This window comes from Mycobacteroides franklinii (assembly GCF_001853795.1).
GTDB lineage: Bacteria > Actinomycetota > Actinomycetes > Mycobacteriales > Mycobacteriaceae > Mycobacterium > Mycobacterium franklinii.
Map to the genome: position 1 here is coordinate 398,910 of NZ_MLIK01000024.1, position 230,686 is coordinate 629,595.

Consider the following 230,686-nt stretch of genomic DNA (forward strand, 5'->3'; position numbering starts at 1 on the left):
GAACGCGGCCGGCTGTCGGCATCGCAAGGCCGGTTATCGCGTGCAGCGCGGTGGACTTCCCCGCACCGTTGTCACCGGTCAGCACCGTCACGGTGCCGGGCCGAATGGTTGCCGTCAATTCCCAAGGCGCATAGCCGCTTCGGTCCGTGACGCTGATGGCGTCCAACTGAATGGTTGGCCGAGGGTGCGGAGCCTTCGTATCCCCGACCGCGGGCAAGGGGGCCTGCGGTGTGAGGGTGTCGAGCAGTTCGAAGGTTTTGTCCGCCGCCGCCTTTCCATCGGCGGCACTGTGGAACTGGATTCCGACCCGCCGCAGGGGCCAATACACCTCCGGGGCAAGGATCAAGACGGTGAGCGCGGTAGTGAGATCCAGATGGCCGAAGACGAGTCGCATCCCGATGCTCACCGCGATGAGGGCGACACTCAGGGTCGCGATCATTTCCAGCACCATCGCCGACAGGAAGGCAACCCGCAACGTTGCCATCACCGAACGTCGCTGAGCGGCACCGAGTTCGGTGATTCGGCGCAACGGTGTCGCGGTGCGGCCCAGTGCGCGTAACGTCGGGATGCCCGCGATCAAATCGAGAATCTGACTCGTGACCGCCGTCGATGCGTTCAGTGCCGTCTCGGCGCGATCCCGGGTGAGCAGGCCGATGAGGATCATGAACACCGGGATCAGCGGCAGGGTCACCGCGACGATGATGGCCGATCGGATATCGGAGAACGCGATCACCACCGCGGCGGCGGGCGTGACGATCGCGGCGCTGAGCACGGCGGGCAGGTATCCCGCGAAATAGGGCCGCAGGTCGTCCAATCCGCGGGTCAGTACCTCGGTAGCCGAGTCTCGATGTTGCTCCAGATCGCGCGGTTGTGCCTGTGCGAGTGTCGACAGCAGCTGATCGTCGAGGTCGGCGATGACAGCTGTCGCGCCCCGCTCGCTGAAGCGAACCTGCACACCATGTGCTGCGGCCCGAAGGATCCAGAGCACCGCCAGGAGCGCCAGCGGTTGTCCCATATGAGCGATATCGCGCGCGACCGGATCGGTGATCAGTCGGGCGAGGGCGTACGCCAGCACTATCGCGATCAGGAGCGTGCACGCGGTCATCACCAGTTCGCACAGCACCGTCAGAATCAGGTACCGGCGAACAGGAGCGCTGCGGCGCCACAGTCGGAGATCAACCGGGCCGCTGCGCGATGTCGTCATCGCACAGGCAGCCCGACCGGATCGGGAATCTGCTCGGCCGAGATGCGCTGTCGGAATACCCAGTACGTCCAGCCCTGGTAGATCAACACCACCGGCGCGGTGATCGCCGCCGCCCAGCTCATTACCCTGAGGGTGTAGGGGCTGGAAGAGGCGTTGACGACGGTCAAGTTGTAGGCCGGATCAAGGCTGGACACAATGAGATTGGGGTAGAGGGAGCCGAACAGCAAGACGACGACCGCGATGACTGTCAGGCATGTGCAGGCGAAGGCCCAGCCGTCCCGCGAGACCCGTGACGCGGCGGCCGCACCGATCAACGACAGCGCGGCAATCGCGAGGGCGATCCACGTCCAACTCTTGCCGTAGGCAAGCTGTGTCCATAATCCGTATCCACCGGCGGCAGCGATCACCGGGATCGCCAGCGTGCGCGCCCAGGAGACGGCATCTTCGCGGACCACTCCCGCGGTCTTCAGGGAGATGAAGAGCGCACCGTGAAAGGCAAAGAGCCCCACGAAAACCACGCCGCCGAGGAGGACATACGGCCGGAGCACGTCGCCGACGGTCAGCGTGAGCTGTTTGGCGCCGTCCACCGGAAGCCCGGCGAGCATGGAGGAGAAGGCCACACCCCACAGCAGTGCGGGTATCCACGAACCGATGGCTATCCCGAGGTCGCAGCGGGCACGCCAGCGAGGGTCATCGATCTTTCCGCGCCATTCGATCGCGACGATTCGGACAATCATGGCCACGAGAATCAGCAACAGGGGGATGTACAGGCCGGAGAACACGGTCGCATACCAGTGGGGGAAGGCGGCGAACATCGCGCCGCCCGCGGTGATCAGCCACACCTCATTGCCGTCCCATACCGGCCCGATCGTGTTGAGAACGGCCCGTCGCCGGCGGTCGTCGCCCCGGCCGAGCGGGTGCATCAGCATTCCGACACCGAAGTCGAAACCCTCCAGCACCAGGAACCCAAGGAACAGCGCCGCCACGACGATGAACCAGAACTGCTGCAATGCCGTCGGATTCATGTTCGGAACCTCCTTACGTAACTGGTCGGATCAGTAGGCGAAGGACAGCGGTTTGGGGCTGTCATCGTCGGTAACGGGCGGTGTTGGTTCGGTGTCGTGTTCGAGCGGTCCTTCGACGGTGTATCGGCGGATGAGCCAGAACCACACCACGCCGAGCGCGCCGTACAGCAGCGTGAAGGTGACCAGCGACAGCCATACCGTCGCCGCCGAATGGTGGGACACCGCCAGGTCCACGGTGAGTCGAATCTGTTCGACGCCTGTGGGATTGGGGGCTACCACCCAGGGCTGCCGACCCATCTCGGTGAACACCCATCCGGCGCTGTTCGCCAGGAAGGGGGTGGGGATGGCCAGGATCGAAAGCCAGGCGAACCAGCGCTGTTGGGGGATTCGTCCTCTGCGGGTGACCCATAGCCCGGCTAACGCCAGCAGGGCCGACCCGGCGGCGAGTCCGATCATCGCGCGGAAGGACCAGTAGGTCACAAATAGATTGGGCCGATAGTTTCGCGGACCAAACTTCTGCTCGTACTCCTTCTGCAGGTTCTCTACACCCTTGAGGGTGACGTCGGTGAACTTGCCCTCCGCCAGGAATGGCAGGACATACGGCAGCTCGATGGCGTGCGTCACGCTGGCACAGTTGTTGTGGGTTCCCACCGTCAACACCGAAAACTTGGGGTCTTTTTCGGTGTAACACAAGGATTCTGCGGACGCCATCTTCATGGGCTGCTGCTGGAACATCAGCTTGCCCTGGACGTCGCCGGTGGCGGCCAGTGCGACCCCGGACAAGATCATCACCGCGCACGCGCCAATGGCGGCGGGCCGGTACATCGTGCGGGCGTCTTCCAGTGTGCCGAGCTTGTGTGAACGCACCATCCACCAGCCGCAGATGCCGGCAACGAAAGTGCCCGCCGTGAGGAGGGATCCGGCGACGGTATGCGGGAATGCGGCCAATGCCGTGTTGTTGGTGAGGAGTTCGGTGATGCTGGTCAGCTCCGCGCGACCGGTTTCCGGGTTGTAGATGGCACCGACGGGATGCTGCATGAAGGAGTTGGCGGCGATAATGAAGAAGGCCGAGGCATTGACCCCGATGGCCACCATCCAGATGCACGCCAAGTGGACCAGTTTGGGAAGCCGGGTCCACCCAAATATCCACAAACCCAGGAAGGTTGATTCCAGGAAGAAGGCCACGAGGCCTTCGAGCGCCAGGGGAGCACCGAATACATCACCGACGAATCGTGAGTACTCGCTCCAGTTCATGCCGAACTGGAACTCCTGCACGATTCCGGTGGCGACACCCAGCGCGAAGTTGATGAGAAACAGCTTGCCGAAGAACCGGGTGAGCCGATACCAGGAGTTGTCCCCGGTCACGACCCACACCGTCTGCATGATGGCGATGAGGGGCGCGAGCCCAATGGTCAACGGCACCAAGATGAAGTGGTACACGGTGGTGATACCGAACTGCCATCGGGATACGTCCAGGGCGTTCATCGCCACCTCCTACGACACAGCGTAGTAGTAGTAGTAATCCAAGATCAACGCGATACGGGCCACATTTACTAATACGCCAACGAGACGAACGTGGGGCGGTAAACGCGTGAACCCGCCCGGTGCGCGCGGTTAGGAGATCCGTCGGGGCGCGGCCAGTGACCGCAGGGCCGGCGCGACCGGCGGGCCCAGTAGGAATCCATCGGTGGTGCCGGCCTCGAGTGCGCGTCGATAGACGTCGGCCGCCCCGCGCACCGCATCCACGGTCACCTCGATATCGACGGGGGTGTGTGCGGCGGAGATGACGAACGACTGCCCCAATACGCCACGACGCAGGAGTTCCTGGAGCAGCAGTGCACGATAGGCCTGCGAGGGATTCCCTTCGGGATCGAGGCTGGTGAAGGTGAGACAGGACGGCCTGCCAATGGTCCGGATATGTTCGCTTACACCGAGTTCCGTGGTGACCTCGGCGACACCGGCCGCGAGATCGCGCCCCGCGGCCTCCATGGCACGTATCGGGGCGTCATCGCGATACGCCTGCACGACCGCACGAAAGGCGGCCAGCCCCACCGCCTCCGGACCATTGGTGGTGGACAGCAGAAAGGTTCGCGGATCTTCGGTGCGCAGGCCACCACGTTCCATGTAGTCGCGCCTGCCGGCCAGCGCGGCGATCGCGAAACCGTTGCCCATCGCCTTGCCCCAACAGGACAGATCGGGGGTGACGCCGTACACCGCTTGGGCACCCGCACGGGACCAGCGAAAGCCGGTGATGATTTCGTCAAAGACGAGTAGTGCACCATGCTGCGTGCACAGCGTCCGCACGGAGTCCAAAAAGCCCGGCTCGGGTTCCGCTGCGGCGCTGGCAGCCTCCATGATGACGCAGGCGATCTGGCCGGGGTGCCCTTCGAAAAGCTTTGTCAGCGAGTCAAGATCGTTGTAGTCGAACCTGATCACATCGTCTGTCGCGGTTTTCGGGATTCCGGCGTTCATCTCGGTGGTACCGATGAACCAGTCATCGGTGGAGAAGAACGGCTGCCGGCAGGCCGCGACCTTCGGGCGGCCGGTCACGGCGCGGGCCAGGCGAAGGGCCGCGGTGGTGACATCGGATCCGTTTTTGGCGAACTTCACCATCTCGGCGGTGGGTACGGTGCGCAGGAAGTCCTCGGCGGCCTCTGCCTCGAACACCGTTGGCCGACTGAAACTCACTCCCCGGTCCAGGGTTTCGCGAACGGCCGCGACGACGGGCGCGTACGCGTGGCCCAGGGTTATCGCGCGCAATCCCATGCCGTATTCCACGTAGGTGTTGTCGTCGACGTCCCACACGCGTGCGCCCAACCCGTGGGTCAGCACTGGGGCCATGCCCAACGGATACTGGTCGGCGCCGCGCGCGTAAGTGTGCGCACCGCCCGGCACTGCGTCGTGGAGCCGGGCCTGCCACGCGTTCGATTGGTCGAAGCCTTTGTGCGTCACGTCCGTGCTTCCTCGACTTCCTCGCTACGTTTGACCAATGCCCATGCCGCACCGGCCAGTACGATCAAGAGGTACCGGACCATGGAAACCTGCTGGAAAGCAGATACATCCAGCACCGTACTGACGACAGTGAGTGCGACGAGTGCGCCGAGAACGCCGTTGATCAGTTCCGTCGTGGCCACGTCCTCGCAGCGATTACGCGCCTTGGCGGCGTACCCGACCGCAGTGATCATCAGGAAGATCAGCGCGAGCAGGCCCAGGATCCCACCTTCGATGAGTCGGCTGAGGTACTCGTTGTCGAGAACTGGTTGCTCGGGACCCAGCGGATAGGTGAATGATCCTTGTCCCAGCCAGAAGTGTTCGGTCCAGTGCGCCGTCACATAGTCGATTCCGCGTGCGCGAGACTGCAGCGACGGATCGTCGGCGCTGCCCATGAAGGTGCTGATGATTGCGTCGAAGACACCGAGTCCGCTCACCGCGGCGAGCGCTGCCGCGCCGCATGCTGCGCCGAGCAGCCCGGCAAGGCGACGCACCGGCCAGCGCCACGACATCACCAGGACCGCGGCGGCCAGTCCGACGAATGCCGATCGGGAAACAGTCACCACGGAACCGGCGATCACCATGGCGGTCAGGAACGCCCACGGCCACGTCTTTCTGCCGCGTGCCTTCGCGCTGTATACGAGCGCCAACCCAATGGGCGCGATGGTCGTCAACACCGCACTGAGTTCCAGGGCGTGCCCCGCGGCGCCCTGCGCGCGAACGACGCCCTCACGGACGATGTCGTGTGCGACACCGGTATCGCGAAACTTCATGATCCCGGGGATGCGAATCAATGCCGCGATATCGAAGCCGGTCGCGAACTGAATCAAAGCAAAGGCGGCCGTGGTGGCGCCGCCGATCAGAAGCGCCTTCAACAAGATCTCGATGATGCGCGCGGAGTCATCGGGATGGGCGGCGAACAGGAAGACGAATCCTATGAGCACCACCGCCGTCACTGCGAAAGCGGCGATGCCCTGCCCGGCTTGGATCAACGCGACGTGTGGCAGCACACGGGTGGTCACCACGTTGAAGGACACCACGGTGGTGAGTAGCGAGGCGAGGATCGCGATGGACAGCCACCGCGCACCGAGAGTGAGTCTGTGCCCCGACAGCACCCAGTAGATGCCGAGCGCTCCGATCAGGATCAACGCGACCTGCGCAGGACTCAGTCCCTTCAGCGCGTATATCGCGTAGGCCTGTCGCGTACTCAGCAGCACGATCAATGCCAGCGCGGCGAAGGTGACGATATCCGGGCCGCGGCCGGACACCGCTGCGCGTGAGCTACCGGTCCGGGGAAGGCTTGTCGTCACGCCAGTTACGAAAATCGGTGAGTCGGGGTGGGGTCCAGTTCAGCACCGCCTGAGCCAGTGCCTCGTCGTCAATCTCGACATTGTCCAGGTCATCGTCGATGGTCATGGGCTTCTGGATGTTTGCTGCTGCTTGATCTTCGTCCTCCGCTCCGTCTACCACCGGCTCTTCGGCGAGCGCGGCCTGCGTGGGGGACTCGGCTGGACTTGATAGCGTCGCAGTCTTCGCTTGGACCTTGTCCTTGTCCTTCTTGGTGGCGGACTTTTCTTTGCGGTGACGCACCGCGAGGGCGTCGTATATCAACACCAGGATGAGTCCGGCCAGCAGTGCCGCGACCGCCATGGAGCCTGCTGATTTCATCGCGCTGGTCGACGTGACAACGGGTGCGGTGGGTTCTTGTAGGACCGTGAGGCTGGCCCAGTTCTCGGGGGAGACGGAGGCGCCCACCTGCAGCTTGATCAGGTTGTCACGTGCGACGTCCAGCAGTGCTGACGCGCCTGCCTGGCAATCCGATGTCGCGCTGCACAACACGAGAATCGACACCTGGGGCGACGGCTGTTGGTTGTTGGGCCCCAGGTCAATGGTGTTGGAGACCTTGTAGTCCACGCCGGGAGCGACTGCCGCGATGGCGGCCTGCGCGGGCTGGCTGGACAGAGAGGTGGCCAGGATGCCGGCGAGCTGTGCTTTCTCCGGGGATAGATTCAGCATCGGGTTGGCGCCGAGCGTGTCGCCGGTCGAGGAGTAGGTGGGCGGTGGCACCACCACGGCCGAAGCCGTGGATGCCCGCACCGTGACGCCGGTGCTGTAACCATATGCGCCCGCACCGCAGGCCAGCAGGACCACGAGAAACAGCGCGATGCGCCGGTTCAAGATCCGCTTGACCAGGTCGTTGACGTTCACGCGCGCTCCGACTCTCGCTATCGTCCGGACTATCCGCGGTAGGCGCACTGTCCCATAACCAGCGTTATTGGTCACGAGCATAACCCACACTTGCCAAGCCCTCGGAATCGCGGGACTAGGCTGTCCGCCGTGTCGACAGAATCGCAGGGGCCGCCGGCCCGAGTGATGATCTCAGGGGTGAAGGTAGATCTTTGCTCCGTGCGGGACGTGCTTGCCGCGGCGGCACGGTATGCCGCGGTGCGGGGCGATAACCCGCTGGTGATCGGCTCGGTGAACCTGGATCACCTGCATCACTTCGGCGCGGGGCGTGCCAACCCGGACTGTGCGGAACTCGGACCGCGGCTGCGTTGGTTGATGCTGGCCGACGGTGCACCGATTGTGGCGCGAGCGCGACTCCGGACACGGCAGAACTGGCCGCGGATTACCGGAGCCGACTTGCTGCCTCTCGTGCTCGAACAGGCGATGCACGCAGGTCAGCGGGTTGGTTTCCTGGGAGGGCTGCCACAGACTCATGACCAGTTGCGCGGAGTGATCATAGATCGCTATCCGAGTCTTCAGGTCACGGATTTCTGGGCGCCTGATCGTAACGATCTCACCGATCCGGCTCGTAGCGATGCCCTTGCCCGCGACATCGCCGCCACGGATACCCACGTTCTGGTGGTAGGTCTTGGAAAACCTTTGCAGGAGTTGTGGATTGCGCGTCACGGTGTTGCTACCGGTGCCGCGGTCATGTTGGCCTTCGGCGCGTCCGCGGACTTTCTGGCAGGCGCCGCCGTGCGCGCGCCGGAATGGATGCGGCGCTGCGGCCTGGAATGGTCCTACCGGTTGGGGCGCGAACCGCGGCGGATGGCGCGAAGATACCTGGTACAGGGGCCCGCATCCGTGATGCGGTTGCGGAGGGCGAACGTCGAGCCCCCGCAGCCTTGGCACGCGTCGTAGCTAAACCGCATGCATAATGCTCGCGAAATGTTCAGCCATTCGTTCGGAACTGAAGTCCGTCCGCGCCCGCTGCGCTCCGGCCTGCCCGAGCGCGCGTGCTCGGTCGGGATCGTGCGCCAGGTCGGAGATCGCTCGGGCAAAGGCGTCAGGGTCGCCGGGGGGAACCAACACCCCATCGACATCGTGGCGGACGTAATGAGATATCCCCGGGTTGTTGGTCATCACAACTGGACGCCCACTGGCCATCGCCTCCAATGCGACGGTGAGACCCGAACCCGTAACTACATTGGGGCGCACAGCAATCGCCACGATCGCGGAGCGCCGGTACAGGTCACGCATTCGTCCGTAAAGACGCTCGGTACGCAGCGTGACAACCTCGGACGGAGCGTTGACTGGCAGCGCGGTGGCCAGTTCCAGCGTGAGGCCGGGGCAGTACTCGCGGGCGGTCAACACCGCCTGGACGAGCAGCGCGTGATCCCGGTGAACGTCCTCACCCGCACTCACTACCAGGGGAGTGCTCGTGTTCTCCCACGGTTGCACCCGATAGAAATCGGTGTCGATGCCCACCGGCGCGAAATGCAGCCGCGAATCCTCGACGCCCCAGGCGCGGGACAGCAGTTCGACCTGGGGAGGGGATTGGGAAAACACCGCCGCACTGTGGGCCAATGCGTACCGTGCGAGTGTGCGATGAAGCGGCGCAGAGTCCGCCGGCTCGGTCAGCCACCCCACCCCGGTCACCACGGGTGGGCTCATGCCAATGGCCGTGGCGGCAGCGGCCGGCACCCCGGTGCGCTCGTCGTAGCAGAACACGATATCGCTCTCGCGTCGCGCCGACCGGTCTGCGACGGTCTCCAAGATTTCCAGATTTCCACTGCGATACCGAATTTGCCCGGCGATCCGCTCGAAGCGGCGGGCCATCGAGAACTCGCTGAAGGTGGGCGTCACACCGTAGTTCGACAGCCGATGCAGTCCATAGGGCGCGCGATCCGGCACCTCGTCGGCAACGTTCCGTGCCTCCCACTGCGAAGCCGAAACGCCGTGCGACAAAGCCACATACGCGCGCAAGTGTTGGTTCGGTTGCATTGTTCCCATCCCGTACCGGCGCAAGGTATCACATGACTCCCGAACGCACCCAGGGTTCCCCGGTGAGCGAGCCGGCGTCCGGGCGCCGCATCGCCAGCGCAGTCGCATGGCAGCTGGGCGGTCGCATGTTGGGGACGGTTGCTTCCATCGCGGCCATCGCCCTGACCACCCGTGCGCTGGGCCCGGTGTCCTATGGGCATCTGAATACCGCGATCTTCTTCATCGGATTGTGGACAAGTCTGACCGAGTTGGGCATCGGTGTCGTGATCGTGCGACGTGTCTCGGCAAGTGAGGGCGACCTGCAACGATTGGTCGGGATCAATCTTGCTTTCTCACTGAGCTATTGCCTGCCCCTCGCCGCGCTGGCTGCCGTATCGGGCTGGCTGGTCTACTCCGACCAGCCGGAGGTGCAGTCGATGTTGTTGATACTCAGCGCCAGCCTCACCTTGACGACACTGTCGAGCTGCCTCAACCCCATATTCATGTCCGCGGTGCGGTTCTCGGCGGTGGCACTTGCCGACACGCTGTCCCGTGTCGTGATGTTGGTGGTCACCATTGTTCTGGTCACGGTTCGTGCCGACCATGTGTGGTACGTGCTGCCCCAGGTCGCAGCCCCGGCCACGCTGTTGTTGGTGCAGGGCATTGCCGCACATCGCATCATTCCGTTGCGAATCGTCATGTCCGTCAAAGAGACCTGGGGACTGGTGCGCGAGAGTCTGCCGCAGACCATGGTGCTCATCATCGGCGTGCTCTATTGGCGCATCGACGGTGTGATCCTCAGCTTGCTGAGCACTCCCGCCGAGGTCGGTCGATACGGCCTGGCTTATCAGACCGCGTTCACTTTGTCGCTCATGGGGAACTTCTTTTTGGGTGCAACCCTTTCCACGATGACGGGGCTGTTCGCGTCGTCGCGGGAGAGGTTCGCGATCTTCATCGAACGGTCGATGGGTTTGATGATGGCCGTTGCGGTCCCCATCGCGGTGGTCGGATTCTTCGTCGGCCGCGATCTGGTGGCGCTGCTGGGCTCGGAACAGTTCGTCGACAAGTCGAATCTGGTGATGCCGTTGCTCCTTGTCGCCGTCGGTTTGACCTTCCTCACCGGGACGGTGAGTCAGGCGCTCTTTGCCGCGCATCATCAGGCATTTCTGTTGCGTCTCAATGTTTTCAATCTCGCCTGCAATATCCTTCTCAACGTGGTGCTGATCCCGCATCTGGGTTCGCTGGGTGCGGCGATCGCGTTGGTAACCAGCGAGGTGGTCGGTCTGGTTGTCGCCACCATCAGGCTGGCCACCTGTAGTGGCTATCGCACGCCGTGGATGTTTCTGCTCCGGTTGGCCATACCGACACTGGCGGCAGTGGCTGGGCTTGTCCTTGCCGCACAGTGGTTGCCGCCGTTGATCGCGGCGGTCATAGCCGCCGCCGTGTACGTAGGAATGAACCTTTGGGTAGGCCCAGTACACCTGCGCGATGTCCGGGAAATTCTCCGCAAGGAGGCCTCAGATGGGTGATGGACATGGGTAGGAACAGGAACAAGGAACTCAACCGGGCCTACCTGCCATCGCCCCGGACAAGTGGGGTGCATGGCGGCACCGTCGTCTGCATTGTGGCCTATCGCCGCCCCGACCTACTCGATGACTGTCTGCGGTCCTGTCGCGAACACCTCGTTGATCTGCCGGTACACGTGTGGGACAACTCCGAATCGGAATTCCCCGGCATGGCGGCAATCCGCGCGGCCTACCCGGAAGTGAGTTGGCACGGCACGGGTAAGAACCTGGGATTCGCCGCGGCCGTCAACACGTTGGCCGATCTGGCGCCTGGTGCGCATCTGTTGTTGCTGAATCCCGATGCCGTTGTGAAGAGTCCACTCTCCCAAACACGCGCTCAACTGACGACGGATGTCCGGGTGGGAGCGGCGGCACCGCAGATCGATTCCGTCACCGCACACCCCGGCGAGCGTCCGTGGGACAACGGGCATCGGGCCCCCAGCCTGATGAGAGCACTCGTCTCGCGCACGGGCTACGCGCCCGCGTTGCGCGGCCGCGCGATCTCCGATCTGTATCGGACACCACCGCCAGATGTTGACGGATACCTCACCGGTGCTTGTCTTTTGATCAACCGTCACGCCTGGAATGAGATAGGTGGATTTGACGAAGAGTTCTTCTTGTACGGCGAGGAAGCCGATTGGCAACAACGGGCACGGTTCGCGGGTTGGCGACTGGTCCTCGTCGACGAGCCGGGTGTCACGCATAGCGCCAAGGGGACAGTCGCGGGAGATCACCGGCGCAGCATGCGGTCTGACGATCTGCTGCGGGCCAACATCGCGTTGACACTCGAGCATGCGAAGGGCGTACGGACTGCCGATCTCTACCTGGCCGGCACATCAGTGCTGGACCGAGTGCAGCCCGCAGCACGGCGCGCCCGGGCGGCCCGTATCGCCTCGTTCCAAGGACGCCCGCAGGTGGTGCTGACCACCAATCGGTTGGTCTATGGGGGAGCAGAACGCCAACACGTGCTGCTGGCAACTGAGTTGGATCGGCGCGGCTACTCCGTGACCATCGCGTGCATGCAGCGATTCGGCCCATTGGTATCCGAAGTTCCTGCGACGGTGCGGGTCGTGCGCCAGCCCTGGTGGTGTCCGACCTTTGAGGTGGGCGACGGGCCCGCGATCCTGGTCTCGGGGGATACCAATACCGAAACCGGGTGTGCGACCTTGTGGCGCGCAGCCGGGCGCGACCGTAGATGGCTTGTCGCGGCGCACATTCCACCCGTGCTCAATACGGGGACCTACTCGGCGCCGCTGGCGGCGGCCATGAGCAGGGCCGATGGGTTCATCGCGCTGTCGCGGCGGCACTGGGACGAGGTGTCCGCGCATCAACGCGTGGGCAACCGATTCTTCACCGCCCCCAATGGGGTGATGAGCCGCGCCGACCTGCCGGAGACCGCACCGAACCGAACGGAACCCCGTGGCTCCGTGCATTTCGTGATGCTGTCACGCATTGTGGAACACAAGAACCCGCATCTCTTGGTGGAAGCATTGAGCGGATTGCCCGAATATGACTGGAAACTCTCTATTTTCGGTGACGGACCTGATCGTGAACGGTTGGAAGCACTCACCCCCGATGCGGTACGCGACCGGGTGCACTGGCGCGGTTGGTCGCCCGGGCCGGAGCATGCGCTGGCCGACTGCGATGTGCTCTGCGTGCCGAGTCGCAGTGAGGCGTTTCCGTTGGTGATCCTGGAGGCAATGGCGCGAGCGGTCCCGGTCATCGGCTCCGCGGTCTGTTCGGTGCCCGATATGCTCGGCAACGACAGCGGCGTGGTGGTGGATCCGATTGACGTACAGCACTGGCGTACCGCGCTCGAGGGAGTGCTGACCGACCCCGACAGCCTCACCGCGTTGGGGCGGCGCGGTTTTGACCGAATGCGTGATCTCTACACGATTGAGACCATGGCGGACTCCTATGAGGAGGCCTTTACCGCGGTGCTGAAGGGCTGACGTCGACGATGCGGATTCTCTGGTTATCGCCCTGGATGCGCCCACTGGCGCGCGTACAGGCGGAGGCCCTGCAGGAGCGGGGCGCGTCCGTGTTGTTGGTGACCACCGACGATCATCCGGAGTCCGGGCCGGCACGCGATTACGAGTTGGTCTTGAAGACCGCGCTCGCTCAACCGGCGAGTTGGGCCTCGTGGGCGCGCGCGGTACCGAAAGTCCGCGCGTTCCAGCCTGATGTGGTGATCAGTGAGCTGGTGCGTGACCCGCGATGGCAGGCATTCGGCCAGGGCCGTCCACGGGTGCTGCTCATCCACGATGATCGACCACACGATGTCGTCGAAGAGCGCCCCCGCTGGAAGGATGTGGCGTTCCGCCGGTGGGAGGCGGGCGCGGTTCAGCGCGTGGCCTTCAGCGACTACGTTTCACGTTCGATCGCCGCGCACGCGTCATCGGTGGTCGACGTGGTCCCGTTGACGAGTGATCTTGATCCGGTGCGCGTGCCTCTTCTCGTCCCCGCGGCAGGGCGGCGTGACTTCGTCGTGGTCGGACGGCTCTACGGCTACAAGAACGTCGATGTCATCCTGCAGGCATGGCAGGCGCATAGTGCCGGACCGGCCTGGCGCGGAGACCAGCTGGTGATCATCGGCGACGGAACCATCACCGGCCCGCTACCGGAATCGGTGCGATGGATTCGCGGACGGTACAGCTATAGCGAGGTACTGCAACGGCTTTCCGCTGCCAAGGCGTCGGTCGTGCATTACCGACAGGCCTCACAGAGCGGTGTGCAAACACTGTCGATGCAACTCGGCGTGAACGTCATCGTTTCCTCCGAGGGAGCGTTGCCGGAGTTCCAACCGCCCGGGGAGCTCCCGCTGGGCCGTGATGACGTGCCGGGGCTCACTGCGGCATTCGACCGCCACGCCGATCCCGTTGTCGCGGCGGCCCTCGGCGCGGCGGCGCACGAGCACTACACGCAAAATTTCTCCGCGGATCACGCCGCGGCGAGGCTGCTAGCGATCTGCGAGCGACTTCCACGTCCGCACTAGCTGAGCCTCCCAGTCCGCGATATCGAGACCGCGCACCGTCTCTCGCGCGGCCCGCGCCAATGCGCGGCGCTCCTCCGGATCGGTGGTCAGCCGGGTGAGAGCCGCCGCCAGGGCATCGATGTCGCCCGGTGTAACGAGGATGCCGTTCTCGTTGTTGTGCACAACCTCGGCGATAGACCCGACCGGTGTAGTGATGACGGCGAGGGCCGCGGCCATCGCCTCCAGCAGCGCCATGGGTAGGCCCTCGGCATAGCTGGGCAGCACGAAAATATCTGCACCGCTGAGAAGTTCAGCGCCCGCACCAGCATCCAGCCAGCCGTGCACGGTGATCACGTCGGCGACATCGGCCGAGGTGACCGCGTCACACACCTGCTCGACCTCGCCATCGCCCGCAAGGTGGATGCGCAGCAACGCACGAACATCGGTCGGTAGCGTGGCTACCGCTCTGACGATGTCGTACGTGCCCTTGCGGTGCCCCAACCTGCCCAGGCTCACCGCGGTCACGATGGCTGCTGCGGAGAATGCGGGTTGTTCGGGAATTCGTACCGGGTTCTGCAATACGGCAACATGATTCGGATCGAGCTGCAGGCAGGCGGTGTACTCGTCAGCGAGGCCGCGCCCCAAGATGATCCACCGATCGGCACGTAATCCCCACCGCACGCCGTACTGCACCGCGACGGGTTGCTGCCGATACCACCCGGCGAAATCAAAGCTGTGGGCATGGACGAGGGAAGGTACCCGCCTGATCCGGGCGGCCCAGAGCGGGAGTGCCTTGCGCGCGACACTTCCGCCGTGGCCCAGGTGAACGTGCAGGACGTCAACCTGTCCGGTGAGGACCAGCCACGATGACACCAGCATTCCGCGCACACCGACCCACAGCCAACGCCACCGTCCGGCGTCGACGTAGGTGGGCACGACCCGCACGGTGACATCCGGATCAGTCAACGCCGCCATATGCGACATGACGGTTGCCATACCTCCGCGGCTCTCCGGACCCGCCGGGGCCGGTCCGATGGCCAGCACACGTACGGGTGCGGGCGTTGAGCGGGCATTGGACACGCGCCAAGTGTAAAGCTCAGCGGCTAGGTATCGTTCCTCGCTGTGACCTCGGACCGGACCGGGCGAGACCGCCATCCCTCGGTGGCCGGTGCCGTGCTGTTGACGGTGCTGGCTCTGATAGCTGCGGTGGTGCTGACACGTGACTCCAGCAAGTTCGTGCACCAGCGCGCCGCCGAGACTGTCATGCACCGGCTCGAGACCGGCCCGCTGGTACCGAATTCTCTTGACGTCGTGTGGTGGGTACGTGACCACCCGGACGACCCCCGCGCGTTGGCCATTCGAGAGCGGATCGCACGCTACCCGATCGCCATGTGGGCCACCGGAAATGATGAGGACGACGACCGCAACATCGGCGACATCGTCAGGCGGGCGCGGCGCGGCGCGGGTACCGCACAATTGGTGCTGTACAACATCCCGGACCGCGATGACGGATTCTCCGGCCCGCACCACGCCGTGACCCCGACGGTGTACCGGGACTGGGTCGACAGAGTGTCGGCGTTGGTGGGAGACGCCCGGATGGTGTTGATCGTTGAACCGGATGCACTATGGTTCGCCGATCGACAATCCCTGCAGGGCACTGATTTCGACGGTCGTATCCGTTCGCTGCGATATGCGGTTGACACCTTCTCGGCGCGGAATCTGAACACACGGGTGTATGTCGACGCCGGCACCTCATCCGGTTCGGTGACACCCGAAAGGATGGCGGCACTGCTCGCTATAGTCGGTGTTTCCGATCACGTGGGCTATGCCGTCAACGTCTCTTCCTTTGCACCTCCCCACGAGATATCCCGCTACGCCCAACGCATCAGGGCCGCCTTGCAGCAGTGGTTCGGCGTGCGCGATCCTCGCTACGTCGTCGACACATCTCAAAACGGCAATCCGGAATGGAACTTCGATTGGTGCAACCCGTCCGGCCGCACGCTCGGCGCGCCGCCGGCCGTAGTGGGGTCCCCCGACGGTCTCGACATGAACCTCTGGATACTGGCGCCGGGCAGCTCCAACGGGCCCTGCGGTGCCGCCCCCGATGCACCTGGGGGAGCGTTCAGCCCGACGTTGGCCGCGGCGCTACTGCGTTAGCACAGTCCGGTCATCCACCGACCGTCCAGTTCCGGAAAGCGCCGGTGCACTTCGGTGTAAAGGTCGGGCAGGGTAAGCAGGACCTGATCGGGACGTGCGGCCACCAAGTCGGCCGGCGACACGATCGGGATATCGGTGCCGGGCATGCGGCGGCCCTGTTTGGCCGCAGAAGCATCGGCGACCGCGACCACGGATTCCGTCGTCAGCCCCGCCCGGTGGAAGAGCGCCACGGCGCGAGACGGCGCGCCGTACGCGTAGACCGCGCGCCCGGCCGAGTGCATTCCACCCAGCCACTCGGCAAGGCGCCGCACCTGTTCGTCGACGGCCTGCTGCAGCCCCACGAACCCGGCGGGATCGGTAGCGCCGATTGCCTTCTCACGTGCCAGTGCCTGCCGCACCGACGGCGCAGCCGGATGCTCGCCGTGCCGCGCTGCGACCAACAGGGTGCCGCCGTATAGGTCGAACTCCCATACCGCCACCGCGGACATACCGACATCGGCGAGCATTCGGGACACCACGGTCAGCGAGTAGTAGGCGAAGTGGCCGTGCCGCAACGAGTTCCACTGGCCCAGTGTCAAAATGGTAGCGATCGAATGGAATTGCAGCAGCAGCACGCCGTCGGTACTGGTACGGCGGGCGCGTGCCCGGATGGCATCCGCTTGATTCGGATCGTGCATCATGCCGAAACTGTCCAACACCAGGTCCGCTGGCTCATCGGATGCGATGTCAAAACCCTTGGGAATGACGAGATCCAGCCAGCTGCCGCCGTGCGGACTGGTGAATTCGTGCACGGTGTCTCCGGTGAGGAGTCCGGCGGCTTGCACCGTACATACCGCGTCGGCTGCCTGGTCTCGGAGGGCTTGCGGCTCGACAGCCTTGGGCTCCTCGGTATGGGTGTCGTCGACCTCAAGCTGCGCCAGCCCGCAGTCCGCACACAGCATCATTGCCAGCGGGTATACCGCGTCATCGAAAGGCCCAGTGGCAGCGAGCGGGAAGAAGTCCGCGGCGGGAACGCTGCCCAAGTCCAGGACGCGGCTCAGCCGGTGACCGCGGCAATATCGGCAGGTGATCACCGTTGCCACCCCAATCCTGCCGCGGTACGGCAGGATGGCGTTGTGCGTATCCATACCACCGAGATTGACGGCGTGCTGCTGATGGAACCCACACCGCACCATGACGACCGTGGATTCTTCACCCGGACATTCGACGCCGCGGTATTCGATGAGTACCAAGAGGCGGCGGGCGCCGCGGTGCGCGCCGCCGGCTTTCTGCAGGACTCCCAATCACGTTCGCGCCAGGGTGTATTGCGTGGATTGCATGGACGGTCGGGCAGCGGTGAGAGCAAGTTGATTCGATGTGCCCGCGGCGCCGTCTTCGATGTGCTGGTGGACGCGCGGCCGGGCTCACCGACGTTCGGGTGCTGGCAGAGCTTCACTCTCGATGACCGCACGTTTGCTCACCTATTCGTCCCGGCCGGCATACTGCATGGCCATCAAGCGCTGACAGAGTGGGCCGACCTCTGCTACCGCATCGATCGGCCGCATGACCCGGCCGAGGACGTCTCGGTCGCTCATGACGACCCCGACCTCGGCATCGACTGGCCGCTGCCGGTCACCGTCGTGAGCGCCAAGGACGCCGCCGCGGGCAGCTGGGTGGCGCTCATCGGTCGGTGACCCGTTCACCGCGGGACCGGCCGCAGGCTGTCGTCGACCGCCCCGGATTCCCGAAGGCTCTTCAGCTGCGCGAGGCGGGTGAAGGACTGGCGGAACATCGATTCGGTGAGGTTTCCGGCAACGCACCGCTCGTAGAGCTCCTTGGCGCCGGCCGCAATAGACCATGTTGCGCGGTATCCGGGCAGTGCGGCGCGGATGGCCGAGAAGTCAACGCGGTAGGACCGGGGATCCGCGCCGGTCTCGCCGGTGATGGTCAGGGTCGAGTTCGGGACCGCGGCGACGGCGGCCTCCGCGATGTGGGCGACCGTCTGATTGTTCTCTTCGGTACCGACATTGAATGCCGCACAATGGATGACGTCCTGTGGGGCGGTGAGGCATTCGAGGAAGGCAGCCGCGATGTCTTGCGCATGCACGAGAGGGCGCCATGGTGTGCCATCGGAGAGCACCCGGACCTCCCCGGTGAGCACCGCGTTGCCGACGAGGTTGTTCAGCACGATATCGGCGCGAAGCCGGGGCGAGTATCCAAATGCGGTGGCGTTGCGCAGGAATACCGGCGAGAAGTCGGAATCGGCGATGGCGGCAACGTCATCCTCGACCCGAACCTTGCTCTCCGCGTAGGGGGTCAGTGGTTTGAGCGGAGCACTCTCGTTCACCAAATCCTCGCCGGCGGAGCCGTACACCGAGCAGGTCGAGGCGTACAGATACCGGCTCACACCGGCATCCTTGGACAGCCGCGCCAGCCGCACCGACGCGTGATGGTTGATGTCGTAGGTGAGATCGGGAGCCAACGCCCCCAACGGATCGTTCGAGAGGGCGGCCAGGTGAATCACGGCGTCGAAACCGGCCAGCTGATCGGACGTCACGTCTCGCAGATCGACGGCGATGGACGGGGGATCTACGACGGGCGGGCCCAGCACGCTGTCGGCGAAAAGGCCCGAGTCCAAACCGACAACCTCGTGACCGGCCCCAGCGACCATCTGCGCCATCACGGTACCGAGATAGCCCTGATGGCCGGTGATCAGAACCTTCACTGCGTTGCTCCTAACGAGATCGTGGCCTTCTCCAGTACAAACCCCTCCGCGTACCGATGGCGGCATTGCACACCGCGTACGCGCGCCAACGCCAGAAAGGTCTCGTGGTCGAACCAGTCATGCGGCCGTTGCGACGGGTAGTGCGTGTAGATGAGGTCGGCCTTGCTGGTGGCGATTTCATCGCTGAGTGGCTGAAACACCGTCGGTGTCGGGGTGTCGGTTTCCCACTTGATGATCTCGTAGCCGAGGATCAAGTGGTCGCGGAACTCGGTGGGCGCCAAGGACGCCAGCAGCCGGTGGTCCTGGTGGGCGTCATGGCGCTGCGGGGTGAACACCAGCGTGGCCGCCGACTGGCGGCGAAAGGCGGCTAGGGCGTCCTTGATCTCGTCCCAATGGGCGGGAGCTCGTCCATCGGGGAAGTCGAGCACATCGATGGTGACCTCGGCTCCGGGACACAGGGCAGCCAGTGCGGCGCGTTCCTCGGATTCCCGCTCGGTGTTGGCACCGGAGAGCACCAGGGCCCGCACGCGCAGGCCGGGATGACGACCTGTCATGGTCAACAGCGTGCCGCCCATGCCGATCGCGATGTCATCGCAATGCGCTGCCAGCAGCGCGATTTCGTCAACTGACCCGGTACCGAGTTCGATCACGCGGTGGCTTGCTCCTGCTCCCAGACCATCCACGGGCGCACGCCCTTGCGATACCCGTCGTCGAGCTCGGCGCGTTCCTTGAATGTGTCGGCGGGCTTCCAGAATCCATTGAACTTGTAGCCGAACATCCGGCCCTCCTTGGCCAGCGATCCGCAGGCATCTTCGACAAGGTCACCGCCTGCAGGCAGGTAGTCGAAAACGTCTTGGGAAAGCACGAAATAGCCGCCGTTCTCCCACATGTCAAGCTTGGAGACGGCCGTGATGTCGGTGATGGACCCGCCGTCGTTGACATCGACGGTGTGGAACGACGATTGAGGCGGAACCAGCAGCATGGACGCGGCCGCGCCGGAGTCCTGGAACTTGGCCACCAGGTCATCCAAGGGGGCGTTGGTGAGAACGTCTGCGTAGTTGGCCAGGAAATAGGGGTCGTCGCCGAGATGGTGACGGACGCGACGCAACCGTTCTCCGATGGGAGATTCGGCGCCGGTGTCGGCGAACGTGATGGTCCAGTCCGCGATATCGGATTTCAACAGTCGTACCTGGCCCTCAGCCAGGACGAAATCGTTGGACTGTGCCTCGTTGTAGCTCAAGAAGAAATCTTTGATGGCCTCGGCACCGTAGCCCAGACACAGAATGAATTCCTTATGCCCATGGTGCGCATAGTATTTCATGACATGCCAGATGAGCGGGCGTGGCCCGACCATCTGGAGGGGCTTGGGGATCACGTCGCCGGCCCCGTTGCGCATGCGCATTCCGAAACCGCCGCAGAAAAGCACGACCTTCATACCGATGCTCCTTCGGGCTCGACGTGGGGTTCGACAACATGCAGCCGGGGCAGGGGGTAGACGAGCCGCCCGCCCCACTCACCGATATGCCGCAACTGTCGGGTGATCTCGGTTTCCAGGTTCCATGGCAGCACCAGCACCACATCGGGTTTGTCCTCGTCGATGCGGTCGGGGGAGTGCACCGGGATGCGGGTGCCGGGGCTGAACATGCCCTGCTTGTAGGGGTTGCGATCGACGGTGTACTCGAGGAGGTCGGTGCGAATGCCGCAATAGTTCAGCAGCGTGTTGCCCTTACCGGGCGCGCCGTAGCCGACGACGGACTTGCCCTCGGCCTTGCAGGTAAGGAGGAACTGTAAGAGTTCCAAACGAATTCGTTCTGTCGTGGCGCGGAATCGCTCGTATCCGGACAATTCGTGCAGACCCGCACGCCGTTCCAGCTCCAAGACCTCGGCCACCGATGGCGCGATCTCGGGATTGCATTCGCGCGGGCGGGCCCAGACCCTGATCGAACCGCCGTGCGTATCAAGCAGTTCGACATCGACAACTTCCAGATTGCCTACCGCGAGGGCTCTTTGGGCCGCGAGCACGGTGTAGTACTGGAAATGTTCGTGGTAGATGGTGTCGAACTGGCCGAGTTCGATGAGGTTGAGCGCGTGATGCACCTCGATGCTCACCCAGCCGTCGTCGGCAACGAGTCCACGCAGGGCACGGGTGAACCCACGCAGGTCGGGGATGTGTGCGTAAACATTGTTCGCGGCGACCAAGCGTGCGGGACCGTGCTCGGCGCGGACCCGGGCGGCGGTGTCCTCGTCGAGGAAGGCCGTCAGGGTCGGCACACCCTTGTCGCGTGCGGCCTGTCCGACGTTGACCGAGGGCTCGATACCGAGGCAGCGAATCCCCTCGGCGACGGCATGCTGAAGGAGGTAGCCGTCGTTGCTGGCGACCTCGATGATGAAATCGTCGCGACGTTCGGGGGAGAGCGCCAGTCGGGCGATCGAGCCGGTGACATATGAGCGTGCGTGGTCAACCCAGCTGTCCGAATACGACGAGAAATAGGCGTATTCGGTGAAGTTCTCCTCGGGGCTAATCAGCGCGGGAATTTGCAGCAACATGCAATCCCGGCAGAGCCTCAGGTGCAAGGGGTAGGTGGGTTCCGGGAGGTCGAGCTGATCGGCATGCAGGAACTTCTGGCAGGGCGGGGTGGCGCCCAGATCGACGACGCTGAGCAGCTCCGTCGAGTCGCACAGACGGCAGCGCACCGGTTTCTCCTTCGCCAGCTATGTGGAGTACGGATGTCTCCAGACCCGGCGATAGGGTACCCGGTTATGGGTCCTACTGCGACCAGCGGTTCGCGATCAGGTTGAAACCGATGTCCTTGGTGTTCTGCACCGCCTCGTAGAGGCGGTAATAGGAGATGTGGCTGATCCGCCATGTCCCATCGGCGTCACGGCGGTACCGGTCCGTGTAGTACGAGGTGCCGGTGATCAGCACGCTGTGCGCCGGGACGATGACGACATCGCTCATGGCCCAGCTGCCTGTCGCGGTATCGCCGCTCACGTGGATCTCGGGATGCGTCATGGTGTGAACGCTGGTGATATCGGTCGTCAGTGAGGACCGCATGTATTCGACAACACCTGCGCGCGACGTGAACTCGAGGGGAGCTCCGTGTACCGCGGTGCCGTATGTCGCCTCAACATCCTCGGTGAGCGTGTCGGCGAACTCATCCCACAGCTTGTTGTCGAGGGTGCGGGCATAGCGGTACTTGAGCTCGGTGATCTCGTGGATGTCGACGAGAGTTTCGGGGGTCGGGCGTTCCATGCAGCCAGTCTTAGCACGCCCAGTCCCGCCCGGGGCCTGGTCTGCTCGCATCAAGATCATCCACACATCTCTGCTTGGGAATACATTTGTCGTACATGCATCGACCACCCCTGAAGAGGTGCCCCATGAACGCATTCACCCGTCTTGTCGTGGCGCCCGCGGCAGCTGTTGCTTTCCTCGGATTCGGTGCCGCCACGGCGTACGCCGAGCCGACCCCACCGCCGCCGGTACCCGGTTCACCGAACGCGCCGTCGCATGGGTCGTTGGTCGACCAGCCCAACGACTCCGGGGACACGGGCTGGGGCTACTTACCAAACGGCGCCGGCGCCCAATGTGAGAACGCCTGGGTGGTCTGCGGTTCGGACGAGAACCCACCCGCTTCCAACTTGGGACCAGGGCGCGATGACGCCGGTGGCTGGGTAAGTGCACCCGATCAAACCGGTCCCGACTGCGATAACCCCGGGGTGAACTGCACCGACGTCGGTTAGGGCCGCCGGCGAGCTGTGGTGCCCTCGGTGAGATTCGAACTCACACTGCACGGGTTTTGAATCCGTTTCCTCTGCCAGTTGGGATACGAGGGCCTGGCGTTTCTCGCGTTTTCGTGGCCGTCGGCCGGTCGCGCGATCTCCCACCTTAAAGGATGGGGAACGTCACTTTCACCACGGTATGGCCGTGCGCACGACCACATGCGTCACAATGGTCGCCATGACCGGCCCTCAGAACACCGAACCGGCGGCACCCGCGCGCCGCGTGCTCGTCGCCGAAGACGAAGCCCTCATCCGCCTCGACCTTGTCGAGATGCTCCACGAGGAGGGCTATGACGTGGTGGGGCAGGCAGGCGACGGGCAGGAAGCCGTCGACCTCGCCGTGGAGCTCAAACCCGATCTGGTGATCATGGACGTGAAAATGCCGCGCCGCGACGGGATCGATGCGGCCGCGGAGATCGCCACCAAGCGCATCGCTCCGATCGTGATCCTCACCGCGTTCAGTCAGCGCGACCTGGTCGAGAAGGCCCGAGATGCCGGTGCGATGGCATATCTGGTCAAACCGTTCTCCAAGACCGACCTCGTGCCCGCCATCGAGGTGGCAGTGAGCCGTTTCGGCGAGCTCACCGCGCTGGAGAAGGAAGTTCAGACCCTGGCCGACAGGCTGGAGACCCGCAAGCTCGTCGAGCGCGCCAAGGGCGTCCTGCAGTCCACCCAGGGCCTCACCGAACCCGAAGCGTTCAAGTGGATCCAACGCGCCGCGATGGACCGTCGCACCACCATGAAGCGCGTTGCCGAAGTGGTACTGGAAACACTCGACACCGACGCGCCGAGCTGAAACTCGGGTAAGCACTGCGCGGTGCCTCCCGGTTGGCTATGTTTTCTCATCAGCGTTTGGACCAGTCCGCCCCAGCGATTCGGAGGTAATCGTGCGTGCACGCGCGAGTGTGTTCATGCTGGGCGCGGTGGCCCTCGTCTTGACGGGATGTCACGCTGGCGGGCAGTCGGACGACTCCAATCAGAGCAACCTGAAGATCGTGCCGCTGGTGCAGATCGCTCAGGACGGGACCGAGGTGCCCGCGTCCAACACGCAGTCAGCCGCCGATCCCGCAGGAGACGGAAAAGCCCTGTGCACCAACGTTTCCCTGGCCATGGCCGGTGCGCTCAACGGCCCCGACGCGGCACTCGGAACCAATATCCGCAACGGTGCGCAGCTGGCTATCGACAAACACAACGCCGCTAATCCCGGATGCCAGGTCAAGCTCCGCGAATTCGACACCGAGGGCCTGCCGCAGAACGCAAGCAATATCGCTCCGCAAATCATCGGAGACCAGTCAGTTCTCGGGCTCATCGGGCCGGGTTTCTCCGGTGAGACCAAGTCGACGGGTCAGATCTTCAGCGAGGCGGGTCTGGTTTCCACTACCGCCTCGGCCACGAACGTGACGCTGACACAGCAGGGCTGGAAGACTTTTTTCCGCGGTCTGGCCAACGACGGCGTACAGGGGCCCGCGGTTGCCAACTACCTCAAGAAGACGCTCGGGTACAAGAAGATCTGCGTCGTGGACGACAGCACCGACTACGGCTCCGGACTGGCCAACGCGGTGCGCGGAACACTCGGAAATGACTGCAATGCCTCGGTGAAGAAGGGGGACAAGGACTTCTCCGCGGCCGTCACCCAGCTCAAGAACGCCTCTCCGGACGCGGTGTTCTTCGGTGGGTACTACGCCGAAGCGGCCCCCTTGGTGCAGCAGCTGCGCAATGGCGGAGTGGCCGCGACCTTCGTGTCCGCGGACGGCACCAAGGACGTGGAGTTCGTCAAACAAGCCGGCGACTCGGCCAAGGATGCGTTGCTCTCCTGCCCGTGCGGGCCGGCGTCGAATACGTTCGCCAAGGACTACACCGCCAAGTTCAATCAGGAGCCGGGGACATACAGCACCGAGGGGTATGACCTAGCGACGATCCTGATCAAGGGAATCGACGCGGGGAAGACCACTCGTGCGGGATTGCTTGACTGGGTCAGGAACTACCAGGGGCAGGGCGTGGCACGCGAATACAAGTGGAACGAAAATGGAGAGCTAACTTCCACACTTATCTGGGTGTATAAGGTCACGTAGGACAAACGAGGGGACTAGGCTCAGCCGCAAATGATTTCGGGGTGGATGGCACAGACGGGTGTGCAGACCAGCACAATTTCGTTCGATCTGCACGGATTGTGGAGCAGCATCGGACAGCTGACGATTGACGGTTTGGCGTGGGGCGCCATCTACGCGTTGGTCGCGGTGGGGTACACGTTGGTCTTCGGGGTGTTGCGGCTCATCAACTTCGCGCACTCCGAGGTCTTCATGCTCGGCATGTTCGGCGCGTACTTCGCCCTCGATGTCGTGCTCGGCTTCTCGCCCAGCGGCAATGCCTACAACAAGGGCGTATCTCTGACCGTGCTGTATCTCGGCGTCGCCATGCTCATCGCCATGGTCGTGTCGGCCACCACGGCAATAGGCCTGGAGACGGTCGCCTATCGCCCGCTGCGCCGCCGGGGTGCGCGCCCACTGACCTTCCTGATCACCGCCATCGGCATGTCCTTCGTCATCCAGGAGTTCGTGCACTGGGTGCTGCCGAAAATCGCCAAGGGCTACGGCGGGAGCAACGCTCAGCAGCCGATCATGCTGGTGACGCCCAGGCCGGTGTGGACATTCGGTCCGTTCGACGTGAGCGGTCACCACATCCCGTTCCAGGCCACGATCACCAATGTCACCGTCGTGGTGGTCGCGGCGGCGTTGGTGCTGGCCTTGCTGACCGATGTCGCGATCAACCACACCAAGTTCGGGCGCGGGATTCGGGCGGTGGCACAGGATCCCACGACGGCGACGCTCATGGGGGTGTCCCGCGAACGCATCATCATGACCACCTTCATCATCGGCGGCCTGCTGGCCGGCGCGGCGGCGCTGTTGTACACCCTGAAGGTGCCGCAAGGCATCATCTACTCCGGCGGATTCCTCTTGGGTATCAAGGCATTCTCGGCCGCAGTGCTCGGCGGGATCGGCAACCTGCGCGGTGCGCTGCTGGGCGGCTTGATTCTGGGCGTGATGGAGAACTACGGCCAGGCGGTCTTTGGCACCCAATGGCGCGACGTCGTGGCGTTCGTGCTGCTGGTGCTGGTACTCATGTTCCGCCCCACCGGCATTCTCGGTGAGAGCCTAGGGCGGGCGAAGGCATGAGTGCCCCACGTGCCCTGGCACCGGGCGACTCGATACGCCGGTGGTGGTCCGAGCTGGCCCGTCCCATGCAGTGGGTGTACGGAATCATCGGATTCGCACTCCTGGCGCTGCTACCGGTGTGGAAGATCCCCTACCTGGACACGCCCAACACCAGCTTCGGCGGGGTCATGGCCCAGTTCGCCATGGTGGCACTGATCGCTATAGGCCTCAATGTCGTTGTGGGACAAGCCGGCTTGCTCGACCTGGGATATGTCGGGTTCTATGCCATCGGCGCGTACACGGTCGCCTTGCTCACCAGTCCCGATAGTCCGTGGAATCGGATGGGCACTTCGGCATTTTTCAGTTCGGACTGGGCATGGCTGTCCTGCCTGCCCATCGCGGTGGCCATCACTGCCTGCTTCGGCCTGATCCTCGGTACCCCCACGCTTCGGCTTCGGGGTGACTATCTCGCCATCGTCACACTGGGATTCGGCGAGATCATTCGCTTGCTCGCCGACAACCTGGACGTCACGAACGGCCCACGCGGTCTGCACAAAGTCGCCTACCCGCACGTGGGGGAGCAGCACGTCCACGGTGGCGGTGTCTTCTCCAGCGCCAATTCGGGCGGCCATCTGAACTATGGCGTGTGGTGGTACTGGCTGGGGCTCTGCCTGATCGCGGTGGTGCTGGTGTTGATGGGCAATCTCGAGCGCAGCCGGGTTGGTCGCTCGTGGGTGGCCATCCGTGAGGACGAGGACGCCGCGGAGATGATGGGTGTTCCCACATTCCGGTTCAAGTTGTGGGCCTTCGTGATTGGGGCAAGCATCGGCGGACTTTCCGGCGCCCTGTACGCGGGCCAGGTCCAATACGTGGCGTCGCCGACCTTCAACATCATCAATTCAATGCTGTTCCTGTGCGCCGTTGTACTGGGCGGGCAGGGCAACAAACTTGGCGTGGTCTTTGGTGCGTTCATCATCGTCTACCTGCCGAACCGTCTTCTGGGCGTGCACGTGCAGGGAGTCGATCTGGGCAACCTGAAATATCTGTTCTTCGGGCTCGCTCTGGTTGTTCTGATGATCTTCCGCCCGCAGGGCCTGTTCCCCGCGCATCAGAAGTTGATGGCGTACTGGCGCACGACATCTGAGCGCTTGGGTGCCAAGAAGCCCGACGAAGCCGAGGCCGCGGCATGACCGAACACGACAACACCGTTCGCGAGGACGGCGCGGACGAGCCGCACGAGGCCGAGGCCGCGATCGACGTCGAGCAGGGGACCGACACCGAGGACACCGAAGCTGATCAGGACGAGGGCGAAGTCCTGCTCGAGGTCAAGGAACTGACACTCAAATTCGGGGGTCTGCAAGCACTCGATGGGGTGAGTTTCGACATCCGCCGCGGCGAGATCCTGGGTCTGGTCGGGCCGAACGGCGCGGGCAAGACCACCTGCTTCAACGCCATCACCGGGATATACAAACCGACGTCCGGCAGCATCGTATTCAACGGCAAACCGCTACGCCGACTGCGCCGCCATCAGATCACCCGCCGCGGTATCGCCCGGACGTTCCAAAACATTCGGCTGTTCGGCGAGATGACGGCACTGGAGAACGTCGCCGTGGGAACCGATGCCCGGCACAAGACCTCGGTCCTGGGCGCTCTGCTGCGCACACCGCGGCACCGCCGCGAGGAACACTATGCCGTCGATGTGGGGATGGGTCTGCTCGATTTCGTCGGCATCGCCGACGTCGCGGACGTCAAGGCCAAGAACCTTCCCTACGGCAGCCAGCGCAGACTCGAGATCGCGCGCGCGCTGGCCACCGAACCCAAACTGCTGTGCCTGGACGAGCCGGCGGCCGGCTTCACCCCCAGCGAGAAGGAATCGCTGATCGAGCTCATCCAGCGCATCCGGGACTACGGATACACCGTGCTGCTCATCGAGCACGACATGACGCTGGTCATGGGCGTGACCGACCGCATCGTCGTCCTCGAGTTCGGCAGGAAGATCGCCGACGGGGTACCCGCCGAGGTCAGAAATGACCCAGCCGTCATCGAGGCATACCTAGGAGTGGCCGATGAGGACCTCCACGGACCCGGATGGCTCGAGTCGACAAGTACCGGTCCCGCTGAACCCGATGCCGAAAGCGAGAGGTGAATGCCTCCCGTACAGCTGAAACTCAACAACGTCGGGGTCCACTACGGACCCATCCAGGCGGTGAACACGCTCTCGTTCGACGTGCGCGAGGGCGAACTGGTCACGCTGCTGGGTTCCAACGGTGCCGGTAAGTCAACCGCCATGCGCGCCATCTCCGGCCTGGTCCCGCTCAGCGCTGGCACCATCTTCTTCGAAGGCCAGGACATCTCGAAGATGAAGGCGCACAAACGCGTCAAGGCAGGAATCGTCCAGGCGCCGGAGGGGCGGGGCATCTTCCCAGGCATGACTGTCGCCGAGAACCTCGAAATGGGCTGTTACGGGCGAAGATTCAAATCCCGCTCGGAACGTCGGGAGCGTCTCGATTGGATCAACGCACTGTTCCCGCGACTGGCCGAACGCCGCCATCAACCCGGCGGCACCCTCTCCGGCGGTGAGCAACAGATGCTGTCCATCGGACGCGCCCTGATGGCCAGGCCCAAGATCCTGCTGCTCGACGAACCGTCGATGGGCCTGGCACCGTTGTTGATCACGAAGATCTTCAACATCATCGAGGAGATCAACGCCTCCGGAACCACCGTGGTGCTGGTCGAGCAGAACGCGCAGCAGGCACTGAGCCGTTCGGATCACGCCTACATTCTGGAGACCGGCTCGGTCGTCAGGTCCGGCCCTGGGCGAGAACTGTTGCAGGATGACAGCATTCGCTCGGCCTATCTCGGCGTGGTCTGAGGTTCTGCGGTTCGTTCCCACGGCCACGTCATCAGCGCCCAAACCGACAGCACCAGCACGGCGGCGGTCACCACGTACCACGGCCACGGGCCCATGACATCGAAAAGGCTTGCTGTGGAAGGTTTTCGGTTCAGGAATCCATAGTTGGATCTGGCTACGGCGTTGAATCCCATCGTGACGATCGCCCAGGTGATGCTGACGACGGTCACCATCCGATAGCTGCGCCAGGTCGGCCGCATGCCCAGCCCCCAGGTGAGGTAGATGGCGGCCCAGACGGCCAGTAGGTGAATCGACCAAAAGGCGAGAAACCCGACGCTGGGGAAGTCCGGCCCCGTCAGGACCGGGGAGATCAGCGCTTGGCTGCTGAGCACCAGTCCCCAGTAGTACGTCAACGCATACGCCCAATGTCGCTGGGACCACAGGGCATACGCGCAGACCATCGTCGCCAGGTCGGTCAGACGCAACGGCACGGATACATCGAGGCGCGGCGGATCGAGTCCGGCAACCAGTATCGCGATGTAGATCGCGGCGGTGGCGGCTCCGAGGACCCGTCCTAGTAGGCGGGCCTGGGATTCAGTTTGTCTGCGCCCCAACCACACCAGGATCACGGCGCCGCATACGAAAAGTGTTATCGCTGCGATATGGGACGGGCCGTACTGGTGGAACTCCCGTAGCGCCGCCGGTGCCATCGGTTGAGGCTATCCCCAGCAGATGACCGCCGGGCGCGGCTAGCGCGCGACGATGACCGACGAACCGTTGCCGAACAGACCCTGGTTGGCGGTGATACCGACCCGTGCGCCCTCGACCTGCCGTTCCCCGGCTTGCCCACGCAGCTGCCAGGTCAGCTCGCATACCTGCGCGATGGCCTGGGCCGGAATGGCTTCACCGAAACACGCCAGGCCGCCGGAGGCGTTCACCGGAACCCGGCCGCCGACCGTTGTGGCGCCACTGCGCAGCAGCTGCTCACCCTCACCCTTGGGGCACAGGCCCAGGTGCTCATACCAGTCCAGCTCGAGGGCCGTCGAAAGGTCGTATACCTCGGCGAGGCTTATGTCCTCGGGCCCGATACCGGCCTCGGCGTACGCGGCGTCGACGATCTGATCCTTGAACACCCGTTCCGGCGCCGGCACCACCGCGGTGGAATCGGTGGCGATGTCCGGCAATTCCGGAAGATGCTGTGGGTACTTCGGGGTAATAGTCGCGACCGCACGCACCGACGGGATGCCCTCGACCGAGCCGAGATGCTTCTTCGCGAAATCGGCGCTCGCCACGATCAGGGCCGCGGCACCGTCGCTGGTCGCGCAGATGTCCAGCAGCCGCAGCGGGTCGGACACGACCGGGCTCGCCAGTACGTCCTCGACGGAGGACTCCTTGCGGAACCGGGCATTCGGGTTGTTCAGGCCGTGCCGCGAGTTCTTGACCTTCACCTGGGCGAAGTCCTCGGCGGTCGCGCCGTAGAGGTCCATCCGGCGCCGCGCGAGCATCGCGAAGTACACCGGGTTGGTGGCCCCGATGAGGTGAAAGCGCTGCCAGTCGGGGTCGGCCTTGCGCTCGCCGCCGACAGGGGCGAAGAAGCCCTTCGGGGTGGTGTCGGCGCCGATGACGAGCGCCACATCACAGAACCCGGCGAGGATCTGGGCGCGGGCACTCTGCAGCGCCTGGGAGCCGCTGGCGCAGGCCGCGTAGGTGGAACTGATCGGCACACCGTTCCAGCCCAGCTTCTGGGCGAAGGTGGAGCCGGCGATGAAGCCCGGGTAGCCGTTGCGAATGGTGTCCGCTCCGGCAACGAATTGAATTTGGCGCCAATCCAATTCGGCATCCTGTAGCGCGGTCCGAGCGGCGGCGACACCATACTCGGTGAAGTCCCGTCCCCACTTGCCCCAGGGATGCATCCCCGCGCCAAGGATGTAGACCGGATCCGGAGTGCGGCTCATGCGGAGACCTTCTTCCATGCGTAGACCAGGCGCTCGACGCCCTCGTCGTCGGTGTAGAGCGGCTCCAGCGCGAGTTCCATCGCCTGACCCACCTTCAGGTCGGCAGCGCCGGTACCAGTCACCACCTTGCCGAGCACGATGATGCCTTCGGCGGCCAGCTCGACCGCCGCGATGGCGTAGGGCTCATACGGGTCGGACGCCGGGTACGGCGGGGGCGGCGCGTACTGGTTCTCCGTGTAGCTCCAGACCGCGCCACGCGAGGAGAGCGGCACCTGATCCAGGACGTCGCTGTCACAGGCCGGGTTGGGGCAGTTGTTGGCACGCGGCGGGAACACGATGGTGGCGCACTGTGTGCACTTGCCGCCGATCAAATGCGGCTGGCCGGATTCATCGGTATCGAACCAGCCGTTGACGGCGGGGGCTTGGTCTGTAGGCACCCGGTCAGATTACCCATGCTCGCCAGCGAATTGAAACGTGTGTCAGTTCAGTGGGACATGGAATGTCAGATGGTAGGCATACCCTGGACTTATGGGTATCGCGTTCAACCATACGATCGTTCATTCTCGGGACCGCGATGAGTCCGCGCGGTTCTTCACCGAGATCTTCGGGTTGTCCGACGCGGTGGACGTCGGCCCCTTTCTCAACGTGGAGCTGGAACACGGCGGCAATCTCGATTTTGCGACCATTGCGGCCGGCGATATCACCCCGCAGCACTATGCCTTCTTGGTCGACGAGGACGCCTTCGAGGCGATCTACGGCCGCATCACCGAACGGGGTCTGGAACATTGGGCCGATCCGCGCGCCCAACATCCGGGCGAGATCAATCACAACGACGGGGGCCGCGGGGTGTACTTCCAGGATCCCTCGGGGCACTACCTGGAGATCATCACCCGGCCGTACGGATCAGGGGAAGTGTCGGGGTCGTAAACGCTGTCGCACCGGTTGCCTAGGGTATGGAGTGTGACTGCGCCTGCGACGAAGACCGGAACCAAACAGCCGACCCTGCTGCTGCTCGACGGTAACTCGCTGGCCTTCCGTGCGTTTTACGCGCTCCCGGCCGAGAACTTCAAGACACAGTCCGGTCTGACCACCAACGCGGTGTACGGGTTCACCTCGATGTTGATCAATCTGCTGCGCGACGAGGCACCCACGCATGTGGCCGCCGCCTTCGATGTATCCCGCAAGACGTTCCGCTCCGAGCGCTACCCCGAGTACAAGGCCACGCGCTCGGCCACGCCCGACGAGTTTCGCGGACAGATCGACATCACCAAGGAAGTGCTCCAGGCCCTGGGTATCAAGGTGCTGGCGGAGGAGGGATTCGAGGCCGATGACATCATCGCCACCCTGGCAACCCAGGGGCAGGCTGATGGTTTCAAGGTCTTCGTGGTGACCGGTGACCGCGACTCACTACAACTCGTCAACGAGGACGTGACGGTGTTGTATCCGCGCAAGGGCGTCAGTGATCTCACCCGGTTCACCCCGGAAGCCGTGGTCGAGAAGTACGGCCTCACGCCGACCCAGTACCCGGATTTCGCGGCGCTGCGCGGCGACCCGAGCGACAACCTGCCGGGCATTCCCGGTGTGGGTGAGAAGACGGCGTCCAAGTGGATTCTCGAATACGGGTCGTTGCAAGAGCTGGTCGACAAGGCTGACACCGTGCGCGGAAAGGTCGGTGATTCACTCCGTGCCAACCTGGGCGCCGTGATCCTCAATCGCGAACTCACCGATCTGGTGCGCACGGTGCCGCTTCCGTATGTGCCCGGCCAGCTGGCTTTGGCACCGTGGGATCGCGACCAGATTCACCGCCTCTTCGACGACCTCGAGTTCCGGGTGCTGCGCGACCGGTTGTTCGAAACTCTCGAGGCCGTCGAACCCGAGGTGGACGAGGGATTCCAACTCGCCGGACAGGCGTTGGAGCCCGGCACCGTCGCCGAATGGCTGTCCCGGCACACCGGAGATGGCCGCCGCAGCGGCCTGGCGGTGGTCGGGACGTACACGCCGTACGACGGTGATGCCACTGCCGTGGCCGTCGCCTCCGCCGATGGGGACGGTGCGTACATCGACACCACCACGGTCACACCGGAGGACGAGGCCGCACTTGCCGAATGGCTCGCCGACGAGGCTCGTCCCAAGGCCTTGCATGAGGCCAAGCAGGCCATGCACGCGCTGACCGGGCGCGGCTGGCAGCTCAACGGCGTCACCTCGGACACCGCTCTCGCCGCGTATCTGGTGCGCCCCGGACAGCGCAGCTTCGCGCTCGACGACCTGTCGTTGCGGTATCTACGACGTGAGCTTCGCGCTGAAGATGATGGGGAACAACAGCTTTCGTTGCTTGACGAGGACGGCGCGGGTGACGCGAAGGCCGCACAGGCTCAGATGCTGCGTGCTCGGGCGGTCATCGACCTCGCCGATGCGCTCGATGTCGAGCTCGAACGGATCGAGTCGGCGACGCTGCTCGCCGATATGGAACTACCGGTCCAGCGGGTGCTCGCGGGCCTGGAATCGGTCGGTATCGCCGTCGACACCGACCACCTGACCTCACTGCAGAATCAATTCGCCACCGGCATCCGGGAGGCCGCCGATGCCGCGTACGCGGTAATCGGCAAGCAGATCAACCTGGGTTCACCCAAGCAGCTGCAGGTCGTGCTGTTCGACGAGCTGGGCATGCCCAAGACCAAGAAGACCAAGACCGGTTACACGACGGACGCGGACGCGCTGCAGACCTTGTTCGACAAGACCGGGCACCCTTTCTTAGAACATCTGCTCACACACCGCGATGTCACCAGGCTGAAGGTGACCGTCGACGGTCTGCTGAAATCCGTTGCCGCCGATGGTCGTATTCACACCACCTTCAACCAGACGATCGCGGCGACGGGCCGACTGTCATCCACCGAGCCGAACCTGCAGAACATCCCGGTGCGCACCGAAGCGGGTCGTGAAATCCGCGATGGCTTCGTTGTGGGTAAGGGTTACTCCGAGCTGATGACCGTCGACTACAGCCAGATCGAGATGCGCATCATGGCGCACCTGTCGGCCGACGAGGGCCTCATCGAGGCATTCAATACCGGCGAGGACCTACACTCGTTCGTGGCAGCACGCGCCTTCGGCGTACCCATCGACGAGGTCACCGCAGAGTTGCGTCGCCGGGTCAAGGCGATGTCCTACGGCTTGGCCTACGGTCTGTCGGCCTACGGTCTGGCCACCCAGCTCAAGATCTCCAACGACGAGGCCAAAGAGCAGATGGACCAGTACTTCTCGCGGTTCGGCGGTGTGCGTGACTATCTGCACGCCGTGGTCGATCAAGCACGCAAGGACGGATACACCTCGACGGTGCTCGGCCGTCGCCGATACCTGCCCGATTTGGATAGCGGCGACCGTCTGCGGCGGGAGGCCGCCGAACGCGCGGCGCTCAACGCGCCGATCCAGGGGAGTGCGGCCGACATCATCAAGGTCGCGATGATCACGACCGACAATGCCTTGCGCGACAAGGGCCTACAGTCGCGAATGCTCCTGCAGGTGCACGACGAACTTCTCTTCGAGGTGGCCGAGGGCGAGCGGGACAGCCTGGAAGCGCTGGTACGCGAAACCATGGGCTCGGCGTATCCGCTCGATGTGCCGCTTGAGGTTTCCGTAGGCTATGGCCGCAGCTGGGATGCCGCAGCCCACTGATCCTCGGCGTTAGTGCACGTTGGGGGTATGCACGCGTTCCGGTCGAAGGCCCCTGCCGACGGCAATCGGCGGGATGAACTTGAGCGGACCGCGCCCAACGAAGAAGGGCAGCTTGATAGGGGACAGGTCGCCGGTGAGGACCGGTTTGATCACGTTGTTCTGGACGAACACCTGAAACGCTTGAACCGCTTTGGTCGGTAGTTCACGTCGGCGCTGCACCTTGGCCAGATCTTCGTCCGTGACGTGTCCCGCACGCAGTGGTTCTACGAGGATGTTCGCGGCCGCTACCGCGTCGGCGACCGCCAGGTTGATGCCGACCCCACCGGCAGGTGACATGGCATGTGCGGCGTCGCCGATGCACAGCAGGCCGGGGCGCCACCAGGTCTTGAGTCGATCGACCCGGACGTCCAGATGGCTGGTGTCATCCCAGGACCGCAGATCATTCACGTGATCATGCAGCTGTGGGCGCGCCGTGACCAGGCGTTCCTTGAACGCTTCCAGCGAGCCGTTTTGCGGTCCCGCCCCCTTCGGTAAGAGGTGTGCGACCTGCCAGTAGTCGCCGCGGTGAATCATCGCCAACAACATGCCGCGGCGCAGGACCGCGAATGTCTCATCCGGGTCACCGGGGCGGCGATTCAGCCGGAACCACAGCACATCCATCGGCGAGCTCTCATTGGCCGTCTGTAAACCCGAGGCAGCGCGCACCGCCGATTTGCGCCCGTCGGCCGCGACAACCAAGTCCGCCCGCACTTCCAGATCCGGCGTACGCGCGCCGACCACCCGATCTCCGTCGACGATCGGATCGGTGACTTCCGCATTGCGAATGAGGGTGAATTCCGGGTACTTCTCAGCCTTTTCGGCAAGGAAGTCAAGGAAATCCCATTGCGGCATGAACGCGATATACGGCTGTTTGTAGCCCAGCCATTTCAGCACGCGGAAGTCGCCGAACGTACGCATCTGGCCGTCGCCGTCAAAGGCGATGTGGTCCACCTTCTGGTGAGGCAGCATGAGCAATTCATCGATAAGTCCGATGTCGTCCATGATCCGCAGCGTGGTGGGATGCACGGTGTCCCCGCGGAAGTCGCGCAAAAAATCGCCGTGTTTTTCCAGGACCACGACCTTGATCCCCGCCCTGGCAAGTAGTAGGGCATGCACCAAGCCTGCGGGACCTCCGCCCGCGACGCATACCTGAGTCTGAAGAACTTGCGTCATACCCGGACGCTACGCCCGAACCAGTTGTGGTGGGGGTATCCATTCGGTGGTGCCGTCTTTGCGTTTTCGGGTGGTCCAGCCGTGGCCTAGGAGGCGGTGGTGTGGTGCGCAGGCGAAGGTGAGGTTGTCGATGTTGGTGTGTCCGCCCTGGGCCCATTCGGTGAGGTGGTGGACCTCGCAGAGGTATCCGGGCACCGAACATCCGGGGTGGGTGCAGCCGCGATCCTGGGCGTGTAACACGATCCGCTGATCCGCCGACGCGATCCGCTTGGCACGACCGAGATACAGGGGACGCCCATCATCATCGACGATCGTCAGGTAGTGGTGAGCATGCGCGGCCATCCTGATCAGGTCCCGCATGGGCAGCCGGGTACCCGCGCCAGTTGTCGCGATCCCTGCCGCGTCTTCGAGCTCTTTGAGTGTAGTGGACACGATGACCGTCACGGGTAGGCCGTGGTGTGAACCCAATTCCCCGGACGCCAATGTGGATCGTAGGCACGCGCGCAGTGCGTCGTGGTTGCGTTGCGCGCTGCTGCGGGTGTCGTGCTCGACAGCGTCGGGTGACGGCTCACCATCCACCAGGGTGTTTGATCGGCCGGGTTGCACATGCCGGGGGCGGCCAGTTTCGTAAACACCGCATCCAGATAGGCGCGGGTCTCCGGATCGAGTAGTCCCGAGATGGGTGACATGCCATCGAAACCTTGTTGTCCGATGCCCCGACCCGCGGCGCCGGGCCCGATCCACATCGCTGAATTCCCCGTCCGGGTTCAGCAGCGCCATCATCCGGTCGGCACCGGTGCGCAACTGTTCGGGCCGAAACTGGGAAGCCATCGCCGCCAGCTGCGCCTCGGCGGCGTCGCGGGTCGGGGCATCGACCACCACCGGCAGCCGGTCAAAGAACTGCCGAATGACTCGGAGGTGTTCCTCGCCGATATCGCCGCGCTCCAACGCTTCGGCGGTGCACGGTAGTTGAGGTTCAAGCACCTCACCGGTGATCGCCCGCCGCGGGGCGAGATGCTCGGCATCGGCGATCCGCCGCCGGGCCACACCCCTGCTGATATGCAAGCGCCGGGACAACACATCCGGAAACGACGTGCCCCCAAGCTCTACCGGAGACGCCTCACCCGTCACCTTCGGAACCAAACACACACCGCGGGCAGACAATCGGCGCTGTACAACCTCCAGGCGCGCCAACACCGTCAACGCCTCAGCGGCGGTGAACTCATCGACCAAATCAGCGCAGAAGACGTCGACAGCCGCCTCCACCACTTCAATCGAACTCATGTTCGAATTGTAAAGACACCCGCCGACAAAACCGTCGAGTTTGTGACGGGTGAAACTACTGCGGCACAAGTGATTTAGCGCAACGAGCCACGATCGAACGCGTCATGCGCTCGTGCCGACAACGACGGCGAGCCTGTCCAACGTCTCTTGCATAGCTCGGCGATTCACCGAAGGAAATCGCGCCAACTCGAGCAGCCATGGCGCGATATTCGTTGAATAGTCAAAGGTTTCCCGCACCAAGGTGCGCGTAGGCGTCAGCGGTTCCAACTCGTACCGCCATGTATGCCGGCCGAAGTTCCGCCAGGCGATCCTGCGCGGTTCATCGAATTCTCGCACCACATTCGTGAGCCGACCGCGATGGGTAAGCGCAACAGCCACCTGTACCAGCGAGGAGAGAGCCAGGTTTGGCAGCCGGGTGCGCATGCGCATGGTGAACGTTGCGCCGAGATGGAGCCGCGTGGGCCCGGCGAGCACTGGATCGCGCACCGCCCCCGTGCCGTCTATGGCGGCATGGCTCGCCGGATTGGCCAGCACATCGAATATTTCTTGCGCGGTGCTGTCGATGACCCGCTCGACGACTACCACGCGACCCTCAGTCCGTATCATGCCGTTTATCGTATGCGCCTGCCTATCATTATACAATCAATACGATCGCGGACCATCGTCTATTCTGATGTCTGTGGCGCAACAGAATCTCGATGCCCGGCCGGATCTCGCAGCCCTGATGGTCCCGCTCGGCCGGTCCTTGATGCGAGCGGAACTACCGCTTCTGGAGGCGCACGGTGTGTCTATGTGGGCGTACGCCGTGCTTACGGCGCTGCGCGACAATGAGGCGAGCAGTCAGGCCAGTCTCGCTGACACCATCGGCGCCGACCGCACGCGCATCATCGCCGTCTTGGACGATCTCCAGGAGCGCAAGCTCATCAATCGGCAACCGGACCCGAGTGACCGGCGAAGCAATCTGCTGTCGCTAACCGCCGCCGGGCGCAAAACTGTTACGGCAGCACAGAAAGCGATTCAAGAGAACGAGAAGCGGATCCTCGCCGGCGTGCCCTCAACGGATCGCGATGCGTTCCTGCGGGTGCTCACGCACCTGGCAGACCTTGAGGATTCGGAGATCGCCCCCGGCGATTAGGCCGCCGAAGACACCGCGTTCGACTTGGCGGTACCGAACTGCATGTTCTCCTCAATTCGATCCCGGTGGAACGCAAGGAAATCCAGCAGATAGTTGTGCCGGATGGCCCATGGCCCCGATGTCCCGGAGCGCGGCATGTGGGCATCACCGCGGCTCACGTAACCGGACGAAAGATTGAAGAACGGCCGCGCCTCGAGTTCTTCGCCGTGTCGATCCGGATAGGCGTGGGTATATCCGCGCTGATCCATGTAGTCGAGGAGACGCACCACGGCCCGCGCGCTCAGGTCGGCACGCAGCGTCCATGACGCGTTGGTGTATCCCACGCTCCACGCGGCGTTCGGGACTCCCTCGATCAGGTATCCCTTGTAGATGAACCGGCTCGGGGAATCGACGGGGGAGCCGTCCACACTCAGTTCGATGCCGCCGAAAATCTGCAGATTCAGCCCGGTCGCCGTGATGACGACATCCGCGCGTAGCTCTTCACCGGATCCCAGCCGGATTCCGGTTGAGGTGAACGAGTCGATCGTGTCCGTGACCATGCGGACGCCGCCCGCGTTGATGGCCTCGAAGAGATCTCCGTCGGTATCGGCGCACACGCGTTGGTCCCATGGGTTGTACCGCGGCTTGAAGTGCACATCGACCGGATAGTCGGCGGGCAACAGCTTGGAGATTCGGCGCCTGATGAACCATTTGGCGAATGCGGGCGCCCGACGGCAGACGTGGTACATGATCCAGCTGAATCCGCCCAGCCAAATGCGGGCGAAATGCTGAACAATGTTGGCCGGAAGCACTTTTCGCACCAGGCCGATGATCGGATCGGCGCGAGAGATGGGGTAGACGTAACTCGGGGAGCGCTGCACCATGCTGACCTTCGCACCGGCACGCGCCAAGGAGGGCACCAAGGTGATCGCGGTGGCACCGCTGCCGATGACCGCCACCTCCTTGCCGGAGCAGTCCAGATCCTCCGGCCAGTGTTGCGGGTGGATCAGTTGCCCGGTGAAGTTCTCCACCCCCGGGAATTCGGGGGTGTAGCCGTCGTCGTAGTTGTAGTAGCCGGTGCACAGGTACAGAAACCGGGCGCGGTACGTCGTCCGCCCGGCCGGGGTATCGACGCCCACCGACCAGGTGTCGGTGTCGGTTCCGAAATCCGCGCCGGTGACCTTGGCGGAGAAGGTGATATGTCCGTCGATGTCGTAGTCCCGCGCGGCGTGCTCCAGGTAATCACGGATATCCGCACCGTCGGCGATGGTGTTGCGTTCATGCCAGGGGTGATAACCGAAGCTGAGGGTGTAGATATCGCTGTCGGAACGGATCCCCGGGTACCGGAACAGATCCCAGGTTCCACCGATCCGTTCTCGGCGCTCGACGATGTGGAAACTGCGGCCCGCGGCGCTCAATCGAATAGCGGCGTTGATGCCGGATATCCCGGCCCCCACGATGAGAACGTCTACGAGCTCGTCCTTCGACATGTCCGACATGATGCTCCTGATCGTCATTGATGAGACAACATCCGACTCATCACGCTACCTCGTAAGGGGCGCACGGTAACCCGAGAGTCCTTGCAAGACCGGAGCGGCGGCTCGCGCGGCCATCACCGCATACGCCTCCTCGGTCTGCATCGCGATATCGCGCGGGTCCCGGGAGCCCTGCTCGATGCGCTCTCGCACGAAGGCCAGTTCCACGACCTGTGCCGCGAAGTTCTTCACCGCGACACCACTCGGGGCCCCGCCAATTCGCCTGGCCTCCGCTATCGCGTGCTTGCGCTCCTTGAGCGAGCCCAACCAGGTGGACTCATTGGGCGTGACCAGCCCGGCCGCCACCATCCCCGGCAGCTTCTCTGCGACGACCTGCTGTTCTTTGCGCCGGCTGCGCACACCGACGACGATCATCAGCGCGAACATCGGCACCATCCAGAACGCGTATACGGCCAGGTAACCCTCTAACCCGAGGAATGACGAGCCATTCCACAAGCCGTGCATGAGCACCGCGGCCAGGTATCCGACCACGATGCAGAGAAATTTGGCGATGACGCTGCGTTGCCGCAAGGAGTAGTAGACACCGACACCGGTCATGCTCGTGAACAACGAGTGCGCGAACGGGCCAAGGCCCAGCCGGACGATCGCGGTCAGCACTGACTCGCCGACAGTGTTGCCACTACCGATATAGGCGATGTCTTCGAGCCAGGCGAATCCGGCGGCGGTGATACCCGCGTAGACGAGGCAATCGGTGAGCGAATTGAGCTCCAGGCGGCGGCGGCCCGTCAGCATCAGTAGCAGGAAAGCTCCTTTGGCGGCCTCTTCGATGAAGGGCGCGCGGATGGCTACTGACGAGAAGGAGGTACTGGAGTCCGGGCCGTACCCCGCACCAAAGGCCACTTCAAGAATGATCGACACGACGACCGCGAGCGACGCACCCCAGACAAATGCCAGTACAAGAAGCCGTGAGGGCTCCGGTTCCCATCGGTCCAGCCAGAGATAGCACAGGACCACAATCCCGATCGCGATGCTCGATAGGACCAAGCCGATCATCGCGCCAACCGGATTAGAGAGAAGTAGACCCGCGATGATCAATCCCGTCACCAGCGCAAGAGCAATGATGAGGCCGATCGGCGCCCCTACCTTCTTGATCCGCTGAGGGAATCCTGGCATCGGTGGCATGGGGGCAGGCGCGGGTGCGTAGGACACCACCGAAGAGTAGCTGTGAGCCCTCGGACGGGTGCGGCAACCGCCCGCTGACAGCACCCACCGAGCCGACCGGGTTTGTGCTGGTGGAGACCGGTCTAGTAAGGTGAAACACATCTCTGCCGCACGTGCGGAGGTATTAGCACGCCCGCAGCTGAAGCTAGCTGCACCAGCACTGTCCCTACTACACAACCTGTCCGGAGCAACCCCACACATGCCAAGTCCCACCGTGACCTCGCCGCAAGTAGCCGTTAACGACATCGGCTCGGCCGAGGATTTTCTCGCCGCTATCGATAAGACGATCAAGTACTTCAACGATGGCGACATCGTCGAAGGGACCATCGTCAAGGTTGACCGCGACGAAGTTCTTCTTGACATCGGTTACAAGACCGAAGGTGTCATCCCGTCCCGCGAACTCTCGATCAAGCACGATGTCGACCCCAACGAGGTCGTTTCCGTGGGCGACGAGGTCGAGGCCCTGGTTCTCACCAAGGAAGACAAAGAAGGCCGTCTGATCCTGTCCAAGAAGCGCGCTCAGTACGAGCGGGCGTGGGGCACGATCGAAGAGCTCAAGGAGAAGGACGAGGCCGTCAAGGGCACCGTCATCGAGGTCGTCAAGGGCGGCCTGATCCTGGACATCGGCCTGCGCGGCTTCCTGCCCGCATCGCTGGTCGAGATGCGTCGTGTCCGCGATCTGCAGCCGTACATCGGCAAGGAGATCGAGGCCAAGATCATCGAGCTCGACCGCAACCGCAACAACGTGGTGCTGTCGCGCCGGGCCTGGTTGGAGCAGACCCAGTCCGAGGTCCGCAGCGAGTTCTTGAACCAGCTCACCAAGGGCGCCATCCGCAAGGGTGTCGTGTCCTCGATCGTCAACTTCGGCGCCTTCGTCGATCTCGGTGGGGTTGACGGCCTGGTGCACGTGTCCGAGCTGTCCTGGAAGCACATCGATCACCCGTCCGAGGTGGTTCAGGTGGGCGACGAGGTCACCGTCGAGGTTCTCGACGTCGACATGGACCGCGAGCGGGTTTCGTTGTCGCTCAAGGCAACTCAGGAAGACCCGTGGCGTCACTTCGCCCGCACCCACGCCATCGGCCAGATCGTGCCCGGCAAGGTCACCAAGCTGGTGCCGTTCGGTGCGTTCGTCCGCGTCGAAGAGGGCATCGAGGGCCTGGTGCACATCTCCGAGCTCTCGGAGCGCCACGTCGAGGTGCCGGACCAGGTTGTGGGTGTCGGCGACGACGCGATGGTCAAGGTCATCGACATCGACCTGGAGCGTCGCCGGATCTCGCTGAGCCTCAAGCAGGCCAACGAGGACTACACCGAGGAGTTCGACCCCTCGAAGTACGGCATGGCCGACAGCTACGACGAGGCCGGGAACTACATCTTCCCGGAGGGCTTCGACGCCGAGACCAACGAGTGGCTCGAGGGCTTCGACAAGCAGCGTGAAGAGTGGGAGGCCCGGTACGCCGAGGCCGAGCGTCGTCACAAGATGCACACCGTGCAGATGGAGAAGTCCGCGGCGGCCGCCGAGGCAGAGGCCGCGGCCGCTTCCTCGAGCAGTTCCTCGCGGTCCGAGGATTCGGCTCCACAGGGTGGCTCGCTCGCCAATGACGAGCAGCTCGCCGCACTGCGCGAGAAGCTGGCAGGCAACGCCTAAGTACGCGTTCTCACGACGGAAGGCCCCGGTCCCTGCGGACCGGGGCCTTCCTCGTCTGCACAGCAGCTGTTGTGGCGCGTCGTCGCCGAATCAGGGCCTCGCCCAGGAGAATTCGGCGTCAACGCGGGTAGCGGGTTCCCCGGTGCTGGTGATCAGGCGGAGTCGGCTCTGTGACAGACTGCGGACATGTTGCGCATTGGCCTGACCGGAGGAATCGGCGCGGGAAAGTCCACGGTCTCGCGGACCCTCGCCGAATGTGGGGCCTTCATCGTGGACAGTGACGTCATTGCGCGCGAGGTAGTGGAACCCGGAACTCCCGGCCTGACCGCACTGGTCGAGGCCTTTGGGGAATCGATCCTGCGCCCCGACGGCGCCTTGGACCGTGCGGCGCTGGCGGCAATCGCGTTCCAGGACGATGCGCACCGCACCACCCTCAACGGGATCGTGCATCCCTTGGTCGGCGCCCGGCGGGCCGAATTGATGGCCGCCGCGGGCAAGGATGCCATTGTGGTGGAAGACATTCCATTGCTCACGGAGAACTCGCTGGCACCGTTTTACCATCTGGTGCTGGTTGTGCACGCCGATGTCGAAACCCGCGTCACGCGACTGGTCACGCATCGCGGGATGGATGAGCAGGACGCTCGTTCGCGCGTGGCCGCCCAGGCATCCGATGAGCAGCGCCGCGCCATCGCCGATGTGTGGCTGGATAATTCAGGTGATACCGAAGTACTCGCACAGACGGTTCGTGACCTGTGGGCCGAGCGGCTGCAGCCGTACGCGCATAATCTGCGCACTCGCCAACGGGCGCCATGGGCGCCAGAGCTCGTTCCCGCCGACCCGACGTGGCCGGTTCAAGCCCAGCGCATCGTCAACCGGCTGGCGGTGGCGTGCGGTTCGAAGGCGCTGCGGATCGACCACATCGGCTCCACCGCCATACCCGGACTGGACGCCAAGGATGTCATCGATATTCAGGTGACTGTCGAATCGCTCGATGTGGCCGACGCTTTGGCGGATCCCTTGGCCGATATCGGGCTACCTCAAATAGTGGGTATCACCGCCGATGACCCACATGACGCCGAGATTGCCACCTGGGGCAAGCGCATCCACGCGGCAGCGGACCCGGGGCGCGCCGCCCTGGTGCATGTGCGGGTGGACGGTTGGCCGGGTCAGCGATTCGCGCTGATCTTCCGCGATTGGCTGCGCTCGGTTCCACAGGCGCGCGCCGAATACCTTTCGATCAAGCAAGCGGCCGAGCGAGCAGCGGCGGAGGCCAACGGTGATCCCGGCACCTACGTCGACGCCAAGGAACCCTGGTTTGCATCGGCGTATCCACGCGCGCTCGCCTGGGCGGCCGAAACCGGATGGACTCCGTAAGACGCGCGCATCACCGCTGTTGCGTGACGATACCGATGCACGTCGCGGTCAACAGTCTGGTCAATGCCGGCTCAAAGTCCAGGCTCCAGTCGGGCGGGACGCCCGGCTCACTGCGGTAATCGTGTTCAAGCCCCTCCGGGGGATGTGCGATCTGCCAGAGCATGGCGGCGAGCGAGAACGCGGCGACAAGGATGTCGAGCGAGCCCTTGCGGCCGATCTCCGGCAGAGTGCGTTCGATCGACTCTGCGATCGACATGACGGCGACGTTGCTGATCTGCTTCACCTCGGCGACGCGTTCGACGTCGACTTCGTGCTCCAGGTGTAGATGCTGATTGGCCAACAGGTCGCAGAACAGGGGATCGTCGACCAAGCCGTGTACCAGCGACTCGGCCACGCGGGCGGGGGAGCCGGGGCCAGGTTCGGCCAGCGCTGCGCAGACCGCGGCCGACCACCGGGTCCAACCCTCGGCGGCCAGGTGCAACAAGACTTCTTTGTGGGAGCTGAAATAGCGCCGAACAGCCGAGTAGTGCACCCCGGCGCGATTCGCGACCGCGGTCAGCGTTACGGAGGTGACACCGGATTCCACAGCCAGCGACCGCGCAGCTTCCACGATTGCTGCGGCCCGTTGACGTTTCTTCTCGTCAGTGCGGGCGCGTTGAAATGTCAGTTGCGCCACGTGCCGAGGATAACGCACGGCGTGTGATTTGCGACGTAACGAACCACCCGGTAGCGTGCGTTACGCACGTGGTATGCGTTAAAGATCCTGATGAAACGCGCTGGAAGGGAGCCAACTGTTCCGACCTTAGGCATGGTTTACTTCGAGAAATGTGCGGGCATGCGTGCCCGGGCACCGCAGGCTTGAAGCAACCAGCACGCGGCGATTGCTGCGCCGCCCTTTCGAGTGGGGCGGTCGGGTGCGGAATCCGATCGGTAGTTGAGCCAGGTTCGAGCAAGCACGTGCTATCGGCTTGCGAAACGCCAAACGGGTGAAGGGGTTTTACGATTCTTAGCGCATTGAAGCGGGCTTGGATCCCCGTGGTGATGGTGCTCGTGTTGGCCATCGCGGGCTTCGCGGTATGGCGGATTCGCGGCATCTTCGGTTCGTCGCAGTTGCCCACCTACGCCGGCAGCATGACCGACGACAAGAACAACTCCAAGCCCAAGCATGTGCTCTACGAGATCTTCGGCCCTCCCGGCACCATCGCGGACATCAACTACATCGACAAAGAGGGTGAACCGCACCAGATCAACGGGGCGGTCTTGCCGTGGTCGATCGAGATCGTCACGACCGCACCGTCGATGACGGGAAACATCCTGGCCCAGACCCGCAACGCCGATGGACTCGGTTGCCGCATCACGGCCAACGATGAGAAAAAAGATGAAAGGTATACCAACGAGGTGAGCGCCTACGTCTACTGCTTTGTGAAGTCCGCATGAGCGGGGCGCACACAGGACGTGCGGCAGGGGAGCCCACCTTTTTGGCCAAATGGATTCGCCGCCTGTCGATCCCCATCGTCATCGGCTGGCTGGCCATCGTCTTCGCCCTCAATACGTTCGTCCCTCAGCTGGAGCAGGTCGGCAAGGAACACACCGTTTCGCTGAGCCCCCAGAGTGCGCCGTCGATGCAGGCGATGAAGCACATGGGCAAGATGTTCAAGGAGTCCGACTCCGACAGCGTCGTCATGATCGTGCTGGAGGGACAGGAACGACTGGGCCCCGGCTCACACAAGTTCTACGACGAAATGGTGGGCCGGCTGCGCGCCGACACCAAACACGTTCAGCACGTTCAAGACTTCTGGGGTGATCCCCTCACCGAGGCCGGTGCGCAGAGCACCGACGGCAAGGCCACCTACGTCCAGGTAAACCTGGCGGGAAACATGGGCGAGACGCTGTCGAACGAGTCCACCGAGGCGGCTCGCAACATCGTCAAACAGCTCGAGGCCGACTGGACCAAGAACGGCACCAAGCTGCCCGACGGGCTGACCGTGTATGTCACCGGCCCCGGCGCGTTGCAGACCGACATGAACCACGCCGGCGACGGCAGCCTCCAGCTCATCACCGGATTGACCTTCCTCGTCATCGTGGTGATGCTGCTGTTCTTCTATCGATCGATCTTCACCGTGATCATGGTGTTCATGCTGGTGGGCATCCAGCTGAGCGCCGCGCGTGGTGTCATCGCCTTCCTCGGTAATACCGAGATCATCGGGTTGTCGACCTTCGCCGTGAACCTGTTGGTGATGCTCTCCATCGCCGCGGGCACCGACTACGCCATCTTCCTGATCGGCCGCTACCAGGAAGCCCGAGCCATGGGCGCCGAAAAGGAAGCGGCGTACTACGAGATGTTCCACGGCACCGCGCACGTCATCCTGGGATCGGGTATGACCATCGCCGGTGCCATGTACTGCCTGAGCTTCACCCGCATGCCGTACTTCCAGACTCTGGGCGTGCCGTGCTCGGTGGGCCTGCTCGTGGGCGTGCTGGTATCCCTCACCTTGGGACCGGCCCTCATCACCATCGGTAGCCGCTTCGGACTGTTCGAACCGAAGCGCGCCATGCGGATTCGCTCCTGGCGCAAGATCGGGACGACGATCGTGCGCTGGCCGGGCCCGGTTCTTGCGGCCGCCTTGTCGATCGCCATCATCGGTCTTGCGGCGCTGCCCGGATACCGGACCAGCTACGACGACAAGAAGTACATCCCGAAGGACATTCCGGCCAACGCGGGCTTTCAAGCCGCCGACCGGCACTTCTCGCAGGCCCGGATGAATCCGGAGATGCTCCTCATCGAGTCCGATCACGACATGCGGAACTCGGCAGACTTCCTGGTCATCGACAAGGTCGCCAAGGCGGTATTCCGAGTGCCCGGAATCGCACGCGTGCAAGCGATTACGCGCCCACAGGGCACGCCGATCGAGCACAGCTCCATCCCGTTCCTCATCAGCATGCAGAGCGTGGGTCAGCTGCAGAATATGAAGCTGATGAAGGACCGCATGGCGGACATGAAGGTCCAGGCGGACAAGATGGGCGAGAACGTCGTCATCATGAAGCGCACGCTCGCCAACATGACCACCATGGCGGGCATTACGCATTCACTCGTCGGCGATATGCACACCCTGCAGGGCACCATCCACGATATGCGGGACAGCATCTCGAATTTCGACGACTGGTTCCGCCCGATTCGCAACTACTTGTACTGGGAAAAGCACTGCTTCGACATCCCCATGTGCTGGGCCATACGGTCGATTTTCGACGTTCTCGACAAGATCGACGAGATGACCGAAACCATGGACGGCATGGTCGTCAACATGGAGCGGATGGACCAGTTGATGCCCAAGATGGTCTCGGACATGTCGGCGATGGTCCCGATCATGGAAGACATGCAGCAGATGATGCTGACCCAACACAGCACCATGTCCGGTTTCTATAACCAGATGGACGAGATGAGCCAGAACTCGACCGCCATGGGTAAGGCGTTCGATGCTGCGAAGAACGACGACTCGTTCTATCTGCCACCGGAGATCTTCGACAACGCCGACTTCAAACGGGGAATGAAATCGTTCCTGTCACCGGACGGCAAGGCGGTCCGGATGATCATCTCGCACCGAGGTGATCCCGCGACACCTGAAGGCCTTTCGCATGTCGAGCCGATCAAGCAGGCCGCGATCGAGGCGGTCAAGGGCACGCCCCTGGAGAACGCCAAGATCGAACTGGGCGGCACCGCGGCCGTGTTCAAGGACATGTCCGACGGCGCCCGGTACGACTTGATGATCGCCGGTATCTCGGCCTTGTGCCTGATCTTCCTGATCATGCTGCTCATCACGCGAAGCTTCGTGGCCTCACTCGTCATCGTCGGCACGGTGGCGTTGTCACTGGGTGCTTCATTCGGTTTGTCGGTGATCATCTGGCAATACATCTTGGGTATCGAATTGCACTGGCTGGTCATGCAGATGGCAATCATCGTGCTGCTGGCGGTGGGCTCCGACTACAACCTCTTGTTGGTCTCCCGACTCAAGGAGGAGCTGCACGGCGGTCTGAAGACCGGCATCATCCGCTCGATGGGTGGTACCGGCAGCGTGGTGACCTCGGCTGGCCTGGTCTTCGCCTTCACGATGGCTGTGATGGTGGTCAGCGATCTGCGCATCATCGGCCAGGTCGGTACGACAATCGCGCTGGGCTTGCTCTTCGACACCCTCATCGTGCGGTCCTTCATGACACCGGCCATCGCGACCATCCTCGGTCGTTGGTTCTGGTGGCCGCTGAATGTGCGGACGCGGCCACTGCCTCCGCCCAGGACTCCGGCAGCCTCGCAGCCAGTGCCGCCCACGCCGGTGCCGGTAACTCCGGGACACGGAGATGAGCCCATCACCACGGAGTTCCCCCGGCCTTCGGTCTAACGTCGGTACACGCGCAGGTAGCCGCTCCCGATTTCCCGTCGGGTAAACAGTCCTGCGCCATTGGGGCACCGTTTCATGATGCCTTGGCAATATCCGAGGTGTTTCAGTCGCCGTCGGCACGTGAATTCCGCTGCGATGTGTTGGAGTAATGAGATCCAACATCGCAGCGGGGCTCCGAGAGCCGTCGAGAAATATTTGCTGGTTGCATGGGTGGCGGTGAGCCGTGGGCGGCACCACGTCCATCGGATGACGACTCACCGACGTTCGTGACGAACGACACGCCCGGCGACTGCGCTACTTGCGGGTCACTTTTTCGCCCCGCTGCGCGCGTACCGCCCACGGCCGCTGCGAGCATCAAAGCCGAGGGAACCAGCCCGGCAAAAAGTAGCATTGGCAAACACTCTGTGGGTCCGGTAGCTGGTGCGATTCTCAGATCAGTCACTAACTCCGATGTGCACGCAGGCGCTTTCGTTACATGGAGGAAAAGAAACAGGGAATAGATCCGTGTCACCGGTTGTTGACATCCGCTTGTAGCTAACTAAGCTATTGCGGGTACTCAGGGGAGTAAATGGGCAAGTTGTGACTGACAGCACATGTACAGTTCCCTGACAAACGTATGTAGTATCCCTTACGAATTACTAAGAAATCGGCATGAGCGGAGCCACGTGGGATGAACCGACGATATGAACGGGCGCCCCATCAGCTCACGGACTCCGCAAAACAACACGGTGTCGTACTGGCTGGTAACTGTTTGCGCGCGAATCGCGCCGCCGCATAGCCGGACGCGATAAGCAGAGTCGAGTTGTTGGCCCCCGGGCCACACGGGTGAAGGGGATTGGACCATTTTCAAGGTATTGAAGCGGGTATGGGTCCCGCTCGTCGTTCTGGTGGTGATCTCGGCCGCCGCGTTTGGTGTCTATCGGCTTCACGGCGTGTTTGGCTCGACCAACATCAATTCGGCGGTCGGCATCAAGGATGACTCCAAGAACATCATCCCGAAAGACATCGTCTACGAAATCTTCGGTCCCGCAGGGACAAGGGGCGAGGTCAACTATCTCGACGACCGGGCGCAACCGCAGCGCGCCCAGTTCACCACACTGCCGTGGACGTTAACCATCACGACGACGATGACTTCTGTCTTCGCCAATGTCGTCGCGATGGGGGATAGCGATGAAATTGGCTGCCGCATCCTGTCCAACGGCGAAGTAAAGGACGAACAGACCGTGTCCAACCACAACGCCCAAGTCTTCTGCATGGTGAAATCCGCATGAGCACACATAGCGCTCCCACGAATGACGCAACCCAAAAGCCTTCGCGCATAGCGCGTTTCATCCACACGTTCTCCGTACCGATCATTCTGGCCTGGCTGGTGTTGACGGTCATCGTCAACGTCGTCGTGCCGCAGCTCGAAGAGGTCGGTAAAGAACACTCGGTGTCGTTGGCATCGAAGGACGCACCGTCCTACCAGGCCATCAAGCGTCAAGGTGAGCTGTTCCAGCAGTTCAAGGACGACAGCATGGTGATGGTCCTGCTGGAGAGCGACACCAAGTTCTCCACCGATATGAACGACAAGGCGCACACGTTCTACCGCGAGTTGGTCAAACGACTGCGTGCCGATACCAAGCATGTGGAATACGCCCAGGACTTCTGGGGCGACCGCATCACGGCCGGTGGCGCGCAGAGTGTCGACGAAAAATCTGCATACGTTCAGCTGAATCTCCGTGGAGACCAAGGCACGACGGAAGGCAAGGAATCCGTCACGGCGGTCCAGGACATCGTCGCCAAGCTCATCGACGAGAGCAAGAAGAACAGTACGTATCCCGACGGGCTGAAGGTCTTCGTCACCGGCCAGGCCGCGCTGACAATGGACATGAACGACGCCGGCGACAAGAGCATGCTCAAGATGACGGGTATCACCTTCATCGTCATCGCCGTGATGCTGCTGCTCATCTACCGGTCCATCACGACGGTGCTGCTCATCCTGTTCATGGTGTTCGTCGAACTGGGTGCCGCTCGTGGCGTGGTCGCGATCCTCGGCAATGCCGAAATCATCGGCCTATCGACATTCGCGGTGAACCTGCTGACCTCTCTGGCCATCGCGGCCGGGACTGACTATGCGATCTTCCAAATCGGCCGTTATCACGAGCTACGGGCCGAGGGCAGGGACCGGCTCGAATCCTTCTACATCATGTATCACAGTGTCTCGCACGTGATCTTGGGTTCGGGCCTCACCATCGCGGGCGCCACGTTCTGCCTGAAATTCACTCGCCTGCCGTACTTCGAGTCGCTGGGTGTGCCCTGCGCGATCGGCATGCTGGTGGTGGTGGCCGCCTCGCTCACCATCGGTCCGGCGGTGATTCTGATAGCGACAAAGTTTGGGCTGCTGGAGTCCAAGCGCACCATCAAGAGCAGGGGATGGCGCAAGATCGGCACCGCCATTGTGCGCTGGCCGGGACCGATCTTGGCGGTCACGATGATCATCGCGATCGTCGGCTTGGGCATCCTGCCCACATACTCGGTCAACTACAACGACCGGTACTACATCCCGACTGGTCTGCCGTCGATTCAAGGCTTCCAGGCATCCGACCGGCACTTCTCGAAGGCGAGAATGAACCCGGACATCCTGATCGTCGAGGCGGACAAGGATCTGCGGACCCCGGCCAACATGTTGGTGCTGGACCGCATCGCCAAAAACGTCTTCCGCACGGAGGGCATCAACAAGGTGCAGAGCATGACCCGCCCAATGGGCGCTCCGATCGATCACAGCTCGGTGCCATTCCAGGTGAGTATGCAATCGGTATCGATGACCGAGAACATGAATTACCTCAAGAACAGCATGGCGGACATGTTGAAGATGGCCGACGATATGGGTTCGATGGTCGCCATCATGGAACGCATGTACAGCATCATGAAAGAGCTCGTCGGTGTAACACACCATATGGCGACAGTGACGGTGCCGGACATGATCAGTGTCACCAATGAAATGCGGGACAATATCGCCAATTTCGACGATCAATTCCGCCCGCTGCGCAACTATTTCTATTGGGAAAAGCATTGCTTCGATATTCCGATGTGCTGGTCCATGCGCTCGCTATTCGACACCATTGACGGGATCGATAAGTTAGCCGAGAGCATGCAGGGAATGCTCGGTGACATCACCAACATGGACAAGCTGATGCCGCAGATGGTGGAACAGCTGCCGCCCATGATCGCCATCACCAAGAACATGCGGAACACCATGCTGACCATGTACAGCACGATGAACGGCATGATCGGCCAGATGGACCGCATGACCGACACCGCAACGGTGATGGGTCAGGCGTTCGACGAGGCGAAGAATGACGACTTCTTCTACCTGCCGCCGGAGGCCTTCGACAACGAAGACTTCAAGAAGGGCGTCAAGCTGATGATGTCGCCGGACGGCAAGGCCGCGCAGTTCATCATCACGCATGAGGGCGACTACGCCAGCAAGGAGTCGCTCGCCAACACGGAGGTCGAACTCAAGGCCGCCAAGAACGCCATCAAGGGCACCCCGCTGGACGAGGCCAAGCTCTATCTCGGCGGTACGGCACCGACCTATCACGACATCGGCGAGATGGTGAAGTACGACCTGATGATCGCGGTCATCGCATCGCTATGCCTGATCTTCGTCATCATGTTGGTCATCACGCGAAGCATCGTGGCGGCGTTCACGATCGTCGGGACCATCGCGATATCGCTCGGGGCGTCCTTCGGCCTGTCGGTATTGCTGTGGCAGCACATTCTTGGCCTGCAGCTGCACTGGTTCGTGCTGCCGTTCACCGTCATCATCTTGTTGGCGGTCGGCTCGGACTACAACCTGCTACTGGTATCCAGATTCAAGGAAGAGCTACATGGTGGTCTGAACACCGCCATCCTGCGCGGTGTGGGCGGTTCAGGAAGTGTGGCCACCCAGGCCGGTCTGGTGTTCGCGTTCACCATGGGCTCGATGATCACCAGCGACCTGATCGCGATCGGCCAAGCCGGGTCGGCCATCTGCCTGGGTCTGCTGTTCGACACCTTCATCATCCGGGCGTTCATGACGCCGGCGATCGCCGCCCTGATGGGCCGATGGTTCTGGTGGCCCATGAAGGTGAGCAAGTACGCGACAGATCCGCCGCCTCCGCCGGTGCCCGTCGAGCAACAGGTTCCGCCACCACCGGCGCCTGTTCCCGTCGGGGCGGGTCCTGGACCTGCACATGATGACCCGGTCACCGCGGAGTTTCCACGACCTCAGGTCTGACGGTTAGTACAGTTCGGCCCCCGTGCTCATGGCATGGGGGCCGAACTCGTTTAAGGGATCGGCCGACTAAGCCTTTCCAGGTCTTTCCAACCGGCACAACGGTTTCCCGATAGTCCTCCCGGATAGAAAAACGCCCCGCGGTGTGATCACCACGGGGCGTTTTTCTGTGCGCTTGGTTAGGGGCCGTCCCATACCGACATGTCGGACGGGTACTTGCTGCAATTCTCGGTGCCCTTGGCGACGACACCCTTGTTGTTGAAGAAGATCTTGCCCCAGTTGGGCCACTGAGACGTCAAGGCCTCAGGCGGGTAGTTCACCGCGAAAACCTCGGACTCCGCGCGGCGACCCGTGTAGTCCTTCGAGAAGAACTCATGAATCCGGTCGATTGTGGCCTGCTGCACATAATCGGGCTTGTTGTTCTTATCGATCATGTACCGGGTGTAGTAAACCGGGTCATAATCGCGGACCGCGGCCAGATACTGTTCGGCCGTACACGTGGTCTTCAGCATTCGACGCGGAATTGGGTAGTCATCGGTCGAGTCTGCGGAGGCAATCGCGGGGATTGTGCTCGCGGCAATTCCTGCGGCGACTAACGCAATTCCCGCGCTGCGAGCAGGACCGCGCAAATGGGTACGAATAGAGTTCAGGCGCATGGCGCCATTGTAGCGGTTTTCGTACAGGTCCGGGGTGCGGAAGTGACTAATTTGACTGACGATTACGAGTTGAAGTGACCGCAGGTGACGGTGTCGTTAACGGGCCCGTTGAAGATCCCCAGGGCCGGGGGCACCGTCAGGTCCTGTGAATCGGTGACCACATCGTCGACCTGCACCTCACAGTGCAGTGCGACGCCGTACGGAGGCAGCACCCGAACGGTCATCCCCGCCTGCTGCGGATCATCCATCACCAGATTGACCTCCCAGTTCTCACCGGGTCCGAGACGAGGTTGCTCGGTACGCCGTTCCACCGGATCGGTTTTGAACGTCACGGAGATTCCGCGTCCCAGCCCATCGACACGGGCGATGTAGCTGATGTTGTGCAGCTCGGCTGCGGAGGCTGGTGCTGCCAGAAGAGCGAGAGTTGCCGCCGCTGTCCCGACAGCGCCAACCCCTCGATGGAGGCGACGCATACGGGGCATCCTACCGGGGCCCAAGAGACAGCGGCAACGTGATTAGTCCAGGTCAGCGTGGTCTTCGGAGTGATCAACCCCCAGTTGTTCGCAGGCCGTATTGAGCACCCGCTGTACCGCCAATGTGTCGGCCAACGGCATCACTGTGCTCTGCGCTCTGCCCTCACGCAGACACTCGGTCACCTCGGCGAGTTCGTGGCTGTAACCACCTCCGACGGGGGGCCGCACCATCGGCTCGGGGTCAGATCCCTTGCGGTGCACCACGATTTCGCGCGGGTGATGGAAGCGGGGGAGGATGTCGATCCAGCCCTCGGTGCCGAAGATGCGCGCCTGGCCAGGGGTGTATTGCCGAAGCGAGCACAGCAGAGTCGCGGTACGGCCGTCGTCGTAGCGCAACAGCAGCCCGGCCTCGGCGTCGACGCCCGTGGGAAACAACGAGCCGTGCGCCACGACCGCCGCCGGATCTCCGAGGAAGTACTGGGCCAGCGAGACGACGTAAACACCCAAATCCAGTAATGCGCCGCCGCCCAGCGCCGGATTGAACAATCGATCCTGGGGATCGAACGGGCGATCGACCCCCAGGTCCGCTTGAACCTGGCGCACCTCGCCGATGACCCCGTCGTCGACAAGCTGCTTGGCGGCGACGATCGCCGGCTGGAACCGGGTCCACATCGCCTCCATCGCAAAAACGCCTCGGGCTCTTGCGATATCGATAATCTCCTGTGCGCCTGGGACGGTCGCGGTGAACGTTTTCTCCACCAGAATCGCTTTCCCGGCGGTCAGTGCCGCGACAGCAGCCTGTCGATGCTGAGGATGCGGAGTGGCGATGTACACGGCGTCGACATCGGGGTCGGCGAGCATCTCACGATATGAACCGAAGGCCCGGTTGATTCCATGCGCCGCGGCGAAGTCCTGAGCGCGCTCGATAGACCGGGAGGCAACGGCCACGAGCTCGGCCCCCGGCGTCAGCGGAAAGTCACGGGCTACGTTGCCGGCGATACGGCCCGGCCCAATGATTCCCCAGCGAATGGCTTCAGGCATGTGCATCTCCGCATCTGTCGAGCCAGGTCACAGGCATGCCGGCATCGGCGAGCCAAGCGTTCAGATCATGTCCGCGCTCAGCGAGTCCGTCGATGGCGGCAACTGCCCGACGAATGGCGAGTTCTGTTGCAGTAGTGGATAACAACCCCAGCTTGTGCGCTTCGAGCAGCTCGTCGACGTCCGCCAGTTCGGTTTCTCGTCCGCTGCGCACCACTAGGTCAAGATAGTGGTCGGTGGCCACCCACTGCGATTCCCCGGCGATGAACTCACCAATATCGACGTAATAGTCCTGATCGCGCTCGTGACCCGGATTGAAGTGGAAAATGTTCGCCCGCAACCCCAGCGTCGGAAGCAACCACGACTCCAGATAGTGAAACTGCGCCCGGCCGGGCGTCGGGCGCGCCATGTAGAGCCCCCACGGCTGCACTCGGTACTGGTCCACCGACCGCACGATTCCCTTGGGGTCGGTGTTGGTCAGCGCATCGAGGTCGAAGATCTCGCGTTTGGGCGGGTGCACGCTGATTTCCTTCCGCCTTCCTCACTGGTACTGGAGGGCATGTCAGACCCTCGGCTTACTCTGGGCACATGGCTTTCGCAACAGAACACCCCATCGTTGCGCATTCCGAGTACCGCCCGGTGACGGACGTCCTGCGTGCCGACGGACAGTTCGAGGTCGTCAGTCAGTACGAGCCCGCGGGCGATCAGCCGGGTGCCATCGCCGAGCTCGAACGCCGGGTTCGGGCAGGGGAGAAGGACGTAGTACTGCTGGGTGCCACGGGTACCGGCAAGTCGGCGACGACGGCCTGGCTCATCGAGCGATTGCAGCGACCGACGCTTGTCATGGCGCCGAACAAGACCCTCGCCGCGCAGCTGGCCAATGAGCTTCGGGAGATGTTGCCGCACAACGCCGTCGAGTACTTCGTTTCGTACTACGACTACTACCAGCCGGAAGCATATATCGCGCAGACCGACACCTATATCGAAAAAGACAGCTCCATCAACGATGACGTGGAGCGCTTGCGGCACTCGGCGACATCCAATCTGCTGTCCCGCCGGGATGTTGTGGTGGTGGCCTCGGTCTCGTGCATCTACGGCCTGGGTACCCCGCAGTCCTATCTGGATCGTTCGGTGCAATTGGATGTGGGCCTGGAGGTGCCGCGGGATGCGCTCCTGCGGCTTTTGGTCGATATGCAGTACAACCGCAACGACATGTCCTTCACCCGCGGCACGTTCCGGGTGCGCGGCGATACCGTCGAGATCATTCCCTCCTACGAAGAGTTGGCGGTTCGCATCGAATTCTTCGGCGACGAGGTGGAGGCGCTCTACTACCTCCATCCGCTCACCGGAGACGTTGTGCGGCAGACTAATTCGTTGCGGATCTTCCCTGCCACGCATTACGTGGCAGGACCGGATCGGATGGAAAAGGCCCTTGTGAGTGTCGAGCAGGAGCTCGAGGAACGCCTGGCCGAGCTGGAGGGGCAAGGCAAGCTGCTGGAGGCCCAGCGCCTACGGATGCGCACCAACTACGACATCGAGATGATGCGCAATGTCGGCTTCTGCTCAGGCATCGAAAACTATTCACGACATATCGACGGCCGTGGTGCGGGGACACCGCCCGCCACCCTGCTGGACTATTTCCCGGACGACTTTCTGCTGGTCATCGACGAATCGCACGTGACGGTTCCCCAGATCGGTGCCATGTATGAGGGGGACATGTCGCGTAAACGGAATCTGGTGGACTTCGGATTCCGGCTCCCGTCCGCCGTCGACAACCGGCCCCTGACCTGGGAGGAGTTCGCCGAACGTATCGGCCAGACGGTGTATCTCTCCGCCACTCCCGGAAACTACGAACGCAGCGCGGCCGGCGGAGAGTTCGTGGAGCAGGTCATCAGGCCGACAGGGCTGGTGGACCCGAAGGTGGTCGTCAAGCCCACCAAGGGCCAGATCGACGATCTCATCGCCTCGATTCGGCAACGGACCGAGGTCGACGAACGGGTACTGGTGACGACGCTGACGAAGAAAATGGCCGAGGACCTCACCGACTACCTGCTCGAGATGGGTATCCGGGTGCGTTATCTGCATTCGGAGGTCGACACCCTGCGGCGAGTCGAACTGCTACGCCAGCTCCGGCTTGGCGAGTACGACGTCTTGGTCGGGATCAACCTCCTGCGGGAGGGGCTGGACCTGCCCGAGGTGTCCTTGGTCGCGATTCTCGACGCCGATAAGGAGGGGTTCCTGCGCTCCAGCAGAAGCCTGATTCAGACCATCGGTCGCGCCGCGCGCAATGTCTCGGGTGAGGTGCACATGTACGCCGACACCATGACGGACTCCATGAAGGAGGCCATTGACGAGACCGATCGTCGACGTGCCAAGCAGGTCGCCTACAACGAGGCGAACGGGATAGATCCACAACCGTTGCGCAAGAAGATCGCCGACATTCTCGACCAGGTGTATCGGGAAGCCTCCGATACAGAGAGCAGCGAGGCGATTCAGATCGGCGGCTCCGGCCGTAACGCCAGTCGCGGCCGCCGCGCTCAGGGTGAGCCCGGCCGCGCGGTCAGCGCCGGAGTCTTCGAGGGCCGCGATACCAAGAGCATGCCGCGGGCCGAACTGGCCGACCTGATCAAGGATATGACCGAGCAGATGATGTCCGCGGCACGTGATCTGCAGTTCGAGTTGGCGGCGAGGTTCCGTGACGAGATCGCCGACCTCAAAAAGGAACTGCGCGGTATGGACGCTGCGGGACTGAAGTAATCAGCCGGGATCCGCGAGCAACAGTGCACCGGTAGAACCGTCGTCGGCGAGGACGTCGCCGGGATTGAACAGCGTGCACTTCGTCATCGACAGACAGCCGCAACCGATGCATCCGGTGAGCTTCTCCTGCATATCGGCGATGGCGTTCTTGCGGGCCTCCAGATGCGCATGCCACTGGCGTGAGATTCGTTGCCAATCACGGGTACTCGGGGCCCGGTCATCGGGCAGGCTCGACAGCACCTCCGCGACTTCCGATAGCGGGATACCGAATCCGGTCGCCACCCGGATCAGCGAAATGCGCCGCAAGGCGTGACGGCGGAACACCCGAGCGTTCCCGGACGTGCGCTCGGACGGGACCAGACCGATATCGGCGTAGTAGCGCACCGCGGACACCGCGATTCCGCTTCGCCTGGCCACCTCACCGATCGGCAGCAGCTCGGCCTTGCCCTTCACCGGTCTCCTTGATGCAGTTCGCCATGCGGAGTTGATCTCAAGTGCACTTTAGCTCATACCGTGTCGGCATGACTCACGGACCGGATAACGGTAGTTGGCGGGATCTGTTGGGCGGGCGGCAGCTCGGGATCGTCACGGTGCTGGCCGGCGGGGTCGCGCTGTACGCCACCAACGTGTATCTCACCACCAGTCTGTTGCCTAGTGCGGTCGCCGATATCGGAGGGGAACGTTTCTACGCCTGGGTGACAACGGTGTACCTGATCGCCTCGGTGAGCGCCGCCACGGTGGTGAGCCCACTTCTCGGCTGGGCCGGGCCACGCCGCGCCTACCTGCTGGCCTTCGGCGCATTCGCGGCCGGCACGCTGGTGTGCGCGGCTGCCCCCGGGATGCAGGTCATGCTCGCCGGACGCGCCGTGCAGGGCGCAGCAGGCGGCCTACTGGCCGGTCTTGCCTATGCGGTCATCAATCTTGCTCTACCACAACGATTATGGGTACGTGCCTCGGCACTCACCTCGGCAATGTGGGGGGTCGGAACGTTTGTGGGACCCGCGGCCGGCGGGCTCTTCGCGCAATTCGGGCTCTGGCGGTGGGCGTTCGTAACATTGGCCCTGATAACCGTGGGCATCGCCGCGACGGTGCCCACGGTGTTGACGCGAACCGAGACCGCGAAGTCCGAGACCGCCCGGCGCCGAGTTCCGGTGCGGTCGCTGCTCGTGCTGACGACGGCAGCCAGCCTGATAGCCGTGGCCGGGCTGCAGTCGGCACTGCCTGCCATGGCCGGCCTCATCGTTGGCGCGGCCGCCTTGACGATCCTGTTCGTCATACTCGATCGCCGTTCAGGCGCGCCGGTATTGCCGAGGACGGTCTTCGCGCACAACCCGCTGAAGTGGATCTACCTGACGATCGCGGTGTTGGCGGTGGCCTCGATGGTCGAGACATACATTCCGTTCTTTGGCCAGCGCCTGGGGCACCTGATTCCGCTGACCGCCGGATTCCTCGGCGCCACCTTGGCATTCGGCTGGACCGTCGGCGAAATGATCAGCGCATCGGCGCACGCGCGCGCCGTCTCACGCGTGGTGACGCTCGCTCCCGCCGTAGTGGCGGCGGGGCTGATTCTCGCCGGAGCACTGCAGCGCGACGGCTCCTCCGCACCCGAGATGGCGTTGTGGGCGCTCGGTTTCGCTGTCACCGGCGCCGGTATCGGCATGGCGTGGCCGCATCTGGCGGCCGCCGCCATGTCGGTATCCATGGATGCAGCGGAGAGCGGTGCTGCCGCTGCGGCCATCAGTACTGTGCAGTTGATCGCCGGGGCATTCGGTGCTGGTTTCGCCGGTGTACTGGTCAATCTCGGCGGATCGCCCACGCGCGGAGCGCATCTACTGTTCCTGGGGTTCGCCGCGATTACGATTACCGGTGTTGCGGTGTCTTCCAGGGTATTTCGCGGAGGTTCCAGACTGGAGGTGACGGATAAGGCGGGGGAAGAAGCGGTTCAGGCCCCCCTATAGCCGTCACGGGTGTATGAACGGAACCATGCACCGGATTTTTGCGTTCACCGTCGCCGTGCTCACCCTCAGCTCCTGCGGGACGACGCAGGAGCTGAGTTCACCGGCAACCACTGCCCCTGTCACCAACGACGACCGTGGTGCGTTTCGGGACCTCTACCGGGAATTGATCGAAACCAATACGACGGCATCGCAGGGGAGTTGCACCGAGGCGGCACAAAAGATGGCCACTCGGCTCAAGACTGCCGGCTACGCCAACAAGGATCTGGTGTTGTTCAGCCCGCCCGATCACCCCAAGGACGGTGGCCTGGTCGCCACGCTTGCGGGATCCGATGATGCTGCCAAACCGATCCTACTGCTGGCACATATCGACGTCGTGGAGGCCAAACGCGAGGACTGGAAACGTGATCCATTCACGCTGGCCGAGGAGAACGGGTACTTCTACGCTCGCGGTGCCGAGGACGACAAGGCCATGGCAGCGATATTCGTGGATAGCCTCATTCGGTATCGCACGGAGAACTTCGTCCCCAAACGTCCGATCAGGGTGGCGCTCACCTGTGGTGAAGAGGGCGGCGGGCAGGTGAACGGCGCCGAGTGGCTCCATCAAAACCGGCCCGAGCTCGTCGATGCCGAGTTCGTCATCAACGAAGGCGCCGGTGGCGATCTCAACAAGGACAACAAGCCCATCCTGCTCGAAATCCAGGCGGGCCAGAAGATCTATCAAGACTTCACCCTCGAGGTCACCGACGAGGGCGGTCACAGCAGCCAGCCCGGGCCGTTCAACGCGATACAGGCCCTCGGGGCCGGGCTCAACCGGCTCGCCGCCGCGCCCTTTCCCGTCCAGCTCAACGACGTGACCCGGGCCTATTTCACGGCACAGGCCGCGCTGCAGCCGGGAGAGGTCGGTCAGGCCATGTCGACGATCGTTGTCAATCCACAGGATCCGGCCGCCACAGCGGTGCTATCGGCTAGTCCGCTGTACAACGCCATGCTGCGCACCACCTGTGTCCCCACGAAAATCGAAGGCGGACATGCAAATAACGCGCTGCCTCAACGCGCCACCGCCAATGTGAACTGCCGAATATTGCCCGGCATCGGGACCGTACAGCAGGGCGTTCACGACGCGATCGTCAAAGCAGTCAATGACCCGAAGGTCACCGTGAAGCCCGCCACGGCGTTCCGCACCAACGTCGCGACCGTGCCACCGTTATCTGCGCAGATCGTCGATCCCATCAGGGCCGTCGCCGGTTCAATGTGGCCGGGTGTGCCCTTGGTGCCGACCATGTCGACAGGAGCAACAGACGCCATCTACTTCGGAAAGACCCCGGTATATGGCCTCAGCGGGATATTCGCCCAGCCCGGCGAGACACACGCGCACGGCCTGGACGAACGTATCCAGGTGAAATCCCTCTATGACGGACGGGCATTCCTCTATCAAGTCGTCAAGCTGTATGCGAACGGAGCCTGACGCTCCTCACGCACGCTGCTCATCGCCGCGTGATCGTCCTCATATCCAGATTGAGGCGCAGGCCATATCGACACGCGGCCCCGACGAGGGAAAATCGCGCGCAGAGCGCGACACAATCGGCCAAATGACGCATGGCCGGGGCCCTTCCCGGCTAATCTCATCTGGCCTGGTCAAACGGAACTGGAGGACCTTTCATGAGTGCATACAGCACTGTCGTTGTCGGTACTGACGGATCAGATTCGTCGTACCGGGCGGTCGACCGCGCTGGAGCGATCGCGGGCGCCGCCGGCGCCAAGCTCATCGTCGCGACCGCGTACTTCCCGGAGAACAACCCCCACTCGGCCGATGTGCTCAAGGACGACGCGTACAAGGTCACCGGCAAGGCACCCGTCTACGACATCCTGCGCACCGCTCGCGAGCGCGCCGCCGCAGCCGGTGCGACGAGCGTCGAAGAGCGTTCCATCGAGGGCGCCCCGGTGGATGCGCTGCTCGACCTGGTGGTGGATTCCAAGGCAGACCTGCTGGTCGTCGGCAATGTCGGCCTCAACACCATCGCCGGACGCCTACTGGGATCGGTTCCCTCGGATGTCGCCCGTCGCTCCAGGTGCGACGTGCTGATCGTGCACACCACCTAGATTCGGTACGCGCGAACGGGGCGGGTTCACCAGCCTCGTTCGCGCCATTCTCCGAGCGATCCGCGCTCGGCACCCAAGGTGGTGTCGTCACCGTGTCCGGGGTACACAACGGTGGAATCTGGGTACGCGCCGAAAAGTCTGTCGCTGACATCGTCGAGCAGCTGGTTGAAGTCTTCGGAGCTGAATGTCTTTCCGATTCCGCCGGGAAATAGCGAATCTCCCGTGAACACGTGGGTCACACCGTCTGCGCTGAACGCCAGCGCCACCGAGCCCGGCGTGTGTCCGCGCAGGTGGATGACGTCGAAGTGCAGGTCACCAATATCGAAGCTGTCGCCCCCGACCAATAGCGTCGTCGGCGGGACGGGAAGCGGGCCGGTGTCCAAGTCATGTGCGGCACTGGGGGATTGGGTCTTGTCGACGATCGCCTCGAGAGCCTGCCAATGATCGAAGTGCTGATGTGTGGTCACAATGAGCTCGATGTTCGGCGCGTTCTCATCCAGCAGGGTTGCCAGGCGCTCGGCGTCGTTGGCGGCGTCGATCAGCAGCGATTTGCCGGTGTTCGTGCACGTGACGATGTAGGCGTTGTTGTCCATCGGACCCACCGAGGCCTTGATGATGGTCGCACCGCCCACGGTGCGACGTGCCACACCCGAGCCGGGTTCGATGTGTCCGGAGTAGTTGTCATCGACGGTGATCGAGGTCATACGTCAACGGTACTGACCTGTCTCGGCGCGAAGGTTGTCGGTGCCTCGCCCTAGCATGGAGTCGACGACTCGGTCGGCCTGGATTCCGCATGGGAACGCAGCGGCTGAGCTGTGCGAAAGACCTGCATGGGCAGTGTGAAGGGAGACAGGTGGCCGACCGTCTGATCGTGCGGGGCGCGCGTGAGCACAACCTGCGCGGTATCGACCTGGACCTACCCCGAGACAGCCTCATCGTCTTCACGGGTCTCTCCGGATCCGGAAAGTCCAGTCTGGCGTTCGACACCATCTTCGCCGAGGGGCAACGTCGGTACGTCGAATCACTGTCCGCGTACGCCCGCCAGTTCCTGGGGCAGATGGACAAGCCCGATGTCGATTTCATCGAGGGGCTCTCACCCGCGGTATCGATCGACCAGAAGTCCACGAACCGCAACCCCCGATCCACAGTCGGCACCATCACCGAGGTCTACGACTACCTGCGCCTGCTGTATGCGCGTGCCGGTACGCCGCATTGCCCGGTATGTGGGGAGAAGATCGCCAAGCAGACACCCCAGCAGATCGTCGATCAGGTGCTGGACATGGAAGAGGGCCTGCGCTTCCAGGTCCTCGCCCCCGTGGTGCGCACCCGCAAGGGTGAGTTCGTGGACCTGTTCGAGCAGCTGAACTCGCAGGGATACAGCCGCATTCGAGTCGATGGCGTGGTGCATTCGCTCACCGATCCGCCCAAGCTCAAGAAGCAAGAGAAGCACGATATCGAGGTGGTCATCGACCGCCTCAGCGTCAAGGCAAGTTCCAAGCAGCGCCTCACCGACTCGGTGGAGACCGCACTGCGCCTCGCCGACGGGATCGTGGTCCTGGAGTTCGTTGATGCGGACGAAGACTCCCCGCAGCGAGAGCGCAGATTCTCCGAGAAACTCGCCTGCCCCAACGGCCACCCGCTGGCCGTCGACGATCTTGAACCACGCTCGTTTTCGTTCAACTCGCCCTATGGCGCCTGCCCCGAGTGCACCGGTCTGGGCATCAAGAAGGAGGTCGACCCCGACCTGGTGGTCCCGGACCCGGACATGACACTCGCCGAGGGCGCGATCGCACCCTGGTCGATGGGACAGAACGCCGACTACTTCGTTCGGCTCATGTCCGGTCTCGGCGACGCGCTCGGATTCGACGTGGACACACCGTGGAAGAAGCTTCCCGCGGCAGCCAAGAAGGCGATCCTGGACGGCTCCACCGAGCAGGTCCATGTGAGATACAAGAACCGGTACGGGCGCACCCGCTCGTACTATGCGGAATTCGAAGGCGTGCTGGCCTTTCTGCAACGCAGGATGGAACAGACCGAGTCCGAATGGGCGAAGGAACGCTATGAGGGCTTCATGCGGGACATCCCGTGCCCCGAATGCAACGGAACCCGCCTCAAGCCCGAGATCCTCTCCGTCACGCTTACCGCGGGCCAGCACGGCACCAAATCCATCGCAGAGGTCTGTGAGCTGTCGATCGTCGACTGCGCACAGTTCCTCAACGCCTTGACTCTCGGGCACCGTGAGCAAGCCATCGCCGGTCAGGTTCTCAAGGAGGTCCAGTTCCGGCTGGGATTCCTGCTGGACGTCGGACTGCAGTATTTGTCGCTGTCGCGTGCGGCAGGCACATTGTCCGGCGGCGAGGCACAGCGAATCCGGCTGGCGACTCAGATCGGCTCCGGGTTGGTCGGTGTGCTCTATGTTCTCGACGAGCCCTCGATCGGCCTGCATCAGCGCGATAACCGACGCCTCATCGAAACACTCACGCGGCTAAGAGATCTCGGCAATACGCTCATCGTGGTCGAGCATGACGAGGACACCATCAAACATGCCGACTGGGTGGTGGACATCGGCCCGGCAGCGGGGGAGCACGGCGGCCAGGTGGTGCATAGCGGCACCTACGCCGAACTGCTGAAGAACAAGAACTCTGTCACCGGCTCCTATCTGTCGGGGGCAGAAAGCATTCCGCTGCCGCTGATGCGTCGCACGATCGACCCGAAACGTCAGGTCACCGTGGTCGGAGCACGCGAGCACAATCTCAAGGACATCGACGTCGCGTTCCCGCTCGGGGTACTGACCTCGGTCACCGGAGTGTCAGGCTCGGGGAAGTCGACCCTGGTCAACGACATCCTCGCCACCGTATTGGCCAACAAGCTCAACGGGGCACGCCAGGTGCCCGGCCGGCACACCCGGGTGACCGGACTGGATAAGGTCGACAAGCTGGTGCGCGTCGACCAGTCGCCGATCGGGCGCACACCGCGCTCCAATCCGGCCACCTACACCGGGGTTTTCGACAAGATCCGCACGCTGTTCGCGGCGACCACCGAGGCCAAGGTGCGCGGCTATCAACCGGGCCGGTTCTCGTTCAACGTCAAGGGCGGTCGGTGCGAGGCGTGCACGGGCGACGGCACCATCAAGATCGAGATGAACTTCCTTCCGGATGTTTACGTGCCCTGCGAGGTATGCCACGGCGCCCGCTACAACCGGGAAACGCTCGAGGTTCACTACAAGGGCAAGACCATCGCCCAAGTACTCGACATGCCCATCGAAGAGGCCGCCGAGTTCTTCGAGCCCATCACGTCCATCCATCGGTATCTGAACACCCTGGTGGAGGTCGGCCTGGGTTATGTGCGACTGGGGCAACCGGCACCAACCCTCTCCGGCGGCGAGGCACAGCGCGTCAAACTGGCCGCCGAACTCCAGAAACGGTCGACGGGCAAGACCATCTACATCCTCGACGAGCCCACCACCGGACTGCATTTCGAGGACATCCGCAAGCTACTCACGGTGATCAACGGTCTGGTGGACAAAGGCAACACCGTCATCGTCATCGAGCACAACCTCGATGTCGTCAAGACATCGGACTGGGTCATCGACATGGGGCCCGAGGGCGGATCCGGCGGTGGCACCGTGGTAGCGGAAGGGGCACCCGAGGCCGTCGCGCAGACACCGGGCAGCTACACCGGCGAGTTCCTGGTGGACCTGCTGCCCAAGCCCGTGCGCAATGGGAAGACCCCGACGAAGGCACCGGCCAAGACTGCCGCGAAGACACCCGCCAAACCACGGACCAGGAAGGTTGTCACTCCGGTCTAGGGTGGCACTCATGACTGACGCGGCCGTTGGTGAACCGTTCGTTCGTATCCTCGCCCACCTCGCGGATGCAGAACCCGACGCCCCGGCCATCACCTGCGGTACCGAATCAGTCACCCGGGCGGAACTGGAGCAGCGTGCCAGCGCCCTGGCACACGCGTACCAACGGCTTGGGGTACGGCAAGGGGATCTCGTCACCATCGGGTTACCCAACTCGGTGGAGTTCTTCGCCGCCCAAATCGCGGTATGGAAGCTGGGCGCCACCCCGCAACCGGTGTCATGGCGGCTGCCACTTGCCGAACGGCGGGCGATCGTCGAACTGGCCAACTCGGCACTCGTGGTTGGGGTAGACCCGGCCGATCATCCCGACCGGGTGTGCGTGCCAGCAGGATTCGAGCCCACTACCGAAGATCATGGCGCCGATCCACTGCCTGAGGTGGTGTCGCCCGCCTGGAAGGCACCCACATCCGGAGGCAGCACCGGACGGCCCAAGATCATCCTCGCGCCGAGCCCCGCGGTCATCACCGGACCCGCGGCGGGCGAGATGATGGGCATGCAGCCCTCGGACGCCCAACTCGTCGCCGGCCCGCTGTATCACAATGCCCCGCTGATGTTTTCGTCATATGGGCTGCTACTCGGTCATCATTTGATCGTGCAGCCGAAGTTCGACGCACTTGAGGCGCTCGAACTGATCGGCACACACAAGGTCACGTGGCTGCAAGTCGTGCCGACGATGATGTCGCGGATGCTGCGCGAGGTCCGTCAGCACCCCGGACGGTTCGATCTGTCCACCATCCGGGTCCTGTGGCATATGGCCGCCCCGTGTCCGGTATGGCTGAAGCAAGCATGGATCGACCTGCTGGGACCCGATGTCATCTGGGAGTTGTACGCGGGCACCGAGGCCATCGGCGGGACCATCATCACCGGACAGGAATGGCTGGCGCACCGCGGCTCCGTCGGCAGGCCTGCTCTCGGCGAGCTCGCCATTCTCGATGAGGCCGGAAACCCGTTGCCCGCCGGGGAGGTAGGGGAGATCTTCATGCGCCCATGGGAGGGCATGCCCAAGCCGTACAAGTACCTCGGCGCGGAGATCAAGCGGTTCGGAACCTGGGAATCCATCGGCGATCTCGGCTGGCTCGACGACGACGGCTATCTGTACATGAGCGATCGTCGTACCGACCTGATTGTCACGGGCGGTGCGAATGTGTTTCCCGCAGAGGTGGAATCGATCATGAACGGCTACCCGGGCGTAATCGACAGTGTCATCGTGGGACTACCCGATGACGACCTCGGGCAGATCGTGCACGCGGTCGTGCACGCCGAACGGAACGTCACCGAGGATCAGTTGCACGACTACCTGCTCGATCAGATCGTCCGATACAAGGTGCCGCGCACCATCGAATTCGTCACCGAACCGCTGCGGGAGGACTCCGGCAAGGTTCGGCGCAGCCTCATCCGTGAGGAGGCGATTGCCCGTCGGGCCGCTGGCGGCTAGCCTCATCGCGCATCGACTGACGGATTTCTTCCAGCCTCTCGGCGGCCGCACGGCTCCTGGCCTCGAACTGTTCCTCGATCGAACGGCCCTCGTCGCTCACCGCATCCAGCTCGGCGGCCCCGGCCGCCGTACCGGAACGAGTTTCGATCCTTTCGCGCACCGAATCGAATGTCGGTACACCGCTGTCGTCGTATCCGGGATCTGGTGTATCGGCCATACCGGTCGAGGCTACTCCGGGAAACTAGCGCGGCAGCGGCAGATCGGGCACCGTCGGCGTGCCGATCCGGCCCGCCATCCACGGCAGCGCCGAGGTAAACGCGGTCTGCGCGAACGGCCATTTATGCTCGCCGGGCTTGTGCTGCACCGTGCATGAGATCCCTTGCGCCGTAGCCACCTCGCACAGTCGGTGCGCGGCACGATCCTGATCGCTCAGCGGCGCGGGGGCTGCGGCCCCGGGGGCCGCTCCCGTGCTGGTGATCGCACCGGATCCGGCGCGGTGCAGGCCATTGACGTCGAACCAGCCCGCGGTATTCGCATAACGGCCGTGACGGCCCATCACGGTCGCCGGGTCAAACTGCTCCCAGGCTCCGGCGTCTCCACCGAACAGGCGGGAGATCGTCTGCGCCTTGTTTCCGGTGTTGGGCGACATATCGCCGGCGATATCCTCGAAGGCACTGAACAGCTCGGGATGTTTGGCAGCGAGCGTCACCGCACACGTGCCACCCATCGACCAGCCCACCAGGCCCCAGTTCTGCGGGCGGGGGCTGACCCCGAAACGCGACACCATAAACGGCACAACGTCTTTCGTCAGGTGATCGGCGGAGTTGCCGCGCGGACCGTTGACGCATTCGGTGTCGTTGTTGAACGAGCCGCCGGCGTCGACGAACACCATGACGGGCGCATTTCCGCCGTGCTGATTGGCGAAGGCATCTGCCACCTCGACCGCGTTCCCGCTGCGGATCCAGTCGCTTGGCGTGTTGAATTCGCCGCCGATCATCATGATCGTGGGCAACTCGGTACGCGTCGAGTCAAACCAGGCCGGGGGCAGGTAGACGATCTCCTTGCGGTGCCGGAATCCGCTGGCATCGGCCGGGATGTCGACCGGGACGAGCTTGCCCTTGGTCATGGTCGGCCCGCGACGCTCCTCGCGTGCAGCCGTCACGGTGGCCATATCTGCCTGATTGGGCAGCGGGCCCGCGGTTAACTGAGCCCAGCCGGACTGGACGCTGCGCACGTAGCCAACCCATTGGTTCAGCATCAGCGAGCCGGAAAGGATGGCCAGCGGTACCGCGGTGAACGCGACCGCGCGACGCCACCAGTGCGCCGTGCGCCAACCCACTACCAGGACTGTGGCGGCCACACCGGTGAGCGCGATCCAGACCCACAGCATCAGCGGAGCCGGATTGCCTCTGTCGGCCCAACCCTCGGATTGGATGTACCAGTAGGCCCACGCGGCGAGTGCCACGCCGATACCTACCGCAACCGGCACCCAGCGCCGAAACCACCTGCGGGTACGCAGCCCGATCGCGAAAACGAGCGCAAAGCCGGCGATGACCTGCATGGAGACGGGAAAGTTCCCATGTAACAGGGAGATGTCATGACCGGACACGGCACTCATGATGACCTAGGTTTCTGTGAATTGTCTGTCAGCTGTCCGACGAGTCCGGGTACGGAACGCCAACAATTCCAGACTACTCAGTGCCGCCCCGGCTACCGGGGTTTGGCCAACGGGAACGGCAACGTTTCGCGGATACTGCGCCCGGTGATCAGCATGACCACCCGGTCGACGCCCATTCCCATACCGCCGGTCGGCGCCATCGCGTACTCCATGGCGCGCAGGAAGTCCTCGTCGAGTTCCATCGCCTCGGCGTCTCCGCCCGCAGCCAGCAGTGATTGCTCATACAGGCGGCGACGCTGCTCCACCGGATCGGTCAACTCGGTATACGCGGTGCCGAGTTCGACGCCCCAGGCCACCAAATCCCACCGCTCGGCGAGCCCGGCGATGCTTCGGTGCGGGCGAGTGAGCGGGGAGACCGAGACCGGAAAGTCGCTATAGAACGTGGGTGTGGTGGTGTGCTTCTCGACAAGCCGTTCGTAGAGCTCCAGGACCAGGTGCCCGGCATCCCACCGCGGATTGAACTGCACCTCGACCGACTGGCAGAACTGTTGCAGCGTCGGTACCTCCGTGGTCGCGTCGACCTGTTCACCCAGTGCCCGCGAGACCGCCTCGTGCACCGGGATGATCGGCCATTCGCCACTGATATCGACCGGCGCCAGCTTCCCGTCATCTCCGCCGGGTCGCAGGACCACCTCGCTGCCGTGCGCGGCTTTCGCGGCATTCTGGATGAGTAGTTGGGTTGTCTTGGCCCAGGTCAAATAATCGGCGTGCGCCTGATAGGCCTCCAACAGCGTGAATTCGGGATTGTGGCTGAAATCCACACCCTCGTTGCGGAAAGCCCGGCCCAGTTCGAAGACCCTCTCCACACCACCGACGCAGAGCCGCTTGAGATAGAGCTCCGGGGCGATACGCAGATACAGGTCCATGTTGTACGCGTTGATATGCGTCAGGAAGGGACGTGCGTTCGCTCCGCCGTGCACCTGCTGCAGGATCGGTGTCTCCACCTCGAGGAACCCTTGGGACAACAGCGTATGGCGCAGCGATGTGATGATTGCGCTGCGCGCGGTGATCTGCTCGCGGGCCTCGGGGTTGATCGCCAAATCGAGGTATCGCGCGCGCACCCTGGCCTCGGGATCGGTGAGCCCCTTGCGCTTGTCCGGGAGCGGGTGCAAGCACTTGCCGATGATTCTCCACGAGCGCACCAGCACCGATCGAGTGCCGTTGTGTGATTGACCCATAGTGCCGGTGGCCTCGATCAGGTCTCCCAGGTCGACGGCCGCGGTGAAATCTTCATGCAGGCCCGGATCGTCGATGAGCAACTGCACCTCATCCGACCAGTCGCGCAACTGCGCGAACAACACGCCACCGTAGTCACGGATCCGCAGTAAACGACCGCTGATGACCACCACACTCCCGTCGGTCGCGGCCAGCGCCTCGGCGACGGTGTGAGACGGCGGCGATCCCACCGGATAGGCGTCTATTCCCTTGTCTTGCAAGGCTGCCAGCTTGCCAAGACGAACCTTGACCTGTTCGGGCACACGCTGCGGAGGTGTCGCCTGTGGCAGCAGGTCCGGGGTGCTGCCGTCATGATGCAGCAGGCCGGTGGCCACGATGGCCTGAGGAACCGCGCTGTACTGACCCGTGTGGCGCGGCTTGTCGCGGTTGCCGAAGGGCAGCACCAGGAACCCCTCCGCGATCACCGAAGCGATGCCGATCCGCGGAATCAGCCGGGCGTCCTCGTAGCAGGCGAACCGCGGCACCCACTCCGGCTGGTACTTCACGTTCGAGCGGTACAGCTGCTCGAACTGCCAGAATCGGGACGCGAACATCAATATCGAGCGCCACAGCCGCAGGACGGGGCCCGCTCCGATCCGAGAACCATCGGCGTACACCGAGCGGAACATCACAAAGTTCAAGGAGACCCGGGTGATTCCCATGCCCTCCGCCTGGGTGAGCAGCTCGGTAACCATGAATTCGATTGTGCCGTTGGGGGATTGACGTGAACGACGCATAAGTTCCAGGGAGACCCCGTTGGTTCCCCAGGGCACGAGCGACAGCATGGCGACCGGGTTGCCACTGGGGTCCACCGCCTCTACCAGCAGGCAGTCGCCGTCGGTGGAGTCACCCAACCGCCCCAGCGCCATCGAGAATCCGCGCTCGGTGTTTCCATCACGCCACAGGTCGGCGTTGGTGATGATCTGTTTCGCCTCTGCCGCACTCAGTTCGCGATGACGACGGATACGCACCGAGAGCCCCGATCGCCGGGCACGGTTGACCGCCTGCCGGACCGCCGCCATGTGCGGGCCCGATATCGAGAAGGAGCGCGGGTACAGGATGGCCTCGTCGCCGAGTTCCAGTGCGTTGAGGCCATGTTCGCGGTAGGCGAGCGCGCCTTCGGCGCTGGCACCCATCACCGCGGGAGCCCAGCCGTAGGCGTCGCATACCTGCAACCACGCGGCGATGGCCTGGCCCCAGGCCGATTTGTCCCCGATCGGATCGGCGCTGACCAGGCAGACACCAACCTCCACTCGATATGTCACGGCCGCGCGACCGTTGGGCGCGAAAATGACCGCCTTGTCGCGGCGAGTCGCGAAATACCCCAGAGAATCGTCCTGACCATAACGCTCCAGCAACCCGCGGATGAGTGACTCGTCGTCACCGGTCAGCGCGTTGACCGCGCGCTGGGAGCGGAACAGCACAATGGCCGCGGTGATCAGCGCCAGCGCGCCGAACAGACCAAAAAGCCAGTTCAGGAAGTGCGGCGGGAGACCGTCGAAATCACGATGGGAAGCGATCGAGAAGCCCGCAACACGGTTGAGCGCCCACCAGAAGCGATCGCCGGGGACGAGGGTGCGCGGGAAGAGCTCCAGCAGACCCCACGCGACGAGCGTTCCCGCTGCCATGCCCGCGATCAGCACCAGTGCGGCCTTGACCGTCGCGCCTCGCCGAACCTTCGCGTAGAACTCCTTGCGCGCCAGCAACAGCAGCAAGATGAACGCACCATGTACGACGAGACCGATCAGCTCGGTGGAGTCGCGGTGCTCGATGAAGCCGCCGACATTGAGCGCCGACCGTCCCACCAAGTCGATCAGCAGCACCCACCACGCGATGCTCTTGCGCACCGCGAGTGCGGCAGCCAGCAACGAAAGCACAAATGCCCAGGACAGGCTGCCGTCGGGCCAGCCGAACAGGTATTCGTCGACGAATTCCCGCGGCAGCCTCGTCACCATCCGGATGAATGGCGAGATGCTCGACAGGAAGTTCAGGATCGCCTGGATGCCGACGAACCAGCCGAAGAACGCCGGAACCCAGCGCCACAACGAGGTTATGGGCGGTCGTGCTGCTGGGCGTGCGCCGATTCCCGGGAGCGCCGTGACAGCGGGATGGTCCGGGGCGGGTGGTTCAACTGCCGGTTTGGTGGATGTCACCTTGCGAGAATAAGTGGCATGCCTTGGCATTCCCTGCGAGTTTGGGTTCCCGGCGTTTTACCGCAGGTACTTTTCGCCGGGACCCTGCCCGGGTTCGTCCGGCACGGCGCTGGCCTCACGAAACGCCTTCTGCAGGCTCTGCAATCCGTCGCGAATGGGAGCCGCGTGCGGACCTAGGTACTCCACCGAGGCGGCCACCAAGCCTGCGAGTGCGGTGATCAACCGGCGTGCCTCATCCAGGTCACGGTGCGGACTTTCGTCCGGATCGGGGGAGGACAGTCCCAATTTCTCGGCGCTGGAGCTCATCAACATCACAATGGCCTTGGTAATTACTTCGATGGCCGGGATGTCGGCGAGCTCGCGGACACTGTCGGCCGGGGACTCGTCGTACTGATCATTGTCAAGGTCATCGGTCACGGCTGCTAGACTGTCATGCACGACCGTTCCCGGCTCCGTCGGGGACATCAAGTGGAGTCCCGCTCCCACCGCTGGCCATAAGGTACAGCGGTCCGGTCCAGCCACCTTTGGGTGGGTGTTCTGCGCTATGCAGAATGGCGTGTTTTCGTCATGACCGGTCGGCTTCGGGCCCTGCCATGCGCAGGGCTTTCTTGCTGATGGGCCCCGCTTTTGTCCCCGTCGAACCGAGCTTCGGTCACGACAGTATGAGGACGAGCCAGGGAGGCCACATCAGCACTGAGACCCGCATCAACGAACGTATCCGCGTACCCGAAGTCCGCCTGATCGGCCCGAAAGGCGAGCAGGTCGGCATCGTGCGGATCGAAGATGCGCTTCGCGTCGCCGCAGACGCCGATCTCGACCTTGTCGAGGTAGCCCCAGACGCCAGGCCCCCGGTCTGCAAGATCATGGACTACGGCAAGTTCAAGTACGAGACGGCTCTGAAGGAGCGCGAGTCTCGCAAGAACCAGCAGCAGACCGTTGTCAAGGAACAAAAGCTTCGGCCGAAGATCGACGATCACGACTACGAAACCAAGAAGGGCCATGTGGTCCGTTTCTTGGAAGCCGGATCCAAGGTCAAGGTCACGATCATGTTCCGCGGACGCGAGCAGTCACGGCCCGAGCTGGGCTACCGGCTGTTGCAGCGGCTCGGCGCAGACGTGGCCGAGTATGGCTTCGTGGAAACTTCCGCGAAGCAGGACGGCCGCAATATGACGATGGTGCTGGCGCCGCACCGGGGCGCTAAGACCCGGGCCAAGGCGGCCCAGCAGGCGGAGGCTCCTGCGGGACCGGCCCCAGCCCAGGCGGCAGCGCCCGCCGAGCAAGCGCCCACCGAACAGACCTAGTACGGAAAACGAAGGACAGGGAACACCAAGATGCCTAAGGCCAAGACCCACAGCGGTGCGTCGAAGCGCTTCCGCACAACCGGCAGCGGAAAGATCGTGCGCCAGAAGGCGAACCGTCGCCACCTGCTGGAGCACAAGCCCACCAGCCGCACCCGCCGCCTCGACGGCCGCGTCGTGGTAGCGGAGAACGACGCCAAGCGCGTCAAGAAAATGCTGGCCGGCTAGCAGCCGACACCACGACCACCCCAACACTGCATCACTAGAAGGAACGAATTTTATGGCACGCGTGAAAAGGGCCGTCAACGCCCAGAAGAAGCGCCGGACAATCCTGAAGGCCTCCAAGGGCTACCGCGGCCAGCGGTCGCGCCTGTACCGCAAGGCCAAGGAGCAGCAGCTCCACTCGCTCACCTACGCCTACCGGGACCGTCGCGCCCGCAAGGGTGAGTTCCGCAAGCTGTGGATCGCGCGTATCAACGCCGCAGCTCGCGCCAACGACATCACCTACAACCGCTTCATCCAGGGCCTGAAGATCGCGGGCGTCGAGGTTGACCGCAAGAACCTTGCCGAGCTGGCCGTCAGCGATGCCGCTGCGTTCACCGCGCTGGTTGAGGTCGCCAAAGCTGCACTGCCTGAGGACGTCAATGCTCCGGCCGGGGAAGCCGCCTGAGCGTTCCGCCTGGCTCAATGGCACTGACTGAGCGATCACAAACCGTGATCGACGCGGTCAAACTGCACCGGCCCGCCGCCCGTCGGCGGGCCGGTCTTTTTCTCGCCGAAGGCCCCAATCTGGTCGAGGCCGCCCTGCGATCCCGGGCGGTCGAACACATCTTCGCGACCGAGGCCGCACTGGAACGATTCGCCGATCTGTTGGCCGATGCCCCCGTGCGCCTGGTGACCGAACGGGCCGCGAAAGCCTTGTCGGACACCGTCACTCCGGTCGGCCTGGTGGCCCAATGCCGTTCCATCGCGGCCACCTGGGCCCAAATAGTCGCCGACTCGCCTCGATTTGTCGTTGTTGCCGTTGATATTTCGGAACCAGGTAACGCGGGCACCCTCATTCGGGTTGCCGATGCGATGGGTGCCGATGCCGTCGTACTGGCCGGCAACAGCGTCGACCCGTTCAACGGCAAAAGCCTGCGCGCCTCGGCGGGAAGCATTTTCAACATTCCGGTGGTATCCGAGGGGGATGTCGCGGCGATCGTCGGTGACCTCTCAGCGCTGGGTGCAGCAGTACTGGCCACCACACTCGACGGTGACCGCTCACTCGACGAGGCAGACTCGATCCTTGCCGGACCCTGCGCCTGGATCTTCGGAAACGAGGCGCACGGACTCGACGATGCGACCGCTGCGCTGGCGACACATCGGATCAGCATCCCGATGCGCGGGGGAGCGGAGAGCCTGAACCTGGCCAGCGCTGCCTCGATTTGCCTGTACGCCACGGCGCGGATGCATCGCCGTCAATAGCCTCCAGTACTATCCGACGAAACCGTAACAACGAGTACTAGTAACTTCCACGGATTGAGGAACCTCATGCCCGCACCTCTGCAGATCAGGCATTTTCGCGAGTCGGACGTTCCCGACCAGACCGGCAAGACGCACGTCATCACCGGTGCGAACAACGGCCTCGGTCTAGTCGCCGCGGAGGCACTTGCGCGGGCCGGCGCCCGCGTGGTGCTCGCCTGCCGCAACCAGCAGACGGGCCGCGCGGCGCTGGACAAGGTGCGCGCACTGGGCCCGAACGCCGACCATGCGCTCGTCGAGCTGGACCTCACCAGCCTTGCCTCGGTGCGGTCCGCCGCGGACGCCATTCGTACCCAGGCGCCCACCATCGACGTGCTGCTGAACAACGCGGGGGTCATGGCGATCCCGTTGCAGCGCACCGCCGAAGGGTTTGAGATGCAGATCGGCGTGAACCACCTCGGTCACTTCGTGTTGACCGACGCGCTGCTGCCTTCACTGCTGGCCGCCAACGCACCACGAGTGATCTCGCTGGGTAGCGTCGCGCACGCACAGGGACGCAACAACCTGAAGGTCGATGACCTGAACTTCACTCAGCGTCGGTACAACCGGATGACCGCGTATCGCGCCTCGAAGCTGGCATGCATGCTGTTCGGCTCGGAACTGGCTCGCAAGTCTGCTGCCGCCGGATCCTCGCTGCTGTCAGTGAACGTGCACCCCGGGGTGGCCGCCACCAACCTGTTCGACTCCATGATCCCGAAGATCCCCGGGCTGCATAAGGCCTTCTACTTCGGCATGGGCCTGGTGCTCCAGGACGAGCGTCAGGGCGCCGAGGCCGAGCTGTACGCGGCATCGATGCCCGATGTTCAAGCCGACGACTACCTCGGCCCCACGCAGCTGACCGGGGCCCGCGGACCGGTGGCACGTGCGCCCCGAAACAACGAAGCGCGTGACCCCAAGCTGGCGGCACAGCTGTGGGAGAAGTCGGTGGAACTCACCGGAGCGGATTACTCGCGCCTCACCGGCTAGGCATCCTGAGATCACCCTGAGTCCAACACTCGTGTCGCGCACCGTAGTTCGGCATCATCGGTGCTCGACGCGGGTGTGGCTGAGAGGCTAGGCACCGGCCTGCAAAGCCGTTCACACGGGTTCGAGTCCCGTCACTCGCTCTATTTCGTCGTCGTCGGTTCGAAGCCGTGGGTTATCGGCGGGGCCCAGGAGTCACTTGGCCCCGCCCAACTCCGGGTTATTCGCCACCCCGGCCTCGGTTTTCGCCATCGCGTCAGCGGCTGCGGCAAGAGCTGACCCGAGTTTCGTCGCGGCCGCCACAAAAGCATCCGCCTTCATCTGCCAAGCCTTTTGTTCTTCACGGAATGCGTCGCCTGTCTCGCCGGTCCAATTCGCCGCAAGTTTGGCTATTTCGGCCTTCTGCTCGTCGAGCAACTGCTCCAGTTTGACTATCGAGGCTTGCCAGTCAGCAACCAGCGCGCTTATTTGTGCGAAGTCGTACACCAGCTCTGTCATGAGAGGTCCCTAACCATTCCGCGTTTGAGTAATTGCGGTGGCCCTCAGGCTTTCGCCGGAAGCGAAGGTCTTCGCAAAATCGCTGACCTTCTCTGCGATGCGTTGTTCCTCGGCACCTAACTCGGATAGCGCCGTCACGAATTCGCCCATGGCAGCTCGCGCCGCGTCACCAGCCTTGCCTTGCAGTAACCGCGGAAGCTCTCCGGCGAGCTGAGTCAGATGACCAGCAGTTGCATTGAACTCTGTCACTGTGCCGTTCAGGTGCTCGGCCAGTTTCTTGAGCTCTTCAGGATTTACGTTTAATCCAGGATTCATCCCCGCCCCCTTGTTCTTGGCCTGAAGCTATCAGCGATCGATTGGGCGTACAAGAAAACGGGATCACCCCTGTGGGGTGATCCCGTTTTCTTAAATCAGTCCTAGCCGCCGGCCGGCGCCTCGGCAGGCTTCGGTGGCTGACCGTCCGGCGATTCCAGCACTGGAGGTGTGGGCGCGCCGGGCATCACCGTCGGAGCGGTCGCCTCGATCGCGGCGATGCTCTGCGGCGCCTGACCGTGCGCATCCTCCAGTGCGGGATTCTCGTTGCCCGCACCGAACTGCACGCCAGTGGTGCTGGCTGGCGCAGCCGGAGTGGGGCCGCCCTGGATGCCATATCGGGTACTCGACGAAGTCAGCACGTTGGCCAGATGGGCACTGTTACCCAACTTGCTGCCCGGCAGACCGGCGGCACCTGCCGCCGGGTCGGCGTTGGCCGCGATCTTGACCCCGCGGGCGTCGACCGTGGCCGGCGCCACCGCCGGGAAGTTGTTGTAGATGTACGTGTAGCTACCCGGAGTGGCTGGCAGTGGCGCAGGCACGCCGGGCACAAACGGAATACCCGGCGGGTCGGCGGCTGCCGTGGGAGCGGCGAATCCTGCCAAAGCGAGAGCTCCGGCCACACCGGCCGCAGTGGCGGCGATCTTTCTCTTCGGCATAGGGATCTCCTCCTTAAATCTTCATCGGGTCGCCGTAGATGGCGAACTCAGTATGCGCTGAAGCGGTCGAGATTCGCAGGTAGACATACGAGCGGATGGTGACATCGCCACCGCAAGCATCCGCCTTGATGTGCAGATTGTCCACGTCCAACATGGCCTTTCCGCTATCACTGAGCGCCATATTGGCCAACGGCAGGTCCGTGATCACACCGGGCTGCAGGATGGTCTGCACGAAACCGGCGAGACCACCGGAACCTCCGACGCTCGCTCCACCGCTGTAACCCACCGACCCCGCAAGACCACCGGTACCACCGATCTGCAGACCGCTGGAGACGTCCGTCTGGCAGCCCAGCTGGTAGCCCGCGATGAAAAGACTGTCGGTGATCGGAGCCGCTCCGCCGGTGGCGATCGCTGTCGCGTCGAAGGTCACGAACGCCTCGCGTGAGTTGGAGGCCTCGGCCAGGTTGGGCACCGAGTTGATGGTCTCGTGGTCGATCCGGATCACCAGAGTCCAGCCGTCTCGAGTTACCTTCGTATATGTCTGAGGTGCCATCGTGACGGGATCGGCGTTCGCCGGTGCCGTTGCCAGAGTGCAGATCGCAGTGACCAGCGCCATGACGGCGCCGACGCGCTTACGTACTGCCATGTGGATGCCTCGTTTCCCCTTGCGGATGTGAAGAGTGGTGGACCTAAACCTGAAGTTTTGGGAGCTATGCAGCGTCGTCGATTACGTGTCGGTGTGATGAGTCCGTTATGTGAGCTGACGGAAAGATACGCCGACGCAATCGTCGCCGCAGATCAGTTTTCACAGGTTTTTCACAGAATTTGGCGACTGGGACCCGGAAGCTCACTTTCGGGTTTCGTTCAGTGTGAGTTGATGCCGCGTTGCTAGACGTAGCTAATTAACAAAGGTCAGGCTGTCCAAATATGTTCTTATGCTGGGCGGATCGCCTGATGAACGGAGTGTGTCGAACCGCCCACCGCGGAGTAAACCCATAGCCCGAATGACTGATTTCGTCTGTCAGACGACAGAAATGCTCCTTTCAAAAATGTGGCCTACGCCATAGTAAAGGCCTGTAAAAGCTGCGTAAACAGGTGTTACGGGACGTCGCGACCGCCTTGATTCGCCCATATCGGGCCAATCAGCGAGACGACGGAGTTGAATAACTCGACCATCCGGGGGAGCGAGATTGTCGGAACCGACGGCGGTAGGTAAAGCGTCGGAAGCCCGCGTCCGGCTGGGCGTGGCGGTGGTCTTTGGGGCTGAGCGGTCGTGCAAAAGCTGACGGCCGTCCGCACACCAGCTGCACCGCCTTCCCGAACAACCGAAGGACACTGCGCACCCGGGCTCCAGCGCATCCCCGCCTTCTCGCGTACAGGCGGAGCGAAAACGCGGCGGCGATCCAGTTCTGGTACGCCCTGCGGGCGCCCACATCGGGCGCCAAAGAAGGTGGGGGGATTAAAGGGATTAAGTCGTATCGCAGCCTCGGAATCTGGATGTGGAAGATATCGAGCGTCGCGCGGTTGATCTCCCACTCGTCGTCGCAGACGCGGTCCGCGGATTCGCGAAGTACTTCCACGTCAGCGAATCCGGGCCGACGGTGTCGGATGTCATCGTCGACCCTTATGTGTGGCGCCTATCACGCACGTTGCGGGTGATCACCAGCGCTCTCAACGGACACGTCGCTGGTGATGACAACCGTTTGCCAAACGTGTCCGAAGCTCCACGCTGCCGCTACCAGCGGCAATGGGCGATGAGCAGGAGATAACGCGCCGCGCGCGTACCTGGCGACACTGGCAACGACAAGATTGCCGCCACACACACCAGCACATAGGCTGACCCCGTGGATGTCGAGCCGTCAGGCCTCGATGCCGAACCGGACGGTGAGTACGACACTGGGATCCGTAAGCGCAGGCGAGGCCGCACCCGTGGAGCTGCGCGGCATGACCCCGCCCTGGAGCCAGACGCCGCCGCGAAGACCGAGGACGACATCGAGCCAATAGAGCCTGCCGCCCGCCACATCGGACGCGCGTCACGTACCGCCGGTAGCTGGTTTCGCAAGATGGATCGCGACCCTGCCGTCGTGGCCGCAGTGCGCCGTGCGCGACGGTCCCTACCGGGCGACCCCTACTTCGGTGACCCGTTGTCCACCAGTGGTTTTGGTGGAGCGAGCGCAGTGGCGCGCGCCGCTGACCGGTTGGTCACCGACAGAGATACCGCGGTCCGTGAATTCGGCTTCGGCGCATTGCAGATTTGGCAGGCCTTCACCGAGAAGGTCAGCAAGCAGCCGGCCAATCGTGAAGTCACCCTGGTCTTCACCGACCTTGTCGGCTTCTCCGGATGGGCACTTGAGGCCGGTGATGAGGCAACCCTGAAGCTGCTGCGCCGGGTGGCGTCCGTCTCCGAGCCACCGATGCTCAGTGCTGGGGGACAAGTCGTCAAGCGCATGGGCGATGGCATCATGGCGGTCTTCGATGACCCGGTAACCGCACTGCGCGCCGTCATTCCAGCCCGCGAGGCGTTGAAAAACGTTGAGATCCAGGGATACACGCCGGTGTTGCGGATTGGTATCCACACCGGCATGCCGCAACGGATCGGGTCGGATTGGCTCGGTGTCGATGTGAACATCGCGGCCCGCGTCATGGAGAGTGCCACGAAGGGGGGACTGGCTATCTCACAACCCGCGCTGGCGAAGGTGCCGCTGGTCTTTCTCGACCATATGGGTCTGACGCCCACCCCGGTGCGACGGCCCCTATTCTCCAGCCGGCCTGCCGGGGTTCCGGAGAATATGAAGATGTACCTGCTCGAAACTCGCAGAGAACTGCCAGCCTCGGGAGATGACGGTCGCATCTAGACGGTGCGATCATGGGTCATGCGGAGAGTGTGGGCCGCGCTAGTCCGGCTGCGCGTGACGATCGGTTATGCGGCGGCTCTGGTCGTGGTCGCCACCGTATTGGTGGCGGAGGGCCCGCGGATGCAAGACAGGGTCATCGCCCATACGAGCACCAACCTGCACAATCTCCACCAGGGACACCTGGGCACTCTCATTGGCAGCGCGTTCGTGACGGACGCCGGTCCGATCTACTTGTGGCTCCCTGGCCTCGTGAGCATCCTTGCGCTTGCGGAACTGCAATGGCGCAGCGGACGATTGGCGCTGACATTTGTCTTGGGACACATCGGGGCGACGCTCATCGTCAGTACAGGGCTCGCATTGGCCATCTGGCTCCATTGGGCCCCCGTATCCATTGCCCGCGCCAGCGATGTCGGCATGAGCTATGGCACCGCGGCCGTCCTCGGGGCGCTTACCTACTCGATCTCGCCGCGGTGGCGCGTGTCCTGGATATGGGGATGGGTCACCATTGGAGTTGTCTCCATCGTGTGCAACCAAACCTTCACCGAGGTTGGCCACCTGACGGCGTTATTCCTGGGCATGGTGGGCGGCCACCTGGCACCCCGTCATACGCCGCGTTGGTCGCCCCTTCGGCTGTCACTCCTGGCTTTTGGCGGTCTTTTTGCCCTGATGTTGTTCTCCGAAGATGGCCAGACTCTTATCGTCGCGCTGCCCGCCGGCGCCGCGGCAGTCCTGATCACTCATTGGGTCAGCGAACGCCGGCGGCCTCATGGTCAAGTAGCCATTGCTTGATCGGGAGGCCGTAGCGAAAGCCGCCCAGCGCACCTCCGATCCGAAAGACCCGGTGACACGGAACGAACAGCGCCGCCGCATTGCGCGCGCAGGCACTGGCGGCCGCGCGGATGGCGGCGGGCCGTCCCGCGCGGATGGCGAACTCGCTGTAGGTGATGGGAGCTTGCGGAGCCACCGTCCTCAGCACATCCCAGGCGTGCAGGATGAACTCTCCGGAGTGTTGGGCGACCGGTATCGAATCGATGCTGGTCAGATCGCCCGCGTGATAGTCAGTGACCGCCTCGGTGACTTTCCCGAGATCACGCTTGCGTGTCAGTGTCAACGGCCGCAATGACGGGTGAATCAACGCCCGTAGCAGTTCGGGCGAGTCGGTCCATCCCGACGCGAGAACGGCGCCGTCGGCGTCGACGATGGCGGTGAATGGCCCCACCGGGGTGGTGAGAGTCGCATGATCGGTCACGAGATTTCCTTCGATTTTCGAGTGTGCTGCCGGGGTTGTGCGGCGATTCCCTTGCGCCACAGGTGCATGGAGACATAGGACCGCCACGGTGAGCTGGCCCGGGCGGCCGCGAGGTCGATACCTTCGGCGGCCGCGCCACGCCGCAACACCAGGTCATGCTCAAGAAGGACGTCGGGATCCGCCAGTTGGCGCATCACCACGTAGTCTGCGGTCCAGGGTCCAATTCCCTTGATGTCCAGTAGCTGTCGACGTAGATCGGTGGCGGTCATACCGTGATGCAGCTCCAGCTTTCCGGTCGCAAGTCTGTCGGCGGCCCCGACGATTGCCGCGATCCGCGCTGCGGGGCCGGCCACCACTTCTCCGCCTGACGCGGCAACAGATTCGGCGGTCGGAAACAGGTGGGTCACCCGCCCCGTCGCATCGGTTATTTCCTCGCCGAGGGCGGCCACAAGGGATGCCGTCGCGGTATTGGCCGCAGCAACCGAGATCTGTTGACCGATCATGGTGCGCAACAAAAGTTCTGCCCCGTCGATGGTGCCGGGAACCCTGATCCCAGGGGCCTCGGCCACGAGAGGGGCCAGCGCGGGGTGAGAGAGCAAGGCGTCGTCGACAGCCGCAGGGTCGGCGTCCAGATCAAGGAGATGACGCAGACGTGCGACGGCGGGGGCCAAGTCGCGCATGTCTGTGAGCTGCAGGTCGGCCCGCACTTGGTCGGCGGCGACCGTCAAGGTCACGATGACTGGCCCGTGCGGCATCCGCAATGCCCGGGTATAGCGCCCGTCGGAAAAGTCCTCCACACCACGCGCACAGTGATGCTCAAGGAGCCAGGTTGACCATGCAACGTTATGAGGTTGTCGCAGAGGGAGTTTCAGGCTGACGGCGCCAGGGATTGGCGCCGTCGCAATGCTGCCTCTGCGGGGGAGTTCGGTACGCAACTTCGATGGAGTCGTCGCAAAGACCGCGGCGACTGTGTCGTTGAATTGCCGGATGCTGGAAAACCCTGCCGCAAAGGCGATATCGGACATGGGAAGGTCAGTACGCTGGATGAGCAGACGTGCAGTGGTGGCTCGATTGGCCCGTGCCAGGGCAAGTGGGCTCGCGCCGAGCTCGGCTAGCAGCACCCTATTGAGCTGGCGACTGGAATACCCGAGGGCGCGTGACAATCCGTCCACGCCCTCGCGCTCGACGACACCGTCGCCGATGAGGCGCATCGCGCGGACGGCCAAATCGGACTTGATATTCCACAGCGGAGAGCCGGGTGCCGCGTCGGGCAGACACCGCCGGCACGCCCGATATCCCGCGGCCTGCGCGGATGCCGCGGTGGGGTGGAAGGAAACGTTCTGAGGTTTCGGCGTGAGGGCCGGGCAGGACGGCCGGCAGTAGATCCCGGTGGTGCGCACCGCAGTGAAAAACTGTCCGTCGAATCGTGTGTCGCGGGACTGGACCGCTCGGTAGCAGGCCTCCACGTCAAGTTCCATGTGTTGAGCATGCCCCTGCCGTTGCGGCAGTGCTAGCGGAAATCGGACACTATCGTCCGGCTTCGATGGCCTCCCAGATTCGGGCGTACCGGCCCCAGGCCAGCAGTGTGATGGCCATCGAGATCACGGTTCCCGCCACCGCCCCGACCCACGAACGCCGCCACGAGGCGGTAAGTGCCGCGCTGCCGAGCAGGCTCAACGCGGTGATCGCGGGATCCGACGTGGGTCTGGTCATCCAAATCTCCTCACCGCGAATGGCCCGGGTCGCGAACGAGCTGTCGTCACTGGGCGGCGGCGTCATGATGGGATTGATCGCCAGCCAGACACCGAGGGGGATTGCCGAACGCCATCGTCTGGTCCAGACCGGGACGAGCAATAGCGGTATCGTCGCCCAACGTGACCATGCGCTCACCGGGTGGCAGTGCCTTTCGAAGATCCAGCGGCGTGCTGCGGCGCCCTTCACATGTTCGAGACTAGGCGCGTGCTGCGGCGCTGGTCCGACACGACGGGAAGTGGTTAGCCCGCTTTACCCTATGATCGGCTTCCGTGGCCGATCACACCCAGAATCCTTCGGTGGAGTCTTCAACGGAACCTTTGACCGCTGCCGTTGACGCTGCTCGTGCTGCATTCGACGCGGCCGCCAGCCTGGACGACCTGGCGCAGGCGAAGATCGACCATCTGGGGGAGAAGTCCCCACTGGCGCAGGCTCGACAGGCCCTGGGCTCACTGCCCAAGGATCAACGAGCCGAGGCCGGAAAAGTCGTCAACACCGTTCGCACGCAGGCGCAACAGGCATATGACGACCGGCTGGAAGCCTTGCGTGCCGAACGCGATGCGGCGGTACTCGTCGCGGAACGCGTCGACGTAACGCTGCCCTCGACCCGGCAGCCCCTCGGTGGGCGTCACCCCATCACGATTCTGTCCGAACACATCGCCGACACCTTCATCGCCATGGGGTGGGAGGTGGCTGACGGCCCCGAGGTCGAAACCGAGCATTTCAACTTCGATGCTCTGAACTTTCTGCCGGACCACCCGGCACGCAGCACACAGGACACCTTCTATATCGCTCCTGAAGACTCTCGGCAGGTGCTGCGCACGCACACGTCGCCGGTTCAGGTCCGGACCCTGCTGGCACGCGAACTGCCCGTCTACGTGATCTCCCTGGGGCGCGCCTTCCGCACCGACGAGATCGATGCGACCCACCTGCCGGCCTTCCATCAGGTCGAAGGCCTCGCCGTGGACCGCGGGCTGACCCTGGCCAATCTCAAGGGCACGCTCGACGCCTTTGCCCGGGCGATGTTCGGGGCTCAGGCACACACCCGGATGCGTCCACACTTCTTCCCCTTCACCGAGCCGTCTGCCGAGGTCGATGTCTGGTTCGAGAACAAGAAGGGCGGCGCGGGTTGGGTCGAATGGGGTGGTTGCGGCATGGTGAATCCAAATGTTCTGCGGGCCAGCGGCATTGACCCTGACGAGCACAGCGGTTTCGCGTTCGGCATGGGATTGGAGCGCACTCTGCAGTTCCGTAATGGGCTTCCGGATATGCGCGACATGATCGAGGGCGATGTGCGCTTCAGCCTTCCATTCGGAGTGAGTGTCTGATGCGTGTTCCCTACAGCTGGCTGATCGAGGTTCTGCGCGTCGGCGCACCGGAGTTCTCTGCCACCCCCGCCGATATCGAAGAAACCCTGATCCGCATCGGCCACGAGGTCGAAGAGGTGATGGTTCCGGGCCCGGTGAGCGGACCGCTCGTGGTGGGCCGGGTCGCTCAGATCACCGAACTCACCGAGTTCAAGAAGCCGATCCGCTTCTGCCTGGTCGATATCGGCGAGGCAGAGGCTCGTGAAATCGTCTGTGGCGCATCCAATTTTGCCGTCGGTGATCTGGTGGTGGTAGCGCTGCCGGGTGTCACCCTGCCCGGCGACTTCACCATCGCGAAGCGAAAGACATACGGGCACAACTCCGACGGGATGATCTGCTCGACCGCAGAATTGGGCCTCGGCGCTGAATCGTCGGGCATCTTGGTGCTGCCGCCGGGTACCGCGGCACCCGGCGGCGATGCCGCCGATGTTGTCGGGCTGGACGACGCGGTCTTCGATCTGTCCATCACCCCGGATCGCGGGTACTGCCTGTCCGTCCGTGGGCTGGCTCGCGATCTGGCCTGCGCCTACGACCTGAACTTCGTCGATCCCGCTGCGGTGCAGCCTCTCCCAGTAGACGGGCCGTCACTGCCCGTGCATATCGACACCGGCACCGGAGTCAAGCGCTTCGGGCTGCGTCCGGTGATCGGCATTGATCCGGCCGCTGTCTCGCCATGGTGGCTGCAGCGGCGCTTGATGCTGTGCGGAATCCGTGCGATCTCGCCGGCGGTGGACGCCACCAACTACGTGATGCTGGAGATCGGGCATCCCATGCACGCGCATGACAAAGCGCGTATCAGTGGCGATTTCCGGGTACGGTTCGCAACGCCGGGCGAGACAGTGGTCACGCTGGACGACCTGGAGCGCAAGCTGGAGCCCGGCGATGTCCTGATCGCCGACGATGCGGCCGTCACCGCCATCGGTGGTGTGATGGGCGCTGGCAGCACCGAGATGCGCGACGACTCCACCGATGTGCTGCTGGAAGCCGCGGTATGGGACCCGGCCGCGGTGTTGCGCACGCAACGCCGACTACACCTGCACAGCGAGGCGGGGCGTCGCTATGAGCGCTCCGTAGACCCCGCGATATCCGTTGCCGCACTTGATCGTTGCGCTTCCCTCTTGCGTGACATCGCTGGCGGGACCACACCCGCCGAGCTCACCGACTGGACCGCAGACAGCGAAATTCGGCCAGAGATCATCATGGCGGCCGATCTGCCGGCACGGATCGCCGGAATCGACTACGCCGACGGCGTGGTGGAACGCCGGCTCCGTCAGATCGGTGCCGAGGTTGTCGTCGAGGGTGACAAACTCCGCGTGGCGCCGCCGAGCTGGCGCCCGGACATCACCGAGGGCGCCGACCTGGTCGAAGAAGTGCTCCGACTCGAAGGTTTGGGTGACATCCCCTCGGTACTGCCCGCGGCGCCGCAGGGCGGCGGTCTCACCCCCAGGCAACGCCGTCGGCGCGCGGTGGGGAAGTCATTGGCGCTTAGCGGTTACACCGAGATCCTGCCAATGCCATTCCTGCCGGCCGGTGTATTCGACACGTGGGGCCTTGATGTCGACGATCCACGTCGCCGGACCACAAAGGTGCTCAACCCGCTGGAGTCTGATCGCCCAGAGTTGGCCAGTACCCTGCTTCCCGGCGTGCTGGAAGCGTTGTCCCGCAATATCTCCCGCGGAACCACCGACGTCGCCCTCTTCACCATCGGCCAGGTGGTCCGGCCAACGGAGGCCACCCGGGCGATCCCACTACTCGATGTGAGCGATCGGCCCTCCGAAGCCCAACTCAATGCGCTGCTCGAATCGCTACCGGCACAGCCGGTCCATGTCGCGCTCGTGTTGACCGGGGCTCGCGAGCCGAGTGGCCCCTGGGGACGTGGGCGCGCCGCCGATGTCACCGATGCCTTGGAGGCTGCCCGGATCATCGGACGTGCCGCATACGTCGATCTGACACTGCGCGCCGGCGAGGAATTGCCTTGGCATCCGGGGCGTTGCGCGCAGATTGTGGTCGACGATCAGGTCATCGGCCATGCCGGTGAGCTGCATCCCGCCGTCATCGAACGCCTCGGGTTACCCAAGCGCACCTGTGCGTTGGAGCTGAACCTCGATGCGCTTCCTGCCACCAATCCACTGCCGGCGCCAAGGATTTCGCCCTTCCCGGCGGTTCATCAGGATGTCTCACTGGTGGTCACCGACACGGTCCCGGCCGATGCCGTCACCAACGCCCTGCGTGACGGGGCGGGGGAGTTGATCGAGGATGTCCGGCTTGTGGAGGTCTATACCGGACCTCAAGTTGGCGAGGGTAATAAGTCGTTGAACTTCCGGTTGCGCTTCCGGGCAGCGGATCGAACCCTCACCGAAGACGAAGCCACCGCCGCCCGGATGGCAGCGGTGGCTTCTGCGGCCGAGCGCGTCGGGGCTACCCAACGCGCCTAGCAGGTCTTACTGTCCTCGACGCTGGTCAGCCTGCTCGCGGTGCTGCTCCTGACGCTGACGATCGGCACGATCCGACATGGAAGGCTCCCTTCTCGTACTCGTTCTCGCTCGTTATCAACTGCCGGCGCTATTCGCCAGCTACCTCACCGTAACTGTGGGCACCGGGCATTACACCGTTTAGCTCAAGTTGAGGTTGAGTCCGGGCCGACAAAACATATTGCGAATATATTTGCGCTCTTCTGCATAATGATTCAGAATTGATTCCATGACTACTGGGTTCTCGGTCGCGGTCGCCGGTGCCAGCGGATACGCAGGCGGGGAGATCTTGCGCTTGCTGCTGTCGCATCCGGCATATGCCGCAGGTCGCCTGCGCATTGGAGTACTTACCGCCGGTTCCAACGCCGGAAGTAACCTCATCGAGCATCACCCGAACCTCACGCCACTGGCTGACCACAAATTACAGCCCACCGATCCCAAGTTGTTGCGGGGTCATGACGTGGTGTTCCTCGCGTTACCCCATGGATCCTCGGCAAAGATCGCCGACGAATTGGGACCGCAGACCCTCATCATCGACTGTGGTGCAGACTTCCGGCTGACCGATGCCACGGCATGGGAGCGGTACTACGGGTCAAAACATGCGGGAAGTTGGCCATACGGACTGCCCGAACTTCCGGGCGGACGCGCTGCTCTGCATGCCGCAAGGCGCGTGGCAGTGCCCGGGTGCTACCCGACGGCGGCGCTGCTCGCGTTGTCGCCCGCGGTGGCGGCGGGTCTTGTGGAGCCGTCGGTCACCGTTGTGGCGGTGAGTGGCACCACGGGCGCGGGACGCGCCGCCAAGGCCGACCTGCTCGCCTCCGAGGTGATGGGGTCCGCGCGGGCCTACAACGTCGCTGGGGCTCACCGGCATACCCCCGAAATCGCTCAGGGGCTCAAGCATCCGTCTGGCAAGCCGGTGAGCGTGTCCTTCACTCCCGTGCTCGTCCCGATGCCTCGTGGCATTCTCGCCACCTGCACCGCACCGACCACGGCCACCCTGGCTGAGATCCGCGATGCGTACGAAGAGGCCTATCGCACCGAAGAGTTCATCCACGTGCTGCCCGAAGGGCACCTGCCGACCACGAAGGCGGTATCGGGGAGTAACGCGGCACACATCGGCCTCGCCGTCGATCCCGATGCCGGCGTGCTGGTAGCCATTGCGGCGATCGACAACTTGGTCAAGGGCACCGCCGGAGCTGCCGTCCAGTCCATGAACCTTGCGCTCGGCTGGCCCGAGGCCGACGGCCTTTCTATCGTGGGAGTAGCACCGTGACCACTGAATCCGTGACCTCACCTCTCGTGCGCACGCAGGGTGTGACCGCGCCCGCAGGTTTCAAGGCCGCCGGAATCAGCGCCGGTATCAAGGTTTCCGGAAGGCCGGACCTTGCGCTGGTGTTCAACGAGGGGCCCGATTACGCCGCGGCAGGGGTCTTTACCCGAAACAAGGTGAAGGCTGCTCCGGTGCTGTGGTCTCAGCAAGTGCTCACCACGGGCCGCCTGCGTGCGGTCATCCTCAACTCCGGTGGCGCCAACGCCTGCACCGGCCCGCAAGGATTTCAGGACAGCCACGCCACCGCGGAGGAGGTCGCCAAGACCCTCAGCGACTGGGGGACCGAGACCGGCGCCATCGAGGTTGCGGTGTGCTCCACCGGATTGATCGGCGACCGGTTGCCCATGGACAAGGTGCTGACCGGAGTGCAGGAGATCGTGCACGAACTGGCCGGGGGACTCGGAGGCGGAACCGACGCCGCGCATGCCATCATGACCACCGATACCGTGCCCAAAGAGGTTGCACTGCACCATAAAGCAGGTTGGACGGTAGGCGCCATGGGCAAGGGCGCGGGCATGCTCGCTCCGTCTCTGGCCACCATGCTGGTGGTCATCACGACCGATGCCGCGGTATCGGCCGAGCAGCTGGATTCGGCGCTGCGGGCCGCTACCGCACGTACCTTCGACCGGCTCGATGTCGACGGCAGCTGTTCCACCAACGACACGGTGCTTCTGTTGGCCTCAGGGGCCAGCGAGATTACCCCCGACCCAGCGGAATTCGCCGAGGCGGTAGCGCAGGTGTGCGACGATCTCGCCGCCCAGTTGCAGGCCGATGCCGAAGGCGTCACCAAACGGGTTCTGATCACCGTCGCCGGCGCCGCCAGCGAGGACGACGCGGTTGCCGCCGCGCGGACCGTCGCTCGGGACAGTCTGGTGAAAACAGCACTGTTCGGTTCCGACCCCAACTGGGGCCGGGTGCTGGCCGCGGTGGGTATGGCGCCGATAGATCTCGATCCGGATCGAGTTACGGTGTCGTTCAACGGAAACCTGGTGTGCGCCAATTGCACCGGACAGCCGGGCGCTCGCGATATCGATTTGTCCGGACCGGATGTCGAGGTACTCATCGACCTCGGCGCCGGGGATCACACGGCGACCATCCGGACCACCGATCTATCGCATGCCTACGTCGAAGAGAATTCGGCGTACAGCTCATGAAGGCCCCGAAGAAAGCGCGCGTACTGGCAGAGGCTCTGCCGTGGCTCAAGAAGCTGCACGGCACCATCGTCGTGATCAAATACGGCGGCAACGCCATGACCGACGATGACCTCAAGAACGCTTTTGCCGAAGACATGGTGTTCCTGCGTAACTGCGGTATCCATCCTGTCGTCGTGCACGGAGGCGGCCCGCAGATCACCTCGATGCTGAAAAAGCTTGGCGTGTCCGGCGAATTCAAGGGCGGCTTTCGGGTCACCACCCCGGAAGTGCTCGATATCGCACGCATGGTGCTGTTCGGCCAAGTGGGCCGCGAACTGGTCGGGTTGATCAACGGACACGGACCGTACGCCGTGGGAATCACGGGAGAGGACGCGCAACTCTTCACCGCCGTTCGGCGGACCGCGACGGTCGATGGCATCGAGACCGATATCGGTCTGGTGGGCGATGTGGCACAAGTGAATCCGGAAGCGATCCTCGATCTGATCGATGCCGGGCGCATCCCGGTGGTATCCACCCTCGCCCCCGATGCGGACGGCGTGGTGCACAACCTCAATGCCGACACCGCTGCCGGTGCGCTCGCCGAAGCCCTTGGCGCCGAACGGCTTCTGATGCTGACCGATATCGAGGGTCTGTACACCGACTGGCCCGATCGGGAATCGTTGGTCACGGAGATCGCGGCCGAAGATCTGCGCGCGCTCCTTCCCAGCCTGGAATCGGGCATGATTCCCAAGGTCGAAGCGTGTCTCCGTGCGGTGGACGGCGGAGTGCCCAGTGCCCACATCATCGACGGGCGCGTCGAACACTGTGTCTTGGTCGAGCTATTCACGGACGAGGGTGTCGGAACGATCGTCAGGAGCAGCCATGAATAGAGCGAGTATCAGCAGCACCAGCCAGACTCAGCAGCGCTGGGAACACGTCATGATGAACAACTACGGCACACCACCTGTCGTCCTTACCGAAGGCGACGGTGCCGTCGTCACCGATGCCGACGGCAAGCGGTATCTGGATCTATTGGGCGGTATCGCCGTCAATGTGTTGGGTCACCGTAACCAAGCGGTCATCGATGCCGTCACACAGCAGCTCTCCACGCTGGGGCACACGTCGAATCTGTACGCGACAGGGCCCGGCATCGAACTCTCCGAGGCGCTCATCGCGCGGCTGGGCGTTCCCGGCAAGGTCTTTCTCTGCAACTCCGGCACCGAAGCCAACGAGGCCGCATTCAAGCTGACTCGGCTTACCGGACGGACCAAAGTCGTAGCGGCCGAGGGCGCGTTCCACGGCCGCACGATGGGATCGCTCGCGCTCACCGGCCAGCCGACAAAGCAAGCGCCATTTGAGCCGCTACCCGCGGGAGTGGTCCATGTGCCGTACGGAGACCTGTCTGCCATTGCGGCCGTCGTGGATGGTGATACTGCCGCGGTCTTCCTGGAACCGATCATGGGCGAGGGTGGAGTGGTTGTCCCGCCGGAGGGCTACCTCGCCGGCGTACGTGAGATCACCGCCCGCCACGGTGCGCTACTGGTGCTCGACGAGGTGCAAACCGGAATCGGCCGCACGGGTACGTTTTTCGCACACCAACAGGTCGGTATCACCCCCGATGTCGTCACCTTGGCCAAGGGCCTCGGCGGTGGGCTACCCATCGGAGCCTGCATCGCGACCGGAGCCGCCGCCGACTTGCTGACCCCTGGTATGCACGGCAGCACGTTCGGAGGCAATCCGGTCTGTGCCGCAGCAGCACTGGCGGTGCTTCGGGTGCTCGACGAAGAGAACCTCATCGACCATGCTGCCGCTGCGGGGAAGTCGTTGAGTCACTCCATCGAAGAGCTCAACCATCCCTTGGTCGACCGTGTGCGCGGTGCGGGATTGCTCCTGGGCATCGTCTTGAACGAGCAACGAGCCAAGGCTGCCGAGTCGGCCGCACGCGAGGCCGGGTTCCTAGTCAACGCCGCCGCGCCCGACGTGCTGCGGCTGGCGCCTCCGCTGATCATCACCGACGAACAGATCGGGGAGTTCATCGCCGCATTGCCGGCAATCCTCGACACCGCTGCAGAACAGGAGCAGGCATGATTCAGCCGAAGTCACTTCGCCATTTTTTACGAGACGACGATCTCTCACCCGCGGAGCAGGCCGAAGTCCTCGCGCTGGCAGCTGAACTCAAGAAGGCGCCGTTCTCGCGGCGTCCGCTGGAGGGCCCGCGTGGCGTCGCCGTCATTTTCGAGAAGAATTCCACTCGAACCCGGTTCTCCTTCGAGATGGGTATCGCGCAGCTGGGCGGTCACGCGGTGGTCGTCGACAGCCGGACGACTCAACTCGGTCGCGAAGAGACGCTTGAGGACACCGGACAGGTGCTGTCCCGGTACGTCGAAGCCATTGTGTGGCGGACCTACGCGCAGGAACGCCTGACCGCCATGGCAAGCGGTGCCTCCGTCCCTATTGTCAATGCCCTGTCCGACGACTTTCACCCGTGCCAGGTGCTCGCCGATCTGCAGACGCTCGCCGAACGCAAGGGCTCGCTGGCCGGTCTGCGTCTGACGTATCTCGGGGACGGTGCGAACAACATGGCGCATTCGTTGATGGTCGGCGGTGTTACCGCCGGTATCCACGTGACGATCGCAGCACCCAATGGGTTTGCGCCGCACGTTAAGTACGTGACGGCCGCCGAGAAGATCGCCGCGAACACGGGAGCTTCGGTGACCGTGACGGCCGACCCGCGGGCCGCCGCGGCCGGCGCCGACGTCCTTGTCACCGATGCCTGGACGTCGATGGGGCAGGAGAATGACGGGCTCGACAGGGTCCGGCCGTTCCGGCCGTTCCAGGTAAACCACGAGCTACTTGGCCTGGCAGATTCCGAAGCCATTGTCCTACACTGCCTTCCCGCTCATCGCGGTGAGGAGATCACCGATGAGGTGATCGACGGGCCGCGCAGCGCCGTCTGGGACGAGGCCGAGAACCGGTTGCACGCCCAGAAGGCACTGCTGGCGTGGCTGTTGGAGCAGCGATGATCCGCCTCGAGTGGGCGGTACCCCCAGTCTGCGCGAAGAGCCAAGGGCACAGACGATGACGGCCGCGCACGCGGCCGATACCCGGGCCGGCCGGCAGGCCCGGATCGTGGCGCTGCTGTCCACTCAATCGGTGCGCAGCCAGGGCGAATTGGCCGCACTGTTGGCCGCCGAGGGCATCGAGACCACCCAGGCCACCTTGTCCCGGGATCTCGACGAGCTCGGGGCCGTCAAACTCCGCGCCGCCGACGGCGGAGTGGGGGTGTACGTGGTACCCGAGGACGGCAGTCCCGTTCGTGGGGTGTCCGGCGGCACCGACCGGCTATCCCGGTTGCTGGGGGAGCTGCTGGTATCCACCGACGCCAGCGGTAATCTCGCGGTGCTGCGTACACCGCCCGGTGCCGCTCACTATCTCGCCAGCGCGATCGATCGCGCCGCGTTACCCGACGTTGTCGGGACCATCGCGGGGGATGACACCATTGCGGTGATCGCCCGCGAACCCATGACCGGAGCCCAGCTCGCCGCACAGTTCGAACAGCTTGCTTAAGAGAGAGATGACATGACCACCCAATCGACAACGTCTGACCGCGTAATCCTGGCCTACTCGGGCGGTCTCGATACCTCCGTGGCGATCAGCTGGATCGGTAAGGAGACGGGCCGCGAGGTGGTGGCCGTCGCCATCGACCTCGGTCAGGGCGGCGAGGACATGGAAGTGGTGCGCCAGCGCGCCCTCGACTGCGGTGCGGTCGAAGCCGTTGTCGTCGATGCCCGCGACGAATTCGCCAATGAATACTGCCTGCCCACCATCCAGTCCAACGCGCTGTACATGGATCGGTACCCGCTGGTGTCGGCGATCAGCCGCCCGTTGATCGTCAAGCACCTGGTTGCCGCGGCGCGCGAGCACGGCGGTGGGATCGTCGCCCATGGCTGCACTGGCAAGGGTAACGACCAGGTGCGATTCGAGGTCGGCTTCGCCTCGCTGGCACCGGATTTGGAAGTGCTGGCACCGGTCCGTGACTACGCCTGGACCCGTGAGAAGGCCATCGCGTTCGCCGCGGAGAACGCGATACCGATCAACGTGACGAAGAAGTCGCCGTTCTCGATCGATCAGAACGTGTGGGGCCGTGCGGTCGAAACAGGCTTCCTGGAAGACCTTTGGAACGCGCCGACCAAGGACGTCTATGACTACACCGAAGATCCGACCCTCAATTGGGGTGCGCCCGACGAGCTGATCGTCAGCTTCGACAAGGGCGTTCCGACCGCGATCGACGGCAAGCCGGTCACCGTGCTGGAGGCCATCGTCGAGCTCAACCGGAGGGCGGGCGCACAGGGTGTGGGTCGCCTGGACGTCGTGGAAGACCGGCTGGTCGGCATCAAGAGCCGTGAGATCTACGAGGCCCCGGGGGCGATGGTCCTCATCACCGCGCACGAGGAACTCGAACACGTGACCCTGGAGCGTGAACTCGGCAGGTACAAGCGCGGCACCGATCGCAAGTGGTCGGAGTTGGTGTATGACGGCCTGTGGTACTCACCGCTGAAGCGCTCGCTCGAGGCATTCGTCGCCGACACCCAGCAGCATGTCTCGGGGGACATCCGGCTGGTGCTGCACGGTGGAAACATCGCGGTGAACGGTCGTCGCAGCGCCGAGTCTCTGTACGACTTCAACTTGGCCACCTACGACGAGGGCGACAGCTTCGATCAGACGAGCGCCAAGGGCTTCGTACACATTCACGGTTTGTCCTCGAAGATCTCCGCGCAACGGGACCTCGCGGGGAAGTGAGCACCAACGAAGGCTCCCTGTGGGGCGGCCGGTTCGCCGGCGGTCCGGCTCCCGCGCTGGCGGCGTTGAGCAAGTCCACCCATTTCGATTGGGTCCTGGCGCCCTACGACATTCGGGCATCGATCGCTCATGCCCGGGTGCTCCGGAAGGCGGACCTACTCACCGACGATCAGCTGTCCGCGCTGGTCGACGGTCTGCAACGGCTGGACCGCGACGTCGCGTCGGGGGCGTTTGCCCCGGCCGACACCGACGAAGATGTGCACGGTGCACTCGAACGCGGGCTGATCGAACGAGTGGGGCCCGATATCGGCGGCCGCTTGCGTGCCGGTAGGTCCCGAAATGATCAGGTGGCCACACTATTTCGAATGTGGCTGCGCGACGCGGCCGGACGCGTTTCCGACGGTGTGCTCGACGTTGTGCAGGCACTGGCCGATCAGGCCGGTGCGCATCCCGAGGCGATCATGCCGGGCAAGACCCATCTGCAGGCAGCTCAACCGGTACTGCTGGCGCATCATCTGCTGGCGCACGCGCAACCACTGCTGCGCGATGTGGATCGTCTCGTCGACTGGGACCGACGCACCGCCGTCTCACCCTACGGAGCCGGGGCACTGGCAGGGTCCTCATTGGGACTGGACCCGGATGCCATCGCCTTGGATCTGGGTTTCACCGCAGCCGCGGATAACTCGATCGACGCCACATCGGCACGTGATTTCGCAGCCGAGGCCGCCTTTGTTTTCGCCATGATCGCCATCAATTTGTCGCGGCTGTCGGAAGACATCATCTTGTGGGGCACCACTGAATTCGGATACGTCACCCTTGATGACTCATGGTCCACGGGTAGTTCGATCATGCCCCAGAAGAAGAACCCGGACATCGCGGAGCTGGCGCGCGGTAAGTCGGGACGACTGATCGGCAACCTCACCGGCCTGCTGGCTACCTTGAAGGCGCAGCCGTTGGCATACAACCGGGACCTGCAGGAAGACAAGGAGCCACTGTTTGACTCGGTGGCCCAGCTGGAGTTGCTCCTGCCCGCGATGGCGGGGTTGGTCGCCACGCTGCGATTCCACACCGATCGCATGGCACAGCTTGCTCCCGCGGGATTCACCCTGGCCACCGATCTGGCGGAATGGATGGTGCGTCAAGGCATCCCGTTCCGCATCGCGCACGAGGCAGCGGGGGAGGCGGTTCGTGTAGCCGAGGCCCGCGGCGTCGGTCTTGAAGACCTCACCGACGACGAGTTCGCGGCCATTCACCCGGAGCTGACGGGCGAGGTACGTGACGTACTGACCACCGCCGGGTCCGTCGCCTCACGCAGTGCGCGCGGCGGCACCGCCCCCGAGCGGGTTGCTGAGCAGCGTGAGCTGGTATCGGCGCGTCTGAACGTGCTGCGCGGTCCGAGCGGCAATCAACCAGGCTAATATCCAGCCATGGACGGTGAGCCGGACCCGACGTCATCGGGCCCCGGTCCGGGGGGTGGGGTACCGGACGACCCAAACGCAGTATGGCGCCGCCCCGGTGCCGCGGAACCGGTGGGGGCTGGCTCCATCGTCTCGGAAAACCCCACGCTGCCTGCGCCGCGAAGTGCTGTCGGCCGGTTGACCGCATGGGTCCGCTCGTGGTGGCACGACCTTGAGTTCGTTCAGATGTGGCATGTCGTGGCGGTGGCGGCGATTCTTGCTACCGCAGGCTTCGGTGGTCTTGACACCGTTGATAAAACAACGAAGTCGTTCACCGTGGGGCAGCCATTTGACAATAATCAGTTCGTCATCGTGGTGAAGAACGCCAGAATTGTTCCCGAGGTCGTTGGCGATGGCCGCGTGCTGGCTAAAGCAATGCCGGGGCGCGTCTACCTTGGCGTGACTGCCCAGATCATGAACAAGGCCGCGATGCCTGGCAGCGTGTCGGAAATGTTCTCCTTGCCGAAGGTTCCTGATGTATGGAGTGCCGACATGATTGCTAGAGACCAACCCAGCAGTTTCCGCGTGCACGACCAGTCACCGCTGTTCGTTCTGCAGCCTGGACTGACCGAAAACGCGGTGGTGATCTGGAATGTTCCCGCTGCTGCGGTAAAACAGGGATCAAATGTCGAGGTGCAGGTGCCCTTTCGCAAGTATGCGGCGTCAGGCTACGTAATCTACGGAGCCAGCTGGCGTGATACCGCCGATCACGCATCGGTTCTGGTCCCTGTCGAGGCTCCGAAATGAATCCGATGAAATGGGCAACGCCACGCATCGAATCAGCGCCCCTGCGGATCGGGATGACCATCTGCCTAGTGGTCGTGGCGCTGGCGGCCTCGGTGTATGTATGGCGGCGGCTGCCGTATGCCACAGACGTCGCCGCACCATTTGAGGTGCATGGTTCGGCCGGCACCGAGGTCACCGGACGGCTGTTTTCGGTGACCGTCACGAAAGCCGGAATAGCACCGGTGGTCAAACACACCGGTGTACTGCCCAAGGCGCGCAATCTGCAGGCTCAAGGGCAATGGATAGTGGTGAAGGCAACGGTCACCTCATTGATTGACGCTGATGGAGCCTCGGCTCGTCTGGTCCTTGATGACAAGGTGTTTTTGCCTGATGACCGTCTGCGTTACTCAACGTTGGACACCGCGCCGTTGAGTCCTCTTATACCGGTCACGGGCGTGTACGTATTCGAGGTACCAACCGACTCCGTCAACAGGTCCCCGGTCGCACAGCTCGGCCTCATCTATGAGAAGCCCAAAATAGTGGGCGAACCCGCGAAGTGGGATTCCGCGTTGCTGATCGATATTCCTCTCGATCCACAACATGCACCACGCGCAGCGGTGATCGCGTTGCCCGCCAACAAAGCAGGTACGCCGTGACTGAAACCTATGAGCCCTCTGCAGCCAAGCATCGACGTTCCAGCGTGCATAATCTGTTCTCGCGGCTGTGGTTTCGCAATACGGTCGCCGGAGCCGTCGCCGCCGTGACCATTGTCGCAATCGGGTTCCTATCATTTCGCGAACCGTGGAACACCTATCGGGCGAGCGTGACTCCGCAGCACACCGTGCCCGCGGGGCAGTCGCAAATCATCGACGGCCAGATGTGGGAATTGGGCCCTATCCGACATCTTGGCAAGTGGCCTCGTGCGTTCAGCTCAACCATTCCGAAGGGGACCGAGATTTCCGTGGTCACCATCAAACGTTCCGGGCCCGCGCCGCAAACCTATTGCCGCGCACGAATCACCGACGGCGCGCATGCATGGTTGGCCGAAAGCTACAGCGGAATTCCGTTCCCAGACGGCACCTCGGATATGTGCTCCAAACCGGGCTCTCTTCTGTTCGCCTTCGTTGTCCCTGAGCAGATACGTGCCACGTCCGTCGACATCATGGACGGGGACCGAATCTCGGTCAGGCTGAACATCCCTGATTAAGGGCCGGGCGGAGCCATTGAGCTTTGATTGGGCGACAGGGCTGGATCCGGGTAGTCGAGCACTTCTTCAGACTCGGCGACAGGTGCGGGTGTCAGTTGGTGCTCAGCGCGTTCCACGCAATGCGCGAAGACCGATGCGATGAGGCAAACGCGCAGCGTCGCAACCAAAATGCCCGAGAGCGCGGCAAGGATCGGTCCGACTCCGGTCCAGAAGTACTCAGGGTGGGGCCCGAGCAGCCAGGCGAACCCGCGGGTCAGATACCCACCAACTTGCATCTGCGGTCGATAGAAACTATCGGCCATGTCCAGCCACGACAAACATAAGTACAGCAGCACGTATGTGGCAATAACCACGAAGCCGCCATGCAGCACCAAGCGTGCCGAATCAGCGATGGGACGGAACTTTCCGAACTGGGACAGGGCAAGTTCGCGGGTCTTACTGCGTGCGCCGTCGGATACGCCCGACAAACGACTTTGCACGCGACCTGCGGTGGGTGCCAACCGGTCCGCCACCAGATCGCCCTGAGAGCCCACGACCGTCCGCAGCACGCCACGCCAACTGGCCTGATTCGATGAGCCGTAGATAATTCCGGCGATGGCGAGCCAGATCAACGGAACACCCGCTCCGCTAAAGGCGGTGCTCACCGCGTCGGTCAGTATGTTCCACACGACTTCCAGCGGACGGAAGTGAGAGAACAGTTCTGCGCGAGTCGTTTCTGCCCAAACCACAATCCTTCGTTCCTTGAACCATGTGGCCGGCTTGAGGAAGAAGGTCAGTCCCTTACTTGCGGAGAAGGTGAGTACGAGAAACACCCATAACGCATCCAAATACACCTGGATCAGCACAAACCATGTGGGCAGTCGTTCCTTGATGGGCTTGATCTTCAGGACGAATCGGAGCACAAAGGCTCCCACGATGAGGAACCAAACAATGTCGCTGACCGGCAGGTTAGACGGGTCGAACTGGTTGACTTCACCGGGCACATGTGCGGCCTCGCGGCGAAGCCCGACCTTTCCCTCGAAGGCGATCCAGTCGTCGGCAAACATCTGCCATGCCCAGTAAATGGCAAAGAACGGCAGCACAACATTTGCGAACAGATCGAGATTCTTCAATGACGCTCTCGGTGTCGCCGCCAGCGACGGGATCGCCGACCGCAGCACCAAGAACATGGCGACGATGGAACCAAGCCGGGCCAGACCCGCGAAAGGCATCAGGAGGTCGGCCCACAAATAGTTCTTCCAACCAAGCTGCGCCGCCAATTCGATCGCGATGTTGCGCCCCAGCAGGCCCAACAGATAGCACGCCGCAAGTTGCGGCAGGTACATCACCCAGAGGCGTAGCGGCCTCAGCAACAGATTCCCCACCGCGCCATCGTAGAGGCTCGCACCACACTGCCGCCTCCGATCAGGTGACAGGGATTTGGTCAGTCGGGTACGCCCATTGTGACAGGATGAGCGGGCCCTCACCTGGGCATCCCGGGTGGACGATCGGTATCTAAGGAGCAGCAGTGGCCTTCAATCTCTCCTCCTTGACCAAGCCTGTCGCACGCCTGGCAGCCACCGCGCAGAACGGGCTTGAGGTCCTGCGCCTCGGTGGCCTCGAGACCGGCAGCACCGCGTCATCGCACCAGATCGTCGAGAGCGTGCCCATGTACCGGTTGCGCCGCTACTTCGCGCCGGGCTCGGCCGGGGCAGAAGACGCCGGGCCGGTCGTCCTCATGGTTCATCCGATGATGATGGCCGCGGACATGTGGGACGTCACTCAGGACGGTGGCGCCGTTGGCATGCTGCATCGGGCCGGTATCGACCCGTGGGTCATCGACTTCGGCAGCCCCGACCGGATGGCCGGAGGTATGGAGCGCACTCTGTCCGATCACGTCGTTGCGATCAGTGACGCCATCGAGACGGTGCACCGTATCACCGGCCGCCAGATACACCTGGCCGGTTACTCCCAGGGTGGCATGTTCTGCTATCAGACTGCGGCACTGCGAAAGTCGCGCACCATTGCGAGCATCATCACCTTCGGCTCGCCGGTCGACGCCAACGCCGCGATGCCCATGGGTATGCCGGCCGGGCTTTCGGCCGATATTGCCGAATTCATGGCCGACCACGTATTCAGCCGATTCTCCATTCCGGCATGGTCAGCACGGCTCGGCTTCCAGATGCTGGATCCGGTCAAGACCATCAGGGGCCGCCTCGATTTCCTGCGGCAGCTGCACGACCGGGACGCGCTGCTCCCACGCGAGCAGCAGCGCAAATTCCTGGCCAATGAGGGCTGGATCGCATGGTCCGGTCCGGCGATCGCCGAGCTGCTGCGTCAGTTCGTGGTGCACAACCGCATGACCACCGGCGGCTTCACCGTCAACGACCGGGTGGTCACCCTCAGTGACATCACCTGCCCGGTTCTGGCGGTCGTCGGCGAGGTCGACGACATCGGACAACCCGCTTCGGTGCGTGGCATACTGCGCGCCGCTCCCAAGGCCGACGTCTACGAATACCTCATCCGCGCAGGTCATTTCGGTCTGGTGGTCGGCTCGACCGCCGTCGCTCAGACCTGGCCGACAGTCAGCCAATGGGTGCAATGGCGCGAAGGCGAAGCGTCGAAACCCCCGTCAGTGGATCTCATGTACGAGCACGAGGCCGGCCAACTCGACGGCGGCGGCGTCCCGCTCGCTTCCCGTGTGGCACATGGCCTGAGCACCACTACCGAGGTCGCCATCACGGCTGCCCGCACCGCGGGAGCAGCCGCGGCGGCCGCCAACAAGTCGGTGAAATCGATTGCCGTCGAGGCAGTTCGCACGCTTCCGCGGTTGACACGCTTGGGGCAGATTCACGATCACACCCGAATCTCGATGGGCCGGTTGATGACCGAACAGGCGCGTCGCACCCCGCACGGCGAGTGCTTCCTCTTCGACGGCCGCGTGCACACCTATGAGGCAGTCGATCGCCGCATCAATAACGTGGTCAAGGGCCTCATCGAGGTGGGAGTCCGTCAAGGCGTGCGGGTGGGCATTCTCATGGAGACCCGTCCCAGCGCCTTGGTCGCCATCGCCGCGTTGTCGCGTCTGGGTGCCGTCGCGGTCTTGCTGCCGCCGGATGCTGATCTCGAGGTCGCCGTCAAGTTGGGGGAGATCTCCGAACTACTCACCGACCCGCCGAACCTTCCTGTTGCACAGAGCCTTCCGGTCCATGTGTTGGTACTCGGCGGCGGTGAGTCGCGCGACCTGGCCATTCCCGATGACGGCTCAACCATCGACATGGAAAAGATCGATCCTGACGCCGTCCAACTACCCGGGTGGTACCGGCCGGATCCCGGTCAAGCCCGTGACCTGGCATTTGTGATGTTCAGTGGCACCGGCGCCAAGCTGCTGCCGAAACAGATCACCAATCATCGGTGGGCGCTGTCGGCGTTCGGCACCGCGTCGGCCGCCGCGCTCAGCTCCACCGACACCGTGTACTGCCTCACGCCGCTGCATCACCAGTCCGGGCTGCTGGTCAGCATCGGCGGAGCGGTGGCCGGCGGTGCGCGAATTGCCTTGTCGCGCGGGCTCGATCCCGATCGATTCGTCCAGGAGATCCATCAGTACGGCGTCAGCGTGGTGTCCTATACCTGGGCCATGATGCATGAGGTTATCGACGATCCGGCGCTGGCCCTCGGCGCGCATCATTCGGTCCGCCTGTTCATCGGATCGGGCATGCCCGCAGGTCTGTGGCGACGGGTCACCGAGAAGTTTGAGCCCGCTCATGTCGTCGAGTTCTTCGCGACAACCGACGGCGAGGCGGTGCTGGCCAACGTGTCCGGCACGAAGGTCGGCAGCAAGGGTCGCCCCCTACCCGGCGGCGGCAAGGTGCGGCTGGCCGCGTACGACCCCATCGAGGACGTGATCATCGAGGGGGAGGACGGCTTCGTGCAGATCGCCGAACCCGGGGAGGTCGGCCTGCTGTTGGCGAAGCCGCCGGGAGACGTTGACCCCACCGCTGCGGTGCGACGCGGCGTATTCGCGCCCGGCGACACCTGGGTGTCGTCTGAGTTCCTGTTCCGCCGGGATGAAGACGGTGATTTCTGGATGCTTGACGGTCGGGGAACCGCGATCCGAACGGCGCGGGGTGTTGTGTATGCCGAGGCCACCAGCAACGCGCTGGGCGCTCTGGGTGCCATCGATCTGGTCGCGACTTATCCGGTCGAATCGGGCGAAACCACGCTTGCGGTGACGGCAGTGGTGTTGCGGCCCGGCGAGGCGCTATCGCCCGCGGATCTGGCCGAAGCGTTTGCCGCGGTCCCGATCACCGAACGTCCGGACATCATCAAGGTGGTTCCGAATCTGCCGTTGAGTGCCTCCTACCGGCCGTCGACGACACACCTGCGGGATTTGGGCCTGCCGAAGCCGGGCCGGCAGACGTGGCACCTCGATCCGGAATCGGGCACCTACCACCGACTTACTGCCGCGACGGTTGAGGCGCTGCAGGGCGCGGCCCGCTAGGGCGCTGCAGGGCGGGCCCACCCACACGCCACCGCCTCGCCTTCTGCTGCTGATGTGGCGGGGTGTTGTTAGGCTGACGTCCGCGATACCGGAAGGAACTCGTCATGCCGACACGCCCACGTGCCCTCGCGGGTACCGCGCTGGCCACGGTTGGCCTCTGCGCCGCCTTGGCGTTCGGGCCCGGTGCCGGCACCGCCCGCGCCGACGTACTGGATGACATCGCGCACGAGTACTCGACGGGCACCAGTGGTGGTCAGGTCTCCAACCTGGTCCGCACCTCGCTGCAGCTGCGTGCAAAGGGCGCCCAGGTCAGTTCGGCACAGAACGATGCCCTCAAGGCCGCCCTGGACAAGCGTCCCAGCCAGATGCCGCTGATCAACACACTGAAGTCGGTCATCGCAGTGCAGACGCAGTTCCTCAAGGCCGCCCAGAAGCCGCAACAGCCTGTCCACATCGGCATCAGTGGCACCAACGGAACCAACAACCCGAACGGTGGGCCTCCCAACGTCAATCCCGGACCGGGTATCGGCGTCAGTGGGGGCGGCGGTCAGCAGATCTTCAACCAGAACATCCCGCTGGGCTGATCGCACCGATATGCCTCTTGACGCCGCACTCTTAGCCATCTTGGTCTGCCCGGTCGACCGCGGGACACTCCTGCTCATCGGCAGCGATACCGACGGCCTCCTCTACAACCCCCGCCTGCGCAAGGCCTATCGGATCGAGAATTCGATCCCTGTGCTGTTGCCGGACGAGGCACGCGAAGTGTCCGACGAGGAGCACCAGCGCTTCACTGCGTGATGCTGGGCAGCTCGCCGGTCAGATATCGCTGAATGTTCGGCCCCACGGTGAGGGCAATCTGCTCTGATGTCAGCGAGGCCAGCGGTTCGATCGCCAGGATGTACCGGCCCACCAAGATGCCGGCCATCTGTGTGATCGCGAACTCGGCCCGCAGCACGCCACTGCCGACGGGATTGTCGACGCGCTCGGCGATGATGTTGACCAAGACCTCGCGGAAGAAGACCCGCACCAACCCGTCGTCGGCACCCGCCAGCGCCGAGCGGAACACCGCCAGCACATTGGCGCCGAGGTCCGAGTCCCACAACGCGACGATCAGCCGGGGGATCGCGACCCCCAGTTCGTCGACCGGAACCTCGCGCAGGGGTTGCAACACCACACTCGGATCGACCGGCAGCTGCACCACCTCACGGAAAAGATCGAGCTTCGTCCCGAAGTAGTGGTGGATGAGCGCGGGGTCCACTCCCGCGTCGGCGGCAATGGAACGCATCGAAGTCTTGTCGATTCCGTTGACCGAGAATAGTTTTCGAGCACTCGCGAGAATGTCGTCACGGGTGTTGCTGGTACCCGGACGACGCCCGGGCCGCTTTGAACTCACCGACATCACGTTACTGAACTATCGCGCCCCCAGGTAGCGCCGCGCGGGGGCGGGCAGAGAGCCCGCGACGGTCAAGCACAATCGGGGAGTGAGCGCCGAGATTCTCAAGACCCACCCGGTAAAGGCCGCGCAGCGCCTGCTCGGCGCCACCATCGAGTCGCGTGGCGTACGGGCACTGATCGTTGAGGTGGAGGCGTACGGGGGCGTGCCGGACGGCCCGTGGCCCGATCCTGCCTCTCACTCGTTTCGCGGCCCGACGAACCGCAACCGGGTGATGTTCGGGCCTGCCGGCCACCTGTACGTGTACCGAAGCCACGGAATTCACCTGTGCGCCAATGTGGTGTGCGGCCCGGACGGTGTCGCCTGCGGTGTCTTGATGCGTGCCGCGGCGATAGTCGATGGTGTCCCGATCTGTTGGCAACGACGTCCGGCGGCGCGCAACGACGCGAGTTTGGCCCGCGGCCCCGGCAACTTGGGTGCCGCGCTCGCAATCACCCAGGAGGACAACGGCGTCGACGTCTTCTCCGCCGCCAGCCCGGTGCGCATCGTGTTGAGTCGTGCACGGAAGGCGCAGTCCGGGCCACGTGTGGGTGTCAGTCTGGCAGCGGATCGTCCGTGGCGGTTCTGGTTGCCCGAATATCCGGAGGTATCTGCGTACCGGCGCAGTCCCCGTGCACCACAACCGGGTACTGGTGAACATGGGTAGCGATAGTCGTTGCGGGAGCACTTGCGGTGATCGTCAATCGCTTGGCGGCCGATCTCATGCTGCCCGACGCTGTCCCGTCGGCGCTGGGTCTTCTCATCACGTATCCCCGGCATGAGGAGACCCACGACGCACCCAGGCATTGCCGCCGGATTGGCTGTCCGAGCTCGAATTGCGCGAACTCATCATGGCGATCTCCGACGACTTAGTCGGGCCGCCGGGACAGGACTGGGACGAGCGGTATCCGGCACGCTGAACCCGATAAGGGATGATCGTCTCCGTGGCTTCCCCGACTAACGATCCTCGCGCCAGCGGCTCATCCATCCTCGACGAGCTGACCTGGCGCGGCCTCATCGCGCAGACAACCGACCGCGACGCGCTCGCGGCCGATATCGCGAAGGGCCCGATCAGTGTCTATGGGGGCTTCGACCCCACCGCGGCGAGCCTGCACGCCGGGCATCTGGTTCCGCTGCTCACGCTGAGCCGATTCCAGCGGGCGGGGCACCGGCCGATCGTGTTGGCTGGGGGAGCGACGGGACTCATCGGAGACCCGCGGGACACCTCCGAACGCAGCCTGCACGGCGCCGACACCGTGGCCGAGTGGGCGGGCCGAATTCGTGGCCAGCTGGAGCGTTTTGTCGAATTCAGTGACAGCCCAACCGGAGCCATCGTCGCGAACAACCTTGACTGGACCGGCCAGCTCACCGCCCTGGAGTTCCTGCGCGATCTAGGCAAGCACTTCTCCGTTAACGTCATGCTCGACCGCGACACCATCCGCCGGCGGCTGGAGGGCGATGGCATCTCCTACACCGAGTTCTCGTACATGTTGCTGCAGGCCAACGACTACGTGCAGCTGCACCGAAAGTACGGCTGCTCGTTGCAGATCGGTGGCTCCGATCAGTGGGGCAACATCGTGGCCGGGGTGCGGCTCGCCCGCCAGCTCGATGGCGCCTCGGTGCATGCCTTGACCGTTCCGCTGGTGACCGCGGCCGATGGCACCAAGTTCGGTAAATCCACCGGAGGCGGCAACCTCTGGCTCGATCCGGAGATGACGAGCCCCTACGCCTGGTACCAGTACTTCATCAACACCGCCGACGCCGACGTGGTGCGGTACCTGCGCTGGTTCACGTTCCTGTCCGCCGACGAGGTCGACGAGCTGCAGACGGCGACGACGGAACGCGCGCATGAGCGCGCAGCGCAGCGCCGATTGGCCGCCGAGGTCACCACGCTGGTCCACGGTGAAAGCGCCACGCAGGCTGTCGAACACGCCAGCGGTGCGCTGTTCGGCCGTGGCGAGCTGGACCGCCTCGACGAGGGCACCCTGACTGCCGCCCTCACCGAGGCCGGAAACGGGGAGCCAGCCCGGCTCGCCGACGGCGAACCCGACACCATCGTGGATCTCCTGGTGAGCAGCGGACTTTCGGAAAGCAAGGGCGCCGCACGCCGCACCATCAAGGAGGGTGGCGTCTACGTCAACAACACGCGGGTCGACGCCGAGGACTGGGCGCCGAGTGATGGCGATTACCTCACCGGGGGCTGGTTGGTACTGCGCCGCGGCAAGCGGAATATCGCCGGGGTTCAGCGAGTCCGCTAGTTCTACGGCCCACTAGGTCCATTGGGGTTCAACAGATTCCTTCACCTTGCCGTCCTCACCGAAGATGAGGAAGCGGGTGAAGGTCCGCGCGAACCATCGATCGTGAGTGACCGCGATGACCGTGCCGTCGAAGGCCGTCAGCGCGTCCTCCAGCGCCTCCGCCGAGTGCAGGTCGAGGTTGTCGGTCGGCTCGTCGAGCAGCAGCAGGGTTGAACCCATCAGCTCCAGCAGCAGGATCTGAAAGCGGCCCTGTTGTCCGCCGGACAGCGAGCCGAAGGTCTGCTCGGCGGATGCTGCCAACCCATAGCGGTCCAGGATTCGTGACGCCTGCTCGCGCCCGTGTCCGGCGCGCCTCTCGTCCCCGTGATGCAGGATGTCCAGCAGTGTGCGGTCCATCAGTCCCACATGATGGTGCGTCTGCGCGAACCAGCCGGGACGTACCCGAGCACCCAACCGGAGTCGTCCGCCATGGCGCACCGGCTCGGGAATCATCTCGCCAACCGGCAGCTGATCCTGCTCCGGGTCGGTGCCGCCGCAGGCCAGCAGCCGCAGGAAATGTGACTTGCCGGTTCCGTTACCGCCCAATACCGCGACCCGGTCGCCGTACCACAGCTCGGCATCGAATGGGCTTGTGAGGCCGGTTAATTCGAGATTGTCCGCGATCACGGCACGTTTGGCGGTGCGTCCGCCCGCAAGACGCATGCGCACGTTCTGTCGCAACGGCACCGCTTCGGGCGGCCCCGCCTCGTCGAACCGGCGCAGCCGGGTCTCGGCGGCCTGCAGCCGGCTGGCCATATCGGAGTTATAGGCCGCCTTCTGCCGGTACATCAGCACCAGATCGCGCAGCGCCGCCCGCTGTTCATCCCAGCGGCGACGCAATTCGGCGAGTTTGGCATTGCGGTCCGCGCGGGCCTGGTGATACGTCGCAAACGAACCCGGATGCACCCACAAGGTCGATCCGGACCGTGTGGGTTCCAGCGTGGCGACCTGTCCGGCCGCGCGATTGATCAGCTCGCGGTCGTGGCTGACGAACAGGACGGTCTTCGGAGACTCGGCGAGCTTCTCCTCGAGCCAGCGCTTGGCCGGGACATCGAGATAGTTGTCGGGCTCGTCGAGTAGCAGCACGTGGTGGGGTCCGCGCAGCAGCGATTCGAGGACCAGCCGCTTCTGCTGACCTCCGGAGAGCGTGTTGACCCCGCGAAATCTGGCGAGCTCGTAGGGAATTCCGAGTGCGGCCATGGTGTGCACGTCACATTCGGTCTCGAACTCGTAGCCGCCCACATCGGCCCAGTCGGCCAGTGCTTGCGCGTATTTGAGCTGATCGGGCTCGCTGTCGCGCTCCATGAGCACCAGCTCCGCACGGTCCAGGCGCTCGGCGGCCAACCTGACGCGATCGGGTGCCACCGACAGCAGTAGCTCGCGGACCGTCGAATCGTCACGAACCGATCCGATGAACTGCCGCATCACTCCGAGCTGCCCGCCACGGGTTACGGCTCCGTCGTGTGGATCGGCATCACCGGCGATGATGCGCAACAGTGTCGTCTTGCCGGTCCCGTTGGGGCCGATCAACGCCGTTTTACTGCCCTCACCTACGCGCAGGCTGACATCGTGAAGTAGTGCTCTGCCGTCCGGGAGGTGGTAGCCGATGGCATCGAGCTGCACATGGCTCATGACGCCTAGTCTGCGGAACCGGTCACATACATCGCCACCGAATTTCCGGCGGAGGGCTCGCTACCGGCATACTCGCGCTATAGAAGGAGGTGCCCGTGGACCAGCGAGGACCCAGGCAGCAGGGCCCGAGAAGGCAAGGCCCGAGTCGGCCCGCACGCGATTCGGGTGCCCAACGCGACGACCGCGGCGGTGGCTCTGCACGTCCACACCGGTCGGATGAGCGCGGCGGCGAGCGCCGTCAGCGTTCCGACGAGCGCGGCGGTGACCGCCCGCGACGGGATCAGGGACCGCGCCCGCGGCGCACCGATGACCGACCGGCTCCACGAAACTTCGGCCCCGTCATTCCCGACGAGGTGGAGGCCAAGCAGCTCGCTCCGGATGTCCGCGCCGAATTGCTCAGTCTGGACAAGAACACCGCGGAGACGGTGGCCCGGCATCTGGTGACCGCCGGCAACCTGCTGGACGAGGACCCCGAGACCGCTCTTGCGCATGCGAAGGCCGCCAAGAGCCGCGCGGCCCGGATCGCGGCTGTCCGTGAGGCGCTCGGCATCGCCGCGTATCACTGCGGAGATTGGGCGCTGGCGTTGTCCGAACTGCGTGCGGCCAAGCGCATGGGCACCCGCTCACCGCTGCTGGCGCTGATAGCGGACTGCGAACGGGGTGTGGGGCGGCCCGAACGCGCTCTTGAGCTCGCTCGCGGAGATGAGGCCAAGGCCCTCACCGGCGACGCCGCCGACGAACTGCGCATCGTCACCGCCGGAGCGCGCGCCGATATGGGGCAGCTCGATCAGGCGCTGGCGGTGCTCTCCACTCCGGCACCGGATCCCAAGCGCGTCGGCGTGGTCGCGGCGCGGCTGTTCTACGCCTACGCGGACATCCTGTTGGCGCTGGATCGCAAACCCGAAGCAGTGCAATGGTTCCTGCACGCCGCCAATGCCGATGTCGAGGGCCACACGGACGCCGAGGATCGGGCCGCCGAACTTGCCTGACACACTCGCCGGCTCGTACGACTGCCTGCTCCTTGACCTTGACGGCACGGTGTTCCGGGGTGCCGAACCCACCCCCAATGCGATTGCGTCCCTGGCCGCCGCCGGCGATGCCCGGCAGCTGTACGTCACCAACAACGCCAGCCGTTCCGCACCCGAGGTGGCCGAACACCTGACCTCGCTGGGTTTCACCGCGGCCCCCGGCGACGTTGTTACGAGTGCGCAAAGCGCGGCCAGACTGCTCGCCGAGACCCTCGGGCGTGATGAGGCGGTACTCGTGGTCGGTACCGAGGCGCTGGCGGCGGAGGTGGCCGCCGTCGGCCTTACGCCGGTGCGCAGCTTCGACGAGGACCCACGCGCTGTCGTGCAGGGACATTCGCCGGACACCTGCTGGACGACCCTCGCTGAGGCCGCCCTGGCCATCCGGGCGGGTGCGTACTGGGTGGCGGCCAATGTCGACGCGACGCTGCCGACCGAGCGGGGCCTGCTACCCGGAAACGGGTCGATGGTCGCCGCGCTGCGCACCGCCACCGATGCCGATCCGGTAGTGGCCGGCAAGCCGGGGCGCGCACTCATCCAGGACGCGCTGGCGCGCGGCAGCTTCACCCGGCCCCTCGTGGTCGGGGATCGCCTCGATACCGACATCTCCGGGGCCAATGGTGCGGGCCTGCCCAGCCTCATGGTGCTTACCGGTGTGAACAGCGCCATCGACGCGATCTGGGCGGACACCACGCACCGGCCCACGTTCTTGGGAACGGATTTGAGCGCACTGCATCTCCCGCTGGCCGATGTGCGTATCGAATCGAAGCCGTCGTGGCAGGTCTCCGTGGGTGCAGATCAGGTGTCGGTCGGGTCCAACGACTCCACTGGATCACCCTTGTCGCTGGCCCAGGCGCTGGCGGCCGCGGTCTGGGGGACGGATCCAGCCCCTGCCATCAGGCCCATCGTCGCCACCGATGACCTAGCTGAACACGCCTTGCAGCAGCTTTCTGCCGGATAGTGTGTCGTCGGCCCGGCCACGTCGGGGAGATCCACTAGCCTTGAGCGCGATGACCACCCCGAACGATGTCGCGCGCCAGACCGCCGGACCTGACCCCGATGAGGTCAGGTCACAGGTAGAGGCGCTGCTGGGTCAGCTCGATCAGCACACCGGCGCGGGCGAAACCGAGGCCGAGGTGGACCTGGAGAACCAGGCTCAGGTCCTTGAGCAAGCCCATGAGGTGTTGGTCCGAGCACTGGAATCCGCGGAGCAAGGATAGCCATGGCGCGGCACGCCAGGGTCGACGCAGAGTTGGTGCGCCGCGGGCTCGCTCGTTCTCGTCAGCAGGCTGCTGAACTGATCGAGGCGGGCCGGGTCCGTATCGACGGCATACCTGCCGCCAAAGCTGCCACCGCGGTCCCCGCGACGGCTTCCCTTGTGGTGCAAGGGGAGTCCGAGGACCGCTGGGTGTCGCGCGGTGCCCACAAACTCCTCGGAGCTCTTGATGCCTTTGGGCCACAAGGACTTTCCGTCGACGACAAGCGATGCCTGGATGCCGGCGCCTCCACCGGCGGATTCACCGAGGTGCTGCTGCGGTCCGGCGCCCGCGAGGTGGTCGCGGCCGATGTCGGATATGGCCAACTGGCGTGGTCGCTGCAGTCCGACGACCGCGTCACCGTCCTCGATCGGACGAACGTCCGCACCCTGACGCCCGAATTGATCGGCGGCCCCGCGCAGGTAGTCGTCGCCGACCTGTCCTTCATCTCGCTCGCACTGGTGCTTGATGCCCTGATTTCTTGCGCCACATCCGATGCCGACATCCTGCCGATGGTCAAGCCTCAGTTCGAAGTGGGCAAGGAGCTCGTCGGTACCGGCGGCGTGGTGCGCGATCCGCAGTTGCGCGCCGATGCCGTCATCTCCGTCGCTCGTCGTGCCCAGTCTCAGGGCTGGTTCACCGCGGGTGTGACGGCCAGCCCGCTGCCGGGGCCGTCCGGAAACGTCGAGTACTTTCTGTGGCTGCGCACGAAAGATTCCGAGCTGGATGTCGAGGCAGCCGTCGCCGACGCCGTGTCTAGGGGACCTCAGTGAACGATCGTAAAATCCTTCTTGTCGCACACACCGGCCGCGATGAGGTGACTGAAACCGCCCGCCGTGTCGCGAAGATATTGGGGGAGAACGGCATAACGCTGCGGGTGCTCACCGCCGAGGCCATCGATCGCGGCCCCGTGCACTTGGACCCCGCCGAGTTCCGCTCCCTCGGTGTCGATGTGGAAGTCGTCGACGCCGATCAAGACGCCGCCACCGGCTGCGAACTGGTACTGGTCCTGGGCGGGGACGGCACCTTCCTGCGGGCCGCCGATCTCGCGCGCAGCGCTACCGCCCCCGTGCTCGGTATCAACTTGGGCCGCATCGGATTTCTTGCCGAGGTCGAGGCCGAGGCCATCGATGCGGTGCTCAATCACGTCGTGGAAGGCACCTACCGCGTCGAGACCCGGATGACGTTGGACGTTCAGGTCCGTATCGGCGGCGAGGTGAAAGAGCGCGGCTGGGCGCTCAACGAGGTCAGCATCGAAAAGGGTCCCCGGTTGGGCGTGCTCGGCGTGGTGCTGGAGGTGGACGCCCGCCCGGTCTCGGCGTTCGGATGCGACGGAGTACTCGTCTCGACGCCGACAGGATCAACCGCGTACGCGTTCTCGGCGGGCGGCCCGGTCGTCTGGCCTGATCTGGACGCGATCCTGGTGGTGCCCAACAATGCTCACGCCCTATTCGCGCGGCCCATGGTGATCAGTCCCGTGTCCACCGTCGCCGTCGAGATCGAAGCCGATGGGCACGACGCACTCCTGTTCTGTGATGGCCGCCGAGAAATCAGGGTGCCCCCAGGGGGACGCGTCGAAGTTGTGCGCGGCCATCAGCCGGTGCTGTGGGCACGCCTGGACAGCAAGCCTTTCGCGGACCGGATCGTCCGCAAGTTCCATTTGCCCGTCAAGGGCTGGCGGGGAAGGTAACCGTGCTCACCGAGATTCGCATCGAGTCCCTCGGCGCCATACCGGCCGCCACCGCGGAGTTCGACAGTGGGCTGACCGTGCTGACCGGCGAGACCGGCGCCGGCAAGACGATGGTGGTCACCAGCCTTCACCTGCTCGGCGGGGCGCGCGCCGACGCGAACCGGGTGCGGGCGGGCGCCGATCGTGCCGTGGTCGAGGGCCGATTCCTGACCGCCGATCCGCTGGGTGCCGAGCCTGCGGACGTCACCGAAGTGCTGGATTCCTCGGGGGCGCAACGCGACGACGACGGCAGCGTGATCGCCGCCCGGTCGGTGACCTCCGATGGCCGCTCGCGGGCATATCTTGGCGGGCGCAGCGTGCCCGCCAAGTCGCTGGCTAGCTTCACCGCGGGGCTGCTCACGGTGCACGGCCAGAACGACCAGCTGCGGCTGATGCGCCCAGAGCAGCAGCTCGCCGCCCTCGACAGGTTCGCGACGGAGAGCATCGAGGCGTTGCTCACCACCTACCGCAAACGGCGGGAGGAATGGCTCACCGCCCGGCGTGATCTGATCGATCGCACCAACCGTGCGCGTGAACTCGCCCAGGAGGCAGATCGCCTAGGGTTCGCGCTCAACGAGATCGATACGGTCGACCCCAAACCAGGGGAGGACGACCAGCTGACCGCCGACATACATCGGCTGTCCGAACTCGATGCCCTGCGTGATGCGGCGGCCTCGGCACATGGGGCGCTGGCCGGAGCCGACGAAGCCGACGGTGAATCGGATTCGGCAATCGATCGCATCGCGAAGGCCAAGGCGCTGCTGGATGCCACCGACGACGCGGCCCTGCAGGCGCTGGCGCCACAACTTGCCGAGGCGCTCGCGGTAGTCAGCGACGTCTCCCGCGAGCTGACCGCCTTCACCGACGAATTGCCCAGCGATGCGAGCACTCTCGAAGAGAAACTGGCCCGCCAGGGGCAGCTCCGCACGCTGACCCGTAAGTATGCCGCCGACCTCAACGGAGTGATCGCCTGGGCGCAGGAAGCACGCACCAGGCTCGCCGAGGTCGATACCTCCGAGGAAACGTTAGCCGCCCTCGCGCAACGCGTAGATCGGCTCGCCGGTGAACTGGCCACCGCGGCAACGGGTCTGACCAAGGCACGCACCAAGGCCGCCAAGGCATTGGGTAAGGCAGTCACCGCCGAGCTGGCCGGTCTGGCGATGGACCGCGCCGCGTTCACCATTGCCGTCGAGCCGATTCCAGCCCGGGCCGACGATTCGGCGCCGCTGACGCTGCCGTCCGGGCAGGCTGTGCACGCCGGATCATCGGGTATCGACGCCGTCGAGTTCGGGTTCGCGGCACATCGCGACAACCCCATGCTGCCGTTGGCCAAGAGCGCCTCCGGTGGCGAGCTGTCTCGCGTGATGCTGGCGCTGGAGGTGGTACTTGCCGCCTCGACGGCCGGCACCACCATGGTGTTCGACGAGGTCGATGCCGGTGTTGGCGGGCGCGCGGCCGTTCAGATCGGGCGACGATTGGCCAGGCTGGCTCATACCCACCAGGTGATCGTGGTGACCCATCTGCCGCAGGTGGCGGCATTTGCCGATATTCACCTCACCGTTGACCGTGTGAGCAGCAAAGGCAGCGGTGTCCGCCGCCTCGACGACGAGGACAGGGTCGCCGAGCTGGCCCGCATGCTTGCCGGTCTGGGCGACTCTGACACCGGCCGGGCGCACGCCCGCGAGCTGCTCGACGCCGCCCGCGCCGAGCGCGCCTAGTACTCACCCTCCGCACCCCACTCGAACAGGCAATATGCGCTATTCACGGCGATAAACCAGGGGTGCTGAAGTGACTAATGTGACAGGTGTTACGGCGCGCCTCCACAGGCTGGCCGGGGCTCGGCGTCATGATCACCCCTATGAACTTGACCACGATGCTCACTCGAAGCAGCAGCTCCCGGCCTGGCATCGTCGGAACGGTACGCACTGACAGGGACATCAACCGGCTGCTGCAGCGCCTCAACCCAGGCGATATTGCCGTCATCGACATCCTCGATCTGGACCGCATCACGGCGGACGCTCTGGTCGATGCGCGCGTCAGCGCGGTCGTGAACGTCTCACCGTCGATCTCGGGCCGCTACCCGAATCTCGGACCCGAGGTGCTCGTCGCCAACGGCATCACCCTCATCGACAGCATCGGGCCCGATGTCTTCAAGAAGGTCAAGGACGGCTCGACGGTCCGGGTGCACAACGGCGGCATCTACAACGGTGACCGCCGCCTCATCGCCGGAACCCCGCGCACCGACGCGGACGTCCACGATTTGATGACCGAGGCCAAAACCGGTCTCGTCGCCCACCTGGAAGCATTCTCGGGTAACACCATTGAGTTCATCCGTAGCGAAAGCCCGCTGCTGATCGACGGCATCGGCATCCCGGACGTGGATATCGATCTGCGCAACCGCCATGTTGTCGTCGTGTCCGATGGTGTTGGTGCCGCGCATGATTTGAAGAGCCTCAAGCCCTTCATCAAGGAGTACCAACCGGTTCTCATCGGCGTCGGGACCGGAGCTGACATCCTCCGCAAGGCCGGGTACCGGCCACTCATCGTGGTGGGGGACCCGCTGTTGATGAGTAACGACGTTCTGAAATCCGGTGCGCAGGTTGTTCTTCCCGCCGATGCCGACGGGCACGCCGCCGGCCTTGAGCGCATCCAGGACCTGGGGGTCGGTGCGGTGACCTTCCCGGCTGCCGGTTCAGCCGCCGACTTGGCGCTGCTACTGGCCGACCATCACGGGGCATCGCTGATCGTCACCGTGGGACATTCTGCATCGATCGAAGAGTTCTTCGATCGCGAACGCCAGCAGTCCAATCCGTCGACCTTCCTGACCCGGCTCAAGGTCGGCGCCAAGCTGGTCGATTCCAAAGCCGTTGCGACGCTGTACCGCAACCGGTTCTCCGGCGGGGCGATTGCCCTGTTGATCCTGGCGGTGCTGGTGGCGGTGATCACCATGCTGTGGGTCACCAGCGCGGGCGACAGCGCGGCCGAATGGCTGCTTGCCTACTGGAACCGGTTGACGATCTGGGTGCAGAACCTGGTCAGCTGAGCTACTCGTGATTACCCTACGTCAGCACGCGATATCTCTCGCTGCGGTTTTCCTTGCCCTTGCGGTGGGCGTCGTACTAGGTTCCGGTCTACTCAATGACACATTGCTTTCCGGTCTGCGCGAGGACAAACGCAGCCAGCAGCGGCAGATCGAAGACCTGAATCAGGCCAAGAACGCGCTCAACGAAAAGCTCAACGCGGCAAGTAATTTCGATTCCACCATGGCACCCCGCATGGTTAAGGATGCGCTGGTCGATCGCAAGGTGGTTCTGATCACCACGCCGGAGGCCGACCGCTCCGATGTCGACGGCATCGCCCAGCTCATCGCGACCGCCGGCGGCTCGGTATCGGGCCGGATCGGGCTGACCGATCAGTTCACCGACGCCAATCAGGGCGAACGGCTGCGCACCATCGTGAACTCGTCGATCTTGCCCGCCGGAACGCAGCTGCGCACCGATGCGGTCGACCAGGGATCGCAGGCCGGCGACCTGGTGGGCATCGTGCTGCAGGTGCCCTCGCATAAGCCAGACGAACCGGCACCTCCGGTGACCGATGAGCAGCGGAACACCGCGCTGTCGGCACTACGCCAGAGCGGATTCATCACCTACACCGATGGCCAGGTGACAGCGGGGAACCTCGCGGTGGTGGTGACCGGGGGAGCACTACCGGATGACGCCGGGAACAAGGGCTCCACCGTGGCGCGATTCGCCGCCGCATTGGATCGGCGAGGCTCGGGCACCGTGCTGACCGGGCGCAGCGGCTCCGCCAACGGCATCGCGGCGATCGCGGTGACCCGCGCCGACGGGTCCATGGCTTCCGCGGCGAGCACCGTCGACGATATCGAGATGGCCTCGGGCCGCATCACCGCCGTGCTGGCCCTGCGCGAACAGGCCGACGGGCACTCGGGCCGGTACGGACTTGGTCCGGGAGCTACTTCCATCACCGTCCCCTAAAAGGGATCTAGCCCACACCGCGCGGCGTGTTCGCCGCCGGTTGTCCGCGTATTTGTTAGGGTGAGGTTCCGTGGGTCAGCAGGGCCCCGAGCGAGTCAGAATTGCCCTGCAGCAGTCGTCACGGGAGCCTTCTTGCCAGGTCTACGCAAGCATCCTCAATCCGCCACTCGGCATCTGTTTGTCAGCGGCGGAGTCGCCTCCTCGCTCGGCAAGGGGCTAACCGCCTCCAGCCTCGGGCAACTTCTCACCTCGCGCGGTTTGCAGGTGACGATGCAGAAGCTCGACCCGTACCTCAACGTGGATCCGGGCACCATGAACCCGTTCCAGCACGGTGAGGTCTTCGTCACCGAGGACGGCGCGGAGACCGATCTCGATGTCGGACATTACGAGCGTTTCCTGGACCGCGACTTGTCCGGGTCGGCGAATGTCACTACCGGGCAGGTCTATTCGTCGGTGATCGCCAAGGAACGGCGCGGCGAGTACCTCGGCGACACCGTGCAGGTGATTCCGCACATCACCGACGAGATCAAGAGCCGCATCCTGGCCATGGCCGAGCCCAATGAAAAGGGAGAACGGCCCGACATCGTCATCACCGAGATCGGCGGCACTGTCGGCGATATCGAGTCGCAGCCGTTCCTTGAGGCGGCGCGGCAGATTCGCCATGACGTCGGCCGCGACAATGTGTTCTTCCTGCACGTCTCACTGGTGCCGTATTTGAAGCCGTCCGGCGAGCTCAAGACCAAGCCGACCCAGCACTCCGTCGCCGCACTGCGCAGCATCGGTATCACCCCCGACGCCTTGATCTTGCGCTGTGACCGGGAGGTGCCCGAACCACTCAAGAACAAGATCGCCCTGATGTGCGACGTCGACGTCGACGGTGTCATCTCCACGCCGGATGCGCCGTCGATCTACGACATCCCCAAGGTGCTGCATCGCGAGGAGCTCGACGCCTACGTGGTGCGTCGGCTGAACCTGCCCTTCCGCGACGTGGACTGGACCGAGTGGGGCGATCTGCTGCAGCGCGTCCACGAGCCCAGTGAGTCGGTGCGAATCGCCCTGGTGGGCAAGTACATCGACTTGCCCGATGCGTATCTTTCGGTCACCGAGGCGCTCCGCGCGGGCGGTTTCCGGCATCACACCAAGGTCGATATCAAGTGGGTGCCATCGGACGACTGTGAGACCGAGACCGGCGCGCAGACCGCGCTCGGAGATGTCGACGGGGTGCTGATTCCCGGCGGTTTCGGTATCCGGGGTATCGAGGGCAAGCTCGGCGCCATCCGGTACGCCCGCAAGCGGCGCATCCCGATACTCGGCCTGTGCCTTGGATTGCAGTGCATGGTGATCGAGGCGGCGCGGTCGGCGGGCCTCGCCGATGCCAACTCCGCCGAGTTCGATCCCGACACCCCCAGCCCGGTGATCGCCACCATGGCCGATCAGGTGCGGGCCGTCGCGGGCGAAGCGGACCTGGGCGGAACGATGCGCCTCGGCGCCTATCCCGCCGTCCTGGAGCCTGATTCCATCGTGGCCGAGGCGTACGGCAGCACCGAGGTTTCCGAGCGGCACCGCCATCGCTACGAGGTGAACAACCCTTACCGCGACAAGATTGCCGAGAGCGGCCTGCGGTTCTCCGGGACCTCGCCGGACGGGCACCTGGTGGAGTTCGTGGAATACCCGCGCGATGTCCACCCCTTCGCGGTGGCCACCCAGGCGCACCCGGAGCTCAAGAGCCGCCCCACCCGTCCGCACCCCTTGTTCAGCGCGTTTATTCGCGCTGCCATGGAATACAAAGCGGCCGAACGGCTTCCGCTAGGACCGGACACGGACCCTGACAGTGAGTAGCGGGACTTCCGGGGAGGGCGAACGCCACGAGTTCGTCACCCTGGAGTCCGAGCCCATCTATATGGGCGGCATTCTGGCGCTGCGCCGCGATCGGGTGGCCATGCCAGGGGGCGGTAGCGCCATCCGTGAGGTCATCGAGCACTACGGGGCGGTGGCGGTCGCCGCCATCGACGAGGTCGGCCGGGTCGCGCTGGTGTATCAGTACCGACACCCGCTCGGCCACCGTCTGTGGGAGCTACCCGCTGGACTGCTCGATATCGCGGGGGAGGACACCCAGCGGGCCGCCGCACGCGAACTGCTGGAGGAGACCGGCGTCGAGGCCACCACCTGGCGAGTGCTCGTGGATGCCGCCGCGTCACCCGGATTCACCGACGAGGTGGTCAGGGTGTTCCTGGCAACCGGGTTGTCGCACCCGGGCCGTGGGGAAAGCCATGACGAAGAGGCCGACATGACGGTGCACTGGGTGCCGCTGACCGAGGCGGTGTCCATGGTGCTCGCCGGCGAGGTGGTCAATGCCATTGCGGCGGCAGGCATTCTGGCCGCACACGTCGCGCTGCAGGGTCACCACACCCGCCCCGTGGACGCGCCGTGGCCGGACCGGCCCACGGCCTTCACCGAACGCAAGGAACGTAGTTGAACCGCGCGCTTGCCGCCGACTCTTCGCCTGAGGTGGGGGTACCTCCCGCTTGCGGGGGCCTCGTCGCGGGGCTCCTTGACGGCGAGATCCAGTCCTATCTGGATCACCTCGACGTGGAACGCGGCGTCGCCGCCAACACGCTCAGCTCGTACCGTCGGGACCTGCGCCGCTATCAACAGCATCTCGCCGATCGCAAGATCGGCCGGCTTGCCGACGTATCCGAACCCGATGTCAGCGACTTCGTGGTGACACTGCGGCGGGGTGACCCCGAGAACGGGGTACCGGAGCTGTCCGCCTCGTCGGCGGCCCGCGCGTTGATCGCCGTGCGGGGGCTGCACCGGTTTGCGGCCATCGAAGGGCTGGCACCGACCGATGTCGCTCGGGCCGTGAAACCGCCGACCCCCAATCGGCGGCTACCCAAGAGCCTGACCGTCGAGCAGGTGGAGGCGCTGCTGACCGCGGCGGGTGGCGGTATCGGCAGTGCCTCTGACGGGCCTCTCGATCTGCGCAACCGTGCGCTGCTCGAACTGCTGTATTCCACCGGTGCGCGCATTTCCGAGGCGGTGGGGCTCGATGTCGACGATGTGGATGTCCAGGCCCGTTCCGCGCTGCTCTGGGGCAAGGGCGGTAAGCAGCGGCTGGTGCCGGTGGGTCGGCCTGCTGTCGAAGCACTTCAGGCCTATCTGGTGCGGGGTCGTCCAGATCTGGCGCGCCGCGGACGTGGTGGTGTTCCCGCGCTGTTCCTGAACTCGCGGGGCGGGCGATTGTCCCGTCAGAGCGCGTGGCAGGTGTTGGCTGATGCCGCCGAGCGGGCCCAGATCAGCGCGGCGGTTTCCCCGCACACCCTGCGGCATTCCTTCGCGACACACCTCCTGGAGGGCGGTGCCGATGTCCGCGTGGTCCAGGAGTTGCTCGGCCACGCCTCGGTGACGACCACTCAGATCTACACGCTGGTCACGGTGAGCTCGCTGCGCGAAGTGTGGGCGGGTGCCCATCCCCGTGCCCGTTAGTGGCCGCCACATGGTCTTCACACAAGCTCCTCCGCGACCACATGCGCGGGTTGCCTCTACCGAAGGCCGCAACCCCACTAGACTTGCCCGAATGCCTTCGATAAGGCCCCCACAAGTGGGCGAGACCCCCAGCGTTCGCGCACAGGGTCGAGTAGATGACCGGGAGGTGACGTGACAGACGGCAGTCTCGACTCTGACTTCCCCGCCGAAGACGGCGACCTTGATCTGACCGGTCGTCCCCCCAAGGACATTCCCGAGCCGAAGCCGCTGACGACTCACGGGCCGGCGAAGGTCATCGCGATGTGCAACCAGAAGGGCGGGGTGGGTAAGACCACGTCGACCATCAATCTGGGTGCCGCGTTGGCCGGGTACGGCCGACGGGTACTGCTCGTTGACCTTGACCCGCAGGGCGCCCTGTCGGCGGGTTTGGGAATCGCCCACCACGAGTTGGAAACCACGGTGCACAACCTGCTCGTGGAGCCCAGGGTGTCGGTCGACGATGTGCTGATGCGCACCCGCGTCGAAGGGCTGGACCTGATTCCCAGCAACATCGACCTCTCTGCGGCCGAGATTCAGCTGGTCAACGAGGTCGGTCGGGAACACTCGCTGGCCCGGGCGCTGCACCCGGTACTGGACCGGTACGACTACGTGCTCATCGACTGCCAGCCGTCGCTGGGACTGTTGACGGTGAACGCGCTGGCCTGCTCCGAGGGTGTGGTCATCCCGATGGAATGCGCGTTCTTCTCGCTGCGCGGGCTGGCCTTGCTCACCGACACCGTGGCCAAGGTGCGTGACCGGCTCAACCCGAAACTGTCGGTGTCCGGCATCGTCATCACCATGTTCGATGCCCGAACTTTGCATGCGCGTGAGGTGATGGCCCGGGTCATCGAGGTGTTCGGCGACCAGGTCTTCCACACCGTCATCACCCGCACCGTCCGCTTCCCGGAGACGAGCGTGGCGGGGGAGCCGATCACCACGTGGGCACCTAAATCCTCCGGCGCACAGGCATACATCTCGTTGGCTCGCGAGGTAATCGACCGGTTCGAATCGTGACTGCTGGTGTGGACCAGGACCCGGATGTCGTCGAGACCGCTGCGGAGCCTGCGACGCCCGACGCCGCCCCGGTGCCGGCTGCCGCTGACGCGCGCGGTTTCCGAATTCGGCTCACGAACTTCGAGGGCCCGTTCGATCTGCTGTTGCAGCTGATCTCTCAGCATCGACTTGACGTCACCGAGGTGGCGTTGCACCAGGTGACCGACGAATTCATCGCGTATACCAAGACGCTGGGCGATACCTACAGCCTCGATGAGGTGACGGCCTTCCTCGTGGTGGCGGCCACACTGCTGGATCTCAAGGCGGCGCGGCTGCTGCCCTCGGGCCAGGTGGATGACAACGACGACCTGGCGCTTCTGGAAATCCGGGATCTGCTGTTCGCGCGGCTGCTGCAGTACCGGGCCTTCAAGCACGTGGCAGAGATGTTCGCCGAGTTGGAGGCTGCGGCCCTGCGCTCGTACCCCCGCGCGGTGGCGCTGGAGGAGCGCTTCAGCGAGCTGTTGCCGCCGGTGCACCTGGGGCTCGACGGGGATCAATTCGCCCAGCTCGCCGCCGGTGCGTTCAGCCCGCGACCGGTGCCGACGGTGGGACTGAGTCATCTGCATATTGCCCGTGTCTCGGTGCCCGAGCACGCCAAGCGGATGATCGAGCTGCTCGCCGAACGTGGCGCGGGACAATGGATGACGTTCACCGAGCTCGTGGCCGAATGCTCGGTGCCCCTCGAGATCGTGGCCCGCTTCCTGGGCGTGCTCGAGCTGTACCGCTCCAAGGCGGTACTATTCGAGCAATCCGAACCGCTTGGACCGCTCCAAGTTTCATGGACCGGTGAGCGCCCGGCGCAGGATGATCTAGAAAAGGCAGTGGACTACACATGAGCGAACAGACGATCGCTGTCGACGACCCGGAAGAGTCCACCGAACCCGACACCCCCGAGGAGTCCGGTCCACAGGAGTCCGTCGATGACGAATCGGGTGAGGTCGAATCAGCTGAGGACGAATTCGTCCCGATGGGCGAGGACGAGCTCATCAGCACCCTCGAGGCGCTGCTGCTGGTGGTCGACACACCCATCACCGCCGCATCCGTGGCCTCCGTCGTTGCCCAGCCGCTGGACCGCGTAGCCGAAGCGCTGCAACGGATTTCCGAGATTCTGACCGATCGCAGTAGCGGCATCGATCTGCGTGAAACCGCCGATGGCTGGCGCATGTACACGCGCGCCCGGTACGCCCCGTATGTCGAGAAGTTGCTACTCGACGGGACACGCTCCAAACTCACCCGCGCCGCGCTGGAAACCCTCGCTGTGGTGGCCTATCGGCAGCCGGTGACGCGATCACGTGTCAGCGCGGTCCGCGGTGTCAACGTCGACGCCGTCATGCGGACCCTGCTGATGCGCGGGCTGATTGCCGAGGCCGGTACCGACGACGACTCCGGTGCGGTGATGTTCCGCACCACCGAGCTGTTCCTGGAGCGGCTCGGGTTGACGTCGCTGTCCGACCTGCCCGATATCGCACCGCTCCTTCCCGATATCGATGTGATCGATGACCTATCCGAAAACCTCGGCGACGAGCCGCGGTTCGCGCGACTCAACCGGACGCCCGCCGACGGCGCTGGATCAGATGCCGCGCCCGCCTTTACCGTTGATCAGGACTGAAATCATGAGCGAAGAAGGTATTCGGCTTCAGAAGGTGTTGTCGCAAGCAGGAATTGCGTCACGCCGGGTGGCCGAGCGGATGATCTATGACGGTCGCGTCGAAGTCGACGGCGTGATCGTCACCGAGCAGGGCAAGCGAATCGATCCGGCTGTCAACGTCGTTCGGGTCGACGGAGCACGCGTGATCATGAACACCGACCTGGTGTATCTGGCGCTCAACAAGCCACTGGGCATGCTCTCGACCATGTCGGACGATCGCGGCCGCCCCTGCATCGGCAAGCTGATCGAGGAGCGTGTCCGGAGCAACCAGGGCGTCCGCAACGTGGGACGCCTCGACGCTGAAACCGTCGGACTGATCCTGCTCACCAATGACGGGGAGCTGACTCACCGGCTCATGCACCCGTCCTACGAGGTGCCCAAGACGTACATCGCGACCGTGGCAGGTTCGGTTCCGCGCGGCTTGGGCAGGCAGTTGCGCGACGGCGTCGAACTCGCCGACGGCCCGGCCAAGATCGACGAGTTCAAGTTCCTGGGCACCACCGACGGCCAGACCATGGTGCAGCTCACCCTGCATGAGGGCCGCAACCGCATTGTGCGCCGGATGATGGACGCCGTGGGCCACCCTGTGGTGGAGTTGGTGCGCATCAAGATTGGCGAGGTCACGCTAGGCAATCAGCGTCCCGGCAGCCTGCGCGCCCTGGGCCGCGATGAGATTGCCTCGCTCTACAAGATGGTGCGGCTGTGACGCGCCTCGTGGTGGCCATCGACGGCCCTTCCGGTACCGGAAAGTCTTCAGTGGCCAAGGAATTGGCGCGCCAGCTGGGAGCGTCCTATTTGGACACCGGGGCGATGTACCGGATCGTGACGCTGTGGGCGCTGCGGGCCGGGGTCGATCTCACCGATCCCGCGGCCATCTCCGCGGCCACCGCGCAGGTCCCCATGTCCGTGGGCTCCGATCCCGACGCACAGACAGCTCTGCTTGCGGGAGAAGATGTTTCGATCCCGATCAGAGGCACCGAGGTCACCGGCGCGGTCTCGGCAGTGTCCGCGGTACCGGCGGTCCGTGAACGATTGGTGCGGCGGCAGCGCGAGCTGGCCGAGGGTAGCGGCGCCGTGGTGGTTGAGGGCCGCGACATCGGCACCGTGGTGCTGCCAGATGCTGACGTGAAGATCTATCTCACCGCATCGGCACAGGCGCGGGCACAGCGCCGCAATGCCCAGAACGTCTCCGCCGGCGGCGCCGACGAGTACGAACAGGTGCTTGCCGATGTGCAGCGCCGGGACCATCTGGACTCCACCCGAGCCGTGTCGCCGCTGCGTCCGGCCGAGGATGCGGTGGAGGTCGATACCAGCGATATGACACAAGAACAGGTCGTGGCCCACCTGCTGGACCTGGTGCAGACTAGGGCAGGGGCGTCTCGATGACCGATGGCACGTGGGAAGACGAAAGTGAGTGGGAACTCACCGAATTCGACACAGACGAGGGAGTCGACGAATCCAGCGCCCCGCCTGCGGTAGTAGCGGTGGTCGGTCGACCGAACGTGGGCAAGTCGACGCTGGTGAACCGGATCATCGGCCGGCGCGAGGCCGTCGTCCAAGACATTCCCGGTGTGACCCGGGACCGCGTCTCGTATCCGGCCGAGTGGCTCGACCGCCGCTTCACGGTGCAGGACACCGGCGGCTGGGAGTCCGATGCAACCGGGCTACAACAGCTCGTCGCCGAACAGGCGCGCCATGCCATGGCCACCGCGGACCTGATCATCCTCGTGGTGGACGCCACGGTGGGTGCCACCTCTACCGACGAGGAGGCCGCCAAGCTGCTGCGCCGCTCCGGCAAGCCAGTCTTCCTGGCGGCCAACAAGGTTGACAGCGACCGCGCCGAGGCTGATGCCGCCGTGCTGTGGTCGCTGGGACTGGGGGAGCCGTCTCCGATCAGCGCCATGCACGGCCGCGGAGTGGCGGACCTGCTCGACCGCGTGGTCGCCGACCTGCCCGAGATTTCGTCACGCGGATCGGGGGAGGGCGGCCCGCGACGGGTCGCTCTGGTCGGAAAACCGAACGTGGGCAAGAGTTCTCTGCTGAACCGCCTCTCGGGCGATCAGCGGGCGGTGGTTCATGACACTGCGGGTACAACCGTCGATCCGGTAGATACCTTGATCGAACTCGGCGACAAGACATGGCGTTTCGTCGATACCGCGGGTTTGCGCCGCAAGGTCGGACAGGCCTCGGGGCACGAATACTACGCGTCGCTGCGTACTCATGGCGCCATCGAGGCGGCCGAGGTCGCCATCGTCCTTCTGGACGCGTCCCAGCCGATCACCGAACAGGACCAGCGCGTGCTGTCGATGGTGGTCGAAACGGGGCGGGCATTGGTACTGGCGTTCAACAAGTGGGATCTCGTGGATGAGGACCGTCGCGACCTCCTTGAACGTGAAGTAGACCTTCAGCTTTCGCAGCTCAATTGGGCGCAACGCGTGAACATTTCAGCCAAAAGCGGACGGGCCGTCCAGAAGCTTGTACCGGCGCTGGAGTCTGCGCTGGATTCCTGGGACAGGCGAATTTCCACCGGTCAGCTCAATACCTGGATCAAGGAAGTGGTTGCCGCTACACCACCTCCGGTGCGCGGAGGAAAGCAGCCGCGGGTATTGTTCGCCACTCAGGCCACTTCACGACCGCCTACATTCGTGTTGTTCACCACCGGCTTCCTCGAGGCGGGGTACCGCCGATTCCTGGAGCGCAGGTTGCGCGAGACCTTCGGCTTTGACGGAACCCCTATCCGGATCAATGTCCGAGTGCGCGAAAAGCGTGGCCCCAAGCGCTAACTGACGGTGAGATGGCAACGGGCACAAGCTAAAAGACCTCTTGCACATTGTCTTCTCAGGCTCCGTTCACCGAATATTCGCGCTCGTGTTGTGATCTACCCGATCCGAATCGCCCACTTTTTCGGTTTGCCGACCTAGGCTGGTTTCACCGTCTACCATCCTGCGGCGGTATCAAAACCACCTACCGAAAGGCGCAACACAGTGGCGGACACACTCACCCAGGGCCAGAAGCTGGACTCGGGACAGAGCCTCACCTCGAACAATGGCGCGTACACCCTGACTCTGCAGGATGACGGCAACCTCGTGCTGACCGACGGCGGGAGCCCCGTGTGGGCCTCCGACAGCAGCGGACACTCCGCGGGCCGCGCAGAGGTGCAGAGCGACGGCAACTTCGTCGTGTACGACAACGGTGGTGGCGCGCTGTGGAGCAGCAACACCGAGGGTCGCTCCGACGTGAAGCTGGTTCTGCAGGACGACCGCAACCTGGTGCTGTACTCGGGCGCCGACTCCGTGTGGTCCTCGGGCACCCAGACCGACACCCCGGTGGCCGCGGCCCCCGAGTCCGTCGAGGTCGCTCCTGCGGCCGTGGAGGAGCCTGCTCCTGCCCCGGAGCCCCGCACCTACACCGTTGAGTCCGGCGACACCCTATGGGCCATCGCCGAGCGCTTCTACGGCGACGGAAACCAGTACCAGAAGATCGCCGACGCAAGCGGCATCGACAACCCGGATCTGATTCAGCCGGGTCAGGTTCTGACCATTCCGGAGTAGTCTCGCCGGCTTGAGCGAGAAGCTCGATCTAAGCCTCTTGGCCCCATCGGCCCCGTCGGGTTAATCCCCGGCGGGGCCGATGTCGTTCACTGCCGCCGGTAGCTGTCCTGGTCGTGGAATCCGTTGATACGGGGGATACGGTCCGGATCCACACGCACCGCTCGACAGATTCAGCGATCAGCGCGCAAGTCCGGGCCGACTCCGCCACATCCCGTATGGGCCGTAACATGCCCCGCGGCAAGCTCATTGACGAATCCATGGGTGCCGCGGGAATGCGCCGGATGACGGGTCCGGATCACGCAGGGTGGCGAGGCGGCCGTAACGGCTAAGCGTGTGCACGTCGAGATCGGACCAGGCCGTAGACCGCAGCGGCGAGGTCCGCAAGGGTATGGCTCACATCGCCGTCCATCATCGAACTCATGTTCGAATTCTGTTCCGCCACTCCGAGAAGCAAAAGTCAAATGTCCTCGGTGATTCGTTTGTGACACAAGTGATTTCGAGAATCGCATGCAGCCAGAGGGAATCCGAGTTCAGAATCTGGCCAGACCTACGGTAGGCTTCCGTCTGCTGCTCATAGCGGCGGCGGGCTGTGGCGCAGCTTGGTAGCGCACTTGACTGGGGGTCAAGTGGTCGCAGGTTCAAATCCTGTCAGCCCGACAATAAAACCACCTGGTGACAGGTGGTTTTACTGCACTGTGGGGGTCTGTCTGGCACCCTTGCCGGCCACCACTGAAACCGAGGGCATTGAGTGCGCCACTGTTTCACGGTCGGCTAAAGCCTCAGGCCCCTCGGCGCGCGGCGATTGCCCCGGCGATCGTGCGGCGCTCTATGAGATTGGCTCCTTGTGATGTCACGCGCCTTTTCGCGGCATACATGGCGCTGTCGGCCTTGACGAGTAAATCCGCGACCACTGCGGCCAGCGATGGCCGCGCGCTGTCGTCAGCTCGCGAGAGCGCTTCGGATGCGACGCCGACGCTGGCATCCACCGGGGGCTCATCGTCGGCGAGTGCGTCTTCGACCGCACGTTGGTAGTCGAGCACACGGTTTGAGTCGACAACGGCGATAACACCGAACTCGTCTCCGCCGAGCCGGACCAGCCATATGTCAGGACCAGCCAATGTCTGCAGCAGTCGAGCCGTTTGCTTCAGTACCTGGTCACCTGCCTGGTGCCCGTGATTGTCGTTGATCGATTTAAATCCGTTCAGATCGATCGCGGCGACTACAGCGTGTTTGCCGATTGTGTCACCAGCCCAGTTGGCACAAGCCTGCTGAAGGCCACGGCGATTGAGTAGGCCGGTCAGTTCGTCGTGGCGGGCGAGGCGATCCTTGTCGCGAGCGGCTTCGGTGAACTGAGCCATACCCGCGTAGATAGCCCAGGCGGCGACCGCGTTGACCAAGATCACCGTCGCTACCGTCGTGATCAGTGCAGGCGTGCTGGAATCTCCGCGGATAATCGCGCCGCCTACCGTCAGGCCTGTTGCAAGCGCAGTCACGGCCGCTTGTAGCGCCATTGCCAGCCGTCCGTGAAATGCGAACGCGTAGGTGTTGGCGGCCACCAGCCAGACCAGCTTGAGGAACGCGATACCCGTTTCGGTCACGACGCAGACACCAACCGTGATGGCCACATCGCAGTAGACGACGTAAGCGACAGACTCCGCGTAGCTGATGGGTCTCTTGAGGGCGTAGCGGATGCCCCACGCGAATGCGGGAATCGAAATAGCGAGGCAGGCGAGCGGGACCGTGGACATGCCTTCGAAGGCCAGCGTTATCGCTGCCGCACCGATACCGGGCGCGCATATCGCCGTGAGGAGCCAAACAGGGCGTAGCAGCCGAATCCCATCCAGGGTCTCGGTACGGGCCGCAAAAATCTCTTCCGCCCGATCGCGGAAGCTCATGACATGGCTAGACATGTATCCGCCTAGGAATCGATACTTCGTTTACTGAAGGTCGGCCACCCGAACCGGACTGTGGTCATCCGTACGGGTGGGCCAGCGACATCGTAACCATGTTCCATGTTCGCGCGCTCTGCACCGTCGCTGCACGTGAACGAGGGAAACCCAACCAGTGACGGGGGAGGAGGCGGGTATCGAGCGCAACGAAACGGAAAGAGGGCGGTCAGCCCAGGTGTTCCGTAGTTCGTAGTTAGCCTCGGCCGCAGCGGCACCGCGAGGTCGAGATCGGACCATCACGGCGAGAGCCCCATCGCACCGTCCCCAACGTGAACTTGGAGGCATCTCTAGCACTCGCGATGTAGCGCCGCGCGGATCCGAATAGGCGATTTCCACCTTGGCGACAAGCGGGACCCACGGGCACGGAACACACTGCGGACGTGGATGATTCCCCCGTCAAGCAGCGCATGTCAGAGGCATATGCCATCGGTATCAGCGAATCGCGAAATGAGCGATCTGTGCTCACGAACATCGAATAGCGTTTTCTCGCAGCAGCTTTTATGCGTGCAGCGATCTATCGCAATTTCCATCCGGCCTGACACTGCTTGAGGTTGTTCTCAGGGGACTCACAGCGATATATCTGCAGTATTCAGCCTATGGAGACGAGACCTGGGTCGGAATCCGGTGCGGCGTTGAGTGAATACGACGCCAAGGCCGCAGGCAACGGCCGGGTCACCACGCAGTGGCTGCTTTTGGCAGCTATCACTGCGGCACTGACATCGGTCTTCTCGATTGCGAATGTGCCGGCCGCGCCACTGGTTGCCGGTACGCTTTCGGCTGCCGTGTTGGCGTTGTTGTCACGGGGACCGAAGGTGCTGCCTTCAAGCATAATCCAAGTGGCACAAGGCATTTTAGGCGTGTATTTGGTGACACTGGTTCATCGGGATCAGCTGATGGCAGTCGTCCCACAGTTGCCGTGGATAGTCACCGGGGCCATCGCAACGCTGGCGATATCTGCTGCGGGCGGCATTGCGCTGCATCGCGTGCACCATGCCCATGTAGGTCGACCGACCGCCATCTTGGCGAGTATCGCGGGCGGTTCAACCAGCCTGACCACACTGGCCAAAGATGCTGGGGGAGACGCCAGTATCGTGGCGTCTCTGCAGTACCTGAGGGTGATAGCTGTAACGCTCAGTCTTCCTGTCGTCGTTTACATTCTTTCTTCAGGAGCGAGCACAGACGACGGATTGGCGCTGGGCGGAAATGTAAACCGCGTGGGCTTCAGCGATTTTGCGCTAGCAGCCGCGGTTGCAATCTGCGGATACGCGCTGGGTAGGGCGGCACGGCTGCCATCTGCGGCCTTGTTGGGGCCGATGATTTTGGGGCTGACGTTGGAAATCGTCGGCGTAATCCCAGAGTTGCAGCTACCCGGATATGTTGCGGTCCTTGCGTTCGGGGTGATTGGCTGGCAAGCAGGCCTGAGGTTCACCGTTAACACGGTAAAGAAGATCGCGGTAATGCTGCCGACGGCTACCGCGCTAGTCGCTGTGCTCGTCGTGGTGAGCTGCATCATCGGCTGCATGTTGGCGAGACTAGACGGCTGGACGGTACTGGATGGATACTTGGCGATGTCGCCGGGTGGAATCTACGCCGCCACAGAGACTTCCGCGAACTACAGCGGCGACGTGGCGGTAGTCGCAGTCGCCCAGGTGACACGAATCTTCTTGATCACACTGCTCACTCCACTCATCGCCGCGCTGTTGTCTCGGCGTAATGGCCAAAAACAGGCCACCGTGACGCCCTTCCCTCAATGCCCCCAGTCGGCCACCGGCCTCAGGCGCTAACTCGCCTGCTTCTCAGATATGGGGCGGCAAGTAAGTATGTACTGCCTTAGTAGGCAGCACTATTGCCATGTAAGTATGTACTGCCTTGCTAGACAACACTGTTCATAGCTGTTTAGGTGGCGGTGTGGCCAAGTCGTTGATCGCCCATTCCGCCGAACCTCATGTCTCGGGCGCTGGCGGCAAACTGAACTGGTTGCGCGCAGGTGTATTGGGTGCCAACGACGGCATTGTGTCTGTTGCGGGCATCGTGGTTGGGGTTGCGGCAGCGACGCTCGAACGAGCGCCCATCTTCACCGCGGGTGTTGCCGGCGTTGCGGCAGGAGCCGTATCGATGGCTCTCGGGGAATACGTCTCGGTCAGTACTCAGCGTGACACCGAACGAGCGCTGTTGGATAAGGAACGTCGGGAACTACATGAACTACCGGATGAAGAGCTCGATGAACTCGCCGCGATCTACGAGTCAAAAGGTCTGTCTCGCGGAACGGCTCGGCAAGTAGCGACCGAGCTCACCGCGCACGACGCGTTTGCCGCTCACGCCGAGGCTGAGTTGGGAATCGATCCGGATGAGCTGGCCAACCCGTGGCAAGCCGCGTTGTCGTCGGCCGTATCGTTTCTGACCGGTGCGCTGCTGCCGCTGATCGCGATCTTGGCACCTCCGCCGGCGTGGAGAATTCCGACCACGGTCGTCGCAGTCTGCTTGGCATTGATGTTGACCGGATGGATCAGCGCCACCGTCGGTCACGCCGACCGCACCCGGGCAATACTGCGCGTCACAATTGGTGGGTTGATCGCCATGGCGGTCACCTATCTGATCGGAACAGCCGTCGGTCACGCCGTGACGTAAGCCCGTGCCTAGGACGCAGTCATGACGCTGTTCTCGACACCCTGTGAACCGCCTTCGGAATCCCACTGATTCTGTGCCGCGAATGCGTCGGCTCGCTGCAGCACATCCGGGGTGTCCACGGATAGCAATTGATTGACAGTCTTGGTGTTTCCTGGGGCTGCTGCAGTCATCATGCTGGTGTGGGCGACGTACGGCTCCGTCTCGGGAGGGACAACCAACAGGGTCAGAACAGACCCGTGTTCTCCTTCGACGCTAATGGTGTTGCATGGTTGGTGCAGTGACCAGTTCAGACGTGCGAGATTGTCGGGAAACAGCATGCGCCGCGAGCCTGACCTCCATTCTGAAACGCGATAACCAACCCGGTCGATCGAACCCAAGCGGACACTGAGAACTCTCAACAGCTGAGGCAATTCCACCATCAGGTCGGTGGAATATGGCCACCATGCACCATCTACGTGTCCAGTGGTAGGCGCCTTCGGCTTTAACCGAAGACGAACCGCTGATCCGCTTTGTGGCTTTGAAAACACTCGATGCGTCATCGGACGCTCCTCATCTCGGCCCCACATGCGGGGTCGAATACTTCGACGCGGCCGCGTCCATCGATGAGCGAGTGCCAAAATACCGTCGTGCCACCAGCCTACTCCGAATTTGCGGTATGGACGCGGTGAAGTTGGCAATGGGCATACACGGTGTCACGCCTCTAGGAATGCTTGCACCGCTATGGATTTCACTGACAGAGCTTCCCAGGTTGGCATCTATGCGGAAATGGGGGAGTCGAGACGCTCACCGAAAAACAAAGTGTCCGAGGATGTCTGTGACTGCAACGCGCGCGCCGCTATCCCGTGAGATTTTCGAACGAGTTCGGCGACATCGCCCCATGTCGATCCGACCGACGTGACCGACACCGGCGTAGGCGTAGCGTAGAGCTTGTCGGGCCGGGCACCGCTGTGGTGCTCGAAACAGGCCTGACCGAACAGGACAGAGATCATGGAATCTACGATCACGTTCCGAACCCCTTACGAGAAGCGCGTCGAATTGGTAGCCCAGGCGCTCATGGCGTCGTCGACGCTCGAAGACGATGCCGCCAACTCGGCGGCGGTCTACGTTTTGCACGCACTGGAATCGATCCCGGAAACGATCCGATAGCACTCGCTGGCCAATATCCGGTGCGGATGAGGATGTGTTTCAGGTGGTTTCGCCGGCGCGGGCGGGGTCGGCGCGAGGTGAACTAAGGCCGGGTAGAAGCAGGTCGAGCCCGTGGTCTAGCTCTGCGGCACCGTCGTAAGAAGCCAAGGCCGGCGCCAAGGAGCGCAGTAGCGGGAACTCGGTGATCGGTAGTCGGTGCAGCCCGAGTTGGAGCACGTGGTCGGTCTCCTCCGGGCGTTCGATGACTTCCTGAAGCTCGTTGAGGATGTGCCCGTGTAGATAGCCAAAAAGCACTCGATAGGCGTGGAGGGCCTCCTCACCGCGAAACCCCGTGGACGTGAGCAGTCGGAGGATATTCTCAAGGGGCCGTAGCATTCCTGGCGGCCGTTGCCCGAGTGGAGTGGACAGCGGGCGGGTCACAAGTAGCGGCACCGCGTTAGGGTGTCGTAGCGCCAACCGGCGGAAATCGTGTGCAACAGCACGCAGTTGGGCTTCCCAGTCCGTGGCGCTGGTATCAACCACAAGTTCTGCAAGCACCATCTCGGCCACCCCATCGAGAAGCGCGGCCTTACTCGGGATATGGCGGTACAGCGTGACTGGATCGCGGCCCAAGGCCTCACCAAGGCGGCGCATCGATAGGCCATCAATCCCGCGTCGGTCGACGATCTCGAGAGCCGCTTGCAAGATCATCGCGCGAGTCAGCCGGCTGTCGGTTCGGCCCGCAGGACTGCGAACAGGGTCCTGACCGTCGTGAGCGGCAGGCCTGGCTGGCTGTTTGGGCATTTTGCTGTGACACCTTCATCTCGGGAAGTGCGTCCCGTCGGTCCGCTCGGTCTGAACCAACCTTACATTGCTGGTCAACGCTGTTATCAACAGTGTTGACAAAGGGTGATGACAGGCGTGTACTGGACTTATCGCATCAGGATCAGAGGCAAGATGATGACAATCATCGGATTTACCGCTCTGGCCATCGCGATGGTTGTTGGGCTCACGGCAGTGCTGATTGCTGCTGACGACGTTGCCCTTGTCGATGGAGATTTTGCTGATTTTGACCATCGCGTCATAAGGGGAGGAGACGCCCCGCCGTCGGTCATACCGTCGACGGTGAGGCGGTGCGGGGCACGCCGAGCAGCCTGGCTTGCGTATATGAGCCCGTTACCGTCGGAGACGGCGAAGGAATCGCCACATGAGTACTAGCGAACGACACGAAATGCGTTCGATGACTAAGTCCCACAAGGAGCGCATCGTCCACTATCTGGAACTACTGGTACTCAGCTGGCTCATCTTGGGCGCCGTCGTGACCGGACAACGTGGCTATTTTGCGAACACACATAGTTGTGGAGGCATCGCAACGATTGCTTTGACGGTTGTGGCCGGTCCGCTCAACTACGCCGGCCTCGATTCGAAGGCGGCGGGCTGCAGCGGTCCCGCGCCCAGTGGCTGATACCCGTCAAACCCTTGGGTGATGACCCGAATCACCTATCTATGTAACAACTTAAGGAGTCTAGATGGCCACCAGCGCTATTTTCTTGATCATCCTCGTCGTGGTCGCAGGGATTCTCCTCATCGCCGCCATCGCACTCATGGCGTACAACGAGCACCACCGATACGGGCGAGCCGAAGCGGAACAGATCCGCCAGGCTGCGGAACAGCACACATTGGCGAAGGCGAACAAGTCAGCCGTTGCGCCCGGCCGCAGTGATGGCCACAGAGAATGAGATTGGTTGCCGGTAAACATCATACGTGAGCGCCGTGCCGCGGTTGCGAGCGTCAGTGCAGATCTATTTTGGCAGGAAGGTGAGGAGCGGATGGCCGTTACAGACGTCGCGGCATTCGCACACTTGACCGACGCCGACATCGAAAATCTCATGGGAGAGCTCGACGAAGTCCGCCGTGAGGTCGAGTCGTCGCGCGGTAACCGGGACGCGCGGTACATACACCGGACCATCGCCGCTCAGCGAGTGCTGGAGGTGGCAGGCCGGATGATCCTTTTCCTGAGCGCGTACCGGGCAACGTGGTGGTCAGGCGCTGCCACACTGGGTGTGGCCAAAATTGTGGAGAACATGGAGATCGGCCACAACGTCGTGCATGGTCAATGGGATTGGATGAATGATCCCGAGATCCACTCCTCGACATGGGAGTGGGACATGAGCTCAGTCTCCAAGCATTGGCGTCTCACTCACAACTTCATGCATCACAAATACACCAACATCCTGGGTGTGGACCATGACGTGGGCTTTGGGCTTTTGCGGGTCACCAGAGATCAGCAGTGGACACCATGGAACCTGGGAAACCTGCTTCTCAACGCAGTCCTGGCCCTGGGTTTCGAGTGGGGAATTGGATTGCAGCCCTTAGAGCTTGAGAATTTCTTTGCAGGGCGGTCAGACCGCAAGGTGTCGCTGAAACGCATACGTGAATTTCTCGTCAAGGCCGGGCGGCAGGTTTTCAAAGACTACGTGGTCTTTCCGATGCTTACCGTGCTGTCGCCTGGGGCGTCCTACAAATCGACCCTTACAGCCAATCTTGTCGCGAACATGATCCGCAACCTGTGGTCGAATGCCGTGATCTTCTGCGGCCACTTCCCCGAGGGCGCAGAGAAATTCGCGACGACAGCGGTAGATGGCGAGAATAGAGGGTAGTGGTACCTGCGGCAGATGCTCGGAGGGGCGGACTTCGAAGCCGGGCCGCTCCTGCGATTGATGAGCGGCAACTTGTGCTATCAGATCGAACATCATCTGTTTCCCGACCTGCCGAGCAACCGGCTCCACCTGATATCCATTCGGGTCAAAGGGATTTGCGAGAAATACGACCTGCCCTACACAACGGGATCATTTCCGGCCCAGTACGCCAAAACGTGGCGCACTATCGCCAAGCTCTCACTCCCCGACAGATATCTGCACGACACAGCCGACGACGCACCCGAGACCCGAAGTGAGCGGATGTTCCTTGCTGCGAGGCCCCGTGTTGCGCCTGTTGATCCCGCCACCAACCGGAGACGGGGGCTGAAAACAGCGATCGCAGATGTGCATCAACGGCACCGTGCTCGCACAACAGTTGGGCGCCTGCACCAGTGAAACAGCAGATGTCCGTGGAACGGAGACTCTGATGAGCGAGAACGAACTAAATGGCCCCGTGGTGGTCGGGATCGACGGATCACGGGCGGCGCTTTTCGCCGCGGAATTGGCGGTCGATGAGGCTATCAGCCGTGATGTACCGCTGTGTCTTGTCCATGTGACGAGGACTGCGGTCACCGCCAGATCTTTCGTTGACGAGTATCGAAAAGATGGGCAGTATGCCGAGACAGTGCTGCGGTCAGCGGCGGCCGCGATCGAAGGTTTGGGCAAGCCGGTGGAGATTGACTCTGTTGTCCTCAGAGGTCCTCCTGCTGAAGCGCTTATCGTCGAATCACGAAGCGCAAGTCTTGTTTGTGTAGGGACCGGGCGTTTCGCAGCGGCCGTTCTGGGCTCTACAGCGACCGAACTGGCCGAGCATGCCCACTGCCCGGTCCTGGTAGCCCAAAGGCCTGATGCGGACAGCTCTTCAGAGCCGACAACGCTGGAGAGCCCGGCGGCTGCACGGAGCTGGAACAACCTCTCCCAAAGGTGGATTGCGCTGTCCATCAACGGTACAGACGACAACCACCGTGTTGCTGATTACGCAATGCGCGAGGCGCACCTGCGTCAGCTACCCGTACTTGCCATAAGTCCGTGGTCGCATAACCTTGCCGACGGAATGCACCATGAACTAGATCGCCGGATCGCGTGCCTGCGTGAACAGTATCGGGACGTTCATATGTATCCGGTGACTACACGTTCACGTATCTCTCGGTTCATTGCCAGATGTCAAGAACCGATTGCTCTTACGGTGATCGGGGCCGCCGAGTGGAACCAGACGGCGCGCCTATGTGCATCATCCGGTGGGTCGGGAAGCTCAGTTCTTGTGGTCCGCCATCGATAGACATGCACGCCTCATAGCGTGCAGCGTCATGCCTTGAGGAGCTCGAGCAGCGGGGGCAGGTCAACGAAGGCGAGCCGGACTGCGGAGTCGCTGCAACCGTAGGGCAGGACCAGTACGTCTCGATGAACCAGCGCGCCGCAGGAGTAGACGACGTTGGGCACGTAGCCGTCCCGCTCGGATTCGTTGGGCACCAGCAATGGTTCGCGCAGCACTCCGATGACCGTGGTGGGGTCATCGAGATCCAGCAGAATCGCCCCAATCCCGTAGGTGCGCATCGGACCAACGCCATGGGTCAGCACCAGCCAGCCTTCGGCCGTTTCGATCGGCGGCCCACAATTACCAAGCTGGATCAGCTCCCACGGCCGGCTCGGTCTATAGATCGTGATCGGATCGCTCCAAACCAGGGCATCCGGTGAACTGGCGAGGCTGATACTTTCCCGATCCCAGCGGGACAGCATGAGATAGGTGCCGTGTAAACGGCGGGGGAACAACGTCATGCCTTTGTCTTTAGCGGCGGACCCAGTCAGCTGGTTGCTGTCGAACGTGACAAAGTCACGGGTATGCAAAAGACGCGGAACGACTTTGGAGCCGTTGAAGGCCGTATAGGTCGCGTAGTAGCTGACGGAGCCGTCATCGTCACGGAATCTGGTGAAGCGCGCATCTTCGATTCCGTGGCTTTCGTCGGGACTTGCGGGAAAGACGACGCGCTCGGATAGCGGGCGGTCGGCCGGATACGTCAGCCGGTAGTTGCAGGAAGCAATCCACCGGATGTGGTCCGTCACGGCGTCCGTGCTGCCACGAGTCAGGCGATCGCGGCCGACGGAGGTCAGCGCCTCCTCGAGGGTGGCCGCGTCGAACTTCTCCGGCAGCAGGCCGAGTACATGTGTGGCGGCCTCGGCGTCGCCGCGCTCGGCGAGTGCCGCTCGCAGGAAGTCGCGAGATACCACGGCGGCGGTGTGCTCGCCGGCGTTCGCGAAGTGGCCAGGTGCGTCGATACGCACGGAATCATTGGGTGCGAGCACGCCCGTGCGAAACTCGATGCTCGAGATATGTCCTTCGCCGATAGCTCGCAGGCTCATGACAAAGCGGCATTCGCCAGCTTCCAGCCCTGATTGGTCGGGGTGCGCGACAATCGATGGGTTCAGCAGTGCCGCAGCTTCGATGGCGTACTCCTGGGTGAAACAAGCGCCGATCAGCTGCTGGCGTTGGGGTGTCAGTGATACCCCTTGCGGGAGGCGGTGCTGCACGAGGGCAAAATGCGCTGCGAATATCGCGTCGAGCCCGCGGTGCCGGTCACAGAATCGGCCTGCGGTATCGGCGAGGGTAGTCCGGACCTCCTCTTGGGTCAGCCTCAGCACGCGGCCGATGATGGTGTCTGCGCGCGAAATGCCTTGAGCCAGAATTTCTTGGCCAGGAAGAAACAACTTAGCCAAGACGCGCCGAGCGTCAGGGGAGAGGACTTGCGAGCCACGTCGCACTGGTTCGACCAATGCGGCGGTGGCTTTGTCCGTCATGGTCTGGGCTGCCGGAGGCGGCGTGCTTGTTGGAGGGTGGAAATCAGGGCCAAGGTCGACTCGGCCCCTTGGTTCTCGTTTCTGCCGTATTGCTCGAGCCCGTCGCAGCCGCCCCCGCTGACAGGGTCGAACATCGAGATACCGACGTCGTTGGCACCGAGAAACCATGCTTCGCAAAGCATCACGGCGTCATACCAGCGGTGGTCGCCGGTGTCGTCGTAGGCGCGAGCGCAGGCGTCGGCCAACGTCGACACCTCGATGGGCTGCTGATCGAAACCGGGCCGTGGATCGCCGGTGGCCCACCCGCCCACGGGGGTGACCGAAAGATGGCCCCCTGAGGTTTCGATCGCCAGCAGCCAGCGCAGCATCACGAGCCCGTCGGCATAGGTCCGCCCTAAGCCCAGTCCGGCGCCTACTGCCAGCAACCCCTCCGCTAGTACCGCGTTGGCATAGTGCAGGCGTGGCTGTGGCCAGCGCCAATCCGATCGGCGGGTCGGCGCCCCGATCAACGCGCTCGCGCTGGTGAGCAGGGCCCTGGCACCTTTGTGACGAGGGCGTGTGCGCAATACTTCAGCTGCGCCGAGCGCCGCGAAAGCCATCGGCCTCGGCCACGGTGAGCGGCGGCCGATGCTGATATCGAAGTGCGTCAACGCTTCCGGAGCTAGCTCGGGCATCTGGTTGGCGACCGACCCCAATGCCCAGATGGCGCGGCCCCAATGATCGGCAACGCTCGGATCGTCCTCCCAAACGAGGTCGACCGAACGGCGGTTTCGGAACTGCCCATCCAGGCTCTGCGCATCCACGAGGAAATCCAGGTAGATCCGCGCAAGTGCCTGCTGTTGCTCGGTGCGTTCCGGCTCGCGTGCTATGACAACGAGTGCGCGCGATACGTCGTCGACGCAATACCCGTGATCGATGCGGGGCTCGGCGAACTTCGCATGCTCGAAGATCCCGTGTGCATCGCTGAGGCGCGTTAGGTGCGCGTAGGAGATGGCGATGGTGCTCATGCTGAGGCCATGACGGAATCGATATCGTGCATTTCGGCGGCCAGCTCGCGGTACTTTCGGCCAATCGCCGGCCAAAATAGTTCCGGGGCAATGCGATTTGCCTCCGCGCTCATGCGGGCCGACAGGTGCGGCTCGGTGAGGACGAGGCGCAGCGCGGACGCTATCGCGGAGGGGTCTTGTCGGTCGACCAATAGACCCGCGCCGGTCGACAGCAGTTCCATTGCATGCGGGAACGCCGTTGATATCACCGGTTTTCCTGCTGCGACAGCTTCGATCAATACGCCAGATGTCACCTGCTCGCGTGAGTCATACGGGAGTAGTACAACGTCTGCCTGACGAATCAGCCGACGCAGTTCGACTTGATCAAGGTAACGCGCATCGAAGTGCACCGCATGGGCGACTCCACGGCGTTGTGCGCGCGCGATGAGACCAGCGCGATAGGAATCACCTTGTCGTTCTGCGACTTTCGGGTGAGTTTGGCCAACTACCCGATACAGTGCCGCGGGCCGTAAGTCGGCGATCAATGCCATCGCATCGATGGCCCATTCAATCCCTTTGCCTTCACCGAGGAGTCCCCACGTCAAGATCACCGGTGTCCGTGTGATCGGCTGGTGTGGGTCCGTGGGCTGGGATCGTATGTCGGCCGCACCATGCGGTATGACCCGAATTTTCGTCGGGTCCACAGAGTAATGATCGATCAGACGTTGACGAGCGGTGTGCGTCATCGTGACGATCGCAGTGGTCGCCTCGGCGAGCTTCTCCAGGATCATCCGCTGGTGCGCGGTCGGAGTGACCAGCACGGTGTGGAAAACGGAAATGGTCGGAACCCTCAGGGCTCGAACAATTTCCAATACATCTGATCCGTCTCTGCCGCCAAATATCCCGTACTCGTGCTGAATTACGACCACATCGTGGCGATTGAGTACGGCGGCTGCCGCCTTTGCACCCTTCCTGGCGCTGCGTACCCATTGATGCACGACACCAACCGGGGCTGTCTCGGAAACCGCGTCCACCAGCGCGACTACCTCCACGGAGTGCACCCCTTCGCTCGGCGGACGATCGAAATTTCCTGGGGCAGAGACGATGTCGCTGCCCATGGCGATCGATTCGACCAATGACCGGGTGAACGTCGCCAACCCGCACTGGGTCGGGGGATAGGTGCTGAGAACTCCATAGGACAGAACTGGCACGTGTCGGCCTTTCCGCTTCGGGCAGCGCAAATCTAGTTGTCGCCAGCCGCCACTCAATTGGCTCTCAGTGCCGCGCCGAAGCGCTTGAGAATCCGCCTGAGCATCACACCGGCAGATCGACCACCACAATTTGGGGAAATACCAGAAATTGTTGCTCCACAAGGTGGAGTAACAATCGTTAGTCTAGCATTTTTTCGGGAAATATTCAGGCCGTGAGACTACTGAGCTGGAGGTCAAACCGGGCTCAACGCGTAACTATTTTCCCTGATACAGTGAATTTGGCACTAGCTGTCGGATCAATTTCTCGATAGACGGAATCGCGCCGGAAATTGAGGATCTGATGAAGATAGGTGTCATCGCATCGGTGGCTCACCGGTTGCCGCCACTGAATTACGGCCCCTGGGAACAGATCGCGTCTACGCTGACCGAGGGGTTTGTGGCCCGTGGGCATGAGGTCACCTTGTTCGCCACTGCGGACTCCACGACATCGGCGCGACTATTCGGCACGGTGCAATCGGGCTACGAGGAATCCGAGGGGGCCGACGCTAAAGTTTGCGAAGCACTGCATAATTCGAGCGTTTTCGAGCATGGCGATGAGTTCGATGTATTGGCCAATCACTTCGACTTCATGCCGCTGACCTACAGTCGTCTGGTGTCCGTCCCGATGGTCACGACGATCCACGGCTTTTCATCACCAAAGATCGTGCCGGTCTATCAAGCCTTTGATGATATTGCGCATTACGTAGCGATCAGTAATGCGAACAGACATCCGGCGCTGCGCTATGACTCGACGATTTATCACGGTATTGACTTATCAAAGTTTACATTCGTTCCCACGGTGGGAAAATATCTGTTGTTTCTCGGCAGGATTCATCCCGACAAAGGGACCCATGTGGCGATTGATGTGGCGAGGCGTGCCGGTCTACCGCTCATCATCGCGGGGATAATCCAGGACGAGAAGTATTTCCGTGCAGCGGTCGAACCGCATCTCACCGGCGCGGAAGTGACCTACGTGGGTCCGGTGGGGCCCTTGAAGCGTGACGAACTATTGGGCGGTGCGCGAGCGCTACTTCACTTGATCAGTTTCGCTGAGCCGTTTGGGCTGTCAGTTGTTGAATCCCTTGCGACCGGAACTCCGGTGATCGCGACACCGTTAGGGTCCATGCCGGAACTGATTCAGCACGATTCAACGGGATTCCTTGTGGTCGATACCGGGAGCGCCGTCGCCGCGGTGGCGGATATCGAGACGCTGGACCGTTACGCATGTAGGGCAGACGTGGAGAAGCGTTTCAGCGCAGACCGATGCGTCGATGCATACTTAGCGCTCTTCGAGAGGATTTGTCGACCGCGCTCATAGACGCTTCATCGAGTAGGGCCGTCAACCGGCCCTGCGTGCCGCCGACAAGGGTTCAGTCGATAACAGTGCCGTTGGGGCGGAAGTGCTTCCCGGGGTCGCTGCCTTCGTCATCGCATCGTGGGCGACGTGCGGGTCGGTCATCGGAGGGATGACCAGGAGCACCAGTTGACGACGATCCAGATCGCTGATGTAGACAGTGTCCGCCCGCTGGTAGCGGTATCCGTCCAAAGACACCATGCGATCGCCGTAGCGCAATTGCCTGGGGGCCGCATCCCATTCCTGGATACGGTAAATCACCCGTTTGACGGTTCCGAGTCGAGATGCCGCAGCATCCAAAACCGTTGGCAATTCTTGCGCTATGTCTCGTGAGTGCGGCCACCAGGCGCCATCGACATACCCGCTCCAATCGCCGTCGGGCTTCAACCGAAGACGTACGGGGTCGCTACTTTGGAATGTCACCAGCGTCGCCGGTGTGGCCACGCGTGTCATGATGTCCGCCTAGCCCGCCGCGAGACCGGCGCCAGCTGGGCTCCACCGTCGGAGTCCCATTGGTTCTCAGCCTCAAAGGTGTCGATCCACCGTGTCAACCCTGTGATGTCAGACGGTGCCAGCTGAGCGATGATTTCCGCGTTACCCAGGGTTGCTTCATCCGCGATGGTGTTTTGCTCGAAAGGTGACTCGCTGGAGGACGCGACTATCAATAGGGTCAGATGCACTCCAGTCGCCCCTCGGACGCTGATGGTGTTGGCTGGCTGCAGAAGTGACCAACCCAGATGCACCAGCCGGTTGAGGAAAAGTATCCGGCTCGAGGTTGGCGCCCATTCCCCGAGCCGATAGGTAACCCGATCGATGGGACCAAGGTCGATACTCAGCTGCGTGAGCAGCTGAGGAAGCTCGATCGACAGGTCATTCGACCACGGCCACCAGGATCCGTCGGCGTATCCCGTTTTCGGATCCAGGCGAAGACGTAGTGCCAATTTGGATCGTGGCGGAGAGAAAATCTGATGCGTCATCTGACGCTCCTAGCCTCGGATCCGTGACCGGCGCCGAATAACTCGACGGTGCCTCGTCCGCAAGATGGGCAAGTGCAAGAGACCGTCTGCGCTCAGCCTACTCCGCTGACGACCTGCGCAGCGCTAGTAGTCAGTAACCCAGGAAATTTGGTGTCGATGGCTGGCGGGGCTCACACAGCAGGATTGGTCCAAGACTGCTGAATTTGTTGTGGCGCAGCCTGATATGACAAAACGCTCGTCACAATGACGAAACGGCCCGGGCCGCAGGGGAGTGCTATGGCGCTTGCTTTCGCGCGATCAGCATGACGAGGCGTGGGCCGCAGGAGATAAGATCGTCCAGGAAATCGCCGCTAGCGATCGGATCGATCGGACGTCGCGGATACATCCACACAAGCGAAGCAGAGTCAATCCCAACGAGGGCAAGGCGGCTCGGACGACTGCGCGTACGGGAGGCGACGACATCATGACAGCCGGGCACCGACAACGCGTCCCGTCCCAGGCTATCGACACGCAGGCATCCGACCTCGCGTCCGCGACTGAAGCCAAGACAACGATACGTAAATGGCTGGCGGTCGCCACAGTAGGAGTGGCGGTTTTCGCCGTCACCACAACGGAAATGATGCCGATGGGCCTGCTGCCCTCAATCGCGCGCGACTTGCATGTCTCCGAAGGCCAGGCCGGGCTGAGCGTGACCCTGTACGGCATCCTCGCCGGGCTCTTGGCCCCCGCTACTACCGTCCTCGCCGGTCGCATCGATCGACGGACATTGCTGCTGACGATCCTGGCAGTGTTTACCGTAGGCAACGCACTATCTGCTGCCTCTCTCAACCACGCCCTGTTTATGGTCTCGCGGTTTACCTGCGGCGTGATCCATGGACTCATGTGGGCCATCGTTGCCAGCGTGGCGATTCGTCTCGTCGCCGATCGAGATGCAGTGCGGGCCACCGCGGCCGTCTTCTCGGGTATCTCACTGGCTTTGGTACTTGGTGTTCCCTGCGGCGCTTTTCTGGGCAGCATCTTGGGATGGCGCTGGGCGTTCGCGCTCTTGTCGGCACTGTGCGGTCTCACGTGCGTTCTTATCCGTTTGTTGCTCCCGTCGCTTCCGTCCCGGCGATCGTTTGCCTTCTCCGACCTGGCGCCACTGTTGAAGTCCAAGCCGGTGCGTCGAGTACTGATCGTCACCGCAGGCATTGTCATCGGGAACTACAGCGCCTATACCTACATCGCTCCGTTTCTGGGCGAGGCCCGCGGGATCAATGCTGGGCTGATCGGGGTATTCCTGCTGTGCTATGGCATCGCTGGTGTCGCGGGAAATTTCGCATCGGCCGCACTGCTCAACAGGTTTCGCACAGTCCGGCCTGTCCTTGCCGGGCTGACCGTAGTGATGACCGCCGGTGTATTGCTGATGATGATCCCCACATATTCGCTCTTACTAGTAGCTCTGTGGATGGTCATATGGGGAGCGTCTTACTCGGCGCTGCCCGTCGCGCTACAAACCTTCGTACTACGCGTCAGCGACAGGCAGAGTGGCGAAGCCACCACTTCTCTCTACGTCCTGGTATTCAACTGTGCAATCGCGGGCGGTGCCCTGTTCGGCGGTGTCGTCATCGATAGCGGCGGCCCCAATGCGCCCATGCTCACGGGCGCGATCTTCTGCGCGACGACTCTCGCCGCAATCTGCGCCATCAGAGAACCCTCGAAATCCATTCAGCCTCAGACACTTAACCAGGAACCCGGCTTAGCCGTATAGTCGCCGAGGCATCTCACAAGCCCTTTCATCAAATGGGCAACTGACTTCATCAGGGCCCAGCAGGATCGAGGGCCTGGAGTGTTCCGAGAGTGCTTGTCGTAGGACGCTACTACCTGCCGCCGTGCCAGTCGCGGATCGCTTCCGCGAACTGTTCGGGTGCGTCAGAGGGCACGAAGTGGCCGGCGCCCTTGACGCTGACGGTCTGGTGATCGGAGAAAGTGTGTTCCCACCGTCGTAGTTCGCTCTCGCCAAATGCGAAGTCGGCGTCACCCCAGATGATTAGCGTCGGCAGTGCTGCGATTTCGGTCAGCCCGGCTTCGATGTCAGCGAGAAATTCTCGGCTGGAGGTGATTTCGCGGGGAAATACTGCCGAAGCTTCCCGCCGCGCGGGGCTGCCGAGCGCCTTCTGGTAGTGGGCCATCTGCTCGGCGGTCGGCTTGTGCAGTCGGTGCCCAACGGGGATCATCAGATTGACGAAGAGGTTGAGTTGCCGGATAGCCAGGCGTCCGATCGAGCTGCCCATCACGTGCGACATGATCTGTATCAACGGGTCATTGACGGGCCATGCCCAGGTGTTGGTCAGTACCAATCGGTTGAAGACTTCGGGGCGTTTCTGCACGGCCGCCAAGCCGATTGGGCCGCCCCAGTCATGGGCGACCAGTGTCACCCCGTTCAGTCCGAGTGCGTCCACGAAAGCGCTGATCACCTGGGCATGTTCTGCGGGCAAATACCGGTATCCTGGCGCTGCTTGTGACAGTCCGAATCCAGGGTAATCCACTGCGACACAACGAAATTCTTGCCGCAGGGATTGGATGACTTCGCTGTAGTCGAACGACCAGGTTGGGTTGCCATGCAGGAACACCAATGTGGGTCCCGATCCCTCATCCACGTAGTGGATATGGTGCCCATCGATGCCGATGAATCGGCTTTCAAACGGGAACAACTCATCATCAACCCAAGCGGGTCTGTCTGCGACTGTCATGGCCACCCCTTGCTCGATAGTTGATATAATCATCTTTACTTTATATTTACAAGTCGATTGCAAGATGGAAGCCGCCATACCGCGGTTTTGCGGGTACTCCGGATGGGGGTGGTGTGTGATCGGCGGGATTTCCCGATCGTCCGCCAGCTTCTGGTGGGCCCGTGCGCTTCAGCGAGCCGCGGCGGGACTGCCTGGGATCAGCGACCATGCGACGATCATTGAGATCCAAAGGGCTTGTCGGGCAGGCGGATTCACCCATCATTCCGTCACAGTGACATAATGATGGGTGGCGGGAGGGAAGGAGGCAACCACGGGAAGGGGGCCGGATGGCCGCGCATGCAAATCGGATGCGATTCAATGGCGCGCGGTTGGCCACGCGCGACGGAATCGCACGGCGGGCGGTTGCACTAGCCGTTGACAGGCCGAGCCTGACGTAAGTCCCGTCGGTATCGTATCGTCACAGTGACGTTTTGCGGGTGTGGGGCTAGATAGCTGAACGGGGCCACCAAATCGCCAAATGTGCCGCGTCCGAGAGGTTTTGGGATGTTTGGGTATCGGACTGGCCGGCATGAAAGCCGCCGATGCATGTGTGGTCATTCGATGGTCGCCGAGGCTGTGCGCTTTACGGCCCGCTGATTGCGAGGAGGCGTAGGGCTTGTGGTCGGCGATAGGCGCAGGCGGGGTATTTATACGAGATAGGCGCACGTGACGCCGCTTCCTGTCGCCCGCCCTGTATATATCTAACGCCGATAAGACACATTATGTCAGTTGAAAGTCTGGTTATTGCGGCGGATGCATAACTAGCCACTCTCCTGCACGGCCGACGAGTGCTCGATGGTTGAGATTGTTCGGCTGGATTCGGTTCCGAGTTTTAGACGTGTCGCGGTGCGGACGAGGTCGGCGACAGCTTCGGATCGGGTGTGTGGTGGCCAGGCGATAACGGTAGTGACGGCTGGTGCGTCTAGTACGGGCACTATGGCGAGGTCGTCGCGCAGCGGTACCCGGACTGATTCAGGTACGAACGCGCAAGCCCGTCCGAGAGCGATCAGCTGGAACAGCTGGGTGTGATCGCGCACCTGCGGGCCGGGTCCGTCGCGATAGCTCCCGTCCTGTCGCGGCCAGCGTGGCAAGGGCAGGTCGATCAGGGCGTTGACCTCGGCTGTCGATATGTCTGGTCGGTCAGCGAAGGGATGGCCTACGGGCAGGATCAGGACCTGCTGTTCGGTGTGCAGGTCCTGAGTGTCGAATCCGGCGGTGGTGTCGTAGGGCCGCTGCAGCAGCGCGACGTCGGCGCGCCCGTCGCGCAGCAGTCTTTCCTGCTCGCCGGGTCCACACAACACCACCTCGACGTCGACAGCGCCGGGTTCTGCGGCGTAGACGTCCAGAAGTCTGGACAACAGTTCGCTGGAAGCTCCGGCCTTCGTGGCCAGCACCACACCGGGCTTCTCGGTAGCGGCGCGACGAGTGCGGCGCTGAGCGGCTTCGACCGCCTCTAGCGCGGCCCGGGCCTCCCTCAGCAGCACCTGCCCGGCCTCGGTCAAAGAGATGCCGCGGGTGCTGCGGTGCAGCAGTATCACTCCGAGTCGCCGTTCGAGCTGCTGGATCGCCCGCGACAGCGGTGGTTGCGCGATCGTTAGCCGGTGCGCGGCCCGCCCGAAGTGCAGCTCCTCGGCGACAGCGACGAAGTATCGCAACTCCCGCGTCTCCACCAGGTCATCGTATCGGCCCCTCACCACGATCGATACCCGCGCGGTATCGCCGCCCACCCAGCTGATCTTGGACGGCTCACTCGCTCCCCCGGCAGGATCGACGACATAAGTGAGCAGACGATCGCGCTGGTGACCGTTGGGAACAAAGGAAAATGGAGTGCTGATGATTAACGTTGCAGTGATCTACTACAGCGAGACCGGCAGCATCAAAGGGTTGGCGGCGGCGGCCGCCGAGGGCGCAACCACGGCCGGGGCCGACGTGCGCCTGCTCTCAGCCGAAGACGCCAGCAACGACGACATGGAATGGGCCGACGTCGTCTTGTTCGGGACGCCCAGCCACTATGGCACGATCGCCGCCGGACTCAAGACGTACATCGACAGCACCGGTGACCTGTGGCGGGCGGGCAAGCTGGCCGGCAAGGTGTACGGAGCCTTCGTCTCCAGCGCGAGCACGCACGGCGGTCAAGAGACCACCCTGACGAATTTTACGACGATCTTCACCCACTGGGGCGGGATCATCGTGCCGCCCGGCTTCACGGCCCCGGTCCCATTAGTCGAGCAGATGCAGTCGGGCAACCCTCACGGGGCCGGGCACGTCGCCGGCTTCGGCAACCCTCCCACGGAGTTCGCTCTGGATGCAGCCCGCCACCAGGCTTTGCGCGCTGTCAAGGTGGCTGCCCGGCTGACGTTCGACGCGACATCGGCTCAGTAGTGAACAAGCAGCGGGATGCTTGCAGTGGCTGGAAGAGATTGGGAAGGAAGACAATTGAGGAGACAGATGGCGGCGACGGCACTTCCTGGCGGTACATTCACGATGGCCGAGAATCTGACGGTCACCCGGATGGGGTACGGCGCGATGCAGTTGGCCGGGCCGCAGGTGTTGGGCCCGCCCGCCGACCGCGGCGCGGCGGCGGCAGTTTTGCGCGAGGCGGTGAGCCTGGGCATCACCCACATCGACACCAGCGATTTCTACGGTCCTCACGTCACCAACCAGATCATCAAAGAAGCCCTATACCCCTACCCCGATTCGTTGCACATTGTCACCAAGGTCGGATCGCGGAGAGACGCCGAAGGCGGCTGGCCCAAGGCCCTAGCGCCCGAGCAGTTACGCCAGGCCGTTTACGACAATCTCGACCATCTCGGACTCGACACCCTCGACGTCGTTAACCTGCGCGTCGGAGGATTCCAGACACCTACACCTGGCTCGATCGCCGAACCGTTCACCGTGCTCGCCAAACTGCAGCAAGACGGACTAATCAGACACCTCGGGCTGAGCACCGTGACCCCCGCGCAGATCGTCGAGGCGCAATCCATCGCGCCGGTCGTCTGCGTGCAGAACTTTTACAACCTCGCCCACCGAGCCGACGATCGGCTGATCAATTCCCTTGCCGAGCAAGGCATCGCATATGTGCCCTACTTCCCGCTCGGCGGCTTCTCCCCGCTGCAGTTCGACGAACTGCGATCGGTCGCCACCCGTCTCGACACCACACCGATCGCCGTTGCACTAGCGTGGCTACTTCGGCGCTCACCCAACATTCTGCTGATCCCGGGGACCTCATCGGTCGCACATCTACGCGACAACGTCACCGGAGCTGCGTTGTTCCTCTCCAAGAACGATCTGACCACGCTGAACAGCATCGCCTCATGAGAACGGCCATCAAAAGCCCTGTCGCACAACCCGATTACGATCACACCAGTTTACAACTAGCCGCCTTGCAACTCTCCTCGATTGCCGTGTCGGAATGTAGACAGATTGCATTGTCCCGCGCTCAGAATGAAGGCCCAACCCGGCTACGGTCCACGGCCGAATAGTGTGAAATCGAATATGCAGGGTTACCAGCAAACTACTGCATATCGCATCCAGATGAATCCTCACCCGCCTACCTGCCGGCCACCGCTCGTCCCATCATCTTCGGCTGCGGGTCGACACAAGTTGCCCTTCAAATGGATCCCGGTGGCCGCAGGGACGGTGAAGGAGTGGTTAGGGTAGCGAGCATGACTGTGCACGACCGGCTCGACGAGCTTTCCCAGCGGATCACGGCGCTGACGGGGCAAACCATCAGCCGCGACCAGGTGAAGGCAGTGGCCGACCAGGCCTACAAGCAGCAGATCGATCTCGACGACGATGGCCAGCTGCGCACGCTGGTAGCAGAACTCGCTGTACCGCTGGCTGCCGGTGGACCCGCAGTGCCGGGCATACAGTCTGGCCAGCCTGCTGAATCGGAGAACGCTGCCTCGACCTTGCCGGCACCCACGCCTTCAGCCGCGGCGTCCGGGAACCGCCGGATGCGATGGGCGGTGGTCGCAGCTGTCGCAGTACTAGTGATCGCAGGGGGCATCACCGCCTACTTCGTCATCCGACGCGCCTCGAACCACTGCGAGACCACGGTCGCCGCCGCCGAGGAGGTTGCCCACCTGAGCCTCGAGTTCACCGGTCTCGCAGAGCAGAACCTGCCCGCGCTCAAGGAGCGTCTATCCCCTGAGGTTTACACACAGTCCGAAGAAGCATTCCGCTCCGTCAGCACGATTCCGGGCGCAGATCGATACGTCTCGCATATCGCCGAACTGACCAGCACGCAGGTCGAGTGCTCCGGTACCAATGCCCGCGTTGAGTCACAGATCGCCTGGTCGGTAACGACATCTAGAAACCCTGCACCGCAGACCACACACGGGACCTGGGCCACCACTCTCGAGTACCAGAAGAACCGGTGGATCGTCACCAAGGTTGAGTACGCGTCTAAGCACTGATGTGGCCGGTCCTGAGCGATTTCGCCGCGAGGCGCCCACCCCCGCGCCGGAAGGTCGACGGCGTTTCTCCCCCGTCGCAACTCAACTGAATCGCAGGCACTCGTTGTAACTTGCTCGCTGCCGCTCGAGTCACGGGCCGACCGCCGGAGCCGATTGACAGCCGCGCTAGAAATCCGGGGGCGTCCGCATTGTGCTCAGCGGAAAAAAGGTTCAACCGTGCCACTGAGCTTGACGACCATAGGATTTCCGCGGCGATCCTTCGCAGTGGGGACTTCGACACGCACCCAACCCTCGGCCACGTTGTATTCGTGAACATTGGTTTTCTCGACACCATTAAAGCGAATACCCACGTCGCGGCGAAGCACCTCTTCGCTATAGAAGGCGCTACGCGGATCGATGGAGAGGTGATTCGGTGGAACGTCTGTGTTCTGATCCTCGGACATGATGGCCTTCGTTGAATGCTGCGTTAGGTGCTCGGATTGTTCTCGAAGAATCTACGCGACCGTGCAGTAGTGGGTTGCGCGTAGGTCTAGGAGGGCCGCTCTCCCCTGCCGCTTCTGATGAATTCCGCACGTTCGTATCGGGAGGAATGCGCCACTCTCCCATCGTGCGCCGTCGCCGTACCCCACTGTTGCTGCATGGTTGCGTGCCTGGGTGGCGACTCGAACTGGCGTCCGGCTAGGCGTCGTGACCACTGAATGCGGCCTGACTGCTCGGGGGGCACCACTTGGGTGGACACTATAGCGTGGCCCTTTCTGCAACAGTTTTCAAAGTCGAACTTGGCGTCTCCGATGTCGATCACGGTTACTACGCCGATCACGCACTGACCGTGGCCCGTCATCCCAGCGAGACCGATGAGCGGATGGTGGTGCGCTTGTTGGCTTTTGGGCTCCGTGCACACCGACTCAGCGACGTCGACGGCGAGTTGGCGTTCGGGCCAGGCCTGTCCACTCCTGGTGTACCGGACTTGCGGCTAGCCGACTACACCGGCCGGATCCTGGAGTGGGTCAACGTCGGCCAGCCCGATGAACGCGCATTGGGCAAGGCGGCCAGCCAGGCCGACCAGGTGCTGCTCTTCCCATTCGCCGCCGGCGTGGCCACCTGGTGGCGCACCGTCGGCCCCAAAGTGGCGGGGCTGTCGAACCTGTCGGTAATGCAGATACCGCACGCAGCGGTGCAGCAACTGGCCCAGGCTGTCGATCGACGGCTCTCGGCGCAGGTGATGGTGATCGAAGGTCAGGTGACGATGACCGTAAGCGGGGTCGACGTCACGTTCACGCCCGAGCCATTGGAGTGAACGTCTGAGCCCGAGTTGGAACAGGCACGCATGCTTGGCCGAAGCTAAAGTCGTGACCCGGCGCCGACTTTCACCCGGCCGACGTCGAGGTGTGCATTTCCCACACCAACAGTTCAGAATCCTCGGTCGCAGTAATTCGGTGCCCACCCGTCGCGGTGAGACGAACGGCGTCCCCGCGGTTCAGCGTTCCATGGGCTTCAAAATCAACGCGGCCCTTGGCGACGTACACATGTCCGAACGGGGCATCGGGCACATTCACCGCGGCCCCCTCCGCGAGTCGGGCCGCGTACAGGGTGGCGCTCCGGTTTCCGATGCTGATCGCTGCGTCGTCGCGATGTTGAGGCATACCCGAAGCGACTGGAACCAATGCGCCGGCAGCCAGCTCTTTCTGTATGTCGAGTTGCGCGTAGTTGGGTGTAACACCGAGTTCGTCAGGGGGAAGCCACATTTGCACTACACGCAGTTTTTGGCGTTCTTTGCGCCCTGCCCCATTGCGCTCCGAATGATTGATTCCACTCCCCGCGCTCATCCGCTGTGCCAAGCCTGGGTATATGACACCGTCGTTGCCGATCGAATCTTTGTGGACCACTGAGCCTTCCAGCACCCACGTGATGATCTCGGCGTCGCGGTGCGCGTGCATGTCGAACCCTTCGCCGGGCTCGACGGTGTCATCGTTGTGGATCAACAGCACACCATGGGCATTGGCGGCAAAGTCGAAATTTCCGGTTGCCGGGAACGACTGCCATGAGTCGAGCCATTCGCTTCGCCAGTTGCCCCGATCTTCGCTTCGGATGACCCGCACCTGCGCCATGTTGATCACACCTCCATCTCGTGCCTCACTAAACGGAAGGGTTCATCGAGATATTCCTCAGCGCCACAGATCATGACCGCGCCCTGGCGATTCGCCTCACTGATCCGTGAACACCACCTGGCGATGGGAGTAGAAGGTGACGTCTTCTCCCTTTCGCAGGTCGAGTACTTCGCATCCGTTGTCTGTGACCGCGACGACGTGCTCCCAGTACACGGCGAGCGACCCATCCGCGGTGACGGCCGGCCGTGTGGGTGTGTCAAGCCTCTTACCTTCTCCAGATCCCGCACATATGAACGGCTCCACAGTGATAACCATCCCCTTCTCCAGTACGCGCCCTTCGTTGCGTGGGTCTTTGTAGTAAGGGATGAGCCATCCGTCGGCGTGCACCTGACCCGTCGAATGTCCGGTGCCGCTGGGTACCCGGAGCATGGAGAAGCCGAAGGACTCGACGTAAGTCTGCACGCGTTCTGCGATGTCCTGGATCTTCGCCCCTGGTTGCACCAGGCTGATTCCCAGACACATGGCCTGGTAGCCGACCGCGTTGAGCAGTCTTGCCTCCGAAGAAGTCTCGTCGCCGACGATCCACATCCGTTGCGTGTCCCCGCACCAGCCATCCTTCTTCAAGCTGATATCGACGCCGAACAGATCACCGATCCGCAACGGGGCATCTGTCGGCTCGCCGCTGAACGCGACATCGTTGTGCGCGATGGAGATTGAAGCGTACTGACTCGCGTCATAACCACTCAGGTCCTCGCGATCGATCTCCGCCCCATACTTGTCCACGATCAACGAGTGTGCGATCGCATTGATCTCGTTGGTGGTGACACCAGGGAGCACGTGCGGCGATATCTCTTCAAGGACCTTCGCGGCAATGCTTCCCGCGACCCGGAGTTTCGCGACGTCTTCGGGAGACTTGATTGAAATCGTGTCATAGTCCACGCCGTGACCCATAACAGCCCTCTCCTCACATTAATTTGTACAACTCTTTTCGATGCTGATTCGCGATCAACTCGAATTTAGTCGGAAGCGTCCGGTAAATCGAACGAAAGTATTTCAATGGGACTGTGAATAGATTTTGTTGACGAATTCTGATCAGGGTAATATTTCAGGCGGTTCTGCCGAAAAAGTCGTTGACTACAGTCAAAGTCAACGCAGGGCCTGCAGAGGAGTCCAGATGGTCCCGCCGGTGAACTACGCGAGCCTTCGGGCCCTGGAGGCCGCAGAGCGACGCAGAAGCTACTCGCTCGCTGCCACCGAGCGCTACGTCACCCACAGCGCGATCAGCCACCAAATCCGGCAGTTGGAGTTGTCTCTCGGGATCAGCTTGTTCGTTCGATCAGGAACGCAGATGCTGCCAACCCCGGAATGCAGCCGCTTGGCCTCACGGATCCGAAGGGCCTTGAACGAGATCGATCAGGCGCTCGCTGAAACGAGCGCGCGGCAAGGCGCCGCGGTCACGCCTTTGCTTCTCAGTGTCATGACGGACTTCGCCATGTTCTGGCTCATCCCCCAACTCGGTACGTTCACAGCCCAGTATCCCGAAATAGAGTTGACAGTGGCCCCGCACACCAATATCACGCCGCCTGACCCTCGCACCGCCGACATCGGGATCTGGCACCAGAAGGCCACCGCTCACGGGTATAGAAGTGTGCGCCTGACCGAAGACAGCGTCATCTGTGTCTGCAGCCCGGACTTCGCCGCCCGCTACCCAGATTTAGGCAACAAACAACTAGCTGAAGTCCCACTGCTCCGCTTCGGATCCCGATCGTGGCGGGAGTTTTTCGAAGCGGCCGGAATCGAAGATCCCCCTCCCGAAAAAGGCCCGGTTTACCGTGACGCGGGCGCTCTGCTGCAAGCGGTGATCTCGGGACAGGGGGCGGCGATGATCCGCTGCCACATGGCAGCGCCCTTCCTGGCGCGCGGCGAGCTCGTTCGCATTGGGACGGCCGAGGTACCCGCGCAGCTTGATTATTACGTCACGTGGATGGAAGACCACCCACGAAAGAAGGACATCGACACGTTCGTCACATGGCTCCGCGAGAACCTCTCTGCAGAGAATCGAGAATAAGCTCTTTTCAAAACGGCAAGCCATTCCTGTGGTGATCTGATCCTATAAACAAATCAATCCCTGATGCCGACTACCCGCCGGCAAGCAATTAGGAATTCAGTCAGGCGGCGTGTCCTACATAACTGGCGGAGTGGCCGATGGTTGCGTGGCCGGCGGTGCTGAGGGCGTGCATGAATTCATATTGTCGACGTAGGCCCTCACGTGCTTGGCGACGGCGCCCTCCGGGGACGGCGAAGTTTGTGGTTGTTCGCAACAGATTGATGGGGATTCTGAGCATCGGGTACCACGGTGGCATGTAGGTCGGGAGCCCCAGCATTCGCATTTGCGCTCGGCCGATGAACGCAGTGGTGATCGAGATATGTTGCGCCCAAGCAATTCTGCGGCGTATTGAGGTGAATCGTGGGTAGTTCCACCGCAGTGGATCGTTGGCCATGGGTACCGCCATAGCGCGACTGGTCTCGTCGGGGTGATGCAGCGACATGAGGTAGTGGTACAGCCGGAGCATGGCATCACGAAAGCTGGTGGGAAGGTTCTGTTCTTCGATACCCATCAGCCAGCCCACGTACCGGGTCAAGTGCGCGACATCCTCAAGCTCGCGAGGGGTGGCGATGATGCCGAACGCCACTGACAGAACCGCCGGCACGTAGATGGCACCGAGCATGGTGGCCGCCATATCGGTTTGGTTAACCGGCACTCCCCATTCGTCGGCTTTCCACTGCGGCAGGCCCGCGACATGTCGTCGCGCACGCCAAACGCTCACAGCCATGAGTGAGGCCATCGCGGCCGCAGGACCCGATCCTGAGCAGGTTGCGCGCGCAGGGCTGACGGCGTGCATCGATCTGCTCACCGGGGACCCCCGAAAGGCCCGAGTCGTGTTCGTTGAAGCCCCCGCCCACAGCTCGCAGCCCCACCGCACGCAAATACGCGACATGTTCATCGGTCTGATGCGTGCGCAAGCCGCTTCCAAAGTCGGTGGCGCCCTATCGAACGAGCTGGACAGCAAGATCAGATTCGCCGGTGTCCACCTGTTCGGTGCACTGATGGAGTGCACAACCACGTGGCTAGCCGGCGACCTACCCATGGACAAGGCCGAACTCATTAACCAAAGCGTCGATCTCCTGCTGGCAGTCGGCAATCACGTCCTACCTGCCGCGCAACCAGTCAGGGAGTAGAGCCAACCCGGCGCTGGCTGAAAATGCAGGGTTACCTGGGCGACGCTTTCTAAGAACGTCTGCTGTCTAGTAGAGGCAAGAGCTCTGCCGGGCCGACGACACAGCGAATACTAGTTGGACTGGTCGTCTAGCCCGATAAGGCGTGCGGTCCGCGATGCGTGCCAAGATTTATGCCATTCCCCAGTTCGCCACTGACACAATGAATTAAACCGGAAGCCCGCATTGGGTTACCGTCGGTCACAGAAGCATATTTGACGTAGTGTCGATTTTAATCCACACTACGTCGAGTTACTGCCCATTGGGCGATGGGCTTTGAGTACTCAAAGGAAGTGCGTGTGAAGACGTTTCTCATCACCGGAGTGAGCAGCGGGTTGGGCCGAGCTTTTGCGGCTGGAGCGCTGGGAGCTGGGCATCGTGTGGTCGGCACGGTGCGTAAGCACGCCGATGTTGGGGCGTTTGAGTCTTTGTCGCCTGGGCGTGCCGTTGCTCGGCTGCTCGATGTCACCGATGATGCTGCAGTCTTTGACGCCGTGGCTGACATCGAGGCCAACGTGGGCCCCATTGAGGTACTTATCGCCAACGCCGGCTACGGCCTTGAGGGGATCTTTGAGGAAACGACTCTCGCTGAGCTGCGCGCCCAGTTTTCCACCAACGTCTTCGGCGTGGCGGCTACCTTGCAAGCGGTGTTGCCGTATACGCGTCAACGCAGGGCGGGGCATCTCATGGCGGTGACATCGATGGGCGGGCTGATGGCGGTGCCTGGGATGTCTGCCTACTGCGCAAGCAAATTCGCGGTCGAGGGCCTGCTAGAGAGCCTCAAAAAAGAAGTGGCTGCATTCGGTATCCATGTCACTGCGATCGAGCCCGGGTCGTTTCGCACTGACTGGGCCGGGCGGTCTTTGGTCCGTGCCGAGCGCTCCATCTCTGACTACGACGCGTTGTTCGACCCCATTCGGGCCGCCCGGTCCAACGCCAGCGGCAACCAGCTAGGTAATCCAGCCATGGCCGCCCAAGCGGTGTTGGCGATATTGGATCAGCCTGAGCCGCCAGCGCATTTGGTGCTCGGTTCAGATGCGCTTAGGCTGATCCGCGCTGCACGGGACGCTGTCGATGACGATATCCGTCAATGGGAGACGCTCTCGCGGACAACCGATTTCGCTGATGGTGCACAGATTGTGGCGACGTGATCGCGCCAACGCCAATAGTCCCGCCGCTTGAAGGACCCGTGTCTTCGCGGCGAACGGCCGCGGGCCAGCGCAAAGGCGATCTTCGTGAGCAACAGATCCTCGATGCCGCCGAGGGGCTACTGGACAGCCGCGGCTATTTCGAGATGACGGTCAACGAGATCGCCGAGGCCGCAGGCATCACCCGCAGTGCGCTGTACTTCTATTTTGGGTCCAAACAGGACGTAGTCACTGCGCTGGTGGCACGTACCGTGCAGGCACTGCGTGACAAGTCAGAAGCTGCGCGCAACGATCCCGCCGACCCCGAAACGGTTGTCGCTACGGCCCTGGACCGCACCCTACAACTATGGCTGAAGCACAGCGTAGTGATGCGGGCCGCAGTCGATCTGAGCTCGACCATCCCAGAGATCGATGAATTATGGACTGGTGCCGCCGACATCTTTATCGAGGCCATTGCCAAGGTCCTCATGCGTATGGGTGTGCCAGCTGGCAGCGGACCCGGCGATGCACACGCGGTGGCCGAAGCCCTGTGCTGGATGATCGAACGCACCTTCTACCAGGCATCAAAAAACTCGGTAAAAGATCTTGAACTCGCCAAACAGACATGCCAGATCGTGTGGACGCAAATGATGCAGTCTCGCAGCGCAGACCATGCCACCGGGTGAGGTTCCGGTCACCCCTGACCAGCTCGCCAGACAGGATTTGTGGACCTCACAACACTGCGCGGGTCCATCACAGATCAGGCTGTTGCGCCGTTCTGCATGACCGGCCGCCCCCCTTGGACCTCAGACGGAACGTCGTTTTGGTTGGAGCCGAAACCATGGCGCCGTACTAGCCCGCTGTTGCATCGTGCAGTCGATGCGGTCGGCTATCGAGGCTCCGCATGATCTAGTGCGAGGAGCAGATATCCGATGCAAATCGAAAATGAAACTGCCAACGAGTCAAAAGAATCCGTCGATGGCCACCTAGGCGACAACGCGAGCGTCCACAAGACAGATACCGTTGTCAGGGTCGAAAAGCTCGAGCGCGACGCATCGGATCTGCACCGCGAATTCCTTACTGCTGAGCCATTTCCTCACCTGGTGGTCGACGATTTTCTCCGTTTGTCTCCGGAGGCTTCCGATAGCTTTCCTGGTGCATACTGGCCCTGGTGGAACCAATGGGACGACGGATACATCCAGAACAAGCGGTTCTGCGCGGAAATCGACCTCATCCCGGAGCCGTTCAAAACCGTCATCAGAGAGCTCAACGAACCGCGCTTCCTGAGCGTGCTCGAAAAAGTTACCGGTATCCCGCAGCTGCTGCCCGATCCCTATCTGTTTGGGGGTGGCATCCAGCTCAGCGGCGCGGGCGGCATCCTGACTCCGCACACCGACTTTCACTACCTTCGCGCGCTAAACCTGTACCGCCGCATCAACGTTATCGTCTATTTGAACGAGAGCTGGTCACTAGATGACGGAGGTTGCCTGTCGCTCTACGACGTGGAGGGCCGGGCCGTCCAGACGGTCGTTCCCGTCTGGGGCAGGGCTCTCATCTTTCGCACCGATGACCACTCGGTGCACGGATTCCCTCTCCCCGTCGCCGAAGACTCCTGGCGGCAATCGCTGGCGCTGTTCTACTACACAGCGGCCCCTGCTGACAGCTTCGGTGGTGACGAGACGACGTACTACAGGGAGCATGGGGAACAGCACGGCATCGCTCGCAAGGCCCGACTGCGCGCGTACAGGACCCTGCTGAACCTCAGCCGCAATGTCAGCATGTTGGCGTATGTCGTGAACCCCAATCTCGGTTTCCCTGCGGTCAAGGCTCATTTCGCGTACGTGCGCAAGGCCAAAGCCCGTGAGATAGCCAGAAAATTGCTGCAGTAGGGCCGGCGCCTACCGCTACGCCGCACTACCGGATACCGCAGACGGAACCGACAGGGAGACAGGAATGGATGGGTTTAGCGGAAAGGTGGCCGCGGTCACCGGCGCAGGATCGGGCATCGGGCGCGCCTTGGCGATCGAACTGGCCCGCTCGGGCGCCAAGGTGGCCATCAGCGATATCGACGCCGAAGGTTTGGCCGAAACCGAACTCCAGGTAAGGGCACTCGGCGCTGAGGTTCATTCCGATCGGCTCAATGTCGTTGAGCGCGAGTCCTTCCTGCACTACGCCGATGCCCTTAAGGATCACTTCGGCACGGTCAACCAGATCTACAACAACGCCGGCATCGCCTACTCGGGTGACGTTGGGGCGAGCCCATTCAAGGACATTGAGCGAATCTTCGATGTCAACCTCTGGGGTGTCGTCAACGGCACCAAGGCCTTCCTGCCGCACCTGATCGCCTCCGGCGACGGCCACGTCATCAATGTCTCCAGCCTGTTCGGCCTGATGTCCATGCCCGGCCAAAGTGCCTACAACGCAGCGAAGTTCGCCGTACGCGGCTTTACCGAGTCACTACGTCAGGAAATGATCATCGGCAAGAAACCGATCGCCGTCACCTGCGTGCACCCTGGCGGCGTGAAGACTGCAATCGCCCGCAACGCCACCGCCGCGGAGGGAATCGATGTACAGGCGGCGGCCGCCATGTTTGAAAAGTACCTGGCGAACACCAGCCCAAAGGCTGCCGCGCGCATCATCCTCACCGCCGTGCGCAAGAAGAAGTCACGCGTACTCGTCGGACCCGACGCCAAGGCTCTCGATGTGCTCGTCCGAGTCATGGGGGCTCGCTACCAGGACCTTTTTTCGGTGTTCACTGCCCTCTCGGTGCCCAAGTCACACTAGTTAGGCCACAACAGTTTCCGCCGACCGAACCGCCCGTTTTTATGGAGTGGGAAGATACTGCAGTACCGAGAACGGGGTACTCATAGATTCCCGGGAGTGGCGACGGTAGGGATAGAGACCCAATCGCATCAAACGCTTTTGGGCAAGACGTCGACGTTGGGCTGCAACTGCACGATTGGATCTACCGGTTCGGGCAGCAATCTCATGATCAGCTAGCGTGCCCGATGTTATGAGTGCAATCTCGGCTGCCGACCAATGCCTGCCACTCACACGTCCCAGTGGATTCATAACCATAATCCACAACCCTCTCCATTGTAATAGTCACTGCAACAGTGCATTTTGTATTTCATGACAGGTGGCGAGGTGAAGCCCTCGAACCGCTCAGGGAGCGCCGGACCCTCAGAGGAGTCGGCAGGCTATGGACGCGAACGTCGGAAGCCGCAAGTCCCCAACGGCGGTGAGGCGATTGCCGAGATGATTTGTCACAAACGCTATCGACAAACCTGACTCAGGAAATGCCATGCCGCCTGAGCCGCCAGTGCCGTAATGCCCAAACCCGCTGGAGGTCCGCCCGCTGCGTAATAGTGCGCGGTGGTAGCCCAGCCAATGATGCGGCGAGACGCCGAGAACGTAGTCATAGCGGCTGTTGGCGCGCATCTGCGCAATGTGACCAACGGTTCCCGGCGTCAGGTATTCAACGCCGCCGACTTCACCGCCGTTGGCAAGTGCCCCGTACATCTTGGCGAGTGCGCGGGCGGTGAATACCCCGTTCCAGCCTGGTTGCATGGCGTCGTGGACCGATGGGTGATTCTGCGCCCCGACCAGCCCAGCGGGGATGCTCTCTATCAGTGCGTTGCGGCGCCGGTACTGTCCCGTCGCCATCGCGAAGTTCTCATAGTCGAACCCGGCAACGCGGATCGCTGGGAACAGGGGTGCGATCCTGGCGCGCTGCTCATGCGGGACTCGAAACCAGAAATCGGCCTCATCGAGAGGCTCGCTGAGTTCGGCTCGCACAATTTCAGGGAAGGGCATGTTGGCGACTCGTTGCGCCAGCTCTGCGACCAAAGTCCCGAACGACACCGTGTGGTACCCCTGCCCGCGCAGTCGGCGCGGGTCTGGAGGACTCGCTGCGAGCGCCGCGGCCACGGTGCTGTGATCAAGAAATCCATTCCCCGCCACTAGCCCGCGTTGGCGGTGCAGCCCGGCGCGGTGATTCAGCAGCTCCCGGACGGTGATCGACTCTTTCCCCGCGGCACCAAACTCCGGCCAATACCGTGCCACCGGCTGGTCGTAGTCGATCAGTCCTCGGTTAACCAGGCGGTGGACGACCGTGGCTGCAACTCCCTTGCCCGTCGAGTAAGACATCGCCATCGTGTCGCGGCGCCAGGGGTTGCCGGGCTCGATGTCACCTGCCCAGATATCCAACACGGGCTGGCCGTGCAGAAAGGCCGCCAGAGCACCGCCACCTGCACGACGGGACCTGAACACCCGAAAGAACTTGATAGCCAACGGCATAAACCGTCGGTCGATCATCATCGAGGATTCGGTGTCACGGTCGATGGTCTTGCACTCAGAACGCGCGGCAGTCATGGCAATGGCTCCCCTTATTTTCTCTCCGGTTAGACATAGTGCACGCTGGGGAGCTATCTGGCAAGAGTCTTGCCAGATAGCTCCGCTCGCCCGCCGTGCTGGCCATACAGAAGTGCTCGGCTGCGGCGTTCTACTAGCATCGAAACGTGGCGGCGGAGCGGAACTACGGTGGAATGAGTGCCGATCAGCGGCGCGCACATCGGCGGCAGCGCCTGTTGGTCGCCACCCGCGAGTTACTCGAATCGGGAGGACTCGCACACATCACCGTCACCGCGGTATGCCGCCAGGCTCAGCTGTCCGAGCGTTACTTCTATGAGAGCTTCCCCGACAGGGACAAGCTGCTCGGTGGTGTTTATGACGCGTTCGCAGACGAATACATCAGCGCAGTGCTTGCCAAAGTAGCCCTCGCCACCGACCTCACCAGCCGCGTGCGGGCCGCGCTGAGCGTGGCACCGGAACTGGACGCCGCACATCCGGGTTTGCGTCATGTTCTTGGCCGTGACGCCGATGACGGCGAAGCGGCACGCGCCCGTGCGCACGTCGGGCGCAAGATCCTCGATCTCTACCTCGCCAACCATTCAATTCTGTTCCAGGACAGTGCTGTAGATGCTATCGATGCCGAGTTGGCGCTGCGGATAATCGTTGCGGGTGGCTTGGATCTGACTTTCGCGTACTGCCAAGGCAGATTCGATGTTTCCGCAGACGAGCTGGCGACTCGAATGGCCAACCTGCTGGAGCCGCTCACTCGATCATTTAGTCCCGTTGGCCAGACTGAGTGATAGGTATCTGTCGCCCACCGTTCGGGGTTGGGACCGAACTCGTCTTCGTGGTTGGCTTCTTGTCGCCAACCCGGCTGATTCAGAACTGATTCAGACATGGCCGCCGGTGAGGGGCCACAGTGTTGCGATGAGTTCTGCCCTCTGGTGCAGTCTGTATCCCTATGGGCAGACTCATCTATGGCTTCAATGTGTCGGTCGACGGGTACATCGCTGACGCACAAGGCGGTATCGACTGGTCCGAACCGAGCGAAGAACTGCACGAGTAATGGAACGACTTCGAGCGGGAGACTGCCCTATCGTTTTACGGTCGGCGCCTGTACGAACTGATGTCGGCGTACTGGCCGACCGCCGACAAGGCTCGTGATGCCACCCCGTTGATTGTCGACTTCGCCCGCATCTGGCGGGACATGCCCAAGGTCGTGTTCTCACGCACGCTGGAGTCCGTTGATTGGAACTCTCGCCTGGAGCGCGGTGACCCGGTCGAGGTGGTGACGAAGCTGAAAGCTTCAACCGACGGCACGCTGGAGGTGGCCGGCGCTGCGCTGGCAACACCGATCGTACGGGCGGGACTGGTGGACGAATACCGCATCGTGGTCGCGCCCACCGCCGTGGGCGGCGGCACGCCGTTCTTCCCCGCCCTGCCATCATGGATTTCCCTGCGACTGTTGGAGAACCGCACCTTCCCAGGTGGTGCGGTTCTGCTGCGCTACGAGGCACAACGCGACTGATCGGACAACCGTGTCCGTCGGCCAAGGTGCCTCGACGCCCGCTCCCCTGCCGCTGCACGGTTCGGGGTGTGAACCGGCAGTTAGGCCCCCAGTTGTCGCGCAAAGAATCTCGCAGCGTCCTCTGCGGCGAAGCGCGGGACACCGGTGTGCCCGCCCATGTTGGCTTGCAGCGTCTTCTCCGTGGACCCGAGGGCGTCAAACAGGTCCAGGGCCGCTTGCCGGTCGTTATTTTCGTCGTCCCACTGCAGCAGCACGTGCAGAGGGATGGTTACCCGTCGTGCCTCGTCGAACGTTGCGGCGGGAATGAAGCTACCGGCGAACAACCCGGCCGCCACGACGCGCGGCTCAACTAGCGCCAGACGGATTCCGATGGCAAGGAGACCTCCCGAATACCCGACCAGGCCGCCAATTTCGGGCAGTGCAAGAACATCGTCCAGAACGGCCTGCCATTCAGGGACCGCCGCCTCCGTCAACGGGAGGACGAGCCGGTCGATGATCTCCCCTGTGACCGGCTCGCCAGCCGCTATCGCCCGACGCAGATCGGCTCGGGCCCGTTCGATCGCTGCCAATCGCGGCCGGTCACCACTACCAGGAAGCTCGATCGTCACCGCGGCGAAGCCGTACTCCGCAGCAGCTCGAGCGCGCCCAGCCAGCCGCGGGTACATCGTGGAGATTCCGCCCGGGTGACCGATCAGAATCAGCGGTACGGACGCCGATGTTGTTGCAGAACCCGGGGTCCAAAGGATTCCGGGGATGTCGCCGAAGGCGACGTCGCATTCGAGGACGCCGTCATCGATAAGTCTTTTGGAAATAAGTTGCATGGTCGTGCCTTTCGGAAATGCCTGATGCGGCGCTCCCAGACGACCTATCGCCCAACCGTGACCTCAGAGAGGAGCACCCACGTCGATTCGTTCACGGGTACCACCTCCTTGTTGCGTAGCACGGGACTTCGACAGGCTAGCAGCGGTCTGGCATGGCCGACGGGAATGCGACGGAATCGAAATGCGTAGGTGCACCGGTAGACCACGCCCGACACACGGATGAATCAGGCGTGGTCCTCCACGGGTCGATGACCCGCGGCATCGTCGAGCTGATAGCCGATGAGCCGCGAGCTGTTGGTCACCACCGCCACCGATGAAGCGTTGTGCAGAATGGCCGCCAGCACCGGGGACAGCGCGCCGCCGGCCCCGACCACCAGCCCGATGGCGTTGACCGCGATCGACATCGCATAATTCTGCCGGATCACCGTGACGGCCCGTCCGCCGAGTCCGCGGATATCGAGGAGCTTACGTAGGTCGTCGCTGGCCAGCGCGACATCAGCGGTCTCCACCGCGACGTCGGTTCCGTTGAGGCCCATGGCTATTCCGATATCGGCGGCCGCCAATGCGGGGGCGTCGTTGACACCGTCGCCCACCATTGCCACCACATATCCCTCATCGCGCAGCCGACTAACCGCCTGGAGTTTGTCCTCCGGCAGAACCTCGGCTTGCCATTCGGTAATGCCCAGTTCCTCGGCCACCGCCCGCGCGGTCTCGGCGTGATCACCGGTCAGCATCACCACTCGATGCACTCCGGACGAGCGCAGCGCGTCGAGCACTGCGGCTGCCTCCGGACGGATTTCATCGCGCAAGCTGATGAGCCCGACGAGGGCGCCGTCGACGGCGAGTAGCAAGGGGGTCTCGGCGCGGCGGCGCAATCGAGCCACCCACTCGTCAGCCTCACCGGTGACGTGCACCTGTTCCTTGAGCAGCAATGCGGGGCTGCCCAGTAGCAGCGTGCGCCCGTCGGCACGAGTGCGCATCCCCAGACCGACCAGCACTTCGCACTCCTCGTGCGGAGGGATGGTGATGTGACGTTCTTCTGTCGATCGGATCACCGCTTCGCCCAGTGGATGCCGGGCATGAATCTCCGAGCTGGCGGCATAGGCAAGAACCTGCTCTGGTTCCCAATCAGTATCAAATGCAACGACATTCGTAACCACGGGCCGCCCGACGGTCAAGGTGCCGGTCTTGTCGAACACAACTGCGTCGACCCGACCCGCCAACTCCAGATGCGAGCCTCCCTTGACCAGGATTCCCCTGCGCGCCCCGTTTCCGATGGCAGCACTGATCGCGGTGGGGGTTGCCAGACCGACGGCGCACGGGCACGCCACCAGCAGCATCGTCATCGCGCGCCGTACATCCCCGGTCAACGCCAGGGTGACAGCAGACAGTAGGAATGAGGCAGGTACGAAGCGCCGGGAGAAGTTCTCGCCGATGGTTTGTATTGGCGCCCGGTCTTGTTGGGCCTCCTCCACGCGCGTGATGATCCGGCCGATTATGGTCTGACTTCCGACAGCGGAGGCGCGCACGACAATACGGCCGCGCATCACCACAGAACCGGCGTGCACCATGGCGCCAGTGGCGACGCTGACAGGCAGGGTTTCGCCGGTGATCGCCGACTGATCGACGATGGCGTCACCTTCCACAATCTCACCGTCGACGGCAATTGCCACCTGCTCGTGTGCGATGACTTCGTCACCCACAGTGAGGGAGTCGGTGGACACCTGAACCTCGGAGCCATCGGCGAGGCGGACCCAGGCCGTATCCTGTCCGCCTGACAGAAGGTCCGTGATGGCACGCCGGGTGCGACGCAGGGTGAGGTCCTGCAGGTACTCCCCTATGTTCAACAGCCACAGCACGGTGAGTGCTACGACGTTCTCGCGCAGGACCAGGCTGGCTACGGTCGCTGCCGAGACCAGGAGGTCGGTGCCGGCCGATCGCCCGCCGCGCAGTGAGGCGAGCGCCCCCTTGAGGAACGGGTACCCGGTGAAAATCGTCACCGCAGTGGCCGCCACCCTGCTCGCCGGGCCCAGCAGTGGTGGCCGCCCCAACGGATAGCGGCGGATGCCCAGGAACACCAGGGCCAGACCGCCGGCGGCCATTCGGATCACATCCGCGTTGCGCACGTCTGCCGAGTGAGGCAGGCGCGAAAGCGTTTGCGGCAGAGACGCTTCAAGGGTGTTCTTGAGCGCTGCGAGCATGTCGTCGACCGTGGTGCGCTTCGCCGAATACCAGATGACCACCGAGGCTGTTCGGGGGTACGCGTGTACGGCGCGAACGCCCGATACCTTCGCAAGTGCGTCCTCGATCGCCACTGCCCGACGTACGTCGCCGCGCAGCTGCGCGGCGGTAACCCGGAGCCGACCGGCCGCATTCGACTCGATGGTGACCATGTGTGGCTCAGTGTTCGTGGTCGTGCTCGGCATCCACCGCCGTGGGTGGCGGCGCCTCCTCACCTAGACGTTCACGGGCCTCGGCGACAACGTCTCCGACGGCGAGTCGCGCGCGTTCGGCGCCTTCTTCAGCTTTACGTACACCGCGCAAGGACCACTCGGCAACGGTGACGCTGACGTCGCGTACAGGGACCTTCGCGACAGCCTTGCGCACGACCTCATAGGCCGCGACTCCAACAGCGCCGGTAGCCACCGTCGAGGCGGCCTTGATCAATAACCCATGCCATGCCATATGCCAGTCACCTTTCCGCCCTTGGCGTCCCATCTGCGCAGACTTCACATCAAGTTACGCCCATCGTGGTCCGGGTAGGCGGTTGTTCAATAATGAAAACGATTATCGTTACCGCTAATGTATAGCAGACTGGCCTCCGTGTCGCCGGGCAAACCCTATCGCCGACGACCTCAAACTCAGGAAACGCGAATGTCCGACAGTCCCCGATCAGCCCGTCGAGCCATCGGACTGCTTATGCAGCTGCAACATTGCACCGAGGCGGAGGCGCTCGCCACGCTGGCCGCGTTGTCGACATCGCCCTCGCAGATGTCGGCGCACACGGCGGCAGCTACGCCCGTCGTGTGCGACCACCGTGTACGACGGAAACCGTCACTGCTGCAAGCGGAGTGGCGCCTCCGCGCCCGCTGCCGTGGGTTGCCCATCGACATCTTTTTCCCGCCCTCCGCCGGTCCACCCGCAACCCGGCGCAGTCGTGAAGACGCCGCCAAAGAGCTGTGCAGATCGTGCCCTGTCTTGGCCCAATGCCGTGGTTACGCACTGGAGTCCGGCGAGCCGCACGGTATCTGGGGAGCCACCACGCCCGAGGAGCGGACGGTCAGAAAATCACGGTAGCGAGACACTTCACCATGGGGTCCGCCGTCACCGATGAACACCGTATCGCTGCGGGAGCGTTGGTGATTCGCCTATTTATCAGTCCCAGTGCATGTTTCATCCGCGTGGTCGGACGCGTCAATTGTTCTGCACAGATATCCAGTTGACTCGCCTCGCCGGTGTCGTAAGGATGTCGCGATGCCCATGAACAACAGTGACGTCGTCCTGCGGGCGGCGCGCAGACCTGACGACTACCCCCAGCTGGTCGAGATCTGGCGCAGCGCGGTACGTGCGACGCACGATTTTCTGGACGAGTCCGACTTCCGGCGCATCGAAGGCAATTTGGCCTCCGCGTACTTCCCCGCGGTCACGCTCACCGTGGCCGAGCGCGACGGACGCCCTGTCGGCTTCGCGGGCACCGCGGACGGGAACCTGGAGATGCTGTTCGTTTCGGACGACGTCCGCGGCAGCGGAATCGGAAGCGCGCTACTCGCCGAAACGATTGCGAAGGACGGCGTCATCAAGGTCGACGTGAACGAGCAGAACTCGGGAGCGCACGGTTTCTACCTGAATCGTGGGTTCACACAAGTCGGTCGCAGTGAACTCGACGGTGACGGCAGGCCCTATCCGATCCTTCATCTCGCTCTGTCGGCCTGAGGCATGCCGCGGAAAGCGACTGCTCTAGCCGGTCGTTTGCGGCCGGCTGAGTCCCATCATGGTTGTCGCGACCAGTAGCGGACGAAGATCATCCGAATCGTCGGGGGCTATCAATTGTGCCGCGGCACCCAATTGAGCCGCCATGACAGCACGGGTGAAAGTCGTTGCATCGGTGGTTAATTCGCGCCCGGCACGGTCGACTACGTCCAGCAGGTACGGCTCTAGAGTCTGCCGAAGCCGGTCCCGCTGCAAGGTCAGCTGCTCGGCCAGATGTGGGTTGTGTTGTGCGCGTGCAGTTAACGACGATTGCAAGGCGAGGCGGCCCCGGTCGACCCCGATCGTCGAGATAAACGCGTTCACGAACGTCAACAGGTCGCCAGTGTCGCCGACAACGCTCCGCGCGTGGGCAAGGGCGGCCGCCACGGCTTCGATGAGATCGGCATTTTGACGTTCATGAACGGCGACAAGATGATCATCCATCGACGCAAAACTGGAGTAGAACGCGCCTCGCGTGTACCCGATGGAGTCGCACACGTCTTTGACGGCGAACTTGGTTCTTCCGCTGCTATCGATGAGCCGGCGGGTGGCGTCGATCAGCTCAATTCGTGTTCGGTTGCGATCTCGCAGTGTGGTGGCACTCACTCAACTCTCCCGGTTCGACAGGTTTCGCGACTCGCCCACGTCGCTATAGTATCGGCATTGAGCTTCGATACATAGTGTATCGACACTGGTAAGACGTGTGGACGCTTGGTATGGAATGTTGCGCGAGGAATGGAGGCTGTGGACGTGAGAGATAGCGAAGGATCTGCGTCCATCATCACCGCCGATCAGATCGGTCAGGAGGTGTCGCTGCTGAACCGCCTCAAGAGTCGGGTCACGGGCACTGTCGAGCACGCGGAACTGATCCAGCACATCGAGGAGCAACTCATCGACGCGGGACTCGATGTGCATAGTGACGTGCTGCCCTTCACCCGCTGGGCACCTGAGGGCGACACGGACCCAACCCTTGAGTTCGCCGGGCATCCTGTTCCGATTGCCTCTGTCGTTCCGTACTCGGGAATTACTGGCCCTGATGGCGTATCTGGGCAGTTGGTCCGGCTACGCGGACCAATACCGGCCTGGGGCAAGGCGCGAGGAAAGATCGCCGTTCTCGAGGTCAACAACTTCAGGTTGCCTTTTGCCGCGGTCATCGATAGGTGGGGAAATGATGCGCCATGGCCAGTGATACGCAATCCGCTGATCGCCGCGACGCTCGCTGGTCTAGGTCTGTCACGTGCGAGGAAGGCGGGGGTCAAGGCGGTTGTCTTCTTGTGGCGCAACATAAGTGATGCTCACGCGCGTGGCCAGTACCTCCCGTTCACAATGGACTATCAGGGCATCCCTGCCGTCTTCGTCAGCGGCGAAGGCGCCGCTCCCGCACGTGCGAGCACGACCAGCCACGAGTACGCGACGCTGGTGCTGAACTATCGGCTCACCCCTGATTCGTCCGCCCGGACCATCTGGACGACGGTCGAAGGAACCACCAGGCCGGATGAGACCGTCTTTGTCGTGACTCATACCGACGGCGTCAATGCCGTTGAGGAGAACGGCCATATCGCAATGGTCGCCATGGCCCGCGCCGCCGCACTGGATCCCCCTGATCGCACGACTGTCTTCGTCTTCACCAGTGGCCATATGCGAATCCCTGCGGTCACCTCCGAGGGGCAGGCAACCCAGCGCTTCCTGGCCGACCATCCAGAATTGTGGGCCGGCGGCGCCGGCCAACGGCGAGCGGTTGCAGGCCTCGCTATTGAGCACCTTGGTGCTCGGGAATTCATCGACGACCCCGACGCCAACGAATTCCGGCCGACCGGCCGGGTGGAACCTGAGCTTCTCTATGCGACCACGCCAGAACTCGCGCACCTTGCACGCGCAGAGTGGCGGGCCGAAGACGGAGCGACAGCCCGCGTTTCCAGGCCGACTGCCCTTGTTCATTTCGGCGAGGGCGAGCCTCTCCTGCACGCCGGCATACCAGCAATTTCCCTCGTCACCGCCCCGCTGTACCTGCTCGCCGAACTGCCGGGCGATGAAACGGAACTGATTGATACGGCTGCGCTGCAACGACAAGTGAACAACTTTGAGCGCCTCTACCGCCGGATCAGTTCAGTACACACCGTTGACTTCGGCAACACCGCGAAGCCGACCAAAACCGCGCAGCTCCGCAGTATCGGCTTGCTCTTGTGGTCACTCGCGGTGACGAAACTGGCCGGCGTGCGACGCGCCTTCCCCGCCTTGGGTCGCGGGCCGCGTCAATGCTCCACCGAGGAACCGCGGTGATGTCGCTCGTCCACAGTGGATGAAGTCGGGTACATCATTGCGGCTCCAGCCCTATCTATTGGATTAAGCGCTGCGACAGCAGCGAACCGGACCAGTGCGCATGCATCTGCGGCGTCTGCGACCTCCGCGACGGCGCGCACGGACTGCTTCACAGTCAGATCCCACGGCATGCTCAACCGCTCGAAATCGCGATCCCCTGGCAGGGACACCTCGCCCCGAATAGCCGTTCGTAAGACACCGAGATCGATTGCCGCCGAATCTGTCTCGACAACCTGGCGATCTTGTTGACTGATCGCCGGCTGGCCCTGGCTGCTACTGGCGCTGCTGACGACATCGACTCGCGCCCGTCCTGATATCTGCTACGAGTGCTCACCCTTATGTCGCACTCAAAATGATTGGACCCCTTTAACACGGTAGCGCTCTCACGGCTTCTGATTGACTGGCTATCACGCGAAAAGAACATGTTGCATGTGAGCAATATTTAGTGACCCACCCGTGCGCTGACACCGCCCTGGCCCGGTAGGTGTGCAGGGACCGGCTCGTTCGACGGCGACTAATTGCATTGGGCGAGGTATCGGCTTCGCTATCCGGACAATGGCTTTCGTAATAAGGATTGAGTAGTTGTTCCCACGAACGAGAATGGATGGCGTGTGGTCAGCGGCCAGGCCGTGTGACTGCACGGAAAGATGGCGCAGACGAAGGGAATGGTTATTATGATCGAACCGTACACAGCAGTTGGACTGTCCCCCACGATGTGGGATATTCGCGAGCGCGCTGACATCTTGAGAAACATCGAACATATCGAGCATGTTTCACACAACGCAATCGGCCTGGCGAGCCTGGACATACCTGTGCGACTTCTCGCCATCCCGGAGGGTGCACTACAAGGATTTGGTGACGAGGGCCAAGACGCCGATCACAAAGAATATGCCCATAACTGTGCCATCACCATACCGGGGCCCGAAACCGACCGCTTGGGCGAGCTCGCAAAGGCTCACAATGTGTACATCATGGCTCAGGCGAAGGCGCGCCATGAAGACTGGGATGACCTCTTTTTCAATGTCGGCTTTGTTATCTCCCCCACCGGGGAAATCGTGCTGAAACATCACAAGGTGAGTGCGCTTCTCCCTTCAGAGCGATCTGTCTCTCCCCATGATCTTTACGATTGGTGGGTCGATAAGTATGGCCGCAACTTAGCGGCGTTCTGGCCTGTTGCCGATACCGAGATCGGTCGACTCGGTGTGATGATGGCGATGGAGGGAAACTACCCCGAAAATGGTCGCGGCCTGGCGATGAATGGTGTCGAGGTCGTCTACAGAGCTTCCATGCCGACTCCGTTCACCGGTAACGATGTTTTCGAGATTTCGAACCGGGCGCGTGCGCTAGAGAATAATTTCTATGTGGTGGCGCCCAACATCGGACTGAGCTTCCCCTCTCCCGACAGCACCGCCGGGTTTGACAATGGTGGCGGACGTTCCATGATCGTCGACTATCGTGGGACCATTGTCGGTAAGCAGTTTGATAGCAGCAGTTCCACATTCGTTTCTGGCGTCATCGATATTGAAGCTCTCCGGTATCAGCGGGCACATGCCCAAACAACGAATTGGCTGAAGGATATCCGGACAGAGATCGCCCAGCTGATCTATGAGCGCCCCATTTATCCCAAGAATCGCTACCTTGACGCTATTCCGGGCAATCACGCGGAGTATCGAAAGGTTATCGCGCAACAAATACAGCTCATGCAGGATCGCGGCGTCTGGAAGAAGCCCTCGAGCGAACTCTCGTAGCGAGATGTCCTGCGTCCCATAGTGTCTCGAATGTTTCGGAGACGACAATATGATCTGCAAGCAATTTCGCTATGCCTCGGCGAAGCGATTTGGTAGTCCATGTCTTGCCGGGCACTTGGACGAGGTGCCTGAGCCTGGCCTGCTCGAGTCCTATCAACCCGCCGAGACATTCATGGATACGGTCCTGGGCAAACCGCCGGGGAGGTTGAGCCAGGGAGAAGACTGCTTACAACTGCGAGTGTGTGCCAATGGCCCGTCCGCACGTAGGCCCGTGATGGTCTATGTGCACGGGGGCGGCTTCTTCACCGGGTCTGGGCTTTGGCCCTGGTATTCGCAGCACCGTTTGGTGCTCGAGCATGACGTCGTGGCGGTTAACATCAACTATCGCCTCGGCGCGCTCGGCCTTGCCGTGATTCCCGGTGTATGCCAAGGGAATATCGCCTTGCTCGATCAGATCGCCGCGTTGCAGTGGGTTCAGCGATACATCGGGATGTTCGGTGGTGATCCTGAAAATGTCACCGTGTACGGACAGTCTGCCGGCGCAATGTCCATCCTGAACCTGCTGCGATCATCGGCCGCGGCGGGTCTGTTCCGCAGAGCCATCCTTCAGAGTCCACTTCCCGAGTACGCAGCGACGGACCTCGCCACCAATCAGTATCGCACCGGCCTAGTTTGGGGGCGCTCGGTGGCACCCGATGAACTGCCGGCCGTCGCCTCCTTTCCGGCAGAGCAGTTGGCTGAGGGCTATGGCCGGGCAATGGCAGAAGCCACACTTGGTGGTGGCGAGACGTTGTTGGCTCCTGTTATCGGGCAGACGCCGTTGGAGGGTCCGGCAGACTGGCATGTAGAGGGTGTTGACGTGTTGGCCGGTTGGACGCATCACGAGATGGGTTTCTGGGGTGTCGATCGACAACGTGTGGTTGCCGAGACCTCCAAGCACTTCGCCGAGCCGATCACGCAACGACTGAATGAGTTCGCAAAACGTGGCGCGAATGTGGCTGGGTACCGCATCGACTGGGAGCCGAAGGGAAGTGCGTTCGGCGCGTGTCACTGTGTGGAGCTGCCACTTCTGCTCGGCACAGAGCAGGATTGGGAGGGGGCACCCATTCTGGGCACCGAGACTGGGTATCAGCATGCACTCGGCCTGAACATGCGCCGGCAATGGGCGCAATTCGCGACAACGGGACACATCGATCCCGCATTGGACACGCCTGGCGGTATCCGGTACGGCATTGGACCGGCTGGGATAGCCAACTTGTGTCTGGGCCAAAACATGGCCGGCACGCGTGAGCGAACGTAGGCCGATAGCGCTGTCGAGCAGACGGATTCGATACCCGCCACGCCTGAATCAGAGGACACGTCGACGTGCGACAACGATAGGTATTCGGGTACGGCTCGGCGGTGCCTGCGCTAGCGCGTGGGAATTCGCTTTTCAGATAGAGCTTTTCAGATAGTGGATTCCGAAGGCGAAGGTTTTTCACGAGGATGGTGAAGACAGGCCGGAGAAAAACGGTGGCCTGGTTTATCGGTTGACCCCGTTGGCCGACGATCTTATCGATGGAGGATTCTGTGACCGACTACGCGTACAGCAAGCTCAATAGGCAATTCATTGGCGGCGCATGGGTTGAGGGAAGCGGCGCTTCTCTTCTGGTAGACCAGAATCCGTTCGATGGCTCTGAGCTCACGCGGTTCACTGGGGCGAGTATGGCTGACGTCGATTCCGCCTATTTTGCCGCAGCCACCACGCAGCCGCTCTGGGAATCGATGACGCCTTATCAGCGGAGGTCCGTCTTCGAGAACGCGGTACGCGAGATCGAGGAAAACCGAGCGGAATTCGCTCGGATTATCCGCGAAGAAGTCGGCGGCACAGCGGTCAAGGCTGCGATCGAACTTGACCTCACCGTCGATGCGCTGAAAGCGGCGGCGGCACTGCCGTTACAGGTTGAAGGCCGCATTATCGCGTCGCCCCTGCCCGATGTAGAGAACCTTCTGTATCGGAAGCCGGTGGGCGTGGTCGCTGTCATCAGTCCCTTCAACCTTCCGCTGTTCCTTTCGATCAAGTCGGTTGCCCCGGCCCTGGCGGTGGGCAACTCAGTAGTTCTCAAGCCACACGAGCAGACACCCGTCGTAGGCGGAACCCTCATCGCGAAGATGTTCGAAAGGGCTGGTCTACCGCCCGGAGTCCTCAATGTCGTCGTCGCGGACATCAAGGACCTCGGAGACGGATTCATCGAGCATCCGATTCCGCGGGTCATCTCGTTCACGGGGTCTACCGGCGTCGGCCGTCACATCGCGAGTTCCGCGGCCAGAACATTCAAACGCGCGGTTCTCGAACTGGGTGGCAACAGTGCGCTGGTGGTTTTGGATGACGCTGATCTCGAGCTTGCGGTGGACGCGGCGGTGTTCAGTAGATTCACCCATCAAGGGCAAGTCTGCATGTCCGCGAACAGAGTCGTGGTTGCGCGAGAGCTACACGACGAGTTCGTCGAGCGCTATGTAGGAAAAGTGGCGTATCTCCCTGTCGGTGACCCCGCCGACCCCGACACCATTATCGGGCCGTTGATCAGCGAGAAGCACGCAGCGGACCTCGACCGCATTGTTCAAGCGGCCCTCGACCAGGGTTCGGGAAAGCCGGCGCTTTTGGGAAGCCTGACGGGGACGTTGATGACCCCAACCGTGCTGACCGATGTCAGCACGTCGGCTCCGATCGCGAAGCAGGAACTCTTTGGGCCGGTGGCGCTCATCTTCGCCGCGGACGACGACGACCATGCCGTTACGATCGTGAACGACAGCCCCTACGGGCTCAGTGGCGCAGTGCATTCCCGCGACATCGAGAGGGCTGTTGCTCTCGCGCACAGGTTCGATACCGGCATGGTCCATATCAATGACGCGACCGTGCACGACGAAGCCATAGTGCCCTTTGGCGGGGAGAAGCTGTCGGGAATGGGTCGCCTGAACGGGGACTATCGGATCGAGGAATTCACTACGACGAAGTGGATCTCCGTGAACCGCGGTCGACGGCACTTCCCGTACTGAGCGGATGAATCCGGCTGTGGCCGACGACGGATTTCTCTATCCACATGGGCAGCAACTTGATCTGAGTATCCAATTGTATTGGTGTGCAAAGTATCACATGCGTCGTGCCGGCAATCGTGGGCTCCCTTCGTCGCGCCTGCCATAGGGCCGATCGGATAGATAAGCCAGCGAATGGATTTGGGGATTGTCATTAGTGGTGATGAGCCGACGAGAGTACAGATGACCGGATGGTTGCGCCTCCGCCGGCACGGCGTGTGGGCTTGTTGGGCCATGGCGGCTGCGCTGGTGATCACCGCACCACCGGTAGCCGCGCCGTCTGTCACAGGCCTGTCGGCAGGGTCTTGTCCAGCAAGCATGGTCTACGACAGCGTCATGGATCTGTGCGTACCGCGTGGAATGTCCTACGACGGCAACTTTGTTCCGCCGCCTACGTGCGGAGGCAATGGGCCCGCGATATGCCGGGGGCCGAAGCCCCACCCGCCGGCGCCCGGCGGCATTCCGGTGCAGGCTCCTGGCGGACACTATCGCCCTGGCGCGCGGTACTAACCGTCGTTCGTTTGCTACGGACGTGACGAAACACCGAGAGGAAGCGATGATGCGAGTGCCAACGAGAAGACTGCGGTTGTGGATATGCACTTTGTCTATCGGTGTATTGCTTGTCGGCATCCCCATGTCTGCCGGGACGGCCGCGTTCGCGTACGCGGAGCCGGATCCTGAACCGGTGATTAACTGCGACGCCTCGGGATACCAGCGAGTCGCTGCCGGTGTCGCGTTGGCAACCGCTGACTATATGGATGACCACCCTGACGTGCGGGACGCATACACCGATATGAAGTCAGACAACGTGGTACCGAGCGACCAAGCCGCCCATTATCTTCAGGCGCACCCCGATGTGGCGGCCTCGATGGCCCGCCTACGGCAACCCCTCAAGGATCTCATGCTCCGCTGCGGGTAGGGTGTGCCCAGCAGCTAAGACCACCACCGGTTGGCGGCCGTGGCCCGTGTTCCTGGGCATCCGGCGCGCTCCACGACCATACGAACGGTAATCGGCTTCAATCCTGCCGCTTGCGGCTAACGAGTCGTCAATTTCTGTATCCCGGCACAGCTCATTGGCGCTCTCCCGGCAGGGGCGTCTAGGCGTGTCAACTGAATGTTGTTGAGGGCCTGCTCATTACGGGCGGGCCTTGAAGAGGCTGTTTGCAGGGAGTGGTGAAGTGGATTTGTCGCCAGACGAGATTGATGCGTGCGTAGGTGTCGCGTTTCCGGAGTCGACGAGCTCCGGCCGACTCAAGTATGCGAATCCGGCGATCTGCCAATCTACTGGTCCGACTACGGAGGATGGACCAGCGACGGCCCGCGACACTACGCGGGTTCAGCAGTGAGGGTAACCGCGGCACTTGGCGAGTTGCAGCCGCATGATCTCCTGCGGCTATATGACCCCATGTTGTTGAGCCGTTCGGCTCCCAAATGGGTACAGGTATCGCCAACCAGATCGGTATGGGTGGTTGTGCGCCGTGCGGCGGCCCCCGACGGCCGCATATCGGTGGGAGTGCGCGGGATGCAGCGCAATCAACGTTGGACCACAACCGTTTCCGTACCTGACGTTGCCCAGATAGTGACTCCTGAGCAGCTGGTGTATCGAATCGGGCAACTGCGAAGTGAAATGCCGGCCGCGCAGGCTCTGGTGGCGTTGCGGGGACAGCTACAAAGACTGCCCTGCGGTGGGGGCCGACCGGCAGCGCCGGATTTGAACTAACCACCGGCCTGACAACTATTCACGCAGACAGTGATCTGGGTGTCGTTCTGCGGTTCCGCAAACCAACCCAACGAAAACTTCTAGGTCAATTGCAGGCAATAGTAAGTAGTCTGCCTACGCGAGTGGACACGCAGTTGAGCTTCACCTTTGGAACCGTCTCGCTGGAGGAGCTGATTTCTGGTCGACTCACAGTGCTTGTCGAAAGCAGAGGCGGCCAATACGGATGCCATCCGATGCATGCTGGCGACAGGGGTGACAGGTGCTCCCCCGCGCAGCATTTTTCCTTTCCCGAACCTGATCACTCCCCTTAACGAGCATCACATCGAAGAGGCCGTTGTGTCCCCTACCAAGCAATGGTGGCGAATGTTGACGCCGCTCGTTGCTCGACGGAGAATGTTTGTTTGCGACAACGATCAAGGGCGATCGATGCGAGGCCCCTCCGGACGCGTCTTTGACCAGGAAGTAGGTGAAGGATGCAGCCCGAGAGCAACATTGTCACGCCGCATAGGCCGCGCCTCGTTTCTGGTAGCAGCACCCCGCTCCTGACGTCCCATCAGAAACTCGTCACCTCCGATGTCGAGGAGGCAACCACGGTCATAGGCCGGGCGCTCACACCCTTCTCCATGAGGGTGGACGGGCCCCAGCTAGCTGCTCGACTCAACTCACTGCAACTAGACCAAATTGGCCTCTACTACCTCGACTACGGGAGCACCGTACAGATACTGCCGCAGGAGACGGATGATTTCTATCTCGTTCAATTTCCGCTAGCAGGAACGTCCACCGTGAAATCTGGTCCAGAGTCGGTCCGCAATGATGCGGGCACAGGGTCGGTCTTATCGCCTAGTCGCGGTTTTTTCATGCATTGGCATTCCGGAACCCCACATGTCATATTGCGTATTGATCGCGCGGCATTAGAAACGCATCTCACCACTCTGCTAGGGCACCGCCCGGATAGTCCGCTGCGCTTCGATCTGCGTATGGATCTACGTGCGCCTTCCATCGTCGCCTTCAGGTCGGTGCTGGATATGCTGCTCCACGAGGTCGAATCGCACAGCGCAGTAATGGCATTCGATCAAATGCGGTCGTTGCTGTTGAGTAGGCTGTTGTTGGCGCAGCCCAACAGCAGTAGCGAAGCGCTCCACTCAGTTATATCGAGAGTTCCTTCGCGGCTCGTCCGGACCGCCGTAGAAATTATCGAAAATCGGGCCGGTGAGACGATTTCCGTTGAACAGGTTGCCGCCGACTGCGGGGTTGGCTTGCGCACGCTACAGCTCTCGTTTCGAGAGCATCTCGGGGTCACCCCTTCCCAGTATCTGCGTCAGGTGCGGCTCCGCAAAGCCGCGGAGGAGCTCGCCCGCAGCGATTCTGAAGAGACGAGCGTGGCGGATGTTGCCATGCGATGGGGATTTATTCACCAGGGACGGTTTGCGGCATACTACAAAGCCGAATTCGGCGAAGCGCCCTCCGCCACACTGCGTTCCAGCCGACGAGGACATCCACTCTTGAACGTACGCCAGCAGTGAGTGCGCGCGACCGTAACGCGTTGGTGGCGGCCAATTTTTTCATGGCTGATGTGCAGGCGGGTATCGGTCCATTTCTTGGGGTCTTACTGGCGGGGCGTGGCTGGGCGACAGGTGCCATCGGTGCAGTCACAGCGCTGGGCAATGCCGTGGGGCTGGCGTCGACCACACCGGCGGGTGCCCTCATCGACGCAACAGGCCGCAAAAGGTTCTGGGTTGTTGTGGCGGCGATATGCACTGTCGCGGCGTCGACCCTCGTACTGGTTTCCGAAGGATTCTGGGTGGTGGCCGCTGCGCAGGCCGCGGCGGCTGTTGCCGCGGCTGTTCTTGGTCCCGCGGTCATCGGGATCACCCTGGGAGTGGTGCGCCAGTCGGGGTTCGTGGGGCAAAACGGTCGCAATCAGGCCTACAACCACGCCGGAAACATGGTGGGCGCAGCGCTTTCCGGAGTTCTTGGTTGGTACTTCGGATTCGCCGCGGTCTTCGGACTGGCGGCACTGTTCGCAATAGCCGCGATCATCGCCATCCTGTCGATACCTGCTGGCCACATCGATGACCGGGCGGCGCGCGGAGCCACCGATGAAAATCAGGGCGCTGCAAGCGGTTTACAGATTCTGGCGCGCTCTCCGGTGTTGCGTGCTGTGGCGGCCGCGGTCCTGCTGTTTCACCTGGGGAATGCGGCAATGCTGCCCCTGTACGGTCTGGCCGTCGTTGCCCACCGGGCCGACCCGTTCCTTACCGTTGCCGCGACGGTGGTTGTCGCGCAGGCGGTCATGGTGATCGCCTCGCTGGCCGCGACGCGGATGGCTCGCACACGCGGTTACTGGACGGTGTTTGCCATCGCCTTCGTCGCCCTACCCGTACGTGGACTCGTCGCCGCCAGCGTTGTCACTACCTGGGGAATAGTGCCCGTGCAGATCCTGGACGGCATCGGGGCAGGGATGCTTTCCGTAGCGGTTCCTGGGCTGGTGGCACAGCTGCTGGAAGGGAGCGGACACATCAACATCGGACAGGGAGCGTTGATGGCTGCTCAAGGCGTCGGAGCGTGTCTGAGTCCCCTGCTCGGCGGCTACATCGCCCAGGAATTCGGGTTCCGGGTTGCGTTCGCATTCCTCGGTGCGCTTTCCGCGGGCTCGCTTCTTATCTGGCGGAAGTACGCCGCAGCCATACACGCCGCGGCGCCCAGCAGCTCAGAACGTTAGTGCTCCTCGGTGACCAACGATGCGGCACATCTTCGGCGTAAATCGCCGTTGTTACAGCCCAGAGGGCACAGCCTTGCTATTGACCGTCACCTCGACCTGGTCGGTCTTCGCGTCGTATGCGATCTTGCCGTGCTCGAAGGTCGACACAATGAGGTCGCCGACGGCGTTCTCGTCACTGGTGGGCAGGCCGAGCGGCCCCGCCGAGCCGTTCTCGCCGGTGATCGACGGTGTGCCGTCCGGGGCGCGTTGGATATTCCAGGCATCCCGGATCTTGCCCACAACGATGTATGCGGGTGTGCCTGCCTGGTTATCCTTGGCGATGATCGCGCCGCCCTGGAACTGCTGGAACACCGCGCCACTCTCCCGAGTGCCGGCGTTGCGGTCACCCGTCAGCGCCTTGCCGAGAGCCTGCTTCTGATCCTCGGTCGCCGACAAATACTTGGCAGCGATCGGGCCAGTCAGTGTTACCTCGACGTCCCTGTCCCCGATCAGTTTGACCTCGGCGGGCTGCGCCGGCGCTGCAGACGAGGTGGTGGCGATCAACCCGACCTGAGGCGACGACATGTCGACGCTCTTGCCATTGCTGCAGCCGACGCTGATCATTGCGACGGCGGCCAGACCGACGACTGCCTTGTAGCGGTATGCGATCGTCCTCATGGACTTCCTCTCGCGTCTTCCTGCGGTAGTGGTCAGGTTGCGGCTGAACCCCTCGCCCGGCCGGACTATACCCAACCAGGTGCACCCATAAAGCGATCGGGACGAGTGAGCGCCCATAGCCAGACAAAGAGTCCAGTTATCCGCTCCGCTCCTCACCACTTGGTTCGGGACGACATCGCAATCAAGCTGTTAGCGTGACAGCCGTGAACCTCTCGCGTGTGTCCCCTTCTGTCACGCTCGCGGCCTGTGCCGCCTCATTCATCGTGGCGCTCGCAGCGTGCGGATCTGGTACGGAAGCCAAATCGGAACCTGCTGACCCAACCACCACAGCCAGCGGGTGCCCCACGGCCGCACCGCAGGCCGGTGGCACCCCCGAGTGGACGCTGGCAGGAAGCACCGGCAATGTCGCGGTGATCGGGTCCACGGATGCTGCGGCGCCGTCCGTCAACGTGACCGCTCCGTTCAGTGTGACAGAGACTCAGGTGCACACACTGCAGACTGGATCCGGACAAACCGTCGGAGACTTGGCCACGGTTTCGGTCTGTTACATGGGTGTGAATGGACGCGACGGGTCGGTGTTCGACAGCAGTTACACGCGGGGCACGCCGGCTCAGTTCCCGCTTGGTGGAGTCGTCCCGGGTTTCAAGAAGGCCATCGCGGGACAACGCGTTGGTTCCACCGTCGCTGTCGCGATGACCTCGGCCGACGGTTATCCGGCCGGTCAGCCCAGCGCGGGCATTCGCGCGGGAGACTCGCTCGTCTTCGCGATCAAGATCCTCAACGCCACCAACTGATCAGCCAAAGTGCGCAATCGCCCTTAACTGCAGGCATATTGGCGGTTGAGCACACAATTTAGCGGTGGCGTGTAGGAACCGCTCAGTACGCCTCGCAGGCCGCCGGTGGCCGAACCACCCGGCGGAATGATGCGATTCCAGTTCGCCGGGGTGAGCACATAGTGTGTGCCCGATTGGGTGATGGTGCTACTCCATGTGTGCCGGATGGACTCTCCCACCGGCAAGTCGAATTCAAGCGCCCAATCAGACAGTGGCACCGTGCTCAAGTTGGTGATGGTGAAACTGGCGATGAAACCGGTCTGCCACGTCGATGTCACCGACAATGTCGCTGTCGGCGCGGCCGCGTGTGCGACGGGCGCGCTGGAGACCCCGAGCAGAGCAAGCGTGAACGCGGACACGATTGCGTGAATCATTGCGCGCCAGCTCTTCACATACTTGCCAGCTCCCGCCATAACAGCCAACACTAGAGCCAGTGAGGCGATACCGGTCCGCGCCTCGCGGTTACGCTGCAGTACCTTTGCCCAACTGAGACCGTCATGAAATCTAGTGCGGCTCCACCGACCGATGATGTCGGTGGCCGACATCGTCCCGCCCCGTTACGGATACATCAGTTGGATAAGCTCGCCGTAGCGCGCCTCGATTGATTTACGTTTGAGCTTGTGTGTTGGTGTCAGGTATTCACCGCCGGGCTCCCATGTTTCGGACAACACGGTGAACCTCTTGATTTGTTCGACACGCGACAGCTTCGCGTTTGCCGCGGCAACGCCGGCTTCGACTGCTTGTCCGATAGCAGCGTCCGAGGTGTACCTCCCCTTCGCATCAGGATCAAGACAGATCAGTGCGGTGTTGTATGGGCGCGCGTCACCGATGACCGCGACAACCCCGACAAGGGCGCAGTTGGCTGCAACCGTGTTTTCGATGTTCGTGGGAGACATATTTTTATCGGCCGCGTTGATGATCAGTTCCTTCTTCCGATCGATGATGGACAGGAAGCCGTCCGCATCGATGCGGCCAATATCGCCGGTATGCAGCCAGCCACTGGAATCAATTGTTTCACTGGTCTTTTCGCAATCCTTGCGGTAGCCGCGCATTACCATCGGACCGCGCACCAAGACCTCGCCGTCGGCCGCCAGTGCGATCTCTGCGCCGGGCACCGGGCGTCCTACAGTACCGATCTTGATGCGGCTCGGCAGATTGACAGTCACCGCGGCAGTGCATTCCGACATTCCCCAGCCCTCACACAGCGGGACACCAAGCCCGAGAATGAACTCGTGCACCTCGGGCGGGATGGGTGCGGCGCCGGTGACCGCGAGGCGTATCTGGTCCATGCCGAGTTGTGCGCGCACCTTCGACAACACCATCCGATCCGCGAGTTCGTATCGGAAAGCGCCCAAGACGTGAAGACGTCCGCCGGCCGATTCGATGCGAGCCTTGGCTTGCCCGGTCGCGAATGCCCACTGTGCAAGGCGCCGCTTCATGGGATTGGGTTCGTCGGCAATCCGCTGTTCGAGTGCCGCCTTGAGCTTCACCCAGATGCGTGGCACGCCGAGGAACGCGGTTGGCCGCACGACGGTCAACGCGGCAAGCACCTGTTTGACGTCGGGCACGGTCGTCACGGTGACGCCGTGCAAGAGGTTTGTGTAGTGCGCGAACCAGCGGTTAGCCGCGTGGGCGTCCGGCAGGTAGGAAATCACGCGATCCGCCGCACCGATTCCGCCGAAATCATCGGTAATACGTGCATTCTCGATGAAGTTGGTATGTGTGAGTTCCACCCCCTTCGGTGGACCCGTGGTACCGGACGTGTAAACGATCGTCAGCAGGTCATCGGGCCGCACAGCCTGCCAGGAGGCGTCGAAATCGAAGTCGCTGGCAGAGGATGACTCAAGCGCACTCAGACTGATGACGCCGTCGGCCTCCCCGTCGACACAGATCACATGTTCGACCTTGCTGTCTTGTGTTACTGCGGCGAGCACCGTTGACAGAAAAAACTTCTCGCAGATCACCACGCGGTTTCCGGCGTTGTCGAACTGGTACGCGAGCACTGCTGCGGGATTGGTGTTGTACACGGAGAAGGGCGTCGCGCCGGTATGCAGGACCGCCGTGTCGCAGAGATGGAATTCGGGCCGGTTTGTCAGCATCAAGGCGACGGTGTCTCCCGGCGCGACGCCGATAGCGGCCAGGCCGGACGCTATTGCGCGGACCCGCTGCGCATATTGTCGCCAGGTAAGGGCGGTCGCACCGTCCGCGCTGCGGATCGCGACCACGTCAGGTTGGCGTGCGGCAACGGACTGGAACGATTCGACCAATGTTCGCGGCGTCATATATCTGCCTTCACCTTTCACCGCGGGCGCGGTCCTCATACGCCTTGCGCTGCGCCGTGTCGACGTTGTCAGTGAAGACATGATCTCCGCCAAAGAGCGTGGTGAATCCTTCCGCAATGACGCGCGGCATGAATTTCTGCGATGAAATGAGTGCGCCAGCCAACCGAGTGACTCGCACCTTGGGCCGCGGGTTGATAATGAGATCGACTATGGCGTCGGCGATATCGCTAGGCTCGGCGTTCTTGAGGCCCTTGATACCCGTTGTGCCCGAGGTCAGTTCGGTATTCACGAACGATGGCAGCACCGTCGAGAAGTGCACTCCCGTCTTCCGGTTTTCTACGCGCACCGCGTCTGTGAAGCCTACGACCGCATGCTTGCTCGCGCAGTAGGTGGCAAGCCCGGCAGTGTATGTCTCACCAGCCAGCGACGCGACGTTGATGACATGACCCGATGTGCGCGGAACCATGCGCTGCGCAGCAAGTTTGGTCCCGATGATGACCCCGTAGACGTTGATGTCCAGGATGCGCCGAGTCACCGCATCTGGCTCGTCGGTCAGCAGCCCGACAGGCATGATGCCCGCGTTGTTGATCAACACATCCAGTGGACCGAGCTCGTGTTCCACGTCGTCCAGGAATGTTGTAAATGACGAGAAATCGGTGACATCCAGCTGGCGTGGAAACACGTCGATATCGGCACCGGACTGCTTGGCCGCGACCTCGTCGACATCGCCGATGGCCACCTTGGCGCCCAGCGCGCGCAAGGTCGAAGCCGTCGCGAATCCGATACCGCGGGCGCCACCAGTGATTGCTATTACCCTGCCGCGCAAAACATTTGAATTGTTCTTCATCGAACTTTCTCCTTTGATAAGCCGATTCGACGCAGGCCCTGTGCACCAATAGCACGCATGGCACCGAAAGCGAGTCGGATCCGGGTCTTGGAATAGGGAAACCACATGGGTTCGTTGATCACCGGTGGCAGACGTGGCTCCGTAATAGCGGTCTGTCGGCAGTACTTACGCACGCCGGCCGCCCCGCCCCAGCGTGACCCGACACCGGATTGCTTCCAGCCGCCCATCGGCAAGGCGAAACTGAACAAATTCGCAATGGTGTCGTTGATGTTGACCGCGCCGGCATCGAGCTTCCTGGCGACCCGACGCCCGCGCGCCTGGTCGCGAGTCCACACCGATGCCGACAAACCGTAGCGTGAGTCGTTCGCAAGCCGGATCGCCTCGTCCTCGTCGGCAACCTTAATTACCGGAATCGTCGGGCCGAACGTCTCCTCTTGAATGCAGGACATCGATTGGTTCACGTCGATGAGCACCGTCGGCTCGAAGAATGTGCCGCGGCCAGTGGGCTTTCCGCCAATAGTCGCGCGTGCGCCGGCCGCAATCGCCTCATCGACGTGTCGCTGGACGATATCGCGCTGAGTCATGTTCGCCATCGGCCCGGTGTCGAAGCGGAAACCTCTGCCATCCTGGCCCTGACGCAGTTCGCGGACACGCTGCGTGAGTTTCGAGACGAACTCGTCGTAGACGGGCGCCTCGACATACACGCGCTCGACCGACACACAGACCTGGCCGGCATTGAACAACGCACCCCAGGCAATACCGTGTGCAGCGCGGTCGACGTCTGCATCCGCCAGTACCAGGGCGGGATCCTTCCCCCCGAGCTCCAGACTGTACGGCTTCAGCTGCTCGACACATCGCCGCGCGATACTTCGACCGGTGCTCGTCGAGCCGGTGAACTGCACGTAGTCGACCGTATCGACCACTGCCCCACCGGTATTGGCGCGCCCTGTCGCGACCGCGAACACCTTCGGTGCGCCGATCTCATCCCACCCCCGTGCGAGCTCAAGTGCGCTAAGTGGGGTTACCTCGGACGGCTTCAGCAGTACGGCGGCACCCGCCATGAGTGCGGGCGGAACATCAAGTCCAGCCATAGCGAGGGGAAAGTTCCATGGGGCGATGACGCCGACTAGCGGATAGGGCCGGTACGTGGTTGTGAGCGTCTTCGTCCAGCCGAGTGGGCTGTGCGGTCTTGGCCGCTCGTCGGCCAGGAACTTGCCCGCACTGCGGGCGAAGTAGTTGATCAAGTCGACCCATGCGGGGACCTCGAATTCTGCCTCGGCGCGCGGCTTGCCGGTCTCGGACTGCAAGACATCGGCGATATGCGCCGAATGGTCGAGCAGCCACGACTGAAACGTGAAGAGCCAGCGGGCGCGACCCTGGTGTCCCAGGGCTTCCCACTCCCCCTGCCCCTGCCGCAAGGCGAGCGCCTTTTCGGCGACCGACTCTGCGGACTCGTCGATGACCTTGCCGACCAATCGACCGTCGGCCGGGTTGTGTACATCGATGGTGGGCCGCTGATCCAGAGCCCGGTTTGTGCTTGCCTCCATGGCGAGTTCCTTCATGCTGGTGTGGATTCGCCGGAAGTGCGGATCTGATAGGTGCCATGCGTGGTGGCCACTGTCGCGCCGGAGGTATCAGTTAGGACAGCATCCAGCACGAACTCGGTTCTGCCAGTTATCCGGACTTCTTGTTGCATGCGGTCGATCGTGGCCGCGCCCAGTGACGCCCGCGCCCGCACATCGGTGGTCGCGGGCCGTCGATAACGAATCTGAAGATCCTTCACGGTCGGGTAGAACCGTGCCGCATCGAAATTCGGAAAGAACAGGGCGCCACCGAGCAGCTCTGCGGCACCGAATAGTGCGCCCGCATACATGGTGCCGATGTGGTTACTATTGCCCGCCAGTGGTACCACAGTGACCGCGTGTCCGGGCCTGACCTCGAGAACCCGGATGCCCAGTTGGTGCATCGCCGGGACGGCGTGCTCCATCCCGGCATTGATCATTGCGGCCAGTGCATCCATATCGGAGTGGGTGCCCCCACCCGCACTTACCTGGTCTGCGATCGCCATTGGATACTCCTTCGAAAAACAGGGCACGTGCCCCGCAACTAACCTAGGCGATGTTACGGGGCACCTGCCCCGTTTGGCTAGAGTGGAGTCATGCCCAGGTCCAGCGCGCAGATTCCGGCATCCCGCACGCAGGCGCAGCGCCGCGAACAGACGCGTGCCGCGTTGATCACCGCGACGATTCGCAGCATTGCCGAGCACGGCTATCTCGCCACCACCACCCGACGTGTGATCGAAATGGCCGATTCCTCGCCAGGCGCCCTGGCATACCATTTTCCGTCCCGGCTGGATCTGATTGCGGCCACGCTGGACGAAGTCGGCCGACTGGCCGTCGACGAGCTGCGAGCCCGGGTGGCGGATCTGCCGGCTACTGGCGATACCCGCACGGCCGAGGCGCTGGACGTCATGTGGGATTACTTCACGAGCGAACTGTTCCAGGTGTGGATCCGGGTATGGTTCGCCGCCAGCGAAGACGCTGAACTCTACGAACGGCTCGCCCCACTGGAGCGAACCATGAACGCCGGGATAACTGCAGCGGCAACCGATCTGATACCGCCCGACCTGCCTCGACCGGTGTGGAATCGCCGTATCGGCGTAGCGCTGGACACCATGCGTGGCCTTGCTCTGCGCCTGAGTATCGAACCCCGCCAACGGCCGAGAAAACCTGACCCCTGGCCTGCAACCAGGGCCGAACTCAGTCACCTATTGGACCGCCGATCCGGTCAGGGCTAACGAAAGATGCCGACACAGGAAACGTGATCAACGACTGCTCACCGGCCCGTCTGTGTCACGCCGGCCTGGATTGATCGGCATCTCCCGCGGTTAGCCCGCGGGAGATGCCGACGATGTAGTCGGGCTCATCCAGCTGCGGACAGTGGCCTGCGTGGTCGAGCACCACCAGCCGGCTCTGTGGAATGGCTTGGTGCCAGCCCTGACTCGACGCGAGCGCGACAAGTCGATCCCGGCGCCCATGCACAAGCACGGTAGGACACGAGATACCGGTAATCGCCGGCTCGCCATCGACTTCCGCCTTCATGCGAAGTCCCTGCACCAGCAGCTTGTGGGCGTCACCGCGGCCGTACAACTGAGAACTGAGGGTGCGCACCATCTTCTTGTCCCGCGATGCCTGGTTTCCGTAGATCAACCGCCCGATGACCGCGTCGGCAAGATAGGCCCGCAGGGGCCGAGGGGTACATACCGTCGCCCGCGCGAGGAAACGTGCGGCACCCAGTTGACCGACCCGGACCAGCCGCGTCCACCCCATGCCGGGAGTGCCCGTGGGCACAATGCCCCGGATGGGAAGCCGCTGGGGTGAGGCCGCGGCGCGGAGAGCCAGATACGCGCCGAGCGAGTTCCCGACCAGGACGACCGAAGTGTTCCGACCATGCTGCGCGATCACCTCCCCGACGAAGCGGTCGCCCTGTGGCAGCCATGCGCCGGGCCGGGCGGAGTCGGCGGCACCGAAGCCGGGTAGGTCCACCGCGACAGCGGCCTGCCCGGCTTCTTCGAACCGGTCCAGAAGCGGACGCCACGCGTCCGCAGAGTGGGAAAACCCATGCAGAAGCACGACGGCCGGCCCCTCCCCCGCGACGAACAGTTCGCGCGTGCCCACACCGGCGTAGACAGCACGTCGCTCATCAATCATGCGTTCAGACCCCAGCCGCCCAATGGTCCAACTGAGTGGGCAGCTCGTCGAGAACCCACGGACCTTCGGTCTCGACGGTTTCCCGTGATGTCCAGCCCTCCAGCAAGGTGATGGCACCGCCTTGGACCGCGAGAACAGCGCCGTTCAAGGGGCATTTCTCGCCGGCAAGGTACGCCACCACGGGAGCGATGTTCGCCGGGCTGAACGCGTCGAACTCACCCTCAGGAACCTCTTCGGCGAAGATCGCGCTCATGCCCGGCGTGGCGAGGGTCAACCGAGTTCTCGCCACAGGAGCGATGGCGTTTACGCGCACCCCGTAGCGCTCAAGCTCGAGAGCTGCAACCTGAGTGAGGGCGGCGATACCTGCCTTGGCAGCGCCGTAGTTGACCTGGCCCGCGTTCGTCAGGAAGGTACCGGATGCAGAGGCGGTGTTGATCACGGCAGCGTTCACCGGCTTGCCTGCCTTCGACTGTTCCTTCCAATACCTGGCGGCATGGCGTAACACCGCGAAGTGCCCCTTCAGGTGCACTGCGACCACGCTGTCCCACTGCGATTCCTCCATGGCCGCAACGAAACCATCACGGAGGATGCCGGCGTTGTTGACGACGATGTCCAGGCCACCGAATTCTGAAATAGCCTGATCCACAAGGCTCTTCGCACCAATCCAGGTCGCGATATCATCGGTATTGGCAACCGCTTTGCCGCCCGCGGCGACGATCTCGTTTGCCACTTCCTGGGCAGGGCCGACGTCGGCGCCGCTCCCGTCGTTGGCGCCTCCAAGATCGTTGACGACAACACTCGCGCCCTCTTTAGCAAGCAACAGCGCGTGCTCACGGCCGATGCCACGACCCGCCCCGGTCACGATCGCGACCCGATTCTTCATTGAACCCATATGAGTTTCCTTCTGAGAGTGAATGATCGAATGTCAGGCGACGAGGGTGGCGAGCTTGTCGAGGGACTCGTTGAGTTCCTTCGTCGATGCGCGTTCGATCGCTCCACCGATAGCTCCGACCATCATTTGGCTGATGAACTCGGCATCGACCGTCGCGATGGAGGCGTCGTCACCCTTTGGCTCGACGGTGAGCCGGAAGCTGATCTTCGCGCCGGCCATGCCGGTGCCCGAGAACGTGGTGCTGTTCGGGGCATCGAACTCGTCAACGGTGAACGTGATGGTGTTGGCCATACCCATGATCGTGAGAATTTCGCTCATGGTGGCGCCCTTGGACAGCTGCGCCGGTGGAGCTTCCTTCCACTTCGTGTGCACGGTCAGCCATTCCTCGAAGCGCGCAGGGTCAGAAATGGTGGCCCACACCTTTTCTTGCGGCGCGGCGATCTCTTTGGAAACGTTGGCCTTGGCCATGATGCATTACTCCTCTTTTATATGGGGAATTGTTGTTGGATAACAGGATTCATCGGTTGGCAGGCTGGTACGCGGTGACAACGGCGGACCCGCCGAGACCGATGTTGTGTTGCAGTGCGGCCTTCGCACCGTCGACCTGACGTTGGTCCGCCGTGCCACGCAGCTGCCAGGTGAGTTCGGCGCATTGTGCGAGACCAGTAGCGCCCAGGGGATGCCCTTTGGAGATGAGACCACCGGACGGATTGACAACCCAGCGACCGCCGTAGGTGGTGTCGCCGTTGTCGACGAGCTTGTGGCCTTCACCCTCACCGGCAAGCCCCAGCGCCTCATAGGTGAGCAATTCGTTAGGCGCGAAGCAATCATGTAGCTCGATCACATCGATATCGTCGGGGGTGATCTGCGCCTGCTCGTACACACGGTTCGCAGCGGCGCGACTCATATCGGCACCGACAAGGGTTGCCATGCTGCCCGAGCCGAATGTCCCTGGCACATCGGTAACCAGAGCCTGGCCTACGATCTCGATCGCCTGCGCCGCGAGACCGTGCTTCTCAACGAATGCCTCGCTGGCGAGTACAGCTGCGGCTGAGCCGTCGGATGTCGGCGAGCACATCGGGCGAGTGAGTTGCCCTGGGGCGTAGATCATCTTGGCGTCCAAGATCTCTTCCTCGGTGTACACGTCCCGAAACTGCGAGTACGGGTTGTTCACCGAATGGCGGTGATTCTTGACGGCAATCCGGGCGAAGTGCTCTGGGGTTGAGCCGTACTTCTGATTGTGCTCCACACCCGCCGCACCGAACATCCACGGCGCGACGGGGAATGCGAATTCCTGAAGTTCGGCCATCGCTTCCAGGTGCTTCTGCATCGGCTGTTCGCGGTCATCGTAGGTGGAACCGAGTGACCCCGGCTGCATCTTCTCGAAGCCGATTGCCAGCGTGCAGTCCGCTAGTCCGCCGCGAACTGCTTGTGCCGCAAGAAATAATGCGCTCGAACCCGTCGAACAGTTGCTGTTCACATTGAAGACGGGGATGCCGGTCAGACCGAGTCCATACACTGCGCGATGTCCGGAGCATGATTCGCCGTAGCAGTAACCGGCGTAGGCTTGTTGCACCAGGTCGTATGCGATGCCCGCGTCATCGAGCGCGTTGGTGCCCGATTCCAGGGTCATCGCCGGGTAGTCCCAGCCCTCGCGCCGTCCGGGCTTCTCGAATTTCGTCATGCCGACGCCGACCACAAATACTCTCTTACCCATAAATCCATTGCCTTTCTAGGCGAACTCGGCCAAGCCATCCGTGATGACGAACTTGCCGGGCTTCTCGTCACCGACGGTCTCGAAGGCATAGGTACCCTCGCCGGTGTTCCAGAACCTGCTGGTGATCGTTTCCTTCGGTAGTGCGGGCTTGCTGAGCCGCACCGCGAGCCGCTTGAGACGACCGGGATCATCCGGGCACAGCTGCGATAGCAGCGCGTGCGAGGTGAAGGCGATGGTGCACAGACCATGAATAATGATGCCCGGCAAGCCCATTGCTTTGGCGAAATCGTCATCCAAATGGATCGGCATCGGATCACCCGCAGGCCCGCTGTAACGGAACGTCTGGTCCTCATCGAACGTCTGGACCGCGCTGAAGTCCGGCTTACGGTCACGCAGCGACGCGTCAAAACTATGCTCAGGGCTTCTCTCCCCCACGGTGCCGTCGAACGTACCGCCGCGGAAAAAGCCAATGAAGTACTGCTCGTTGACCAGATCGCCCCGATTGCTGCGGGTTTCCATCAGCGTTGTGACGACAACGCCCGAGTCCTTGCCCTCGATACCGATCGGCTTCGCGCGCACCGTCAGGATTTCGCCGGGCTCGATCGGTCGGTGGATGCGGAAGTCATGCTCGCCATGAAGGATTCGCATCATCAGCTCATCGGGAACCACCCCCATGGTTGCGTCGGCCATGATCGCGGTGACTGGCACTACCGCGAAGACCGGAGGCGCGTAGGCGCCTTCCAGGTGGGCGGCGATTGGGTCGTTGGTTGCCTTTGCGTAGGCAATCGTCTGCTCCCGCTCGACCTTGAACTCCTGCTCTTCGGTCCACTGGCCCAGGCGGTCCAGGTTGAATCCCTCACGGTTGGCCATGCATTCTCCTTGCGCAACATCGAATCTGGTTGATGACGTTACGAACCCGAGGCCTGGCCCGCGATGACCGAACTTCTCGCCTTCTTGACTGAACTGCTCGCGTCGGCACGGTAGCGTCATCTACGTGCCTCCTCATGACGCGGCGACCGCGTACACGATCCCGATCCAGCGGGTTCAGGCCTTCGCCGGGCTGGCGTTGCGCTGTGGCTGGGACGTGGAGACAATGCTGGGCGCCGCCGGAGTCTCGCCGACGCTGCTCGCAGAGGGCCGTTCCCGGGTGACGACAGATCAAGCAGGCGTCCTGTTCCGGGAGCTGTGGCGCCAAACGGATGATGAGCTGCTGGGACTCGGGCTCACGCCCGTCCCCCGCGGCACGTTTCGGCTTCTCTGCTACGCGCTGATCAACGCGACAGATCTCGGTGCGGCGATGCAACGGTTCGCAGATTTCAAACGGGCCGTGCCCGGAATTCCACCCGTCACGATCACAGTTCGGGGCGCCACCGCCGCATTATCGATTGACCTCAGCAAGATCGAGCAGCCGGTGGACCTTCTGATCGACACCTTGCTCGCCATGACACACCGGTTCCTGGGATGGGCCATCGGAAAGCGGATACCGCTGCATCGGGTTGAAGTCCCGTATGCCGAACGCGTGGAGGTAGACGACTACGACCTGATATTCGGTGCGCCCATGGTTTTTTCAGCCGATCACCCGACGCTGGTGTTCGACAGAGATAACTTGTCGGCACCCGTTGTCCGTGACGAAGGTTCATTGGACGACTATCTTCGTCACGCGCCGGCAAGCGTGATCACCTATCGCAGCTACGCGACGTCCACGGCCAGCCAGGTACGTCTGCTGCTTGCCCAGGGTCTGACCGGAAACTGGCTGAGCTTCGACGAGATCGCAGCGACGTTGACCATGAGCCCTCAAACATTGCGGCGCAAACTCCGCGACGAGGGCACGTCGCCGCGCGAGATCAAAGAAGAGATTCTCCGTGATGCGGCGATCACGAGCCTGGTGCGCGGCGAGGAAACCGTGGCCGCGCTGTCGCGCCGACTTGGATTCTCAGAGCCCAGCGCCTTTTCGCGTGCGTTTCGTCGCTGGACCGGTAGCCCGCCAGGGTCGTATCAGCACTAACCGGTCAACCGTTTGACTTGATCATCGGCAATCCCCCAGTCGGACAGCATCTTTGCGAGCACCGACGAGTCCGCGGTGTGCGGTTCGGGATGTGGCGCGGGGGTCCGGCTGAAGCGCGGTGCCGGGGCGGGCTGACGCAGTCCCCCGACCTCGATGAATGCCTCACGAGCCTGGTTATGTTCGTGCTCATGTGCCTCCCAGGGACTCAGCACCGGTGTCACGCAGGCGTCGGAGTTCGCGAACAGGGCAGCCCATTGGTCGCGGGTGCGTTCTTTGATCTTGACCCCGATCACTTCCTTGAGCTGCGCCCATCCGGATGCGTCCAACTGGAACGGCAGGTCGGGGTCGTCGATGCCGACTGCGGCCAGAAGCTGTACATAGAAGGGGAATTCCACGCATCCGACGGCGACGTAGCGGCCGTCCGCGCATTCATAGGTGTCGTAGAACGGCGCGCCGCCGTCCAACACGTTCTCCCCGCGCGGCTGGTTCCACAAACCGGCCGCGTGCATTCCGTGCATGAACGCCGTATACAGCGCGGCACCGTCCACCATCGCAGCGTCAACGACCTGTCCCTTGCCGGAACGGTCGCGTTCGTAGAGCGCAGAGACGACTCCTAGTGCCAGCAGCATTCCACCACCGGCGAAGTCGCCGATGATGTTGCCCGGCGGTACGGGCCGTTCCCCCGAGCGTCCGATGAGTTCGAGCGCCCCGGACAACGCGATGTAGTTGATGTCGTGACCCGCGGTGCTGGCGAGCGGACCCTGCTGTCCCCAACCAGTCATTCGCCCGTACACCAAACGCGAATTGCGGCGCTCCAGGTCCGCCGGCCCGATGCCGAGCCGCTCGGCGACCCCGGGCCGGAACCCCTCGACGAACACATCAGCCTGCTCGACCAGTGCGTACAGCGTATGCAGGTCGTCGGGGTCCTTCAGATCCAGTTTGATAGTGCGTTTTCCACGGTCAAGAGGACCATCCGGCGGTGCGAGACCGTCACCGGGCGCCCCGGCGCGTTCCACTCGCAGCACGTCGGCGCCCAGATCGGCCAGGACCATACACCCGAATGGAGCCGGTGCAAGGCTGGCGATTTCGACGACCTTGACCCCGTGAAGTGGTCCCATCACAGTGCCTTGGCGATGATTGTCTTCATGATCTCGTTGGTGCCGCCATATACCTTCTGGATGCGGGCATCGGCGTAGAGCCGTGAGATCGGATACTCCTGCATGTAGCCGTAGCCGCCGAAGAGCTGTAGGCATTCGTCGGACACCTTGCATTGTTGCTCGGTGAGCCACCACTTGGCCTTGGCGGCCGTGGGCACATCGAGCTCTCCGGCCAGGTGCTTGGTCACGCAGTCATCGAGGAAGCTCCACGCGACGGACTTGATGGTGTCGCTCTCGGCGAGGACGAACTGGGTGTTCTGGAATTTGAAGATCGGCCGCCCGAATGCCTCACGTTCCTTGGTGTATGCGACGGTGAGATCAACGGTCTTCTCGATCGCGGCCGTTGCGGCGACAGCGAGGACCAATCGCTCCTGGGGCAGCTGCTGCATGAGTTGAATGAACCCGAGGCCCTCGACCGTGCCGACCAAATTGCATTGCGGTACCCGGACATCGTCGAAGAACAGCTCGCAAGTGTCCTGACCATGCTGGCCGATTTTCTCCAGATTGCGTCCGCGCCGGAAGCCCTCGCGGTTCGTCTCTACCAGGATCAGTGAAACACTCTCTGCGCCACGGCCTTCTGGGTCGGTCTTGGCGACGACGACCACGAGATCGGCGAGCTGGCCGTTCGAAATGAAGGTCTTGGCGCCGCTGATGAGGTAGTCGTCGCCGTCTTTGACCGCCTTGGTCTTGATGGACTGCAGATCCGAACCGGTGCCGGGTTCGGTCATCGCGATCGCGCTGACTACATCACCCGATGCCATCCTGGGCAACCAGGTCTTCTTCTGTTCCTCGGTGCCATAGGCATTGATGTAGTGCGCGATGATCGCGCTGTGCAGCAGCCCGCCGAAACTTGGTGCCAGCGCGCGGACTTGTTCGATCGCGACGACCGCTTCGTGCGCAAAGGTCCCCCCGCCGCCGCCGTACTCCTCCGGAATGCTCAAGCACAGCAGCCCTAGCTCCCCGGCGCGCTTCCAGACGTCACGATCGACGGATTGCTGCCGGCCCCAGCGCTGCTCATTCGGGGTGCACTCCTTTTCGAAGAACCGGCGTGCCAGCTCGGCAAGCGCGTCAAGGTCCTTGTCCATCCAGCTTGAGCGATGCAACACCACAGCAGAACTCCTTCGTCCATGTTCGGTATTCACCGACGCTATGGCGAACTGTCCACGCGACCAATGACCGAGACGGCCACAAGTTTGACCCGACCGCTCACGCATCCGACATCTCAACGGCCTTCGGCAGAACCTCTTCTGGAGATTGATTCCGCGATTGCCTGCGAGGCATGGGCGATGCCCGATGAGCTCGAATCCGGCTACGGTGACAAGGGGCGCGCCAGTGAGGGTAACCAGGCATACCGCCATCGGCACTCCCCTTCTTGACCGAAGACCTCCAGATGTGGAATTACTTCGTTCCGCAACTCCGCGCTCGTCTCTCCGCGTTGGCGCAGTCCTCCCCGATGGTGGAGCGAGTGCGCACCGTCCTGCTGGAGGCGCTGCCTGCCGGTCAAAGTGACATCGGCCCGGTCGCCCGAAAGCTGGCCACGAGCAACCGGACGCTGCAGCGGCAACTCCAGCTCGAACACCGCAGCTTTCAGTCGGTGCTCAACAAGACACGAGAAAACTTAGCCCGTCACTACCTGTCACGGGGCGACACCAGTATCAGTCAGATCGCGCTGCTACTGGCCTACGACGACACCAACTCGTTCTAACGCGCCTTCCGCGGCTGGACTGGCCAGACCCCCCGAACAAACGAGACGCCCAGCCCACTAGATCACGGCGGCCAACGCGAATGATGGCGCTTTGACCTCTTTTTGCCCCAAAGACGACGGCAATGCTTGAACGCCGAGGCAGAAGAATGCACAGGCAGTGAAGGTTGGAATCAGTTGGCGCGCTGGTTGATTCGTTCTATTCCGCACTGGCTTAACGGTTACCGCGCGACCTCCGGGTGCTCGAGGCGCTGGCCGATCCAGACGTTCGCCTTCGGGATAGGTCAGTATGGCGATTACTCCCGCGTTCTGGTCATTAACCCAAACCTCTGATATGGTGAAAACGGTTGATTTTCTTAGTGACACGCTCGCGAAGATTTTCCGCGGCGGACACACACCAATCTCCGTGACTTTTACCGGTTGCCTGATTTCGCGTACCTCCGCAGACCCAGGATCGAACGTCGATCCCGTATTTAGATACTCAGGAGAGTAATCGCATGGCTCAAGGCATCGTCAAATGGTTCAACGCCGAAAAGGGATTCGGGTTCATCACCCCGGACAGCGGCGGCAAGGATCTCTTTGTTCACTTCTCAGGCATCCTCGGCAGCGGCGGATTCCGCACCCTCAATGAGAACGATCGCGTCAGCTTCGAAGAAGAAGCCGGCGATCGCGGCCCCCAGGCCGTCTCGGTGCAGACTGTCTAAGGTTTCACCGCGCTAGACAAAGAATTAAGGCTGGCTGTCCAGGATTCCTGGGCAGCCAGCCTTGTTTGTGTACCGCCAGCTATATCTGAGCCGCTTTTCGCGAACTCGCCGCCGGTGAATGCAATCCTCACTAAAGTTCTCGGCCATGAAGGGAATCAGCAAGGGCAGTCGGGGGCTTTTGCAGGTGGGCATGGCAGCAGGACTCTCCTGCTTTGCTGTTGCGGTAGCAGGTCAGGCACATGCTGACGATTTGAATACCACCACGTGCTCCGAGCAGCAGGTGATGTCGTCGTTACAGCAGAATGATCCATTGATCTGGCGCAAAATCAGTCGCGATCCAAAACTGGAGAATGAGTTGCGGCTCGGGCTTGCCGGTGTTCTGGCCGCCCCGCCCGGACAGCGTCAGCAGCAGTTGAATGCGTTCGAAGAAACCCTGGGCCACCAACAGTGGACGGGTATCAGCGATGACATCATGAACTCGTCTTCCGGGCCGGTGGGCAGAGCTGTCGACAACTGCCACAACTACTGAGCGACTCATGCATACGGTTGGTGTACGCACCACGCGGTTACATTGACGTCAAGTTTGAAAGAGGCAGAACGGGTGACCGGCCGGATCGATCATTACCCGGACGCCGTCCTGCGGCTGGAATTGCGCTGTCACTGCGCCGGCTTCGATGGCGTGCCGTTCAGCGGCATCTATGTCGGTGGTGGGTAGATCCATATGAACGGTGATGTGTTGTGTACCGGGGCTACTCGGCCATGTCGGTCTAATGAAATGCTTCTCGTACTCAATGTTGATCGTCGTCAAACCAGCCGCACCATCGGGGGCTCGCAGCTGAGCCCACCCCGCCTCTACTGATTCGCCGGGCCTGGGGCCCTCCGATGCGGTAACGGTCCATCCGAGAAGCCGCTGATAGAAAGCCGCCAGAGCCCGCGGATCCGGAGCGCTAATCGTCACGCTGGATATCCACAATGCTTCGCCGGTCACGCAAACGAGGCTACGACGGTCCCGCGCCGTTAGTTGTTGCGATGACTTGGATTCGTCAGGTAGTCCCGGCCGGATTCGCGCCTCCAACTTCGAAACGTCGCGCATCAGATAGCTCGTTGTGGGTGAGTCGGCTCCTACAGTTGGGGGCATGCCTGCTTCGGTTGTCGAGGACACCCATGATGTCCGCCGACCGTTCGCGGCGGCCTCAGTCGCAGCGGTGACAATTACGGCAGGTACGGTCGCGGCGTTGTCGGCGACACGGTATGGCTACTACTACGACGAGCTGTATTTCGTTGCGGCAGGCAGGCGGCCCTCGTTCAGCTATGCCGATCAGGGCCCCGTCGTTCCGCTACTTGCCCGTGGGGTGGATTGGATGTTTCCAGGATCATTTGTTGCGCTTCGGATTCCGGGGATCATTGCTGTGTTAGTAGTAGTGGTCATGAGTGCGCTCATTGCGCGTGAGCTTGGCGGTGGACGTGGCGCGCAGATCCTTGCCGCAGTGGCTTGTAGTACTGCGTTCGGCATATTGGGCGAAGCCGGCACGTTGACGACGAACATCATCGACGCCGCGATGTGGGCAGTGCTGACGGGGCTGGTGGTGCGTTGGGTGCGCACCCGGCACGATGGATTGCTGTTTGCAGCTGGTTTGGTGACCATGGCGGCACTCCAGGTCAAGTGGCTTGTGCCGATCTTTTGGATCGCGACGCTGGTCGCTGTTGCATGTTTAGGTCCCAGGGAATTGCTGCGCCGTCCAGCGTTGTGGTGCGGCGCTGCCGCGGTTTTGTTGTCCGCTATCCCGATGATGATCTGGCAGTCCCGGCATGGCTGGCCGCAAGCGGCAATGGGTGCAGTGATCCGGGGCCAAACCAGCATGTTGTACGGCTCGGCGACCTTCCTTCCCCGGGCCGTGCAAATGTGTGGGGTGCTCGGCGCCGTGTTGTTGATATACGGAGCGTGGCGCCTATGGCGATCACCGCGCTTGCGTCCGTACAGGTTCCTCGGATTAATGTTTCTGATCGTGGTGGCGATCTTCGCCACCACTGGCGGACGCATCCAATATGGCGTCGGCATCTACGCCGCAGTGATCGCGGCCGGTGCCGTCGAATTGGCGGCGCTGCGTAGCCGCTGGGTCACGATCGCCGCGGTACCCGTGGTTGCGGCGTCAATTGTTGTCTTTGTGTTCTGGGCGACTCCGTGGCGGCCAGCCTCGAAACTGGCTCCTGCGGCCGATTTCACTGCGGGGCTCGCGACCCAGGCCTACGGGGAGTTCGGCTGGTCGGAATTGACCGCTGCGGTAGCCAGCGTCTACCAACGGTTACCGCCCGAACAACGCCGCACCGTGGTCATCGTCACAGAACGCTACATCCAGGCAAGTGCGCTCGATTACAGCCGAACGGCAGCCGGTCTTCCGGCGATCTTTAGCCCCAAGCGTGGTTTTGGATACTTCGGCGCCCCGCCCGATAACGCCGACATGGTTCTGTGGGTCGGCAGCAACATGGCAGACCTACAGGCCCGGTTCGACTCTGTTGTGGGAGTGGCGAAGTTCGGTGTACGCCTGGGCATGCCACAAGTGACCCGCGACATCACCATCTGGAAATGCACCGGCCCAAAGCAGCCCTGGTCGATCATGTGGCCCACAATGCAAACTCTCTAGCAACTCATGCTGATGGTCGCTCATGCCTTAGTAGACGTCGCGGAGATAACGTTTGTTGGCCACCAGCTCGCGTTTGTAGTCTCGGGCCTGCTCGGCCGAGAGCTGCCCGTGCGTTTCGATGATCGTGGTCAGCGCACTGTCGACGTCTTTGGCCATTTTGCTCGCGTCACCACAAACGTAGAGGTGCGCGCCGTCCTGTAGCCAGGACCACAGTTCGGCGCCATTTTCAATCATTTTGTGCTGCACGTAGATCCGCTTCTTCTGATCACGGGAGAAGGCAAGTTCGAGCCTGGTGAGGAATTTGTCGGTGACCATGGCGGTCAGATCATCGCGGTAGTAGAAGTGTTGTGCCGCATGCTGATCGCCGAAGAACAGCCAGTTGGGCCCGGTATGTCCGAGTGCGCGACGTTCATGCAGGAACCCGCGGAACGGCGCGATACCGGTGCCCGGACCGACCATGATCATCGGCGTACGGGAATCCTCGGGCGGCCTGAAGTGAGGCGACCTCTGCAGGAAGACCGGTGTAGGCGACTCCCCCGCGCGGTCCGCGAGGAAAGTCGAGCACACACCGCCACGCTCCGCCCCGTTCGTCCCCTGGTAGCGCACCACCGAGACAGTCAGCTGCACTTCGTCCGGACTGGTCAACGGGCTCGAGGAGATGGAATAGGAACGCGGGGTCAGCCGCACCAGAACGTCCTGCCACTGTTGGGCGTCGGCCCGAACCGGAAAGTCGTGCACCACGTCTACCCCGTTGCGGCCGAACGCCCACGTGCTCAGGTCGGCGCGTGCGGCGCGCAACGTCTTGGCGGCCGCGGAGTCCTTGGTGGTATCAGCCAGAAAGCTCAGGAGATTTGGGGTAATTCGGCCGATGTCGTAAGACGTGGTCAGCGCATGGCGCAGCGTTTGTTCGGTGCCGTCGACTTCGATGATCTCCTCTGCCCGTAGGCCGGTCGCGGCAAGCCATGCGTCAACAGAGCTAACGCTGTTGGTCGGATAGACCCCCAGTGCGTCACCGACGCCGTAACTTACGCCGTACCCCGAGATATCAAACCCGAACTGGCGCACTTCTTTTGCCGACGATCCAGGTGTCAGCACCATGTTGCGGCATAGCCGCGCCGTGACCGGATTCGCGCGGGTGAACATCTCGACCGTGACGGTGGACGCACTGGACGGTGAGGCCGCGGTGGCCACCTCGGCCGTAGGGGTGACGGCAACGTGTGAGTCGGACTCGTCGGGGGCGCGCTCCGGCGCCGTGATCAGCGTGGTGACTTGTTGGGCCCAGTGTGTGAGCGGTTCATCATCGTAGATTTCGCAATCGAGCCGGTCCATCAAGCGGGTGGCGCCCAGTGCCGCCATCCGTTCGTCGATGGATTTGGCGTGACCGCAGAAGTTTTCGTAGGCGCGATCCCCGATTCCCAATACGGCGAAACGCATACCATTCAGCGACGGCGCCTCGGGTGCGTGCAGCCGGTCCCAGAAGTCGGCGCCATTGTCCGGTGGTCCGCCGTCGCCGAAGGTACTGGTGACCACCACAACGTCACGGACCGCGGCCAGATCGTCCAGCGTGCACTGGTCCATGTTGATGACCTTTGCCGCAGCTCCGGATGTATTGACCTGGGTGGCGAGCCGAGCCGCGAACTCCTCGGCATTGCCGGTTTGTGACGCCCACAGCACCAACGGTGTTGGTGCGACACTGTCAGCTGGCGAGGCGACGACAGACGCGGTCGTAGTCCCGTCGACACGGGAATACATCCCTGCCAGCGCTCCGTCGATCCACAGCCGTACCTCGGCGCTCAGCGGTGCCGCGTGCGGCAAGACCGGAACGCCGGCGGCACCGCCGATAACCGTGGCGAAAAACCCTGAGAGATAACGCCGTTCATCGTCAGAAAGCGTTGGCGTGGGCTGGGCTGTCAGACCAATTGCCTCGGCGACAGGGTGCATGGATGGCGCCTCCGGCCGTGTAGGTCGTTGGACAATTTTGGTGGGACGCATGTTGACGGCACAGACCTTCAGTTCGGGCTGCAACGAATCGGGGTCCACGGCATCGGTGGTCAAGGCGTTGATGGCGAGGTATTCGCCGTGTTCGTCATTCCAATGGAACGGTACAAAGCAGTTTCCGGGCCGGACGCGGTCGGTGACGATCGCGGGCAGCACCGCTCTCCCCCGTCGCGACTGCAACTCGATGGGTTGTCCGTCCGTGATATCGAGTTCGGCGGCATCGTCGGGATGCACTTCCACAAAGGGGTCACTGTTGAGTTTGTTGAGCTTGGCAACTTGCCCAGTCTTGGTCATGGTGTGCCACTGGTGTTGCAGTCGGCCGGTGTTCAGGATGAACGGGAATTCATCGTCGGGCAGTTCGCGAGCATCCATGTGTGGGCGGGGGTGGAAGATCGCGCGGCGTGACGGGGTGGCAAAAGCGAGGCGTGGTTGTACGCCGTTCTCGTCGACGAACAGATTCTGGCTGATGCCGTCGTTAAGGTAGCGGATCGGATGCCGGTCATCGGAATCGTCCGGCGGGCAGGGCCACTGCAGTGGAGTCTGGCGCAGCCGGGCGTAACTGGCGCCCCGAAGGTCATAGCCGGTCTTCGGGTTCCAGAACTGTTTGATCTCTTCGAAGACCTCCTCGCTCGACGCATACGCGAAGTGATCCCCGAACCCCATGGCGGCGGCCACCTGGCAGATCAGCAGCCAGTCCGGCCGCGCCTCGCCGATCGGCTCGACGGACTGCTGCAGCAGGGTGAGGTTGCGTTCGGAGTTGATCATCACCGCGTCGGCTTCAGCCCACAAGGTGGCGGGCAGCACGATGTCGGCGTACCGATTCGTCGCGGTGGCTTCGTAGGTGTCCTGTGTGATGACAAGCTCGGCTGTTTCCAACCCGGTGATGGTGTTTGCTCGATTAGCTACTGTGGCAACAGGATTGGTGCAGATTATCCAGCAGGCCTTGATCTCTTCCGCCGCCATCTGCTCGAACATGGCGATAGTGCCGGGACCCACATCGGTGCGGAGTGACCCCGGCGCCAATTCCCACATCTCTTCCACAAACGCTCGGTCATCGGCGCTGACCACTGACCGTTGCCCCGGCAACCCGGGTCCCATGTAACCCATCTCGCGTCCGCCCATCGCGTTGGGCTGACCTGTCAGTGACATGGGCCCGCTGCCTGGTCTGCAGATCGCTCCTGTCGCCAGATGCAGATTGCAGATCGCGTTGGTGTTCCAGGTGCCGTGTGTGCTCTGATTCAGGCCCATCGTCCAGCACGTCATCCACTCGCCGGCTTCTCCGATCATCGCAGCGGCAGCGCGGATGTCGGACTCGGGAATGCCGGTTATCTCAGCCACTACGGAGGGCGGATAGTCCGCCAGAAACTCCGGCATCGCGGCCCAGCCCTCGGTGTGCTCGGCGATGAATTCCTCATCGATCGCCCCGGATTCCACCAGCAGATGCAGCAGCCCATTCAGAAGCGCCAGATCGGTACCGGGCTTGATCTGCATGAACAAGTCCGCTTTGTCGGCCGTGGCGGTACGGCGTGGATCCACCACAATCAGCTTCGCACCCGCCTTCAGCCGATCAGCCATCCGCAAGAACAGAATCGGATGGCAATCGGCCATGTTGGCGCCGATGACGAAAAACACGTCGGCGCAGTCGAAGTCGGTGTACGAACCAGGCGGTCCGTCCGAGCCCAGCGACTGCTTGTAGCCCGTGCCGGCGCTGGCCATGCAGAGCCGCGAATTGGACTCGATGTGTACCGTGCGGATGAACCCCTTGGCCAGCTTATTGGCCAGATATTGGGCTTCGATCGACATCTGCCCGGACACGTATAGGGCAATCGAGTCTGGCCCATGCTCATCGAGGATCGCGCGCAGCCTCTGCCCGGCTTCAGTCACCGCGGCATCGACGGGCGTCGCCACGAATTCGGCACCGCGCGAGGGACGCACCAAAGCGCTCGCCATCCGTCCGTCCACGGCATCCATCAGTTCGGCGTGGGTGGCACCCTTTGTGCACAACCGACCGAAATTCGTCGGATGGAGCTTGTCCCCCGACACCCGGGCGATGACGGTGCCCGTAGGGCTGGCCTTGGTCTGGACTTCGATCCCGCAACCCACGCCGCAGTACGAGCACGCTGTACGCGTGGAATTGCCCGTATCGCCTGGTGCTGCCATGTCACAACACTCGCCAATCTCTGTTTCCCAGCGGTTTCCGGCAACGTTAGGGCCAGGAAAAACTCCCCTCACAACGGCGACAGCCCGCCTGTAAGGACTGGCCTGAGCGCGGACGGCAAGGTGAGGGGATGCGCCGTTTCGGCAGGTAATCGGGAGGTGCGGCACGCGACGGGGTCGGGGGGGTCGTCGTCGCGTGCCGCATCCTGCACGATGGCTCACACTGCGGGATCTCCCTGCGAGCGAAAGCCGTGCAACCACCAAATTAGAGTCTCAGGGTTTGGAGGAGCTATCGGTGGCCTGTGTGTTGGCTGTGAGATATTCCCCTGCGTTTCGGGCTCTGCGGTGTCCTAGTTGGTCAATGAAGATTGCCTGCCCGATGAGGCGGTCGCGGTGTGATCGGCGATAGTGGCTCCGATCTGGCGCGCCTCAGCGAGCGTGTTCGCGTGCCTACTCCGATCATCGGACTCGCTTTCGAAGAGCATGTGGAATCCGGACGAGCCGACGGCTTGCTAGAAGTTGAGCTGAGCCTGGCCGATGCCACATACGTTGCACAAGCTCTGGGCGTCGACCAACAGCCTCGGCTGAAGACCGGGAGGAGACGCTGGCCCGGATCAGGGCACGCCGTGATTGATCGCCTCACCACGGGGAGGGCCAACGTCGAACGGATCTACGCCGAAGTCGCTGATCGACAAGGCCAGTCCCCGGGACTCAGGGTTTCTCGACCACCGTCGGACTATTGCGCGGACGGTTGTGAGCCCACGGGCGAATGGTTTCGAAGGCCGCCGCTGCACGTAGCACGTCAGCATCGGCTCGTAGGCGACCGACGATCTGCAGTCCTACAGGCATACCGTCCGAGGTGAATCCGGCCGGGATCGAGATCGCGGGATTCGTCGTCATATTGAACGGGTAGGTCAGTACCCACCCCATAAGACGTTCGAGCAGAGGCTCGTTCGCAAGTGCAGGCGGGCAGAACTCGTCGTGGCCAAAGGTATGCAGAGTGGTAACAGGGGTGACGAGAAAGTCAAACCGGTACAAAAACTCTCGTAGTTCATCGACTATCTTGCCCCGGGCGGCATCGGCACGCTGAACCTGAATCGTGGTCAGCCGCGCACCGTCACGCATCACCTGGACGAGTTCCTCGTCGACATGACCGACGTGGTTATCCCAGTCGACGGCGTCCAGCTTCGCGGCGTAGAGCGGAGCCCAGACGCCCTCCCACATCGCTCGCGCAGGGTCCTTCCACGCGGGACGATCCTCGTCGACGGTCCAGCCCATCTCCGCGAACGCTACGAGTGCACTCTCACAGACAGACCGGATTTCGGGATCGCATGTGGTTATGCCGAGATCGGGTGACCAAGCGATGCGCGCAGGTCCGATCGGACGGTCCAGGGCTGCGAGATAGTCGACTCCGTCCGAAGGCAGCGACAACGGATCCGCGTCGTCAAAACCGGCCATTGCGGTCAGCATCAGCGCGGCGTCGGGTACGGTTCGGGCGATCGGACCATGGAAGGCAAAGGTGTGAAAACGGCCCGCCAGTCGAGTCTGAGGAATCCGGCCGAGGGACGGTTTGAAACCGACAACACCGTTGACCGCCGCGGGAATACGAATGGATCCGCCGCCGTCTGTCCCCTGCGCGAGTTGGCCCATCCCGGCCGCAGTCGCGGAGCCCGCACCGCTGCTCGAGCCGCCCGCCGTCTTGGTGATGTCCCAAGGATTACGGGTGGGCCCGTACAAATGATTGTTGGAGCTGGCCTTGTAGCCGCCCTCCGCCACATTGGTCTTTCCCAGAAACAGGCCGCCACCCGCTCGCAAACGGGCGGCTACGGGTTCATCGCGATCAGCGATCTCATCTTTGAAGGCGACGATGCCGGACGTGACCGGCGTATTGGCAACGGCACAAACCTCTTTCACGCTGTAGGGGATTCCGTGCAGCCGCGATAGCGGTCTTGCGCCGGCGAGATCCTCCGTCAGCTTTTTGGCATCACTGAGTACTTGGTCCGGGTCGTGGTACACGAACGCATTGAGTACGGGGTTCAGCCTTTCGATGTGCCGCAGAACTGCTTCGGCGATTTCTGTTGGCGTGACGTTCCGCCGGGCGATCTGCTGGGACAACTCGACCGCCGACATCCAGCACAAGCTTTCGCTATGGGACATTGGTTATTCCTTTTGCTCGGTTCGATGCACGAGGGGGCTCACGGCAGGGTTCCAGACCCTGTGACGCGGCATCAGGCCATATCCAACTCCCTGACGGCGCCTCGGTCGGCGGAGGTGACCAGCGATGCATATGCGCGCAGGGCCGCGGAGACCTGCCGATCGCGTTTGGCGGGCCGATACCCGAGTCCAGACTCCAAGAGATCCCTTCGGATTCGCAGTGTCTCGTCGTCGATCTCGACGGCGATGACGCGTCGGGCGATGTCGATACTGATGACGTCCCCGTCCTCGACGAGCGCAATCGGACCACCGGCCGCCGCTTCGGGTGAGACGTGGCCGATCGACAGTCCCGATGTTCCTCCCGAGAAACGTCCGTCGGTGACGAGCGCACAGCTGGCTCCGAGTCCGCGTCCTTTGAGAAATGCTGTCGGGTAAAGCATTTCCTGCATACCCGGGCCGCCACGTGGCCCCTCGTATCGGATCACCACCACGTCACCCGACTGCACGCGATTGTTCAGGATGGCATCGACCGCCTCATCTTGGGATTCGAGAACGATCGCGGGCCCAGTGAAGGTGTGGATCTTCGCGTCGACACCGGCCGTCTTGACGATGCACCCGTTCGGTGCCAGGTTGCCGGTGAGCACCGCCAGGCCTCCGTCAGCGGAATAGACATGCGCGGCATCGCGAATGCAACCGCTCGACGCATCGAGATCGAGTGTGTGCCAGCGGCGGGACTGCGAGAAGGCGTGCGCCGATCGCTCGCATCCGGGCGCGGCGTGAAACAGCTCGACAGCGTCCGGCGAGGGCGACGCGCCCCGCACATCCCACTCGGCAAGCCAGGACGACAGATCTGGTGCATGGACGCTGTGCACGTCACGGTGCAGCAGCCCGGCCCGGTCCAGCTCGCCGAGCAGCGCGGGGACACCACCGGCGCGATGGACATCCTCGACCAGATAGGAGCCGTTCGGGGCGACCTTGCACAGGCACGGGACCCGCCGCGAGAGCACGTCGATGTCCTCCAGGGTGAAATCCAGTTCCGCTTCGTGTGCGGCTGCCAACAAATGCAGGACAGTGTTTGTCGACCCGCCCATGGCGACGTCCATGCACATCGCGTTCTCGAACGCCCTGCGCGACGCGATCTGTCGCGGCAACGCCGCGATGTCGTCGTTGTCGTAGTACCGGTGGGCGAGCTCGACAACCAGATGTCCGGCGCGCTCATACAGCTCTCTGCGGGCGGTGTGGGTGGCCAGCGTTGTGCCGTTGCCCGGGGGTGCCAGCCCGAGCGCCTCGGTCAGGCAGTTCATGGAGTTGGCGGTGAACATCCCCGAGCAGGATCCACACGTCGGGCACGCCTGCTCCTCGATCCGGGTCAGATCCTCGTCGGAGACGGACGTCGATGCCGACTCGGCCACCGCGGTGATGAGATTCATCCCCGTGCGTACGGTTCCGTCCTGCAGAGTGGTGCGCCCACCCTCCATGGGCCCGCCGGACACGAAAACCGTCGGGATGTTCAGGCGTAGCGCCGCCATCAGCATCCCCGGAGTGATCTTGTCGCAGTTGGAAATGCACACCAGTGCATCGGCGCGGTGGGCCTCGACCATGTACTCGATCGAGTCGGCGATCAGGTCACGCGACGGCAGGGAGTACAGCATCCCGGCATGACCCATCGCGATGCCGTCGTCCACCGCGATCGTGTTGAACTCGCGGGGCACCGCGCCGGCGGCCGTGATCGCGTCGCTGACAATGCGCCCAACCGGTTGCAGATGGGTATGTCCCGGAACGAACTCGGCGAAGCTGTTGGCAACCGCCACAATTGGTTTGCCGAAGTCGGAGGCGGACACCCCGGCCGCGCGTAACAGTGCACGGGCTCCGGCCATGTTGCGGCCGTGGGTGACGGTTCGTGAGCGCAATGCAGGCATGTCATCCATTTGCCCACGCGGGGCCGGAAGTGGGAAGACGGCGCTACTACTAGTACTGAGACTAATAGGATCACCACATGGCGGGAACGGATGAGCGACGCAGGGAACTCGGTGCGTTCTTACGCGCCCGGCGTGAGCATCTGGTCCGCGCCGACTACGGGCTACCTCCCGTCGGCCGCGCGCGCACCGGTGGATTACGCCGCGAGGAGATCGCGGTGCTGTCGGGGGTGAGCGTGACCTGGTACACGTGGCTCGAGCAGGGGCGCGATATCAACCCCTCCCGTCAGGTGCTCGAGGCCATCGCCCTGAACATGCGACTTTCCGCGGCCGAGCGCGGCTACGTGCTGGAGCTGGCAGGTTTCGCCTTCCTGCCGACTGATGCCGCACCTGATCCGGCTCCGCTGCCCGATCACCTGTCGAGATTGATCGACGGTCTGCTGCCCTCCCCCGCCTTTGTCGTATCACCGGACTGGAACATCGGCGGGTGGAACCGTGCCTACGAGATTCTGTACCCGAACATCGCGGTGACACCGCCGCAGGATCGAAACCTGTTGCAGTTCATCTTCACCGACCCGTACGTGCGGCAGATGTTGCCCGATTGGCCGACGACAAGTAGGCGGTTCCTTGCCGAGTACCGCGCCGAGGCGGGCGCGCTCCTCGGCGACCCGGCGCATGTCGCGTTGGTGGAGCGTCTGCGCGAACAGAGCACCGAGTTCGCACAAGCATGGGCACAACACGAGATTGGTCGATTCACCTCACGGGAACGGCGATTCCACCACCCGGACGCGGGCGAGCTGATCTTCGAACATCACCGACTCACGCCGTCCGACGTCCCTAATGTGCACATCGTTATTTACTTCCCGTTGCATGACACCGATACCCGCGACAAACTCGAGGCGCTGCTGTCACGGGGCACCGAGTAAATCCCGAGAGGCGCAAGCGCGCTGGGCGATATGAAGTCAGATGCCCTTGACGGCGAGTTCGTCCAGCAAGTGCCGTACCCGCCGCTCAATGTCATCGCGGATGGGGCGGACCGCTTCGACGGATTGTCCGGCGGGGTCGGGCAGCTCCCAGTTCTCGTAACGCTTTCCGGGAAAGTACGGGCAGGCGTCCCCGCAGCCCATGGTGATCACGACGTCGGCAGTCTGTACGGTTTCGTCGGTCCAGGGTTTGGGATGTTCATGGGTGATGTCGATACCGACCTCACCCATGGCTTCGATTGCCGCCGCGTTGATTTCATCGGCGGGCTCCGATCCGCCAGAGAGCCCGATGGCGTCACCTCCGGCGAGCCGGGTGAAGAATCCCAGGGCCATCTGCGAGCGACCGGCATTGTGGGTGCACAAGAACAGCACCGTGGGCTTTCCGTCGGTCATCGTTCGATCACTTCCTCTGGGGCGGCCGGAGATGAAACATGCTGGAGTTCATGATCGAATCGGTGCCGCAGTGCCAGTGATACATACACCAGTCCAACCAGGACGGGGACTTCGATGAGGGGGCCGACGACGCCGGCGAGGGCCTGGCCGGATGTTGCGCCATAGGTGGCGATTGCCACGGCGATGGCCAGCTCGAAGTTGTTGCCCGCTGCGGTGAATGCGAGCGTAGTCGTGCGTGGATATCCGAGCCTGAGGGCCGCGCCCAATAGGTAGCCACCGCCCCACATGATCGCGAAGTAGGCCAACAGCGGCACCGCGATACGGGCCACATCCCATGGGTGGGAGGAGATTTGGGCGCCCTGTAGGGAGAACAAGATCACGATGGTGAACAGCAGGCCCCACAACGCCCAAGGGCTGACGACGGGCAGGAAGCGGGTTTCGTACCACTGGCGCCCCTTGGCGCGTTCCCCGAAGCGCCGTGAGAGGTATCCCGCCGTGAGTGGGATACCCAGGAAGATGAGCACGGATGTGACGATCTGCCAGGGCGAGGTGGCGATGGTGGTCTGCGGCAGGTGCAGCCAGCCTGGCAGCACCGACAGATAGAACCAGCCCAGCGCCGCGAACATCAGCACCTGGAACATCGAATTGAGTGCCACCAGCACGGCGGCCGCTTCGCGGTCCCCGCAGGCCAGATCGTTCCAGATGATCACCATCGCAATACATCTGGCTAGACCGACGATGATCAGGCCGGTACGGTACTCCGGCAGATCCGCCAGCAGCAGCCACGCGAGGGCGAACATCAGTGCTGGGCCGAGCACCCAGTTCAAGACCAAGGAGCCGACGAGGAGCTTACGGTCACCGGTGACGGTGTCGAGGCGGTCGTAGCGGACCTTGGCCAGCACCGGATACATCATGACGAGTAGACCTATCGCGATCGGCAATGAGATCCCTTCGACCTGAACCTTTTCCAATACCGAGTTCAAGCCGGGTATCCAGCGCCCGAGTAGTAACCCGGCAGCCATCGCCATTCCGATCCACACAGGCAAGAACCGGTCGAGGGTCGACAACTTCCCCGGCGCAGGGTCGGTAACAGCCCGAGTCATTGGGGAGTGCAACACGGCGAGGACGCCGGCACGTCGACGGGCAGGTCGGGGTTCTCGGCGCGTGGCTGAGGGCTGTTGCCGAAGGTCTCCGAATCGGCCAAAACCGTGTAGATCTCCCACTTCTCGGCATCGGGTGCGGTGATCCACACCTTGTCCTGTGTGGCGAAACAGCACGTGGTCCCGATCTCTTCTTCGGTAAACATTCCCTCCCGGGTCAAGCGGGCGATCTCGTCGTGCACTTGTTCGCTGGAGTCGACCTGCACCCCGAGATGGTTGATGGTGCCGCCATGACCCGGATTCTCCAGGAGCACCAGCTTCAGCGGCGGCGAATCGATCGCGAAGTTGGCGTAGCCCGGTTTCCGTTTTGCCGGTTCCACACCGAATAGATTGGAATAGAACATAATTGACGCATCGAGGTCATCGACATTCAGCGCCAGCTGCACGCGAGACACCAGGACCACCTCCACAACTAATGAGATATTTATCGAACTTGTCGGTCGACGGCCAGTGTGCCACGTCTTTGACATATGTCAAAGCATTGGGGATGCTGGAGCCATGCCCAAGGCACTTCCCCTGGTGGATACCTCCACGCCCGTGTGTTGCGCGCCCGTCGCGGCAGGCCCGATGTCCGACGACCAAGCCCTCGAGGTGGCCCTGCGACTCAAGGCCCTTGCTGATCCGGTGCGGGTCAAGATCATGTCCCAGCTGTTCAGCGCCCCCGACCGCGAGATCATCAGTGGCGACCTTGCCGGACTGCTTGGACTCACCGAATCGACCGTCAGCCACCACATGGGCCAGCTTCGCAAAGCGGGTCTGGTCGAGTCAGATCGACGCGGTATGAACGTCTTTCACCGACCGGTGCCCGATGCGCTCACCGCGCTCTGCACCGTCCTGGACCCCACCTGCTGCCAGTAGTAACACTCCGATGCGTGCAGTACTCACCCGAAGGTCTGGAGGCCGAGCGCGGTGAAGTCGACCTCGACCTCGTCACCGTCCCGCTCAATCTTGCAATAGCCACTGCGGCGCAGCTCCTCCAGCACATGCCACGGCGGCTCGTCGTCAGGCAGGTACCAGCCGATCGCGGTAGGCCACTCTCGATCGTGATGGTGGTCGACGAGTTGGTCTACCAACGCCATGGCGTCGGAACTGAGTTGAGCGGGCGCTTCCTTCTTGCCTCGCCTACGAGAAAACCACGGCATTGCGGCAGTGTACGTGGGGGCCGCGGTCGCGATTCACTGCCGCAATGGCGCGGGGCGCGAGGCCACGTGTCCTTCGAACATACTTGGAATTGTTGCGGCCCAACGACATAACGCGGGTGTGCCGTCACGTGCCCGATTCCCATTGTGGGCGCAGGTGTCGCCTGCACTGCAGGACGTCATTTTGGACTTCCACTGGGACCCAGGCCCGCACTGAGTCACCCAGCTGTCAGCCGTCGATCTAGCGGGTTTACTAGCCTGAACGGACATCCCCGACACCGACGTAAGGACATGTCATGCGCCTGTCTACCCGCAATCAGCTGACCGGAACGATCACCGCGGTGAACGTTGGCACCGTGATGGCCATTGTGAAGATCCGGCTCGACGGAGGCGATCAGGTCGTCACGTCGTCGATCACCAAGGACGCGGTCTCCGACCTCGGCCTCACCGTCGGCCAGGCGGCCACCGTGTTCATCAAGTCCACCGAAGTAACCGTGGGAGTCGAGTAACTCGGCCAGGCCCACGGCCCGATCACTCCCCTGCCGGGTTACCTTGTTCTCAGCGGGACCTCAGCGGCTTGCGGGCATTCTTACGTCATGTCCGTTACAGACACGGCAATCGACACCAACGGCGACAACCTCATGATCGCCAAGTCATTGATGGTCTGCGGCGCCGCGACAACAGCCATGGTTGTCATGGGTTGGCTTATCGAGGCAGGTCTGCTGTCAACAACTGTTTTTCGTGGACGCACGAGGTCATTGAGCAGGCTCCGACACCAATGCCTGGCTGTTCTCGGCAGCACCGAACACTGCTACGGCTACCGCGGAAACGACCGCAACGACGAACGCCACAGCAACGAGCCAGCCCATTCCGGGGCGTGCGGTGTCGCCCAACAGCACGACGCCGATAACGCCGGGCACCACCGTCTCTCCGACGACCAACGCGGCCGCTGCTCCGTTGACCGAACCAATCTGTAGCGCGACGGTGAATAGGTAGAACCCACCCACGCCCGCGATGACTACCGCATAGGCCGCGGGATCGGCGAGTAGCACCTTCGGGCTCAGCGGCTCGATACCGTTCACCACCCGCACCGCGATAGCCATGCCTCCGTACAGGATGCCCGCCAACAGCCCGGCCGGGATCGCAGCCCGGGTTCCGAGTAGGCGAATCAGCCCAATTCCGGTGAGCAATATGGCGATTGAGGTGATCAGTACGCCCCAGTGAAATGCCGGCGGCGCAGAGTCGTCGCCGAGCGGGCCTGCTGTCGCGCCGAGCACACATAGCGACAACAGGACGGCGGCGATCGCGAGCCAGTCCCGTCGCTGCAGACGCACACCCAGGACCGCGATGCCGAGCACCGCGGTGACCGCCAGGTTCGCGCTCATGATCGTCTGGGACAGAAACAGCGGAATCAGCCGAGCCGAGACCAGGCTGCCCGCGAAGCCGACGAGATCGAGAACCATGCCGGCAATAAACGCGGGAGTCAGCGCGGCGGCGACGGTCGATCGAAGTGTCGGACCGTGGTCACCGGCCGGTTCGTGAGTCGCTGCGGCGGCTTGGCGGGCACCGTAACCCTGCAACACTGACGCCGTTCCGTATCCGAGGCACGCGAGCAACGCCGCCGCGATGCCGATCAGCATGGGACAGTCGGGGCATAACGGGGTTCGGTTGTCAGCATCGGACGATTGTATTTGCCGAGTCCAGGTGGTGGGGTTGGAGATCCGGTCTTGGCTGAACCCAGCCCGGATATCAGGCCTGATCAAGATCAGTGTGACGATATGCTCGTCGCGTGAGTGTGCGAAGCCTCAATCTGGATGATTTGCGCTGCTTCGTAGCGGTCGCAAACAGATTGAGCTTCTCCCAGGCGGCACGGGAGCTGCATCTGACGCCCTCCGTTCTTAGTAGACGGATAAGCAACGCAGAGCGGGTTCTCAGCGCAAACCTGTTTGTTCGCGACACCCGCACGGTGAAGCTCACCCATGAAGGCGCCAGGCTGCTTCCTCTTGCCCAGGAAGTGATTGAGAAGTTCGACAGGATGCCTGATGAGATTTCCAAGGGCCCGCTACCGATCAGAAAGATCCGCTGCGGTATCCCCCCATGGCTTCCGCCGGTGTTGCAGGCCAAACTGACCGGTTTCGGGGAAAGCAACACCGAGAAGTTCAAGCTCACCCAGGCGCCCCTGGTGAGCGCCGACATCATCGACGGGATACTGCACGAGAGGCTGGATTTCGGGTTCGTCAGGCCGAACTCGCAGGCCACGGTGCTGTCCTACACCACTGTCTGGAAAGAACGAATCGGCGCGGTGCTCTCGCGAGAGCAGTTCGCCTCTCGCGAATCGATCGCTGTGGCGGAGCTTCTCGCGTTGGATTACATCGGCGATCGGCGTGACAGTGACACCGAGTATCGGCGTGACGTAGAAACAGAGTTGGACAAGCATGGGCAGCTCAAACGGGCAGAATTTACGCTCGGCGACGGAGCGCGGGTCAAGCAAGGCATCGCGGCAGGTGAGGCATTCAACCTGGCTCCGATGCCGTCACCGGGTGAACCCAACACGCTGGAATACGACGAATTTGTCCTTGTTCCGATATCGGATCTGCGTTTCCGGCTCTTGACGTGCTTGGCGTACCGCGACGACACAGCCGGGCGCGATCGTGGGCTGCAGGACGTGCTCGACACGATCATTCTCTTGTTCCGCGAGTAGTCCCCTTGTTGCGAGGCTTCGTCGGCGCCTGAAAGGTGTACTGCCGCAGGCATAGTCCATGCCGACGAACTCCAAACCGCCTGGGCCGCAACGTGCGAGTTCGAGCGGACACAGAAACGAGCGGAGCCGCGCCAGGCGGCCGCCGCTCACGCCGGCAATATCTCCTGGGGCCGGCACCCGACCCCGGCATCCACTGGGAGATCTCACCACCAAGCCTCGACCACCGAAGACGTTTTGACGGGCACCGGCAGCAAATGAGCCCTTAGGCGCCGTCTTTCATCTCAAATTTGCTGCCGTTAACTAGGGCGTGAAAACCATTCACGTCGACAACAGCAGGGATCCCATCAGACCTCGCACTGTTGAATACGGCCTCCGCGTGCAACGTCCACGTTGGTAAAGCATGTTGTGTAACTGTCGACATTCGCTCATTTGCTTTTAGAAAAGCCGGACATATTCGTAAACAACTTGAGTATTGGCGTTGTCATGATTTCCGAGGTGAGGCGGCACCAGCGCCGTGCGCGATTGTGCAGTATGTTCTTTTAACAAAAGTAAAGACACCACATCGGCGCCCAAGGAGGTTTATGAAGCTTGGGCAGGTATTTGATCCGCGCCGCAACGCTCTAACCTCTTGGCGTCTCATTCTTGCTATTGGCGTGGTCTTCTGGCATTCGTGGCCACTTACCGGCCGTGAAATCAGTTACGAGCCCGTGGCCCGATTGCTTGGCGATATTTTTGCCGACGGCTTCTTCGTCATTTCCGGGTTTCTCATCACCGCAGCCTGGATACGTCGTCCGAACTTGAAGGAGTATTGGTCGTCGCGTGTCCTGCGGATCTTCCCCGGCCTCTGGATATGCCTGATGGTGATAGCTTTCGTCATCGCGCCGATTGTGGCGAGGGTTCAGCACACCTCCCTCGCCTTCTCATCGGAGCTCGGCTACGTGATCAACAACGGCCTTCTCAATGTGAGCTATTTCGATATCGACGGCACCCCCACCGACGTGCCGTATCCGGGGGTGTGGAACGGATCCATCTGGACGTTGTTCTTCGTCCTGCTCTGCGACGTGATGGTCTCCGCGCTCGGCGTAACAGGTCTTCTGAAGCGGCGGTGGGTGATTCTCATCCTGCTTGTCGTGGCGCTGTTCTGTTCCGCCCACTTCTCGTACACACCCGATTCGTACACCTGGCCGCAGATGCTGTCGCGCTTCTTTGTCGTGTTCCTTGCGGGCGCCTTGTTCTACCAGTACCAGGACAAGATTCCCGTCCGCTGGTGGTTGGTCGTGTTGAGCGTCGCGATTGTTGGGGCGTCGGCGCTCATGCAGAACTACCGAGTGATCGGTGCCCTGCCGCTGGCCTACGCCGTCATCGCCTCCGGAGCACTCATCCGGAGGACGCGGCTACGCAACGACCTGTCATATGGCGTGTACATCTATGCATTCCCGATTCAACAGTTGCTGGCCGCCTTCGGGCTGGCCCGGTTCAATCCGTTCTTGTTCTTCATCCTCGCTACCGCAGCCACCCTCCCGGTCGCCGCATTGAGCTGGTTCGTGGTGGAGAAACGCGCCATGGCACTGAAAGCCCGGATTTTTCGCAGAGTCGCTGTATCGCCCAGTGCACAGCGGGCGGCGGTGCCCTGAGGGCAGCACGGGTCCCGCTGGCGTCGAGCGTTCCGTTACGGACGTCGATCGAGAAGGTGCAGCTGGACCTCTCGGAACTGCGGAATCTTTCAGGCAGCCATAACTATTCGGAGCGCGGTGGTGACTTCACCCTCCTTGGGAGAATCAAGCAGGGGCATCTGCGCGGCCAAGCGCATGACTGTCATTGCGAGAATCTTGTTGGTGTGTGACGGCACCATCAGCATCCTGATCGTCCGATGCTCACCCCGGAGCGTGATAACCCAATGAAACGGCTGACCCGCGAGGTGCGGAGGCATAGCGGCCGACCTCATGCTCGATCGAGGTGAGCCAGCCTTCCAGTTCAGTGATACCTGGCTAACAGCGCCGATGTGCGCGGCCAGCCCCTCAATCAACGGTGACAGCTCTCGCGCGATCAACCTGTCGTCCTGCGGCCACCATGCGCCGTTCATCCTGCCGGTCTTACGTGGACCCAATGTGAAGCGGATCGGCGGACCGGGGTACTCGGTCTGTCTCTGTGCCTGTGTCTGTGTCATACGTACTCTCTGTCTCTCCGCGGGGCTCAGACAAAGGGATTTGTATGAGGCAAACAGTTAGCGCCAGGTTTATGCCGTGGTGATCGGTATGTCACGGACATTACTCCCATTTACGGGACATGCCAGCGGTGGTTTGTAACTTCCTGGGGTGCAATGATTTTAGATATCGCGCACTGCAACCTGCAGGTCGAACTGGCGATTGCGGGTCTCTGCCGGCAATGTTCGGGTGCGGATTCTGGATGTTACGAATTGGACGCACGATTGCGCGTAGCGGCCCGCGGCCGGCTGCGGCATGATAGATTTCTGTAACCGCTGGATACGGGTACTGGTAGTTGCAGTTTCTGTCTGGCTCCCCGATTTGAGGAACGTATCCATGCAGAAGGCCTTTACCGACCTGGAACTGCTCCACGAGCTTGAGCCTGTGGTCGAGGAGAATGTCCATCGCCACCTCGGCGTCACCAAGGACTGGAACCCGCACGACTACGTCCCGTGGTCCGAGGGCAAGAACTACAAGGCCCTGGGTGGCCAGGACTGGGATCCGGAGCAGTCCAAGCTCTCCGAGTTGGCGAAGATCGCGATGATCACGAACCTGTTGACCGAGGACAACCTGCCCTCGTATCACCGTGAGATCGCGATGAACTTCACCATGGACGGACCGTGGGGTACCTGGGTCAACCGTTGGACCGCAGAAGAAAACCGCCACGGCATCGCCATCCGCGACTACCTGGTGGTGACCCGCTCGGTCGATCCGATCGAATTGGAGAAGCTGCGCATCGCGCAGATGACCAGCGGGTTCTCCCCAGGCCAGAACCGGCAGAACATACCGTTCTCGGACAGCCTGTTCGACTCGGTGGTGTACGTGACGTTCCAGGAGCTGGCCACCCGCGTCTCACACCGCAACACCGGCAAGGCCTGCGCCGAGCCCATCGCCGATGAGCTGCTCAAGCGCATCTCCACCGACGAGAACCTGCACATGATCTTTTACCGCAACATGGTTTCGGCCGGCCTGGAGATCGCACCCAACCAAGCGGTCCAGGCTGTCCACAAGGTGCTCGACAACTTCACGATGCCCGGCTATACGATCCCCGGATTCCGCCGCAACGCCGTCGCCATCGCCACCGGTGGCGTGTACGACCCGCAGTCGCACCTCGAGGAGGTCGTGCTGCCGGTGCTGCGCAAGTGGCGCATCTTCGATCGCGACGACATCACCGGCGAGGGCGAGTGGTACCGCGAGGACCTGGCGCGCATCGTCGGCGATCTGAAGAAGACCTCGTCCGACTTCGAAGAAGTCAAGGCCAAGTACCTGGACCGCCAAGCCAAGCGCGCCGAGCGCAACGCCGCCAAAGTGCTTGTTTGAGTTGGGAACTGCCGGGTAAGCGCGTCCTCAGATTAGGGCCAGCCGAATCCGGGTGTACCAAATCCCATCCCAAATCCGTCGTCGCCGGGCCACATCCACGGTGATGTGACGTCGTCGTCATCCCTGGATTGCGTGCATGCGGCATCGGGTCCCAGGCCTCCGGAGAACTGACACGGTGGCTCTGCCCGGGCTGGTACGGCCAGTACGACCATGGCCATCAACATTGCCGAGGCGCACGCGCTATAACGCATCTCCTAGACCCCTTCTTTACGGCAGTGACCTGCGGGGTTGTCATTGAGATTAACACCAGAATCGGCGTGCGACCGGTTATCCGCTGATCGGTTCACACATGCCGAACTGCGCCCCTTGCGACAATGGCTGCATGGTTGAACAGAGCCTCTGGATGCAAAAGGTCGCGGCCAATCCAAACCATTCGCAGTGGTACATCGAGCGCTTTCGCTCGATGGCCCGCGAGGGGGCGGATTTGGCGGGTGAGGCTCGGCTCGTGGACGCGCTGGTACCACGTGGCGCCCGGATTCTCGACGCGGGCTGCGGCTCCGGCCGGGTGGGCGGATTCCTTGCTGCGGCCGGTCACGACGTGGTCGGTGTCGACGTCGACCCGGTGCTCATCGCGGCGGCCGAACACGACCACCCGGGCCCGCGTTGGCTCGTAGGCGATCTCGCCGAACTCGATCTACCCGCGCGTGGGATCGCCGAACCGTTCGACATCATCGTGTCGGCGGGCAACGTCATGGCTTTCCTTGCTCCGAGCACCCGCGCGCAGGTGTTGGGTCGGTTGTGTGCGCATCTGTCGACCGACGGTCGGGCCGTGATCGGATTTGGCGCCGGCCGCGACTACGAGTTCAGCCGGTTCTTCGATGACGCTACCGAGGCCGGCCTCGTCCCGGACCTGCTGCTGTCCACGTGGGACCTGCGGCCGTTCACCGACAAGTCGGACTTTCTCGTCGCGCTGCTTCGGGTTGCATAACTAGTTGACAGTCACTGTCATATGGTCATATGGTGCCAGCGGGCCGGCACTGCTGAAGGGAGCCCCCCATGGGTGACTCCGGCGGCTCCTTGCGTGACCGGCAGCGCACACAGATTCGAGCGGACATCAGGCGCTCTGCGTTTCGATTGTTTGTCGAACGCGGGTATGACGCCGTAACCACCGAAGAAATCGCCTCAGCGGCAGGAGTTTCGGCGCGCACCTTCTTTCGGCACATTCCGACTAAAGAGGAGCTACTCCTGGGGCCGGTACGTCACGGCGGCGCCGCGATCGTCGATCTTCTGGAGCGCAGACCCGCGCGCGAGTCTCCTGACCTCGCGATGATCAACTGCATCGTCGAGCACGCCCGGCTCTTTGATGAGGACGATGTCGAGGAGTGGCGGCAGGCTCTGTTGGTTGCCCCGGAATTCCTTCACAAGCTGACCCTCAATACGCCCGCGGATCGGGAGCGTGCCGCGAAGTTGCTCGCGGCACGGATGGGTGTTGACACCGACGCCGACATGCGACCTGGTTTGTTGGCTCAGCTTGCCTTTGCCGCAGGCGACTATGGATTTCGGCAATGGGTGAAACAGACCGGACACCGGCAGCCTCTCGGTCGGTTTCTCTCCGAAGCTCTGGAAGCAGTCAAGAGCCCGCATTGGAAGGGAAAACACTGTCGTGACTTCTAGGGGGAACGGCGCGACCGCTATGCGCGGCAAGGCACAATCGCTGGCCTTGGTGGGCGCGGCCTACCTCGTCGCCGTGGGGGTCGGCGCCGCATGGCTGATCTGGGGTCCGAGTACGGGACGCATGTGGCTGGATACCTTGATCGCCGACGTCTTGGCCACCGTCGCAATATTCGTGTTCAGCAGGCTGTACCGCAATTCGAGCTTTTATGACGCCTACTGGAGCGTGATACCTCCACTGCTGCTGATCTATTGGTGGAGCCAATCCGGTGTGCACGAACTTCGGTGTTGGCTCCTCGCGGCGGTAGTCGCCCTATGGGCCGTGCGTCTCACGGCCAACTGGGTCTATTCGTTTCCTGGTCTGCACCATGAGGATTGGCGTTACCCCATGCTGCGCGCCGGCGCTGGGCGATGGAGCTTCCTGGCCGATCTGGGGGCGATCCATCTCATTCCCACGTTACTGGTTTTCGCCGGGATGCTGCCAGCATATGTCACGGTGACGCGCCCCGGAGGAGATTTGGGCTGGCTGACGACGATCGCGTGTGTCGTCGGTCTTGGGGCGGTCGCCCTGGAGCTGGTCGCCGACAAACAGATGCATCGGTTTACCCGTGATCGTCGACCCGGTGAGGTGATGGACCGCGGCCTATGGTCGTGGTCTCGCCATCCCAACTACTTCGGAGAGTTCAGTTTCTGGCTTTCCGTGGCGCTCTTCGGTGTTGCGACATCTCCCGCTGACGCGTGGTGGCTGGGCCTCGGCGCGGTGGCCATGTTGGGCATGTTCCTGAGTTCCAGCATCCCGATGATGGAACAGCGCAGTCTGCAACGGCGACCCGAGTATCAGGACGTGATCGCGCGGGTGTCACGGTTTGTGCCGCGCCCGCCGCGGATATCAGCGTGAGCCGCCGACGGGTCGTCGTCGCCGGGCTCGGCGACAGCGGCCTACTGACCGCGATCCGGCTCGCTCGGCACAACGATGTCGTGGGCATCTCCGCCAAGCCCGGATTGGTCAGCGGGCAAGAGCTGGGTGTGCGGCTGTCGCGTCCCGACGAGTGGACACGGAACTATTGGATCCCGTTTGAGCGGTTCCGCGCACTGGACTGCGTGCGTACTGAGCACGCCACGCTTACCGGCGTCAACCTCAGCGCCCGAACGGTTTTCGCCCAGAACCGGGACGGCTCAGCGCTAACCGAACCGTATGACACGTTGATCATCTCGACCGGAGTCAGCAACGGCTTCTGGCGACAGCCGAGTCTGCAGTCGAGCACCGATGTGGCCGAGGACCTGCGTGCGGCGCACCAGCGGCTGATCTCGGCGCGCTCGGTAATCGTGATCGGCGGAGGGGCCGCCGCCGTGAGCAGCGCCGCGAACCTGGCGATGACATGGCCGAATCTACGAGTTGATCTGTACTTTCCCGGTGAGCGCGCGCTGACGCAGCACGCGCCGCGAGTGTGGGACCGGATTCGTCGGCGACTGAACGAACTACACGTCGGATTGCACCCAGGACACCGGGCACTCATCCCCGAGGGATTCGCGTGCGACCGGATCACCGACCAGCCGGTTCAGTGGAGCTCGGGGCAATCGCCGGCGTCCGCCGGAGCGGTGGTGTGGGCAACCGGTCGCGTGCGCCCCAATACGGATTGGCTGCCTCCTGAGCTACGCGATGAGCATGGCTTTGTGCGGGTGACGCCCCAGCTGCAGGTTCCTGGCCATCGCAATATCTTCGCAGTCGGAGACGTCGCGGCAACGGACCCGCTCCGGGCATCCGCCCGTAATCGTGCCGATCACCTTGTAGCTCACAATGTTCGGGCCGCGGCCTCCGGCCGGCCGATGCGGACATACCGTCCAGCGGCACATCGTTGGGGCTCGGTGCTCGGGGCGCAGCCCGACGGACTGGAAATTTTCACTCCGTCCGGTCACGCATTTCGCTTCCCCGCGTGGTCGGTCGAACGTGTACTGCAGCCTTGGATCGTCAGCCGCGGTATCTACCGCGGCATCCGCGATACTCCACGGAAGGACTCACCCGCATAAGTCTCGGCAGCACGGTCCTTGTGGCCTACGCCGACTTGCAGCGTCACGATCTGAGCGGCCTGAGCGATCAACCCTTTCATGCACCCGGTGGGCGCCAGTGCGTACTCCCCCGTACGCGGTGCGCAAGTGCACCCAGAATCAATCTTGACTGAATTTTCAGTTTGTTCTACCGTCGCTGTAGTGAGTGATCACCTCAGGAGGTAATGCAATGCCCACATCGGCATTTGTCGTCGAAACCGCATCCACACCGCCAACGTCGCCGGCACGTGTGCGCGACCCACAGCGTCCGCCGCTGCGAGTCGGCCTGGTGCAGCACCGCTGGCTCGCCGATCCGCAGCACCTACGCGACCAGCTTTTCGAAGGCATCCGGCTGGCTGCCGCAGAGGGCGCGAAGGCGGTGTTCCTGCCGGAACTGACACTGTCCCGCTACCCCGCGGATGTCCGGGCAGAAGCGAACCCGGGTACGAGTGCCGAGGAGCTGTTGTCCGGGCCGACATTCACCTTTGCCGCGCAGGCCGCGAAGGAGAACGACGTACTGGTGCACGCCTCGCTGTACGAACGTGCCGATGCCGCGGACGGGCTCGGCTACAACACCGCCATCCTGGTATCACCCGGCGGTGAGCTCGTCGGGCGCACCCGGAAACTGCACATTCCCATCACTGCCGGTTATTACGAGGACACCTATTTTCGCGCCGGACCCGCCGAGGATGCGTATCCGCTGTACCGCCCGGCCGAACTCGATGGCGCCGCGGTCGGTATGCCCACCTGTTGGGACGAGTGGTTTCCCGAGGTTTCGCGGATGTACTCGCTGGCCGGCGCGGAGATCCTGATCTACCCCACCGCGATCGGCTCGGAGCCCGCCTTCCCGGCATTTGATACTCAACCACTGTGGCAACACGTGATCGTCGGGAACGGGATCACCGCGGGGACATTCATGATCGTGCCCAATCGCTTCGGCGACGAGGGAAGCGTGAACTTCTATGGTTCCTCGTTCATTTCCGATCCATACGGCCGGATTCTCGCGCAGGCCCCACGTGATGCGGCGGCGGTATTGGTGGCAGATTTGGACCTTGAGCAGCGCCAAGATTGGCTGGACCTGTTCCCGTTCAACATGACTCGTAGACCCGACACCTACGACCGGCTGGCAGTGCCGGTCGATATGGCGAACCCCTACGGTTCACAAGCATGATGAACTGGCGGATGCCGTCGGAAACAGCCGCGCAGGAACGTATCTGGATGGCGTTTCCGCCGCAGGGCGCGACCGTCTTCGAGAACGCGGAATCCGCGCACGAGGCACGCACCGCATGGGCCGCGGTCGCACACGCCATCCTCGACTTCGAGCCGGTCTCGATGATCGTCGACCCGGCCGATCATGCCGCCGCGCGCACGTATCTCTCGCGGGAGATCGAGCTGTTCGAAGCGCCGCTCGACGATGCCTGGATGAGAGATATCGGCCCCAGTTTTGTCCGCGGCGCAGACGGTCGGCTGGGTGCGGTGGACTGGGTGTTCAACGGATGGGGTGCCTGTGACTGGGCGCACTGGGACAACGACGCACACATCGGCGGGATTGTCGGCCGGCTGGCCGGAGCGGAGATCGTGTCCTCCCCCTTGGTCAACGAGGGCGGCGGTATCCAAGTCGACGGCGAGGGCACGGTACTGGTCACCGAGACCGTGCAGCTCGATCCCGCACGTAATCCCGGACTGGACAAGCCTGCGGTGGAAGCAGAATTGGCGCGTACGATCGGTGCGCGGCATGCGATTTGGTTGCCCCGCGGGTTGACTCGTGATGCCGAGCGGTTCGGCACGAATGGCCACGTCGACATTGTGGTCGCCATCCCGTCGCCGGGCCGGCTGCTGGTACACGCACAGAACAACGCCGCGCATCCGGACCACGAGGTCACCAAGGAGATCGTCGACCTGCTGGCGCAGAGCCATGACGCTCGGGGAAACCCGTGGGAAATAACGCGAATCCCCGCACCGGAGGTCCTTCGCGACAGCGAGGGTTGGGTGGATTACAGCTACATCAACCATCTTGTCGTCAACGACGGCGTGATCGCCTGCCGGTTCGGTGATGCGGCCGACGACACCGCCAAAGACATTCTCAGCGAGGAGTACCCGGGCCGCCGAGTGGTGACGGTGGATGCGCGCGAGATCTTCGCGCGCGGCGGTGGTATCCACTGCATCACCCAACAACAGCCGGCCCTGTCCTGATGACTGGGGCCGGAAGCATTCCCTAGCATGTAGCGAGCTGTTCAGAGCGGAAGGGAGTGTGTCGGGTGACCAGTCGACAGGATGCGATCCTGCAGGCCAGCGCCGCCGCCATCGCCGAGAACGGTGTCCGGGGCCTGCGCGTCAGCGACATCGCGCGAGTGGCTGGGGTCTCATCGGGCTTGCTCTACTACCACTTCAAGGACCGTGATGGGCTGCTCGCGGCGGCCCTCACCTACATCAACGACCAGGCGCGTGCGTATCGGCAGGCTGCCAGCGGTTCCGGTGTATCGCGCGGCCAGCTTATCGAGCACATTCTCGGAGAGATCCAGGACTCCGCCGCGGTAGTGGAGAACTCGTTGGTCTGGAACGAATTACGTGCTTGCGCGGTCTACGAGGAACCGATGCGCGAACCCCTGGCACGAACATCCGAAGAATGGACACGTGAAACCGCTGCCGCCATCCGTGCCACCCAGGACATCGGCGAAGTATCCGAAGCTGTGGACGTCGAGCGCACGGCATCGGTCCTCAATGCGCTCACCGAGGGTCTGGTGTCCCGCTGGCTCTCCCGCGAGCTCACCGCTGAAGAAGCGCGAGAGCACCTGCGCGCCACGGCCGAAATGATGCTCCCCGCCGGTGACCGCAGCCCCAAGAGAACAGCCAGAGTCCGGAAATAGCCGAGCCCACTATCCGCTGGTCGGATTGGAATAGACGCGGCGCGCCGTGATGAGGACGGCCGCTCGCCGTTCCTCCGCCATCACACGGTCGTAGGTATCCCAGTCGTCATGTGTACCGCCGGCGGCTTGAAAGATGTTGCGTAGCAGGAGTCGTAGCGCCTCGCCGTCGACACCGGGCTGCGGGTCGTCGGGACCGATGATCTCGGTGTCGCCTTCCACGGTCACCCAGCGCCAGCCCGCGCGCACGACGATGGTGGCGCGCGGATCGGCACGCAGATGGTCCAGCTTTCTGGTGCCCCCTGCCGCTACCAACGCGACGACCTGTTCACCGGTGCGCGGATGTGCCATGACGCCGGCATTGATCACCGACGACTGAACACTGCCGTCGCGGCGCGCCGTGCTCAACACGCACAGGCCGTGATCGAGGGCGACCAACTCGGAGAACGCGGATATGTCCGTCATGACCGGAATCCCCTTCCAGGAGAGTCTCAGCAGCGATGTCACCAACTGTAGGCGCTGGCCGCGACGGGCCTCGGGGTCGCCTCCAATAATTTGAATTGGATTCAGAAACTGCTTGACGAGGGACGGTCTCCATGGCTAGTTTCTGAATCGAATTCAAATTATTGGAGGCGCGATGGTCGGCAATCGGCGGGGTGTGGCATCACGCGCTGCGCTACTCGAAGCGGGCCGCGCGGCCTTCAGCGCACAGCGGTACGACGAGGTGTCGATCGTCGATGTGGCGCGCTCCCTGGGTGTGGCAGCAGGATCGATCAGCTACCACTTTGGCGGCAAGCGCGGCTTCTACCTGGCGGTTGTCGAGCAGGCGGCCAACGAATTCTGGAGCGACCTGGTCGCCATGCGCGGCCCCGCGCTGGAGCGATTGTCCGATGGTGTGGGCAAGTTCCTGGACCGCGCGCAGCATGAACCCGGTGCCTTCGAGGCGCTGCTCACCGATGTCGCCGATGCCGAGGTCCGACGCATTCGTGAACAACATCGGCAGCGTCTCGCCCACGCGTTGGCCGTGGAAATTACGGGAACCGATTCGACGCCGGTGCTGCGGGCCGCGATCAGCGGCTGTCTGTCCTTCATCGAGGGCATCGTGCTGCATTGGATGCACACCCACGAGATCTCACGCGATGCGGTGCGCGACCTGATCATGGCCAACTTCTTCGGCACTGTGCTCAGCGCCGTGAAGTCGGACCCCGATATCGAACTCAGCCAGCGGGTGGTCGATGTCGTGGTGTCCGACCCGCAGCTGCTATCCCTGCTCACGGATCTGGCCACCACAAACCCCTTGACCAACAAACCCACTTAGCCGAAAGCACCGACATGTCAACGCCTCTACCATCAGGCCCCTCCCCTGTCGTTCATCATCCCATCGCACGTGCCGCGGCATATCTGATCGGGCCGCGTGGACTGCGAAACATCGACCGGTTGCGCAGTGAGGTCGCCGGCAAGGTCGTCGTCGTCACCGGCGCCTCGTATGGACTCGGTGCCGCCACTGCTGAACTCTTCGCACAGGCCGGTGCACGGGTGGTGATGGCCGCACGGTCCACGGATCAGCTTCGGCAGGTTGCCGCGGTTATTGCCGAAAAGGGCGGAGAGGCAGAGTTTTACCCGCTTGACTTGACGTGCGAAGAGTCGGTTGCTGAGTTCGCGGAGGCGGTTCTACATGACTTCGGCAGGGTGGACTACCTCATCCACAATGCCGGCAAGTCCCTGCGCCGCTCGATACACCTGTCCTACAACAGGCCCAAGGATGTCAACGCGACATCCGGTGCCAACTACGTGGGGCCCATGCGACTCACCCTGGCGCTGCTGCCCGGGATGCGCGCCCGCGGAACGGGCCACATCGTCAACGTGTCGACGGTCGGCGTGATGTTCGGGGTGGTTCCCAAATGGGGCTTTTACCTCTCATCCAAGGCGGCGTTCGATATCTGGATGCGGGCGGTCGGCATGGAGGCCCGCAGCGACGGCGTCACCCTGACAACGTTCTATGCGGGCCTCATGCACACCCGGATGAGTGCCCCGAGCCGCTGGATGCGGCTGCTTCCCGGCCAGACCCCGCTCGATGCGGCGCGGGTGATAGCCCGCGCCGTGGTGGACAAGCCGCGCACGCTGACCCCGGTGTACGGACACCCCGCCGCGATACTGGCTCCGGTGCTGCGTTTTCCAATGGAACCTATCTTAGGTTTCGTGTATCGCCGGTTAGGTGACACGCAGGCCTCCCTGTCTCGGGTGGCCGCCGGCCAATCGACGCCCGTCCGTACCGATGCCTCGGAAAAGGTTGGCGCGCATGCCGAATGATGTCAAAGAAAGCGTGAGGCAGTGGGCTGCCGCGGTACCCGCGGCCATCGCCTCCGGTGCGCTCAAACCGGTCGGCCCACGCGCCATGGCCGCACTTGCCCGCAGCCTGTGGCAATTCGGTCCCACACCGGCGATGCTGCTGGCAGCCAGCGCGATTCGATATCCCGATCGCGCCGCGCTGATCGACGATTCCGGACAGCTCACCTATCGTCAGTTACACGAGCGCGCCGAGGCAATCGCCGCTGCGGTATATGCACTCGCGCCATCGCCTCCCCAGTCGCTCGGGATCGTCTGCCGCAATCACCGTGGATTCACCGAGGCCATGCTGGCCGGTGCTCAGCTCGGTGCCGAGTTGGTGTTCATCAACACCGAACTGACACCCCAACAACTGCGGGCGATCCTGCATCGTCACCAACCTGATGTGCTGGTTTTCGACGACGAGTACACACAAGCGGTCGAGGACGCGCAGTACCAAGGACTACGCGTAGTGGCATGGCGCGAAACCGCGGACGGCGGCCAAACGACACTCGATTCTCTTGCTGATCAACAACACCCGAAGCCTCCGCCGGTGCGCCGTCCCGTCAAGCTCACGCTGCTGACATCTGGAACCACCGGGCTGGCCAAGGGCGTGCCGCGCGCCATCAAGCCCCGCCAGTTGGTGCTGATGTGCGTGACCGCGATGGCGACGGTGCGGCTGCGTTCGAAGGACCGAGTGTTTGTGGCGCCGCCGTTCTTCCACGGCTTTGGGCTGGCTGCACTGCTGGGGCCGTTGGCGCTCGGAGGAACCGCGGTGTGCCGACGACGGTTCGACGCCAAGCAAACCATGGAAGACATTGCACGCAAACGCGTCACGGTGCTCATGGCGGTACCGGTGATGTTGCAGCGGATATTGGCGCAGCCCGGCCTGGATCGTCAGGCTGCCCGGCAATTGCCACTGCGGATGATCGTCACCGGAGCGGCTCCCATCTCTTCGTCGACGGTATCCGGCGTGCTGGATACGTTCGGGCCCGTGTTGGTAAACGGGTATGGTTCCACCGAGGCTGGAGTGGTGGCCATCGCCTCACCGAAAGATCTTGCCGCTGCGCCGAACACCATCGGGCACACAGCCCTTGGGGTATCGGTGCGGATCCTGCGGGAGGATCGGCAAGAGGTCTCGTCCGGGGAAACCGGGATGATCTTCGTACGCGGAGGCCTGGAGTACGAGGGATACACCCCCGATAAGGAAGCCCGCCCCACCGCCAAGGAAGTCGTCGACGGTCACGTAAACACCGGCGATATGGGCCATTTCGACGCCGAGGGCAGGTTGTACATCGACGGGCGTTCCGACGACATGATTGTCTCCGGTGGCGAGAACGTCTTTCCGAGCGAAGTGGAAGACCGCCTGACCGCATATCCGGGCGTCGCCGATGCCGTCGTGATCAGCGTGCCCGACGACGAGTATGGGCAGGTCATGCATGCATTCGTCGTCGCCGCTGTCGGCGCACCGGCCCCGTCGGAAGACACCCTCAAGGCCTATGTGCGGGAAGGCTTGGAACGCTACAAGGTTCCGAAACGGTTCACCGTGCTTGACGAGATCCCCCGTAATGCCAGCGGGAAAGTGCTGCGGGGAAAACTGAATTCACCTGGCGCACGGTAGGCGTCACTGACACTAGAGGACAACGATGTCTTACACCCGGGTGATAACCCGCCGCGACCGTGATCGGTTCTACGAGCCGCCCTATCTCGACGACAGCGGATCCCCCGGTGATCTGCTGCGCGCTGCACCGATGACGGCGCGGATGTTTCCCGGCGTGGTGATGCCGGCCCGCGCGTGGCGCGTGCTCTATCGCTCGACTACCGCTACGGGAGATCCCATCGCGGTGTCCGGAGTCGTTCTCATTCCGGACACCCCAAACCCATCGCGATCAAGGCCCCTACTCGGGTTCGCGCCGGGCACTCAAGGATTGGCGCGCTCAGCCACGGTGTCGCGTCTACTCGAGCTCGGTGTGGAGTACGAAGCAGGATTCCTGACTGCGGCGGTGCGGCGCGGATGGGTGGTTGCCGTTACCGACTATCCGGGCCTCGGCACTCCCGGCGTGCACCCGTATGTGATCGGCAAGACCAACGGGCGAGCGGTGCTGGACATCATGCGTGCCGCCCGAAATCTGCCACAGGCAAGCCTCGACGCCGACGGCCCGGCGGGTATCTACGGTTACTCGGAGGGTGGCAATTCCGCTGGCTGGGCTGCCCAACTACAGCCAGGCTATGCCCCTGATGTGCGACTGAAGGCGGTGGCGGTGGGTGCGGCTCCGGTGGATTTCCCCGAGCTCGTCGCCGATCTGGATGGCGGGTTCTTCTCGTTTCTCCTGCTCTACGCCGGGCTCGGATTGGACAGTGCCTATCCAGAGTTGCGACTACATGACTACCTCAACCGTGGTGGGCGGCTTGTCGCGGCGGTTCTTCGGCGCACGCACATCGTCGCCGCGATCGTTCTTGGGCTGCTCCTGCCCAAGAGTCGGCGGCGATATCTCTCGGCGGACCCCTTCGTCGAGCCGGAGTGGGTTACCCAATTGCGCGACAACAGCCTCGGATACCTGGCGCCGGCCGCGCCCGCAATGGTAGGCATCGGGCGCCAGGACCAGGTGATCCCGCGCCGGCAGGCGGAGCTGCTGGTGCAGCGTTGGGGCGCGCTGGGCGCTGATGTGCGAGAGCATCCGATTCGATTCGGGGAACACATCACGGCGGCACCGCAATTCGCCAAGGCCGGATTCGCGTTTCTATCGGACCGTTTCAGCCGCGCCGAAACCGTTGCGCCATCAAGGGAAACGGAAGCGGGATGAACCGAAAGGCGCTCACGAGCGTTGGTTAGCGGCTCTCCCCGGTCCCGCCGACAGCCGGTAACCGACGGTGAGCAACAGCAGCCAGGCTGCCCCGACGAAGAGTGCGACTCGGGTATCCGCACTGAAGCCCAGCAGGATCATGACGAACACCAGGAACGCGGTCGCGAAAACCTGTAGGTACGGCCAGCCAGGTACCGGAAAGGCGGGGGCAGCAGATACATCGGCGGTGGTCGTTTGCGCCCGGAATCTGAAGTGGGACAAAAGGATCATCAGCCAGACAAAGATCGTCGCGAAGGTGGCGACTGAGGCGATCATGACGAACACGCGTTCCTCGATCGCATAGTTCAACACCACGCCGATGAGCAAAGCCACCGTCATGACCACCACGGTCATCCACGGGACACCGTTGCGCGATACCCGCCGCATGATCGCAGGAGCCTGGCCCCGCTGAGCCATCCCGTAGATCATTCGCCCGGCGGCAAATATGTCGCTGTTGATCGCGGACAGCGCCGCGGTGACCACGACGACGTTCAGCACGGTCGCGGCCGAATTGAACCCCAGCCCCTGAAATATCTGGACGAACGGGCTGCTGTGCGAATCGATCGACCGCCAGGGATACAGGGACATGATCACCGCGAGTGTCAGAACATAGAACAGGATGATGCGCACCGGAACCGTGTTGATGGCCTGGGGAATCGTGCGCGCGGGATCTTTGGCCTCGCCCGCGGTGACCCCGATGATCTCGGTACCACCGAACGCAAACATCACGATCATGAAGCTGCCCACGAACCCTGCCAGCCCGTGGGGAAAGAACCCGCCGTCGTTCCACAAATTTGCAACGCCTTGCGGTGCAGCGTGATCGGTGGATGTCCCCCACAGCAGGATTGCGATACCGCCGCCGATCATCGCCACGATGGCCAAGACCTTCACCAAGCTGAGCCAGAACTCGACCTCGCCGAACACTTTGACACTCAGGAGATTTATCGCGCCGATGAAGAAGATGATCGACAACACCCAGATCCAGCGGGGCACCTCGGGAAACCAGAAACCCATGTAGACACCGAACGCGGTGACGTCAGCCAGACAGACGACGACCATCTCCAGGGCGTACGTCCAGCCGGTGAGAAATCCGGCCAGCGGCCCCATGTATTGCGTCGCATATTCGCCGAATGATCCGGCGACTGGGCTGCGTACCGCCATCTCCCCCAGGGATCGCAGCACCAGGTAAATCACGGCTCCGCCCAACAGATACGCCAGCAGTACCGAGGGGCCCGCTTGCCGGATAGCTTCTGCCGATCCGTAGAACAGCCCCGTTCCGATGGCCGAACCCAACGCGATGAAGCGGATATGGCGAGCGGAGAGCCCCCGCGTGAGCGTCTCCGACGTGCTGTTCACGGGGGCGAACTCCTATCGCGTGGCAGCACGCAGGTGTGAGGGATAACAGGCAAGTTAGCTGAGTCTAGGTGCTCTGCTGGTGGCGATTACTTGCCGTTGCGCTCGCGGTGCTTGCACCCAGGCCAGCAGCACGGCCGACGCTTGCCTTCTTCCAACTCTTCCTGGGTCCGCCGAATGCGGCGCTCGCGGGTGGCCTGCTGCTTGGCATCTTCGACCCAGCAGATGAACTCGTTGCGCCCCAGCGGCGTGATGTCCTGCCACAACGCCAGCGCCGCGGGGTTCGCGATCAACGCCGTGCGCAGATCCGCAGGCAGCTCGTGCACCACCCCACCTGCGATCTTCGTGTCGCTCACGGTGTGGTGCCCGCCGGAGCAGGACCTGTCGGCTCGTACCCGGGCGGCGGGGGCTCGTTCAGGGAGTGATACCCGGGCGGCAGCGGCGGTCCGGATGGCTCCGGTGCCGCATATGGGTCCCGGATTCTCCCGGGGTTCGAGGACTCCGGTGCGTTCGTGGAGATGTATCCCGGCGGCAACTGAGGTGCCGGACCCGCGCCCGCGGGACGTCCGGCCACGCCCTCGGGCGTATCGAGCGGACCGTCATGGGCCTGATGCCAGAGGTCGCGGATGGCACCCAACGGACCCCCAGACCCCGACCCGTACGTCGGGTTCGCGATCTCTGGCACCAAAGGTTGTGCCGGCGGTGGCGGCGGTGGACCCAGAGGTTGCGCCGCGGACGCAGCCGCATCCGGAGTCGCCGGCCCGGGTGGAGGTCCCGGCACCACGGGATCGGCTCCGGATGGGGCCGACAGGGATAGCGCGGCGCCGGCGACGATCACGCCAGCGACGAACAGCTTGGCTGCGTCCATCGAGCCATCGTCGCATAGACGATTTGCAACCGCTGGTCACCGGCGGTGCGACGATATCCAAACTCCATGTCACGCGTAACCCGGGCGCGGTAAAGTCCCACGCCGTCGTCACCCGGTCGTCGACGCCAACAGGCCACTTACAGAATCGGTTCCCTGACATGATCAGCAGACGCGGGTTTTCCAAGGTGGCACTTGCCGCAGCGGTCGGTGCAACCACCCTTGGGGCATGCTCGAACGGCGCCAGTGTGGACGCGACGCGCCCGCGCACAGAGTTCCCGCCCCTCAAACAGATCGATGCCGGGCTGCTCACTGTGGGGTACGTCGACGAGGGTCCGGCCGACGGGCCGCCGGTAATCCTGCTGCACGGCTGGCCGTACGACATTCACAGTTATCTCGATGTGGTACCGCTGCTGACCGCCAAGGGTTTTCGGGTGCTGGTGCCATATCTGCGTGGCTACGGCAGCACCCAGTTCAGGTCCGGCGACACATTCCGTAACGGCCAGCAGGCCGCACTTGCCACCGATGTCATCGATTTCATGGACGCGCTGAAGATTCCGGCGGCCATCCTGGGCGGGTTCGACTGGGGTGCCCGCAACGCCGATATCGTGGCCGCCCTCTGGCCCGAACGAGTCAAGGCACTCGTCGCGGTCAGCGGCTACATCATCGTCAACCTGGAGGCCAACCAGCAGCCACTCTCGCCACAGGCAGAGCTGGGCTGGTGGTATCAGTACTACTTCGCCACCGACCGCGGCCTGCGTGGCTATCGCCAGAACACCCGCGACTTCAACAAGCTCATTTGGCACAACGCCTCACCGACGTGGAAATTCGATGATGACACCTATGACCGCTCGGCCGCCGCATTCGACAATCCCGACCATGTCGACATCGTGATCCACAACTATCGGTGGCGGCTCGGGCTGGCCAAGGGCGAGCCGCGCTACGACGCCGTCGAGGCCAAGCTGGCGGCCAAGCCAACCATCAGCGTGCCAACCATCACGATCGGCAGTGATTTCGATGGGCCGGCCAAGGATGGAGCGACCTACCGAAAGATGTTCACGGGCAGGTACGCGCACCGTGTACTCGACGGAATCGGGCACAACGTCCCGCAGGAAGCGCCCCGGGAATTCGCCGCCGCCATCATCGATGCAAACGCCCTCTAGGCCTCGCCCCTGTGATGGCCCGCCTAGAATCTCCAGGGAACAGGCGAACAGGTAGGGAATGAACTCACTCGGAATGTCGATCGGGGCTACACAGCTGGTTGCTACCGATGGGGACCCGGGCGGCGTTCCCGTCGTGCGAAGTTCACTGCTCACCCTGCATGAGGACCGGCCCTCGGAAGTTGGAGTCCCGAAGGAGCCAGGTCTGGGGCTCGCCGGGTTCGTCGACCGCGTCGGTGATCCGGTGGGAATCGTTGGCGCCGATGGATCGGTGCACAGTGCCGACTGGGTGATGGCCGAGGCCATCAGAGTCATGATCGCCGACGCGGCCGTGGTCGCGAACTTCGACAGTCCACCGGCACTCGCGGCTGCCGTACCCGCGCATTGGGGTGCGCCCGCCATTGCCGCGTTGCGTGCCGCCATAGACAAGGTGCCCGCGCTGGCGCCGGGCGGTCAGCCCATGAAGCTGGTGCCGGACGCACGCGCCGCCCTGTTGAGCGTGCGTGATCGTGTCCCCGGCCATGGTGTCGTCGTGGTCTGCGATTTCGGCGGAACGGGTACCAGCATCACGCTGGCCGATGCGGCAAGCAACGGTGCGCCGATAGGCCAGACCGTTCGCTTTCGTGACTTCTCTGGGCAGCGGATCGACCAGGAACTTTTGGCGCAGGTCTTGACCGGCCTCAATCAGGATCCGGATCGAACGGCCTCGCTGGGAGCGTTGACGCGCTTGCGTGATCGCTGTCGCGCGGCCAAGGAGCATCTGTCGACCGACACCACGACGGTTGTTCCGGTTGAGTTGCCGGGGCTGTCCGCCGATGTGCGGCTCACCCGCAGCGAGCTGGAAGAGCTTATCCGCGAGCCGCTTTCGGCATTGATCGGCAAGATCCAGGAAACCTTGGAATCCCACAACATCACACCTGCTGGCGTCAGCGCCGTCCTCACCGTTGGCGGCGGCTCCGGTATCCCCCTTGTCACTCAACAGCTTTCCGAACGACTGCGATGCCCGATCGTCGCAGCACCACAGCCTCAGCTCGCCGCGGCCTACGGTGCCGCACTGATGGCCGGTCAACCCGACGAAACGCCCCCCGCGGACGCAACAATGCTGTCTCCCGAAGCGACCATGATGCGGCCGGTGCCCGCAGGTGAGGAAACCGCCAAGAGCCCGGCATCGGCGCCCATCGACACCGTCGAATCCGGCGGCCTGGCCTGGTCCGAAGCCGATACATCTCCGGAACTAGAGGAGTACCAGGACTACTCGGCGCCGACGACGGAAGCTCGGCCCGAAGTGATGTTCAGCCCGGCGCCGGGCGACTATCGCGATGCCGAACCGATGCGTTGGTTCCAGCGGCCGATCCTCTGGTTTCTTGCCGCGGCGGTGTTCTCGGCGGCGGTGTTCACCGCCCTGTTCATCGCATGGCAGGACCGCGACGAGGCCCCCGCGCCAAGCAACCGGACGTCGACCACGACTACGGCTCCAACGACGGCGACGAGTACGCCGAACCCCTAGTAGGACCTGAATCCTGGCCCACGCCAGTCGGTGTGAGTTATTAAGCAAGAGTGAGAAGGCATGATGTGCCTTCCATTTTTCGTGTTCGCGCTGTTGGATGTCGGGATGACGGTGTTCTTGCGGGAGCGGATATGACCGGGGCCAAACGATTCTGGATTGCGCTTGTGGTGGGGATGACCGCAGGCGTGTTGACGTGGGTGTTGTTGCAGCGTTGGCAGGTTGGGCTGCTCACCGTCGCCATTGTGACCGCGGCCATCAACGTTGTGTGGTCGCTCGTTGTGTT

216 protein-coding genes, 3 tRNA genes and 8 pseudogenes (2 of these 227 only partly in view) are annotated in these 230,686 nt (G+C 63.0%); 134 read left to right on the forward strand and 93 right to left on the reverse strand.

Annotated features, from left to right (window positions below; all coding sequences use genetic code 11):
• From cydD to BKG76_RS21385, 6 genes are all read right to left on the reverse strand, one after another.
• Positions 1–1,204, reverse strand: the 5' portion of a protein-coding gene (cydD, locus tag BKG76_RS21360; RefSeq protein ID WP_083338157.1) for a thiol reductant ABC exporter subunit CydD. Its footprint begins 470 nt before the window's first position; the window shows 1,204 of its 1,674 coding nt (coding positions 1–1,204); its start codon is at positions 1,202–1,204; its stop codon lies beyond the left edge, outside the window.
• Positions 1,201–2,229, reverse strand: coding sequence for a cytochrome d ubiquinol oxidase subunit II (gene cydB, locus BKG76_RS21365; protein WP_070939699.1), 1,029 nt, complete (start codon positions 2,227–2,229; stop codon positions 1,201–1,203). Before cydB ends, cydD begins: the two co-directional genes overlap by 4 nt.
• Before the next feature lie 30 nt (positions 2,230–2,259).
• The gene (locus BKG76_RS21370; RefSeq protein WP_070939700.1) at positions 2,260–3,714 is read right to left on the reverse strand and encodes a cytochrome ubiquinol oxidase subunit I; all 1,455 of its coding nucleotides are present in this window, start codon (positions 3,712–3,714) and stop codon (positions 2,260–2,262) included.
• 129 nt (positions 3,715–3,843) lie between these two features.
• Positions 3,844–5,181, reverse strand: coding sequence for a glutamate-1-semialdehyde 2,1-aminomutase (locus tag BKG76_RS21375; RefSeq protein WP_070939701.1), 1,338 nt, complete (start codon positions 5,179–5,181; stop codon positions 3,844–3,846).
• Complete coding sequence (locus BKG76_RS21380; RefSeq protein ID WP_131815835.1) at positions 5,178–6,530, reverse strand: O-antigen ligase family protein; 1,353 nt, start codon at positions 6,528–6,530, stop codon at positions 5,178–5,180. The genes BKG76_RS21375 and BKG76_RS21380 overlap by 4 nt, the downstream gene beginning before the upstream one ends.
• The gene (locus BKG76_RS21385) at positions 6,502–7,428 is read right to left on the reverse strand and encodes a hypothetical protein (protein ID WP_070939703.1); all 927 of its coding nucleotides are present in this window, start codon (positions 7,426–7,428) and stop codon (positions 6,502–6,504) included. The genes BKG76_RS21380 and BKG76_RS21385 overlap by 29 nt, the downstream gene beginning before the upstream one ends.
• A gap of 129 nt (positions 7,429–7,557) precedes the next feature.
• On the opposite strand from BKG76_RS21385, the gene BKG76_RS21390 reads away from it, so the two are divergent.
• Positions 7,558–8,367 (forward strand): WecB/TagA/CpsF family glycosyltransferase, encoded by an 810-nt coding sequence (locus BKG76_RS21390; RefSeq protein ID WP_131815836.1) that lies wholly within the window; start codon positions 7,558–7,560, stop codon positions 8,365–8,367.
• On the opposite strand, the gene BKG76_RS21395 is transcribed toward BKG76_RS21390, so the two are convergent.
• Positions 8,368–9,450, reverse strand: a complete 1,083-nt coding sequence (locus BKG76_RS21395) for a glycosyltransferase family 4 protein (RefSeq protein WP_083338158.1) — start codon at positions 9,448–9,450, stop codon at positions 8,368–8,370.
• 32 nt (positions 9,451–9,482) lie between these two features.
• Here BKG76_RS21395 and BKG76_RS21400 point away from each other — a divergent pair, with 32 nt between their 5' ends.
• The 3 genes from BKG76_RS21400 to BKG76_RS21410 are packed head-to-tail and all read left to right on the forward strand — an operon-like array spanning position 9,483 to position 13,989.
• Positions 9,483–10,958: a flippase gene (locus BKG76_RS21400; RefSeq protein WP_070939705.1), complete on the forward strand. Its 1,476-nt coding sequence runs from the start codon at positions 9,483–9,485 to the stop codon at positions 10,956–10,958.
• 5 nt (positions 10,959–10,963) lie between these two features.
• The gene (locus tag BKG76_RS21405) at positions 10,964–12,946 is read left to right on the forward strand and encodes a glycosyltransferase (protein ID WP_070940044.1); all 1,983 of its coding nucleotides are present in this window, start codon (positions 10,964–10,966) and stop codon (positions 12,944–12,946) included.
• A 14-nt stretch (positions 12,947–12,960) separates the two neighbouring features.
• Complete coding sequence (locus tag BKG76_RS21410; RefSeq protein ID WP_207543802.1) at positions 12,961–13,989, forward strand: glycosyltransferase family 4 protein; 1,029 nt, start codon at positions 12,961–12,963, stop codon at positions 13,987–13,989.
• Here the strand turns inward: BKG76_RS21410 and BKG76_RS21415 are convergent.
• On the reverse strand, positions 13,954–15,048 hold the full coding sequence (locus BKG76_RS21415; RefSeq protein ID WP_070939707.1) for a glycosyltransferase family 4 protein: 1,095 nt from the start codon (positions 15,046–15,048) through the stop codon (positions 13,954–13,956). The two genes, BKG76_RS21410 and BKG76_RS21415, sit on opposite strands and share 36 nt — an antisense overlap.
• A 42-nt stretch (positions 15,049–15,090) precedes the next feature.
• On the opposite strand from BKG76_RS21415, the gene BKG76_RS21420 reads away from it, so the two are divergent.
• Positions 15,091–16,125 (forward strand): glycoside hydrolase family 6 protein, encoded by a 1,035-nt coding sequence (locus BKG76_RS21420; protein ID WP_070939708.1) that lies wholly within the window; start codon positions 15,091–15,093, stop codon positions 16,123–16,125.
• Here the strand turns inward: BKG76_RS21420 and BKG76_RS21425 are convergent.
• Positions 16,122–17,252: a methyltransferase C-terminal domain-containing protein gene (locus BKG76_RS21425; protein WP_236737618.1), complete on the reverse strand. Its 1,131-nt coding sequence runs from the start codon at positions 17,250–17,252 to the stop codon at positions 16,122–16,124. The two genes, BKG76_RS21420 and BKG76_RS21425, sit on opposite strands and share 4 nt — an antisense overlap.
• Here BKG76_RS21425 and BKG76_RS21430 point away from each other — a divergent pair.
• Positions 17,241–17,798, forward strand: coding sequence for a dTDP-4-dehydrorhamnose 3,5-epimerase family protein (locus BKG76_RS21430; RefSeq protein WP_070939709.1), 558 nt, complete (start codon positions 17,241–17,243; stop codon positions 17,796–17,798). The two genes, BKG76_RS21425 and BKG76_RS21430, sit on opposite strands and share 12 nt — an antisense overlap.
• A 5-nt stretch (positions 17,799–17,803) precedes the next feature.
• Here BKG76_RS21430 and BKG76_RS21435 read toward each other — a convergent pair whose 3' ends face one another.
• The 5 genes from BKG76_RS21435 to BKG76_RS21455 form a co-directional block, all read right to left on the reverse strand.
• Positions 17,804–18,829 (reverse strand): NAD-dependent epimerase/dehydratase family protein, encoded by a 1,026-nt coding sequence (locus BKG76_RS21435; RefSeq protein WP_070939710.1) that lies wholly within the window; start codon positions 18,827–18,829, stop codon positions 17,804–17,806.
• Complete coding sequence (locus BKG76_RS21440) at positions 18,826–19,479, reverse strand: PIG-L deacetylase family protein (protein WP_070939711.1); 654 nt, start codon at positions 19,477–19,479, stop codon at positions 18,826–18,828. Before BKG76_RS21440 ends, BKG76_RS21435 begins: the two co-directional genes overlap by 4 nt.
• On the reverse strand, positions 19,476–20,264 hold the full coding sequence (locus BKG76_RS21445; RefSeq protein ID WP_070939712.1) for a glycosyltransferase family protein: 789 nt from the start codon (positions 20,262–20,264) through the stop codon (positions 19,476–19,478). The genes BKG76_RS21440 and BKG76_RS21445 overlap by 4 nt, the downstream gene beginning before the upstream one ends.
• A complete protein-coding gene (locus BKG76_RS21450) occupies positions 20,261–21,523 on the reverse strand; it encodes a class I SAM-dependent methyltransferase (protein ID WP_070939713.1) in 1,263 nt (420 codons plus the stop codon). The genes BKG76_RS21445 and BKG76_RS21450 overlap by 4 nt, the downstream gene beginning before the upstream one ends.
• 73 nt (positions 21,524–21,596) lie before the next feature.
• Positions 21,597–22,082: a nuclear transport factor 2 family protein gene (locus BKG76_RS21455; protein ID WP_070939714.1), complete on the reverse strand. Its 486-nt coding sequence runs from the start codon at positions 22,080–22,082 to the stop codon at positions 21,597–21,599.
• 125 nt (positions 22,083–22,207) lie between these two features.
• Here BKG76_RS21455 and BKG76_RS21460 point away from each other — a divergent pair, with 125 nt between their 5' ends.
• Complete coding sequence (locus BKG76_RS21460) at positions 22,208–22,570, forward strand: hypothetical protein (protein ID WP_070939715.1); 363 nt, start codon at positions 22,208–22,210, stop codon at positions 22,568–22,570.
• A gap of 16 nt (positions 22,571–22,586) precedes the next feature.
• Here the strand turns inward: BKG76_RS21460 and BKG76_RS21465 are convergent.
• A tRNA-Leu gene (locus BKG76_RS21465) sits at positions 22,587–22,663 on the reverse strand.
• Between the two features lie 124 nt (positions 22,664–22,787).
• Between BKG76_RS21465 and BKG76_RS21470 the strand changes: the two genes are divergently transcribed.
• The 6 genes from BKG76_RS21470 (at position 22,788) to BKG76_RS21495 (ending at position 28,633) form a co-directional block, all read left to right on the forward strand.
• The gene (locus BKG76_RS21470) at positions 22,788–23,405 is read left to right on the forward strand and encodes an ANTAR domain-containing response regulator (RefSeq protein ID WP_109420972.1); all 618 of its coding nucleotides are present in this window, start codon (positions 22,788–22,790) and stop codon (positions 23,403–23,405) included.
• A 91-nt stretch (positions 23,406–23,496) separates the two neighbouring features.
• Positions 23,497–24,681 (forward strand): branched-chain amino acid ABC transporter substrate-binding protein, encoded by a 1,185-nt coding sequence (locus BKG76_RS21475; protein WP_109420941.1) that lies wholly within the window; start codon positions 23,497–23,499, stop codon positions 24,679–24,681.
• Positions 24,682–24,711: 30 nt separating this feature from the next.
• Positions 24,712–25,782: a branched-chain amino acid ABC transporter permease gene (locus BKG76_RS21480; protein ID WP_070939716.1), complete on the forward strand. Its 1,071-nt coding sequence runs from the start codon at positions 24,712–24,714 to the stop codon at positions 25,780–25,782.
• Positions 25,779–26,951 (forward strand): branched-chain amino acid ABC transporter permease, encoded by a 1,173-nt coding sequence (locus BKG76_RS21485; protein ID WP_070939717.1) that lies wholly within the window; start codon positions 25,779–25,781, stop codon positions 26,949–26,951. Before BKG76_RS21480 ends, BKG76_RS21485 begins: the two co-directional genes overlap by 4 nt.
• Positions 26,948–27,907 carry an ABC transporter ATP-binding protein gene (locus BKG76_RS21490; RefSeq protein ID WP_070939718.1) on the forward strand — a complete coding sequence of 320 codons (960 nt, stop codon included), beginning with the start codon at positions 26,948–26,950 and terminating at the stop codon, positions 27,905–27,907. The genes BKG76_RS21485 and BKG76_RS21490 overlap by 4 nt, the downstream gene beginning before the upstream one ends.
• Positions 27,908–28,633: an ABC transporter ATP-binding protein gene (locus BKG76_RS21495; RefSeq protein ID WP_070939719.1), complete on the forward strand. Its 726-nt coding sequence runs from the start codon at positions 27,908–27,910 to the stop codon at positions 28,631–28,633.
• Here BKG76_RS21495 and BKG76_RS21500 read toward each other — a convergent pair.
• From BKG76_RS21500 to BKG76_RS21510, 3 genes are read right to left on the reverse strand one after another with little or no spacing between them, the layout of a single operon-like run.
• Complete coding sequence (locus BKG76_RS21500; protein ID WP_070939720.1) at positions 28,615–29,322, reverse strand: YwaF family protein; 708 nt, start codon at positions 29,320–29,322, stop codon at positions 28,615–28,617. The two genes, BKG76_RS21495 and BKG76_RS21500, sit on opposite strands and share 19 nt — an antisense overlap.
• A gap of 39 nt (positions 29,323–29,361) precedes the next feature.
• The gene (locus tag BKG76_RS21505; protein WP_070939721.1) at positions 29,362–30,567 is read right to left on the reverse strand and encodes a lipid-transfer protein; all 1,206 of its coding nucleotides are present in this window, start codon (positions 30,565–30,567) and stop codon (positions 29,362–29,364) included.
• Positions 30,564–31,004 carry a Zn-ribbon domain-containing OB-fold protein gene (locus BKG76_RS21510; protein ID WP_070939722.1) on the reverse strand — a complete coding sequence of 147 codons (441 nt, stop codon included), beginning with the start codon at positions 31,002–31,004 and terminating at the stop codon, positions 30,564–30,566. The genes BKG76_RS21505 and BKG76_RS21510 overlap by 4 nt, the downstream gene beginning before the upstream one ends.
• A 91-nt stretch (positions 31,005–31,095) precedes the next feature.
• On the opposite strand from BKG76_RS21510, the gene BKG76_RS21515 reads away from it, so the two are divergent.
• Together BKG76_RS21515 and polA are read left to right on the forward strand one after the other, a co-directional pair.
• Positions 31,096–31,494 carry a VOC family protein gene (locus BKG76_RS21515; protein ID WP_070939723.1) on the forward strand — a complete coding sequence of 133 codons (399 nt, stop codon included), beginning with the start codon at positions 31,096–31,098 and terminating at the stop codon, positions 31,492–31,494.
• Positions 31,495–31,527: 33 nt separating this feature from the next.
• Positions 31,528–34,236: a DNA polymerase I gene (polA, locus tag BKG76_RS21520; protein WP_070939724.1), complete on the forward strand. Its 2,709-nt coding sequence runs from the start codon at positions 31,528–31,530 to the stop codon at positions 34,234–34,236.
• 9 nt (positions 34,237–34,245) lie between these two features.
• On the opposite strand, the gene BKG76_RS21525 is transcribed toward polA, so the two are convergent.
• The 3 genes and pseudogenes from BKG76_RS21525 to BKG76_RS21535 all read right to left on the reverse strand — a co-directional run bounded on the left by BKG76_RS21525 (position 34,246) and on the right by BKG76_RS21535 (position 37,338).
• On the reverse strand, positions 34,246–35,448 hold the full coding sequence (locus BKG76_RS21525; protein WP_070939725.1) for an FAD-dependent oxidoreductase: 1,203 nt from the start codon (positions 35,446–35,448) through the stop codon (positions 34,246–34,248).
• 9 nt (positions 35,449–35,457) lie between these two features.
• Positions 35,458–36,732, reverse strand: a pseudogene (locus tag BKG76_RS25475) (HNH endonuclease signature motif containing protein).
• Positions 36,733–36,834: 102 nt separating this feature from the next.
• Positions 36,835–37,338, reverse strand: a complete 504-nt coding sequence (locus BKG76_RS21535; protein ID WP_070939726.1) for an SRPBCC family protein — start codon at positions 37,336–37,338, stop codon at positions 36,835–36,837.
• Between the two features lie 73 nt (positions 37,339–37,411).
• Between BKG76_RS21535 and BKG76_RS21540 the strand changes: the two genes are divergently transcribed.
• Entirely contained in the window at positions 37,412–37,867 is a 456-nt protein-coding gene (locus BKG76_RS21540) for a MarR family winged helix-turn-helix transcriptional regulator (protein WP_070940048.1), read from the forward strand.
• Here the strand turns inward: BKG76_RS21540 and BKG76_RS21545 are convergent.
• Together BKG76_RS21545 and BKG76_RS21550 are read right to left on the reverse strand one after the other, a co-directional pair.
• Positions 37,864–39,363: a flavin-containing monooxygenase gene (locus BKG76_RS21545; RefSeq protein ID WP_070939727.1), complete on the reverse strand. Its 1,500-nt coding sequence runs from the start codon at positions 39,361–39,363 to the stop codon at positions 37,864–37,866. The genes BKG76_RS21540 and BKG76_RS21545 overlap by 4 nt on opposite strands.
• A 27-nt stretch (positions 39,364–39,390) precedes the next feature.
• The gene (locus tag BKG76_RS21550; protein ID WP_070939728.1) at positions 39,391–40,554 is read right to left on the reverse strand and encodes a PrsW family intramembrane metalloprotease; all 1,164 of its coding nucleotides are present in this window, start codon (positions 40,552–40,554) and stop codon (positions 39,391–39,393) included.
• Between the two features lie 208 nt (positions 40,555–40,762).
• Here BKG76_RS21550 and rpsA point away from each other — a divergent pair, with 208 nt between their 5' ends.
• Together rpsA and coaE are read left to right on the forward strand one after the other, a co-directional pair.
• A complete protein-coding gene (rpsA, locus tag BKG76_RS21555; RefSeq protein ID WP_070939729.1) occupies positions 40,763–42,208 on the forward strand; it encodes a 30S ribosomal protein S1 in 1,446 nt (481 codons plus the stop codon).
• 186 nt (positions 42,209–42,394) lie between these two features.
• A complete protein-coding gene (gene coaE / locus BKG76_RS21560) occupies positions 42,395–43,582 on the forward strand; it encodes a dephospho-CoA kinase (RefSeq protein WP_070939730.1) in 1,188 nt (395 codons plus the stop codon).
• A 10-nt stretch (positions 43,583–43,592) separates the two neighbouring features.
• Here the strand turns inward: coaE and BKG76_RS21565 are convergent, their stop codons facing one another.
• Complete coding sequence (locus BKG76_RS21565; protein ID WP_070939731.1) at positions 43,593–44,258, reverse strand: TetR family transcriptional regulator; 666 nt, start codon at positions 44,256–44,258, stop codon at positions 43,593–43,595.
• 365 nt (positions 44,259–44,623) lie between these two features.
• Here BKG76_RS21565 and BKG76_RS21570 point away from each other — a divergent pair, with 365 nt between their 5' ends.
• The 4 genes from BKG76_RS21570 to BKG76_RS21585 all read left to right on the forward strand — a co-directional run bounded on the left by BKG76_RS21570 (position 44,624) and on the right by BKG76_RS21585 (position 52,234).
• Complete coding sequence (locus tag BKG76_RS21570) at positions 44,624–45,019, forward strand: MmpS family transport accessory protein (RefSeq protein WP_232783719.1); 396 nt, start codon at positions 44,624–44,626, stop codon at positions 45,017–45,019.
• On the forward strand, positions 45,016–47,973 hold the full coding sequence (locus BKG76_RS21575; RefSeq protein ID WP_070939733.1) for an MMPL/RND family transporter: 2,958 nt from the start codon (positions 45,016–45,018) through the stop codon (positions 47,971–47,973). Before BKG76_RS21570 ends, BKG76_RS21575 begins: the two co-directional genes overlap by 4 nt.
• An 854-nt stretch (positions 47,974–48,827) precedes the next feature.
• A complete protein-coding gene (locus tag BKG76_RS21580; protein WP_083338163.1) occupies positions 48,828–49,244 on the forward strand; it encodes an MmpS family transport accessory protein in 417 nt (138 codons plus the stop codon).
• Positions 49,241–52,234, forward strand: coding sequence for an MMPL/RND family transporter (locus tag BKG76_RS21585; RefSeq protein WP_070939734.1), 2,994 nt, complete (start codon positions 49,241–49,243; stop codon positions 52,232–52,234). Before BKG76_RS21580 ends, BKG76_RS21585 begins: the two co-directional genes overlap by 4 nt.
• A 176-nt stretch (positions 52,235–52,410) precedes the next feature.
• Here the strand turns inward: BKG76_RS21585 and BKG76_RS21590 are convergent, their stop codons facing one another.
• From BKG76_RS21590 to BKG76_RS21605, 4 genes are all read right to left on the reverse strand, one after another.
• Complete coding sequence (locus tag BKG76_RS21590) at positions 52,411–52,887, reverse strand: DUF5078 domain-containing protein (RefSeq protein WP_070939735.1); 477 nt, start codon at positions 52,885–52,887, stop codon at positions 52,411–52,413.
• A 62-nt stretch (positions 52,888–52,949) separates the two neighbouring features.
• Positions 52,950–53,360, reverse strand: a complete 411-nt coding sequence (locus BKG76_RS21595) for a hypothetical protein (protein ID WP_070939736.1) — start codon at positions 53,358–53,360, stop codon at positions 52,950–52,952.
• Positions 53,361–53,402: 42 nt separating this feature from the next.
• Positions 53,403–54,401 carry a Gfo/Idh/MocA family protein gene (locus BKG76_RS21600; RefSeq protein WP_070939737.1) on the reverse strand — a complete coding sequence of 333 codons (999 nt, stop codon included), beginning with the start codon at positions 54,399–54,401 and terminating at the stop codon, positions 53,403–53,405.
• Entirely contained in the window at positions 54,394–54,918 is a 525-nt protein-coding gene (locus BKG76_RS21605; RefSeq protein ID WP_070939738.1) for a DUF402 domain-containing protein, read from the reverse strand. Before BKG76_RS21605 ends, BKG76_RS21600 begins: the two co-directional genes overlap by 8 nt.
• Positions 54,919–54,986: 68 nt before the next feature.
• Between BKG76_RS21605 and uvrB the strand changes: the two genes are divergently transcribed.
• Positions 54,987–57,155 (forward strand): excinuclease ABC subunit UvrB, encoded by a 2,169-nt coding sequence (gene uvrB / locus BKG76_RS21610; RefSeq protein ID WP_070939739.1) that lies wholly within the window; start codon positions 54,987–54,989, stop codon positions 57,153–57,155.
• On the opposite strand, the gene soxR is transcribed toward uvrB, so the two are convergent.
• Positions 57,156–57,608: a redox-sensitive transcriptional activator SoxR gene (gene soxR, locus BKG76_RS21615; RefSeq protein WP_070939740.1), complete on the reverse strand. Its 453-nt coding sequence runs from the start codon at positions 57,606–57,608 to the stop codon at positions 57,156–57,158.
• A gap of 68 nt (positions 57,609–57,676) precedes the next feature.
• Between soxR and BKG76_RS21620 the strand changes: the two genes are divergently transcribed.
• From BKG76_RS21620 to BKG76_RS21630, 3 genes are all read left to right on the forward strand, one after another.
• Complete coding sequence (locus BKG76_RS21620; protein ID WP_070939741.1) at positions 57,677–59,113, forward strand: MFS transporter; 1,437 nt, start codon at positions 57,677–57,679, stop codon at positions 59,111–59,113.
• A gap of 13 nt (positions 59,114–59,126) precedes the next feature.
• Positions 59,127–60,578, forward strand: coding sequence for a M20/M25/M40 family metallo-hydrolase (locus BKG76_RS21625; protein WP_070939742.1), 1,452 nt, complete (start codon positions 59,127–59,129; stop codon positions 60,576–60,578).
• 194 nt (positions 60,579–60,772) lie between these two features.
• Complete coding sequence (locus BKG76_RS21630; RefSeq protein ID WP_070939743.1) at positions 60,773–61,213, forward strand: universal stress protein; 441 nt, start codon at positions 60,773–60,775, stop codon at positions 61,211–61,213.
• A 26-nt stretch (positions 61,214–61,239) separates the two neighbouring features.
• Here BKG76_RS21630 and BKG76_RS21635 read toward each other — a convergent pair whose 3' ends face one another.
• Entirely contained in the window at positions 61,240–61,917 is a 678-nt protein-coding gene (locus BKG76_RS21635) for an MBL fold metallo-hydrolase (RefSeq protein WP_070939744.1), read from the reverse strand.
• A gap of 149 nt (positions 61,918–62,066) precedes the next feature.
• On the opposite strand from BKG76_RS21635, the gene uvrA reads away from it, so the two are divergent.
• Both uvrA and BKG76_RS21645 read left to right on the forward strand, forming a co-directional pair.
• Complete coding sequence (gene uvrA, locus BKG76_RS21640; RefSeq protein ID WP_070939745.1) at positions 62,067–65,021, forward strand: excinuclease ABC subunit UvrA; 2,955 nt, start codon at positions 62,067–62,069, stop codon at positions 65,019–65,021.
• A 10-nt stretch (positions 65,022–65,031) separates the two neighbouring features.
• A complete protein-coding gene (locus BKG76_RS21645) occupies positions 65,032–66,513 on the forward strand; it encodes an AMP-binding protein (RefSeq protein WP_070940050.1) in 1,482 nt (493 codons plus the stop codon).
• Here BKG76_RS21645 and BKG76_RS21650 read toward each other — a convergent pair.
• The 4 genes from BKG76_RS21650 to BKG76_RS21665 all read right to left on the reverse strand — a co-directional run bounded on the left by BKG76_RS21650 (position 66,470) and on the right by BKG76_RS21665 (position 71,976).
• Positions 66,470–66,730 carry a PspA/IM30 family protein gene (locus tag BKG76_RS21650; RefSeq protein ID WP_070939746.1) on the reverse strand — a complete coding sequence of 87 codons (261 nt, stop codon included), beginning with the start codon at positions 66,728–66,730 and terminating at the stop codon, positions 66,470–66,472. The genes BKG76_RS21645 and BKG76_RS21650 overlap by 44 nt on opposite strands.
• A 24-nt stretch (positions 66,731–66,754) precedes the next feature.
• On the reverse strand, positions 66,755–68,131 hold the full coding sequence (locus tag BKG76_RS21655) for an alpha/beta hydrolase (RefSeq protein WP_070939747.1): 1,377 nt from the start codon (positions 68,129–68,131) through the stop codon (positions 66,755–66,757).
• A 92-nt stretch (positions 68,132–68,223) separates the two neighbouring features.
• The gene (lysX, locus tag BKG76_RS21660; protein ID WP_070939748.1) at positions 68,224–71,559 is read right to left on the reverse strand and encodes a bifunctional lysylphosphatidylglycerol synthetase/lysine--tRNA ligase LysX; all 3,336 of its coding nucleotides are present in this window, start codon (positions 71,557–71,559) and stop codon (positions 68,224–68,226) included.
• Positions 71,560–71,616: 57 nt separating this feature from the next.
• A complete protein-coding gene (locus BKG76_RS21665) occupies positions 71,617–71,976 on the reverse strand; it encodes a DUF1844 domain-containing protein (protein WP_070939749.1) in 360 nt (119 codons plus the stop codon).
• Positions 71,977–72,221: 245 nt separating this feature from the next.
• Here BKG76_RS21665 and infC point away from each other — a divergent pair, with 245 nt between their 5' ends.
• The 6 genes from infC to BKG76_RS21695 all read left to right on the forward strand — a co-directional run bounded on the left by infC (position 72,222) and on the right by BKG76_RS21695 (position 75,487).
• The gene (gene infC, locus BKG76_RS21670) at positions 72,222–72,860 is read left to right on the forward strand and encodes a translation initiation factor IF-3 (protein WP_070940051.1); all 639 of its coding nucleotides are present in this window, start codon (positions 72,222–72,224) and stop codon (positions 72,858–72,860) included.
• Between the two features lie 30 nt (positions 72,861–72,890).
• Positions 72,891–73,085 (forward strand): 50S ribosomal protein L35, encoded by a 195-nt coding sequence (rpmI, locus tag BKG76_RS21675; RefSeq protein WP_070939750.1) that lies wholly within the window; start codon positions 72,891–72,893, stop codon positions 73,083–73,085.
• A gap of 52 nt (positions 73,086–73,137) precedes the next feature.
• The gene (rplT, locus tag BKG76_RS21680) at positions 73,138–73,527 is read left to right on the forward strand and encodes a 50S ribosomal protein L20 (protein WP_005058700.1); all 390 of its coding nucleotides are present in this window, start codon (positions 73,138–73,140) and stop codon (positions 73,525–73,527) included.
• Between the two features lie 44 nt (positions 73,528–73,571).
• Entirely contained in the window at positions 73,572–74,324 is a 753-nt protein-coding gene (locus BKG76_RS21685; RefSeq protein ID WP_070940052.1) for a TrmH family RNA methyltransferase, read from the forward strand.
• Positions 74,325–74,390: 66 nt separating this feature from the next.
• Positions 74,391–75,347: an oxidoreductase gene (locus BKG76_RS21690; RefSeq protein ID WP_070939751.1), complete on the forward strand. Its 957-nt coding sequence runs from the start codon at positions 74,391–74,393 to the stop codon at positions 75,345–75,347.
• Between the two features lie 69 nt (positions 75,348–75,416).
• Positions 75,417–75,487 (forward strand) — tRNA-Cys (locus BKG76_RS21695).
• Between the two features lie 52 nt (positions 75,488–75,539).
• Here the strand turns inward: BKG76_RS21695 and BKG76_RS21700 are convergent.
• The 4 genes from BKG76_RS21700 to BKG76_RS21715 all read right to left on the reverse strand — a co-directional run bounded on the left by BKG76_RS21700 (position 75,540) and on the right by BKG76_RS21715 (position 77,429).
• Positions 75,540–75,842 carry a WXG100 family type VII secretion target gene (locus BKG76_RS21700; RefSeq protein WP_070939752.1) on the reverse strand — a complete coding sequence of 101 codons (303 nt, stop codon included), beginning with the start codon at positions 75,840–75,842 and terminating at the stop codon, positions 75,540–75,542.
• A 9-nt stretch (positions 75,843–75,851) separates the two neighbouring features.
• Positions 75,852–76,157: a WXG100-like domain-containing protein gene (locus BKG76_RS21705; RefSeq protein ID WP_070939753.1), complete on the reverse strand. Its 306-nt coding sequence runs from the start codon at positions 76,155–76,157 to the stop codon at positions 75,852–75,854.
• A 101-nt stretch (positions 76,158–76,258) separates the two neighbouring features.
• Positions 76,259–76,813, reverse strand: coding sequence for a hypothetical protein (locus BKG76_RS21710; RefSeq protein ID WP_070939754.1), 555 nt, complete (start codon positions 76,811–76,813; stop codon positions 76,259–76,261).
• Between the two features lie 13 nt (positions 76,814–76,826).
• The gene (locus BKG76_RS21715) at positions 76,827–77,429 is read right to left on the reverse strand and encodes an MspA family porin (protein ID WP_083338200.1); all 603 of its coding nucleotides are present in this window, start codon (positions 77,427–77,429) and stop codon (positions 76,827–76,829) included.
• Positions 77,430–78,312: 883 nt separating this feature from the next.
• Between BKG76_RS21715 and BKG76_RS21720 the strand changes: the two genes are divergently transcribed.
• The 3 genes from BKG76_RS21720 to BKG76_RS21730 all read left to right on the forward strand — a co-directional run bounded on the left by BKG76_RS21720 (position 78,313) and on the right by BKG76_RS21730 (position 80,457).
• A complete protein-coding gene (locus tag BKG76_RS21720; RefSeq protein ID WP_070939756.1) occupies positions 78,313–78,582 on the forward strand; it encodes a hypothetical protein in 270 nt (89 codons plus the stop codon).
• Between the two features lie 75 nt (positions 78,583–78,657).
• Positions 78,658–79,668 (forward strand): adenylate/guanylate cyclase domain-containing protein, encoded by a 1,011-nt coding sequence (locus BKG76_RS21725; RefSeq protein ID WP_070939757.1) that lies wholly within the window; start codon positions 78,658–78,660, stop codon positions 79,666–79,668.
• Positions 79,669–79,722: 54 nt separating this feature from the next.
• Positions 79,723–80,457: a rhomboid-like protein gene (locus BKG76_RS21730; protein ID WP_070940053.1), complete on the forward strand. Its 735-nt coding sequence runs from the start codon at positions 79,723–79,725 to the stop codon at positions 80,455–80,457.
• Here the strand turns inward: BKG76_RS21730 and BKG76_RS21735 are convergent.
• The 4 genes and pseudogenes from BKG76_RS21735 to BKG76_RS25565 form a co-directional block, all read right to left on the reverse strand.
• Entirely contained in the window at positions 80,414–80,917 is a 504-nt protein-coding gene (locus BKG76_RS21735; protein ID WP_070939758.1) for a methylated-DNA--[protein]-cysteine S-methyltransferase, read from the reverse strand. The genes BKG76_RS21730 and BKG76_RS21735 overlap by 44 nt on opposite strands.
• Positions 80,914–82,395, reverse strand: coding sequence for an Ada metal-binding domain-containing protein (locus BKG76_RS21740; protein ID WP_070939759.1), 1,482 nt, complete (start codon positions 82,393–82,395; stop codon positions 80,914–80,916). The genes BKG76_RS21735 and BKG76_RS21740 overlap by 4 nt, the downstream gene beginning before the upstream one ends.
• A 49-nt stretch (positions 82,396–82,444) precedes the next feature.
• Entirely contained in the window at positions 82,445–82,630 is a 186-nt protein-coding gene (locus tag BKG76_RS25220) for a hypothetical protein (RefSeq protein WP_207543799.1), read from the reverse strand.
• Between the two features lie 3 nt (positions 82,631–82,633).
• Positions 82,634–82,858: pseudogene (locus BKG76_RS25565) on the reverse strand (DUF6653 family protein); the annotation flags it as partial.
• 83 nt (positions 82,859–82,941) lie between these two features.
• Here BKG76_RS25565 and pheS point away from each other — a divergent pair.
• The 13 genes from pheS (at position 82,942) to BKG76_RS21810 (ending at position 97,160) form a co-directional block, all read left to right on the forward strand.
• Entirely contained in the window at positions 82,942–83,997 is a 1,056-nt protein-coding gene (gene pheS, locus BKG76_RS21750) for a phenylalanine--tRNA ligase subunit alpha (RefSeq protein WP_109420945.1), read from the forward strand.
• A complete protein-coding gene (gene pheT, locus BKG76_RS21755) occupies positions 83,997–86,471 on the forward strand; it encodes a phenylalanine--tRNA ligase subunit beta (RefSeq protein ID WP_070939761.1) in 2,475 nt (824 codons plus the stop codon). Before pheS ends, pheT begins: the two co-directional genes overlap by 1 nt.
• Positions 86,472–86,736: 265 nt before the next feature.
• Entirely contained in the window at positions 86,737–87,780 is a 1,044-nt protein-coding gene (argC, locus tag BKG76_RS21760) for an N-acetyl-gamma-glutamyl-phosphate reductase (RefSeq protein WP_070939762.1), read from the forward strand.
• A complete protein-coding gene (argJ, locus tag BKG76_RS21765) occupies positions 87,777–88,991 on the forward strand; it encodes a bifunctional glutamate N-acetyltransferase/amino-acid acetyltransferase ArgJ (protein ID WP_070939763.1) in 1,215 nt (404 codons plus the stop codon). The genes argC and argJ overlap by 4 nt, the downstream gene beginning before the upstream one ends.
• Positions 88,988–89,860, forward strand: coding sequence for an acetylglutamate kinase (gene argB, locus BKG76_RS21770; RefSeq protein WP_070939764.1), 873 nt, complete (start codon positions 88,988–88,990; stop codon positions 89,858–89,860). Before argJ ends, argB begins: the two co-directional genes overlap by 4 nt.
• Complete coding sequence (locus BKG76_RS21775; protein WP_070939765.1) at positions 89,853–91,058, forward strand: acetylornithine transaminase; 1,206 nt, start codon at positions 89,853–89,855, stop codon at positions 91,056–91,058. Before argB ends, BKG76_RS21775 begins: the two co-directional genes overlap by 8 nt.
• Positions 91,055–91,993: an ornithine carbamoyltransferase gene (gene argF / locus BKG76_RS21780; RefSeq protein ID WP_070939766.1), complete on the forward strand. Its 939-nt coding sequence runs from the start codon at positions 91,055–91,057 to the stop codon at positions 91,991–91,993. Before BKG76_RS21775 ends, argF begins: the two co-directional genes overlap by 4 nt.
• Before the next feature lie 55 nt (positions 91,994–92,048).
• On the forward strand, positions 92,049–92,537 hold the full coding sequence (locus BKG76_RS21785) for an arginine repressor (RefSeq protein ID WP_070940055.1): 489 nt from the start codon (positions 92,049–92,051) through the stop codon (positions 92,535–92,537).
• Positions 92,538–92,549: 12 nt separating this feature from the next.
• The gene (locus tag BKG76_RS21790; RefSeq protein WP_070939767.1) at positions 92,550–93,770 is read left to right on the forward strand and encodes an argininosuccinate synthase; all 1,221 of its coding nucleotides are present in this window, start codon (positions 92,550–92,552) and stop codon (positions 93,768–93,770) included.
• Entirely contained in the window at positions 93,767–95,188 is a 1,422-nt protein-coding gene (gene argH, locus BKG76_RS21795; RefSeq protein WP_070939768.1) for an argininosuccinate lyase, read from the forward strand. The genes BKG76_RS21790 and argH overlap by 4 nt, the downstream gene beginning before the upstream one ends.
• 9 nt (positions 95,189–95,197) lie before the next feature.
• Positions 95,198–95,974, forward strand: coding sequence for a hypothetical protein (locus tag BKG76_RS21800; protein ID WP_070939769.1), 777 nt, complete (start codon positions 95,198–95,200; stop codon positions 95,972–95,974).
• A 53-nt stretch (positions 95,975–96,027) separates the two neighbouring features.
• Positions 96,028–96,609, forward strand: a complete 582-nt coding sequence (locus tag BKG76_RS21805; RefSeq protein WP_070940056.1) for a hypothetical protein — start codon at positions 96,028–96,030, stop codon at positions 96,607–96,609.
• Positions 96,606–97,160, forward strand: coding sequence for a hypothetical protein (locus tag BKG76_RS21810; protein ID WP_070939770.1), 555 nt, complete (start codon positions 96,606–96,608; stop codon positions 97,158–97,160). The genes BKG76_RS21805 and BKG76_RS21810 overlap by 4 nt, the downstream gene beginning before the upstream one ends.
• Here BKG76_RS21810 and BKG76_RS21815 read toward each other — a convergent pair.
• Positions 97,157–98,524, reverse strand: coding sequence for a hypothetical protein (locus BKG76_RS21815; protein WP_070939771.1), 1,368 nt, complete (start codon positions 98,522–98,524; stop codon positions 97,157–97,159). The two genes, BKG76_RS21810 and BKG76_RS21815, sit on opposite strands and share 4 nt — an antisense overlap.
• 143 nt (positions 98,525–98,667) lie before the next feature.
• Here BKG76_RS21815 and BKG76_RS21820 point away from each other — a divergent pair, with 143 nt between their 5' ends.
• The 3 genes from BKG76_RS21820 (at position 98,668) to BKG76_RS21830 (ending at position 102,438) form a co-directional block, all read left to right on the forward strand.
• Positions 98,668–101,640, forward strand: coding sequence for an acyl-CoA synthetase (locus BKG76_RS21820; protein WP_070939772.1), 2,973 nt, complete (start codon positions 98,668–98,670; stop codon positions 101,638–101,640).
• Between the two features lie 104 nt (positions 101,641–101,744).
• Positions 101,745–102,224 carry a hypothetical protein gene (locus BKG76_RS21825; RefSeq protein ID WP_070939773.1) on the forward strand — a complete coding sequence of 160 codons (480 nt, stop codon included), beginning with the start codon at positions 101,745–101,747 and terminating at the stop codon, positions 102,222–102,224.
• Positions 102,225–102,234: 10 nt separating this feature from the next.
• The gene (locus BKG76_RS21830; RefSeq protein ID WP_070939774.1) at positions 102,235–102,438 is read left to right on the forward strand and encodes a Trm112 family protein; all 204 of its coding nucleotides are present in this window, start codon (positions 102,235–102,237) and stop codon (positions 102,436–102,438) included.
• On the opposite strand, the gene BKG76_RS21835 is transcribed toward BKG76_RS21830, so the two are convergent.
• On the reverse strand, positions 102,428–103,033 hold the full coding sequence (locus BKG76_RS21835) for a TetR/AcrR family transcriptional regulator (protein ID WP_109420974.1): 606 nt from the start codon (positions 103,031–103,033) through the stop codon (positions 102,428–102,430). The two genes, BKG76_RS21830 and BKG76_RS21835, sit on opposite strands and share 11 nt — an antisense overlap.
• A gap of 88 nt (positions 103,034–103,121) precedes the next feature.
• On the opposite strand from BKG76_RS21835, the gene BKG76_RS21840 reads away from it, so the two are divergent.
• The 3 genes and pseudogenes from BKG76_RS21840 (at position 103,122) to tyrS (ending at position 105,330) form a co-directional block, all read left to right on the forward strand.
• The gene (locus BKG76_RS21840; RefSeq protein WP_070939776.1) at positions 103,122–103,739 is read left to right on the forward strand and encodes a DNA-3-methyladenine glycosylase; all 618 of its coding nucleotides are present in this window, start codon (positions 103,122–103,124) and stop codon (positions 103,737–103,739) included.
• 130 nt (positions 103,740–103,869) lie between these two features.
• Positions 103,870–103,992, forward strand: a pseudogene (locus BKG76_RS24940) (ADP-ribosylglycohydrolase family protein); the annotation flags it as partial.
• 12 nt (positions 103,993–104,004) lie between these two features.
• A complete protein-coding gene (gene tyrS / locus BKG76_RS21845) occupies positions 104,005–105,330 on the forward strand; it encodes a tyrosine--tRNA ligase (RefSeq protein WP_070939777.1) in 1,326 nt (441 codons plus the stop codon).
• Between the two features lie 12 nt (positions 105,331–105,342).
• On the opposite strand, the gene BKG76_RS21850 is transcribed toward tyrS, so the two are convergent.
• Positions 105,343–107,001 (reverse strand): ABC-F family ATP-binding cassette domain-containing protein, encoded by a 1,659-nt coding sequence (locus BKG76_RS21850; RefSeq protein ID WP_070939778.1) that lies wholly within the window; start codon positions 106,999–107,001, stop codon positions 105,343–105,345.
• A gap of 353 nt (positions 107,002–107,354) precedes the next feature.
• On the opposite strand from BKG76_RS21850, the gene BKG76_RS21855 reads away from it, so the two are divergent.
• The 19 genes and pseudogenes from BKG76_RS21855 (at position 107,355) to BKG76_RS21945 (ending at position 125,440) form a co-directional block, all read left to right on the forward strand.
• On the forward strand, positions 107,355–107,990 hold the full coding sequence (locus BKG76_RS21855) for a hypothetical protein (protein ID WP_070939779.1): 636 nt from the start codon (positions 107,355–107,357) through the stop codon (positions 107,988–107,990).
• Positions 107,983–108,987, forward strand: a complete 1,005-nt coding sequence (locus BKG76_RS21860) for an HAD-IIA family hydrolase (RefSeq protein WP_083338165.1) — start codon at positions 107,983–107,985, stop codon at positions 108,985–108,987. The genes BKG76_RS21855 and BKG76_RS21860 overlap by 8 nt, the downstream gene beginning before the upstream one ends.
• Positions 108,988–109,036: 49 nt before the next feature.
• A complete protein-coding gene (locus BKG76_RS21865) occupies positions 109,037–109,246 on the forward strand; it encodes a hypothetical protein (RefSeq protein ID WP_070939781.1) in 210 nt (69 codons plus the stop codon).
• A 2-nt stretch (positions 109,247–109,248) separates the two neighbouring features.
• The gene (locus BKG76_RS21870; protein WP_070939782.1) at positions 109,249–110,055 is read left to right on the forward strand and encodes a TlyA family RNA methyltransferase; all 807 of its coding nucleotides are present in this window, start codon (positions 109,249–109,251) and stop codon (positions 110,053–110,055) included.
• Positions 110,052–110,972, forward strand: a complete 921-nt coding sequence (locus BKG76_RS21875) for an NAD kinase (RefSeq protein ID WP_070939783.1) — start codon at positions 110,052–110,054, stop codon at positions 110,970–110,972. Before BKG76_RS21870 ends, BKG76_RS21875 begins: the two co-directional genes overlap by 4 nt.
• Before the next feature lie 2 nt (positions 110,973–110,974).
• A complete protein-coding gene (gene recN, locus BKG76_RS21880) occupies positions 110,975–112,729 on the forward strand; it encodes a DNA repair protein RecN (protein WP_070939784.1) in 1,755 nt (584 codons plus the stop codon).
• Between the two features lie 140 nt (positions 112,730–112,869).
• A complete protein-coding gene (gene steA / locus BKG76_RS21885; protein ID WP_070939785.1) occupies positions 112,870–114,054 on the forward strand; it encodes a putative cytokinetic ring protein SteA in 1,185 nt (394 codons plus the stop codon).
• 7 nt (positions 114,055–114,061) lie between these two features.
• Positions 114,062–115,006 carry a copper transporter gene (locus BKG76_RS21890; RefSeq protein ID WP_070939786.1) on the forward strand — a complete coding sequence of 315 codons (945 nt, stop codon included), beginning with the start codon at positions 114,062–114,064 and terminating at the stop codon, positions 115,004–115,006.
• A 132-nt stretch (positions 115,007–115,138) separates the two neighbouring features.
• A pseudogene (locus BKG76_RS21895) lies at positions 115,139–116,815 on the forward strand (CTP synthase); the annotation flags it as partial.
• Between the two features lie 22 nt (positions 116,816–116,837).
• Positions 116,838–117,482 (forward strand): NUDIX domain-containing protein, encoded by a 645-nt coding sequence (locus BKG76_RS21900; protein WP_083338166.1) that lies wholly within the window; start codon positions 116,838–116,840, stop codon positions 117,480–117,482.
• 32 nt (positions 117,483–117,514) lie between these two features.
• The gene (gene xerD / locus BKG76_RS21905) at positions 117,515–118,492 is read left to right on the forward strand and encodes a site-specific tyrosine recombinase XerD (protein WP_070939788.1); all 978 of its coding nucleotides are present in this window, start codon (positions 117,515–117,517) and stop codon (positions 118,490–118,492) included.
• A gap of 171 nt (positions 118,493–118,663) precedes the next feature.
• The gene (locus BKG76_RS21910; protein WP_070939789.1) at positions 118,664–119,545 is read left to right on the forward strand and encodes a ParA family protein; all 882 of its coding nucleotides are present in this window, start codon (positions 118,664–118,666) and stop codon (positions 119,543–119,545) included.
• Positions 119,542–120,420 carry a segregation and condensation protein A gene (locus BKG76_RS21915; protein WP_083338167.1) on the forward strand — a complete coding sequence of 293 codons (879 nt, stop codon included), beginning with the start codon at positions 119,542–119,544 and terminating at the stop codon, positions 120,418–120,420. Before BKG76_RS21910 ends, BKG76_RS21915 begins: the two co-directional genes overlap by 4 nt.
• On the forward strand, positions 120,417–121,193 hold the full coding sequence (gene scpB / locus BKG76_RS21920; RefSeq protein ID WP_070939790.1) for an SMC-Scp complex subunit ScpB: 777 nt from the start codon (positions 120,417–120,419) through the stop codon (positions 121,191–121,193). Before BKG76_RS21915 ends, scpB begins: the two co-directional genes overlap by 4 nt.
• 4 nt (positions 121,194–121,197) lie before the next feature.
• Complete coding sequence (locus BKG76_RS21925; RefSeq protein WP_070939791.1) at positions 121,198–121,938, forward strand: pseudouridine synthase; 741 nt, start codon at positions 121,198–121,200, stop codon at positions 121,936–121,938.
• Positions 121,939–121,946: 8 nt separating this feature from the next.
• Positions 121,947–122,618 (forward strand): (d)CMP kinase, encoded by a 672-nt coding sequence (gene cmk, locus BKG76_RS21930; protein WP_109420976.1) that lies wholly within the window; start codon positions 121,947–121,949, stop codon positions 122,616–122,618.
• Complete coding sequence (gene der, locus BKG76_RS21935; protein ID WP_070939793.1) at positions 122,615–124,015, forward strand: ribosome biogenesis GTPase Der; 1,401 nt, start codon at positions 122,615–122,617, stop codon at positions 124,013–124,015. The genes cmk and der overlap by 4 nt, the downstream gene beginning before the upstream one ends.
• Before the next feature lie 201 nt (positions 124,016–124,216).
• Complete coding sequence (locus BKG76_RS21940; protein ID WP_070939794.1) at positions 124,217–124,783, forward strand: LysM peptidoglycan-binding domain-containing protein; 567 nt, start codon at positions 124,217–124,219, stop codon at positions 124,781–124,783.
• 583 nt (positions 124,784–125,366) lie between these two features.
• A tRNA-Pro gene (locus tag BKG76_RS21945) sits at positions 125,367–125,440 on the forward strand.
• Between the two features lie 122 nt (positions 125,441–125,562).
• Here BKG76_RS21945 and BKG76_RS21950 read toward each other — a convergent pair.
• Positions 125,563–126,693 carry a GGDEF domain-containing protein gene (locus BKG76_RS21950; RefSeq protein WP_109420949.1) on the reverse strand — a complete coding sequence of 377 codons (1,131 nt, stop codon included), beginning with the start codon at positions 126,691–126,693 and terminating at the stop codon, positions 125,563–125,565.
• 635 nt (positions 126,694–127,328) lie between these two features.
• Between BKG76_RS21950 and BKG76_RS21955 the strand changes: the two genes are divergently transcribed.
• Positions 127,329–128,516 (forward strand): AbrB family transcriptional regulator, encoded by a 1,188-nt coding sequence (locus BKG76_RS21955; protein WP_070939796.1) that lies wholly within the window; start codon positions 127,329–127,331, stop codon positions 128,514–128,516.
• Between the two features lie 184 nt (positions 128,517–128,700).
• Complete coding sequence (locus BKG76_RS21960; protein WP_164911085.1) at positions 128,701–129,360, forward strand: VIT1/CCC1 transporter family protein; 660 nt, start codon at positions 128,701–128,703, stop codon at positions 129,358–129,360.
• Between the two features lie 8 nt (positions 129,361–129,368).
• Here the strand turns inward: BKG76_RS21960 and BKG76_RS21965 are convergent, their stop codons facing one another.
• Both BKG76_RS21965 and BKG76_RS21970 read right to left on the reverse strand, forming a co-directional pair.
• Positions 129,369–129,899 (reverse strand): DUF5994 family protein, encoded by a 531-nt coding sequence (locus BKG76_RS21965; protein ID WP_070940059.1) that lies wholly within the window; start codon positions 129,897–129,899, stop codon positions 129,369–129,371.
• A 216-nt stretch (positions 129,900–130,115) separates the two neighbouring features.
• Complete coding sequence (locus BKG76_RS21970; protein ID WP_070939798.1) at positions 130,116–130,349, reverse strand: hypothetical protein; 234 nt, start codon at positions 130,347–130,349, stop codon at positions 130,116–130,118.
• On the opposite strand from BKG76_RS21970, the gene BKG76_RS25195 reads away from it, so the two are divergent.
• On the forward strand, positions 130,348–130,506 hold the full coding sequence (locus tag BKG76_RS25195) for a DUF6307 family protein (protein ID WP_165611546.1): 159 nt from the start codon (positions 130,348–130,350) through the stop codon (positions 130,504–130,506). The genes BKG76_RS21970 and BKG76_RS25195 overlap by 2 nt on opposite strands.
• A gap of 39 nt (positions 130,507–130,545) precedes the next feature.
• On the opposite strand, the gene BKG76_RS21975 is transcribed toward BKG76_RS25195, so the two are convergent.
• On the reverse strand, positions 130,546–131,289 hold the full coding sequence (locus tag BKG76_RS21975; protein ID WP_070939799.1) for a TetR/AcrR family transcriptional regulator C-terminal domain-containing protein: 744 nt from the start codon (positions 131,287–131,289) through the stop codon (positions 130,546–130,548).
• A gap of 436 nt (positions 131,290–131,725) precedes the next feature.
• Between BKG76_RS21975 and BKG76_RS21985 the strand changes: the two genes are divergently transcribed.
• From BKG76_RS21985 to BKG76_RS24620, 4 genes and pseudogenes are all read left to right on the forward strand, one after another.
• Positions 131,726–131,950 (forward strand): hypothetical protein, encoded by a 225-nt coding sequence (locus tag BKG76_RS21985; protein WP_070940060.1) that lies wholly within the window; start codon positions 131,726–131,728, stop codon positions 131,948–131,950.
• 64 nt (positions 131,951–132,014) lie between these two features.
• Complete coding sequence (locus BKG76_RS21990; RefSeq protein WP_070939801.1) at positions 132,015–132,224, forward strand: flagellar basal body-associated FliL family protein; 210 nt, start codon at positions 132,015–132,017, stop codon at positions 132,222–132,224.
• Between the two features lie 90 nt (positions 132,225–132,314).
• A pseudogene (locus BKG76_RS21995) lies at positions 132,315–133,580 on the forward strand (fatty acid desaturase family protein).
• 31 nt (positions 133,581–133,611) lie between these two features.
• Positions 133,612–134,463 (forward strand): universal stress protein, encoded by an 852-nt coding sequence (locus tag BKG76_RS24620; RefSeq protein ID WP_083338168.1) that lies wholly within the window; start codon positions 133,612–133,614, stop codon positions 134,461–134,463.
• 26 nt (positions 134,464–134,489) lie between these two features.
• On the opposite strand, the gene BKG76_RS22000 is transcribed toward BKG76_RS24620, so the two are convergent.
• From BKG76_RS22000 to BKG76_RS22010, 3 genes are all read right to left on the reverse strand, one after another.
• On the reverse strand, positions 134,490–135,821 hold the full coding sequence (locus BKG76_RS22000; protein WP_236737619.1) for a glycoside hydrolase family 130 protein: 1,332 nt from the start codon (positions 135,819–135,821) through the stop codon (positions 134,490–134,492).
• A 152-nt stretch (positions 135,822–135,973) separates the two neighbouring features.
• Entirely contained in the window at positions 135,974–136,984 is a 1,011-nt protein-coding gene (locus tag BKG76_RS22005; RefSeq protein ID WP_070939803.1) for a glycosyltransferase, read from the reverse strand.
• Positions 136,981–138,174 (reverse strand): glycosyltransferase, encoded by a 1,194-nt coding sequence (locus BKG76_RS22010; RefSeq protein ID WP_070939804.1) that lies wholly within the window; start codon positions 138,172–138,174, stop codon positions 136,981–136,983. The genes BKG76_RS22005 and BKG76_RS22010 overlap by 4 nt, the downstream gene beginning before the upstream one ends.
• 340 nt (positions 138,175–138,514) lie before the next feature.
• Here BKG76_RS22010 and BKG76_RS22015 point away from each other — a divergent pair, with 340 nt between their 5' ends.
• Complete coding sequence (locus BKG76_RS22015; protein ID WP_070939805.1) at positions 138,515–139,531, forward strand: glycosyltransferase family 4 protein; 1,017 nt, start codon at positions 138,515–138,517, stop codon at positions 139,529–139,531.
• Positions 139,532–139,552: 21 nt separating this feature from the next.
• On the opposite strand, the gene BKG76_RS22020 is transcribed toward BKG76_RS22015, so the two are convergent.
• The gene (locus BKG76_RS22020; protein ID WP_070939806.1) at positions 139,553–140,020 is read right to left on the reverse strand and encodes a DUF5994 family protein; all 468 of its coding nucleotides are present in this window, start codon (positions 140,018–140,020) and stop codon (positions 139,553–139,555) included.
• The gene (locus BKG76_RS22025; protein ID WP_070939807.1) at positions 140,017–140,544 is read right to left on the reverse strand and encodes a DUF5994 family protein; all 528 of its coding nucleotides are present in this window, start codon (positions 140,542–140,544) and stop codon (positions 140,017–140,019) included. The genes BKG76_RS22020 and BKG76_RS22025 overlap by 4 nt, the downstream gene beginning before the upstream one ends.
• A gap of 463 nt (positions 140,545–141,007) precedes the next feature.
• On the opposite strand from BKG76_RS22025, the gene BKG76_RS22030 reads away from it, so the two are divergent.
• The gene (locus BKG76_RS22030) at positions 141,008–142,294 is read left to right on the forward strand and encodes an MFS transporter (RefSeq protein ID WP_070940061.1); all 1,287 of its coding nucleotides are present in this window, start codon (positions 141,008–141,010) and stop codon (positions 142,292–142,294) included.
• 109 nt (positions 142,295–142,403) lie between these two features.
• Here the strand turns inward: BKG76_RS22030 and BKG76_RS22035 are convergent, their stop codons facing one another.
• Positions 142,404–143,354 carry an alpha/beta fold hydrolase gene (locus BKG76_RS22035; RefSeq protein WP_330220047.1) on the reverse strand — a complete coding sequence of 317 codons (951 nt, stop codon included), beginning with the start codon at positions 143,352–143,354 and terminating at the stop codon, positions 142,404–142,406.
• Positions 143,355–144,076: 722 nt separating this feature from the next.
• Entirely contained in the window at positions 144,077–144,985 is a 909-nt protein-coding gene (locus BKG76_RS22040) for a LysR family transcriptional regulator (protein ID WP_083338202.1), read from the reverse strand.
• A 163-nt stretch (positions 144,986–145,148) separates the two neighbouring features.
• Between BKG76_RS22040 and BKG76_RS22045 the strand changes: the two genes are divergently transcribed.
• The 3 genes from BKG76_RS22045 to BKG76_RS22055 all read left to right on the forward strand — a co-directional run bounded on the left by BKG76_RS22045 (position 145,149) and on the right by BKG76_RS22055 (position 147,733).
• A complete protein-coding gene (locus BKG76_RS22045) occupies positions 145,149–145,697 on the forward strand; it encodes an NAD(P)H-dependent oxidoreductase (RefSeq protein WP_070940062.1) in 549 nt (182 codons plus the stop codon).
• A gap of 66 nt (positions 145,698–145,763) precedes the next feature.
• On the forward strand, positions 145,764–146,633 hold the full coding sequence (locus tag BKG76_RS22050) for an oxidoreductase (protein WP_070939810.1): 870 nt from the start codon (positions 145,764–145,766) through the stop codon (positions 146,631–146,633).
• 347 nt (positions 146,634–146,980) lie between these two features.
• Positions 146,981–147,733, forward strand: coding sequence for a hypothetical protein (locus BKG76_RS22055; RefSeq protein WP_070939811.1), 753 nt, complete (start codon positions 146,981–146,983; stop codon positions 147,731–147,733).
• 194 nt (positions 147,734–147,927) lie between these two features.
• Here BKG76_RS22055 and BKG76_RS22060 read toward each other — a convergent pair whose 3' ends face one another.
• Positions 147,928–148,176: a DUF3297 family protein gene (locus BKG76_RS22060; protein WP_005058085.1), complete on the reverse strand. Its 249-nt coding sequence runs from the start codon at positions 148,174–148,176 to the stop codon at positions 147,928–147,930.
• 302 nt (positions 148,177–148,478) lie between these two features.
• Between BKG76_RS22060 and BKG76_RS22065 the strand changes: the two genes are divergently transcribed.
• A complete protein-coding gene (locus tag BKG76_RS22065) occupies positions 148,479–149,030 on the forward strand; it encodes a YaeQ family protein (RefSeq protein ID WP_070939812.1) in 552 nt (183 codons plus the stop codon).
• A gap of 70 nt (positions 149,031–149,100) precedes the next feature.
• On the opposite strand, the gene BKG76_RS22070 is transcribed toward BKG76_RS22065, so the two are convergent.
• Positions 149,101–149,841 carry a pirin family protein gene (locus tag BKG76_RS22070; RefSeq protein WP_070940063.1) on the reverse strand — a complete coding sequence of 247 codons (741 nt, stop codon included), beginning with the start codon at positions 149,839–149,841 and terminating at the stop codon, positions 149,101–149,103.
• 96 nt (positions 149,842–149,937) lie between these two features.
• Positions 149,938–150,792 carry a M24 family metallopeptidase gene (locus BKG76_RS22075; protein WP_070939813.1) on the reverse strand — a complete coding sequence of 285 codons (855 nt, stop codon included), beginning with the start codon at positions 150,790–150,792 and terminating at the stop codon, positions 149,938–149,940.
• Between the two features lie 223 nt (positions 150,793–151,015).
• Here BKG76_RS22075 and BKG76_RS22080 point away from each other — a divergent pair, with 223 nt between their 5' ends.
• The gene (locus BKG76_RS22080; protein ID WP_070939814.1) at positions 151,016–151,909 is read left to right on the forward strand and encodes a LysR substrate-binding domain-containing protein; all 894 of its coding nucleotides are present in this window, start codon (positions 151,016–151,018) and stop codon (positions 151,907–151,909) included.
• Between the two features lie 100 nt (positions 151,910–152,009).
• Here the strand turns inward: BKG76_RS22080 and BKG76_RS24625 are convergent, their stop codons facing one another.
• The gene (locus BKG76_RS24625; protein WP_236737634.1) at positions 152,010–152,744 is read right to left on the reverse strand and encodes an oxygenase MpaB family protein; all 735 of its coding nucleotides are present in this window, start codon (positions 152,742–152,744) and stop codon (positions 152,010–152,012) included.
• Here BKG76_RS24625 and BKG76_RS25370 point away from each other — a divergent pair.
• From BKG76_RS25370 to BKG76_RS22110, 5 genes are all read left to right on the forward strand, one after another.
• Entirely contained in the window at positions 152,674–153,081 is a 408-nt protein-coding gene (locus tag BKG76_RS25370) for a hypothetical protein (protein ID WP_070939816.1), read from the forward strand. The two genes, BKG76_RS24625 and BKG76_RS25370, sit on opposite strands and share 71 nt — an antisense overlap.
• Before the next feature lie 335 nt (positions 153,082–153,416).
• The gene (locus tag BKG76_RS22095; RefSeq protein ID WP_083338203.1) at positions 153,417–154,268 is read left to right on the forward strand and encodes an oxidoreductase; all 852 of its coding nucleotides are present in this window, start codon (positions 153,417–153,419) and stop codon (positions 154,266–154,268) included.
• 38 nt (positions 154,269–154,306) lie between these two features.
• On the forward strand, positions 154,307–154,930 hold the full coding sequence (locus BKG76_RS22100) for a TetR/AcrR family transcriptional regulator (RefSeq protein ID WP_070939818.1): 624 nt from the start codon (positions 154,307–154,309) through the stop codon (positions 154,928–154,930).
• A 246-nt stretch (positions 154,931–155,176) separates the two neighbouring features.
• Positions 155,177–156,133 carry a 2OG-Fe(II) oxygenase gene (locus tag BKG76_RS22105; RefSeq protein ID WP_070939819.1) on the forward strand — a complete coding sequence of 319 codons (957 nt, stop codon included), beginning with the start codon at positions 155,177–155,179 and terminating at the stop codon, positions 156,131–156,133.
• A 64-nt stretch (positions 156,134–156,197) separates the two neighbouring features.
• Positions 156,198–157,028, forward strand: a complete 831-nt coding sequence (locus BKG76_RS22110; protein WP_070939820.1) for an SDR family NAD(P)-dependent oxidoreductase — start codon at positions 156,198–156,200, stop codon at positions 157,026–157,028.
• A 399-nt stretch (positions 157,029–157,427) separates the two neighbouring features.
• Here BKG76_RS22110 and BKG76_RS22115 read toward each other — a convergent pair whose 3' ends face one another.
• A complete protein-coding gene (locus tag BKG76_RS22115; RefSeq protein ID WP_070939821.1) occupies positions 157,428–158,618 on the reverse strand; it encodes a serine hydrolase domain-containing protein in 1,191 nt (396 codons plus the stop codon).
• Positions 158,619–158,764: 146 nt separating this feature from the next.
• Here BKG76_RS22115 and BKG76_RS22120 point away from each other — a divergent pair, with 146 nt between their 5' ends.
• Both BKG76_RS22120 and BKG76_RS22125 read left to right on the forward strand, forming a co-directional pair.
• Entirely contained in the window at positions 158,765–159,397 is a 633-nt protein-coding gene (locus BKG76_RS22120) for a TetR/AcrR family transcriptional regulator (RefSeq protein ID WP_070939822.1), read from the forward strand.
• 161 nt (positions 159,398–159,558) lie between these two features.
• A pseudogene (locus BKG76_RS22125) lies at positions 159,559–160,125 on the forward strand (dihydrofolate reductase family protein).
• Positions 160,126–160,205: 80 nt separating this feature from the next.
• Here the strand turns inward: BKG76_RS22125 and BKG76_RS22130 are convergent.
• From BKG76_RS22130 to BKG76_RS22140, 3 genes are all read right to left on the reverse strand, one after another.
• Positions 160,206–160,946, reverse strand: coding sequence for an alpha/beta hydrolase (locus BKG76_RS22130; protein ID WP_070939823.1), 741 nt, complete (start codon positions 160,944–160,946; stop codon positions 160,206–160,208).
• Between the two features lie 224 nt (positions 160,947–161,170).
• Positions 161,171–163,339: a heavy metal translocating P-type ATPase gene (locus BKG76_RS22135; protein WP_083338171.1), complete on the reverse strand. Its 2,169-nt coding sequence runs from the start codon at positions 163,337–163,339 to the stop codon at positions 161,171–161,173.
• 7 nt (positions 163,340–163,346) lie between these two features.
• Positions 163,347–163,631 carry a DUF1490 family protein gene (locus BKG76_RS22140; RefSeq protein WP_070939825.1) on the reverse strand — a complete coding sequence of 95 codons (285 nt, stop codon included), beginning with the start codon at positions 163,629–163,631 and terminating at the stop codon, positions 163,347–163,349.
• Positions 163,632–163,937: 306 nt separating this feature from the next.
• On the opposite strand from BKG76_RS22140, the gene BKG76_RS24630 reads away from it, so the two are divergent.
• On the forward strand, positions 163,938–164,243 hold the full coding sequence (locus BKG76_RS24630) for a WhiB family transcriptional regulator (protein WP_083338204.1): 306 nt from the start codon (positions 163,938–163,940) through the stop codon (positions 164,241–164,243).
• Between the two features lie 177 nt (positions 164,244–164,420).
• The gene (locus BKG76_RS22145) at positions 164,421–164,879 is read left to right on the forward strand and encodes a GNAT family N-acetyltransferase (RefSeq protein ID WP_407937666.1); all 459 of its coding nucleotides are present in this window, start codon (positions 164,421–164,423) and stop codon (positions 164,877–164,879) included.
• A 24-nt stretch (positions 164,880–164,903) separates the two neighbouring features.
• Here the strand turns inward: BKG76_RS22145 and BKG76_RS22150 are convergent, their stop codons facing one another.
• Positions 164,904–165,359 (reverse strand): TetR family transcriptional regulator C-terminal domain-containing protein, encoded by a 456-nt coding sequence (locus BKG76_RS22150; RefSeq protein ID WP_070940065.1) that lies wholly within the window; start codon positions 165,357–165,359, stop codon positions 164,904–164,906.
• 51 nt (positions 165,360–165,410) lie between these two features.
• Positions 165,411–165,521 (reverse strand): annotated as a pseudogene (locus BKG76_RS25375) (TetR/AcrR family transcriptional regulator); the annotation flags it as partial.
• A gap of 144 nt (positions 165,522–165,665) precedes the next feature.
• On the opposite strand from BKG76_RS25375, the gene BKG76_RS22155 reads away from it, so the two are divergent.
• From BKG76_RS22155 to BKG76_RS22185, 9 genes and pseudogenes are all read left to right on the forward strand, one after another.
• A complete protein-coding gene (locus BKG76_RS22155) occupies positions 165,666–167,195 on the forward strand; it encodes a hypothetical protein (protein ID WP_236737620.1) in 1,530 nt (509 codons plus the stop codon).
• A gap of 686 nt (positions 167,196–167,881) precedes the next feature.
• Positions 167,882–168,982 (forward strand): nitrilase-related carbon-nitrogen hydrolase, encoded by a 1,101-nt coding sequence (locus BKG76_RS22160; RefSeq protein ID WP_207543800.1) that lies wholly within the window; start codon positions 167,882–167,884, stop codon positions 168,980–168,982.
• A gap of 172 nt (positions 168,983–169,154) precedes the next feature.
• On the forward strand, positions 169,155–170,282 hold the full coding sequence (locus BKG76_RS22165) for a carboxylesterase family protein (RefSeq protein WP_236737635.1): 1,128 nt from the start codon (positions 169,155–169,157) through the stop codon (positions 170,280–170,282).
• A 257-nt stretch (positions 170,283–170,539) separates the two neighbouring features.
• Complete coding sequence (locus BKG76_RS22170; RefSeq protein WP_070939829.1) at positions 170,540–172,018, forward strand: aldehyde dehydrogenase family protein; 1,479 nt, start codon at positions 170,540–170,542, stop codon at positions 172,016–172,018.
• A 637-nt stretch (positions 172,019–172,655) separates the two neighbouring features.
• Complete coding sequence (locus BKG76_RS24635; RefSeq protein ID WP_207543801.1) at positions 172,656–172,973, forward strand: hemophore-related protein; 318 nt, start codon at positions 172,656–172,658, stop codon at positions 172,971–172,973.
• Between the two features lie 423 nt (positions 172,974–173,396).
• On the forward strand, positions 173,397–173,774 hold the full coding sequence (locus tag BKG76_RS25570; protein WP_131815837.1) for a phosphoribosyl-dephospho-CoA transferase MdcG domain-containing protein: 378 nt from the start codon (positions 173,397–173,399) through the stop codon (positions 173,772–173,774).
• Positions 173,729–174,085 (forward strand): annotated as a pseudogene (locus BKG76_RS25575) (phosphoribosyl-dephospho-CoA transferase MdcG domain-containing protein); the annotation flags it as partial. The gene BKG76_RS25570 and the pseudogene BKG76_RS25575, both read left to right, overlap by 46 nt.
• A 162-nt stretch (positions 174,086–174,247) precedes the next feature.
• On the forward strand, positions 174,248–175,297 hold the full coding sequence (locus BKG76_RS25035) for an AraC family transcriptional regulator (RefSeq protein ID WP_070939831.1): 1,050 nt from the start codon (positions 174,248–174,250) through the stop codon (positions 175,295–175,297).
• The gene (locus tag BKG76_RS22185) at positions 175,294–176,496 is read left to right on the forward strand and encodes an MFS transporter (protein WP_070939832.1); all 1,203 of its coding nucleotides are present in this window, start codon (positions 175,294–175,296) and stop codon (positions 176,494–176,496) included. Before BKG76_RS25035 ends, BKG76_RS22185 begins: the two co-directional genes overlap by 4 nt.
• Before the next feature lie 51 nt (positions 176,497–176,547).
• On the opposite strand, the gene BKG76_RS22190 is transcribed toward BKG76_RS22185, so the two are convergent.
• Positions 176,548–177,153: an LGFP repeat-containing protein gene (locus BKG76_RS22190; RefSeq protein ID WP_070939833.1), complete on the reverse strand. Its 606-nt coding sequence runs from the start codon at positions 177,151–177,153 to the stop codon at positions 176,548–176,550.
• Positions 177,154–177,416: 263 nt separating this feature from the next.
• Between BKG76_RS22190 and BKG76_RS22195 the strand changes: the two genes are divergently transcribed.
• Positions 177,417–177,947 (forward strand): FKBP-type peptidyl-prolyl cis-trans isomerase, encoded by a 531-nt coding sequence (locus BKG76_RS22195; RefSeq protein WP_070940066.1) that lies wholly within the window; start codon positions 177,417–177,419, stop codon positions 177,945–177,947.
• Positions 177,948–177,970: 23 nt separating this feature from the next.
• Here BKG76_RS22195 and BKG76_RS22200 read toward each other — a convergent pair whose 3' ends face one another.
• The 5 genes from BKG76_RS22200 to BKG76_RS22220 all read right to left on the reverse strand — a co-directional run bounded on the left by BKG76_RS22200 (position 177,971) and on the right by BKG76_RS22220 (position 183,183).
• A complete protein-coding gene (locus BKG76_RS22200) occupies positions 177,971–178,399 on the reverse strand; it encodes a cellulose-binding domain-containing protein (protein WP_070940067.1) in 429 nt (142 codons plus the stop codon).
• 144 nt (positions 178,400–178,543) lie between these two features.
• On the reverse strand, positions 178,544–180,268 hold the full coding sequence (locus BKG76_RS22205) for an AMP-dependent synthetase/ligase (RefSeq protein ID WP_070940068.1): 1,725 nt from the start codon (positions 180,266–180,268) through the stop codon (positions 178,544–178,546).
• A gap of 10 nt (positions 180,269–180,278) precedes the next feature.
• Positions 180,279–181,115, reverse strand: a complete 837-nt coding sequence (locus BKG76_RS22210; protein WP_070939834.1) for an SDR family oxidoreductase — start codon at positions 181,113–181,115, stop codon at positions 180,279–180,281.
• Positions 181,112–182,662 (reverse strand): aldehyde dehydrogenase family protein, encoded by a 1,551-nt coding sequence (locus BKG76_RS22215; RefSeq protein WP_070940069.1) that lies wholly within the window; start codon positions 182,660–182,662, stop codon positions 181,112–181,114. The genes BKG76_RS22210 and BKG76_RS22215 overlap by 4 nt, the downstream gene beginning before the upstream one ends.
• 11 nt (positions 182,663–182,673) lie before the next feature.
• Positions 182,674–183,183 carry a PaaI family thioesterase gene (locus tag BKG76_RS22220; protein WP_236737621.1) on the reverse strand — a complete coding sequence of 170 codons (510 nt, stop codon included), beginning with the start codon at positions 183,181–183,183 and terminating at the stop codon, positions 182,674–182,676.
• Positions 183,184–183,273: 90 nt separating this feature from the next.
• Here BKG76_RS22220 and BKG76_RS22225 point away from each other — a divergent pair, with 90 nt between their 5' ends.
• The gene (locus tag BKG76_RS22225) at positions 183,274–183,912 is read left to right on the forward strand and encodes a TetR/AcrR family transcriptional regulator (RefSeq protein ID WP_070939835.1); all 639 of its coding nucleotides are present in this window, start codon (positions 183,274–183,276) and stop codon (positions 183,910–183,912) included.
• A gap of 55 nt (positions 183,913–183,967) precedes the next feature.
• On the opposite strand, the gene BKG76_RS22230 is transcribed toward BKG76_RS22225, so the two are convergent.
• The 5 genes from BKG76_RS22230 to BKG76_RS22250 are packed head-to-tail and all read right to left on the reverse strand — an operon-like array spanning position 183,968 to position 188,304.
• Positions 183,968–184,825, reverse strand: a complete 858-nt coding sequence (locus tag BKG76_RS22230; RefSeq protein WP_070939836.1) for an alpha/beta fold hydrolase — start codon at positions 184,823–184,825, stop codon at positions 183,968–183,970.
• 4 nt (positions 184,826–184,829) lie between these two features.
• The gene (locus BKG76_RS22235; protein ID WP_070939837.1) at positions 184,830–185,717 is read right to left on the reverse strand and encodes an SDR family oxidoreductase; all 888 of its coding nucleotides are present in this window, start codon (positions 185,715–185,717) and stop codon (positions 184,830–184,832) included.
• Between the two features lie 33 nt (positions 185,718–185,750).
• On the reverse strand, positions 185,751–186,185 hold the full coding sequence (locus BKG76_RS22240) for a type II toxin-antitoxin system Rv0910 family toxin (protein WP_070939838.1): 435 nt from the start codon (positions 186,183–186,185) through the stop codon (positions 185,751–185,753).
• A 49-nt stretch (positions 186,186–186,234) separates the two neighbouring features.
• Positions 186,235–187,434 carry a lipid-transfer protein gene (locus BKG76_RS22245; RefSeq protein ID WP_070939839.1) on the reverse strand — a complete coding sequence of 400 codons (1,200 nt, stop codon included), beginning with the start codon at positions 187,432–187,434 and terminating at the stop codon, positions 186,235–186,237.
• Positions 187,435–187,449: 15 nt separating this feature from the next.
• Entirely contained in the window at positions 187,450–188,304 is an 855-nt protein-coding gene (locus BKG76_RS22250) for a MaoC/PaaZ C-terminal domain-containing protein (protein ID WP_070939840.1), read from the reverse strand.
• Positions 188,305–188,428: 124 nt separating this feature from the next.
• On the opposite strand from BKG76_RS22250, the gene BKG76_RS22255 reads away from it, so the two are divergent.
• Positions 188,429–189,439: an AraC family transcriptional regulator gene (locus tag BKG76_RS22255; protein WP_070939841.1), complete on the forward strand. Its 1,011-nt coding sequence runs from the start codon at positions 188,429–188,431 to the stop codon at positions 189,437–189,439.
• Here the strand turns inward: BKG76_RS22255 and BKG76_RS22260 are convergent.
• Together BKG76_RS22260 and BKG76_RS22265 are read right to left on the reverse strand one after the other, a co-directional pair.
• A complete protein-coding gene (locus BKG76_RS22260; protein ID WP_070939842.1) occupies positions 189,436–190,557 on the reverse strand; it encodes a CaiB/BaiF CoA transferase family protein in 1,122 nt (373 codons plus the stop codon). The two genes, BKG76_RS22255 and BKG76_RS22260, sit on opposite strands and share 4 nt — an antisense overlap.
• The gene (locus BKG76_RS22265) at positions 190,557–191,702 is read right to left on the reverse strand and encodes an acyl-CoA dehydrogenase family protein (protein WP_165611555.1); all 1,146 of its coding nucleotides are present in this window, start codon (positions 191,700–191,702) and stop codon (positions 190,557–190,559) included. Before BKG76_RS22265 ends, BKG76_RS22260 begins: the two co-directional genes overlap by 1 nt.
• A gap of 266 nt (positions 191,703–191,968) precedes the next feature.
• On the opposite strand from BKG76_RS22265, the gene BKG76_RS22270 reads away from it, so the two are divergent.
• The 3 genes from BKG76_RS22270 to BKG76_RS25040 all read left to right on the forward strand — a co-directional run bounded on the left by BKG76_RS22270 (position 191,969) and on the right by BKG76_RS25040 (position 193,531).
• On the forward strand, positions 191,969–192,301 hold the full coding sequence (locus BKG76_RS22270; protein WP_236737622.1) for a helix-turn-helix domain-containing protein: 333 nt from the start codon (positions 191,969–191,971) through the stop codon (positions 192,299–192,301).
• Between the two features lie 494 nt (positions 192,302–192,795).
• Positions 192,796–193,002, forward strand: a complete 207-nt coding sequence (locus BKG76_RS22275) for a cold-shock protein (protein ID WP_070939845.1) — start codon at positions 192,796–192,798, stop codon at positions 193,000–193,002.
• 145 nt (positions 193,003–193,147) lie between these two features.
• Positions 193,148–193,531, forward strand: a complete 384-nt coding sequence (locus BKG76_RS25040) for a hypothetical protein (RefSeq protein WP_131815838.1) — start codon at positions 193,148–193,150, stop codon at positions 193,529–193,531.
• 48 nt (positions 193,532–193,579) lie between these two features.
• On the opposite strand, the gene BKG76_RS24655 is transcribed toward BKG76_RS25040, so the two are convergent.
• Positions 193,580–193,990, reverse strand: a complete 411-nt coding sequence (locus BKG76_RS24655) for a VOC family protein (RefSeq protein ID WP_083338178.1) — start codon at positions 193,988–193,990, stop codon at positions 193,580–193,582.
• Between the two features lie 148 nt (positions 193,991–194,138).
• Here BKG76_RS24655 and BKG76_RS22285 point away from each other — a divergent pair, with 148 nt between their 5' ends.
• Positions 194,139–195,644 carry an ArnT family glycosyltransferase gene (locus BKG76_RS22285; RefSeq protein ID WP_070939847.1) on the forward strand — a complete coding sequence of 502 codons (1,506 nt, stop codon included), beginning with the start codon at positions 194,139–194,141 and terminating at the stop codon, positions 195,642–195,644.
• 27 nt (positions 195,645–195,671) lie between these two features.
• Here BKG76_RS22285 and BKG76_RS22290 read toward each other — a convergent pair whose 3' ends face one another.
• The 3 genes from BKG76_RS22290 to ilvD form a co-directional block, all read right to left on the reverse strand.
• Positions 195,672–199,802 (reverse strand): bifunctional nitrate reductase/sulfite reductase flavoprotein subunit alpha, encoded by a 4,131-nt coding sequence (locus tag BKG76_RS22290; protein ID WP_070939848.1) that lies wholly within the window; start codon positions 199,800–199,802, stop codon positions 195,672–195,674.
• Between the two features lie 708 nt (positions 199,803–200,510).
• A complete protein-coding gene (locus BKG76_RS22295) occupies positions 200,511–201,956 on the reverse strand; it encodes an amidase (RefSeq protein ID WP_070939849.1) in 1,446 nt (481 codons plus the stop codon).
• Positions 201,957–202,027: 71 nt separating this feature from the next.
• The gene (gene ilvD, locus BKG76_RS22300; protein ID WP_083338206.1) at positions 202,028–203,872 is read right to left on the reverse strand and encodes a dihydroxy-acid dehydratase; all 1,845 of its coding nucleotides are present in this window, start codon (positions 203,870–203,872) and stop codon (positions 202,028–202,030) included.
• A 77-nt stretch (positions 203,873–203,949) separates the two neighbouring features.
• Here ilvD and BKG76_RS22305 point away from each other — a divergent pair, with 77 nt between their 5' ends.
• Positions 203,950–204,795, forward strand: a complete 846-nt coding sequence (locus BKG76_RS22305) for a helix-turn-helix transcriptional regulator (RefSeq protein WP_070939850.1) — start codon at positions 203,950–203,952, stop codon at positions 204,793–204,795.
• Positions 204,796–204,831: 36 nt separating this feature from the next.
• Here the strand turns inward: BKG76_RS22305 and BKG76_RS22310 are convergent, their stop codons facing one another.
• Genes BKG76_RS22310 through BKG76_RS22320 form a run of 3 tightly spaced genes read right to left on the reverse strand, consistent with a single transcriptional unit; the run spans position 204,832 to position 206,800 of the window.
• Positions 204,832–205,245 (reverse strand): arsenate reductase ArsC, encoded by a 414-nt coding sequence (locus tag BKG76_RS22310; protein WP_070939851.1) that lies wholly within the window; start codon positions 205,243–205,245, stop codon positions 204,832–204,834.
• Complete coding sequence (gene arsB / locus BKG76_RS22315) at positions 205,242–206,348, reverse strand: ACR3 family arsenite efflux transporter (protein WP_070939852.1); 1,107 nt, start codon at positions 206,346–206,348, stop codon at positions 205,242–205,244. The genes BKG76_RS22310 and arsB overlap by 4 nt, the downstream gene beginning before the upstream one ends.
• On the reverse strand, positions 206,345–206,800 hold the full coding sequence (locus BKG76_RS22320) for an ArsI/CadI family heavy metal resistance metalloenzyme (RefSeq protein WP_070940072.1): 456 nt from the start codon (positions 206,798–206,800) through the stop codon (positions 206,345–206,347). Before BKG76_RS22320 ends, arsB begins: the two co-directional genes overlap by 4 nt.
• Before the next feature lie 103 nt (positions 206,801–206,903).
• On the opposite strand from BKG76_RS22320, the gene BKG76_RS22325 reads away from it, so the two are divergent.
• A complete protein-coding gene (locus BKG76_RS22325) occupies positions 206,904–207,263 on the forward strand; it encodes an Rv2640c family ArsR-like transcriptional regulator (protein ID WP_070939853.1) in 360 nt (119 codons plus the stop codon).
• A 23-nt stretch (positions 207,264–207,286) separates the two neighbouring features.
• On the opposite strand, the gene BKG76_RS22330 is transcribed toward BKG76_RS22325, so the two are convergent.
• Positions 207,287–207,484 carry a hypothetical protein gene (locus BKG76_RS22330; protein ID WP_070939854.1) on the reverse strand — a complete coding sequence of 66 codons (198 nt, stop codon included), beginning with the start codon at positions 207,482–207,484 and terminating at the stop codon, positions 207,287–207,289.
• A 356-nt stretch (positions 207,485–207,840) separates the two neighbouring features.
• Here BKG76_RS22330 and BKG76_RS22335 point away from each other — a divergent pair, with 356 nt between their 5' ends.
• Positions 207,841–208,053: a TOBE domain-containing protein gene (locus tag BKG76_RS22335; protein ID WP_070939855.1), complete on the forward strand. Its 213-nt coding sequence runs from the start codon at positions 207,841–207,843 to the stop codon at positions 208,051–208,053.
• 246 nt (positions 208,054–208,299) lie between these two features.
• Here BKG76_RS22335 and BKG76_RS22340 read toward each other — a convergent pair whose 3' ends face one another.
• Positions 208,300–209,184, reverse strand: coding sequence for a hypothetical protein (locus BKG76_RS22340; protein WP_070939856.1), 885 nt, complete (start codon positions 209,182–209,184; stop codon positions 208,300–208,302).
• Between the two features lie 149 nt (positions 209,185–209,333).
• Between BKG76_RS22340 and BKG76_RS22345 the strand changes: the two genes are divergently transcribed.
• Entirely contained in the window at positions 209,334–210,245 is a 912-nt protein-coding gene (locus tag BKG76_RS22345) for a LysR family transcriptional regulator (protein ID WP_083338179.1), read from the forward strand.
• A gap of 581 nt (positions 210,246–210,826) precedes the next feature.
• Positions 210,827–211,879, forward strand: coding sequence for an acyltransferase family protein (locus BKG76_RS22350; protein WP_070939858.1), 1,053 nt, complete (start codon positions 210,827–210,829; stop codon positions 211,877–211,879).
• 89 nt (positions 211,880–211,968) lie between these two features.
• On the opposite strand, the gene BKG76_RS22355 is transcribed toward BKG76_RS22350, so the two are convergent.
• A complete protein-coding gene (locus BKG76_RS22355; protein WP_078283085.1) occupies positions 211,969–212,328 on the reverse strand; it encodes a DUF5994 family protein in 360 nt (119 codons plus the stop codon).
• Positions 212,329–212,785: 457 nt separating this feature from the next.
• On the opposite strand from BKG76_RS22355, the gene BKG76_RS22360 reads away from it, so the two are divergent.
• The 8 genes from BKG76_RS22360 (at position 212,786) to BKG76_RS22395 (ending at position 220,353) form a co-directional block, all read left to right on the forward strand.
• On the forward strand, positions 212,786–213,769 hold the full coding sequence (locus tag BKG76_RS22360; RefSeq protein ID WP_070939860.1) for an acyl-ACP desaturase: 984 nt from the start codon (positions 212,786–212,788) through the stop codon (positions 213,767–213,769).
• A 382-nt stretch (positions 213,770–214,151) separates the two neighbouring features.
• On the forward strand, positions 214,152–214,757 hold the full coding sequence (locus BKG76_RS22365; protein WP_070939861.1) for a class I SAM-dependent methyltransferase: 606 nt from the start codon (positions 214,152–214,154) through the stop codon (positions 214,755–214,757).
• Positions 214,758–214,825: 68 nt separating this feature from the next.
• A complete protein-coding gene (locus BKG76_RS22370) occupies positions 214,826–215,443 on the forward strand; it encodes a TetR/AcrR family transcriptional regulator (protein WP_070939862.1) in 618 nt (205 codons plus the stop codon).
• A gap of 19 nt (positions 215,444–215,462) precedes the next feature.
• Complete coding sequence (locus BKG76_RS22375) at positions 215,463–216,338, forward strand: DUF1295 domain-containing protein (protein WP_070939863.1); 876 nt, start codon at positions 215,463–215,465, stop codon at positions 216,336–216,338.
• Entirely contained in the window at positions 216,335–217,468 is a 1,134-nt protein-coding gene (locus BKG76_RS22380) for an FAD-dependent oxidoreductase (protein ID WP_070939864.1), read from the forward strand. The genes BKG76_RS22375 and BKG76_RS22380 overlap by 4 nt, the downstream gene beginning before the upstream one ends.
• A 208-nt stretch (positions 217,469–217,676) precedes the next feature.
• Positions 217,677–218,657, forward strand: coding sequence for a nitrilase-related carbon-nitrogen hydrolase (locus tag BKG76_RS22385; protein ID WP_070939865.1), 981 nt, complete (start codon positions 217,677–217,679; stop codon positions 218,655–218,657).
• Positions 218,657–219,679, forward strand: a complete 1,023-nt coding sequence (locus tag BKG76_RS22390) for an agmatine deiminase family protein (RefSeq protein WP_070939866.1) — start codon at positions 218,657–218,659, stop codon at positions 219,677–219,679. The genes BKG76_RS22385 and BKG76_RS22390 overlap by 1 nt, the downstream gene beginning before the upstream one ends.
• Positions 219,680–219,744: 65 nt before the next feature.
• Entirely contained in the window at positions 219,745–220,353 is a 609-nt protein-coding gene (locus tag BKG76_RS22395) for a TetR/AcrR family transcriptional regulator (protein ID WP_070939867.1), read from the forward strand.
• 9 nt (positions 220,354–220,362) lie between these two features.
• Here the strand turns inward: BKG76_RS22395 and BKG76_RS22400 are convergent, their stop codons facing one another.
• The gene (locus BKG76_RS22400; RefSeq protein ID WP_070939868.1) at positions 220,363–220,815 is read right to left on the reverse strand and encodes a TIGR03618 family F420-dependent PPOX class oxidoreductase; all 453 of its coding nucleotides are present in this window, start codon (positions 220,813–220,815) and stop codon (positions 220,363–220,365) included.
• 172 nt (positions 220,816–220,987) lie between these two features.
• On the opposite strand from BKG76_RS22400, the gene BKG76_RS22405 reads away from it, so the two are divergent.
• The 4 genes from BKG76_RS22405 to BKG76_RS22420 are packed head-to-tail and all read left to right on the forward strand — an operon-like array spanning position 220,988 to position 225,479.
• The gene (locus tag BKG76_RS22405) at positions 220,988–221,668 is read left to right on the forward strand and encodes a TetR/AcrR family transcriptional regulator (protein ID WP_070939869.1); all 681 of its coding nucleotides are present in this window, start codon (positions 220,988–220,990) and stop codon (positions 221,666–221,668) included.
• A 14-nt stretch (positions 221,669–221,682) separates the two neighbouring features.
• Positions 221,683–222,660: an SDR family NAD(P)-dependent oxidoreductase gene (locus BKG76_RS22410; protein WP_070939870.1), complete on the forward strand. Its 978-nt coding sequence runs from the start codon at positions 221,683–221,685 to the stop codon at positions 222,658–222,660.
• Positions 222,650–224,296 carry an AMP-binding protein gene (locus tag BKG76_RS22415; protein WP_070939871.1) on the forward strand — a complete coding sequence of 549 codons (1,647 nt, stop codon included), beginning with the start codon at positions 222,650–222,652 and terminating at the stop codon, positions 224,294–224,296. The genes BKG76_RS22410 and BKG76_RS22415 overlap by 11 nt, the downstream gene beginning before the upstream one ends.
• 25 nt (positions 224,297–224,321) lie before the next feature.
• Positions 224,322–225,479, forward strand: a complete 1,158-nt coding sequence (locus BKG76_RS22420; protein WP_070939872.1) for a lipase family protein — start codon at positions 224,322–224,324, stop codon at positions 225,477–225,479.
• Positions 225,480–225,491: 12 nt separating this feature from the next.
• On the opposite strand, the gene BKG76_RS22425 is transcribed toward BKG76_RS22420, so the two are convergent.
• The 3 genes from BKG76_RS22425 to BKG76_RS22435 form a co-directional block, all read right to left on the reverse strand.
• Entirely contained in the window at positions 225,492–226,874 is a 1,383-nt protein-coding gene (locus BKG76_RS22425; RefSeq protein WP_070939873.1) for an amino acid permease, read from the reverse strand.
• Between the two features lie 86 nt (positions 226,875–226,960).
• Entirely contained in the window at positions 226,961–227,227 is a 267-nt protein-coding gene (locus BKG76_RS22430; protein WP_070939874.1) for a YdeI/OmpD-associated family protein, read from the reverse strand.
• Positions 227,224–227,739 carry a hypothetical protein gene (locus tag BKG76_RS22435; protein ID WP_070939875.1) on the reverse strand — a complete coding sequence of 172 codons (516 nt, stop codon included), beginning with the start codon at positions 227,737–227,739 and terminating at the stop codon, positions 227,224–227,226. The genes BKG76_RS22430 and BKG76_RS22435 overlap by 4 nt, the downstream gene beginning before the upstream one ends.
• Positions 227,740–227,897: 158 nt before the next feature.
• Between BKG76_RS22435 and BKG76_RS22440 the strand changes: the two genes are divergently transcribed.
• The 3 genes from BKG76_RS22440 to BKG76_RS22450 form a co-directional block, all read left to right on the forward strand.
• A complete protein-coding gene (locus BKG76_RS22440) occupies positions 227,898–228,899 on the forward strand; it encodes an alpha/beta fold hydrolase (RefSeq protein WP_070939876.1) in 1,002 nt (333 codons plus the stop codon).
• Positions 228,900–228,957: 58 nt separating this feature from the next.
• Entirely contained in the window at positions 228,958–230,403 is a 1,446-nt protein-coding gene (locus BKG76_RS22445; RefSeq protein WP_070939877.1) for an Hsp70 family protein, read from the forward strand.
• A 131-nt stretch (positions 230,404–230,534) separates the two neighbouring features.
• On the forward strand, positions 230,535–230,686 hold the 5' portion of the coding sequence (locus tag BKG76_RS22450) for a DUF1345 domain-containing protein (RefSeq protein ID WP_070939878.1). It continues 466 nt past the right edge of the window; only the first 152 of its 618 coding nucleotides appear in the window; it begins with the start codon at positions 230,535–230,537; the stop codon falls past the right edge of the window.

Bases quoted from the DNA above. Each gene is read 5' to 3' on its own strand.
- cydB (WP_070939699.1), bottom strand. From the start codon at position 2,229: ATGAATCCGACGGCATTGCAGCAGTTCTGGTTCATCGTCGTGGCGGCG.
- BKG76_RS21370 (WP_070939700.1), bottom strand. From the start codon at position 3,714: ATGAACGCCCTGGACGTATCCCGATGGCAGTTCGGTATCACCACCGTG.
- BKG76_RS21395 (WP_083338158.1), bottom strand. From the start codon at position 9,450: ATGCAACCGAACCAACACTTGCGCGCGTATGTGGCTTTGTCGCACGGC.
- BKG76_RS21400 (WP_070939705.1), top strand. From the start codon at position 9,483: ATGACTCCCGAACGCACCCAGGGTTCCCCGGTGAGCGAGCCGGCGTCC.
- BKG76_RS21405 (WP_070940044.1), top strand. From the start codon at position 10,964: ATGGGTAGGAACAGGAACAAGGAACTCAACCGGGCCTACCTGCCATCG.
- BKG76_RS21425 (WP_236737618.1), bottom strand. From the start codon at position 17,252: ATGGATACGCACAACGCCATCCTGCCGTACCGCGGCAGGATTGGGGTG.
- BKG76_RS21445 (WP_070939712.1), bottom strand. From the start codon at position 20,264: ATGAAGGTCGTGCTTTTCTGCGGCGGTTTCGGAATGCGCATGCGCAAC.
- BKG76_RS21455 (WP_070939714.1), bottom strand. From the start codon at position 22,082: ATGGAACGCCCGACCCCCGAAACTCTCGTCGACATCCACGAGATCACC.
- BKG76_RS21460 (WP_070939715.1), top strand. From the start codon at position 22,208: ATGAACGCATTCACCCGTCTTGTCGTGGCGCCCGCGGCAGCTGTTGCT.
- BKG76_RS21470 (WP_109420972.1), top strand. From the start codon at position 22,788: ATGACCGGCCCTCAGAACACCGAACCGGCGGCACCCGCGCGCCGCGTG.
- BKG76_RS21480 (WP_070939716.1), top strand. From the start codon at position 24,712: ATGATTTCGGGGTGGATGGCACAGACGGGTGTGCAGACCAGCACAATT.
- BKG76_RS21485 (WP_070939717.1), top strand. From the start codon at position 25,779: ATGAGTGCCCCACGTGCCCTGGCACCGGGCGACTCGATACGCCGGTGG.
- BKG76_RS21490 (WP_070939718.1), top strand. From the start codon at position 26,948: ATGACCGAACACGACAACACCGTTCGCGAGGACGGCGCGGACGAGCCG.
- BKG76_RS21495 (WP_070939719.1), top strand. From the start codon at position 27,908: ATGCCTCCCGTACAGCTGAAACTCAACAACGTCGGGGTCCACTACGGA.
- BKG76_RS21500 (WP_070939720.1), bottom strand. From the start codon at position 29,322: ATGGCACCGGCGGCGCTACGGGAGTTCCACCAGTACGGCCCGTCCCAT.
- BKG76_RS21505 (WP_070939721.1), bottom strand. From the start codon at position 30,567: ATGAGCCGCACTCCGGATCCGGTCTACATCCTTGGCGCGGGGATGCAT.
- BKG76_RS21515 (WP_070939723.1), top strand. From the start codon at position 31,096: ATGGGTATCGCGTTCAACCATACGATCGTTCATTCTCGGGACCGCGAT.
- BKG76_RS21525 (WP_070939725.1), bottom strand. From the start codon at position 35,448: ATGACGCAAGTTCTTCAGACTCAGGTATGCGTCGCGGGCGGAGGTCCC.
- BKG76_RS21535 (WP_070939726.1), bottom strand. From the start codon at position 37,338: ATGATACGGACTGAGGGTCGCGTGGTAGTCGTCGAGCGGGTCATCGAC.
- BKG76_RS21545 (WP_070939727.1), bottom strand. From the start codon at position 39,363: ATGACGATCAGGAGCATCATGTCGGACATGTCGAAGGACGAGCTCGTA.
- rpsA (WP_070939729.1), top strand. From the start codon at position 40,763: ATGCCAAGTCCCACCGTGACCTCGCCGCAAGTAGCCGTTAACGACATC.
- coaE (WP_070939730.1), top strand. From the start codon at position 42,395: ATGTTGCGCATTGGCCTGACCGGAGGAATCGGCGCGGGAAAGTCCACG.
- BKG76_RS21570 (WP_232783719.1), top strand. From the start codon at position 44,624: ATGGTGCTCGTGTTGGCCATCGCGGGCTTCGCGGTATGGCGGATTCGC.
- BKG76_RS21575 (WP_070939733.1), top strand. From the start codon at position 45,016: ATGAGCGGGGCGCACACAGGACGTGCGGCAGGGGAGCCCACCTTTTTG.
- BKG76_RS21585 (WP_070939734.1), top strand. From the start codon at position 49,241: ATGAGCACACATAGCGCTCCCACGAATGACGCAACCCAAAAGCCTTCG.
- BKG76_RS21590 (WP_070939735.1), bottom strand. From the start codon at position 52,887: ATGCGCCTGAACTCTATTCGTACCCATTTGCGCGGTCCTGCTCGCAGC.
- BKG76_RS21595 (WP_070939736.1), bottom strand. From the start codon at position 53,360: ATGCGTCGCCTCCATCGAGGGGTTGGCGCTGTCGGGACAGCGGCGGCA.
- BKG76_RS21600 (WP_070939737.1), bottom strand. From the start codon at position 54,401: ATGCCTGAAGCCATTCGCTGGGGAATCATTGGGCCGGGCCGTATCGCC.
- uvrB (WP_070939739.1), top strand. From the start codon at position 54,987: ATGGCTTTCGCAACAGAACACCCCATCGTTGCGCATTCCGAGTACCGC.
- BKG76_RS21620 (WP_070939741.1), top strand. From the start codon at position 57,677: ATGACTCACGGACCGGATAACGGTAGTTGGCGGGATCTGTTGGGCGGG.
- BKG76_RS21625 (WP_070939742.1), top strand. From the start codon at position 59,127: ATGAACGGAACCATGCACCGGATTTTTGCGTTCACCGTCGCCGTGCTC.
- BKG76_RS21630 (WP_070939743.1), top strand. From the start codon at position 60,773: ATGAGTGCATACAGCACTGTCGTTGTCGGTACTGACGGATCAGATTCG.
- BKG76_RS21635 (WP_070939744.1), bottom strand. From the start codon at position 61,917: ATGACCTCGATCACCGTCGATGACAACTACTCCGGACACATCGAACCC.
- BKG76_RS21645 (WP_070940050.1), top strand. From the start codon at position 65,032: ATGACTGACGCGGCCGTTGGTGAACCGTTCGTTCGTATCCTCGCCCAC.
- BKG76_RS21650 (WP_070939746.1), bottom strand. From the start codon at position 66,730: ATGGCCGATACACCAGATCCCGGATACGACGACAGCGGTGTACCGACA.
- BKG76_RS21655 (WP_070939747.1), bottom strand. From the start codon at position 68,131: ATGAGTGCCGTGTCCGGTCATGACATCTCCCTGTTACATGGGAACTTT.
- infC (WP_070940051.1), top strand. From the start codon at position 72,222: ATGAGGACGAGCCAGGGAGGCCACATCAGCACTGAGACCCGCATCAAC.
- rpmI (WP_070939750.1), top strand. From the start codon at position 72,891: ATGCCTAAGGCCAAGACCCACAGCGGTGCGTCGAAGCGCTTCCGCACA.
- rplT (WP_005058700.1), top strand. From the start codon at position 73,138: ATGGCACGCGTGAAAAGGGCCGTCAACGCCCAGAAGAAGCGCCGGACA.
- BKG76_RS21690 (WP_070939751.1), top strand. From the start codon at position 74,391: ATGCCCGCACCTCTGCAGATCAGGCATTTTCGCGAGTCGGACGTTCCC.
- BKG76_RS21700 (WP_070939752.1), bottom strand. From the start codon at position 75,842: ATGACAGAGCTGGTGTACGACTTCGCACAAATAAGCGCGCTGGTTGCT.
- BKG76_RS21705 (WP_070939753.1), bottom strand. From the start codon at position 76,157: ATGAATCCTGGATTAAACGTAAATCCTGAAGAGCTCAAGAAACTGGCC.
- BKG76_RS21710 (WP_070939754.1), bottom strand. From the start codon at position 76,813: ATGCCGAAGAGAAAGATCGCCGCCACTGCGGCCGGTGTGGCCGGAGCT.
- BKG76_RS21715 (WP_083338200.1), bottom strand. From the start codon at position 77,429: ATGGCGCTGGTCACTGCGATCTGCACTCTGGCAACGGCACCGGCGAAC.
- BKG76_RS21740 (WP_070939759.1), bottom strand. From the start codon at position 82,395: ATGGAACTTGACGTGGAGGCCTGCTACCGAGCGGTCCAGTCCCGCGAC.
- BKG76_RS25220 (WP_207543799.1), bottom strand. From the start codon at position 82,630: ATGACCAGACCCACGTCGGATCCCGCGATCACCGCGTTGAGCCTGCTC.
- pheT (WP_070939761.1), top strand. From the start codon at position 83,997: ATGCGTGTTCCCTACAGCTGGCTGATCGAGGTTCTGCGCGTCGGCGCA.
- argC (WP_070939762.1), top strand. From the start codon at position 86,737: ATGACTACTGGGTTCTCGGTCGCGGTCGCCGGTGCCAGCGGATACGCA.
- argB (WP_070939764.1), top strand. From the start codon at position 88,988: ATGAAGGCCCCGAAGAAAGCGCGCGTACTGGCAGAGGCTCTGCCGTGG.
- BKG76_RS21775 (WP_070939765.1), top strand. From the start codon at position 89,853: ATGAATAGAGCGAGTATCAGCAGCACCAGCCAGACTCAGCAGCGCTGG.
- argF (WP_070939766.1), top strand. From the start codon at position 91,055: ATGATTCAGCCGAAGTCACTTCGCCATTTTTTACGAGACGACGATCTC.
- BKG76_RS21785 (WP_070940055.1), top strand. From the start codon at position 92,049: ATGACGGCCGCGCACGCGGCCGATACCCGGGCCGGCCGGCAGGCCCGG.
- BKG76_RS21790 (WP_070939767.1), top strand. From the start codon at position 92,550: ATGACCACCCAATCGACAACGTCTGACCGCGTAATCCTGGCCTACTCG.
- BKG76_RS21800 (WP_070939769.1), top strand. From the start codon at position 95,198: ATGGACGGTGAGCCGGACCCGACGTCATCGGGCCCCGGTCCGGGGGGT.
- BKG76_RS21805 (WP_070940056.1), top strand. From the start codon at position 96,028: ATGACCATCTGCCTAGTGGTCGTGGCGCTGGCGGCCTCGGTGTATGTA.
- BKG76_RS21825 (WP_070939773.1), top strand. From the start codon at position 101,745: ATGCCGACACGCCCACGTGCCCTCGCGGGTACCGCGCTGGCCACGGTT.
- BKG76_RS21830 (WP_070939774.1), top strand. From the start codon at position 102,235: ATGCCTCTTGACGCCGCACTCTTAGCCATCTTGGTCTGCCCGGTCGAC.
- tyrS (WP_070939777.1), top strand. From the start codon at position 104,005: ATGATCGTCTCCGTGGCTTCCCCGACTAACGATCCTCGCGCCAGCGGC.
- BKG76_RS21850 (WP_070939778.1), bottom strand. From the start codon at position 107,001: ATGAGCCATGTGCAGCTCGATGCCATCGGCTACCACCTCCCGGACGGC.
- BKG76_RS21865 (WP_070939781.1), top strand. From the start codon at position 109,037: ATGACCACCCCGAACGATGTCGCGCGCCAGACCGCCGGACCTGACCCC.
- BKG76_RS21870 (WP_070939782.1), top strand. From the start codon at position 109,249: ATGGCGCGGCACGCCAGGGTCGACGCAGAGTTGGTGCGCCGCGGGCTC.
- steA (WP_070939785.1), top strand. From the start codon at position 112,870: ATGAACTTGACCACGATGCTCACTCGAAGCAGCAGCTCCCGGCCTGGC.
- scpB (WP_070939790.1), top strand. From the start codon at position 120,417: ATGAGCGAACAGACGATCGCTGTCGACGACCCGGAAGAGTCCACCGAA.
- BKG76_RS21925 (WP_070939791.1), top strand. From the start codon at position 121,198: ATGAGCGAAGAAGGTATTCGGCTTCAGAAGGTGTTGTCGCAAGCAGGA.
- der (WP_070939793.1), top strand. From the start codon at position 122,615: ATGACCGATGGCACGTGGGAAGACGAAAGTGAGTGGGAACTCACCGAA.
- BKG76_RS21950 (WP_109420949.1), bottom strand. From the start codon at position 126,693: ATGTCTAGCCATGTCATGAGCTTCCGCGATCGGGCGGAAGAGATTTTT.
- BKG76_RS21955 (WP_070939796.1), top strand. From the start codon at position 127,329: ATGGAGACGAGACCTGGGTCGGAATCCGGTGCGGCGTTGAGTGAATAC.
- BKG76_RS21965 (WP_070940059.1), bottom strand. From the start codon at position 129,899: ATGACGCATCGAGTGTTTTCAAAGCCACAAAGCGGATCAGCGGTTCGT.
- BKG76_RS25195 (WP_165611546.1), top strand. From the start codon at position 130,348: ATGGAATCTACGATCACGTTCCGAACCCCTTACGAGAAGCGCGTCGAA.
- BKG76_RS21970 (WP_070939798.1), bottom strand. From the start codon at position 130,349: ATGATCTCTGTCCTGTTCGGTCAGGCCTGTTTCGAGCACCACAGCGGT.
- BKG76_RS21975 (WP_070939799.1), bottom strand. From the start codon at position 131,289: ATGCCCAAACAGCCAGCCAGGCCTGCCGCTCACGACGGTCAGGACCCT.
- BKG76_RS21985 (WP_070940060.1), top strand. From the start codon at position 131,726: ATGACTAAGTCCCACAAGGAGCGCATCGTCCACTATCTGGAACTACTG.
- BKG76_RS21990 (WP_070939801.1), top strand. From the start codon at position 132,015: ATGGCCACCAGCGCTATTTTCTTGATCATCCTCGTCGTGGTCGCAGGG.
- BKG76_RS24620 (WP_083338168.1), top strand. From the start codon at position 133,612: ATGAGCGAGAACGAACTAAATGGCCCCGTGGTGGTCGGGATCGACGGA.
- BKG76_RS22005 (WP_070939803.1), bottom strand. From the start codon at position 136,984: ATGAGCACCATCGCCATCTCCTACGCGCACCTAACGCGCCTCAGCGAT.
- BKG76_RS22015 (WP_070939805.1), top strand. From the start codon at position 138,515: ATGAAGATAGGTGTCATCGCATCGGTGGCTCACCGGTTGCCGCCACTG.
- BKG76_RS22020 (WP_070939806.1), bottom strand. From the start codon at position 140,020: ATGACACGCGTGGCCACACCGGCGACGCTGGTGACATTCCAAAGTAGC.
- BKG76_RS22025 (WP_070939807.1), bottom strand. From the start codon at position 140,544: ATGACGCATCAGATTTTCTCTCCGCCACGATCCAAATTGGCACTACGT.
- BKG76_RS22030 (WP_070940061.1), top strand. From the start codon at position 141,008: ATGACAGCCGGGCACCGACAACGCGTCCCGTCCCAGGCTATCGACACG.
- BKG76_RS22035 (WP_330220047.1), bottom strand. From the start codon at position 143,354: ATGGCGGCTTCCATCTTGCAATCGACTTGTAAATATAAAGTAAAGATG.
- BKG76_RS22045 (WP_070940062.1), top strand. From the start codon at position 145,149: ATGATTAACGTTGCAGTGATCTACTACAGCGAGACCGGCAGCATCAAA.
- BKG76_RS22050 (WP_070939810.1), top strand. From the start codon at position 145,764: ATGGCGGCGACGGCACTTCCTGGCGGTACATTCACGATGGCCGAGAAT.
- BKG76_RS22055 (WP_070939811.1), top strand. From the start codon at position 146,981: ATGACTGTGCACGACCGGCTCGACGAGCTTTCCCAGCGGATCACGGCG.
- BKG76_RS22060 (WP_005058085.1), bottom strand. From the start codon at position 148,176: ATGTCCGAGGATCAGAACACAGACGTTCCACCGAATCACCTCTCCATC.
- BKG76_RS22070 (WP_070940063.1), bottom strand. From the start codon at position 149,841: ATGGCGCAGGTGCGGGTCATCCGAAGCGAAGATCGGGGCAACTGGCGA.
- BKG76_RS22075 (WP_070939813.1), bottom strand. From the start codon at position 150,792: ATGGGTCACGGCGTGGACTATGACACGATTTCAATCAAGTCTCCCGAA.
- BKG76_RS22080 (WP_070939814.1), top strand. From the start codon at position 151,016: ATGGTCCCGCCGGTGAACTACGCGAGCCTTCGGGCCCTGGAGGCCGCA.
- BKG76_RS25370 (WP_070939816.1), top strand. From the start codon at position 152,674: ATGAGTGAGGCCATCGCGGCCGCAGGACCCGATCCTGAGCAGGTTGCG.
- BKG76_RS24625 (WP_236737634.1), bottom strand. From the start codon at position 152,744: ATGCACGCCGTCAGCCCTGCGCGCGCAACCTGCTCAGGATCGGGTCCT.
- BKG76_RS22105 (WP_070939819.1), top strand. From the start codon at position 155,177: ATGCAAATCGAAAATGAAACTGCCAACGAGTCAAAAGAATCCGTCGAT.
- BKG76_RS22110 (WP_070939820.1), top strand. From the start codon at position 156,198: ATGGATGGGTTTAGCGGAAAGGTGGCCGCGGTCACCGGCGCAGGATCG.
- BKG76_RS22115 (WP_070939821.1), bottom strand. From the start codon at position 158,618: ATGACTGCCGCGCGTTCTGAGTGCAAGACCATCGACCGTGACACCGAA.
- BKG76_RS22130 (WP_070939823.1), bottom strand. From the start codon at position 160,946: ATGCAACTTATTTCCAAAAGACTTATCGATGACGGCGTCCTCGAATGC.
- BKG76_RS22135 (WP_083338171.1), bottom strand. From the start codon at position 163,339: ATGGTCACCATCGAGTCGAATGCGGCCGGTCGGCTCCGGGTTACCGCC.
- BKG76_RS22140 (WP_070939825.1), bottom strand. From the start codon at position 163,631: ATGGCATGGCATGGGTTATTGATCAAGGCCGCCTCGACGGTGGCTACC.
- BKG76_RS24630 (WP_083338204.1), top strand. From the start codon at position 163,938: ATGTCGGCGCACACGGCGGCAGCTACGCCCGTCGTGTGCGACCACCGT.
- BKG76_RS22145 (WP_407937666.1), top strand. From the start codon at position 164,421: ATGCCCATGAACAACAGTGACGTCGTCCTGCGGGCGGCGCGCAGACCT.
- BKG76_RS22150 (WP_070940065.1), bottom strand. From the start codon at position 165,359: ATGGATGATCATCTTGTCGCCGTTCATGAACGTCAAAATGCCGATCTC.
- BKG76_RS22160 (WP_207543800.1), top strand. From the start codon at position 167,882: ATGGCGCAGACGAAGGGAATGGTTATTATGATCGAACCGTACACAGCA.
- BKG76_RS22165 (WP_236737635.1), top strand. From the start codon at position 169,155: ATGGATACGGTCCTGGGCAAACCGCCGGGGAGGTTGAGCCAGGGAGAA.
- BKG76_RS22170 (WP_070939829.1), top strand. From the start codon at position 170,540: ATGGAGGATTCTGTGACCGACTACGCGTACAGCAAGCTCAATAGGCAA.
- BKG76_RS25035 (WP_070939831.1), top strand. From the start codon at position 174,248: ATGCAGCCCGAGAGCAACATTGTCACGCCGCATAGGCCGCGCCTCGTT.
- BKG76_RS22190 (WP_070939833.1), bottom strand. From the start codon at position 177,153: ATGAGGACGATCGCATACCGCTACAAGGCAGTCGTCGGTCTGGCCGCC.
- BKG76_RS22200 (WP_070940067.1), bottom strand. From the start codon at position 178,399: ATGGCGGGAGCTGGCAAGTATGTGAAGAGCTGGCGCGCAATGATTCAC.
- BKG76_RS22205 (WP_070940068.1), bottom strand. From the start codon at position 180,268: ATGACGCCGCGAACATTGGTCGAATCGTTCCAGTCCGTTGCCGCACGC.
- BKG76_RS22210 (WP_070939834.1), bottom strand. From the start codon at position 181,115: ATGAAGAACAATTCAAATGTTTTGCGCGGCAGGGTAATAGCAATCACT.
- BKG76_RS22215 (WP_070940069.1), bottom strand. From the start codon at position 182,662: ATGGAGGCAAGCACAAACCGGGCTCTGGATCAGCGGCCCACCATCGAT.
- BKG76_RS22220 (WP_236737621.1), bottom strand. From the start codon at position 183,183: ATGGCGATCGCAGACCAGGTAAGTGCGGGTGGGGGCACCCACTCCGAT.
- BKG76_RS22225 (WP_070939835.1), top strand. From the start codon at position 183,274: ATGCCCAGGTCCAGCGCGCAGATTCCGGCATCCCGCACGCAGGCGCAG.
- BKG76_RS22230 (WP_070939836.1), bottom strand. From the start codon at position 184,825: ATGATTGATGAGCGACGTGCTGTCTACGCCGGTGTGGGCACGCGCGAA.
- BKG76_RS22235 (WP_070939837.1), bottom strand. From the start codon at position 185,717: ATGGGTTCAATGAAGAATCGGGTCGCGATCGTGACCGGGGCGGGTCGT.
- BKG76_RS22240 (WP_070939838.1), bottom strand. From the start codon at position 186,185: ATGGCCAAGGCCAACGTTTCCAAAGAGATCGCCGCGCCGCAAGAAAAG.
- BKG76_RS22245 (WP_070939839.1), bottom strand. From the start codon at position 187,434: ATGGGTAAGAGAGTATTTGTGGTCGGCGTCGGCATGACGAAATTCGAG.
- BKG76_RS22250 (WP_070939840.1), bottom strand. From the start codon at position 188,304: ATGGCCAACCGTGAGGGATTCAACCTGGACCGCCTGGGCCAGTGGACC.
- BKG76_RS22260 (WP_070939842.1), bottom strand. From the start codon at position 190,557: ATGGGACCACTTCACGGGGTCAAGGTCGTCGAAATCGCCAGCCTTGCA.
- BKG76_RS22275 (WP_070939845.1), top strand. From the start codon at position 192,796: ATGGCTCAAGGCATCGTCAAATGGTTCAACGCCGAAAAGGGATTCGGG.
- BKG76_RS25040 (WP_131815838.1), top strand. From the start codon at position 193,148: ATGAAGGGAATCAGCAAGGGCAGTCGGGGGCTTTTGCAGGTGGGCATG.
- BKG76_RS22285 (WP_070939847.1), top strand. From the start codon at position 194,139: ATGCCTGCTTCGGTTGTCGAGGACACCCATGATGTCCGCCGACCGTTC.
- BKG76_RS22290 (WP_070939848.1), bottom strand. From the start codon at position 199,802: ATGGCAGCACCAGGCGATACGGGCAATTCCACGCGTACAGCGTGCTCG.
- BKG76_RS22295 (WP_070939849.1), bottom strand. From the start codon at position 201,956: ATGTCCCATAGCGAAAGCTTGTGCTGGATGTCGGCGGTCGAGTTGTCC.
- ilvD (WP_083338206.1), bottom strand. From the start codon at position 203,872: ATGCCTGCATTGCGCTCACGAACCGTCACCCACGGCCGCAACATGGCC.
- BKG76_RS22305 (WP_070939850.1), top strand. From the start codon at position 203,950: ATGGCGGGAACGGATGAGCGACGCAGGGAACTCGGTGCGTTCTTACGC.
- BKG76_RS22310 (WP_070939851.1), bottom strand. From the start codon at position 205,245: ATGACCGACGGAAAGCCCACGGTGCTGTTCTTGTGCACCCACAATGCC.
- arsB (WP_070939852.1), bottom strand. From the start codon at position 206,348: ATGACTCGGGCTGTTACCGACCCTGCGCCGGGGAAGTTGTCGACCCTC.
- BKG76_RS22325 (WP_070939853.1), top strand. From the start codon at position 206,904: ATGCCCAAGGCACTTCCCCTGGTGGATACCTCCACGCCCGTGTGTTGC.
- BKG76_RS22330 (WP_070939854.1), bottom strand. From the start codon at position 207,484: ATGGCGTTGGTAGACCAACTCGTCGACCACCATCACGATCGAGAGTGG.
- BKG76_RS22335 (WP_070939855.1), top strand. From the start codon at position 207,841: ATGCGCCTGTCTACCCGCAATCAGCTGACCGGAACGATCACCGCGGTG.
- BKG76_RS22340 (WP_070939856.1), bottom strand. From the start codon at position 209,184: ATGCTGATCGGCATCGCGGCGGCGTTGCTCGCGTGCCTCGGATACGGA.
- BKG76_RS22350 (WP_070939858.1), top strand. From the start codon at position 210,827: ATGAAGCTTGGGCAGGTATTTGATCCGCGCCGCAACGCTCTAACCTCT.
- BKG76_RS22355 (WP_078283085.1), bottom strand. From the start codon at position 212,328: ATGAACGGCGCATGGTGGCCGCAGGACGACAGGTTGATCGCGCGAGAG.
- BKG76_RS22360 (WP_070939860.1), top strand. From the start codon at position 212,786: ATGCAGAAGGCCTTTACCGACCTGGAACTGCTCCACGAGCTTGAGCCT.
- BKG76_RS22365 (WP_070939861.1), top strand. From the start codon at position 214,152: ATGGTTGAACAGAGCCTCTGGATGCAAAAGGTCGCGGCCAATCCAAAC.
- BKG76_RS22370 (WP_070939862.1), top strand. From the start codon at position 214,826: ATGGGTGACTCCGGCGGCTCCTTGCGTGACCGGCAGCGCACACAGATT.
- BKG76_RS22375 (WP_070939863.1), top strand. From the start codon at position 215,463: ATGCGCGGCAAGGCACAATCGCTGGCCTTGGTGGGCGCGGCCTACCTC.
- BKG76_RS22385 (WP_070939865.1), top strand. From the start codon at position 217,677: ATGCCCACATCGGCATTTGTCGTCGAAACCGCATCCACACCGCCAACG.
- BKG76_RS22390 (WP_070939866.1), top strand. From the start codon at position 218,657: ATGAACTGGCGGATGCCGTCGGAAACAGCCGCGCAGGAACGTATCTGG.
- BKG76_RS22400 (WP_070939868.1), bottom strand. From the start codon at position 220,815: ATGACGGACATATCCGCGTTCTCCGAGTTGGTCGCCCTCGATCACGGC.
- BKG76_RS22405 (WP_070939869.1), top strand. From the start codon at position 220,988: ATGGTCGGCAATCGGCGGGGTGTGGCATCACGCGCTGCGCTACTCGAA.
- BKG76_RS22410 (WP_070939870.1), top strand. From the start codon at position 221,683: ATGTCAACGCCTCTACCATCAGGCCCCTCCCCTGTCGTTCATCATCCC.
- BKG76_RS22415 (WP_070939871.1), top strand. From the start codon at position 222,650: ATGCCGAATGATGTCAAAGAAAGCGTGAGGCAGTGGGCTGCCGCGGTA.
- BKG76_RS22420 (WP_070939872.1), top strand. From the start codon at position 224,322: ATGTCTTACACCCGGGTGATAACCCGCCGCGACCGTGATCGGTTCTAC.
- BKG76_RS22435 (WP_070939875.1), bottom strand. From the start codon at position 227,739: ATGGACGCAGCCAAGCTGTTCGTCGCTGGCGTGATCGTCGCCGGCGCC.
- BKG76_RS22440 (WP_070939876.1), top strand. From the start codon at position 227,898: ATGATCAGCAGACGCGGGTTTTCCAAGGTGGCACTTGCCGCAGCGGTC.
- BKG76_RS22445 (WP_070939877.1), top strand. From the start codon at position 228,958: ATGAACTCACTCGGAATGTCGATCGGGGCTACACAGCTGGTTGCTACC.